Annotated in this window: 197 protein-coding genes and 11 pseudogenes (1 of these 208 cut by a window edge); 73 read left to right on the plus strand and 135 right to left on the minus strand. The window is 61.4% G+C overall.

Annotated elements, in window-relative coordinates; translation table 11 throughout:
* Nucleotides 1-424, plus strand: the 3' portion of a protein-coding gene (locus L0U84_RS08820; protein ID WP_233849296.1) for an SGNH/GDSL hydrolase family protein. Its footprint begins 326 nt before the window's first position; the window shows 424 of its 750 coding nt (coding positions 327-750); the start codon falls outside the window, past its left edge; its stop codon occupies nucleotides 422-424.
* A 51-nt stretch (nucleotides 425-475) separates the two neighbouring features.
* Nucleotides 476-1519, plus strand: a complete 1044-nt coding sequence (gene gmd / locus L0U84_RS08825) for a GDP-mannose 4,6-dehydratase (protein ID WP_233849297.1) — start codon at nucleotides 476-478, stop codon at nucleotides 1517-1519.
* Nucleotides 1520-1560: 41 nt separating this feature from the next.
* Here the strand turns inward: gmd and L0U84_RS08830 are convergent, their stop codons facing one another.
* From L0U84_RS08830 to L0U84_RS08900, 15 genes are all read right to left on the minus strand, one after another.
* Entirely contained in the window at nucleotides 1561-1926 is a 366-nt protein-coding gene (locus L0U84_RS08830) for a response regulator (RefSeq protein ID WP_233849298.1), read from the minus strand.
* 31 nt (nucleotides 1927-1957) lie between these two features.
* The gene (locus L0U84_RS08835) at nucleotides 1958-2938 is read right to left on the minus strand and encodes a chemotaxis protein CheX (RefSeq protein ID WP_233849299.1); all 981 of its coding nucleotides are present in this window, start codon (nucleotides 2936-2938) and stop codon (nucleotides 1958-1960) included.
* A 28-nt stretch (nucleotides 2939-2966) separates the two neighbouring features.
* A complete protein-coding gene (locus tag L0U84_RS08840) occupies nucleotides 2967-3506 on the minus strand; it encodes a hypothetical protein (RefSeq protein ID WP_233849301.1) in 540 nt (179 codons plus the stop codon).
* A complete protein-coding gene (locus tag L0U84_RS08845) occupies nucleotides 3503-4234 on the minus strand; it encodes a methyl-accepting chemotaxis protein (protein ID WP_233849302.1) in 732 nt (243 codons plus the stop codon). The genes L0U84_RS08840 and L0U84_RS08845 overlap by 4 nt, the downstream gene beginning before the upstream one ends.
* Nucleotides 4235-4271: 37 nt before the next feature.
* Nucleotides 4272-6662: an ATP-binding protein gene (locus tag L0U84_RS08850; protein WP_233849303.1), complete on the minus strand. Its 2391-nt coding sequence runs from the start codon at nucleotides 6660-6662 to the stop codon at nucleotides 4272-4274.
* Nucleotides 6663-6989: 327 nt separating this feature from the next.
* On the minus strand, nucleotides 6990-8156 hold the full coding sequence (locus tag L0U84_RS08855) for a glycosyltransferase family 4 protein (RefSeq protein WP_233849304.1): 1167 nt from the start codon (nucleotides 8154-8156) through the stop codon (nucleotides 6990-6992).
* 100 nt (nucleotides 8157-8256) lie between these two features.
* Nucleotides 8257-9486, minus strand: coding sequence for a glycosyltransferase family 4 protein (locus tag L0U84_RS08860; RefSeq protein WP_233849305.1), 1230 nt, complete (start codon nucleotides 9484-9486; stop codon nucleotides 8257-8259).
* Nucleotides 9483-10982, minus strand: a complete 1500-nt coding sequence (locus L0U84_RS08865; RefSeq protein WP_233849306.1) for a glucose-6-phosphate isomerase — start codon at nucleotides 10980-10982, stop codon at nucleotides 9483-9485. Before L0U84_RS08865 ends, L0U84_RS08860 begins: the two co-directional genes overlap by 4 nt.
* 3 nt (nucleotides 10983-10985) lie before the next feature.
* Nucleotides 10986-12194, minus strand: coding sequence for a glycosyltransferase family 4 protein (locus L0U84_RS08870; RefSeq protein WP_233849307.1), 1209 nt, complete (start codon nucleotides 12192-12194; stop codon nucleotides 10986-10988).
* 49 nt (nucleotides 12195-12243) lie between these two features.
* Nucleotides 12244-13167 carry a glycosyltransferase family 2 protein gene (locus tag L0U84_RS08875; RefSeq protein ID WP_233849308.1) on the minus strand — a complete coding sequence of 308 codons (924 nt, stop codon included), beginning with the start codon at nucleotides 13165-13167 and terminating at the stop codon, nucleotides 12244-12246.
* Nucleotides 13168-13223: 56 nt separating this feature from the next.
* Nucleotides 13224-15422, minus strand: coding sequence for a polysaccharide biosynthesis tyrosine autokinase (locus L0U84_RS08880; RefSeq protein WP_233851982.1), 2199 nt, complete (start codon nucleotides 15420-15422; stop codon nucleotides 13224-13226).
* A gap of 136 nt (nucleotides 15423-15558) precedes the next feature.
* A complete protein-coding gene (locus L0U84_RS08885; RefSeq protein WP_233849309.1) occupies nucleotides 15559-16764 on the minus strand; it encodes a polysaccharide biosynthesis/export family protein in 1206 nt (401 codons plus the stop codon).
* A complete protein-coding gene (locus tag L0U84_RS08890; protein WP_233849311.1) occupies nucleotides 16758-17213 on the minus strand; it encodes an arsenate reductase/protein-tyrosine-phosphatase family protein in 456 nt (151 codons plus the stop codon). Before L0U84_RS08890 ends, L0U84_RS08885 begins: the two co-directional genes overlap by 7 nt.
* 33 nt (nucleotides 17214-17246) lie before the next feature.
* Nucleotides 17247-18719, minus strand: a complete 1473-nt coding sequence (locus tag L0U84_RS08895) for a UDP-glucose dehydrogenase family protein (RefSeq protein ID WP_233849313.1) — start codon at nucleotides 18717-18719, stop codon at nucleotides 17247-17249.
* 80 nt (nucleotides 18720-18799) lie between these two features.
* Nucleotides 18800-20197 (minus strand): undecaprenyl-phosphate glucose phosphotransferase, encoded by a 1398-nt coding sequence (locus L0U84_RS08900; protein WP_233849315.1) that lies wholly within the window; start codon nucleotides 20195-20197, stop codon nucleotides 18800-18802.
* Between the two features lie 605 nt (nucleotides 20198-20802).
* On the opposite strand from L0U84_RS08900, the gene L0U84_RS08905 reads away from it, so the two are divergent.
* Nucleotides 20803-22374 (plus strand): mannose-1-phosphate guanylyltransferase/mannose-6-phosphate isomerase, encoded by a 1572-nt coding sequence (locus L0U84_RS08905; RefSeq protein ID WP_326491161.1) that lies wholly within the window; start codon nucleotides 20803-20805, stop codon nucleotides 22372-22374.
* A 71-nt stretch (nucleotides 22375-22445) separates the two neighbouring features.
* Here the strand turns inward: L0U84_RS08905 and L0U84_RS08910 are convergent, their stop codons facing one another.
* Together L0U84_RS08910 and L0U84_RS08915 are read right to left on the minus strand one after the other, a co-directional pair.
* Complete coding sequence (locus L0U84_RS08910) at nucleotides 22446-23657, minus strand: transposase (protein WP_233849317.1); 1212 nt, start codon at nucleotides 23655-23657, stop codon at nucleotides 22446-22448.
* A gap of 580 nt (nucleotides 23658-24237) precedes the next feature.
* Nucleotides 24238-24537, minus strand: a complete 300-nt coding sequence (locus tag L0U84_RS08915) for a YciI-like protein (RefSeq protein ID WP_233849319.1) — start codon at nucleotides 24535-24537, stop codon at nucleotides 24238-24240.
* Between the two features lie 450 nt (nucleotides 24538-24987).
* On the opposite strand from L0U84_RS08915, the gene L0U84_RS08920 reads away from it, so the two are divergent.
* The 3 genes from L0U84_RS08920 (at nucleotide 24988) to L0U84_RS08930 (ending at nucleotide 26949) form a co-directional block, all read left to right on the plus strand.
* Nucleotides 24988-25287 (plus strand): PsiF family protein, encoded by a 300-nt coding sequence (locus L0U84_RS08920; RefSeq protein WP_129962586.1) that lies wholly within the window; start codon nucleotides 24988-24990, stop codon nucleotides 25285-25287.
* 237 nt (nucleotides 25288-25524) lie between these two features.
* Entirely contained in the window at nucleotides 25525-25974 is a 450-nt protein-coding gene (locus L0U84_RS08925) for a hypothetical protein (RefSeq protein ID WP_233849321.1), read from the plus strand.
* Nucleotides 25975-26361: 387 nt separating this feature from the next.
* A complete protein-coding gene (locus L0U84_RS08930) occupies nucleotides 26362-26949 on the plus strand; it encodes a BPSL1445 family SYLF domain-containing lipoprotein (protein WP_233849323.1) in 588 nt (195 codons plus the stop codon).
* 240 nt (nucleotides 26950-27189) lie between these two features.
* Here the strand turns inward: L0U84_RS08930 and L0U84_RS08935 are convergent, their stop codons facing one another.
* From L0U84_RS08935 to mltG, 10 genes are all read right to left on the minus strand, one after another.
* Nucleotides 27190-28257, minus strand: coding sequence for a glycosyltransferase family 4 protein (locus tag L0U84_RS08935; RefSeq protein ID WP_233849324.1), 1068 nt, complete (start codon nucleotides 28255-28257; stop codon nucleotides 27190-27192).
* Nucleotides 28258-28514: 257 nt separating this feature from the next.
* Entirely contained in the window at nucleotides 28515-29927 is a 1413-nt protein-coding gene (gene otsA, locus L0U84_RS08940) for an alpha,alpha-trehalose-phosphate synthase (UDP-forming) (RefSeq protein ID WP_233849325.1), read from the minus strand.
* A 219-nt stretch (nucleotides 29928-30146) separates the two neighbouring features.
* Nucleotides 30147-31370, minus strand: a complete 1224-nt coding sequence (locus L0U84_RS08945) for a mechanosensitive ion channel family protein (RefSeq protein WP_233849326.1) — start codon at nucleotides 31368-31370, stop codon at nucleotides 30147-30149.
* A 159-nt stretch (nucleotides 31371-31529) separates the two neighbouring features.
* Entirely contained in the window at nucleotides 31530-31886 is a 357-nt protein-coding gene (locus tag L0U84_RS08950) for a Rap1a/Tai family immunity protein (protein WP_090804794.1), read from the minus strand.
* A 210-nt stretch (nucleotides 31887-32096) separates the two neighbouring features.
* Nucleotides 32097-32819 (minus strand): ankyrin repeat domain-containing protein, encoded by a 723-nt coding sequence (locus L0U84_RS08955; protein WP_233849327.1) that lies wholly within the window; start codon nucleotides 32817-32819, stop codon nucleotides 32097-32099.
* A gap of 52 nt (nucleotides 32820-32871) precedes the next feature.
* Nucleotides 32872-33663, minus strand: a complete 792-nt coding sequence (locus tag L0U84_RS08960; RefSeq protein WP_233849328.1) for a TatD family hydrolase — start codon at nucleotides 33661-33663, stop codon at nucleotides 32872-32874.
* A 118-nt stretch (nucleotides 33664-33781) separates the two neighbouring features.
* Nucleotides 33782-34087, minus strand: coding sequence for a GNAT family N-acetyltransferase (locus L0U84_RS43980; protein WP_326491162.1), 306 nt, complete (start codon nucleotides 34085-34087; stop codon nucleotides 33782-33784).
* Between the two features lie 255 nt (nucleotides 34088-34342).
* Nucleotides 34343-35386, minus strand: a complete 1044-nt coding sequence (locus L0U84_RS08970) for a DNA polymerase III subunit delta' (RefSeq protein ID WP_233849329.1) — start codon at nucleotides 35384-35386, stop codon at nucleotides 34343-34345.
* Between the two features lie 95 nt (nucleotides 35387-35481).
* The gene (gene tmk / locus L0U84_RS08975) at nucleotides 35482-36102 is read right to left on the minus strand and encodes a dTMP kinase (RefSeq protein ID WP_233849330.1); all 621 of its coding nucleotides are present in this window, start codon (nucleotides 36100-36102) and stop codon (nucleotides 35482-35484) included.
* Nucleotides 36102-37112, minus strand: a complete 1011-nt coding sequence (gene mltG, locus L0U84_RS08980) for an endolytic transglycosylase MltG (protein WP_233851984.1) — start codon at nucleotides 37110-37112, stop codon at nucleotides 36102-36104. The genes tmk and mltG overlap by 1 nt, the downstream gene beginning before the upstream one ends.
* Nucleotides 37113-37876: 764 nt before the next feature.
* Here mltG and L0U84_RS08985 point away from each other — a divergent pair.
* Nucleotides 37877-38578 (plus strand): hypothetical protein, encoded by a 702-nt coding sequence (locus L0U84_RS08985; protein ID WP_233849332.1) that lies wholly within the window; start codon nucleotides 37877-37879, stop codon nucleotides 38576-38578.
* 377 nt (nucleotides 38579-38955) lie between these two features.
* Here the strand turns inward: L0U84_RS08985 and L0U84_RS08990 are convergent, their stop codons facing one another.
* From L0U84_RS08990 to L0U84_RS09000, 3 genes are all read right to left on the minus strand, one after another.
* Nucleotides 38956-42909 carry a DUF4062 domain-containing protein gene (locus tag L0U84_RS08990; RefSeq protein ID WP_233849333.1) on the minus strand — a complete coding sequence of 1318 codons (3954 nt, stop codon included), beginning with the start codon at nucleotides 42907-42909 and terminating at the stop codon, nucleotides 38956-38958.
* 206 nt (nucleotides 42910-43115) lie between these two features.
* A complete protein-coding gene (locus tag L0U84_RS08995; RefSeq protein ID WP_233849334.1) occupies nucleotides 43116-47087 on the minus strand; it encodes a DUF4062 domain-containing protein in 3972 nt (1323 codons plus the stop codon).
* 150 nt (nucleotides 47088-47237) lie between these two features.
* Nucleotides 47238-47681: a hypothetical protein gene (locus L0U84_RS09000; RefSeq protein WP_233849335.1), complete on the minus strand. Its 444-nt coding sequence runs from the start codon at nucleotides 47679-47681 to the stop codon at nucleotides 47238-47240.
* Between the two features lie 52 nt (nucleotides 47682-47733).
* Between L0U84_RS09000 and L0U84_RS09005 the strand changes: the two genes are divergently transcribed.
* Together L0U84_RS09005 and L0U84_RS09010 are read left to right on the plus strand one after the other, a co-directional pair.
* Nucleotides 47734-48054, plus strand: a complete 321-nt coding sequence (locus tag L0U84_RS09005) for a hypothetical protein (protein ID WP_233849336.1) — start codon at nucleotides 47734-47736, stop codon at nucleotides 48052-48054.
* A gap of 320 nt (nucleotides 48055-48374) precedes the next feature.
* Nucleotides 48375-48530 (plus strand): hypothetical protein, encoded by a 156-nt coding sequence (locus L0U84_RS09010; protein WP_161950067.1) that lies wholly within the window; start codon nucleotides 48375-48377, stop codon nucleotides 48528-48530.
* Nucleotides 48531-49305: 775 nt separating this feature from the next.
* Here the strand turns inward: L0U84_RS09010 and L0U84_RS43985 are convergent.
* Both L0U84_RS43985 and L0U84_RS09020 read right to left on the minus strand, forming a co-directional pair.
* Nucleotides 49306-49641, minus strand: a pseudogene (locus L0U84_RS43985) (addiction module antidote protein); the annotation flags it as partial.
* 1 nt (nucleotide 49642) lies between these two features.
* Complete coding sequence (locus L0U84_RS09020; RefSeq protein ID WP_233849338.1) at nucleotides 49643-49939, minus strand: type II toxin-antitoxin system RelE/ParE family toxin; 297 nt, start codon at nucleotides 49937-49939, stop codon at nucleotides 49643-49645.
* Nucleotides 49940-50698: 759 nt separating this feature from the next.
* Here L0U84_RS09020 and L0U84_RS09025 point away from each other — a divergent pair.
* Nucleotides 50699-51184 (plus strand): hypothetical protein, encoded by a 486-nt coding sequence (locus L0U84_RS09025; protein WP_233849339.1) that lies wholly within the window; start codon nucleotides 50699-50701, stop codon nucleotides 51182-51184.
* Here L0U84_RS09025 and L0U84_RS09030 read toward each other — a convergent pair.
* The 10 genes from L0U84_RS09030 to L0U84_RS09075 all read right to left on the minus strand — a co-directional run bounded on the left by L0U84_RS09030 (nucleotide 51150) and on the right by L0U84_RS09075 (nucleotide 61764).
* Nucleotides 51150-52352 carry a porin gene (locus tag L0U84_RS09030; protein WP_442794029.1) on the minus strand — a complete coding sequence of 401 codons (1203 nt, stop codon included), beginning with the start codon at nucleotides 52350-52352 and terminating at the stop codon, nucleotides 51150-51152. The genes L0U84_RS09025 and L0U84_RS09030 overlap by 35 nt on opposite strands.
* A 131-nt stretch (nucleotides 52353-52483) precedes the next feature.
* Nucleotides 52484-53086, minus strand: coding sequence for a MarR family winged helix-turn-helix transcriptional regulator (locus tag L0U84_RS09035; RefSeq protein ID WP_233849341.1), 603 nt, complete (start codon nucleotides 53084-53086; stop codon nucleotides 52484-52486).
* Nucleotides 53087-53177: 91 nt separating this feature from the next.
* The gene (locus L0U84_RS09040; RefSeq protein ID WP_233849342.1) at nucleotides 53178-53996 is read right to left on the minus strand and encodes an ABC transporter permease; all 819 of its coding nucleotides are present in this window, start codon (nucleotides 53994-53996) and stop codon (nucleotides 53178-53180) included.
* A 1-nt stretch (nucleotide 53997) separates the two neighbouring features.
* Nucleotides 53998-54915: an ABC transporter permease gene (locus L0U84_RS09045; RefSeq protein WP_233849343.1), complete on the minus strand. Its 918-nt coding sequence runs from the start codon at nucleotides 54913-54915 to the stop codon at nucleotides 53998-54000.
* A 2-nt stretch (nucleotides 54916-54917) separates the two neighbouring features.
* Nucleotides 54918-55982: an ABC transporter ATP-binding protein gene (locus L0U84_RS09050; RefSeq protein ID WP_233849344.1), complete on the minus strand. Its 1065-nt coding sequence runs from the start codon at nucleotides 55980-55982 to the stop codon at nucleotides 54918-54920.
* Between the two features lie 41 nt (nucleotides 55983-56023).
* Nucleotides 56024-57079, minus strand: a complete 1056-nt coding sequence (locus L0U84_RS09055) for an ABC transporter substrate-binding protein (RefSeq protein ID WP_233849345.1) — start codon at nucleotides 57077-57079, stop codon at nucleotides 56024-56026.
* A 68-nt stretch (nucleotides 57080-57147) separates the two neighbouring features.
* Nucleotides 57148-58506 carry an aminotransferase gene (locus L0U84_RS09060; protein WP_233849346.1) on the minus strand — a complete coding sequence of 453 codons (1359 nt, stop codon included), beginning with the start codon at nucleotides 58504-58506 and terminating at the stop codon, nucleotides 57148-57150.
* A gap of 474 nt (nucleotides 58507-58980) precedes the next feature.
* A complete protein-coding gene (locus tag L0U84_RS09065) occupies nucleotides 58981-60414 on the minus strand; it encodes an NAD-dependent succinate-semialdehyde dehydrogenase (RefSeq protein ID WP_233849347.1) in 1434 nt (477 codons plus the stop codon).
* A 16-nt stretch (nucleotides 60415-60430) separates the two neighbouring features.
* Entirely contained in the window at nucleotides 60431-60817 is a 387-nt protein-coding gene (locus L0U84_RS09070; protein ID WP_233849349.1) for a PaaI family thioesterase, read from the minus strand.
* Nucleotides 60814-61764, minus strand: a complete 951-nt coding sequence (locus tag L0U84_RS09075) for a hydroxymethylglutaryl-CoA lyase (RefSeq protein ID WP_233849351.1) — start codon at nucleotides 61762-61764, stop codon at nucleotides 60814-60816. The genes L0U84_RS09070 and L0U84_RS09075 overlap by 4 nt, the downstream gene beginning before the upstream one ends.
* 328 nt (nucleotides 61765-62092) lie before the next feature.
* Between L0U84_RS09075 and L0U84_RS09080 the strand changes: the two genes are divergently transcribed.
* Genes L0U84_RS09080 through L0U84_RS09100 form a run of 5 tightly spaced genes read left to right on the plus strand, consistent with a single transcriptional unit; the run spans nucleotide 62093 to nucleotide 67591 of the window.
* On the plus strand, nucleotides 62093-62857 hold the full coding sequence (locus tag L0U84_RS09080) for an enoyl-CoA hydratase/isomerase family protein (protein ID WP_233849353.1): 765 nt from the start codon (nucleotides 62093-62095) through the stop codon (nucleotides 62855-62857).
* A 20-nt stretch (nucleotides 62858-62877) separates the two neighbouring features.
* Nucleotides 62878-64062, plus strand: coding sequence for a CaiB/BaiF CoA transferase family protein (locus tag L0U84_RS09085; RefSeq protein ID WP_233849355.1), 1185 nt, complete (start codon nucleotides 62878-62880; stop codon nucleotides 64060-64062).
* Between the two features lie 41 nt (nucleotides 64063-64103).
* Nucleotides 64104-64892: an enoyl-CoA hydratase/isomerase family protein gene (locus tag L0U84_RS09090; protein WP_233849357.1), complete on the plus strand. Its 789-nt coding sequence runs from the start codon at nucleotides 64104-64106 to the stop codon at nucleotides 64890-64892.
* Nucleotides 64885-66549, plus strand: a complete 1665-nt coding sequence (locus L0U84_RS09095) for an AMP-binding protein (RefSeq protein ID WP_233849358.1) — start codon at nucleotides 64885-64887, stop codon at nucleotides 66547-66549. Before L0U84_RS09090 ends, L0U84_RS09095 begins: the two co-directional genes overlap by 8 nt.
* 49 nt (nucleotides 66550-66598) lie before the next feature.
* Complete coding sequence (locus L0U84_RS09100) at nucleotides 66599-67591, plus strand: NAD(P)H-dependent flavin oxidoreductase (protein ID WP_326491163.1); 993 nt, start codon at nucleotides 66599-66601, stop codon at nucleotides 67589-67591.
* A gap of 455 nt (nucleotides 67592-68046) precedes the next feature.
* Here the strand turns inward: L0U84_RS09100 and L0U84_RS09105 are convergent.
* The 9 genes and pseudogenes from L0U84_RS09105 to mdlC form a co-directional block, all read right to left on the minus strand.
* A pseudogene (locus L0U84_RS09105) lies at nucleotides 68047-68200 on the minus strand (IS6 family transposase); the annotation flags it as partial.
* Between the two features lie 162 nt (nucleotides 68201-68362).
* A complete protein-coding gene (locus tag L0U84_RS09110; RefSeq protein WP_233849360.1) occupies nucleotides 68363-69433 on the minus strand; it encodes a porin in 1071 nt (356 codons plus the stop codon).
* A 239-nt stretch (nucleotides 69434-69672) separates the two neighbouring features.
* Nucleotides 69673-70908, minus strand: coding sequence for an MFS transporter (locus L0U84_RS09115; protein ID WP_233849361.1), 1236 nt, complete (start codon nucleotides 70906-70908; stop codon nucleotides 69673-69675).
* Nucleotides 70909-70980: 72 nt separating this feature from the next.
* Entirely contained in the window at nucleotides 70981-72057 is a 1077-nt protein-coding gene (locus L0U84_RS09120; protein WP_233849362.1) for a carbon-nitrogen hydrolase family protein, read from the minus strand.
* Between the two features lie 398 nt (nucleotides 72058-72455).
* Nucleotides 72456-73484: a helix-turn-helix domain-containing protein gene (locus L0U84_RS09125; RefSeq protein ID WP_233849363.1), complete on the minus strand. Its 1029-nt coding sequence runs from the start codon at nucleotides 73482-73484 to the stop codon at nucleotides 72456-72458.
* A gap of 37 nt (nucleotides 73485-73521) precedes the next feature.
* Complete coding sequence (locus tag L0U84_RS09130) at nucleotides 73522-74682, minus strand: alpha-hydroxy-acid oxidizing protein (RefSeq protein WP_233849364.1); 1161 nt, start codon at nucleotides 74680-74682, stop codon at nucleotides 73522-73524.
* A gap of 16 nt (nucleotides 74683-74698) precedes the next feature.
* Nucleotides 74699-76048 (minus strand): MFS transporter, encoded by a 1350-nt coding sequence (locus L0U84_RS09135; protein WP_233849365.1) that lies wholly within the window; start codon nucleotides 76046-76048, stop codon nucleotides 74699-74701.
* 235 nt (nucleotides 76049-76283) lie between these two features.
* On the minus strand, nucleotides 76284-77735 hold the full coding sequence (locus L0U84_RS09140; RefSeq protein WP_233849366.1) for an aldehyde dehydrogenase: 1452 nt from the start codon (nucleotides 77733-77735) through the stop codon (nucleotides 76284-76286).
* Nucleotides 77736-77789: 54 nt separating this feature from the next.
* The gene (gene mdlC, locus L0U84_RS09145) at nucleotides 77790-79400 is read right to left on the minus strand and encodes a benzoylformate decarboxylase (RefSeq protein WP_233849367.1); all 1611 of its coding nucleotides are present in this window, start codon (nucleotides 79398-79400) and stop codon (nucleotides 77790-77792) included.
* A gap of 299 nt (nucleotides 79401-79699) precedes the next feature.
* Here mdlC and L0U84_RS09150 point away from each other — a divergent pair, with 299 nt between their 5' ends.
* Nucleotides 79700-80617 carry a LysR family transcriptional regulator gene (locus tag L0U84_RS09150; RefSeq protein WP_233849369.1) on the plus strand — a complete coding sequence of 306 codons (918 nt, stop codon included), beginning with the start codon at nucleotides 79700-79702 and terminating at the stop codon, nucleotides 80615-80617.
* Nucleotides 80618-80621: 4 nt separating this feature from the next.
* Here the strand turns inward: L0U84_RS09150 and L0U84_RS09155 are convergent.
* Nucleotides 80622-80789 (minus strand): annotated as a pseudogene (locus L0U84_RS09155) (DDE-type integrase/transposase/recombinase); the annotation flags it as partial.
* On the opposite strand from L0U84_RS09155, the pseudogene L0U84_RS09160 reads away from it, so the two are divergent.
* Nucleotides 80789-81593, plus strand: a pseudogene (locus L0U84_RS09160) (IS110 family transposase); the annotation flags it as partial. The pseudogenes L0U84_RS09155 and L0U84_RS09160 sit on opposite strands and share 1 nt — an antisense overlap.
* A gap of 237 nt (nucleotides 81594-81830) precedes the next feature.
* Here the strand turns inward: L0U84_RS09160 and L0U84_RS09165 are convergent.
* The 6 genes from L0U84_RS09165 to L0U84_RS09190 all read right to left on the minus strand — a co-directional run bounded on the left by L0U84_RS09165 (nucleotide 81831) and on the right by L0U84_RS09190 (nucleotide 88099).
* Nucleotides 81831-82208 carry a hypothetical protein gene (locus tag L0U84_RS09165; RefSeq protein WP_233849370.1) on the minus strand — a complete coding sequence of 126 codons (378 nt, stop codon included), beginning with the start codon at nucleotides 82206-82208 and terminating at the stop codon, nucleotides 81831-81833.
* Nucleotides 82209-82234: 26 nt separating this feature from the next.
* Nucleotides 82235-83878 carry a GMC family oxidoreductase gene (locus L0U84_RS09170; protein WP_233849371.1) on the minus strand — a complete coding sequence of 548 codons (1644 nt, stop codon included), beginning with the start codon at nucleotides 83876-83878 and terminating at the stop codon, nucleotides 82235-82237.
* A 24-nt stretch (nucleotides 83879-83902) separates the two neighbouring features.
* Nucleotides 83903-85162 (minus strand): MFS transporter, encoded by a 1260-nt coding sequence (locus L0U84_RS09175; protein ID WP_233849372.1) that lies wholly within the window; start codon nucleotides 85160-85162, stop codon nucleotides 83903-83905.
* 113 nt (nucleotides 85163-85275) lie between these two features.
* Complete coding sequence (locus L0U84_RS09180) at nucleotides 85276-86709, minus strand: NAD-dependent succinate-semialdehyde dehydrogenase (protein ID WP_233849374.1); 1434 nt, start codon at nucleotides 86707-86709, stop codon at nucleotides 85276-85278.
* Nucleotides 86710-86732: 23 nt separating this feature from the next.
* Complete coding sequence (locus L0U84_RS09185) at nucleotides 86733-87137, minus strand: PaaI family thioesterase (protein WP_233849375.1); 405 nt, start codon at nucleotides 87135-87137, stop codon at nucleotides 86733-86735.
* Nucleotides 87134-88099 carry a hydroxymethylglutaryl-CoA lyase gene (locus L0U84_RS09190; RefSeq protein ID WP_233849376.1) on the minus strand — a complete coding sequence of 322 codons (966 nt, stop codon included), beginning with the start codon at nucleotides 88097-88099 and terminating at the stop codon, nucleotides 87134-87136. The genes L0U84_RS09185 and L0U84_RS09190 overlap by 4 nt, the downstream gene beginning before the upstream one ends.
* A 327-nt stretch (nucleotides 88100-88426) precedes the next feature.
* Between L0U84_RS09190 and L0U84_RS09195 the strand changes: the two genes are divergently transcribed.
* From L0U84_RS09195 to L0U84_RS09235, 9 genes and pseudogenes are all read left to right on the plus strand, one after another.
* Nucleotides 88427-89197, plus strand: coding sequence for an enoyl-CoA hydratase/isomerase family protein (locus L0U84_RS09195; protein WP_233849377.1), 771 nt, complete (start codon nucleotides 88427-88429; stop codon nucleotides 89195-89197).
* The gene (locus tag L0U84_RS09200; RefSeq protein WP_233849379.1) at nucleotides 89194-90393 is read left to right on the plus strand and encodes a CaiB/BaiF CoA transferase family protein; all 1200 of its coding nucleotides are present in this window, start codon (nucleotides 89194-89196) and stop codon (nucleotides 90391-90393) included. Before L0U84_RS09195 ends, L0U84_RS09200 begins: the two co-directional genes overlap by 4 nt.
* Nucleotides 90394-90426: 33 nt before the next feature.
* Nucleotides 90427-91221 carry an enoyl-CoA hydratase/isomerase family protein gene (locus L0U84_RS09205; protein WP_233849381.1) on the plus strand — a complete coding sequence of 265 codons (795 nt, stop codon included), beginning with the start codon at nucleotides 90427-90429 and terminating at the stop codon, nucleotides 91219-91221.
* Entirely contained in the window at nucleotides 91214-92869 is a 1656-nt protein-coding gene (locus L0U84_RS09210) for an AMP-binding protein (protein ID WP_233849383.1), read from the plus strand. The genes L0U84_RS09205 and L0U84_RS09210 overlap by 8 nt, the downstream gene beginning before the upstream one ends.
* Nucleotides 92870-92931: 62 nt before the next feature.
* Nucleotides 92932-94263 (plus strand): MFS transporter, encoded by a 1332-nt coding sequence (locus L0U84_RS09215; protein WP_233849385.1) that lies wholly within the window; start codon nucleotides 92932-92934, stop codon nucleotides 94261-94263.
* 21 nt (nucleotides 94264-94284) lie between these two features.
* The gene (locus L0U84_RS09220; RefSeq protein WP_267939535.1) at nucleotides 94285-95232 is read left to right on the plus strand and encodes an NAD(P)H-dependent flavin oxidoreductase; all 948 of its coding nucleotides are present in this window, start codon (nucleotides 94285-94287) and stop codon (nucleotides 95230-95232) included.
* Nucleotides 95233-95317: 85 nt separating this feature from the next.
* Nucleotides 95318-96442 carry a porin gene (locus tag L0U84_RS09225; protein WP_233849387.1) on the plus strand — a complete coding sequence of 375 codons (1125 nt, stop codon included), beginning with the start codon at nucleotides 95318-95320 and terminating at the stop codon, nucleotides 96440-96442.
* 542 nt (nucleotides 96443-96984) lie between these two features.
* Nucleotides 96985-97827: an alpha/beta fold hydrolase gene (locus L0U84_RS09230; protein WP_233849389.1), complete on the plus strand. Its 843-nt coding sequence runs from the start codon at nucleotides 96985-96987 to the stop codon at nucleotides 97825-97827.
* Nucleotides 97828-98013: 186 nt separating this feature from the next.
* Nucleotides 98014-98791: pseudogene (locus L0U84_RS09235) on the plus strand (Tn3 family transposase); the annotation flags it as partial.
* 260 nt (nucleotides 98792-99051) lie between these two features.
* Here L0U84_RS09235 and L0U84_RS09240 read toward each other — a convergent pair.
* Nucleotides 99052-99781, minus strand: a pseudogene (locus tag L0U84_RS09240) (IS110 family transposase); the annotation flags it as partial.
* Here L0U84_RS09240 and L0U84_RS09245 point away from each other — a divergent pair.
* From L0U84_RS09245 to L0U84_RS09250, 3 genes and pseudogenes are all read left to right on the plus strand, one after another.
* Nucleotides 99778-100032 (plus strand): annotated as a pseudogene (locus L0U84_RS09245) (IS110 family transposase); the annotation flags it as partial. The pseudogenes L0U84_RS09240 and L0U84_RS09245 sit on opposite strands and share 4 nt — an antisense overlap.
* Nucleotides 100033-100337: 305 nt before the next feature.
* Nucleotides 100338-100557: pseudogene (locus tag L0U84_RS43785) on the plus strand (hypothetical protein); the annotation flags it as partial.
* 899 nt (nucleotides 100558-101456) lie between these two features.
* Nucleotides 101457-102056, plus strand: a complete 600-nt coding sequence (locus L0U84_RS09250) for an NADPH-dependent FMN reductase (protein ID WP_442794030.1) — start codon at nucleotides 101457-101459, stop codon at nucleotides 102054-102056.
* A 91-nt stretch (nucleotides 102057-102147) separates the two neighbouring features.
* Here L0U84_RS09250 and L0U84_RS09255 read toward each other — a convergent pair whose 3' ends face one another.
* Nucleotides 102148-102333, minus strand: a complete 186-nt coding sequence (locus L0U84_RS09255) for a hypothetical protein (RefSeq protein ID WP_233849391.1) — start codon at nucleotides 102331-102333, stop codon at nucleotides 102148-102150.
* Complete coding sequence (locus L0U84_RS09260) at nucleotides 102321-102779, minus strand: hypothetical protein (RefSeq protein ID WP_233849392.1); 459 nt, start codon at nucleotides 102777-102779, stop codon at nucleotides 102321-102323. The genes L0U84_RS09255 and L0U84_RS09260 overlap by 13 nt, the downstream gene beginning before the upstream one ends.
* Nucleotides 102780-102973: 194 nt before the next feature.
* Here L0U84_RS09260 and L0U84_RS09265 point away from each other — a divergent pair, with 194 nt between their 5' ends.
* Nucleotides 102974-103957: a GlxA family transcriptional regulator gene (locus tag L0U84_RS09265; protein WP_233849393.1), complete on the plus strand. Its 984-nt coding sequence runs from the start codon at nucleotides 102974-102976 to the stop codon at nucleotides 103955-103957.
* 125 nt (nucleotides 103958-104082) lie between these two features.
* Here L0U84_RS09265 and fdhA read toward each other — a convergent pair whose 3' ends face one another.
* From fdhA to L0U84_RS09365, 20 genes are all read right to left on the minus strand, one after another.
* Nucleotides 104083-105282 carry a formaldehyde dehydrogenase, glutathione-independent gene (fdhA, locus tag L0U84_RS09270; RefSeq protein WP_233849394.1) on the minus strand — a complete coding sequence of 400 codons (1200 nt, stop codon included), beginning with the start codon at nucleotides 105280-105282 and terminating at the stop codon, nucleotides 104083-104085.
* Nucleotides 105283-105576: 294 nt separating this feature from the next.
* Nucleotides 105577-106431, minus strand: coding sequence for a glycine betaine ABC transporter substrate-binding protein (locus L0U84_RS09275; protein ID WP_233849396.1), 855 nt, complete (start codon nucleotides 106429-106431; stop codon nucleotides 105577-105579).
* A gap of 99 nt (nucleotides 106432-106530) precedes the next feature.
* Nucleotides 106531-107772, minus strand: coding sequence for a hybrid-cluster NAD(P)-dependent oxidoreductase (locus L0U84_RS09280; protein ID WP_233849398.1), 1242 nt, complete (start codon nucleotides 107770-107772; stop codon nucleotides 106531-106533).
* A gap of 31 nt (nucleotides 107773-107803) precedes the next feature.
* Complete coding sequence (locus L0U84_RS09285; RefSeq protein ID WP_233849399.1) at nucleotides 107804-109099, minus strand: aromatic ring-hydroxylating oxygenase subunit alpha; 1296 nt, start codon at nucleotides 109097-109099, stop codon at nucleotides 107804-107806.
* A gap of 107 nt (nucleotides 109100-109206) precedes the next feature.
* Nucleotides 109207-109965 carry an electron transfer flavoprotein subunit beta/FixA family protein gene (locus tag L0U84_RS09290; protein ID WP_233849400.1) on the minus strand — a complete coding sequence of 253 codons (759 nt, stop codon included), beginning with the start codon at nucleotides 109963-109965 and terminating at the stop codon, nucleotides 109207-109209.
* Complete coding sequence (locus tag L0U84_RS09295; RefSeq protein WP_233849401.1) at nucleotides 109962-111122, minus strand: electron transfer flavoprotein subunit alpha/FixB family protein; 1161 nt, start codon at nucleotides 111120-111122, stop codon at nucleotides 109962-109964. The genes L0U84_RS09290 and L0U84_RS09295 overlap by 4 nt, the downstream gene beginning before the upstream one ends.
* A 4-nt stretch (nucleotides 111123-111126) precedes the next feature.
* Nucleotides 111127-113037, minus strand: a complete 1911-nt coding sequence (locus L0U84_RS09300; RefSeq protein ID WP_233849402.1) for a (Fe-S)-binding protein — start codon at nucleotides 113035-113037, stop codon at nucleotides 111127-111129.
* A gap of 15 nt (nucleotides 113038-113052) precedes the next feature.
* On the minus strand, nucleotides 113053-115116 hold the full coding sequence (locus L0U84_RS09305; protein ID WP_233849403.1) for an NADH:flavin oxidoreductase: 2064 nt from the start codon (nucleotides 115114-115116) through the stop codon (nucleotides 113053-113055).
* 60 nt (nucleotides 115117-115176) lie between these two features.
* Nucleotides 115177-115710: a DUF5943 domain-containing protein gene (locus L0U84_RS09310; protein WP_233849404.1), complete on the minus strand. Its 534-nt coding sequence runs from the start codon at nucleotides 115708-115710 to the stop codon at nucleotides 115177-115179.
* A gap of 80 nt (nucleotides 115711-115790) precedes the next feature.
* Nucleotides 115791-116762, minus strand: coding sequence for a dipeptidase (locus tag L0U84_RS09315; protein WP_233849405.1), 972 nt, complete (start codon nucleotides 116760-116762; stop codon nucleotides 115791-115793).
* A 31-nt stretch (nucleotides 116763-116793) separates the two neighbouring features.
* Entirely contained in the window at nucleotides 116794-118068 is a 1275-nt protein-coding gene (locus L0U84_RS09320; protein ID WP_233849406.1) for a serine hydroxymethyltransferase, read from the minus strand.
* Nucleotides 118069-118676: 608 nt separating this feature from the next.
* Nucleotides 118677-119669: a GlxA family transcriptional regulator gene (locus tag L0U84_RS09325; RefSeq protein WP_233849408.1), complete on the minus strand. Its 993-nt coding sequence runs from the start codon at nucleotides 119667-119669 to the stop codon at nucleotides 118677-118679.
* A 12-nt stretch (nucleotides 119670-119681) separates the two neighbouring features.
* Entirely contained in the window at nucleotides 119682-120584 is a 903-nt protein-coding gene (choW, locus tag L0U84_RS09330; protein ID WP_233849410.1) for a choline ABC transporter permease subunit, read from the minus strand.
* The gene (locus L0U84_RS09335) at nucleotides 120577-121755 is read right to left on the minus strand and encodes a quaternary amine ABC transporter ATP-binding protein (protein WP_233849412.1); all 1179 of its coding nucleotides are present in this window, start codon (nucleotides 121753-121755) and stop codon (nucleotides 120577-120579) included. Before L0U84_RS09335 ends, choW begins: the two co-directional genes overlap by 8 nt.
* Nucleotides 121756-122389: 634 nt before the next feature.
* The gene (locus tag L0U84_RS09340) at nucleotides 122390-122839 is read right to left on the minus strand and encodes a dihydroneopterin aldolase (protein ID WP_233849414.1); all 450 of its coding nucleotides are present in this window, start codon (nucleotides 122837-122839) and stop codon (nucleotides 122390-122392) included.
* A complete protein-coding gene (locus tag L0U84_RS09345; RefSeq protein WP_233849416.1) occupies nucleotides 122836-123471 on the minus strand; it encodes a sarcosine oxidase subunit gamma in 636 nt (211 codons plus the stop codon). The genes L0U84_RS09340 and L0U84_RS09345 overlap by 4 nt, the downstream gene beginning before the upstream one ends.
* Nucleotides 123461-126460, minus strand: a complete 3000-nt coding sequence (locus L0U84_RS09350) for a sarcosine oxidase subunit alpha family protein (protein WP_233849417.1) — start codon at nucleotides 126458-126460, stop codon at nucleotides 123461-123463. Before L0U84_RS09350 ends, L0U84_RS09345 begins: the two co-directional genes overlap by 11 nt.
* Entirely contained in the window at nucleotides 126457-126753 is a 297-nt protein-coding gene (locus L0U84_RS09355; RefSeq protein WP_233849418.1) for a sarcosine oxidase subunit delta, read from the minus strand. The genes L0U84_RS09350 and L0U84_RS09355 overlap by 4 nt, the downstream gene beginning before the upstream one ends.
* 29 nt (nucleotides 126754-126782) lie before the next feature.
* Nucleotides 126783-128027 (minus strand): sarcosine oxidase subunit beta family protein, encoded by a 1245-nt coding sequence (locus L0U84_RS09360; RefSeq protein ID WP_233849419.1) that lies wholly within the window; start codon nucleotides 128025-128027, stop codon nucleotides 126783-126785.
* Nucleotides 128028-128043: 16 nt separating this feature from the next.
* The gene (locus tag L0U84_RS09365) at nucleotides 128044-129432 is read right to left on the minus strand and encodes an L-serine ammonia-lyase (RefSeq protein WP_233849420.1); all 1389 of its coding nucleotides are present in this window, start codon (nucleotides 129430-129432) and stop codon (nucleotides 128044-128046) included.
* Nucleotides 129433-129970: 538 nt separating this feature from the next.
* On the opposite strand from L0U84_RS09365, the gene proP reads away from it, so the two are divergent.
* Nucleotides 129971-131443 carry a glycine betaine/L-proline transporter ProP gene (proP, locus tag L0U84_RS09370; protein WP_233849421.1) on the plus strand — a complete coding sequence of 491 codons (1473 nt, stop codon included), beginning with the start codon at nucleotides 129971-129973 and terminating at the stop codon, nucleotides 131441-131443.
* A 129-nt stretch (nucleotides 131444-131572) separates the two neighbouring features.
* On the opposite strand, the gene L0U84_RS09375 is transcribed toward proP, so the two are convergent.
* From L0U84_RS09375 to L0U84_RS09455, 17 genes are all read right to left on the minus strand, one after another.
* The gene (locus L0U84_RS09375; protein WP_233849422.1) at nucleotides 131573-132292 is read right to left on the minus strand and encodes an IS6 family transposase; all 720 of its coding nucleotides are present in this window, start codon (nucleotides 132290-132292) and stop codon (nucleotides 131573-131575) included.
* A 312-nt stretch (nucleotides 132293-132604) separates the two neighbouring features.
* Complete coding sequence (locus L0U84_RS09380) at nucleotides 132605-133279, minus strand: HAD family hydrolase (protein WP_233849423.1); 675 nt, start codon at nucleotides 133277-133279, stop codon at nucleotides 132605-132607.
* A 370-nt stretch (nucleotides 133280-133649) separates the two neighbouring features.
* Complete coding sequence (locus L0U84_RS09385; protein ID WP_233851987.1) at nucleotides 133650-133763, minus strand: maltose acetyltransferase domain-containing protein; 114 nt, start codon at nucleotides 133761-133763, stop codon at nucleotides 133650-133652.
* Between the two features lie 39 nt (nucleotides 133764-133802).
* Entirely contained in the window at nucleotides 133803-134147 is a 345-nt protein-coding gene (locus L0U84_RS09390; RefSeq protein WP_233849424.1) for a cupin domain-containing protein, read from the minus strand.
* Between the two features lie 800 nt (nucleotides 134148-134947).
* Complete coding sequence (locus L0U84_RS09395) at nucleotides 134948-135265, minus strand: glutamine synthetase (RefSeq protein ID WP_233849426.1); 318 nt, start codon at nucleotides 135263-135265, stop codon at nucleotides 134948-134950.
* Between the two features lie 900 nt (nucleotides 135266-136165).
* Nucleotides 136166-137608, minus strand: a complete 1443-nt coding sequence (locus L0U84_RS09400) for a conjugal transfer protein TraB (protein WP_233849428.1) — start codon at nucleotides 137606-137608, stop codon at nucleotides 136166-136168.
* A 46-nt stretch (nucleotides 137609-137654) separates the two neighbouring features.
* The gene (locus tag L0U84_RS09405) at nucleotides 137655-137915 is read right to left on the minus strand and encodes a hypothetical protein (protein WP_233849430.1); all 261 of its coding nucleotides are present in this window, start codon (nucleotides 137913-137915) and stop codon (nucleotides 137655-137657) included.
* A gap of 278 nt (nucleotides 137916-138193) precedes the next feature.
* Nucleotides 138194-138700 (minus strand): single-stranded DNA-binding protein, encoded by a 507-nt coding sequence (locus L0U84_RS09410; RefSeq protein ID WP_233849432.1) that lies wholly within the window; start codon nucleotides 138698-138700, stop codon nucleotides 138194-138196.
* Between the two features lie 166 nt (nucleotides 138701-138866).
* The gene (locus tag L0U84_RS09415) at nucleotides 138867-139343 is read right to left on the minus strand and encodes a hypothetical protein (protein ID WP_233849434.1); all 477 of its coding nucleotides are present in this window, start codon (nucleotides 139341-139343) and stop codon (nucleotides 138867-138869) included.
* A gap of 39 nt (nucleotides 139344-139382) precedes the next feature.
* Nucleotides 139383-140192 (minus strand): Rha family transcriptional regulator, encoded by an 810-nt coding sequence (locus L0U84_RS09420; RefSeq protein WP_233849436.1) that lies wholly within the window; start codon nucleotides 140190-140192, stop codon nucleotides 139383-139385.
* A 190-nt stretch (nucleotides 140193-140382) separates the two neighbouring features.
* Entirely contained in the window at nucleotides 140383-141447 is a 1065-nt protein-coding gene (locus tag L0U84_RS09425; RefSeq protein WP_233849438.1) for a PFL_4669 family integrating conjugative element protein, read from the minus strand.
* Between the two features lie 156 nt (nucleotides 141448-141603).
* Entirely contained in the window at nucleotides 141604-143736 is a 2133-nt protein-coding gene (locus L0U84_RS09430; protein WP_233849440.1) for a hypothetical protein, read from the minus strand.
* A 25-nt stretch (nucleotides 143737-143761) separates the two neighbouring features.
* Complete coding sequence (locus L0U84_RS09435) at nucleotides 143762-144202, minus strand: hypothetical protein (RefSeq protein ID WP_233849442.1); 441 nt, start codon at nucleotides 144200-144202, stop codon at nucleotides 143762-143764.
* Nucleotides 144199-144462 carry a hypothetical protein gene (locus L0U84_RS09440; protein WP_233849444.1) on the minus strand — a complete coding sequence of 88 codons (264 nt, stop codon included), beginning with the start codon at nucleotides 144460-144462 and terminating at the stop codon, nucleotides 144199-144201. Before L0U84_RS09440 ends, L0U84_RS09435 begins: the two co-directional genes overlap by 4 nt.
* 31 nt (nucleotides 144463-144493) lie before the next feature.
* Entirely contained in the window at nucleotides 144494-145144 is a 651-nt protein-coding gene (locus L0U84_RS09445; RefSeq protein WP_233849446.1) for a hypothetical protein, read from the minus strand.
* Between the two features lie 3 nt (nucleotides 145145-145147).
* Complete coding sequence (locus tag L0U84_RS09450; RefSeq protein WP_233849447.1) at nucleotides 145148-146920, minus strand: chromosome partitioning protein ParB; 1773 nt, start codon at nucleotides 146918-146920, stop codon at nucleotides 145148-145150.
* Nucleotides 146917-147444, minus strand: a complete 528-nt coding sequence (locus L0U84_RS09455) for a ParA family protein (RefSeq protein WP_326491164.1) — start codon at nucleotides 147442-147444, stop codon at nucleotides 146917-146919. The genes L0U84_RS09450 and L0U84_RS09455 overlap by 4 nt, the downstream gene beginning before the upstream one ends.
* A gap of 143 nt (nucleotides 147445-147587) precedes the next feature.
* Between L0U84_RS09455 and L0U84_RS09460 the strand changes: the two genes are divergently transcribed.
* Nucleotides 147588-148853, plus strand: coding sequence for an IS256 family transposase (locus L0U84_RS09460; protein WP_233849448.1), 1266 nt, complete (start codon nucleotides 147588-147590; stop codon nucleotides 148851-148853).
* On the opposite strand, the gene L0U84_RS09465 is transcribed toward L0U84_RS09460, so the two are convergent.
* The 10 genes from L0U84_RS09465 to L0U84_RS09510 all read right to left on the minus strand — a co-directional run bounded on the left by L0U84_RS09465 (nucleotide 148832) and on the right by L0U84_RS09510 (nucleotide 161374).
* A complete protein-coding gene (locus L0U84_RS09465) occupies nucleotides 148832-149269 on the minus strand; it encodes a ParA family protein (protein ID WP_326491185.1) in 438 nt (145 codons plus the stop codon). The two genes, L0U84_RS09460 and L0U84_RS09465, sit on opposite strands and share 22 nt — an antisense overlap.
* Nucleotides 149270-149405: 136 nt before the next feature.
* Nucleotides 149406-149765 carry a hypothetical protein gene (locus L0U84_RS09470; RefSeq protein WP_233849449.1) on the minus strand — a complete coding sequence of 120 codons (360 nt, stop codon included), beginning with the start codon at nucleotides 149763-149765 and terminating at the stop codon, nucleotides 149406-149408.
* Nucleotides 149766-150317: 552 nt separating this feature from the next.
* Nucleotides 150318-151361, minus strand: a complete 1044-nt coding sequence (dctP, locus tag L0U84_RS09475) for a TRAP transporter substrate-binding protein DctP (protein ID WP_233849450.1) — start codon at nucleotides 151359-151361, stop codon at nucleotides 150318-150320.
* A gap of 399 nt (nucleotides 151362-151760) precedes the next feature.
* The gene (locus L0U84_RS09480) at nucleotides 151761-152834 is read right to left on the minus strand and encodes an autoinducer binding domain-containing protein (protein ID WP_233849451.1); all 1074 of its coding nucleotides are present in this window, start codon (nucleotides 152832-152834) and stop codon (nucleotides 151761-151763) included.
* Between the two features lie 16 nt (nucleotides 152835-152850).
* Nucleotides 152851-155151 carry a putative bifunctional diguanylate cyclase/phosphodiesterase gene (locus L0U84_RS09485; RefSeq protein ID WP_233849452.1) on the minus strand — a complete coding sequence of 767 codons (2301 nt, stop codon included), beginning with the start codon at nucleotides 155149-155151 and terminating at the stop codon, nucleotides 152851-152853.
* Nucleotides 155152-155226: 75 nt separating this feature from the next.
* The gene (locus L0U84_RS09490) at nucleotides 155227-155925 is read right to left on the minus strand and encodes a DUF4400 domain-containing protein (protein WP_233849454.1); all 699 of its coding nucleotides are present in this window, start codon (nucleotides 155923-155925) and stop codon (nucleotides 155227-155229) included.
* 35 nt (nucleotides 155926-155960) lie between these two features.
* Nucleotides 155961-158150, minus strand: a complete 2190-nt coding sequence (gene traD / locus L0U84_RS09495) for a type IV conjugative transfer system coupling protein TraD (protein ID WP_233849456.1) — start codon at nucleotides 158148-158150, stop codon at nucleotides 155961-155963.
* A complete protein-coding gene (gene mobH / locus L0U84_RS09500; RefSeq protein WP_326491165.1) occupies nucleotides 158147-160063 on the minus strand; it encodes a MobH family relaxase in 1917 nt (638 codons plus the stop codon). The genes traD and mobH overlap by 4 nt, the downstream gene beginning before the upstream one ends.
* A gap of 185 nt (nucleotides 160064-160248) precedes the next feature.
* Nucleotides 160249-160713, minus strand: coding sequence for a hypothetical protein (locus L0U84_RS09505; protein ID WP_233849458.1), 465 nt, complete (start codon nucleotides 160711-160713; stop codon nucleotides 160249-160251).
* A 451-nt stretch (nucleotides 160714-161164) separates the two neighbouring features.
* Nucleotides 161165-161374 (minus strand): hypothetical protein, encoded by a 210-nt coding sequence (locus tag L0U84_RS09510; RefSeq protein WP_233849460.1) that lies wholly within the window; start codon nucleotides 161372-161374, stop codon nucleotides 161165-161167.
* Here L0U84_RS09510 and L0U84_RS09515 point away from each other — a divergent pair.
* The 8 genes from L0U84_RS09515 (at nucleotide 161373) to L0U84_RS09550 (ending at nucleotide 168240) form a co-directional block, all read left to right on the plus strand.
* Nucleotides 161373-161909, plus strand: a complete 537-nt coding sequence (locus L0U84_RS09515; RefSeq protein WP_233849462.1) for a lytic transglycosylase domain-containing protein — start codon at nucleotides 161373-161375, stop codon at nucleotides 161907-161909. The two genes, L0U84_RS09510 and L0U84_RS09515, sit on opposite strands and share 2 nt — an antisense overlap.
* Nucleotides 161906-162961: a CpaF family protein gene (locus tag L0U84_RS09520; RefSeq protein WP_233849464.1), complete on the plus strand. Its 1056-nt coding sequence runs from the start codon at nucleotides 161906-161908 to the stop codon at nucleotides 162959-162961. The genes L0U84_RS09515 and L0U84_RS09520 overlap by 4 nt, the downstream gene beginning before the upstream one ends.
* Before the next feature lie 133 nt (nucleotides 162962-163094).
* The gene (locus L0U84_RS09525) at nucleotides 163095-163382 is read left to right on the plus strand and encodes a hypothetical protein (RefSeq protein ID WP_233851990.1); all 288 of its coding nucleotides are present in this window, start codon (nucleotides 163095-163097) and stop codon (nucleotides 163380-163382) included.
* Between the two features lie 13 nt (nucleotides 163383-163395).
* Entirely contained in the window at nucleotides 163396-163752 is a 357-nt protein-coding gene (locus L0U84_RS09530; protein ID WP_233849466.1) for a VirB3 family type IV secretion system protein, read from the plus strand.
* A gap of 212 nt (nucleotides 163753-163964) precedes the next feature.
* Nucleotides 163965-166442: a VirB4 family type IV secretion system protein gene (locus tag L0U84_RS09535; protein ID WP_233849468.1), complete on the plus strand. Its 2478-nt coding sequence runs from the start codon at nucleotides 163965-163967 to the stop codon at nucleotides 166440-166442.
* Nucleotides 166435-167232 (plus strand): conjugal transfer protein TrbJ, encoded by a 798-nt coding sequence (locus tag L0U84_RS09540; RefSeq protein WP_233849469.1) that lies wholly within the window; start codon nucleotides 166435-166437, stop codon nucleotides 167230-167232. Before L0U84_RS09535 ends, L0U84_RS09540 begins: the two co-directional genes overlap by 8 nt.
* Before the next feature lie 25 nt (nucleotides 167233-167257).
* Nucleotides 167258-167494, plus strand: a complete 237-nt coding sequence (locus tag L0U84_RS09545; RefSeq protein WP_233849470.1) for a hypothetical protein — start codon at nucleotides 167258-167260, stop codon at nucleotides 167492-167494.
* Nucleotides 167495-167796: 302 nt separating this feature from the next.
* On the plus strand, nucleotides 167797-168240 hold the full coding sequence (locus L0U84_RS09550) for a hypothetical protein (protein ID WP_233849472.1): 444 nt from the start codon (nucleotides 167797-167799) through the stop codon (nucleotides 168238-168240).
* Between the two features lie 105 nt (nucleotides 168241-168345).
* On the opposite strand, the gene L0U84_RS09555 is transcribed toward L0U84_RS09550, so the two are convergent.
* Nucleotides 168346-169797, minus strand: coding sequence for an IS1182 family transposase (locus L0U84_RS09555; protein WP_233849473.1), 1452 nt, complete (start codon nucleotides 169795-169797; stop codon nucleotides 168346-168348).
* Nucleotides 169798-169965: 168 nt separating this feature from the next.
* Between L0U84_RS09555 and L0U84_RS09560 the strand changes: the two genes are divergently transcribed.
* Nucleotides 169966-170481: a hypothetical protein gene (locus L0U84_RS09560; RefSeq protein WP_233849474.1), complete on the plus strand. Its 516-nt coding sequence runs from the start codon at nucleotides 169966-169968 to the stop codon at nucleotides 170479-170481.
* A gap of 4 nt (nucleotides 170482-170485) precedes the next feature.
* Here the strand turns inward: L0U84_RS09560 and L0U84_RS09565 are convergent, their stop codons facing one another.
* On the minus strand, nucleotides 170486-170707 hold the full coding sequence (locus tag L0U84_RS09565) for a hypothetical protein (protein WP_233849475.1): 222 nt from the start codon (nucleotides 170705-170707) through the stop codon (nucleotides 170486-170488).
* A 156-nt stretch (nucleotides 170708-170863) separates the two neighbouring features.
* Here L0U84_RS09565 and L0U84_RS09570 point away from each other — a divergent pair, with 156 nt between their 5' ends.
* From L0U84_RS09570 to L0U84_RS09580, 3 genes are read left to right on the plus strand one after another with little or no spacing between them, the layout of a single operon-like run.
* Nucleotides 170864-171529 (plus strand): VirB8/TrbF family protein, encoded by a 666-nt coding sequence (locus L0U84_RS09570; RefSeq protein WP_233849476.1) that lies wholly within the window; start codon nucleotides 170864-170866, stop codon nucleotides 171527-171529.
* A complete protein-coding gene (locus L0U84_RS09575) occupies nucleotides 171526-172521 on the plus strand; it encodes a TrbG/VirB9 family P-type conjugative transfer protein (RefSeq protein ID WP_233849478.1) in 996 nt (331 codons plus the stop codon). Before L0U84_RS09570 ends, L0U84_RS09575 begins: the two co-directional genes overlap by 4 nt.
* Before the next feature lie 2 nt (nucleotides 172522-172523).
* On the plus strand, nucleotides 172524-173924 hold the full coding sequence (locus L0U84_RS09580; protein ID WP_233849479.1) for a TrbI/VirB10 family protein: 1401 nt from the start codon (nucleotides 172524-172526) through the stop codon (nucleotides 173922-173924).
* Nucleotides 173925-174396: 472 nt separating this feature from the next.
* Here L0U84_RS09580 and L0U84_RS09585 read toward each other — a convergent pair whose 3' ends face one another.
* From L0U84_RS09585 to L0U84_RS09600, 4 genes are all read right to left on the minus strand, one after another.
* Nucleotides 174397-175176, minus strand: a complete 780-nt coding sequence (locus L0U84_RS09585; RefSeq protein WP_233849480.1) for a DUF4286 family protein — start codon at nucleotides 175174-175176, stop codon at nucleotides 174397-174399.
* Nucleotides 175139-176503: an MFS transporter gene (locus tag L0U84_RS09590; RefSeq protein ID WP_233849481.1), complete on the minus strand. Its 1365-nt coding sequence runs from the start codon at nucleotides 176501-176503 to the stop codon at nucleotides 175139-175141. The genes L0U84_RS09585 and L0U84_RS09590 overlap by 38 nt, the downstream gene beginning before the upstream one ends.
* Before the next feature lie 165 nt (nucleotides 176504-176668).
* Complete coding sequence (locus L0U84_RS09595) at nucleotides 176669-177484, minus strand: IclR family transcriptional regulator (protein WP_233849483.1); 816 nt, start codon at nucleotides 177482-177484, stop codon at nucleotides 176669-176671.
* Between the two features lie 570 nt (nucleotides 177485-178054).
* On the minus strand, nucleotides 178055-178960 hold the full coding sequence (locus tag L0U84_RS09600) for a LysR family transcriptional regulator (RefSeq protein WP_233849484.1): 906 nt from the start codon (nucleotides 178958-178960) through the stop codon (nucleotides 178055-178057).
* 208 nt (nucleotides 178961-179168) lie between these two features.
* On the opposite strand from L0U84_RS09600, the gene L0U84_RS09605 reads away from it, so the two are divergent.
* The 8 genes from L0U84_RS09605 (at nucleotide 179169) to L0U84_RS09640 (ending at nucleotide 188772) form a co-directional block, all read left to right on the plus strand.
* Nucleotides 179169-180059, plus strand: coding sequence for an NAD(P)-dependent oxidoreductase (locus L0U84_RS09605; protein ID WP_233849485.1), 891 nt, complete (start codon nucleotides 179169-179171; stop codon nucleotides 180057-180059).
* A gap of 25 nt (nucleotides 180060-180084) precedes the next feature.
* On the plus strand, nucleotides 180085-181584 hold the full coding sequence (locus L0U84_RS09610; protein ID WP_233849486.1) for an aldehyde dehydrogenase family protein: 1500 nt from the start codon (nucleotides 180085-180087) through the stop codon (nucleotides 181582-181584).
* 76 nt (nucleotides 181585-181660) lie between these two features.
* Nucleotides 181661-182977 (plus strand): MFS transporter, encoded by a 1317-nt coding sequence (locus L0U84_RS09615; protein WP_233849488.1) that lies wholly within the window; start codon nucleotides 181661-181663, stop codon nucleotides 182975-182977.
* A gap of 14 nt (nucleotides 182978-182991) precedes the next feature.
* On the plus strand, nucleotides 182992-183996 hold the full coding sequence (locus L0U84_RS09620) for a glutamate cyclase domain-containing protein (RefSeq protein ID WP_233849489.1): 1005 nt from the start codon (nucleotides 182992-182994) through the stop codon (nucleotides 183994-183996).
* Nucleotides 183997-184052: 56 nt separating this feature from the next.
* Nucleotides 184053-185369, plus strand: a complete 1317-nt coding sequence (locus L0U84_RS09625; protein WP_233849490.1) for an aminotransferase class I/II-fold pyridoxal phosphate-dependent enzyme — start codon at nucleotides 184053-184055, stop codon at nucleotides 185367-185369.
* Between the two features lie 2 nt (nucleotides 185370-185371).
* On the plus strand, nucleotides 185372-186382 hold the full coding sequence (locus tag L0U84_RS09630) for a glutamate cyclase domain-containing protein (protein ID WP_233849491.1): 1011 nt from the start codon (nucleotides 185372-185374) through the stop codon (nucleotides 186380-186382).
* 579 nt (nucleotides 186383-186961) lie between these two features.
* Nucleotides 186962-188269, plus strand: a complete 1308-nt coding sequence (locus L0U84_RS09635) for an NAD(P)/FAD-dependent oxidoreductase (RefSeq protein ID WP_233849493.1) — start codon at nucleotides 186962-186964, stop codon at nucleotides 188267-188269.
* Nucleotides 188270-188319: 50 nt separating this feature from the next.
* A complete protein-coding gene (locus tag L0U84_RS09640) occupies nucleotides 188320-188772 on the plus strand; it encodes an MFS transporter (RefSeq protein ID WP_442793986.1) in 453 nt (150 codons plus the stop codon).
* A gap of 448 nt (nucleotides 188773-189220) precedes the next feature.
* Here the strand turns inward: L0U84_RS09640 and L0U84_RS09645 are convergent, their stop codons facing one another.
* The 9 genes and pseudogenes from L0U84_RS09645 to L0U84_RS09685 form a co-directional block, all read right to left on the minus strand.
* Complete coding sequence (locus L0U84_RS09645) at nucleotides 189221-189589, minus strand: cupin domain-containing protein (RefSeq protein ID WP_233849495.1); 369 nt, start codon at nucleotides 189587-189589, stop codon at nucleotides 189221-189223.
* Nucleotides 189590-189623: 34 nt separating this feature from the next.
* On the minus strand, nucleotides 189624-190925 hold the full coding sequence (locus tag L0U84_RS09650) for an NAD(P)/FAD-dependent oxidoreductase (protein ID WP_233849498.1): 1302 nt from the start codon (nucleotides 190923-190925) through the stop codon (nucleotides 189624-189626).
* Between the two features lie 196 nt (nucleotides 190926-191121).
* Complete coding sequence (locus L0U84_RS09655; protein ID WP_233851991.1) at nucleotides 191122-192330, minus strand: porin; 1209 nt, start codon at nucleotides 192328-192330, stop codon at nucleotides 191122-191124.
* Nucleotides 192331-192466: 136 nt separating this feature from the next.
* Nucleotides 192467-192826 (minus strand): cupin domain-containing protein, encoded by a 360-nt coding sequence (locus tag L0U84_RS09660; RefSeq protein WP_233849500.1) that lies wholly within the window; start codon nucleotides 192824-192826, stop codon nucleotides 192467-192469.
* Nucleotides 192827-192883: 57 nt separating this feature from the next.
* Nucleotides 192884-194332, minus strand: coding sequence for an APC family permease (locus L0U84_RS09665; protein ID WP_233849502.1), 1449 nt, complete (start codon nucleotides 194330-194332; stop codon nucleotides 192884-192886).
* Nucleotides 194333-194583: 251 nt separating this feature from the next.
* Nucleotides 194584-195525: a helix-turn-helix domain-containing protein gene (locus L0U84_RS09670; protein ID WP_233849504.1), complete on the minus strand. Its 942-nt coding sequence runs from the start codon at nucleotides 195523-195525 to the stop codon at nucleotides 194584-194586.
* Nucleotides 195526-195648: 123 nt separating this feature from the next.
* Nucleotides 195649-197148: an aldehyde dehydrogenase family protein gene (locus L0U84_RS09675; protein WP_233849505.1), complete on the minus strand. Its 1500-nt coding sequence runs from the start codon at nucleotides 197146-197148 to the stop codon at nucleotides 195649-195651.
* Nucleotides 197149-197300: 152 nt separating this feature from the next.
* Nucleotides 197301-197771 carry a hypothetical protein gene (locus tag L0U84_RS09680; RefSeq protein WP_233849507.1) on the minus strand — a complete coding sequence of 157 codons (471 nt, stop codon included), beginning with the start codon at nucleotides 197769-197771 and terminating at the stop codon, nucleotides 197301-197303.
* 111 nt (nucleotides 197772-197882) lie between these two features.
* A pseudogene (locus L0U84_RS09685) lies at nucleotides 197883-198974 on the minus strand (MFS transporter); the annotation flags it as partial.
* Between the two features lie 70 nt (nucleotides 198975-199044).
* Here L0U84_RS09685 and L0U84_RS09690 point away from each other — a divergent pair.
* The 12 genes from L0U84_RS09690 to L0U84_RS09745 all read left to right on the plus strand — a co-directional run bounded on the left by L0U84_RS09690 (nucleotide 199045) and on the right by L0U84_RS09745 (nucleotide 206995).
* Nucleotides 199045-200769: a recombinase family protein gene (locus tag L0U84_RS09690; protein WP_233849508.1), complete on the plus strand. Its 1725-nt coding sequence runs from the start codon at nucleotides 199045-199047 to the stop codon at nucleotides 200767-200769.
* On the plus strand, nucleotides 200766-201185 hold the full coding sequence (locus L0U84_RS09695) for a hypothetical protein (protein WP_233849509.1): 420 nt from the start codon (nucleotides 200766-200768) through the stop codon (nucleotides 201183-201185). Before L0U84_RS09690 ends, L0U84_RS09695 begins: the two co-directional genes overlap by 4 nt.
* 124 nt (nucleotides 201186-201309) lie before the next feature.
* Nucleotides 201310-201591: a hypothetical protein gene (locus L0U84_RS09700; RefSeq protein WP_233849510.1), complete on the plus strand. Its 282-nt coding sequence runs from the start codon at nucleotides 201310-201312 to the stop codon at nucleotides 201589-201591.
* Nucleotides 201592-201606: 15 nt separating this feature from the next.
* Nucleotides 201607-201870, plus strand: a complete 264-nt coding sequence (locus L0U84_RS09705; protein ID WP_233849511.1) for a hypothetical protein — start codon at nucleotides 201607-201609, stop codon at nucleotides 201868-201870.
* Complete coding sequence (locus tag L0U84_RS09710; RefSeq protein ID WP_233849512.1) at nucleotides 201867-202769, plus strand: ParB N-terminal domain-containing protein; 903 nt, start codon at nucleotides 201867-201869, stop codon at nucleotides 202767-202769. Before L0U84_RS09705 ends, L0U84_RS09710 begins: the two co-directional genes overlap by 4 nt.
* Nucleotides 202766-204049 (plus strand): hypothetical protein, encoded by a 1284-nt coding sequence (locus L0U84_RS09715; protein ID WP_233849513.1) that lies wholly within the window; start codon nucleotides 202766-202768, stop codon nucleotides 204047-204049. The genes L0U84_RS09710 and L0U84_RS09715 overlap by 4 nt, the downstream gene beginning before the upstream one ends.
* A 15-nt stretch (nucleotides 204050-204064) precedes the next feature.
* On the plus strand, nucleotides 204065-204313 hold the full coding sequence (locus L0U84_RS09720) for a hypothetical protein (RefSeq protein WP_233849514.1): 249 nt from the start codon (nucleotides 204065-204067) through the stop codon (nucleotides 204311-204313).
* A gap of 118 nt (nucleotides 204314-204431) precedes the next feature.
* Nucleotides 204432-205463, plus strand: coding sequence for a hypothetical protein (locus tag L0U84_RS09725; RefSeq protein WP_233849516.1), 1032 nt, complete (start codon nucleotides 204432-204434; stop codon nucleotides 205461-205463).
* 10 nt (nucleotides 205464-205473) lie between these two features.
* Nucleotides 205474-205776: a hypothetical protein gene (locus L0U84_RS09730; protein ID WP_233849518.1), complete on the plus strand. Its 303-nt coding sequence runs from the start codon at nucleotides 205474-205476 to the stop codon at nucleotides 205774-205776.
* Nucleotides 205777-205801: 25 nt separating this feature from the next.
* Nucleotides 205802-206386: an HK97 family phage prohead protease gene (locus tag L0U84_RS09735; protein WP_233849520.1), complete on the plus strand. Its 585-nt coding sequence runs from the start codon at nucleotides 205802-205804 to the stop codon at nucleotides 206384-206386.
* A 151-nt stretch (nucleotides 206387-206537) separates the two neighbouring features.
* Nucleotides 206538-206735, plus strand: coding sequence for a hypothetical protein (locus L0U84_RS09740; RefSeq protein ID WP_233849522.1), 198 nt, complete (start codon nucleotides 206538-206540; stop codon nucleotides 206733-206735).
* Nucleotides 206732-206995 carry a hypothetical protein gene (locus L0U84_RS09745; protein ID WP_233849524.1) on the plus strand — a complete coding sequence of 88 codons (264 nt, stop codon included), beginning with the start codon at nucleotides 206732-206734 and terminating at the stop codon, nucleotides 206993-206995. Before L0U84_RS09740 ends, L0U84_RS09745 begins: the two co-directional genes overlap by 4 nt.
* Nucleotides 206996-207177: 182 nt before the next feature.
* Here the strand turns inward: L0U84_RS09745 and L0U84_RS09750 are convergent, their stop codons facing one another.
* The 3 genes and pseudogenes from L0U84_RS09750 to L0U84_RS09760 all read right to left on the minus strand — a co-directional run bounded on the left by L0U84_RS09750 (nucleotide 207178) and on the right by L0U84_RS09760 (nucleotide 209471).
* On the minus strand, nucleotides 207178-207399 hold the full coding sequence (locus tag L0U84_RS09750; RefSeq protein WP_233849526.1) for a hypothetical protein: 222 nt from the start codon (nucleotides 207397-207399) through the stop codon (nucleotides 207178-207180).
* Between the two features lie 729 nt (nucleotides 207400-208128).
* Nucleotides 208129-208383 (minus strand): annotated as a pseudogene (locus L0U84_RS09755) (MFS transporter); the annotation flags it as partial.
* A gap of 128 nt (nucleotides 208384-208511) precedes the next feature.
* On the minus strand, nucleotides 208512-209471 hold the full coding sequence (locus tag L0U84_RS09760) for an MBL fold metallo-hydrolase (protein WP_233849528.1): 960 nt from the start codon (nucleotides 209469-209471) through the stop codon (nucleotides 208512-208514).
* 166 nt (nucleotides 209472-209637) lie between these two features.
* On the opposite strand from L0U84_RS09760, the gene L0U84_RS09765 reads away from it, so the two are divergent.
* The gene (locus L0U84_RS09765) at nucleotides 209638-210453 is read left to right on the plus strand and encodes an IclR family transcriptional regulator (RefSeq protein WP_233849530.1); all 816 of its coding nucleotides are present in this window, start codon (nucleotides 209638-209640) and stop codon (nucleotides 210451-210453) included.
* Nucleotides 210443-211279, plus strand: a complete 837-nt coding sequence (locus tag L0U84_RS09770) for an IclR family transcriptional regulator (RefSeq protein ID WP_233849531.1) — start codon at nucleotides 210443-210445, stop codon at nucleotides 211277-211279. The genes L0U84_RS09765 and L0U84_RS09770 overlap by 11 nt, the downstream gene beginning before the upstream one ends.
* A gap of 1 nt (nucleotide 211280) precedes the next feature.
* On the opposite strand, the gene maiA is transcribed toward L0U84_RS09770, so the two are convergent.
* The 6 genes from maiA to L0U84_RS09800 form a co-directional block, all read right to left on the minus strand.
* A complete protein-coding gene (gene maiA / locus L0U84_RS09775) occupies nucleotides 211281-211949 on the minus strand; it encodes a maleylacetoacetate isomerase (RefSeq protein ID WP_233849532.1) in 669 nt (222 codons plus the stop codon).
* Nucleotides 211946-213253 (minus strand): fumarylacetoacetase, encoded by a 1308-nt coding sequence (fahA, locus tag L0U84_RS09780; protein ID WP_233849533.1) that lies wholly within the window; start codon nucleotides 213251-213253, stop codon nucleotides 211946-211948. Before fahA ends, maiA begins: the two co-directional genes overlap by 4 nt.
* Entirely contained in the window at nucleotides 213250-214584 is a 1335-nt protein-coding gene (gene hmgA / locus L0U84_RS09785; protein WP_233849534.1) for a homogentisate 1,2-dioxygenase, read from the minus strand. The genes fahA and hmgA overlap by 4 nt, the downstream gene beginning before the upstream one ends.
* Before the next feature lie 29 nt (nucleotides 214585-214613).
* Complete coding sequence (locus tag L0U84_RS09790; RefSeq protein ID WP_233851992.1) at nucleotides 214614-214841, minus strand: DUF2783 domain-containing protein; 228 nt, start codon at nucleotides 214839-214841, stop codon at nucleotides 214614-214616.
* A gap of 5 nt (nucleotides 214842-214846) precedes the next feature.
* The gene (locus L0U84_RS09795; RefSeq protein ID WP_233849535.1) at nucleotides 214847-216529 is read right to left on the minus strand and encodes an FAD-dependent oxidoreductase; all 1683 of its coding nucleotides are present in this window, start codon (nucleotides 216527-216529) and stop codon (nucleotides 214847-214849) included.
* A gap of 486 nt (nucleotides 216530-217015) precedes the next feature.
* Entirely contained in the window at nucleotides 217016-217942 is a 927-nt protein-coding gene (locus L0U84_RS09800; RefSeq protein ID WP_233849536.1) for a LysR substrate-binding domain-containing protein, read from the minus strand.
* A 263-nt stretch (nucleotides 217943-218205) separates the two neighbouring features.
* On the opposite strand from L0U84_RS09800, the gene L0U84_RS09805 reads away from it, so the two are divergent.
* From L0U84_RS09805 to L0U84_RS09815, 3 genes are all read left to right on the plus strand, one after another.
* On the plus strand, nucleotides 218206-219519 hold the full coding sequence (locus L0U84_RS09805; RefSeq protein WP_233849537.1) for an MFS transporter: 1314 nt from the start codon (nucleotides 218206-218208) through the stop codon (nucleotides 219517-219519).
* A 46-nt stretch (nucleotides 219520-219565) separates the two neighbouring features.
* On the plus strand, nucleotides 219566-221029 hold the full coding sequence (locus tag L0U84_RS09810) for an amidase family protein (protein ID WP_233849539.1): 1464 nt from the start codon (nucleotides 219566-219568) through the stop codon (nucleotides 221027-221029).
* 147 nt (nucleotides 221030-221176) lie between these two features.
* The gene (locus L0U84_RS09815; protein ID WP_233849541.1) at nucleotides 221177-222379 is read left to right on the plus strand and encodes a porin; all 1203 of its coding nucleotides are present in this window, start codon (nucleotides 221177-221179) and stop codon (nucleotides 222377-222379) included.
* Between the two features lie 408 nt (nucleotides 222380-222787).
* Here the strand turns inward: L0U84_RS09815 and L0U84_RS09820 are convergent, their stop codons facing one another.
* On the minus strand, nucleotides 222788-223030 hold the full coding sequence (locus tag L0U84_RS09820) for a hypothetical protein (RefSeq protein ID WP_233849543.1): 243 nt from the start codon (nucleotides 223028-223030) through the stop codon (nucleotides 222788-222790).
* A gap of 170 nt (nucleotides 223031-223200) precedes the next feature.
* Here L0U84_RS09820 and L0U84_RS09825 point away from each other — a divergent pair, with 170 nt between their 5' ends.
* The 3 genes from L0U84_RS09825 (at nucleotide 223201) to L0U84_RS09835 (ending at nucleotide 224618) form a co-directional block, all read left to right on the plus strand.
* The gene (locus L0U84_RS09825) at nucleotides 223201-223560 is read left to right on the plus strand and encodes a response regulator (protein ID WP_233849544.1); all 360 of its coding nucleotides are present in this window, start codon (nucleotides 223201-223203) and stop codon (nucleotides 223558-223560) included.
* Nucleotides 223561-224094: 534 nt separating this feature from the next.
* Entirely contained in the window at nucleotides 224095-224454 is a 360-nt protein-coding gene (locus tag L0U84_RS09830) for a hypothetical protein (RefSeq protein WP_233849545.1), read from the plus strand.
* Nucleotides 224455-224456: 2 nt separating this feature from the next.
* Nucleotides 224457-224618, plus strand: coding sequence for a hypothetical protein (locus tag L0U84_RS09835; protein WP_233849546.1), 162 nt, complete (start codon nucleotides 224457-224459; stop codon nucleotides 224616-224618).
* 415 nt (nucleotides 224619-225033) lie between these two features.
* Here the strand turns inward: L0U84_RS09835 and L0U84_RS09840 are convergent, their stop codons facing one another.
* Nucleotides 225034-227532 (minus strand): glucose/quinate/shikimate family membrane-bound PQQ-dependent dehydrogenase, encoded by a 2499-nt coding sequence (locus tag L0U84_RS09840; protein WP_233849547.1) that lies wholly within the window; start codon nucleotides 227530-227532, stop codon nucleotides 225034-225036.
* 432 nt (nucleotides 227533-227964) lie between these two features.
* On the opposite strand from L0U84_RS09840, the pseudogene L0U84_RS09845 reads away from it, so the two are divergent.
* Nucleotides 227965-228048 (plus strand): annotated as a pseudogene (locus L0U84_RS09845) (IS5/IS1182 family transposase); the annotation flags it as partial.
* Between the two features lie 179 nt (nucleotides 228049-228227).
* Here L0U84_RS09845 and ltrA read toward each other — a convergent pair.
* Nucleotides 228228-229532 (minus strand): group II intron reverse transcriptase/maturase, encoded by a 1305-nt coding sequence (gene ltrA, locus L0U84_RS09850; RefSeq protein ID WP_233849548.1) that lies wholly within the window; start codon nucleotides 229530-229532, stop codon nucleotides 228228-228230.
* Nucleotides 229533-230686: the final 1154 nt, after the last annotated feature.

A 230686-nucleotide genomic window follows, 5' to 3' on the forward strand; every position in this document is an offset into this window, starting at 1 on the left:
GACAGCGGGCTTGCCGTGGCGCGAACGTCTCGCCGCATCGCCCGCGCGGATCGTGCTGATCAACTACGGCATCAACGAGGTCATGCAGAACCAGACGCCCGCGCAGTTCTACGCGGCCGAAACGTCGCTCGTGGAAACCGCGCGAGCGCTCGGCAGGCAGCCCGTTTTGCAGACCTCGAATCCGATGCCCGACAACCGCCTCAATGCGCGGCTCGCCGAAATGGTCGCGATGACGCGACGCGTGGCGGCCGAACAGCAGGTGCCGCTCGTCGATCAATACGCGTACGTGAGCAGTCTGCACGACTGGAAGTCGCTGATGTCGGACGGCGCGCATCCGTTGCCGGAGCTGTACCGGCTGAAGGCCGAACAGGATTATCGGGTCGTCGAACCGTTGGTGCGACGGCTGCTGGACAACCCACATTGACTTTTTTTACGCGCGTTCTGCCCTTTCCATTCACAAACTAGAAGGCATGCTATGAGCCAACCACGCAAAGCGATCATCACCGGCGTCTCCGGACAGGACGGCGCCTATCTGACCAAGCTGCTGCTCGACAAGGGCTATCAGGTGACCGGCACCTACCGGCGCACGAGTTCGGTCAACTTCTGGCGCATGCGTGAGCTTGGCGTGCTCGATCATCCGAGTCTGCGTCTGGTCGAACACGACCTCACCGACCTCGGCTCGACGCTGCGCCTGCTCGACGGCGTCGAGGCCGACGAGTTGTACAACCTGGCCGCGCAGAGCTTCGTCGGCGTGTCGTTCGACCAGCCCGTGACCACGGCCGATGTGACCGGCATGGGCGCGCTGAATCTGCTCGAAGGACTGCGCATCCTGAGCCCGAAGACGCGTTTCTACCAGGCATCGACCTCCGAGATGTTCGGCCTCGTGCAGGCCGTGCCGCAACGCGAGAGCACGCCGTTCTATCCGCGCAGCCCGTATGGCGTCGCGAAGCTGTTCGCGCACTGGTCGACGATCAACTATCGCGAGTCGTACGACCTGTTCGCGAGCAGCGGCATTCTGTTCAATCACGAATCGCCGCTACGCGGCCGCGAATTCGTCACGCGCAAAATTACCGACACGGTCGCGAAGATCAAGCTCGGCAAACAGGACGTGCTCGAACTGGGCAACCTGAGCGCGCGGCGCGACTGGGGCTTCGCGCTCGAATACGTCGAGGGCATGTGGCGCATGTTGCAGGCCGACACGCCCGACACCTTCGTGCTCGCGACCGGCCGCACCGAGACGGTCCGCGATTTCGTACGCATGGCGTTCAAAGCGGCCGGCTATCAGCTCGAATGGTCGGGCAAGGATCAGCGCGAGACCGGTATCGACGTCGCGACCGGCAAGACGCTCGTGCGCGTGAATCCGAAGTTCTATCGACCGGCCGAAGTGGACCTGCTGATCGGCTGCGCGGACAAGGCGCGCGACACCCTCGGCTGGCAGCCGCAAACCACGCTCGAACAGCTGTGCCAGATGATGGTGCAGGCGGACATCGTGCGCAACGAGCATCACGACACGTTCTGACGCGGCATTCGTGTGCGGCGGCGTGCGCCGCACACGGCCCGTCAACCCGCCAGCTTTCTGAACGTCTCCAGCACCGCATCGCCCTTGAACGGCTTGACGATCCAGCCCTTCACGCCGGCGGCCTTGCCGCGCTCCTTCATCGCGGGGCTGCTTTCGGTCGTCAGCATGATCACGTTGACGGTCTTGTTCGCGAGTTCGCCGCGGATTTTTTCGACCATCGTCAGGCCGTCCATGTTCGGCATGTTCACGTCGCTGACGATCAGGCGGATACCCGAATCCATCTTCAGCCTGGCAAGGCCGTCCTTGCCGTCGATGGCCGTCGCGACGTCCAGACCGTTCTTCGCCAGAAAGCCCGCGACTTCATCGCGTACCGTGCTCGAATCATCCACCACCAGAATCTTTGCCATACCCATTCCCTTGCGTCGCCGACGCGTCGTATCAAAACAGATCCAGTTCGCCGGATTCGACGAGATCGTCGACATCCACCGTGTTTTCAGAAAAATCTTCGGGTGACCAGCTCAGGTTGAACACGAAGCGCTGGTCGATCGATACCGACTGTCCGCTCGCCGCATCGCTCAATCGATACTGGAACCGCAACTGCGGATTGTCCGAGCCGAACGAGATGTAGCGATGCTTGTGATTGACGAGCAGCGGCACCTGCACCTGACTCGCCTCGCGAGCGTTCTGCTGACCGAGGAAGCGGTCCTTGAACGCCCCCCAGATCAGATTGGTCAATTCGCCGAGCACGTTGTTCAGATCGCGAAAGCCCGCTTGCGCGATGCCCGTGCCGCTCTGGCGTGCCGCGCGATCGCGCTCGATCATGCCGAGCAGCGGCTCCTCTTCGGCCTGCATCAGCATATAGCCGCGGCACCAGCTGCCTTCGAGCGGGATCAGGCTGAACACCTCGCCGAAGATGATGCGATCGCGCACGACACTAGGCGTGTCCCGTTGCACCGTGACGCCGTCGAACAAAGTGGCGAGCCGCGCTTCGGTGATCTCCGCGATACCGCGCACCAGCGCATTCGGGAAGTCGAGGCTGAAGATGTATTGATCGACTGCTGTGCTCAAGGCCGTCAGGTCGGCGGCATCGAAGCTCGCGCACGCTGCGTTCGTCAACGCGAGCGGACGCCGTTCGAGCGGCGCGTGACCGCTCGAACACAGGATCACCGGCAGTTCGGGGCGCAAGGTATGGATCCGCGCCGCGGTGATTGCGGCCTGCTCGAGCGAGCCGCCGTAGTCGTCCGCCAGCAGAACGCCGCCGAGATCGATATTGGTGGCCAGTACCGAGCCGAGGCGGCGGCTGTCGCGCACCTTCAGTGCAATCAGGTTGTGCTCGTCGAAAAAGAGCTTCAGCGCTTGCGCGTGTGCCGGACAGTCGTCGAGCACGAGCAGCTTGCTGACGGGCTTGCTGGTATTCATCGTGGTTCAGCCTGCAAATGCGGTGTTGCTAGAAAAGTTCGAGTTCGCCTTCGGCCTCGTCGGCGCTGGCGAGTTCAGCCTTGAAATCGAGCGGCGCCTGCGCGCATACGCACAACGTGACGCCCAGCCGGGCCGCACCGCCGATCGTCAGCTCGTACGCCCACACGTGATCGGGCCGCAGTTCGTCCAGATACTCGACACAGGTGCTGTTCAATTCATACGGCGTCGACATGCCGAGGTCGGGGAAATGTTCGACCAGTTGCTGGTTCATGTAGCCGCAGCACAGATTGCCGAGCTCCATCAGCGTTTCCGACACCGAGCGCGCGGTGTCGCCGCCGGCGTAGTACGCGCGCGTCGCGTCGTCCTTGCTGAAATGCAGCACGAACAGAAGACGAAAACCGATCGACGAGATCGTCAGCGCCATCGCGCAAGGTCCGGCCGGATGATCGCGATCCCACCTCGGCACCGCGGTGATCTCGCACGAGTCGCCCGGCGTCGCGGGCAATCTCGCGCGAGCCGCGTGACAGAAGATGTCCGCGATGCTTTGCAACGCCAGATCGGTAATCACGCTGCGGCCTGCTCGAGCCGGGATTGAAACTGGGTCGCCAGCACTTCGACGCCGCCGAGCGACGCGGTGATCATCTTGCCGCCGGCCTGAATGTCCTGGAACGTCGCCGCCGTCGTCAGGTCGTTGCGATGCAGGCTCTCGCGATAGCTCTTCGACAACTCCTGCGAGCGCGAGGCCAGCGAGCGCACTTCGCCCGCGACGATCGAGAAACCACGTCCCGCGGTGCCGGCGCGCGCCGCTTCGATCGACGCATTCAGCGAAACGATCAGCACGTGCTGCACGATCGACGACAGCTCCTGGTTCTTCTTGTGCATGTCGCGGTTCTGCGACATCAGCGAAATCATCTGCTCGTGCCAACGCTCGAACGTGATGGTCAGCGTCTTCAGACGGGCCGCCTCCTGCGCGATCCGCGTCGCCTGCTGCAGCCATGCGTCGCTGCGGGCGCTCGCGGCGTCGAGCGACGCCTGCAACGTGTCGCGATCGTGCGCGCACTGCTCGGCCTGCGCGCGCAGATCGGCGAGCATCGCCTCCAGCGCGGTGCGCTCGCTGCTGGCCTGCTCCGCGTGTCGGACCGCCGCGTCGAGTTGCTGCTCGACCCTCTGCCGCGCGAGCGCGTCGACACGCAGCGCTTCTATGCCCGCCCGAAGCTTGCGACGATAAAAAATGCCCGTGGCGAATGCGCAGACGATCCCGCCAACGCCTGCCGCCAGAAGATAACTTTCAAGCACGACCTGCTCCCATCGCTTCGTTCAATCCATCGGGCCGTCAGCCCGCTACCGCATCCGCATCCGCATCCGCGTCACGCTCGCGCGCTGCCTCGGCGGACGCGTCGAGACTGTCCACCGCCCAGTCCTCGGGGAACGACACGACGGTCTGGAAGCGGCGATAATCCGCGCCACGGCGATCGTCGGTGAAACGCAATTCGATGCGGCCATGCTCGCGCCGCACGAAATCGCGCACGGCGTCCATGCCGACGCCGCGGCCCGAAATCTCGCTGACGCTCTGCGCGGTCGAGAAGCCGGACCGGAAGATCAACTCCGCAATCGCTTCGTCGCTGAGCGCGGCGTCGGCGTCGATCCAGCCGCGTTCGATCGCGGCGGCACGGATTTTCGCGAGCGCGAGACCTCGGCCGTCGTCGCTGATGGTGATCTGCAGCGCGTGATGGTCGACGCCCACTTCCAGCTCGATCACGCCGGCCGCGTCCTTGCCGTTCGCGACACGCTCGGCGGCAGGCTCGATGCCGTGGTCGACCGAATTGCGCAGCAGGTGCGTGAACACATTGCGCAGCGTATTGCTGACCTCGCTGCGCACGCGGTAGCCGTTGTTGTCGATGCTGACGACCGGCGCCTGCTTGCCGAGTTCGGCCGCCAGAGACGGCAGCGATTCGAGCACACCCGCGAGCGCTTCGTAGATCGACTCGGTACCCAACAGACGCAGCTCCCGCTGCAGCGATTCGCGCATCGACACGAGTGCGTCCCGGTCGGCCGGATCGGCGCTTTCGAGCAGGTCCAGCTGCTTCTGGATCAACTCGCGATCGACCATCAGGTAGCGATCCACCGCGCCGCTCTGACCCGGGCCCTTGCGGCCGAGGCTCACCTCGTTGATCGTCGCGTAGGTTTCGAGCGCTGCCTTCACGCGCTGCAGATCCTCGATCAGAAGCTGCTGGTCCCACGTCTCGCTGTTGTCGGCGCGGCGCAATGCATCGTAGCGCTGCTCGGTTTCGTGGACGATGCCGGTCAGATGCTGAAGGCTGTAGGTGCGCGCATTGCCCTTGACGGTGTGCATGTTGCGGAACAGCTCGGCGACAGCTTCGTGGCTCGGCTCGTGATGCTGACGGATGATCCGTTCGTTCTCGCTGATGAAGCCCGTTGCGCTTTCGACGAAGTGATGGAACTTCTCCTGGCTCACCGCGAGAATCTCGCCGATCATTTCGAGCCGGCGCTTCTGTTCGCCGGCCTCGGCGGCGAGCGCGCGCAGTTCGGTCACGTCGCGCACGCACAGCATCAGACGCAGCACGACGTCGTGTTCGTCGGTGATGGCCGACCAGCTGAGGTCGAGCGTCTTCACGCGGCCATCGGCCATCGGCTTGGCGATCTCGTTGACGAGCAGGTGCTGATTGAACTCGAAGTTCATGCCGTCTTCACCGATACATGCGTGCAGCGCCGCTTCGATCTGCGAGAGCTCGTCGCTATTGATATCAGTGCCGCCGAACACGAGATCGAGCAACGGACGGCCCGCGATCTCCCGGGTCTCGAAGATCGCCTCCAGATAGGCGGAGTACTCCGGATGCACGCCCCCCCCTTCGACCACCGTCAGAATCCCCTGCTGCATGTTTTGCAGCATCGCCTGGATATCGGCGGTCTTCTGCTTCAACTGCAGCGAGCTTTGCTGGATCTTCTCGATCATGCCGTTGAACGCGACGATCGAATGACCGATCTCGTCCATGCGGCCGACCGGCACGCGGCGCGTGAAGTCCTGGCTCGCCGCGATCTCGCTCATCTCCACCTGCATGCGGCTCAGCGGACGGGTGATCTGGCGATACAGCAGCGCGCTGATCAACAGCAGCACGACGATGGCCGCGCCGGTCGCGGCGCCGATCGCCGTCGTCGTGGTGGCGAGCGCGCTGTTCAGGTCGTCGATCGCGGCGTCCTTCTGGCGGTTCTTTTCGATCCGCAGCGTCTCGACGATGCCTTCGAGTTCATCGCGGTATTGCGCGACGTTCGCGAACAGATACGCCTGCGCCAGATCGTTCTTGCCGTCGGCCTTCATCTTGGCGGTGTCGTTGACCGCGTTGAAATAATTCGCGAGGCTCTCGCGCGCCTGGCTCACGAGCCCGGTCTGGGCCTGACCTTGCGCGGCCTTCGCCTGCACGTCGAGCGCCGCCTGCAACGACGCTTCCTTGCTCTTCAGCAGGTCTTGCGCCTGCGAGACCATGTTCGCGTCGGGCGCGTAGACGAGCGTCATCATCGCGAGCTGAACGTCCTTGAGCTGCGACACGAGGTCGGCCGAAGCGAGCGCGCTCGGCACCACGCCTTGGGTCACCTGCCTGACGTTGGCGGCGCTGTTGCGGGTCTGAAGCACAGCGTATCCACCAATGGCGGATAGCGCGACGAGCATCAGAATGACGAGTAGCGTGATGCGGTGACGGATGGTCATCTGAGAATCCCCGAGGTCTGAAAAAACAAGGTCCCCGCTTTTAGCGGGACGCCCGTGTGTTTTTGTACTTTCGGGCGCGGGGATTATCGTCGCGAATGTGTGACGTCAACGTGACGGAAAGGACACCAGCCGCCACGTTTTGAGGATTTGGAAAATATCGCCGAAAAATCCCGGCTAAGGGCTGATCCGGGCTCAAGTTCAACAGAAACGTGCCGTTATTTACAGCCGGATTTTTTTGAAGCTCTGCGGCGACATGAACGCGAGGCCCGAACGCAAGGGTCCGTGCCTCGCCTCTTTTTTATTCGATCAAGTTGCCGCCGCTGCGCTTCAATGCAGCGAATCCCCCGCAATCGCCTCGGCATAGACCGCCGCGACCCGCTTCGCGATCACCGCATTATCGAAGTGCTCACGCGCATAGCGGCGGCATGCATCCGCATCGGGCACCTTCAGCGTGCCGTTCAGCGCGCCGGCGAGACCCGCGGCGATCGCCTGAGCGCCGGTCTGCGGCAACACCAGATCGGGCGACAAGCCCGCCACCGCCTCCGGCAAGCCGCCGACCGGCGTCACCAGCACCGGCGTGCCGGACGCCAGCGATTCGACCGTGATGAGCCCGAAGCCCTCCAGCGCGACGGTCGGCACGACGCTGATATTGGCCGCGCGATACAGCGCCGCCAGATGCTGATCGGGCACGAAGCCGAGCAGCTTCACGTTGTGCTCGAGCCCCGCGTCGGCGATGCGCGCCTGAAGCTCGCTTTCGAGGCGACCCTTGCCCGCGATCAGCAGCAGCACGTCGGGCGACGTGCGTTTCACCAGCTTCACCGCGTCGATCAGATCTTCGAGCCCCATGCGCCGCACCAGCCTTCGCACCGCCAGCACGATCGGCCGATCCTGCGGCAATTGCAGACGCAAACGGGCCTCGGCCTGCGTGATCGGCAGATTGAACTGCTCGACGTCGACGCAGCCCGGCACCACGCGCACACGCTCCGGCGAGATGCCGTAGCGTGCCGTCAGAATCTTGCCGAACGCGTCGGACAGCACGATCAGCCGCGATGAACGCGCGTACACCGACTGCTCCAGATAACGCTTCGCGCGCTGGCCGAGCGAATCGGCGCCTTCGACGTGGCTCTCATCGGCCCACGGCCCCTGAAAATGCGACACCTGCGGAATGCCGCGCGTCACGTCGAGGCCCGGAAACGTATAGAGCGCGAAGTGCGACGAAATCACGTCGGGCCGCGACGCGCGGATTTCCTGCCGCAGCGCGCGGCGTGCCGCCATCAGCCGCAGCGGCAGCGATTGCGCGGCGGAGCCGAAGCCGTTGATCGCGCCGTTGGTATCGGCCGCGACTTTCGGCGAGCCGGCGACCACGCCGCGTACCGCGACGCCCGCGCCGGGCAGCGCGCCGACCAGCGAGTAATACATGCGGTCGAGGCCGCCCGCGCGTTCGGGAAACCAGTGCATCCCGATCTGCAGTGATTTGATTGAGCCAGTCGTCATGATGGTGTGCCCCTGTGTGTTGCTGCGTGTTGCTGTGTAGTGCTGCGTGTTGCTTGCGGTGAGTTGCCATGTCGATGCGTGGATCGCGCGCCGAGCGCGTTCATTCCACGCTCTTTTGTCCGGCCAGATGGTTCAGCGTCAGCGCATCGTTCTGCGCGACGACCCCGGCTTCCGTCTTGCTGCGCCGGCGGTTTTCCTGCTGCCCGGCCAGTTGCCGGTACAGCGCGATGTATTGCGCGGCCATGCGCGCCCAGCCGAAGCCGGTCGCGAGCTCGCTCGCGGCCTCACCCATCGCGCGGCGCGCGGTGTCGTCGCCGGCGAGTTGCGCGACCGCGCGAGCGAGCGCTTGCGGGTCGTCGGGATCGTCGAGCACGATGCCGCACTCGGGCGTGATGATCTCGGCGCCGCCGGCGGTGCGCGCGGTGACGACGGGCAGCCCCGCGGCCATCGCTTCGAGCAGCGACAGACTCATCGCTTCGTAGCGCGACGGGAACACGAACGCGTCGACCGAATGCATCAGCACCGGCATTTCCTTCACGAGCCCGAGAAAATGCACGCGATGCGCGATGCCGAGCGCCTTCGCCTCGTCCGGATAGGGGCTGCCCGGCAGAAAGCCGGCCACCGCGATCTGCACGTGCTCGGGCAGATGCTTCAACGCGGCGAGCACGGTGCCGAGATTCTTGCGCGGCGTGCGCAGATCGCCGACGAACAGCAGCAGGAACGCATCGCCCGGCAAGCCGAACTTCGCGCGATCGCCGCTCGCGGCCGCGAAGCCCTGCGTGTCGACGCCGTTGTAGATCACGTCCACGCGATTGCGCGGCGTGAGGCCGATCGCGCGGATTTCGTCGGCGACCTTCTGCGACACCGCGGTGATCACCTTCGAGCGCCGGTACGCCCAGCGCTCGAGCAACGCGTTGCAGCGCGTATAGACCGACTGGTAAGCGGACCACACGCCCTTCGTGAGGCCGAACGGATAGTACTTGCTCGCGAACCAGCCGCTATGGACGAAATGCGACGTATTGACGTCGGCGCGCATCCACGTGATGAAGCCGTTCACGTGCAGCACGTCGTAGTCGCGCCGATGCGCGCGCAGCCACAACGCGCTCTTGAGCGCGAAGACCTGCTGGCGCAGCAGATTGGTCGGCCACCAGCGGCCGATCTTCACCGGCGCCCAGCGTACGTTCGGATGCGCGAGCAGCTCGGGCGCCACGTGCGACGCGACCAGCGTCACGCGGATGTTCTCGTCGAGCGCCGCGCGCGCAATCTCGTGATTGACGCGCCCCTGGCCGTCGTTATGGCGCACTACGTGCGTGACAATGGCGACTCTCAATCCGTGCCTCCGTGGGTAAATTGCGTGCGTCTGCGGTTCATTTTTTCGTAGTGGACCGCGGAAAGAATCGAAAATGCGCTCATGAAGAGCAGCAGGCCGCCGGTGCCGACCAGCGAGTTCGTGAAGACGAGCATTGCGAAGGTCGCGAGACACAGGCTCAGGCACGCGGAGACGAATTTGTCGTCGCGCAGCCTGAACGAGGCGAGCACCGCGCGTATCAGCAGCCACACGATGCCGGACATGTACAGCAAGGTGCCGGGCCAGCCGAGCACGAACGGAATGTTCATCACGCCGCTGTCGAAGTTGCCGTACTGGCCGAGCTGGCCGCCGTCGTTCGAGAGTTTGGTCGAGGTGCCGGTCGCGCCCATGCCCTCGCCCGACACGTCGGTAAACGCGGTCTTCGCGAAGGTCGCGTAGAACTCGTTACGGGCCGCGTAGCTCTGGTCGTCGTGCAGATTGACGATCGTGTTTAGCCGCGCCTGCATCCGCTCGGCCACCGGGCCGACCGCGAGCAGCGGCACGCAGAAGCCGGCCAGCAGCACCGCGCTCGCGACGATGCGCACGCGCACCTTGTTGTTCGACTTCACCAGCTGGATCAGCAGCGCGATGACCCAGCCGCCCCAGGTCGAACGCACGAGGCTCAGCGCGAACGAGAAGAAGCCGAGGCCGGCGGCGATCCAGCGCACGCGGTGCTGCGCGGCCATCACGAAGACCATCGCGCCCATCATCGCGAACGCGAACGGTCCCGACGAATTCATCGTGCTGAACACGCGCACGCCCATCGGCACCGGGTCGCCCTGCGAGTTCATCTGCGAGCCGAGCATCCACAGCGCGTCCCACGGCGGCATGATGAAAAACTGGATCAGGCCGTAGCCGCCCATCACCAGCATGCCCCAGATGAACGTGTTGATGATCGTGTCGCGATACTGCGGATACTGGCGCGTGTGCGCCATGATGTGAAAGCCGATCAGGATCGGATAGAGCCAGTTCGCAAGGTCGTAGGTGGCCGCGAGCGGGCCGCTCGACATCACGCCGATCAGGAACGCGTAGACGAGGCCGAGCAGGATCAGCAGCACGGGCAAGCCGCGCCGCTGCGCGAGCAGCCGGTAGTAGCGCAGCAGCGACAGCCCGCTGATCATCGTGACCGCGAGCGGCGCGACCTGGATCAGGCTCGTCGGCGTGAACGCACCCTTCGACCAGTCGGCGAGACGCCGCACTTCAGGGCTCAGGAACCACAGCCACCACATGAAGCCGATGTAACGCGCCGGGCTCCTGAAGTACAGCCACAGGCCCGTCAGGATCGCGAGCACCGGAAACGCGAGCGTGAGCACCGTGCCCTGATGCGCGACGATCAACACCGCGGTGATCAGCCACAGCAACAGCGGCGGCAGCCATTCCCGCGGGCCCCCGGACAGCAGCCCGTTGGCGCTTTTTGCGCGGCCGGCGTTGGCCGCGCCGTTCGGCGGCAGTGGGTTCGCGTGCGGAATCGTCGACATCGCTTACAGGCCTCCGCGCGATTCGCGCGCGGGTGCGGCGCGTTGAGCTTCAAGCTGCTGCGCGGCGCGAGCCGGAGCGTGCGTGGCGGCTTGCGTGGGCGTAGCCGCGTACGCGGTCGCACTCGCCTGTCCCCGCGCACTGAGCATCTCGCGCGTGATCCGCACGTGCTGCATGGCGTAGTGCTGCGTGGTCAGATCGCGCGCGAGCAGACCCGCTGCCGCTGCCTGCGCCTGGCGCAGCGCCTCGTGCGGATCGGCGGCGAGCCGATCGACCGCGTCGCGCAGCGCCTGCGGATTGAACGGTGGCACGTAGGCGGCTTCGTCGGCGGGAAAATAATCGCGCAGCGCGCCGACGTCGGTCGCAATCATCGGCTTGCCGAGCGCCGCCGCTTCGAGCATCACGGTGATGCCCGACGCGTGCGAGTTCGGCCGCAGCGGCACGACGATCACGTCGGCCCAGTCGTACAGCTCGTGCTGCTTCCTGATGCCCGAGAACAGCGCGATCTCGACGTTCGACGCGCGCAGCGACGCGGGAATGCGCCGCCGCGTCGCGAGCTTAACCGTGTAGCGCGGATCGTTGCCGAACGCCTTGATCAGCGTCTCCCAGTCGCGGTCGCGATCGTTGCCGATCGCCGCGATGCGCAGCGGCGTGCGCGGCGTCCACTGCGTCGGCGGGTTGACCGGGAAGTCGCGGGTGTTCAGGCCATACAGCAGCGGCGTCGCGTCGCGCTGAAAATAGTCCTGACATAGCTCGGCGTTTTCGCTCGCGAGCGTGGTCAGCCGATCCGCGCGCGTCATCAGCTTGCGATACAGCCAGCTGCGCACGATGCCGTACGACGGCCACTTGTCGAGCAGCCACACGCTTTGCGCGAGCAGCAGCGGCGAAGCGCCCGGCCCGGCCTTGCTCCCGCACAGCAGCAGCATCAGCGCGGCGGACAGCCACTCCTGCTCGGTATGCGTCCAGATCACGTCCGAGCGCAGCATCTCCGCGCGATTGCGCCACGTATGGATGAAATCGAAGCCGAGCGCCGCCTTCAGCGCGCGCCGCACGAGCCGCACGGGCCGGCTTTCGCGCGCGTCCTGCGAATAGCTCAGCGCGAACGCTTCGGACTGCGCATGGTGATAACCGTACAGGCAGCCGATATCGTCGCCCTTGCGATAAAAGCGCGGATCTGCGCCGTAAAACAGATGAACGTGAACCTTCGTACTCATGCGGGCACTCCGCTCTGCCGGTGGAAAGAGGCCTCGTGGCGCATACGCGTCACGACAACGCGCGACGCGCTTCGTGCGCGCCGTCGCGCACCGCGCGCCAACGCGACAGCTGCAGCGGCGCCTGCTTCGACAACAGTGCGAGCGCCGCATGCGTGAGGCCCGGATAAAGCCGCGTGCCGACCAGCGTCCACCACCACCACGCGGTTTCACGGCGCAGCGGCGGCAACTGGTCGCGCAGGATCAGATGGAAGTTGAACGCGGCGTTGCGCAGCGCGGCCATCGTCTGCGCGTCGCGTTTGTCGTCGTCGAAACGTTCGGCGGGGAAATGATCGACCGCGACCTGCGGGTCGTAGACGAGCTTCCAGCCGGCGTTCTTTACCGCGAGGCTGAACGCCATGTCGTTGTGCACCTGCGCGCCCGCGCCGCGCAGACGCGCGTCGAAGCGGATCGTGCGCACCGCGTCGCGCCGGTAGCTCATGTTGGCGCCCTTCAGGATGTCGACCTCGCGTGCGGCACCGACGCCCAGATGATGATTGCCGATGATCTTGCCGTGCGCGGTCACCTTGCCGACCAGCGGCCGCTCGCCGTCGAGCACGCGGCCTTTTTCGTGCACCCAGTCGCGCCCGCCCAGCGCACCGAGGCGCGCATCGGCTTCGAACGCGGCCGCGATGCGCTCGACCCAGTCGCGGCGCGGCGCGGCGTCGTCGTCGGTGATTGCGATCACGTCGCCGCTCGCGGCATCGAGCCCGCGATTCAGGGCCGCGACCTGGCCGGGTATGTCCACCGGCGCGATCACGAGCGGCAGCCGGCCGCGCGTGGACGGATCGCGCAGGCACGCATGGGTCGCGTCGTCATCGACGCGTGCGACCACGATCACTTCGTCGGGCGCGCGCGCTTGCCGCTCGAGCGCGGCGAGGCAGCGCGCGAGATCGGCCGGACGGCGATAAGTCGGTACCAGTACGGTCACTTTCATCGTGATGTCCTCTGTTCCTGTCGTGCACAAACCGGTGCTGGAGTGGGTTGCCCGGCTCACGTGCTCAGGTATTCCTGGGTCGCCGAGTAGCCGCGGTCGTAGCCGACCCGCGCGCGCGCCGGCATGCCGTTGAAGATGCCGCCCTGCACGTGCACGCCGGCCGCGCGCAGGCGCTTCAGCGCATCGGCAAGCTCGAGCTCGCTGTGCATGCCCGAGCGCATCACGAAGAACGTCGAGCCCGCATACGCGCCGATGATCGACGCATCGGTCACCGCCAGCACCGGCGGCGTGTCGATCAGGATCACGTCGTAGCGCTTCGCGAGGCCGTCGAGGTACTGCGGCAGACGCGGCGACATCAGCAGCTCGGACGGATTCGGCGGACGGCGGCCGCACGAGATGAAGCTGAGGCCCTCGATGTTCGAACCGCGAATCGCGTCTTCCAGCGAGATCTGGCCGCTCAGCAACTCGGACAGGCCGTTTTCCTGCATGCCGCCCACCTGCCGTTCGAGCGCGCCGCGCCGCATGTCGCCGTCGATCAGCAGCACGCGCTTGCCCGAATGCGCGAGCAGCATCGCGAGGTTCACGCTGAGGAAGCTCTTGCCGACACCGGCCATCGGGCCCGTCAGCATCACGATGCGGTTGCGCGCGTCCATCAGCGTGAACTGCATCGCGGTGCGCAGGCTGCGCAGACTTTCGATCGTCACGTCCTTCGGCCGCGCATTCGCGAGCACCGGACGCAGCCGTTCGCCGCCGCGCACGTAGCTGTTTTCGAGCTGCACCTGCTCGGCGCTTTGCGGCACGAGGCCGAACACCGGCAGATGGAACGCGCGCTCGACGTGATCGGGGTCGTCGATGCCCTTGAACAGATTGCGGCGCAGGAACACGAAACCGGCGCCCGCGATCAGCCCCAGAATCACGGCCGCCGAGATGATCAGCATCTTCTTCGGCTTGACCGGCGCGCCGGGGCGCAGCGCGGCGTCGACGATATGCACGTTGCCGCCCGTGCCCGCCTTCTGCACCGACAGCTCCTGCACGCGATTGAGCAGCAGCACGTAAATGTCTTCGGCGACCTTGGCGTCGCGCTGCAACTGCACGGCCTTCACTTCGGTCGCCGGCAGATCGCGGAAACGGTCCGCGTATTTGGTGCGCTGCGCCTGCAGCTCGGCCATCTGCTGACGCGCGGCGACGAGCGTCGGATGGTCGTCGCCGTAGCGCTCTTCGAGCTGGGTCATCTGCAGCCGCAACGCGGCGATCTGCTGCTCGTATTGCACGCTGCCTTCGAGGTAGACCTTCGCCTCGTCGCTCGCGTTGATCGAGCCGGACTGACGCTGATAGGCGGTCAGCGCGGCCTCCGCGCGTTCGAGGTCGGACTTCAGGCGCGGCTCTTCACTCTTCAGGAAGTCGAGCATCTTGCTCGCGTCGGCCTGCTTGTTCGACACGTGCTGGCGCAGATACGACTGCGCGAGCGCATTGGCGACGAGCGCCGCATGCGCGGGGCTCTTGTCCTCCAGCGAGATCTGGATCACGCCGGTCTGCTTGCCCTGCTCCTGCACGGTGATCGCCGACTGGAACGCGGTGATCGCGTCGAGATCGTTCGAGCGCACGACGGTGAACTCCTGGCCGGGGCGCGCTACCAGCGCGTTGACGAGCATCGTCACGCCCCCGCCCTGCGCCTGCTGGCCGACCTGGCCGCGCAGCAGCAACGAGCCGTTCGGCGAGAACAGCTCATAGTGCTGCGCGTCGATCACGCGCAGCAGCAGCTTCTCGCCTTCGAGCGATGGGCTCACGTCGATCGAGTCGACGTCGACGTTTTCGCCGCCCCATGCGTACGACGTGAGTCCAAGCCACGGGCGTGCGGGCTCGCCGGGCGTCGCGAGCCGCGCGGCGATGTTGCCGAGCAGCGGGATCGTTTTCGGCGTGACGCTGAAGTTCAGCTTCAGCTGCTGCACGACCGGGCCGACCACGCCGCGGCTCTTGATGATTTCAATCTCGGCGTCGGTCGCCAGCGAGGTCGAGCCGCTGGTGATCGCGGCGCCGGTCTGCGTTTGCGTGAGCGCCTGCGACATGCTGTCGGACTGCTCGACGCGCACGTGCGCATCGGCCGAATAAGTCGGCTTGGCGAGATAGCAGTACGCGACCGCCATCGCGACGATGATCGCGGTGATCGCGAGCAGCCACCAGATGTCGTCGAGGATCACCTGCACCAGTTGTCCGAGGACGACGTCTTCTTCTTCGGTCTTGATCGGACCAGCCATGTGTGGAGAGAGTTGATTGCTCACTGTTCCATCCCGTGTCGTTGGCTTCGGCTTTCGCGTCAGCGGTACTTCTGCTTTCGTTGCTCGTCCCGCGTCGCCCGGACAACAGCGGCGCGGGACGCTACAGCTCAAACGCTCAGCGCGTCAGCTGCTTCAGATAGAACAGCGTCTGCACGGTCGGCAGCACCTGCTCCAGCACGCGATTGAACGTGGTCGACGCGGCGGTGCCCACGTACACGACGTCGAGCGGCTGCAACTGGAACTGCGAGGACAGCATGATCGAGTCCGGCTGCGTCATGTCGAGGCGGAACACCTCGGGCGTGGTCGGATGCTCGCGCATACCGCGCATCACGTAGATCTGGCGCGGATTGGCGTCGGTGTTGAGGATGCCGCCCCCTTGCGTGAGCGCGTCGGCGATCGTCATGCGGCCGCGCACGATCGGCACCTGGATCGGCGTCTTCACTTCGCCCATCACGAAGATGCGGCTGTCGGTGCGGTCAGGCACGTTGACCACGTCGCCGTTCTGCAGCATCACGTCCTGCGTGGTGTCGCCCTGATCGAGCATGCGATCGGCGTCGAGCACGTAGAGCTTGTGGTTGCGCGTGAGGCGCACGCGCTGGATGTCGGCGTCCGGGTTGGTGCCGCCCGAGCGCGTGATCGCGTCGACCAGCGTCAGCGGCACGTCGCTGACCGCGAGCGGTCCCGGCTGCTTCACTTCGCCGGTGACCTGCACCTTCTGACTGCGATACGACAGCACGCGCACGTCGACCTGCGGATTGCGGATATACGGCACGAGGCGGGAGGCGAGTTGATCGCGCACCTCGGTCGTGGTCTTGCCCGCGGCCTGGATGCGGCCGACGAAGGGGAAAAAGATCGTGCCGTCGGCGGCGATGGTCTGGCCGTACGGATCGGCCTGACCCGGCAGCGCGGCCGTATACGGCTGCTGCAACGCGCCCGCGATCGTCTGCGTGGTGTTGCCGCCCGAGGACAAGGTACTGCCCTGCGGCGTGGTCAGCTCGGGGTGATCCCACACGGTGATGCCGAGGATGTCCTGCGGCGCGAGGTGGTACACGTAATGCGACGCATCGGGCAGCGCCGACGGCGGCAGCGCCTGGGGCCTGGCGGCGGCGGCTTGTGCCTGCGCCATGATCAGGTTGCCGTCGATCAGATGGACCGGATAGGTTTCGCTCGGCGCCTGATCGTTGTCTTTGAGCCTCGACGTATCGAGATAATTGCCCGGTGCGGTCGCGCAAGCCGACAGAAAGGACGTCAGCGCAAGCGTGGCGACGAGCTTTGCGCGCAAGCTCGCGAATGAGTTTTCGATGCGGGGTTTCTTCAGCATATTTTGTTCAGCCATCCCATGACCAGATGTTCGATGAGCACGAGACTCTCCCTGTATTCGTCTTCCGCGCCGCCGTGCGGATCGGCGACGTCGGAATCGGCTTCCCACTTGCCGAGCGGATAGACCTTGCCGCGCGCGGACGGCTCGAGCGCCTCGACCTTGCTCACCTGCGCGCGCTCGCTCACCAGTACGAGATCGGCCGCGCGTACCAGCGAGCGGTCGAGGCGCCGCGCGTGGTGGATGCCGGCGGCGACACCGCGCTCTTGGAGCAGGCGCCGCATCACCGGGTCCATGCCGTGGCCGTTCACCGCGCGAATGCCCGCCGAATGAAACGCGATCGGTGCGGCGCCCGGGCGCGGCGCGCGCGGCTGGCGCGCCTTGAACAGCATCTCGGCGGCCGGCGAGCGGCACACGTTGGCGTGGCACACGATCAGAACGTTGTCGAACATGGCGGATCTCCTCGCGCGGCGGTGGCAATGGCCTCAGCGGCCGGCGGTTTGCGCCGCGGTAACGGCCGCGGCACGGGCCGCCCCGGCAGCATCGGCCGCCTGCATCGCGGCGTTCGCGCCGACTCGCGCGGGCGCATTGCGCAACGCGTGCCGCCGGCCGATCGCGTGATACTCGATGCCGAGTTCGAGCAGCACGTCCGGCTCGTACAGATTGCGGCCATCGAAGATCAGCGGCGTCTTCAGCATGCGCTTGAGCGCATCGAAATCAGGGCTCTTGAAGACCTTCCATTCGGTCAGGATCACGAGCGCGTCGACGCCGCTCGCCGCTTCCATCTCTTCGTTGACGAACGACAGGCGCGCCTGCTGCTGCGGCACGTCCTTCAGATCGAGCGCGAACACGCGCTTCGCTTCGTCGATCGAGACCGGGTCGTAGGCCTTCACGCGCGCGCCGCGGCGCAGCAGCGCGGCGATCAGCTCGCGGCTCGGCGCCGCGCGCATGTCGTCGGTGTTCGGCTTGAACGCGAGGCCCCACACGCCGAACGTGCGGTCCGACAGATCCTCGCCGAGACGCGCGACGATCTTCTGCGCGAGGATCTGCTTCTGCGCGTCGTTGACCGCTTCCACCGCTTCGAGAACGCGCAGGTTCGCGTTGTGATCAGCGGCGGTGCGGATCAGCGCCTGCACGTCCTTCGGGAAACACGAGCCGCCATAGCCGCAGCCCGCATACAGGAAGTCGTAGCCGATGCGCGGATCGGAACCGATTCCGCGGCGCACCGCCTCGATATCCGCGCCGACGCGATCGGCCAGATTCGCGAGCTCGTTCATGTACGAGATGCGCGTCGCGAGCATCGCGTTGGCCGCGTACTTGGTGAATTCCGCGGAGCGCACGTCCATATACAGCGTGCGCTCGCGATTGCGGTTGAACGGCGCATACAGGCGCTTCATCAGTTCGCGCGCCTTTTCGCCGGGCACGTCCTCGTCGCAGCCGAGCACGATCCGATCGGGCCGCGTGAAGTCTTCGACGGCCGCGCCCTCCTTCAGGAACTCCGGATTCGACACGACCGAGAACATCTGCTCGACGCCGCGCGCGGCGAGCTCGGCGGCCACCACGTCGCGCACGCGCGACGCGGTGCCGACCGGCACCGTCGATTTGTCGACGATCACCTTGAAGCCGTTCATATGGCGGCCGATGTTGCGCGCGGCCGCGAGCACGTACTGCAGATCGGCGGAACCGTCCTCGTCGGCCGGCGTGCCGACCGCGATGAACTGGATGTCGCCGTGCGCGACCGCGGCCTCGACGTCGGTGGAAAACGTCAGACGCTTCGCGCGGCGATTGCGCGCGATGATCTCCTGCAGACCCGGTTCGTGGATCGGCACGCCGCCGTTGTTGAGCACGTCGATCTTGCGTTGATCGACGTCGAGACAGAACACGTCGTGGCCGATGTCGGCCAGACAGGCGCCCGTCACGAGGCCGACATAGCCGCTACCGATGATCGTCAGGTTCATGGATTGCACCTCGGTAAGAGAGTTGATTCAGGAATGCGCTCGCGCGATGCGTGGCATCGGCGCGGCCCGGCGCTTTGCGTTCAATAGGCGTTGCTGCCCGCGAAGCCCTTCCACAGCGTCAGCACGACGATCTTGAGGTCGAGCCAGAAGGTCCAGTGCTGCATGTAGTACAGATCGAGCTTCACGCGGCCCATCATCTTTTCGATGCGATCGGTTTCGCCGCGATAACCGTTGATCTGCGCCCAGCCGGTGATGCCGGGCTTGATCCGGTAGCGGTGCATGTAGCCCTTCACCAGATCCTTGTAGATGTCGTCGTGCTCGAGCGCGTGCGGACGGGGACCGACCACCGACATCTCGCCGCGCAGCACGTTGATGAACTGCGGCAGCTCGTCGAGGCTGGTGCGGCGCAGGAACGCGCCGACCGCGGTGATGCGCGGATCGCGCCGGGTCGCCTGGGTGATCTTGCCGGCCTCTTCCTTGTGGACCTTCATCGAGCGGAACTTGAAGATCTCGAACTCGCGGCCGTCGATGCCCTTGCGGCGCTGGCGGAACAACACCGGTCCCGGCGAGGTGAGCTTCACCATCAGCGCGATTGCGAGCATCAGCGGCGACAGCGCGAGCAACGCGCCGAGCGCGAACAGGCTGTCGAAGACGCGCTTGGGCAGCACGCGCAGATCGGTGATCGGCGAGGCGGCCAGATTGATCGCCGGCACGCCGAGCAATTCGACCATCGGCTGATTGAACAGCGTCAGGCTGCCGACATCGGGGATGAAGCGGATGTTCACGAAGTCGTTGCGCAGATCCATCACGAAGCGATGGATCGCCTTCTCCTTCGAGATCGGCAGCGCGAGCCACAGCTCGCGGATCGCGCGCTGGCGCACCAGTTCGATCATGCGCTGGTAGTCGCGCTCGACCGGCACGCCGGCGACCTCATGCGCCGCGTCCGGGTCTTCGTAGGGATTGACCGTACCGTCCTCGTCGAACACGACGACGGGCGTGAAGCCGGCCTCGGGACGGCCCTGCATCTGCTCGATCAGGAAGCGGCCGTACGGCGCGCCGCCGACGATCGCGACCGCGCGCTGATTGAAGCCCTCGCGGCGCAGCCCGCGCAGGATCGAATAGACGATCACCTTCGTGACGACCAGCAGCACGATCGACGCGAGCGCCCAGTACACGAGCCACAACCGCGACAGGCTGTCGGCGCGGTGCACGCTGAAACTGATCAGCACGCCGGTGACTTCGACCATCAGCCAGCCGCCGGTGACGCGCGACAGCAGATCGTAGAGCGGCTTGCCGCGCCATGACTGATAGATGCCGAGCGCCGGGAAGAACACCACCACGAGCAGGCATCCGAACGCGAGCGACATGCTTTGCATGTCGTCGAGCCAGACCAGTCCGCCGCTGTGCACCGCCGCCGCCAGCACCGCGGCGAGCGCGACCATGGCGATGTCGATGATTCTCGCTAGAACGCTCAGCATGTGCCGCCCCTCTGTTGGTCAGTCAAGTGCGATCCGTCGGTTGGTTGAAATGGGTGTTGCGCGCGGGTTTTCATCATTTGCGCTTCATGTTTCCCGTCTGCCCAGCGGTTGAATGGAACTGAATGAGCCTGAATGCCCCAATCTGAAAATCTGGTTCGAATGAGTGAATACCCTTGTACATACCTCAATAAAGCGGTATTAAAATTCGCACGACAAGACCGCAAAAAATCTCAAATTGTATCGGTCAAAATTTCGATATTTTTTATGCATTTTGGGCGGTAATTGTTGCCGCAAAGCGGGTCGACAACGGCTACCGGACAGCCGATTCGAGCGCCTTTCCAAAGGAGCTTTCGCTTTCCCAACAGTTTCATCCGCGAAGCACGGGCGTCATCCGTGCTGTCATTCTTACTCATCATTAAGCGAAAAAAATCCTTGCCGATTTTTTCAGGTAATTTTTATTTTTTAATAAATCGGCAAGACTTTTTTCCTGCGTTTCGAATAAATTCAATGTGCCTTTTATCCGGATTGTATTTAACGCGCTTTTATTGATTCGCGACTTCGTGATAAAACTCGACGCATTCATCCAGCCTCGAGGAGAGTTCACCATGACAGCTCCGGCCCCGGTCACGCCTACCGGCACCCGGCCCACCCCCGCCCAATCGCCCGTCGCGTCAACCACAACCAGCGTCAAGCTCAAGGTTCATCCCGTGATTCTCGCGGGCGGCTCGGGCACCCGGCTGTGGCCGATGTCGCGCGAGCAGCATCCGAAGCAGCTGATCGGCCTGCTCGGCGAAGAGTCGCTGCTGCAATCGACGACCCGCCGTCTCGACGGGCTCGAAGCCGGTTATCCGCTGGCCGGCCAACTGGTGGTCGTCGCCAACGAAGAACAGCGCTTCACCACGGCCGAACAATTGCGCACGAGCGGCAAGCCGAGCCGGCTGATACTCGAACCCGTGGGCCGTGACACCGCGCCCGCGTTGACGGTGGCCGCATTGTCCGTCGCCGCGCAGGACCAGGACGGCATCATGGTCGTGATGCCCGCCGATCACGCGGTTACCGACAGCGAAGGTTTTCACGCGGCGGTCGCCACCGGCGTTCAGCATGCGGCGGCCGGCCATATCGTCACGATGGGGATCGTGCCGACGCGTGCTGAAACCGGCTACGGCTATATCCGCATCGGCGCACCGCTCGGTACTGACGATGCGCGCGATGCTGCGGACACCGAAGCATCGGCTCGCCTCGTCGCGCATCGCCTCGAGCGTTTCGTCGAGAAGCCGCATCTCGAGCTCGCGCAGCGCTATGTCGAATCACGCGAATACTGGTGGAACAGCGGTATTTTCATCGTGCGCGCATCGACCTGGCTCAAGGCGATCCGCCATTTTCAGCCAGCCATTTTCGACGCCTGCGAAGCGGCCTTCGCGGGCAGCACGGCGGACGGCGACTTCTTCCGGCTGCAACGCGATGGCTTCAGCGCCTCGCCGTCGAATTCGATCGACTACGCGGTGATGGAAAAGCTCGGCGCCGATCAGAGCGTCGCGTCCGGCGTGGTCGTGCCGCTGATGGCCGGCTGGTCCGACGTCGGTTCGTGGGACGCGATCTGGGACATCTCCGAGAAAGACGCCGATCGCAACGTGAGCCGCGGCCGCGTGATGTTCGAAGGCGCGAACTCGACCTTCGCGCATTCCGAAGGACGACTGATTGCCTGCGTCGGCACGCAGGATCTCGTCGTCGTCGAGACCGCCGATGCGATTCTCGTCGCCGACAAATCACGCGTGCAGGACGTCAAGAAGATCGTCAACCGGATTCGCGAGGATGGCGGGATCGAAGCGGCCAATCATCGCAAGGTGCACCGGCCGTGGGGCAACTACGATTCCGTCGACACTGGCGAGCGCTTCCAGGTCAAGCGTATCGTCGTGAAGCCGGGCGCGCGGCTGTCGCTGCAGATGCATCATCATCGCGCCGAGCACTGGATCGTCGTGCGCGGCACCGCGCTCGTCACGCGCGGCGACGAGCGCTTTATCGTGTCCGAAAACGAGTCGGCTTATATTCCGCTCGGCACCACGCATCGCCTCGAAAACCCGGGCAAGATGCCGCTCGAAATGATCGAGGTGCAGTCGGGGTCGTACCTGGGCGAAGACGATATCGTGCGATTCGACGATACGTACGGCCGGCAATGACCCGCGCGCGGTCGCAATGACGAAGCGCAATCCCCTGCGGCGGCGCAAAGCGGCCGCGGGGACCGCCGGACTCACCCCACGTACGAGATGAGTTCCTTGTAGGTCGCGGAAAAGCGCTCCGCGGTGCCGCTGTCGGTCGTCACCGTGGGCGTGCCTGCCACGCCTGCTGTCGCGGTGTCCGACGGATAGCGGCGCAGCGTCCCGCGCAATGCATTCAGTGATGGCTTCAGCGGGCCGTGCAACGGCGCGCCGTGATTTGCCGGGTGATTTTCGGTGTGATTCGCGATGCCATTGATCGGCGTCGGTTCCGGCACATGACGCAGGCCCGGCAATGGACGGCCCGCAGCGCGCTGCGCAGGGTTCGCCGCCGCGGGCTCTGTGGTTCCGTGCGCCAGCGTCGTCGCCGCCGCATCGGTCGCGCATTCGCGATCGATCCACTGACGCGCCCAGTCGAGCGCAAACTGCTGCGCGTGCTGCGCATCCGTGAAGCGCGGACCAACGAGACCGGAGCGTTCGACGCGCTTGCCGTCCCTGATGATCTCCGCCCACCCGCGATACATCGCATTCGGCACTTCCTCGACCACCACGTAGACCAGATACCCGCGCGAATCGGCGACCTGCATGCCGCGCGGCGCGAGGCCGATCGCGAGCGACGGGCGCGGGTCGTCGGCCGTGACGGGCTCTTCTGTGCCGGACGCCGGTTCGGCGTGGATTTGCGCCGCCGTCACCGGCCTCGCCGATGCTGACGTCGCGAACGCCGATGTCGCCGCCGGGCCTGCCGGCGCCGCCGCTGGCACAAGCCCCGACAATTGCCGCGTGATGTCGCCGATCGGATCGGCCGTGCGCCATTGGCTCAACGCGCTCGCGACGCCCGGCGCCTGCCACGACTCGGAACTCTTCCACGACACGCCGCGCAGACCATTGTCTTCGCGCGGGATCGGGGTTGGCGCAACCGGTGCCGCGGGTCTGGCAGTCACGGGCGGGGCCGGTTGGGGAATGTAGGCGAACGTGCGCCCGCTTAGCGACAGCAGGCGGACCATCTCGAGCAGTGTGCCGTTCAGCTGCCACTCTTCGAAGCGGCGGCGGCACGTGGGACCGGACGGATAGCGGCCCGGCAGCTTCGACCATGGCTCGCCCGTGGTCAGAATCCACAGCACCGCATTCGTCACGATGCGCGGTTCGGCGCGCGGCCGGCCGCGCCGGTTCAGACGGACGGCCGGCTCGTCGGAGACGAGCGGCGCGAGCAACGCCCATTCGTCGTTGTTTAGTTCATCAAAAAACATTGGATTTTCTCCACGCGGCCTGGCCTGGCCGCGGCGTTGGGCCTGCCACGGATTCTCAGCGTTCCCGACCCGTGTGCGGCCCTCGGTTGCACAAATTTGTTTTGTCCATTCGGCTCGTTGGAGCAGTCCGCCCACACGTGGTGCGGATCTTCCCTATTGCGAAGCACAAAACGCGGTCTCACTCGTGCGTGGGAAAATTTGTGCACGAAGCATACCATCCCGCTGTTTGCATGAGTACAGTTGAGACAAGTGTTACGGATAGAAACAATCTTGTCTGTTTCGCTGCGTCGATTCTCGTATTGCCGTAACAGAAGCCGCCGCTTATCCGACATCGGATCGGGCTATTGCAAAGCACAATGCCGCCTGATCGAGCAGAATGGGATTTAGAAATCTGATTGCCGATTGAGCATGCATTTCCAGCCCCTTCGATAGTGAGTCGGATCAGCGGTTTCGAGCGTCGCCGAGAAGAGCGCGACGAGCATGCGGGGTGGCATGGAGGCAATGTGAGCCGCGCATGCGGCCACTGCGCATGCGCGGCGTTCGACGCGTTATGGAAACGTCGATGTTGCTTCGAGCGACGTTACGGGCGCACCGGCTTCGCTGCCTGCTCGCCGACGACCGTGGTCCATTCGCGCACGCGCCAACGCGTGACGAGTCCGGAGAGCACATACGGATCGGCCTTGGCAAAGGCTTCCGCGACCGCCGCCGACGCACCGCTGAAGAGCAGCACCGCGCCGTCCGTCGGCTCGGCGAGCGCGCCGGCCAGCAGCAGTTCGCCTCGCTCGACGGCAGCCCATGCGAGTTTCAGATGCGCGTCGCGGTACTCGCCGCGCCGCTCCAGATAGTCGGGTACCAGGTCGTACATCAACAGGTAATGCATCGTAAGTCTCCTCGCAAGGATCAAGGTTGACATGGAGAGCGGCATGCGTCGGAGCGCGCTCGAGCATAGCAGTGGCTGCCGAATTTCATGCTTATTTTTTATTCAATTGCATTCGCAGCAATGTAGAAATGCTCATTGCGCATTCTTCATAAACCCAAATAGCGGACACCGTAATTTCATTTCAATATGGTAGAAATAGTCGACTCGATTAATCCGGATTGCATAACAAAATTCGCACTCCCGTTGATTCGATTGTTTCAAACGCGATAGTGTCGGTTGCTGCGCGCCAGTCAGGGAAAACGAGCGCAGTCCGCTGTCAACCGGAATGCATTTTGAGCCGTTCTGGCAGACGGCATTTGCCATAATGGATGCGCCGATGGGCCCATGGATGCCGTCGTCGCCCGCGCGCATGAACGACCAAAAACGTTTTCACCACCGATGGAGTGTCCCATGAAAATCCAATCCGCTATCGCTACGCTGGTGTTGGGCGCGGTACTCGTCTCGCCGGCGTTCGCGCAGAACAGCCAGCAGACCAAGATGGCCGACTGCAACAAGCAGGCGGGCGACAAGAAAGGCGACGAGCGCAAGGCGTTCATGCAAACCTGTCTTTCGTCGAAGCCGGCCGCCGCCGCGCCGATGAGCCAGCAGGACAAGATGAAGGCGTGCAACAAGCAGGCGGGCGACAAAAAGGGCGACGACCGCAAGGCGTTCATGAAGACCTGTCTGTCCTCCTCGGCGCCGGCGAACTAAGCGACGGCCGTAGCCATATCCCTCACGCCGGCGCCCCGAGACCGACTCGGCGCCGGCGCATCGTCCCGCCCACGCGGCGTTCCGATCGAATCCCCCCGCTTCGCAGTCCGCCCGCCGCAACGCGCCGATTTCTTCTATGATGGCTGCGGAGACGGCCCACCCTCACATATAGAACCAATCAACTACGCGGGCCGCCATCTTGTCGTTGGTGCTACTGAGCATCGATCGGAGGCAAGGATGGTATCGAAGCACAAAAACCGCTGGCTAAGGCGGTGGCTGCTGGTCATCATATTCTGGGCCGTGCCCGTGGCGATCGTCGCGGTCAACGAGATCCGCGAGGAAATGTCGTATAACGCGGTCGATCTCGACCGCGCGCTGACCACCTGGAATTTCACCGGCGCGCAGCGCGCCGCCGGCGCGCCTGCGCGTTGCCATGGCAAGCCCGACGAGGCAAAAGCCGCCGGCTGCCCGGCCGACGTGCTGGCCGCCAACGCGCCGCGCCAGCAGGAGGCCATCGACGAATACAGCGTGCGCCGCTCGACGTTGTACGGCTATCTGTGGCACGCGTTCATCGGCTATTGGGTCGTGCCGGCGGCGATCCTGTTCGCGATCGGCGTGATCATCGGCATGGTGCGCCGCGCGCTGCGGCGCCCTCCCGCGGTCAAGAGTCCGGCGAATCACGGGTGAGCGGCGGCCGCGCCGCCTGGACTCCGCTGCAATTTGCAGCGTCGAAGCAACACTTTCAATTCCATGTGGGTGGGCCGCCGCGCAACGCGGAAATCGGTAAAAACCGGCGCATCGCGTGAGTGCGCCGAAGCGTCCCCAAAATCCCCGCGCCTCGGGCGCTTGTCGGCTTCGCCCCCTCCGATGGTTGCTCGGCGCGCGCTTCGAGGTCGTGCGAAAGGCCGGTCAAAGTTACTGGAAAACGCCCTGGCGATCGGCCTCAAACCCTTGTCCCATAAGGCTTTTCGCGTTGTCGCGCGACGCGCCTTTTACAGCAGCCTGTGTTATAACTCGGAGGCAACCAGGCGACACCACGACGGTTGCGCCCCGGGTCCATGACGGAGAAAAACGATGCAAAGACGACACTTCATGTTGAAGACGACCGCTGCGCTTGCTTTCGGAGGCCTCGCACTCGCCGGGTGCACGACCACGGGCAGCACGCCGGACAATGCTCATGTCGACGCCTCGAAACGACAGTCGATCGACGCGAGCGTCGACGGCACGATGTCCAGGCTGTTCACGACCGTGCCCGGCTCGCGCGAACTGGTGTCGAAGGCGCGCGGCGTGCTGGTGTTCCCGTCGGTGTTGCAGGCGGGCTTTATCGTCGGCGGCCAGTATGGCGAAGGCGCATTGCGGGTGGGCGGCGCGACGGTCGGCTACTACAGCACCGTGTCCGGCTCGTTCGGCCTGACGGCGGGCGCGCAATCGAAGGCGCTCATCTTCCTGTTCATGACGCAGGATTCGCTCGACAAATTCCGCAACGCCGACGGCTGGTCGGCTGGCGTCGATGCATCGGTCGCGCTCGTGAAGGTCGGCGCGAACGGCGCCGTCGACACGACCACGGCCACCGCGCCGGTGCAGGTTTTCGTGCTGACCAACGCGGGCCTGATGGGCGACGTGTCGCTGCAAGGCACGAAGGTGTCGCGTCTGAAGATCTGAGTGCGCTGATCGGGATCTTGTGCTGAACGCCTCGCGCGCGCATCGCGACGCGCAGGTGTGGCATCCGGATCGCAACGCGGCCAAAGCCGCGCGAAGGGCCCTGAGTGGGTCGTCGCGCGGCTTTTTTTGTGGTCGGCTACCGATGCTGCCGCTCAAGCGCGAAAGAACTCACGCGAAAAAAAACGGCGCTGCGCATCGCGCACCGCCGTCCTTCGCTTCGACACTGGCAACGATCCCCCGTCAACCGCCCGACGAGTCCACCACCTTGAACCTCGAACGCTTCTGCGCGCGAATCACCGACTGATACGCCTCCACATACTGACGCGCCATCCGGTGCGACGTGAAGCGCTCCTCGAAGCGCTGCCGCACGCCCGCGCGCGGCACCTTGTGCAGCCGGTTCACGGCCGCCACCGCGCCGATCTCGTCCTCGACGATAAACCCGGTCACGCCCTCTTCGAGCACTTCCGGCACCGAGCCGCGGTTGAACGCGATCACCGGCGTGCCGCACGCCATCGCCTCGATCATCACGAGACCGAACGGCTCCGGCCAGTCGATCGGAAACAGCAGCGCATGCGCGCCAGACAGAAACTCGGCCTTCTGATGGTCGGCAATCTCGCCGATGTACTCGACGTACGGCAGGTCGAGCAACGGCCGGATTTCGCGCTCGAAGTATTCGCGGTCGGCCGAATCGACCTTGGCGGCGATGCGGATCTGCATGCCGCAACGGCCCGCGATGCGAATCGCCGTATCGACGCGCTTTTCCGGCGAAATCCGGCCGAGAAACGCGAGGTACTTCTGCTCGACCGGTTGCGGCGTATACAGCTGCTCCGGCAGGCCGTGATAGACCGTGGTGAGCCAGCGCGCCTGCGGCAGCGGATGACGCTGCGCGTTCGAAATCGAGATCACGGGCGCGGTGTTGAACGTGTCGAACACCGGCTGCTGCTCGGGCAGATCGAGCCGGCCGTGCATCGTCGTGACGAACGGCGTGTCCTGCCGCTTGAATACCGAGAACGAGTAGTAGTCGAGGTGAAAATGCAGCACGTCGAAGTCTTCGGCCTGGCGGCGCACGAGTTCCATCAGCAGCATGTGCGGCGCGATGCGGTCGCGAATGCCCGGATCGAGCCGCAGCGCGCGCGGCCACACCGGTTCGAGCTTCGCGCTCGTGACGGAGTCGCCGCTCGCAAACAGCGTCACGTCGTGGCCCTGCTCGACCAGCGCTTCGGTGATGTAGGACACGACGCGCTCTGTACCGCCGTAAAGCTTCGGCGGCACCGATTCGGTCAGCGGGGCGATCTGCGCAATCTTCATATTTGTGTCTCCATGAGCCGACGGCTGGCGCACCAAACGCGATGCCCTCGGCGACGCCGAGTATGACAGCGCCATGACGTCGGATCAATGCACGCGACGCATATGCGTCGGATGCATCGTCGCTACGGGGCATTATTCCCTGGGAGCGGCGCAAAAGCCGCAGGTCTTGCAATTGCTCGGTGCTGTTACATGCGGCTTACATCCGGTGATGCGAGCCCGCCCACCGGGCGCGCGGGCCTGAGGCTCTCGCCGCGCCATCATTTGTGGCCGCCGCCTTCGCCCGACCCGCGCACGGGCATGCTGCGCAGATCCCTGAGGAAGCTGTCGCGCCACACGCCGAGATCGTTCTCGCGCAGCGCGGCCATGTTGATCTCGTGACGGCGCTGACGCGCATCGAGCGGCATCTGCAGTGCGCGCTGCAAGGCTTCGCACATGCCGATCGCATCGTGCGGATTGACGAGCAGCGCGCCGGTGAGCTCGGCCGCGGCGCCCGCGAAAATCGACAGCACGAGCACGCCGGGATCGTCGGGATTCTGCGCGGCGACGTACTCCTTCGCGACGAGGTTCATGCCGTCGTGCAGCGGCGTGACGAAGCCGATCTGCGACTCGCGAAACAGCGACATCAGCTTCCAGCGGTCGTACTGCTGATTCAAATAGCGGATCGGCGTGTAATCGAGCCCCGAGTAGCGGCCGTTGATGCGTCCCGCCTCGTATTCGAGATCCTGGCGGATCTTCTGATAGGTCGCGACGTCCGAGCGCGTCGGCGGCGCGATCTGTACGAGCGTGACGTTGCCGCGCCACTCGGGCGAGCGCTCGAGCAGCAACTCGAACGCGCGAAAACGCTCGACCAGTCCCTTCGAATAATCGAGCCGGTCGACGCTCATGATCAGCTTGCGCCCCTCGAGACTCTGCTTCAGTTCGAGCACGTGCTGGCGGCTTTCGTAGCGCTTGGCCTGCTCGGCGATTTCGTCGGGGAACACGCCGATCCGGTACACGCCGGTGCGCAGCTTGCGCCCGAACGCCTCGACGATGCCGTCCGCGCTCACCGTGCCGCGCGCGTGACGCGTCACGTAGTCGTGGAACGCCTGCTGGTCGGTGGCGGTCTGGAAGCCGAGCAGGTCGTAGCACGACAGCGACTTCGCGAGTTCCTCGTGCGGCGGAATGTTGAGCAGGATCTGCGGCGCGGGAAACGGAATATGCAGGAAGAAACCGATGCGGTTCGTCACGCCTTCGCTGCGCAGCGCCTCGGCGAACGGGATCAGATGGTAGTCGTGAATCCAGATGACGTCGTCGGGTTCGAGCAGCTTGACCAGCTTGTGCGCGAGCCACGCATTGACGCGCCGGTAGCCCGCGTACTCCTCGCGCTCGTAGCGCGCGAGGTCGTTGCGATAGTGGAAGACCGGCCACAGCGTCGCGTTCGAAAAGCCGCGGTAGTACTGGTCGTAATCCTTGCGCGTCAAGCCGACGGTCGCGAAGGTCACCGCGCCGTCCTGCTCGAGCGTCGGCCCCGCGTTGGCGACCGTTTCGCTGACCACGTCGCCGCTCCAGCCGAACCAGACGCCGCCCGCATCCTTCAGCGCGCCGAATACGCCGACCGCGAGCCCGCCCGCCGATCCCTTGGTCTCCGTCGGCGTCGCGACGCGATTCGACACGACGATCAATCGACCCATAGTGCATCTCCTCCGTAGTTCTTGCGGTGCGCCGCGCCGCCTGAGCCGGCGTGGCGCGCCCCGGTGGCAGCAATCGGCGTGCCCGCGGATCGCCGGGCGTGAACGCGCTGGCCGCTGGTGACTTGCAATGCGCGATGTCCAGCTGGCAAACCGGCGCTGACCGCGCACCTCTCACCGCTCAACTCTCACCACACCAGAGTCGCGCTCCGCAACCCCCGGCTAAGCCTGCTCTTTCGCCTTCTGCGCGACCTCGGCCGCCCCGGTGCGGCCGAGGCGGCTCGCCACCGGATCGGCTTCGGTATGCGCGGCGGTGCTGCCGGCCGGCGCCTGCCGGCTGCGCGGCAGCCAGTCTGCCGGAGCGGCGCCGCTGGTCTCCAGTTCCGCCGACACCTCGGCACGCGCCCGCGGCAGGTATTCCGGGTAATGCCGGTGAACGAAATCGAGCAGCCCTTCGCGCACGCGGCAGCGCAAGTCCCACGCGAGGCCGGAATCCGGCGCGCTGACGAGCGCGCGCAGCTGCATCGCGCGCTCGGTGCAGTCCGTCACCTGCAGCACCTGCACGCGACGGTCCCACTCGGGCGCGTTCTCGACGATGCGCGCGAGCTCCTCGCGCAGCGGCGCGAGCGGCATCCGGTAATCGACGAACAGAAACACGGTGCCGATGATCTGCGAGCTGCTGCGCGTCCAGTTCAGGAACGGATTTTCGATAAACCATTGCAGCGGCACGATCAGCCGACGCTGGTCCCACAACCGCACCGACACGTAAGTGCCGGTGATTTCCTCGATGCGCCCCCACTCGTTCTGGATCACGACGACGTCGTCGAGGCGGATCGGTTGCGACAGCGCGATCTGCAAGCCCGCGATCAGGTTGCCGAGCACAGGCCGCGCCGCGATACCGGCAATGAGCCCGGCGACACCAGCCGACGCCAGCAGGCTCGCGCCGATCTGCCGCACGTTGGGCAAGGTCATCAGCGCGCCGCCGACACCAATGATCACGATCACGATCATCACCGAGCGCGCGAGCACACGCGCCTGCGTATGGATGCGGCGCGCCTGCAGGTTATCGGCGGTGTCGAGCGGATGGGCGCGGATGATCGCTTCGCCGATCGCCGCGGCCGAGCGCACCGACAGCCACGTCAGCGCGGCGATCAGTGCGATGCCGGTGACGTCGCGCACCGGTTCGATGAAGTTGAGGGTATCGGGCGCTTCGGACCAGACCCACGCGAACACGAGGATCACGAGGGCGAACAGCGACGGTTTGTCGATGTAGCGCAGCACGACGCTCGCAAGCGCGTGCGGCCGCGCGAGACGTATGACGATCCGCGCGCCGAAGCGGTGAATGCCGATCGCCACGATCGTCACGATAAGCGTCACGATCAACGCGCCGAGCCACGTATGCAGCGGCGCCGCGGCCACGCGGTAGAAGTCGTCGATAGTAGGCATAACGGGCATCTTCCTCCGGGCTCGATGAGCGGCGGCGCGCCTGCGGGACTACTGACATCCGGGAGCCTCGCTCCCAACGGGAGCGATGAGCTCGACACCCGACGCGCGCGATGGCGCCTGGGCGTTACAACGGGTTCTTCGATGCCCGGCGGTTATCGCTCAGCCGCCGCTCTTGCAGGGAAACGCCTTGCCGAGTCCCAGCGAAATCGCGGTGCTCGCGTTGTAGCCCGCGGCGTTCGGGTTCTCGGCGATGTACTTGCGCACCGCATCGGTCAACTGCGCCGAGCGCGCATCCGGCGGCAGGCAGAAGTACTGGCCGACGCGCGGACCGGTGGTGCCGCCGATCGCGTCGATCGTGTTGAAAATGCCGTCGGCCGCGCCTTCGATATAGGCCGCGCAGGCACTACGCGAAGCCACATCCGTCTTGGTGCACAGCTTGTTGAGGTCGCCTCCCGTAAACGCGGCTGCCGAAAGCGGCAAGGCAAGCGCGCCGGCGAAAATCAAAGCCCGCAGCATGGTGTTCCTTTCCAGGGTTGTTTATCACGCGGTCTTTCTGCCGCGTCCGGACGGCGCGCCACGCGGCGCGCCGAAGTCGTCATTCTGCACTGTTTTACGCGGTGACAGCAGGCTCGCTGCCGCACCGGGCGGACAAAACGGCTGCCAGGCGGCACGGCCTCGCGAGGCGCCGGACGCCTCGCGGGCGCAGCGCGCCGCCTGCGCACAGCGTTACTGCTTCTGCTGCTGCATGCGCGCCGTGAGCCCTTCGACGACGTCCGGCTCCTTGTAGGTCTTGGCGAAATCGAGCGCGGTCATGCCGATCTGGTTCTTCACCGACAGGTCCGCGCCGTTGTCGAGCAGCAGCTTGACGGTCGACACGTGGCCGCCGCGTGCGGCCATCATCAGCGGCGTGGTGCCGTTCGGCGAGCCCGCATCGACGTAGGCCGAGTGGTCGAGCAGCACCTTGACGACGTCGTCGTGGCCGTTCGCGGCCGCGTAGTGCAGCGGCGCCCAGCCCTTCTTGTTGACCTCGGCGTCCTTCGCGATCAGCAGATTCACGAAGTTCAGGTCGCCGACCAGCGCCGCCATCATCATCGCGTTCTCGCCGGCCTTGTCCTGAATCTCGATGTCGGTCTTCGGATTGGCGAGCAATGCGGCCGCGACCTTGTCGGATTTCTCGCGCGCGGCGATCACGAGCAGCGGCATGCCCTGATTGTCGACGCTGTTCGGGTCCATGCCCTTCGCGAGCAGCTTGTTGACGCCGTCGACATCGTCGAACTTGACCCCCTTGATCAGCGTATCGATCGGTGCCGCATGCGCGGGCACCGCGGCCAGCGCCGCGCACACGAGCGCCGCGGCGCACGCGAGACGGCGCGCCGGTGCGAGAGCCCGGGCGGCCGGCCCGGCGGACAGCGGTTGAAAATCAGCGGACGACGTCGAAATATTTTTCATATGGTACTTTAGGAAATCTTCCTATCTCTTTGATGTTACAAGGATTTCTAGTTCAGACTCCGGCCGGCGCGGCGATTCCGAACAGCCTGAAGAAGTTTTGCGTGGTTGCGGCGGCCAGCGCCTCGTCCGGCATCTCGCGTTGCTGCGCGATGAAGCGTCCGACATAACTGACGTACGCAGGTTCATTCGGTTTGCCACGATACGGCACCGGCGCGAGATATGGCGAGTCGGTTTCGATCAGCAAACGCTCGAGCGGCACGCGGCGCGCGACGTCCTGCACGTCGGTCGCGCTCTTGAACGTGACGATACCCGACAGCGAAATGTAAAAATTCTGCGCGAGCGCCTGCTCGGCGATGGCCCACGGCTCGGTGAAGCAATGCATGACGCCGCCAGGCACGCCCGCGCGCTCCTCGGCCATGATGCGCAACGTATCTTCCGCCGACGAGCGCGTGTGGATGATCAGCGGCTTGTTCGTCGCGTGCGCGGCGCGGATGTGCGTGCGAAAGCGTTCGCGCTGCCACTCCATGTCGGCGATCGAGCGGCCTTCGAGCCGGTAGTAGTCGAGCCCGGTCTCGCCGATCGCGACGACCTTCGGGTGTTCCGCCAGTTCGACCAACTCGGCCACGCTCGGCTCGCGCATGTGCTCGTGATCGGGATGCACGCCAACCGACGCGTACACGTTGTCATGGCGGCTGGCGATGTCCAGCACCGACGGCAGCGTTTCGAGATCCACCGACACGCACAGCGCGTGCGAGACCGAATGGCTGCGCATGTTTTCGAGCACTTGCGGCAGACGGTCCGCGAGTCCTTCGAAGTTGATATGGCAGTGCGAATCGACAAACATGGTCAGGTCCTGCGAAAAATGGGCGGGCGGCCGGGCGATTGCGCGGCCGGGGGCCGCCTGGAACAGCTTTGGATGGCTCGGGCGGCCCGGGCTCCGGCAGCGTGCTTACACAGCTTACTCAACCGGCATGCGCAACGCGCTTGCCAAGAATCACCAGATCGCGCTCGACGCCGTCCAGCACCGCGACGCACGGCAACGTACCCCACGCGTCGAAGCCGAAGCCGCGGAACAGCCGCACACTCGCATCATTGTGACCGAACACGAAGCCGAGCACCGTGTCGATGCCAAGACGGGGTGCCGCGTCGAGCGACGCAGCCAGCAGTTGCTTGCCGAGGCCCTGGCCGCGCGCGCTTTCGTCGAGATAGATGCTGACTTCGGCGGTGCGCTGATAGGCCGGCCGTAGAAATCGGAAAAGCTGAGCCACGCAACGACACGGCCCGGCTGCTTCGGATCCTCGACCACCCACAGCGGCCGCTTCTGCGGGCCGTGCGCATCGAACCACGCCTGCCGGCTCTCGACGCTGACCGGCTCGAGGTCCGCGGTGACCTGGCGCGACGGGACGGTCGAATTGTAGATGGCGACGATCGCGGGCAGATCGTCCAGCGTCGCGTCGCGGTAGGAAAGGCTCATGGTGGGTCGGCTTGAATGAGAAAAGACCAAAGGCTTCCCGAGTGCAGGCTCACGCGAACAGCGCGCGATAGCCGATAAACAGTTCTTCGAACACGAGCCGCGCGTTTAGCGGATGGTTCTCGACGGCGCGCTGGCGCGTGACGGTGCGCAGAAAACGCGCAAACGCATTGGCGTCGGCCTGCGCCGCGCAGCGCGTGAGCGCAGCCGACGCCTGCGGAAAATAGCGCGGCGCGCCGGCGGTGCGCTGCGCGAGCAGATCGTACATCCAGCGCTGCAGCCAGCCGAGCACGAGCGGCACCGGCAGCTTCTGCAACGCTTCGCCGCACGCGAATGCGTCGCACTCGGCGCCGGCCGCGAGCTGCTTGAGCGTCCAGTCGCGCAGCGGACGGTTTTCGTCGCTGGCGAGCGCGAGCGCGGCGAGCGGCGCGCCGCCCGCTTCGGCGAGCAGCGCGGGGGCGTCGTCGACGCCTTGCGCGGCGAGCCAATGCGCAGCGGTGTCAGGCGCGGGCACGCTGATCGGCCACTGACGGCAGCGGCTGATGATGGTCGGCAGCAAACGGTCGATGCGCGCCGACACCATCAGGAACACGACGCCCGCGGGCGGCTCTTCGAGCGTCTTCAGCAACGCGTTGGCGGCCGCGACGTTGAGCGCCTCGGCCGGATACAGCACGACCACGCGCGCGCCGCCGCGATGCGAGCCGACGCCCACGAAATCGAGCAGACCGCGGATCTGTTCGATCTTGATCTCTTTGCTCGGCGTGCGGGTCTTCTTGCCTTCGTCACCATCGGCTTTTTCGGCCTTGTCGTCGGCACCGTTCGCGGCGTTCGCGAGACCGGCTTCGGCGGCGAGCGCCTCCGGTACGACAATGCGGTAGTCGGGATGATTGCCCTGCACGAACCAGTTGCAGGCCACGCACGCGCCGCACGGCTCGCCGTTCGACTGCGGCGCCTCGCACAGCAATCCCTGCGCGAGATGCTGCGCGAAGCGCAGCTTGCCGATGCCCGCCTGGCCGTGCAGCAACAACGCGTGCGGCCAGTGGCCGCGCAGCTGCTGCAGGCGGTTCCAGTCATCGGCTTGCCACGGATAGATCATCGTTTGTCTTTTTGAATCAATTGGTTGTGCGCGCTACTTCAGATACTGTACGAACTTGACGCGCCACTATAAAAATCAGTTATATTGCTTTTTAATCAGAGGTTTGCAATCAACTCTTCGAGTTGTTTCTGAATTCGCACGATGCTTTGCGAAGAGTCGATGATAGCGAATCGATACGGCGCTTCTTCCGCGCGGCGCATGTATTCGGCGCGCGTGCGCTCGAAAAAAGCCGCCGACTCGCTCTCGAAACGATCCGGATCGCGCGCCGCGCTGCGCCGCTCGCTGGCGATGGCCGGCGGCAGGTCGAACAGCACGGTCAAATCGGGCTGGAAACCGCCCTGCACCCAGCGCTCGAGCGCTTCCAGCTTGTCGCGCGGCAAGCCGCGGCCGCCGCCCTGATAGGCGAAAGTGGCGTCGGTGAACCGGTCGGACAACACCCAGTCGCCGCGCGCGAGCGCCGGCTCGATCACCTCGGCCAGATGCTGACGGCGTAGCGCGAACATCAGCAGCGCCTCGGTTTCGAGGTCCATCTTCTGATGCAGCACGATCTCGCGGATCTGCTCGCCGAGCGGCGTGCCGCCCGGCTCGCGCGTCATCACGACCGAGCGGCCGCTCGCCGCGAGCTTCGCCTCGAGCCGTTCGCGGAACCAGCCCAGATGGGTGGTCTTGCCCGCGCCGTCGATGCCTTCAAACGTAATGAATTTGCCGCGCGCCATCATTGCCCTCGAATGTATTTGTCCACGGCCTTGTTGTGTTCGCCGAGGGTGTCAGAAAAGATGCTGCTGCCGTCGCCGCGCGACACGAAGTACAGCGCGCTGCTTTGCGCCGGGTTCATCGCCGCCTGCAACGACGCGACGCTCGGCAGCGAGATCGGCGTTGGCGGCAGGCCCATGCGGGTGTAGGTATTGTAAGGAGTGTCGGTCTGCAGGTCTTTCTTCCTGATGTGGCCGGCGTAGCTGTCGCCCATCCCGTAGATGACCGTCGGGTCGGTCTGCAGCGGCATGCCCGCGCGCAGACGGTTGGCGAACACGGCGGCGACGAGTGCGCGGTCGGACGCCTTGCCGGTTTCCTTTTCGATGATCGACGCCATCGTCAGTGCATCGTACGGGGACTTATACGGCAGGTTCGGCGCGCGCGCGAGCCACGCTTCGTCGAGACGCACACGCATCAGACGGTACGAGCGGCGATAGATGTCGAGATCGCTCGTGCCTTTGTCGAACAGATAGGTATCGGGGAAAAACAGCCCTTCGCCGTTGCCGATCGACGCCTCGGGCGCGCCGATTGCGCTCATCAGATCGGCGTCGCTCATGCCGAGCGTGTCGTGCTTCAGCGCGGGATTCGCGTCGAGCTCGGCGCGCATATGCTTGAAGGTCCAGCCTTCGATCACCGTCGCGACATATTCGTTGACGTCGCCGCGCGCGATTTTCTGCAGTACCTCGTAGGGTGTGATGCCGGTCTTGAACTCGTAATTGCCGGACTTCAGATCGCTTTGCAGCCCGAAGAGCCGCGTCATCGCGATGAACAGCTCGGGCTCGACCGGCACGCCGCCGCGATTGAGCTGCAGCGCGACGCTGCGCAGGCTGCTGTGCGGTTTGACGGTGACGTCGAGTTGCGCCGGGGTCAATTCGAGCGGGCGGGTGGCCCAGTAGTATCCAGCGGCGATGGCCGCCGCGGCCAGCACAACGACGAGCGCGCCGGCGGCGAAACATTTCTTGAAAAGGGTCACGACAAGAAAGAAGTAGCGGTTAGATTGCAACAAACTGATTTTTAACGGAAAAGTCTCGCGCCGGTCAGCATTGAGACTTTGCCACTTTGCAGGCTTTTAGACCCTTTCCGCCCCGTATTGTATAGATGTGGGCACGATACGGGCACAACAGCCAGGTCACCTTCCACGTGGACATTAGTGATGTTTGCCCGGAAAGACTGTGCCTCTCGCTATTGCAACGGGCATTCGTTCATGAGCTCGGCAGCCCAACATCCTGTCTCAATATTTCGCGAGCCGGCGGGATACTGTTTATTCATACAGTATCATGAGCGTGCATCGATCACATCCGATACCCCGACGCTGCAACCGACCGTCCCTGCTACGGCTGCGAGCACTAGGGCGGCTTTGACCTTCAGGCGAGCACGCCGTGTGGGGTAGGAATGGCGGACGCCAGATTCAGGCAATGCCCGAGCGCTGATGCGCGTTCTGGGTGCGAGCGACCGGGGCAGATGACGAACCGGACCGACAATGCGCAGAATCACGGACGCCCAACCCTGCTGACGGGAGGCCGACATCTTGGCGAAGCCAGCAGCTCGATCGTAAGGCCGAACTTCCGCGAACGACCCGTTGCAGACCTTGATCTTCCCTATTAGCGGCCATTCAGGGCTCGATTGGACGAACGCTTGGCCGCTTCCGCCAACGGAAGCGCCGAGAATCGGGGGTGCGGGCGCAAGGTGAAATATACTGTGTCGACGGCCGCCAATACTGGCTTTTGCGGAGCAGGAATGGGTCACGTTTTCAAGATTATCTCGGGAGCTAATGCAGGCAAGGGCATGTATTGCTTCTCGTCGGACCTCTTGGACGGGTGTAGGGTGTTTGCCCACATGGCAGCGTCGGCAGAAGATCCGACTCTGGTCTTGTACGCGAACACGGGGGCAATTTTTTTTGCCGGCTCCTATGTCGAGGCGCGATTGAATGAACTGATCGAGCAAATTTCCTCGCACACAGACAGCAAGTCGCACGTACCGATCGCATTCTGGCGAACACTGAATGACGGGAAAAAGTCTTACAGCACTCGCGATAAATGGAATCTCATTGCATCTGCGAGTGGCGGGCAAGTATGGGATTCGGGTACCGAACCGTTCCAGTCGCTGGACATTTTGACAGCGTTACGCAATGAATTGATCCATTACAAGGGCGAAATCGGAGAGGGAACGAAGCCGCGCCTAAAGAAACTTCAGTATTTGAGCGATCGGTTCAAGGGTCCGGGCAATGATGTTCTCCAGGCGTTGAAAGTCGGGAGCTGGGCGCACGACTTGCTGACGAGCGAAGGCCTTGGGCAGTGGGTGTGCGAAGTCATTGCGCCGGTCGCAAAGGATTTCGACGAACTGCTCTCCGGTAAAAAACCCGAAATAATGAAGGCTTCACCCTCGTTCTCTGGTCTTTCCGGTCTAGAGGGTTTAGGCGATTCTCCCAAAGACCCATAACGCGATGAGTGCTCGTCCCAGTGCTGCGTAGGCCCAAGCGAAATCACGGTCGGTCGGTGGACTGGACAGAAGAGGCATGGGGCACCTTTGCAAGCGCACGCACAGTCTGATCTTCAACGATCTTTGCGACGCCGTCGACTGACCGCTTGTGGCCGACTACTGTCCGACGCGGTCGGCAGAAGCCGACCCGTTGCCGTCACCCGGATCACAGCGCCAGCAGTGGCCGCACTTGAAGTCTATGAGCCGCTCGTCAAAGAAAGTCTTCCCAATAGCGGGGTTTTGGGCCAATTCCGTGACTAGACAAGTGAGGCGAGCATAGACGAGAAGAACTGATAAGCGGCGCGTTAGTCCGGTTATTTTTCGCCGGAACGTACGATTCACACCGTAAGAGCCCCGGTCTCCACTTTCAGGAAGTGGAGGCGTCCGCTTTCGTCGCCCGCGGCGAGGCTCCCTGCGTGGGAGGCAAAAGCCAGAGCACAAATTCCCGCATCTGCGACGAATCCGACGGTCGCCGTCCAGCGCCCGTCACGGATCTGCCAGATCCGGATCGACCTGTCCTCCGATCCCGACGCGAATCGCCCGTCCGCCAGCACCGCAAGCGCGGTTACCCGATCCATGTGTCCTTCGAGCGTCGCCTCGCACGCGCCGCTCGTGAGGTTCCACAGTTTGATCGTCTTGTCCCATGATCCCGATGCGAGCCGCCCGTCGGCCAGCACCGCGAACGAGGATATCCCACTCGTGTGTCCTTCAAGCGTCAACTCACATACCCCGCTCGCCGTGTTCCACAGTCTGATTATCTTGTCCATTGCCCCTGACGCGAGCTTCCCGTCGGCCAGAGTCGCAAGCGCGGTTGTGTGATCCGTGTGCGCAGCAAGTATCGTCTCACGCATGCCGCTCGCCGGGTTCCAAAGATTGATCCAGTCCATCGACCCCGACGCCAGCCGCCCGTCAGTCAGCGCCGCGAGCGGTGTTGGCAAGAAGTCGGGTGCTTCGAGCGTCGCCTCGCACACGCCGCTCGCCGGGTTCCACAGCCGGATCGTTTGGTCAGAGGATCTCGACGCGAGCCGCGTGTCGGGCAGGACCGCTAGTGAATGCACCGACATTGTGTGTCCTTCGAGCGTCGCCTCGCACGCGCCGCTCGCCGGGTTCCATAGCCGGATCGTGTGGTCCCTCGATCCCGAGGCGAGCCGCCCATCAGCCAGCACCGCCAGCGCGGATATTTCCTGGGTGTGTCCCTCGGGCGTCGTTTTGCCTACGCCGTTCGCCAGGTTCCACAACCTGATCGTCTTGTCGTACGAAGCGGACGCAAACCGCCCGTCGGCCAGCACCGCGAGCGCGGATACCGCGTATCCTTCGAGCGTCGTCTCGCACGTCCCGCTCACCAGGTTCCACAGCCTGATCGTGTGGTCATCTCCACCCGACGCGAGCCACCCATCGGGCAGCACTGTGAGCGCGCGTATCGAACTCGTATGTCCTTCGAGCGTCGCCTCGCATGCGCCGCTGGCCAGGTTCCATAGCCTGATCGTGGTATCCCTCGATCCCGACGCGAGCCGACCGTCGGCCAGCAGCGCGAGGGCAAATACCTGATCCGTGTGCCCTTCAAGCGTTGCTTGGCACACGCCAATCGCCGGATTCCACAGCCGGATCGTGCCGTCCGCCGCCCCGGACGCGAGCCGCCCGTCGACCAGCAGCGCGAGGGCGAATACCTGATCCGTGTGCCCTTCGAGCGTCGCCTCGCATGCGCCGCTGGCCAGATTCCATAGCCTGATCGTGGTGTCCCTCGATCCCGACGCGAGCCGACCGTCGGCCAGCACAGCGAGCGCATTCACCGAACTCGTGTGTCCTTCGAGCGTCGCCTGACACACACCGCTCGCCGGGTTCCATAGCTTGATCGTCCAGTCATCCGCCCCCGACGCGAGCCACCCATCGGGCAGCACCGCGAGCGCGCTTATCGAATTCGAATGTCCTTCGAGTCTCGCCTCACACGTGCCTTTTGCGGGCTGCCACAGCCTAATCGTTTCGTCAAATGATCCCGACGCAAGTCGCCCGTCGTCCAGCAGCGCGAGTGCGGACACTGCCGCCCTATGTCCCGCGAGCGTGCGGTCCAGCGCTTCGTCCGAATGAAGGCTGTCGGTGAGAGGCCGCAAGCCCCCCGTATGCGCGAGTTGACCAGCGGCCTGCGCACATAATCTCTGGAACTCCGGCTCGGCCCGAGGCTGCAGGCGGCCAAGAACCTGCGACGCCAGCAGGTCGGCCCCCTCCCAATCGTTAGCGTCGTGTCCGATAACGTGGGCGCCTCGTCGAAGCGCGCGCTCCAGTGATCTGATCGCGGGTGTCCCGTCCACGTTCGCAAAATCCATCAGCAGCTCGTCCATCCCCGCCGCGCGCAGGCAGGCGTCAAGCCAGCGGAAATCGAACAGCAGCCTGGCGAAATGGACCTCGCGCTCCGGCGCGCTTAGGTACGTCGCAAGATGACGCGCCAGATACGCCGATTCATGTGCGCGGTCCGAGGCAAGCTCGCGCCGCGCCCAGTCCGCGATGAGCCTGTCCACGGCGTGAAGATCCACCGAAAACCGGTCTGCACGCGGAAAGCCGTCCTCGTTCTCCTCACTGAGCCACTGCGCCACTGAGAGATGATCGAAGGCGTAGCGCTTCGCGCGTATGCGCAGGAAGTCCTCCAGCCGCTTGAGCACCTTGGTGACCTGCGTCTCGGGCGTGCAGAGAATGGCCGCGAGTTCGACCCGCGACAACGGCTCGCGCTGAACACAGAGCACCCCCAGCAGCGCGCCGACAGGCCCATAGTCTTCGCTTTCCGGAAAGCGCCGCTCGAAGGCGTCCAGATAGAAAGCGTCCATGCCGGGCGGCAGGTCATTGAGCCGATCCAACATGAGATCGCCAGACTCGACGTCGTTGAGCACCCTCACGGCGTATAGGAACTTCCCACCGCTCTGCCTAGCGTCCGACAGGAACGCCGCGGTCTCGCTTGCACTTTTGTTCCCTTCTTCAAAAATCGGCGCGAGCTTCGTGCCGGCGCAGCGTCCGGCGACGTAGTCACGGATGTCGTCGAGGTTGCGGTCATCCTCACCGTCCAGTGTCGCGCACCGGAACGCGTTCTGGAGCGGCTGCAGGACGTCCCGTCGCCTGCGGCTCGTGGCGAGAATTCTCAGCCAGGCGGGCAGATGGTTTGCATGGTTCGCCAGCAGGCGCACGATCGTGGTCCGACTGCTGCTCGATGCCATCCAGAAGTCAAGCGCCTCGTCCAGCGCGTCCACGAGCAACGCCTGGGGCGCATTTGGCGGATTGATGGCGTGTAGCGGGCCAACGACTGCGCGCTCGAAAGCACTCCCCGGATCCACTTGCACCTCTTCAAGCAAGCGACGCGCGTCAGGATCGGCGTCAACTGCCGACCGGTAATCTGGCAGGGACGCCGCGAGTTGAGCGGCAACGTTCTTGACAAACGTCGCCGGATCGAGCGTCGCTCTCACGTAATGATTGCAAAAGTGAAAGGCCGGGATCTGCAGGCCGAGAGGGTTGGCCGTGAGCTCGGCCATGAAGGCCGACTTGCCAACGCCGTAGTCGGCACAGACCAGCAGCGCCTGGGCGCCGTCACTGTCGGCGTACCATCGGCGAACCTCGTCGAACAGCCAGGTGCGCCCGGTGAAGCCGCGGCGCTTTTCGGCAATGTAGCCCGAAAAATCCAAGGGCCTCGGCCAGTTCCACGACGCCGGCGGCGCCTCCGGATAGTGATGGTGGTGGATTTCGACAGACGCCGTGGCGCCAGGACCAAACGCCTGCGCGTTGCCATCGCCGTGTATGTACTGTCGCCCGACGTCCTGCGCTTCGCCCTCCGAATGATGCGCGGCCACGTTCAATGCAGTTAGCGCCTGCAGCACGAGACTCGCGAGGTGATGGGGATCGCTGAACCGGCTGACGCCATGCCGGTCCTCGACCTCCGCGCGAAACGCCAGCAGATCGCGTGCGTCCTCTCCCGTGTCGACCAGCTTCGGGCTCCAGAGGTGCTCATCATCCACTGTGAAGACCAGGCGCAGCTTCTCGCAAGCTGCCTCGTACTCGAGCTGCGTGATCGACTTTCGCGCCGGATTGCCGTGCCTTGGCCGGAAACCGTACCGGTGAGCCAAGACGAGCACAAAGACGTCCGCCCGCTGGACATCGGCCAAACATCTATCGAGCGGCCGTTCGTCGAACGCGGGGTATTTCTCCATGCACTCGACGTCGTACTGGGCTTTCTCCAGTGCCGACTTCAAGGCGGCGCGATGTTCCTTCAGATCGGTGAAGGTCGAGGAGACGTAGATGAGTGGTTTGCGCGCCATTTTTTTCCCATCACCGGCTACCGGTCAATACACCCGGCCATCAAAAGGCGTGCACGGACGATGAGTGCACGGCCGGACTCGCGACAACGCGTCACGGTAGCGGCGACGTCTGGCTATCACTATAGGACGCGAAGGACGGTGAAGCTTTCGCGAGGATGGCCTGGATCACACGCAGTACGCCGTGGACATCTGCCCACGGCACGTTCTCACGTTTGGGTTCCAGCGGCTGATTCCACCTTCAGGAAGTGGACGCGGCCGCTTTCGTCGCCTGCCGCGAGCACCCTCGCGCGCGCCGCGAAGGCCAGCGTCCGGATACCGGCGTCAGCGACGAACCGGACCGCGCTCGTCCAGCGTCCGTTGTTTTGGTGCTGCCAGACTCGGATTGTCCTGTCCCACGACCCCGACGCGAGCCGTCCGTCGGCCAGCACCGCGAGCGCGGATACCGTGCCCCTGTGTCCGTCGAGCGTCGCCTCGCACACGCCACTCGCCGGGTGCCACAGCCTGATGGTATGGTCTGCCGATCCCGACGCGAGCCGCCCGTCAGCCAGCGCTGCGAGCGCGAACACTGCGTCCGAATGTCCTTCGAGGGTCGCCTCGCACGCGCCGCTCCTCGGGTTCCACAACCTGATCGTATTGTCTAATGACGCCGACGCGAGCTGCCCGTCGGCCAGCACCGCGAGTGTGGACACCTGATTCGTATGTCCTTCGAGCGTCGCCTCGCACACGTCGCTCGCCGGGTTCCACAGCCTGACCGTATTGTCCCCCGACCCAAACGCGAGCCGCCCGTCGGCCAGCACTGCGAGCGCGAATACCGGACCCGGATGTCCTTCAAGCGTCGCCTCGCACGCGCCGCTCGCCGGGTTCCACAGTCTGATTGTAGAGTCCCACGCCCCCGACGCGAGCTGCCCGTCGGCCAGCACCGCGAGCGCGGACACCTGGTTCGTATGTCCTTCGAGCGTCGCCTCGCACACGCCGCTCGCCGGGTTCCACAGCCTGACCTTGTGGTCGTGTGACCCCGACGCGAGCCGCCCGTCGGCCAGCACCGTGAGCGCGAATATCGCGTCGGTGTGTCCCTCGGGCATCCCGTCACCCACGCCGCGCGCCGGGTTCCACAGCTTGATAGTGTGGTCCCCTGATCCCGACGCGAGCCTCCCGTCGGCCAGCACCGCTAGCGCGTCTACCGTGCTCGTGTGTCCTTCGAGCGTCGCCTCGCACATGCCGCCCGCCAGATTCCATACCTTGATCGTCTTGTCAGCACCGGCCGAGGCGAGCCGCTCATCGGCCAGCAACGCAAGCGCGGATACCGCGTGTCCCACGAGCGGTGCCTCGCACACGCCGCTCGTGAGATTCCACAGCCTGATCCTGAAGTCCCACGCCCCCGACGCGAGCCGCCCGTCGGCCAGCACCGCGAGCGTCGATACCCAAAAGGTATGGTCGAGCATCGCCTCGCACGTGCCGCCCGCCGGGTTCCAGAGCCTGATAGTGCAGTCCCACGCCCCCGACGCGAGCCGCCCGTCGGCCAGCACCGCGAGCGCCGATACCGATTTCGCGTGTCCTTCAAGCGTCGCCTCGCACACGCCGCTCGCCGGATGCCATAGCCTGATCGTATTGTCCCCCGACCCCGACGCGAGCCGCCCGTCGGCCAGCACCGCGAGCGCGGATACCGGACCTGCATGGCCTTCAAGCGTCGCCTCGCACGCGCCGCCCGCCGGGTTCCACAGCCTGATCGTGTGGTCCGACGACCCCGACGCGAGCCGCCCGTCGGCCAGCACCGCGAGCGCGGATACCCCGCTCGTGTGTCCTTCGAGCGTTGCCTCGCACGCGCCGCTCGCCGGGTTCCATAGCCTGATCGTGTGGTCCCACGCCCCCGAGGCGAGCCGCCCGTCGGCCAGTACCGCAAGCGCTGATACGGGACCCGTGTGTCCTTCGAGCGTACGGTGCAACGATTCGGCCGACCGAAGGCTGTCGGTCAGCGGCCGCAATCCCGCGTTGCGCGCGAGGTACTCTGCCGCCTGTGCGCACAGAGCATGGATCTCTGGCCCCGTCTGCGACTGCAGTCGACCGAGAATCTGCGATGCCAGCAAATCGGCTCCAAACCAGTCAATACCGTCGTGTCCGAGAACGTGGGCGCTACGTCCGAGCGAGCGCTGCAGTGCCTTAAGCGCGGGTGTCCCGTCCACGTCCGCGAAATCCGTGAGCAACGCGTTGACTCCAGCTGCACGCAGCCGCGCATCGAGCCAGCGGAAGTCGACGAGCAAGCTGGCGAAATGGTCTTTGCGCTCCGGCAGGCTCAGGTACGCGCCAAGATGCCGCACGAGATACGCCGACTCATGCGCGCGGTCTGCGGCGACTTCGCGCTGCACCCAGTCGGCGATCAGCGCTTCGGCGGCATCCAGATCAACCGAAAACCGGCCTGCTCGAGCAAAACCGTCTTCATTCTCTTCGCTGAGCCATTGCGCGAGGGACAGATGGTCGAAGGCGTAGCGCTTGTCGCGCACACGCAGGAAGTCTTCGAGCCGTCTGAGGAGGGTCCCGACCTGCGCCGCGGGCGTACCCAGGATGGCCGCGAGTTCCGCCCGCGACAGCGGCTCGCGCTGAACACACAGCACGCCCAGCAGCGCGCCGAAAGGCGCATAGTCTTCGCATGCAGGAAAGCGCCGCTCGAAGGTGTCCAGATAGAACCCGTCCATCCCGGGCGGCAGGTCATTCAACCGATCCAGCGATAGCTTGCCAGACTCGACGTCGTTGAGAACCCTCACGGCATACAGGAACTTGCCGCCACTCTGTTTCGCGTCTGACAGGAACGTCGCGATCTCGCTGGCGCGCCGATTGCCTTTTTCGAGCACCCGCGCGAGCGGCGCACGTGCGCAGCGACTGGCGACGTAGTCGCGGATATCGTCAAGGTTGCGGGTATCCTCGCCGTCCAGCGTCGCACACCGGAACGCGCTCAGGATCGGCTGCAGGACTTCCTGTATCCGTCGACTCGTGGAAAACACTCTCAGCCAGGCCGGCAGATGCTTGGCCTGTGCCGCGAGCAGGCGCACGATCGAGGCCGTCGGATGGCTGGTGGCAACAGTGGTCTTGAAGTCCAGCGCCTCGTCCAGCGCGTCCACGAGCAGCACCTGCGTCGCCGCCGGTGCGTTGATCCTGTTGAGGGGGCCGACAACCGCACGCGCGAACGCACTCGCCGGATCCAGTTGTACGTCGTCGAGCCAGCGGCGCGCGTCCGGATCGGCATCGACGGCCGACCGGTAGTCCGGCAATGAGTTGGCAAGCTGGGCAGCGACGCTGAGGACAAACGTCGCCGGATTGAGCGTCGCATGCACATAGTGATCACAAAAGTGATGGGCTGCGATCTGAAGACCGTGAGCATTGTGCGTGAGTTCGGCCATGAAGGCTGACTTGCCGACGCCGAAGTCGGCGCAGATCAGCATCGCCTGTGCGCCGTCATTGTCTCTGTACCATGCGTGCACTTCGTCGAAGAGCCAGTTGCGGCCGGTAAAGCCTGAGCGCTTTTCGGCAAGGTAACCGGCGAAGTCCCACGGTCGCGGCCAGTTCCAGGCCGCCGGCGGCGGCGCCGGATAGTGATGGTGGTGGATCTCGACAGAAGCGCTGGCGCCAGGACCGGACGCCTGCGCGATGCCCTCGCCCTGGGCGGACTGCGAAGCGATGTCCTGCGCGTCGCCTTCCGATCGATGTGCTACGTTCAATGCATTCACCGCCTGCAGCACGAGACTTGAGAGGTGGTGGGGATCGGAGAACCGATTGACGCCATGCCGGTCCTCGACCTCCGCGCGAAACTCCAGCAGATCACGAGCGTCCTCCCCCGTGTCGACCAGTTTCGGGCTCCAGAGATAGTCATCTTCCACAATGAATACCAGGCGCGGCTTACCGGTCTGTCGGCCGGCTTCCTCATACTCGAGCTGCGTGATCGACTTTCGCGCCGGATTGTCGTGCTTTGGCCGAAAGCCGTAGCGGTGCGCCAGCACCAGCACATAGACATCCGCCCGGCGGACATCGGCGAGACATTTATCGAGCGGCCGCTCGTCGAACGCAGGGTATTTTTCCATGCACTCGACGTCGTACTGGGCTTTCTCCAGTGCCGCCTTCAGTGCGGCGCGATGTTCCTTCAGGTCGACGAAGGTCGAGGAGACATAGATGAGCGGTTTGCGCGCCATGTTTTTTCCCGTCACCGACTACCGGTCTATACACCGGCCCATAAACGGCGTGCACGGACGAAGAGTGCACGGCCAGTTTCGCGACAACGCGTCACGGCAGCGGCGGCGTCTGGATATCACTATAGGACCGCGACCCATACTCGCCCCGATTCACTCCGGAAAAGCTCCCGCGGCGGCTTCTACCTTCAGGAAGTGGATGCGGCCGCTTTCGTCGACTGCCGAGAGAACCCCTGCGCACGCCGAATAAGCCAGCGCCTTGATACCAGCGTCAGCGACAAACCCGACCGCTCCCGTCCAGTGTCCATTGCGGAACTGCCAGACCCGGATCGTCCTGTCCAGTGATCCCGATGCGAGTCGCCCGTCGGCCAGCACCTCTAGTGCGGTCACCCCGCCCGAGTGTCCTTCGAGCGTCGCCTCGCACACGCCGCTCGCCGGGTTCCACAGCCGGATCGTGGTGTCCCATGATCCCGACGCCAGCCGCCCGTCGGCCAGCACCACGAGCGCGTCTACCGAAACCGAGTGACCTTCGAGCGTCGCCTCGCACATGCCGCTCGCCGGGTTCCACAGCCTGATCGTGCTGTCTACTGTGAGCAAGACACGTCGAAGCGAAACCGACCAGCCTGCCCGGCCAGACGTCGCCAGCACAATGATCTCCGTCGCGCACCCTTGTGTCATTGCCGTCGCACGACCGGCGCCCGCCGCGCGCACGCTCGCATCCATGATGAAAACACTTGTTGGCGTCGATCCGCGCGCTGCCTTCTGGCTCCCGCCAATTGAGGGCCTGCACCGGCTTGTGCGCATCGAAATTCATCTTATGCGCAAAGTCGCACAATCAATCAGTCGGAAACTTCTGTTTTCGTTGTGGGCATCGGCGATTGCCGCCTTGCAGCAAATTCATCTGAACATTGGTGCGTCAAAACCGTCGGTGCAGACCACGGGCATCGGTCAGGCTGCAAGGAAAGGCTGAGCGAAGCATGACGGCACGTTACGGCCTACAGAAATCTTTCATACACGAAACGCTCAAGCAATTAGGCATCCGCTGGCGACAGGATGTCGCACTGGGCACGCGGATAAACCATTTATAGTGCACTGCACAAGCCCGTGTGATCGGTAGGTGCGATCTGACGGTCGTGTTATAGTGCACTGCACAAATTCCGTCCGATCGGCAAGTGCGATCTGACGACCGCGTCCGGCGTTGCCGGGTTGCGGACAGACATGCCGCTGAAGGTGATTCGACACGCCTGTCAGCTTCGCCCAGTTTCTGTCTACCATCAAAATGAGGTCCCTGTGAAATACCTTCCCCGCATCGCCGCGTCTGGAGCACTCCTGGTCGTCGCTCTCGGTATCGTCACCTTCGCCCAGATCAAGTTCGCGCCGCAATCCGCCGACAACAACCCGGTCGCACGGATCGTCCTGAACGTCGAGTCGCAACTGAACGACTGAGCGACTCCACCGCTGTATGTAGCCCGCGCCCCGCAGGCAAAGAAGAACCCGCCAGGCTCGAAGAGAACCGGCGGGTTTGAGCTGCTGATCTCGGATTCACATACCAGGCGATGGTAACGGAGTTGACGCCTGCTCAGGCTCCTCCAGCGACCAGTCGCCTCCATGTCCACGGCATCCAACACCTTGGGCAGGTCACCAATCGTCAATTCGAGACGCTTCATCGTGGCCTCGTGAGACAGGCAATCTTCCCCTTCGACGTTTCGATCATCAGAAACTTGAAGAGCGTGTCGCCACACTGATCCAGCGCAAGCCCGCCCTCCACGCCTTGCGCAAACTGTCACCGCGCAAACTGAAGGCATGGCCGAATCCAGAATTTGTGCAGCAGCCTCCTGCACAAATTGAAATCTCTTCGGCTTGGTAAACATAGGATTGCGAATTAAACGTCGATCATATCTTTTATGTCAAACGAAACGCTGGCAAGAAAACGGCAGCGTGGGAGAAAGCCACCAGTCTCACGTGGAGCGATAGGCATCCCAGTTCGATTTTGGTATTCGCGTTCCAATGCATTGCTGGACGTTCGCATAAAAGGGCCCGCGATGCGGAGGTCGGCTGATCGCGGGCTGCGTGGACCGTGGCCGATTGCGCTTCAGACGTGGGCGTGCGCGCGGCTGGCTCGGCTTCGGCCTTTGATGGTCTTTCCGGCCGCAACATCGGAATGAGCCTTCGTCGCCGTGAGGACGCCATGCTTCGCGACTGCCGCGGCCTTCTTCGCCGCGACGGGTTTCGCTGCTCTCTTTGTCTTGACCTTCGGCTTCAGATCTTCATCGGGCTTCGTCAGCGTCAGGTGCAGGCCCATCGCAGCAATCACCTTCATGATCGTCGCGAATTCGGCATTGCCCTTGTTGGAAAGCGCCCGGTACAGCGCCTCACGCGCAATCCCCGACTCGCGCGCAAGTGCCGTCATGCCCCGCGCCTTTGCTACGTCGCCAAGTGCCGCCTGAATCTCGACCGGATCGCCGCCCTCAAATGCTTGCGCAAGGTACAGGCGGAAATCAGTCTCGTCCTTCAGGTACTTCGACGCGTCGAACTCCATCAACTCACTTACTTTCATCTCAATCCTCCAACTCTTTCGCGATGGCCTTCGCGCGTTTGATGTCTTCGGACTGCGAGGACTTGTCGCCACCGCACAAGATGATCACAACCACATCGCCGCGCTGCGTGAAATAAATTCGATAGCCCTTGCCTACGTCGATCTTCATCTCCGAAACGCCGCCGCCGACCGCTCGCCAATATCCAAGGTTGCCTAACGCCGCCCGCTTGAGCCGGCCAGTGATCGCCGTTGCAGCTTGGCGATCACGCACGCGGGAAAGCCAAGCGTCGAATTCGGGCGTGATGATCAGCTTTGTCATGTCAATTATTGTAACTCATGGGTTACAATATATCAACAGATCATCCCCACTCTATTATCTTTTGCCTTTAAAGATCACTGAATTTAAAGGATTTTCTTGATGGTGGTAGACCGGATACCGTCAAGTATACCGTCACCAGAGGCGCACTGAAAAAATCGCCCTCACCCGCCCTCTGTTGGAGTATTTTCTACTAATCAAGTACATTCTAGTAGCAAGCGAACGCACAATACCGCATACACTGTTTTGCCGCAATGTAGCCACCACGCCCGCATGCCACCCACGTCCGTGCGAATCCCATCGCTCACGTTCAACTGCCCCGGCGTTGACCAGCCTTCCTTTCCCCGACTCTTGACGCCCCCGATGCCGGCGTTCGGCTCGCCGCGAAAACTACGGCCGGTTCCAAAGTCCAACGGCCATAGCACATCCGGGGTTGCCCGCCGCTTATCGGCCAAACCCTCCGTTTGCATGAGTCCTCGGTCGGACGTTCAGGCGTCAGCTTTGCTAGGTAACCGACCATCGGATTATCAAAGACGAATACTCCTTCATCGGCCAGAGCCGACGGTCGGCGATCAACGGCTGTGCGGCGGCTGAAGGTCGCTTCACTGACATTCGCAAACCCGTGCCGACGACTCTCCCCCCCCTCTATCGACGAATGGGTCTTCCCGACCCCTTTGCTGACATCCGTACTTCGTTCGCCCCACCGTCTCCTCTTGGCTTGCTGCGGTCACTCGAACCCCTCTCCTTTCGCAGAGACTGCTGGTGCTTCAAAACGCGCGGATCACCATCCGCGCGTGGAAGGCGTTGCCTTCGTCGTGGTGTTGGAACAACTATGATCCGCATGTGGCTTACGACAGTGGTGTCACGGTTTGCAGAGGCGCCGCAGGCAGAAGAAAACGGGAGCGGCAATTGTCTTTCAAGTCGTCGCAAACTCTGGAGGCGATTGATCCCTTGGCGGTGACCGGATTGATGAACGGTTTTAACCTGAAGGACATTGATGCCAAGGAAATGCCGGCGCGTGCGCGGCGCACGTGCCATGAAAAAACAGAGCGAGCTGGAGATCAGTGGGGCCCAATCTGGGGCAAAAGAGGCAACCGGCTCGATCGCAACACTCAACAGAGGATCAATGCATTAAAAGCGACAAGTCAACTCGCGGGACAATATGGACCTTGCTGCAATTCAATCCGCCGAAGCCCGCGAGCTAGATCGTCACTCAGAACTTATGCCGGATCGCAATACGTGCCATGAACTGCCGATTCGTCGACGACGGCCCAGCCGTATCAGGATTCGAAGCCACCTCGAGTCCCGAACCCGCCACCGCGCCTGCATCCGCGACCTGCACATACGCGGCCTGCGCATACAGATCGGTACGCTTCGAGAGGTTGTAGTCGGCCATCAGCCCGAACTGATGATATTTCGGCTTGGCGGTGCCGCCCGTCGAGCCGCTGTATGTCATTTCCGTGTAGGTGTACATACCGCCGACGAAAAAAGCTGGCGTGAACTGATACTTGAGGTTCAACTCGTAGTTGTTGAACTTGAGCATCGACGCTGTACCGAGCGCGGTAGCGGGCGCGAGCGCTGCGTACTGCGTGTCGGTCGGATGAGACAGATTGGTGCGCGTATAGACGAAACCGAATGTTGCGGACCCGACCACATAGTTGATCCCGCCTCCCCAGATTTGCTGGCGGTCTGCTGTCCAACTGCCGTCGCCGCTGCCGTTTGGCCCGATCGATACAGCGCCCGAGCCGTTCGCATTGGGATTTAGGATGTCGAGGTAGGCGGCAGCAATCGTCAGCGACCCGTTGCTGTACTGCGCACCCGCACTCACAGCACGATTAAGTGCGAAGTTCGTGTCGTTGCTGAACGCGTACATACCGCCGAACGAGAAGCCGTTGTAGTTGACGCTCGCGTACTTCACCGCGTTGTTCAAGCGGAAGGTGTCGTCGGTGTTGTCGTTGTCGTAGGGGTGCGAGAACATGCCGCCGCCCCAGCTTCCGTTGGCGGTGAGCGAGGCCAGATAGTCTGTCACCGAATCATACTGACGTCCGAGTGTCAGCGTCCCGTAGTCGTTGCTCGATACGCCCACGTATGCCTGACGGCCGAACGCCCGACCCTGCTGACCCAGACGTCCGTTGTTGACGTTGAATCCGGACTCCAGCTTGAAAATCGCCGCCAGGCCGCCGCCCAGATCTTCCGAGCCACGCATTCCCCAGCGGCTGCCTTGCACATCGCCGCTCGACAATGCGTACAGCGGGTGCCCGCCAACGTTGTTTGTATAGTTAAATCCTTCATCGATCAGACCAAAGAGCGTAACGCTGCTCTGGGCGTGTGCGGCGCCAATCGCCATGACAGACAAGCCTGTCGCGAACATCCACTTTTTCACTGAGATCTCCAAAGTTGATACTTCTTTATTAATTAGTAATACTGATCTTATTAAAGGACGTGTCAAACCACGCACCTAGTTGCAAGGCGCACGGGTTACCGCGTTACGGATTTTGCGCGGGGCGCGCAAGGTACGAAAAGCGCCCCGCCTACCGCCAGGAGACGTTAAACCGGCAAGCGATCGCTTTCTTCGGCATCCAGCGAATCGCGCGAATCGGACCTGATACCGCTTTGTGCTTCGGCTTCCTCCCGCTCCTGATCGAGCATTGCGCGGGCCTGGTGTGTAAGCTTTTCGAGAATGCCGGGCAACAATTCACGCTCGGCCCGCGTCAGACAAGACAAGAGCCGCGTATTGCGCTCCTCCGCAATCGGGAACACCTGCAACACGAGTTCCTTGCCTTTCGCAGTCAGCGTGATGACAACGCCGCGGCCGTCTTTGGCGTCCGCTTCCCGTGCGAGCAGACCGCGCTCCTCGAGTCCCCGAACGGTCCGACTGGCAAGACCGCGATCGAACTGTGCGTGCTCAGCCAGGCGGTTCATTGACATACCGCGCTTGCCGTGCAAAAGCGCGATGCAGCGCCACTCGTTCATCGTCAGGTCGAAGCTGCGCTCATACGCGCTCGACGAACCCTTGGTGTAAATGTTGGTGAGCTGCCGCAACTGAAACGAGACAAGGTCGCGCAAATCGCCAAAAGATCGGCTATCTTGCCCGCTGCTTACTGTCCGGCTATCCGCTGCGTCTCTCACTTTTCGTGCCGTCGTACCCACGTTTTACCTCCAGTCCGTCCGTTTGCTTTGACTTTACAATTTTACATGACACCGTCACGTATTTTAGCAGAAGGACAGGTTGGTCATGCTGTCACGCGCGGCTCGCGCGTCGCCGCGAACCCAGCCATTGCAAGGCGAGCAGCGAGATTACCGATATTGAGATCAGCAACGTCGAAATCGCAGTGATAGTGGGATCGAGCTGATCACGGATATCTTCGAACATGAGGCGCGTGAGCGTCGCATTGTCGCCACCAGAGACGAACAGCGCGACCACGACTTCGTCGAACGATGTCATGAACGCGAAGAAAGCGCCCGCGTAAATCGACAGCTTGATCTGCGGCAATGTCACTGTGCAGAATGCCTTGAGCCGTGAAGCGCCGAGACTACGTGCTACTAGTTCCTGATTCGCGTCGTAAGTTTCCAGCCCGCTGTTCACGGAAATGATGACGAACGGCAGCGCAAGCATGCAATGCGCGATCACGAGCCCCGTTATCGTGTTGTTCAGACCGGCGCGCGCGTACACGAAAAATGTGCCAATCGCGACAAGGATGAGTGGAACCATCATCGGCAGCATCAGAAAGGTCCGCAGCACGCGCGTCCATCTGCTTTCAATAGCGCGCAACGCATACGCCGCTGCCGTCCCCAGAATGAGCGCGAACACGGTGCTGGAAAACGCCACGCGCAGAGAAACGACGGTTGCGGTGCGCCACTCGGCCGACTCAAAATAGGCGTGATACCAGCGTAGGCCCCACACTCGCGGTGGAAATTCCAGATAGCTCGCATTTGAGAACGACATCGGAACGACGATCGCGCACGGCACGATCAGGAACAGCATCACCAGCGCACAGAATACGTACAGCCAAAGGCGTTGTCCGTGGGTAATTTGAGTATCCGTTGCATAACCGAACATGTCACTTTCCTCCGTACATGCGCTCGAGTCCGAAGATCCGACCGAGTGCTGCCAGAACAATCATCGTCAGAATCACGAGAACAACGCCTAGCGCGCTCGCTGCCCCGGGGTTACCCGACATCGCGACATCGGTCTGAATCTGCATGGACAGCATGTTGATGCGTCCGCCGCCTAGCAGCGCCGGCGTCACATAGAAGCCCAGAGCCAGCACGAATACGAGCACGACCCCAGCTGAAAGGCCCGGCAAGGTCATCGGGAAATACGCCTGCCAGAACGCCTGAACCGGATTTGCGCCGCAATTGGCCGCAGCGCGCATATATACCGGATCGATCGCCTTCATCGCGCTGTAGAGCGGAAGCACGAGACAAGGCAGCATCACATGCGTCATGCCGATGGCAGTGCCGGTAAAGTTGTTCACGAGTTGCAAGGGCTGATCGATCAGATGTGCGTTGACAAGCCAGGTGTTCACAAGCCCGTTGCGTTGCAAAAGAACCATCCACGCATAAGTGCGTACGAGCGTCGAAGTCCAGAAGGGCAAAACCACGAACACCATGCACGCGGACGCCACACGCGATGGAAGTTGCGACAGCATGTACGCGAGCGGGTAGCCAAGCAGCAATGCCAGCACGGTGACGAGCGCGGACATCTGAAAGGTCGAGATGAACGCGTTCCGATATACCGGCGTTGCGAGCCGCGCATAATTCTCGAATGAAAGCGCCCCGCTCAGATTGAACATCGACTGCCAGGCTAGCCACGCGATGGGCGCGATCAGGACAACAAGGACCAGCACGAGCGCGGGCGCCATCAGCGCACCAAGCCGTAGTTGCTCGAACACGAGACCGCGTGCGAGTGCGGACTGATTCTGCGGCAGCACCGACTGCATCGCGGCGTCGGGCATTTGGACGGATACGTGTCTCATCATTAGTCTCGCACCACCACGCTGTCTTCGGCGCGCACACCGACCGTAATGTGGTCGCCCTCCGCAAGCACAGGACCGTGTGCATCATCCCCGCCGGTGCCTCGCCGAATCATGATTTCGTGACCTTGCGGAAGGTCCACATAGAAGAGATTGGAATCGCCCTGATACACGCGCTGGCGGACGACGCCGGGCAGGCAGTTGAGCGTGTCGATGGGTTCTTTGAGCAGGATCGCGCGATCCGGGCGCAGAGCGAGCCACGGCTTGCCGGCGCCGTCGGGCACTGTGCCCGTTGTGCGAAAACGGTTACCGAACGCGGTGAATTCGCCGCGCGCTTCTTCGAGTGGAACGAAGGCCGTCTCACCAATGAAGTCCGCCACGAACTTGCTCGATGGCCGCTCATAAATGGTTTCGGGGGTGTCGAACTGCGCAAGCCGTCCCTTATTGATGATTGCAATGCGATCAGACATGGTGAGCGCCTCGGTCTGATCGTGCGTCACGTAAATGGTGGTCATACCAAGCCGATCATGCAGGCGACGGATCTCAATCTGCATGTGCTCGCGTAATTGCTTGTCGAGCGCCGAGAGCGGCTCATCCATCAGCATGATAGATGGCTCGAACACGATAGCCCGCGCAAGCGCCACACGCTGCCGCTGACCGCCGGACAGATGCGCGATGTTGCGTTCGCCGAGCTCGTCAAGGCGAACAACAGAAAGCGCTTGACGCACTTTGTCCGCAATCTCCTCGCGCGGCACCTTGCGCAGGCGCAGCGGATACGCAACGTTCTGCGCAACCGTCATATGCGGAAAGAGGGCGTAGTTCTGGAACACCATGCCAATACCACGCTTATGCGGCGGCGCAAGCAGCAGCTCGCTGCCGTTCACCTTGACGCTTCCCGAAGTTGCTCGCACAAAGCCGGCGAGCACCATGAGCAGCGTGGTCTTGCCTGAGCCCGACGGACCGAGCAACGTCACGAATTCACCCGGATTGATATCGAGTGACACGTCCTGCAGAGCAGTAAAACTCTCGTAGTTCTTGCAGACGTTTCTGATCGAAACCTGTGATGCCATTTCTGTTCTCCTCCTTGATCCCTCGGGCCCGCGCTCCGCGCTCACTGATTGATGAGCGCGCGCAGGCTCTCGTTGCCCTTCTGGAGATTCTGATCCATGCCCCACCATGCGCCATTCATCAGCACCTGCTGACTGCGGTTCTGCGGCGACGAATTTGCCTTCGCGAGCACGTCGGGCGAAAACTTGCGCACATCAAAGGCCTTGCTGTTCACCGGCCCGTAAAACGGCATCACCTCGGGAATATTGGCCTGGATTTGGGGCGTTACCACATCCGCGATCAGCTTGCGCGCTGCCTGCGCGTGTTTCGCGCCCTTCGGGATCGCGAGACACGCATAGGCGAGCAGACCCTGATTGAACGTAAAATTGACCGGCGCACCCGACTGGAGCACCGGCGCGATGCGGCTTCCCCAGATGGCTTCCATGTCCACTTCACCGTCGCGCAGCAGTTGCGCCGATTGCGCGCCTGTCGTCCACCATGCGCTCACGCTCGGCTTGATACGTTCGAGCGCTTTGAGCGCACGCTTCTGATCGAGCGGATAGAGCTTATCCGGGCTCACGCCGTCGGCGAGCAGAGCGACTTCCATCGTCTCCTGCGGCTGAAGTGCTAGCGAACGCTTGCCGGGAAACTTCTTTACGTCCCAGAAATCGGCCCAGGTCTTTGGCGGATTGTCCTTGTACTTATCCGTGCGATACGCGAGGACTACCGAGTAGTAGTTGCTTGCGATCCAGTCCTCGGCATGCGCTTCGGCGGGAATGCCGTTAGTGTTGATCAGCTTGTAGTCAAGCTTCTCGAAGAGATTCTGTGCGCTGCCGGTCGCGCACTCCTCCGCGCCCAGTTGCACGATGTCCCACGCGGGGCTGCCCGACGCGACCTGCACGCGTACCGTCGCAAGCCCGTCGTGACTTTCGGTGCGAAGATCAAGGTTCTCCTTGTCGGCGGCTGGCTTGATCAGTGCCTTGACGATGTTCTTCTGATAGTCGCCACCGTACCCGGCGAAGGTGACGGTTTCCGCGCCAGCCTGTGCCGCATGGAATCCACAGAGTGCGAGCGCTGCTGCAGTGAGACTTGCGCGCGGCGCGATGCTGAACTTGCTCATGACTTCTCCTGTAACCCGCTTGACGATTGATTCTCTTCTCGCGCCGCACACGGCGCATCCGCTTGTACTCAGGCTGTCTTCAGCGCCTTCGCGAGCGCGACGTCGAGCCGCTCGAACAGCAAGTCGATCTCAGCCTCGGTAATGATGACCGGCGGAGCGATGCATACAGAATCGCCGAGCGGACGCACGTTGAGTTGCGCCTCCACAGCAAACTGCGCGACGCTTGCAGCCATCTTGCGATCAGCGGGGAATGGCTGGCGCGTCTTCTTGTCCGCGACGACTTCGAGGGCGCCCATCAGGCCGAGGCCGCGTGCTTCGCCGACCAGTGGATGCTCTGCGCGCTCATGGAGCTTGCTCTGGAAGTACTCGCCCACCCGCCTGGCGTGACCAATGACATCACGCTCGCGATAGATGTTGAACACCTCGTTGGCAACCGCGGCACACACCGGGTGCCCGCCGTACGTATAGCCGTGCCCGAAAAGCCCGATCTTCGCTGTCTGCTCCTTGAGCACGCCATAAACCTTTTCGTTGATCATCAGCGCGGAGATCGGCAGATACGCGGACGACAATCCCTTGGCGCTCACCAGCATGTCGGGCTGCAGCCCGTATTCCTCCGATCCCCACCAGTGTCCGGTACGGCCCATGCCGCAGATGACTTCGTCGACGATGAAGAGAATTTCGTATTTGCGCAGCAGCGCCTGCACGCCTTCGAAATATCCCTGCGGTGCCACTACTACGCCACCAGTGCCCATCACCGGTTCGGCGAAGAAAGCGCCGACCGTCTCAGGCCCTTCGCGCAGAATCGTCTCTTCGAGTTCGGCGATTAGCCGCGCGGTGAATTGCGCTTCGGTTTCGCCCGGCACTGACGTGCGATAGAAGTGCGGGCAGCTTACGTGCACGACGCCCTGGATCGGCAGATTGAAGTCGCGATGAATGTGCGGCAGGCCGGTCAAGCTGCCCGTTGCCACAGACGTACCGTGATATGAACGCTGCCGGCTAATGATCTTGCGCTTCTCGGGCTTGTCGACGCCGTGATGGTAGTACCACACGAGCTTCATCGCGGTGTCGTTCGCTTCCGAACCGGAGCTCTGGAACAGCACTTTCGACATCGGCGCTGGCGCATGACGGATAAGATTTTCGGCGAGCTCGATGGCAGGCTCGGTCGCTTTGTTAGCGAAGTTCTGGTAGTACGGCAAACGTGCGAACTGACGCGCGGCGGCCTCGGCCAGACGTGGCTCGCTGAAGCCCAGATTCGTACACCACAGACCTGACATACCTTCGAGATATTCCTTGCCAGTGCTGTCGGTGACGAACACACCCCGTCCCTGCGAGATCACCATCGGACCCGCGCTTTCGTGCGCTCCAAAATTGGTGTGCGGGTGGATTTGATAGGCGATATCCCGCTCGCGCAATGATGTTTGATCCATGATTTTCTGCCTTATTTCAAGAGGGTTTTCCGTTGCCACCGCGTTTCTCAGGACTCCGCTCAGGCACCGTCGTTAGAATCAAGAGTAAGTGACAATGTCACGTATGTCAAACAGCCAGAGATAGTTTTTTACTAGGGCTTTACCCGTACTGACCGCCACAGATGGCTGGCTGACAAGGCCGGCCGCATCGGGTCCCAATTTAATTTGCTTGATTTTCACAACAAATATTTGAAAGGCCTTCGTCGAGAAGGACTGGGCCGCAATCGGGGGCCGTGCGAGGCAGCGAAAGCAGGCTCATGCAGGCGCACGGGCATCGAATGTTCGGATGAACAAGATGCCAGCCGCGAAGACACCGTCGGGCGGTATAACAGGCTGAGATCGCAAGGCTTCCCGATGGCCCCGACCGGGTGCGTCTCTGGCTTTTTAGTCTTGTGTGCTGCGCTCCGGTAATGAGCCAGAGCGCGCAGGGCGCAATCAGATGTCGAGTTGCGACACGTACTTCAGATTGAGGTAGGCATCGATGGCCTCCGCTCCGCCTTCGCTGCCGTAGCCACTGTCCTTGACGCCGCCGAACGGCACCTCGGGGAACGCAATGGCGATCTGATTGATCGTAAGCATGCCCGTTTCGACTTCCGCGGCGATGCGATGGGCCTGTTTCGCTGAGCGCGTGTATGCGAATGCGCACAGGCCGTACGGAAGGCGGTTGGCTTCGTCGATCATCTCGTCGAGCGAATCGAAGGCGTTAACGACGGCGACTGGCCCAAACGGCTCTTCGGTCATGATGCGCGCGTGATGCGGCACTTCGCAGATGACGGTCGGCTCGAAGAAATAGCCGCGCTCGCCAATTCGCTTCCCGCCCATGTGCACCGTGCCACCGCATGTTTGCGCATCGTCCACCAGGGTTTGCATTGCACGTAGCCGGCGTGCGTTCGCAAGCGGCCCCATCGTGACGCCGTCTGCAAGGCCGTCGCCGACGCGCACTTTTGACATCGCCGCAACGAGTTTCTCGACGAATGGCTTGAAGACACCGCGCGCAACCAGAAATCGCGTGGGTGATGTGCAAACCTGCCCTGCGTTGCGCAGTTTGAAAGCACCTAGTTGCGCGGCGGCCGTGTCGATGTCGGCGTCTTCGCAGACGAGCACTGGGCCGTGGCCGCCAAGTTCCATCGTCGCCTTCTTCATGTGACGGCCCGCCAGCTCCGCGAGATGCTTGCCCACCGGGGTTGAGCCCGTGAACGAAATCTTGCGGATTGCCGGGTGCGGCACGAGGTATTCAGAGATTTCGGCCGGTACGCCATAGACAAGGTTGATAACGCCGCGCGGTACGCCCGCATCGGCGAATGCGCGTATCAGTGCGGCAGGCGCGGCGGGCGTTTCCTCCGGGGCCTTCACGATGATCGAACAGCCCGCTGCCAGCGCCGCCGACAGTTTGCGTACGGCCTGATTGATCGGAAAGTTCCAGGGCGAGAATGCGGCAACCGGGCCGACCGGTTCCTTTATCACCAGTTGATATGAACCCGGAATGCGCGACGGCACCATGCGACCATATGCACGTCGCCCTTCGTCAGCGAACCAGTCGATCAGGTCGGCGGCGGACATTACCTCGCCCTTCGCTTCCGCGAGCGGCTTTCCCTGTTCGATCGTCATCAGGCGTGCGATGTTTTCTGATCGTTCGCGCAGCAGACTCGCCGCCCGGCGCAAGATGTTCGCGCGGTCATACGCGTTCACGCGCTTCCACGTGTCGAAGCCTGCTTGCGCAGCCGAGACGGCCGCCTCGAGATCGGCGACTTCAGCGTGCGCCACCGTGCCGATCACTTCTTCCGTTGCGGGATTAACGACATCGATCGTGCGCGCCTGTGCGCCCGCTTTCCATTCGCCATCGATAAAGAGCTGGACATCTGCGTACATGGACTACTTCTCCTGTTTATTGCGCGGTCAGGGAGACCGCGAAGACTGCGCTTGCTGTAGCAACAACGTCGTCATCGGAATTGCGCGCTTCCGCTTCGCAGAATGCGAGCGTGCGACCACATCGGCGCACTTGCGCGTGCACTGCGATGCGTCCACGCGCCGGCTTCAGATAGTTGACAGTCAGGCTTGCCGTGCCGAGGTTGTCAACACGGCCGTCGCTGCGCGTGGCGAGACCCATCGATGTATCGAGCAGCGTCGCAAGCAGGCCTCCGTGCGCGTTGCCGTGCCGGTTCGAGTGCCTCGTCTGGACGTCACACGCGAGCGTCGCCCATCCATCACCGTGATCGATCAGCTCGAAACCTTGCTCGATGCAAAACTCTGATTCGATGACGAGCGTGCTCATGTGGCGCTCGCCGCGACAGCCTGATTCGTGAGCATCGGATTGAGTCCAGTCCGCGCTACGCGGCTCGCAAGCGTTCGTCCGAGTGTTTCCTCGCACGCAATCGATGCGTCCATCATCGCGGCGAGGTCGATTCCTGTATCGACGCCCATCGTTTCCAGCACATTGACGAAGTCTTCGGTGCACACGTTGCCGGTCACTCCACCCCCGTATTTCACCTTTGCCGGATGTCCGCCGACGCCGCCGAACGCGACATCGAAATGACGCACGCCCGCGTCGAGCGCGGCCAGATAGTTGACGATCCCCGTGCCGCGCGTGTCGTGAAAATGCGCGATGGCCTCGACCTCAGGAAAGGCACGCAGCATCGCGCGAAAGAGACGCTGGGTGGACGCTTGCGTCGCCACACCGATGGTGTCGCCAAGCGTGACGTGGCGCACGCCGAGCGCGCTAAAGCGTTCGACATCTGCGAGCACACTGGCCTCGTCGATCGCGCCCTCAAACGGACAACCAAACGCGACCGAAATCGTGCCGATCAGGCGAAACCGGCCTTCTGCGGCTTTGACCATTGCTTCGATGCGTGCCCATTGTTCCGCGCGTGATGATTTGAGATTGCGCGTGGAATGCGCTTCGCTTGCAGATACGAGGAGGCTGATCTCATTCGCGCCGATACCGGCCTCGAGATCGGCAAGCGCGCGCTCGACCGCGCGCACATTCGCACAGGTGGCCTTGTAAAACACGTCGTCGACGCGCGGAAGCGTTCTCAGTACATCCGTTGCATCAGCAAATTGCGGTACGACCGACGGATTCGAGTACGACGTGGCTTCAACCCGCGCGAAGCCGGCGCGCGCGAAACGGTCTATGAGCGAGACCTTTTTTTCGGTCGGAATGAAATCGGTCTCGTGCTGCAATCCGTCGCGCGCGAAGCATTCGCAGAGGGTCAGGTTGGACATGGCTGGCGTAATTCCAAAATGGTTGACTGTCGAACACATCAAATCACCTATGTGATTCACTGTCAACTAACTTCCATCTTTTACTGAACCTCATCTCGCCACCCGCGCTTTCCGCCAATCTCAAGATTCGCGGGGTTTTATGCGATGCATCGATGTCAACGGAGCGTTTCAAGGAGATCAAATCACAGGGTTAACACTGAGGCAATCGACGAGAATTACGTGCTTTTATCAAATAAATTTAGTTGACTTCATCACGCATCAGTTCTAATCTTTCGCTCATGCGCCGCTCAAACGCGGCATCCTTCATCGCGCTCTGGATCGACTACCCATGACTTCAACTGACACCCTCATCATCGAAGACCGTGCTTCAGTGCGCGTGCTCACGATGAATCGCCCCGATAAGCGTAATGCGCTCAACAACGCTCTTACCCAAGGACTGGTCGACGCGTTGCACGCCGCCGATCGCAACCCCGGCGTTAAAGCCATCGTGCTCACGGGGGCGGGAAAAGCGTTCTGCGCTGGCGCTGACATCAACGAGTTTGGCGGCTTCGTCAATAACGGCGATGCCGCGAACGCGGCGCAAGCGGCGCTCGAACGCGCACATCTCACGACCAATCTGCACCGCCTGTTCTCGCAGATCGAAACACCAGTGATAGCCGCGGCGCATGGCTATGCGATGGGTGGCGGCGCAGGGCTGGCGCTGGCCTGCGACATGCTGGTGGCGGGCGAGAGCCTTCAACTGGGCTATCCGGAACTCAAGCACGGCATCGTCGCCGCCATCGTCATGGCAAATCTGGTGCGACAAGTGGGGCGCAAAACGGCGTTCGAGCTCGTGTCGCTCGGCGAAGCGGTGGAGGCATCACGCGCTCTGTCCCTTGGACTGGCGAATCGCGTCGTATCGGACGAAAGGGTGGTGGATACCGCCGTTGCCATCGCGGAACGGCTTGCGACCTTCGATGGACCGGCAATGGCCGCGACCAAGCGGTTGTTCCATCGCGTCGCAGACCTTCCTTTGCAACAGGCGCTTGATGTATCGCTCGATACCAACATGATGATGCGCAGCTTCCGTCAGGAGCGGACGAACGACAAATGAACGACTCCCCGGTATCAACCATGAAGCCACTTGCCAACGTCACGGTCATAGAACTGGCACGGGTTCTTGCATGCCCCTTCGCCGACATGATCCTTGCCGAACTGGGCGCGAACGTCATCAAGATCGAGCAGCCCGGCACGGGCGACGAGACGCGCACCTTCGAACCACCAGTCGGAGACGAATCCGCATACTTTTTCGCGTGCAATCGCGGCAAGCAATCGGTGACGGCCAATCTGAAAACTGACGCGGGACGGCGGATCGTCCGCGAACTCGCAGCGGGTGCGGATATCGTCATCGAAAACTTTCCGGTGGGCACGCTCAAGCGCTACGGGCTCGACCACGAAGCCTTACGCGCGGAAAATGAACGGCTCATCTACGTCTCATGCACGGGCTTCGGCCAGACTGGTCCGTATGCGGCACGAAAAGGCTACGACACCGTGTTTCAGGCTATGGGTGGCCTGATGAGTCTGACGGGTGAACGCGGCGGCGGCCCCGTCAAGCCGGGCTTGCCAATTGCAGATCTGACTTCGGGCCTGTGGATCGCCATCGGTTTGCTGTCAGTACTCAATGGCCGTTCGTTGACCGGCAAGGGCTGCCACATAGACTTTTCGATGCTCGACGGCCAGGTGAGTTTGCTCACGCTTGCCGCGGGGCGGTATTTCGCACTGGGTGAAGTGTCGCCGCGCCTGGGTACCGAACATCCCGGCCGCGTGCCTTCCGCAACCTTCGCATGCAGCGACGGCGCATTCGTGCACATCACATGCAGCGATCAACACTGGCTGCCGCTGTGCAAGCTGCTCAAGCTCGAGTCGCTCGCAGCCGATCCCATCCTCGTGACGAATGCAGGACGCGTCGAGCATCGCGGACGCGTGATGAGCGCGCTTGCAAGCGCGATTTCCGGCTGGTCGCGCGCGGCGCTATGCGCGGCGTGCGACGCTGTGGGTGTACCAGCTGGCCCAATCAACGATGTCGCCGAGGTATTTGCAGATCCGCACGTGCAGGCGCGCGGCATGGTTGGCTCATTCGAGCATCCAACGGTCGGCACCTTCGGCGCGCTGCCGCTACCGTTCAAATTCGACGGGTTCGCCGATCCACAGATCTTGCGCCCTCCGTTGCTCGGTGAACATACAGACCAGGTGCTGAGCGAGCGGCTCGGCTACGACAGTCAACATATCGCTGCGCTGCGTCGCGACGGCGCGATCTGATACCCATCAAGACGTCGGAACACATATTGGAAGAGACAACGATGACAGATATTGAAACGCTAATCGTCGAGCGGCGCGAGCACGTCGCCGAAATCGTCCTGAACCGGCCCGAGCAGCGCAATGCGCTCAACGCAGCAATGTGCGATGCCTTGCGCGCCGCAGCTGTCGTTTTGCGCGATGACGATTCAGTTCATTGCATCATCGTGCGAGCGAACGGTCCGGTATTCTGCGCAGGCGCGGATTTGAAGGAGCGCAAAGGCATGTCAGTCGACGATGTCCGCGCGCGGCGGCTGAAGGCATTTGCCGCCTATGACGCACTCGAAAAGATCGGCAAGCCGTGTATCGCGCTCGTTGAAGGTGCGGCGGTTGGTTCGGGCGGCGAGATTGCAATGGCGTGCGACTTCATTGTCGCGACCGACAATGCAAACTTCCGGACGCCGGAAGCACTGTGGGGCACCGTTGGGGCGACGCAGCGCTTGCCGCGCATCGTCGGCAAGCGGCTCGCCAAGGACATGGCCTACACAGGACGCACGCTGTCTGCAAAGGAAGCGCAACAGGTTGGGCTCGTGTCGCGCATCGTCGATGCCAACGACGCGTTGAGCGCCGTGCGCCAGATGGCGAGCGAGATTGCTTCCGCTCCGACGCTCGCGATGCGCCTGACACGCGATTGCATCGATCGCGGTGTAGAGACTGATCCGGCAGGCGCGCTCGCAATCGAGATGCTCGCGATCGACACGCTCCTGCAAACGTCGGACTGGAAGCAATCCATTTCGACGTTCGGCCAGGGTAGCAACACCAGCGCTCAATCCAGGGAAAATGACCATGCATGACGCCAATGTGGACTACCTCGAATACGCGCGGCAGTTCGGCCTTCCTGGTCTGGTCACGCTACCCGCGATTCTTGCGCAACGCGCGAATGACACCCCAAACGCGGAAGCGCTCGTCATCGACGATGTGCGCATCGACTACAGTACGCTCCACGAACGCGTGCAAAGCACCGCCGCGCGTATGATCGCGGCGGGTGTGCAGCACGGCGAGCATGTCGGCATATTGATGGGCAACTCGGTCGACTGGGTCGTACTGTTTTATGCGGCAGCGTCCATCGGCGCGGTGACGGTACCGGTCAATACACGCTTCAAGCTCGACGAGTTGAACTATTGCCTCAAGCAAGGCGACGTACGCGTCCTCTTCTACGTTGACAGGTTCTTGAATATCGACTACACGCAATTGCTGCGCAAGGTCGAACCCGCGTTCGATGCGAAGCTCCCCGGCGGCATACTGCCGATCCTGCGTCGCGCTATTCTGGTTGGCGATACAGATCGCCCAATTCCCGCAGGTGTCGAGCGCTTCGAGACCTTGCATGACACGGACGAGTTGCGCGCCCAAGCCGCGGATCGTGCGCAACGCGTGAGCCCAGACGACATTTTGCTGATCCAGTACACGTCAGGCACGACATCGTTTCCCAAAGGGGTGCTACTGCGCCATCGAAACATGCTGATGAACGCAGCAGCGTCCGCGATGCGCATCGGCGTACGCAGCGACGACCGCTATTTCAGCGTGCGGCCGTTCTTCCATGTCGCGGGTACGACCATGTCGCTGCTCGTCGCGCTGGTCACAGGCGCGTGCCTGCTGTCCGTGCCGTCATTCGATGTATCGAATGTGCTCACGATTCTCGACGTTGAGCGCTGCACGCTGACAAGCGGCAACGACACCATCTTTTTGATGATCATGGGGCACCCTGAATTCAAGCGTGAACGCATTCATTTGCGCGGCGGCTGGGCGGCGGCTGGTCCGGAGATCATGCAAAAGATCCACGATGTGATGGGCGTGAAATACATGGTTGGCGCATACGGCCAATCAGAGGCCTCGCCGAATGTGGTGCTTAATGATTGGCGTGATCCGCTCGAGATTCGCGTCGCTGGCTGGGCATCGCCTCATCCGGGAATCGATATACGAACCGTATCGACGGAAACGGGCGAAGTACAACCCGTCAATGCGCCTGGAGAAATTCAGGTGCGCGGCTGGAGCGTGATGAAGGGTTACTACAGCAAACCCGAGGAAACTGCGAAAGCATTCAGCGAAGACGGCTGGCTGCGCACGGGCGACCTCGGTGTCATTGATGCCGACGGCCGCATGCGCATGCTCGGGCGCCTGAAGGATGTGTTCCGCGTCGGCGGTGAGAATGTCGCTCCGGCCGAAGTCGAGGAGACGTTGTTTTCGCATCCCGCTGTGCAACTTGCGCAAGTCGTCGGCGTACCCGACGCACGTCTGGGTGAAGTAGCGGCGGCCTTCGTCGTGCTGCGCCCAGGCACCCATGCGACAAGCGAAGATCTCATCGCATGGTGCAAGAGCCGGTGCGCGAACTTCAAGGTGCCGCGCTATTTGCAACTGGTGACATCGTTTGACGACATTGGCATGACTGGGAGCTCGAAGGTCCAGAAGAACAAATTGCGCGACTACGCTATTCGCGAATTTGGACTCGCCTGACTACACGCGGCGCCGGTGTTGACGAACGGCGCTGTGCAACGATTTTGTCGTGCCCTCGTCCAGGTTTGAACGCGTCCAATCAAAGGAAATCACAATGATCGCCACCCGACTCACCCGGATGCTGAACATCCGCTATCCGATAATCCAGGCGGGCATGAGTTGGGCGTCATCGAACGCGGCACTGCCCGCCGCCGTCAGCAACGCGGGCGGCCTTGGCGTGATAGCGGCAGGCCCGATGTATCTCGACGCCTTCCGCGATGCTGTGCGCGAACTCAAGGCGGCGACCAACGGTCGCGCGTTCGGCGTAAATATTCCACTCTACCGACCACAAGCGGAACTGTTTCTCGATGTGATCGAGGAAGAACGCGTACCAGTGGTGTTCGCTTCGCAAGGCGGCCCGAAGGCGCATCTCGAGCGCTTTCAAAGCATCGGTACACGCTGGATTCACGTCACTTCCACGCTCGAGCATGCGCGCAAGGCGGCAGCAGCGGGTGTCGATGCGCTCGTCGTCGTGGGCGCCGAAGCAGGCGGCCACCCACCCGCAAACGGCGTCAGCACACTGATCGCAGTGCGACGGGCCGTGCAGGAGTTTTCCCTGCCGATCGTCGCGGGCGGCGGTGTCGCGGACGGCTTCGGCGTGGCGGCCTTGCTCGCGCTGGGTGCGGACGCCGTGCAACTAGGAACGCGATTTATCGCGACGCGCGAATCGGGCGTGCACGAGAACTACAAGCAAGCCGTGCTCGACACTGACATAGACGGTACAGTGCTCGTCGGTGTCCGCAAACTGCCGGTGCGGATGACGAAGAACGCCTTCGCGCAGGATGTATTGCATGCGGATAAGCACGAGCCCGATGATTCGGCATATGACGCACTTTTCGCGAGCAGCACACTGCGTCAGGCTGCCCTTGACGGCGATATTGAACGCGGCAAGGTCGAAATTGGCCAATCGGCGGGATTGATTCGCGATCTTCCGGGTGCGGCCGAGGTCGTCGAGCGGATCGTCGAAGAGTATCGGGAGGCCGTCAGCCGACTGGTCGGCTGATCGATCAGAAGCACGCTCGGATGGTCCATCCGAGCCCGATATTTTTCGCCGTTAGTGGTGTATTCTCATTGATCGACCTGGATCATGCGCAACGCGCCGTGACGCTTTTCAGTTTGATCTACACGCCTGTATCAAACGAGGATGTCGGTATTAAATGTATGCGGAGCTCGTGGTGCAAAATACGCTACGACCGGCACCAAACGCCATCGCATGCAACAGTAGCCCTAATGCAGCTTCCGCCCGTAGCACGGGCTAACCTTCTCTTAACCTTCACCGGCCAGACTGAAATCACGGGACGCGGGTCGGATCCAGCGTGCCTCGCCACCGGACGAATCCTCTCCGATTAGCCGCGACTCGGCGGGAGTTTGGTGAGCCCATCGCATGACTCCCGCATCCCGATGTTCATCCAAGGTAGTCATGAACCACCTTACCGAGTCCCGCCGTCATATCAGAAAGTGATCGACCGAGATTCCTCGCTCCGCCATCATCTCCTCCAGGTGCCGAAGGCTCAGCGGACACGCTACATACCATCGAACGCACGTCAGGATCACGTCGAGCGGAGTGCAAGCGCTTGAGCATCCGCGCCAAGGCTGGATTCAGCGTCGTCATCAAGTATCCAATCGTTCGTATCCTCAGGGCGCATGATACCCGTTTACTGCGACAAAGCCGACATATGGCCTCTCGGAGGATTGACTTTCTCCAAGTCCGCCGACGCGCAACTCGGCATACGACTTCTTCCTCACTCGCGCGCCGCCTCGTCAAAAAGTCAGGCTAGAACGTGTGGGAGATTCCGACTGAGGCACCCGTAGTTGTCCCTGTGGCGGCGTGCAAGGTAGTTGGTCCCTGGCTAATCGAAAGACCCAGATCCTGCGCACCGTGGTTGTTGACCATGCCGAATTGGGCGTAAACGGACGTGCGCTTCGAGACGAAGTAGTACGCGCCGATCGCCCCTAACAACGAATGGCTGCCGGACACTGCGCGGTTGTCGACATACCAGACGCCGGCATTCAAGTCGATATTCGGGCGGAGCATGTAGTCGGCACCGCCGCCGTACACGTCGTTGTTAGCCCCGCCGCCAACCTTGATCTTTTCATACGAACCCTTCACGATCAACGAGCCGATCGTGTACGTTGCGCCAATCAACTTGCCTTCGAATCCCACGGTCGTGGGCGGCGTAGTCGACACGTTGCCACCAGGGTTGCCATTGTAATAGGCTGCATTGATGGCGAGCCCGCTCAAGGTGTAGCTCAGACTGGCGGAGTATTGACGGCCGGACTGAAAATTGCCTGCCACGCCGCCCAATGCGTACATTGCGCTACCTTGAAACCCGGCGAGTTTCGGGCTTGTATACGATATGGCATTGGGGTTGAAAATACTGGTTGCACCAGCGGCATTGGCGAGAATTAGGATGGAACTGCCAAAGTTTGACAGGTGTCGCGGGTCCTGTGCAATCAACGACATGAAATACGGAGATTGCTGCAAGCCGGCGCGGACTTCGCCAAAGCCGCCTTTCATTCCGACCCATGCGTTGCGGCCGAAAAGGTTGCCGTTCGAGTTGTTATAGCCGCCATTGGCAGTGTCGATACCGCTTTCAAGCTTGAACTCGGCCGAGAGCCCACCGCCAAGGTCGTCAGATCCAGTCATTCCGAATAGTGACGGAAGATTGCCACTATCATTAAAACTGACCAACTTTCCACTGTTTCCGCTGGTTTTGTTCAAATAAATTAAACCAGAGTCGACAATGCCATACAGCGAAACGCTACTCTGCGCGTGCGCTCCGGCAGAAAAAATAAACCCAGCGGAGACGGCGATTGCTGGCCTGACAACATACAACCTTTTCATAAAGATCTCCTGCCCTTATAAATATATTTATAAAAATAGTAGTACTAATTTTCTCGATTCAATTTTCGCTTGGCGAGAATCACCACAGAAACATCTCGATGCTCGACGCGTTGTGACGCGCGCTGACTGGCTTGGCTACCTCAAGCGGATCAACCGCCTTTCCGTGGCACCCCGCGATGAACACTACCGTGAAATGATTCCAGGCTTGAGCGAGAACTCAGCCCCGGTCTACATTAGGCTTAGACGACCTCTACTCGCCGAGCCTCAATCTCTCCGCGGCGACCAGGACACGTTTCTTTGAGGAATAGGCCCACAAGCGCGCTTAATATGGAGACAACGCCGACGATGAGCATCGGATAGGTCAAACCAAACTTGTCAGCAAGACCGCCTGCCACAACTGGCATCAACACCCCACCGACGAGTTCACTTACTGCCGTCGGAACGCCAACTGCCGAGCCGGTCAACCGCGGCGGAACAGACTCACACGGGATCACAGCGAGAAACAGGGGTGCAATGCCAAATCCGACAAAGCCGGCTGCGAAGAGATTTGCGAACTTTGCAATCGGTGCCGCCTCAGCCACGACGAAGGCAAGCATCAAGACACCATACAGTGCTGCCGACAGAACGAGCACAATCCGGCGGCCGACGCGATCTGAAATTGCGGGCACGATGATCATGCCGAGGAAGCCACCGAAACCCCAGCCGGAGATGATCAAGCCGACGACGCTAAGTGGAAGGCCGGCAACCTTCGTCAGGTAGAGAGCGACAAACGTGGAGAAAACGAACAGTCCGGTCTGGAACAGCGAGCCGATCAGCGTCGTTAGCCATACGTTCCGGAACTTCAGCACTGCAATTGCGCTGCCTTTATCGTTCAGCTGGTTAGCTTGTACCGATCGAGGCGGGGTGTTGCGCATTATCTTCGCGAGAATCATCGTTAGAATAATTCCCGGAATTCCCAACACGAAAAAGACCGCCTCCCACCTCATGTGAAGAATCAGCTGAGTAGCGATGATTGGACCCAAGCCAATTCCAAGTAGCGGGAAGAATGATTGGTGAATACCCAGATTCAGTCCCCGCTTTCGTGGCGTGGAAATTTCATCGATCTTTGCAACACTGGTACTAAAGACACCACCTTCTCCGATCCCAAGAAGTCCGCGCACAGCCAACATGCTGTAGAAAGATTTTGCGACGCCAGTAAAGGAAGTCATCAGTGAGAAGAAGGCGGCAGATCCAATGAGAATCTTCTTCCGACCGAATCGATCGGAAAGACTGCCCAGCACCCACGTCGATATCGCCCACGTCAACGCAAGGACTGATGCAATGGCGCCCGCCTGAGTATTATTCAGTCCAAGCTCAGGCATCAGCACCGGGAAGAGATAGACGATAACGAGCCTATCCAACCCGACGATGCCGAATAAAACAGCCAGAAGAACCACAATTGACCACTCGTATCCAGCGTCTTTTTCTGGTTTCATTTCGTATTCCTATATATTAATCGATCCAGCATCTACGGTCTCTTTCCAGAGACCAGCTACCTTTACATGAGATTAGAGATCGTTCGCGGGTGGATCGACCGAGTGAATTACCTCACCGTCAATCGATTCGATGTTACTTGACCATCTTGCTGCCGATAGGTCACCAATCTCCGCCTCATGGCTTCTGTCGCGTAACTCGTGCATTGGTGCGCGGCGACGTCTGTCAAGCACAAGTCGGACGACGTCGGGTCGTGCGTAGTGTCCTGCCGGATCAAACACTGCTTTCGAGAGCGACTGGAGCGACAAATCGATTTCGGCGAAGAGGATGCCCTCACCGTCGGGCGGCAACTTCTCGAAGAGTTCTGCACCGTCGGGGCCATAACCTACGGTATGCCCCCCGCCCGCTTTCAGCAAATTTCGCCGCTCGGGGGTATCGCAAAGAAGGTCAACCATTTGTTGACTTACAACTGCCGAGGGTGCGAGGACAAAGCAGCCGCCTTCTACAGCGTAGGTCCGTGTCACTGCGTTGTTGACCTGGTAACTCAAGGCGCTCGCAAAATCGTAAAGTGAAAAGCTGGGCCATGCCGCGACATGTATCTGTTCATCTTGAGCAAACATCGCGGCTTTTGTTAGTGGCTGTACATGCTCAGCGCAGCACAAGGCACCGATCCGACCCAAGGGTGAATCAACAACGGTTAGCCCTTCCCCAGATCCGTCTCCAAAAACGGTTCTTTCCAGATGAGTAGGCTTTAGCTTGCGGCGCTGAAGAAGCGTCTCGCCATCCGGCCCGATTAACCATTGAGAGATATACAGGGATCGCCCAGCGCGCTCTGACAAACCCATGACGACAGTGATCGAGTGCGCGCGAGCGGCCTCCCGGAGCTGTTCAGCCTCTGGACTGTCAAAGCTGAGTGAATTGTCAAAATATCGCTGAACGTACCCCTCTTGCATGTACCACGCGGGAGTACCAAGCCATACGTAGAAGGGGTAACCGGGCAACCAAACCTCAGGGAATGCGATGAGGCTTGCACCTTTGTTCGCCGCTTCCTCGATGAGTCGGATCGACTTTTCGATACCAGCCTGAAGATCCAGGAAGGCGGGCGCCGCCTGAACAACGGCGGCCTTAAAGCGTGGGTGTTTAAGTGTCATGTCTCTGCTCCAATCGGCTCTCGCCTACTTCAAACGCGTTTCACGGAAAGTGTCGGGCCGCAATATTCGCGTTGCTTGATTGAAGCTGAACCCGAACTTGACTGCGACTGCCCCTGGAGTTGAGCCTATAACCACATACCAGTGTCACAGCCGACGCAGCACCGGCGTCGGCAGCACACGTTCGCCGGGCGTGCGCGCACGTATTCCCAGTGGGATTCGAAGGATAGGGTCGATGCCTGGTCGGACGACCGCATCTGAGCCGAACTGCATGCACGCGTCGGTACCGCCGACGGCTGGCAGATTACGGATGGCAAGATCTCCCAGGAGATCGTCGTCGGAACGTTTTCGGGTGAGAAAGCGCGCCGAGACTTACGTCAGACAAGAACAGCGATCCGACGTCAGATGGCCACGCATCCAAGGCTATGAACGCGCGCACCTACGCCACTTAGTCGCCGGTATTCTCTAGCGGAAACCCCAGTATGGCGCCGGAACGCGCGACTGAAGTGCGAGGGGTCATTGAATCCCCATGTCATCGCGATTTCGGTGATGGACAAATGTGCGTAGGCCGGTTGACGCAACCACGCGGCACAACCGTCCAGCCGACCGGTAATGATCCGCTCGCTCATCGACTCGTGCTCGTGAGAGAACAAACGATACAGATAGCGACTCGACAACCCGAGTGCGGCGGCCACTCGATCAGGATTCAGCTCCGGGTCGCGCAAATGCTCATCGATGAAACGACGCGCCCGAAGCATGTGCATCGTCTTCAGGTTGGTGTCCGCGGTCGGCATCCGGTTGAAAAAGTCGGCCAAGGCCACGGCCACAAGGTGTGCCGTCACCCCCGCCAAACCGGCGCGGGCCTCCCCGCACGTCGGCTCGAGTAACAGCTCACGATGAACCGTTGCCACGTGCTCTGTGGCGATGCGCCGAATGCCGCCCCCACCGGGGATACGGACCGCAGTATGTTGACGGCTCAACGGCGCTAGCCCCGTCAGCAACTGACGAGGAAATCGAACGGTATAGTGTTCCCCGGAGAAATGCCATTCGAAGTCGCGCGAAGCATCGAACAACACCATATCGCCGGGATAAACGACTGCGATACGGCCATCCTGTTCGATGGCAGATCGGTTACGTGACTGGATCGAGACGAGCAGATAGTCGTCCTCGATCGACGACATCGCCCTGCGGCGATACTTCGCGACATGATCGACAGCCGCAATCCTCGAGACGTGCAACCCGCCGTTTTCGACAGCGAGCATCTCTCCCTCGAATGCCCCGTCGGACGTCATCGAATACACCATCGGCACGCAGCTTTCCTCAACCTGATGCGCCCAAGCCTGCAGGCGATCGGCGAGAGTGGCAGCGGATTCGGGGGCTGGTTGTTTAATGAGAGACTCCGCTGAGGTGGCGAATCGCAAGCGATGCATCACAGAATCCTCCGCCGGATTGTCTCCGTCAAGTCCATCATCTGCCGGCCGCCATGAAGGGCCGTTCAGCCACGAAGTCACGCGTCAACGCCGAAATTGCCGGACACCCGATCAGCGCCAGCGTGCGATCGATGTCGCGCCGGATCATCGCCAGCACATCCGCAACCCCGGCCTCGCCGTTGGCGGCCAGACCGTAGAGCGTCGCCCGTCCCAACATCACCGCATTCGCGCCCAGGGCGATCGCCTTCACCACGTCGGCGCCGGTGCGCACACCGCTGTCGACAATGAGGTCCGATGCAGGAACGGCGTCTCGCACAGCGGCAATGACGTTTGCGGGCACGGGGAGCCCCGCGTGCTGACGTGCACCGTGATTGGACAGGATGACGCCATCGGCTCCTGCATCAATGCAGCGTGTAGCATCCGCGATGGTGAGAATGCCCTTGACCAGCAACTTGCCCGGCCATGCATCGCGCAAACGCTTCAGATCGTCCCAATCGAATCCTGCGTCCATCTCCCGGCGCAATACCGCCGCTTGTGCCGCCGTATCCGAGGTTGTGTCGGTCGCGAAATTGCGCAGTTGCGGCATGCCGTTCGTGAGGTACGACCAGAGCCACTTCGGATGCGTGAGGCCGTCGTAGGCGGCACGAACACTCGTCCTGAACGGCATGGCAAACCCGTTGCGCAAATCCCGTTTGCGAAATCCGTTGACGGCGACATCCGTCGTCAAGATCAACGTCGAATATTCGGCCGCCCATGCGCGCTCGACGAAGCTTTTCGCAAGGTTCTTGTGAACAACGTAGAGCTGAAACCACAGGTCGCCCTGTACTTCCCGCGCCACTTCCTCGATCGACATGTTCGACGCGGTCGACAACGCAAAGGGTATTCCGGCCGTGGCAGCCGCCTTGGCCAAGGCCAGATCGCCCTTCGGCCAAAACGCGCCATTGAGACCGGTCGGCGCAATTACTAGGGGGGTCGGCAGCGATTTGCCGAGCAGCCGCGTCCGTTGTTCCCGCGCGCTGACGTCCACCAGTCTGCGCGGGCAAAACTCCCAGCGGTGAAACGCCGCCCGATTGTGGTCCAGTCCAGACTCGTCGTCGGCGGCCCCCTCCAGATAGTCGAACACCATGGCCGGAAGGCGCTTTTTTGCCTTGGCCCGATAGTCATCGATGTCGAACACGCCCTTCATTTTCGTCGTCATTCGGTGTTTGTGTCTTTCAAGCTCTCTTGACCGGAGGAATGTGCCGTCGAACCACCATCAAGCAAACGAATACAAGCAACATCGCGGTAGTCAACATCGTCAGATAGAGCGATGCGCCGCCCGCGGTAATCACAAATGCACCCGCAAACGCACTCAGGATCGCGCCAAGCCGGCCGAAAGCCAGCGCCGTCGCCGTGCCCGTTGCACGCACCTGCGTTGGGTAGACGTAGGCACATAGCGCGTACATCGTCGACTGCACCGCGTTGACGAACAGTCCGTGCAGGCCGATGCCGAAAATCAGCACCGACGTATGCCCCGTGAAGCCAAGGGCTCGCACGGCCAGCGCGCTGCCGGCAGCCGCCAGACAGCAGATCAGCAATGGCCAGCGCGATCCGAAACGGGCAATGGCGATGGCACACCCGAGTGCGCCGAAAACACCGCCCAAGTTATAGGCGGTCAGCCCCGAACTTGCGACGCCCGGGGCAAGCCCCTCGCCTGCGAGCATCGTGGGCAGCCAACTGAATGCACTATAGACGGCCAGCAGGTTCATGAAGAATGCCAACCAGATCGCCAGCGTGTCCCGCGCCTGACCTGGGACGAAAAGCGCGCCAATACCGGCACGGCTCTCAGCTTTTTGCTCAATCGCATCGGTGAACGTCGAGTCTGTGCTCACGGCACGCGACATGCGGTGGAGCAACCCGCCAAGCTCGGGCCACCGCGCTGGATGGCGCGCCAGATAGCGCGGCGACTCTGGCAATGCGAAGTAGAACAGCGCAGACATCACCACCGGCAATGCGCCACCGAAAAGAAACAGGCCGCGCCATCCGTACATCGGCATCACAATGTTCGCGAATAATCCGGCGAGCATGCCGCCCAAGGGCACGCACAGGATTGTTGCAGTGACCGCTACGGTTCGGCGACGCGCCGGCGTGAATTCTGCCGTCATCGTGGTAGAACTCGGGAGCGCACCACCAATGCCCAGACCCGCGATGAAGCGCAGCGCGGCAAGGGAGATGACGCCCTGCGACAGCGCCACAGAGCTGGTGGCGACGCCGAACACCATGACACTGCCGATCACCGCCCAGCGTCGTCCGAACCGATCGGCAAAAAGCCCGGCACACGCACTGCCGATGCCCATACCAACGAGCCCCGCCGCCACCGCCGGCGCAAAAGCGTTTCGTGTGATGCCCCACTCCTTGATCAGACTGGGAATGGCAAAACCGATCAGTTGACCGTCGAACCCGTCCATCACGATGGACAATGCTGCCAGGAATACGACGATCTTCTGAAACGTCGAGAACGGCCCTTCGTCCAGCACGTTGCCGATGTCCACCGCCGTGGGAAGTTGGTGCGCTCGATCGTTCATTGCGCACCCCACGAAGCGAAAGAGAGGGTAGACCTACGCACGGGGAACGCTCCCCGTTCTCGAAAGCACATCGACATGCGGTGGGTGATATTCAAGCTTGTCTCCTTGATGGCAACCGTTTGGCGCGATGGCCGGCCGACGCGAGGTTCCATATCGTTATGTTTGCTACCACTGCCTCAGTCGGCGCTCGCTCGCCTCCCGCTGTTCCGTTGGAGTGATCGAGCGCCGTGCGGACTCAGAACGGGTAATGCCGCGGCGTTGTCTGCACGGTCACCCAGCGCAGATCCGTGAACTCGGAAATCCCCGCCTTACCACCGAAATGACCGAACCCACTCGCCTTGACGCCACCGAACGGCATCTGCGCCTCGTCGTGCACCGTCGGACCGTTGACGTGGCAGATGCCGGACTCGATGCGTCCAGCGACGTTCATCGCGCGCGCCACATCGCGACTGAAGACGGCGGCGGACAGCCCATACTGGTTATCGTTCGCGCACGCGACGGCCTCATCGTCGCCATCGACCCGGACAATCGCTTTAACAGGGCCGAACGATTCTTCGTGATAAATGGTCATTTCCGGAGTCACGTGGTCGAGCAAGGTGGCAGGCACCAGCGTGCTGTCGGCCTTGCCGCCGCAGACGAGCGTGGCGCCCTTGGCGAGCGCGTCGTCGATCAGTTGATTGCAGCGCGTGACCGTCGTCATGTCGACGACTGAGCCCAGGACGGTCGGCCCCTCGCGGGGGTCTCCGAGGGGCAGGCTCGTCGCCTTGGCCTTGAGCGCCGCTACGAATTGGTCCGCAATCGCGTTGTCCACGATAATGCGCTCCGTCGACATGCAGATCTGTCCGGAGTTGGCGAACGCGCCGAACGCCGCGCCCTGGACGGCGGCATTGATGTCAGCGTCGTGCAGCACGAGCAGCGGCGCCTTGCCGCCCAATTCGAGCACCGACGGCTTGAGATACTTTGCGCACTGCATCGCGATGATCTTGCCCACCCGGGTCGATCCGGTGAAGTTCACGCGTCGCACGGCGGGCTCGGCGATGATGGCCTCCACGATAGCGCTCGCATCTTCAGGCGCGTTCGTCACAAAGTTCACGACACCGGCGGGCAGGCCCGCATCCTGCAGAGCTTCGATGATCAGGCCGTGGGTCATCGGGCAAATTTCCGACCCCTTGAGTACAACCGTGTTGCCGCATGCCAGCGGCAGAGCGATCGCCCGCACGCCCAGAATCACGGGTGCGTTCCACGGGGCCATGCCGAGCACAACACCTGCCGCCTGGCGCACTCCAAGTGCGACGCTGCCGGGAACATCGGAAGGAATCACTTCGCCGCCGATTTGCGTAGTCAGCGCTGCCGCCTCGCGAAGGCCGTCGCTTGCCAGCTTGACGTTAAAGGCGGCCCAGAGATGCGATGCGCCGGTTTCCGAGGCCATAGCCTTGACGAACGCGGCTTCGCGCGCCTGCAGCGCATCTGCCGCCTTGTATAACAGCCCGCGACGCTCGGTCGGCCCCGTCGACGACCATTTTGGAAACGCCTTGGCGGCGGCTGCGACGGCTGCCTTCGCGTCGGCGATCGACGCGGCGGCCGCCGTGCTCGCAACGGTGTTGTCGAGCGGGTTTCGGCGTTGGAACGTTGCCCCGTCACGCGCGTCGACACGCTCGCCGTTGATCAACATCGATACCTGGTTCATGCCTCTTTACCTTTCAATTAAGGTGCCCTGACGGACAGAAAAATTCACAAGCGGTTAGCTGATGACGATCTCGACCAGCCGTGTCTCGCTCGACGCCAACGCTTGCTCCAGCGCGGCTTTCAGATGACCCGCATGTGAAACCCGAACGCCCTCGCACCCCATCCCCTTAGCCAACGCGACGAAGTCCAGTCCGGACAGATCGGTGCCCTGTACGGGATCGGTCGGGCCGAAGCCGAAGACGGGCGCGAACTCCTGCAAGGCGGCGTAGCGAGCGTTGTTCAGGATGACGAAGGTAATCGGCAAATTAAGCTGCACGGCGCTCCAGATGGCTTGAGGCGAGTACATGCTTGACCCGTCGCCGATCAGGGCGATGACCCGATTTTCCGGCTTCGCCAGCGCCACGCCGACGGCAGCCGGCATGCCATAACCCAGTCCCCCACTGGCCATCGTGAAGAACGTGTGCGCACGGGTGAATGGCAGATAGCGCTGCATGACCGGCCGCGCGCTCGGGGCCTCCTCGACCACCACATCATTTGCCTTACGCACTTCGGCCAGCGTTTGCAGCGCGAAAGCCGTCGAGATGACCTCGGTTGCCTGTGCCCGCTCCGCGGCGCGACGGGGTGCCGGGTACTCACGCGAGGTCGGTGCCGACGCGGCGATCAAGTCGCGCAGCCCAAGTTTCAGGTTGGCCACGATCGATGTCCCGACGGGCGTCCACGCTGCCGTCGCGGGATCGTCGATGATCTGGAACAGTGTGGCCCCTGCGGGGACATGGGGACCTCTGCCTTCCACGTGATACGAGAAGGCCGGCGCGCCAAGCACAAGGATCAGGTCGTGCCCTTCGAGTAGGCCAACGATCTTTTCACGCATGGCCGGCAGAAAACCGGCGAACAGAGGATGATCTTCTGGAAAGCTGCACCGCGAGGACATCGGCGCGACGTACACGCTGGCGCTTTGCTGCTCGGCGAGCTGGACCACCTCGTCCCAGGCACCAGCACGATCGACCTCCGCACCGACGACGAACGCGGGATCGCGGCAACCGGAGAGCGCCGCGCCGACAAGCGAAACCAGCGCGGGTTCCGGGCGTGCGCGCGTGCTCACCTGCGTCGACTCGACCATTTCCGCCGGCTGATCCCAATCATCAACTGGAATCGACACGAAAACGGGACCCTTCGGCTCCTGCATGGCGATGTGATAGGCGCGGGCGACTGCGAGCGGCACGTCGGCGGCGCGTGCCGGCTCGATACTCCATTTGACGTACGGCCTGGGCAGCTCGGTGGCCTGCGAGGCGGCGAGGAACGGATCGAACGGCAGAATCGAACGAGCTTGCTGCCCTGCCGTCACGATCAGTGGGGTACGGTTCTTGTAAGCGGTAAAGATGTTCCCCATGGCATTTCCGACACCCGCTGCCGAGTGCAGATTGACCAGCGCTGCATTGCCGGTCGCTTGCGCGTAGCCGTCCGCCATGCCCACGACGGCAGACTCCTGGAGGCCGAGGACATAGCGGAAGTCTTCCGGAAAGTCCCGAAACATCGGCAGCTCTGTCGACCCGGGATTGGCGAAAACGGACGTGATGCCGAGTCGCCTCAACAAATCGATCACGGCGTGTCGAACCGTGATCGTCGCTGCGCCATGATGGCCAACGGCCTGTGTGCTGTGCTCCATGTACATATCCAAATGCGTCGACCTTCGTTAGCCGACCGTGATTGCGATGGAGCGGAGTATGGGAGCTGGACTGTTGTTTGAAAATTGCCAAATCAGTCAAAGCCCATTACATTTGGGCATGACTTGCTGGAGATCGAGCAGTGCCTCGACTCCGGCTTGCCCTTGTCTGGCGCGCATTCACGGTCGCTCGCATCCTGTCGGCCGCCGGAGCGACTCAGGGAAAATACCAACGCCATACATGGATGTAATCTGTGCAACGCTTGCACCAAGAGCCCCTTTTTTGTGTCCCCATCGCCGTTATGAGCTTCAGCCTTCAACAGTTGCACATGTTCACAACCATCGTCGATTGCGGCAGTCTGGGACGTGCAGCAAACACACTCGGATTAACGCAACCGGCACTGAGCCGCGCCATCAAACGACTTGAATCGACTGTCGGCTCACCGTTGTTCGAACGTCATGCCAAGGGTATGCAACTGACGGCGATAGGCGAGGCGTTGCTGCCGCATGCAATGTCGCTTCAGCGAGACGCCGAAAATGCACAAGAAGAACTCGATGCAATGCGCGGACTCAAAAAAGGAGTGATCAAAGTGGGGGCGGTAGCCAGCATTGCGACTCTCGTGCTGCCGGTCGCGTTGGGTAATGTTTTGAAGAAATGGCCAAACCTTCGCGTCGAGGCGCACGAAGGCGTTTGGGATAGGCTTGCGGAAGGCCTTTTAACACACGAGATCGACATCGCACTCGCAACATCAGACGTTCAAACCGACGAAATTTCAGCCATCGCCGACTGCCGCTGGACCGATTACAGCCACGTCGTCGCGTCCGCGAACCATCTCCTGCGACACAAGCGCCAGCTTCGTCTCGAAGACACGCTGTCGCAGCAATGGACCCTGACACCAGAGGGGACCAGTCCATACGCACACATGAAATCGACGTTCGCGACAGCAGGAGTCCCCTTCCCCGAAATTGCGGTGCAAACGCGCTCTGTGACGCTCATCAAGAGCCTCGTGGCACGTTCAGGGTTCATCACCTGGATGTCAGAACCAATGTACGATATGGAGAAGGCGGCGGGCATTCTTGATCGGCTGAAAATCGACGGACTAGAGGCCCCGCGGACACTCACTGCATTCAGGCGTCGCGACGGAATCCTGCCCGCCCCCGCAGCAAAACTGCTGGACGAATTGCGGCGCCTTACGGGCGGCACATCGGACCAGGCATAGCGCCGCGACGGCTTACGTTGTGGCGAGCGAACACATCGATCACGAAGGCCACATACAGCCAGCCCTGCCACGTCGAAACGTAGGTGAAATCCGAAACCCAGAGCTGGTTCGGCCGTGCCGCCTTGAACTGCCGATTGACCAGATCCAGCGGGCGCGGGGCTATGGCGTCAGCTGTTGCACGCAAAGTTTATCCGACCGTTTGTCCAGACGAACAAGACCGACGCCGCGGACGCGCGTGCAATCTGGACGGCGGTGCAGCAGCCGGGGATGCGAACGGTAGCGGCAAAGACGGAAGACCAGCAAACGATGCTTGCTCTTCACCGGATGCGCTCGCTGCTGATCAAGTTCCGCACCATGCAGGTAAACCAGTTACGAGGCCTGCTCTACGAGTTCGGTGTGTCATTCCGGGCAGGACGTGTGGCAGGCCTCAATGAGATGCGGGCCCACATGGCGGAACTCGAGAAGGTGCTGCCGCGAGCCATGTTCGACGGGCTACACGACCAATTGAGACGCATTGACGGGATCGAGCAGGATCAACCAGCTTGAGAAGCAGATAAGCGCCTGGCACAAGCAGGAAGCCGCATGCCAGGCAATTGCGGAAGTGCCATGTATCGGAAGACTCACCGCGACCGCGCTAGTCGCTACGATCGGGAATGCAAAAACGTTCAGGTCCGGACGCGAGTTTGCCTCGTTCCTCGGGCTGGTGCCCCGGCAGAGCGGCACCGGCGGCAAAATCCGACTGACATCGATCTCGCGGCGAGGTGATGTGTATCTGCGCACGCTATTGATCCGCGGCGCCCGCTCGGTGCTGTATCACGCAAAAGTGCCGACCCCATGGCAGAAGGCGATCCAGCAGCGACGACCGGCCAATGTTGCGGCGGTGGCTCTTGCCAACAAGATGGCGCGTACCGAATGGGCCATTCTTGCCCACGGCAGCACGTACGAGAAGAATCACATCAGCGTGAAACCCGCTTAACAGGTAAACAACGAAAGACGAGGTGAAGTGCCGAGAGGTTGCTGAGGTTGACTAACATGTGATGGCGAAACAGGTCGGACCGCAGGAACATAAACCTGAGTCAAGACTTGCGCTTGAAAGTGCGTGAATGAGAGGAGGATGTTCCCGGCGTATTCCATCAGGGCCCGCGGGCTTCGGCTTGCACTACAGGCTGATATAAGACCGCAGCCGATACCTCGTTTGAAAATCACGTGAAGATCAATCTGGCAAACCGGGCGGTGTCCATATAAGTCTTGACGACCAGTTGCTGCCGGTCGAGCCGATGCTATTCCAAGGGCAGGTATCGGATCGGAAGGGGCATTCGGTACCTCCGGTCGAGGGGAACGGAGCCGACGTTGGGACGATCTCGCGGACCCACAACTGGCCGCGCTTCCCATGAAGCAGCGCGATGCATCGCCATTCGTTCATCGTCAGACCGAAGTTGCGCTCGTATTCGCTTGACGAGCCCTTCGTGTAGATGTTGGTCAACTGACGCAACTGAAACGAGACGAGGTCGCGCAAATCACTCAAAGCGCTCGCGTCGCTCTCCTCCGGCAGGATCTTCCCCGCTGTCGCCCCCTTGACCTTCCGCGCCATCGATCCCACACGCACCTTCAAAGATTTTACATGACATCATCACCTATTTTCGCAGAAGGAAAAAGCGCGTCGGCGCTTTCCAGACGCGTCCTGTTCAGGACGAAGTCGGCGCAGCGCTCTCCGATCATGATTGCAGTGGCGTTGGTGTTGCCGCTGACAAGCGCCGGCATCACCGATGCGTCCGCCACTCGCAACCCGCTCATGCCATGCACGCGCAGTTGCGGATCGACGACGGCCATCTCATCGGTGCCCATACGGCAGCTGCCAGCCGGATGAAACACGGTCTTGCAAACCGCGCGAATATGTTCTTCGATGCGCGCATCGCTGATCTCATCGCTCGCGCCGGGCAGCAGTTCTTCCGCGATCACTTCGCGCAGCGCCGGAGCGCGCAGAATTTTGCGGCTTATGCGCACACCACGGATCATCGTCGCCATGTCGTCGGGGTCGCTGAAAAAGCGTGGATCGAGCCGCGCCGGTGCGAGCGGATCCTTCGACGCCAGCCGCACCGTGCCACGCGACTTCGGGCGCACCACGCACGGTCCGATGGTGATGCCGTGCCCTTCCAGCGGCTTGCGGTCGACATCGCCGACGAGCGTGGGTGTGGTGTGAATCTGGATATCGGGACGTCCGCTGCCGCTGGTATCAATAAATGCGCCGCTTTCGATCACGTTCGAACTCAGCAGACCGGAACGCGTAAGCACATATTGCAATCCATGCCGCAGCGCCCGATATCCCCTGTCATGCCCCAACACGCTATGCGGATGCCGCGCCCGGCCATAAACCGGCGCGGTCAGATGGTCCTGAAAATTTTCGCCGACGCCCCGCAGATCATGCAAGACGGGAATATCGAACTCACGCAAATGCGCCGCCGGCCCGATGCCCGAATGCATCAACAATTTCGGCGAGGCCGCGCCACCCGCGCACACGATCACTTCCGCGCGGCACATCAACCGCTCGCATTCGCCGTTCTCGTGACGCAGAAGGACGCCCGTTGCACGCCGTCCTTCGCACAGCACCTTGAGCACGTCCGCGCCGGTAATCAGGCGCAAGCGCGCATCGCGCTTAACCATGCGAAGGTACGTTGCCGCGCTGCTGCCGCGACGGCCATCGAACGTCGTCGTCTGAAACAGCCCCGCGCCTTCCTGACGTTCGCCGTTGAAGTCATCGGTGAGCGGCACGCCCGCCTGTCCGGCTGCTTCCACGAAAGCGCGTGAGAACGGATGGACGTGACGCGCATCGTTGACCTTGAGCGGGCCGGACGTGCCGTGCAGCGGGCCTTTAAGCCGCGCATTGCCTTCGCTCTTCACGAAGAACGGCAGCACGTCGCGCCAGCCCCAGCCTTGCGCGCCGAGCGCTTCCCAGTCGTCGAAGTCTTCGTGCTGACCGCGAATGTAGATCATCGCGTTGACCGAACTGCCGCCGCCGAGCGTGCGGCCTTGCGGAATGTACATTTCGCGATTGTTCACATTCCCTTGCCGCGCGGTCTTGTACATCCACATGCGATTTGTTCCATGCACCTTAAAGAAGGTTGCCGGAATATGGATGAAAGGATGATTGTCGGGCGGCCCCGATTCGATCAGCGCAACACGCTTGCCGGCCTGCACGAGCCGTGCGGTGATCGTGCAGCCGGCGGACCCGCCGCCCACGATGACATAGTCGAATGCGTCCATAATAGTGTGCTCGATGTGTGATGTTTAGCGCTCGATCGGTGCGGCGCGGCGCATCGTCAAGTCGTCGGTACGGATGCGCAGCGCGAGCACGGAGGCAATCAGCGCGCTCGCGCCGATGATCATCAGCCCAAGTCCATAGCTGCCCGTATGCTGCTTGACGTAGCCCATGAGATAAGGGGCACCGAAGCCCGCCAGACTGCCGATGGTATTGATCATCGCGATGCCCGCCGCCGCGCCCGTGCCTTTGAGGAACATCGGTGGCAAGGACCAGAACGGCGGCAGCGACGCGAACGTGCCGCATGCAGCGAGCCCCAGCCCGATCATCTTCAGCGTGACCGTATTCGACTGCGCAGCGATGGCGAAGCCCACGACGGCTACCAGCAGCGGCAGAATCAGATGCAGCTTGCGTTCGCCTGCGCGGTCGGACTTGCGGCCCCAGACGATCATCGAAATGGCGCCTGCGAGAAACGGCAGCGCGGTGATCAGGCCTGTCTGCAGCTTGCTGAAACCGAACTCCGATACGATCAGCGGCATGAAGAACACACAGCCGTAACTGCACGCAATCAGCGCCACGTTAATGAGGCTGAGCAGCCACACACGCGGATGCGCGAACGCCGCCATGATCTCGCCGCGCCCATGCGATTCGACATGCTCCACGTCGCGGGCGAGCCGCGCGATCAACCACTTGCGTTCGGGCTCTTCGAGCCATTTCGCTTGCGCGGGGGTATCGGTGAGAAAGAAGAAGCAAAAGAACGCAAAGATCACCGCAGGCATCGCTTCGATGATGAAGACCCACTGCCAGCCCGACAAGCCGCCGATGCCGTCCATATACAGGATCGATGCCGACACCGGCGCGCCGATCACGATGGACAACGGAATCGCCACGAGGAAGTAGCCGAACGCCCGCGCACGATACGTCGAGGGAAACCAGAACGAGATGTAGTAGATGAGCCCTGGAAACAGCCCCGCTTCAGCGATACCGAGCAGCACGCGCAGCGTAAACAGCGACTTCGCGCCGACCGCGAAGGCCATTGCACCGGACAACAAGCCCCACGTCAGCATGATGCGCGAAATCCACAAGCGCGCGCCGAGCTTCGACAGAAAGATGTTCGACGGAATCTCGCAGGCCACGTAGCCGAGAAAGAAGATGCCCGCAGCAAAGCCGTAATCCGTCGGTGACAAACCGAGTTCGCGATTCATCGCGAGCGCGGCGACCGCGAGGTTGCTGCGGTCGATATACGCAATCAGATAGCAAAAGATCAGGACCGGCATTAAGCGAGCCATGACGCGTTTCATCACCTGCTGTTCAAGATCCATTGCTTCGTCTCCGTCTATATGCTTTGTGTTCGATGGCGCGCTCGCCTTGGGGCCAGTCGCGCCGGTTGAATATCAGAAGGTCAGATATCCAGTTGCGAGATGTACTTCAGGTTGAGATAAGCATCGATGGCTTCCGCGCCGCCTTCGGTGCCGTAGCCGCTGTCCTTCACGCCACCGAACGGCACTTCCGGGAACGCGATGGCAATCTGGTTGATGGTCAACATGCCGGTCTCAACTTCCGCCGCAATGCGATGCGCCTGTTTCGCCGAGCGCGTGTAAGCGAACGCACACAAGCCATACGGAAGGCGGTTCGCTTCGGCGATCATGTCGTCGAGCGAATCGAACGCATTGACGACCGCGATTGGGCCGAACGGCTCTTCGCCCATAATGCGGGCGCTTTGCGGCACGTTCGCGAGCACCGTCGGCTCGAAGAAATAACCACGTTCACCAATGCGCTTGCCGCCCATGCGCAACTCGCCGCCGCTGGAAATCGCGTCGTCGACGAGACCCTGCAGCGCGCGCACACGGCGTTCATTTGCAAGCGGTCCCATGGTCACGCCGTCCTCAAGGCCGTCGCCTACGCGGACCTTGTTCATTGCCGTGATCAGCTTGTCGAGGAACGGTTCGAACACGGCGCGCGCCACCACGAAGCGCGTTGGCGATGTGCAGACCTGGCCCGCGTTGCGCAGCTTGAACGCGCCGAGCTGTGCTGCGGCGGTGTCGATATCAGCGTCGTCGCAGACGAGCACGGGGCCGTGGCCGCCGAGTTCCATCGTCGCCTTCTTCATGTGCCTGCCCGCGAGTTCGGCGAGATGTTTGCCGACGGGCGTCGAGCCGGTGAACGAGATCTTGCGGATCGCGGGATGCGGCACGAGGTATTCAGAGATCTCGGCCGGCACGCCGTACACGAGATTGATCACGCCGCGCGGCACGCCGGCATCCGCGAAAGCCCGTATGAGCGCAGCGGGCGCGGCGGGCGTTTCCTCCGGCGCCTTAACGATGATCGAGCAGCCCGCCGCCAGCGCCGCTGACAGCTTGCGCACGACCTGATTGATCGGGAAATTCCACGGCGAGAACGCGGCGACGGGACCGACCGGCTCCTTCATCACGAGCTGATACGAACCCAGAATGCGCGACGGCACCATGCGTCCGTAGGCGCGCCGCCCCTCGTCCGCGAACCAGTCGATGAGATCGGCCGCCGACATCGCTTCGCCCTTCGCTTCGGCGAGAGGCTTGCCCTGTTCGAGCGTCATCAGGCGCGCGATGACGTCGGCGCGTTCGCGCAGCAGATTCGCCGCGCGCCGCATGATGTTCGCGCGCTCGTAGGCATTCATGCGCTTCCATACATCGAAGCCCTTTTGCGCGGCGTCGATCGCTTCGTCGAGATCGGCGCGCTCCGCGTGCGCCACACGCCCGATGACTTCCTCCGTCGCCGGATTCACGACGTCGATCGTGCGCGCCGACGCGCCCGCTTTCCAGACACCGTTGATAAAGAGCTGAACGTCTTGGTACATGGACTGCTTCTCCTGTTGAATATTCATTCGGTGCGTTGCGTCACCGCGAAGACCGCGCTCGCGGTCGCGACAACGTCGTCTTCGGCGTTACGTGCATCGGCCTCGCAAAAGGCGAGCGTGCGGCCCGTGCGTCGCAATTGCGCGTGCACCGCAATACGCCCGGATGCCGGTTTCAGATAGTTGATCGTGAGGCTCGCCGTGCCGAGGTTCTCGACGCGGCCGCTGGCGCGCGTGGCGAGGCCCATCGCGGTATCGAGCAGCGCGGCGAGCAGGCCGCCGTGCGCGTTGCCGTGGCGGTTCGTGTGGCGGGGTTGCACGTCGCAGGCGAGCGCGGCCCAGCCGTCGCCGTAATCAACCAGCTCAAAACCCTGCTCAATGCAAAACTCGGATTCGAGCGTGAGCGGCCGCGCCGTCGCGGGCGCGTTCATGCGGCAGCGCCCGCGGTGGAGACGGCCGCGTCTTTGGCGCGCGTGATCATCGGATTGAGTCCGGTGCGTGCGACACGGCTGGCGAGCTGACGGCCGAGCGCCGTTTCGCATGCCTGCGATGCTTCCATCATCGCGTCGAGATCGATGCCGGTCGCGACCCCCATCGTCTCGAGCAAATTGACGAAGTCTTCCGTGCAAACGTTGCCGGTCACGCCACCACCGTACTTCACCTTCGCAGGATGCCCGCCCGTGCCGCCGAAGGCGACATCGAAATGACGCACGCCAGCTTCAAGCGCCGCCAGATAGTTGACGAGGCCGGTGCCACGCGTGTCGTGGAAATGCGCGATGGCGTCGACGCCGGGAAACGCGCGCAACATCGCGCGAAAGAGGCGCTGGGTGCTTGCCTGCGTAGCCACGCCGATGGTGTCGCCAAGCGTCACGTGGTGCACGCCAAGCGCGGCGAAGCGCTCGACATCCCCGAGCACGCTGGATTCTTCGATATCGCCTTCGAATGGGCAGCCGAATGCGACCGAGATGGTGCCAATCAGGCGAAAGCGGCCTTGCGCGGCTGCGGCCATGGCTTCAATGCGTCGCCATTGATCAGCGCGCGACTGCTTGAGGTTGCGCTGTGAGTGCGATTCGCTCGCGGAGACGAGCAGGCTTATTTCGTTCGCACCGACACCCGCATCGAGATCTGCCAGCGCGCGTTCGACGGCGCGCAGGTTGGCGCAGGTTGCCTTGTAAAAGACGCCGTCCTTGCGTGGCAAGGTGCGCAGGAGATCGGTTGCATCGGCGAATTGGGGAACGACGGCGGGGTTCGAGTAGGACGTCGCTTCCACGCGCGCAAAACCGGCGCTGGCAAAGCGTTCGATCAGTGCGGCTTTTTCCTGCGTCGGGACGAATTCGGTCTCGTGCTGAAGCCCGTCGCGAGCGAAACATTCACATAGAGTCAGGTCGGACATGGTTTGCGGTTCCTGCAGAAATAGTTGACTTCGAAGCAATCAAAACATCGTTGTGATTCAAAGTCAACTAAATAGCGAATGCCGGCCGTTTGGTCTGAGTCGTTGTCTGAGGAAATCGATGAACCCGCCAAATCCTTTGTCTGTGCTGGATTTAGGCGAATTCGAGAGACTGTCTTGTGCGGATTGCGAGCACCATCGGCAACACTTAAACCGGGGTATACACCGATCCGATAGGTCACATATTCATTGTTTAAGTCACGTATTTTTATTTGACTTCGTCACGCATCTTGCCTTACTCTTTGTCCATCACCTCGACGCGACTACCCCATGACCTCCTGTGACAGCCTCCTCATCGAAGACCGCGCCGCCGTGCGCGTCCTGACGATGAATCGCCCCGACAAGCGCAACGCGCTTAACAATGAGCTCACGCACGGCCTGCTCGCCGCACTGCAAACCGCCGACCGCGACCCGGCGGTGAAATCCATCGTCCTGACGGGCGCAGGCAAGGCGTTCTGCGCCGGTGCGGACGTGAAGGAGTTCGGTGGCTTCGTCAGCTCGGGCAACGCCGATGCCGCCAGCGCAGCGCAGGCCGCGCTCGATCGCGCGCATCTGACAACAAACCTGCACCGCGTCTTCTCGCAGATTTCGAAGCCGGTCGTAGGCGCAGCCCAAGGCTACGCAATGGGCGGCGGGGCGGGTCTCGCGCTTGCGTGCGACATGCTGATCGCGGGCGACAGTCTCAAGCTCGGCTACCCGGAACTGAAGCACGGCATCGTCGCCGCGATCGTGATGGCCAATCTCGTGCGCCAGGTCGGGCGTAAGACGGCGTTCGAGCTTGTCTCGCTGGGTGAGGCCGCCGATGCGCAGCGCGCGCTCGCGCTCGGCCTCGCTAACCGCGTCGTCGCCGACGATGCGATGCTCGACACGGCTATCGGCGTCGCCGAACGTCTCGCCGCTTTCGATGCGCCCGCGATGGCCGCAACCAAACGCCTGTTCCACCGCGTGGCGGATCTGCCGCTGCAACAGGCGTTGGATGCATCGCTCGATACCAATCTGATGATGCGCAACTTCCGCAAGGAACGTGCGAACGACCAATGACCGACACGCTCGTCAAGCCGCTCGCCGGCGTCACCATCATCGAACTCGCGCGCGTGCTCGCGTGCCCGTTTGCGGACATGATCCTGGCCGAACTGGGCGCGACCGTCATCAAGATCGAGCAACCGGGAACGGGCGACGAAACGCGCAGCTTCGAGCCGCAGGTGGGCGACGAATCCGCGTATTACTTCGCGTGCAACCGCGGCAAGCAGTCGATCACGGCCAATCTCAAGACCGATGCGGGACGGCGCATCGTCCGCGAACTCGCAAAAAACGCCGACATCCTCATCGAGAATTTTCCGGTTGGCACCCTCGCGCGCTACGGTCTCGATCACTCGACACTGCGCGCGGATAACGAACGGCTCGTGTATGTGTCGTGTACCGGCTTCGGCCAGACCGGCCCCTATGCGAAGCGCAAGGGCTACGACACCGTGTTCCAGGCGATGGGCGGCATCATGAGCCTGACCGGCGAGCGCGGCGGCGGTCCGGTGAAGCCGGGCTTGCCTATCGCCGATCTGACTTCGGGCATGTGGATCGCCATCGGACTGTTGTCGGCACTGAACGGTCGCGCGATGACCGGCAAGGGATGTCACATCGACTTCTCCATGCTTGACGGACAAGTGAGTCTGCTCACGCTCGCGGCGGGCCGCTATTTCGCGCTCGGCGAAGTGCCGCCGCGTATGGGCACCGAGCATCCGGGACGCGTGCCGTCCGCGACGTTTGCGTGCAGCGACAACGCGTTCGTGCATATCACATGCAGCGATCAGCACTGGCTGCCGCTGTGCAAGCTGCTCAAGCTCGAACCGCTCGCCAGCGACCCGCTGCTTGCGACCAACGCGGGGCGCGTGGAGCATCGCGAACGCGTGATGGAGGCGCTGACGCAAGCCATTTCAGGCTGGACGCGCCAGGCTCTGTGCGATGCCTGCGACGCCGAAGGCGTGCCCGCCGGTCCGATCAAGGACGTCGCCGAAGTCCTCGCCGATCCGCACGTACAAGCGCGTGGCATGGTGAGCGAGTTTGAGCATCCTGGCGTCGGTACGTTCGGCGCGCTGCCGCTGCCGTTCAAGTTCGATGGCTTCGCGAATCCCGACGTCGTGCGCCCGCCGTTGCTCGGCGAGCACACGGAACAGGTGCTGCGCGAACGCCTGGGCTACGACGCGCAACACATCGCCGCGCTGCGCCGGGACGGCGCAATCTGAACGCTGCACGAATACGCAATACAAGGAGACACCATGACCGATGACCAAACACTGATTGTCGAACGCCTGGACGGCGTGGCCGAGATCATTCTCAACCGGCCCGAGCAGCGCAACGCGCTCAACGCGGTGATGTGCGATGAACTGCGCGCCACTGCCGTGCGCCTGCGCGCCGATGCATCGATCCGCTGCGTGATCGTGCGCGCGAATGGTCCCGTGTTCTGCGCGGGCGCCGATCTGAAGGAACGCCAGAGCATGAGCATTGACGACGTGCGCGCGCGCCGCCTGAAGGCCTTCGCCGCTTACGACGCGCTCGAAAAAATCGGCAAGCCGTGTATCGCGCTGGTCGAAGGGCCGGCGGTCGGCTCGGGCGGCGAGATCGCGATGGCGTGCGATTTCATCGTCGGGACGGAGAAGACGAGCTTTCGCACGCCGGAAGCGCTGTGGGGCACCGTCGGCGCGACGCAGCGTCTGCCGCGTGTGGTCGGCAAGCGGCTCGCGAAAGACATGGCCTACACCGGCCGCACGTTGTCCGCCGATGAAGCCTTGCACGCGGGACTTGTGTCGCGCATCGTGCCCGCCGACGAAGCGGTGAAGTTCGTCCGGCAAATGGCGCGCGATATCGCCGATGCGCCGGCGCTCGCGATGCAACTGACGCGCGACTGCATCGACCGTGGCGTGGAAAGCGATCCAGCCGGCGCGCTTGCCATCGAAATGCTGGCCATCGATACGCTCTTGCAAGAGTCGGACTGGAAGCAATCCATCGCTACCTTTGGCCAGCGCGGCAACGGCGCAAACAACGATGAACACGATGGAGCACGCCATGCATGACGACTATCTGGCCTATACCGAACGCTTCGGCCTGACGCAGCCCGTCACGCTGCCCGCGATTCTCGCCGCCCGTGCTGCCGCCACGCCCGATGCCGAGGCACTTGTCATCGACGGCGAGCGCATCAGTTACGGTGCGCTGGCAAAGCGTGTGCAAAGCGCCAGCGCGCGCATGATCGCAGCGGGCGTGCAGCATGGCGAGCACGTCGGGGTGCTGATGGGCAATTCGATCGACTGGGTCGTGCTGTTCTACGCTGCGGCATCGATCGGCGCGGTGACGGTGCCCGTCAACACGCGCTTCAAGCTCGACGAGCTGAACTATTGCCTGAAACAGGGCGACGTGCGCGTGCTGTTCTATGTCGATACCTTCCTTAACATCGACTATTCGCAACTGCTGCGCGACGTTGAACCAGCCTTCGACGCGAAGCTCCCCGGCGACGTACTGCCCTTGTTGCGCCGCGCCGTCTTGATGGGCGATACCCAGCGCGCATTGCCCGCGGGCGTCGAGCGCTTCGAGTCGCTGGCGGACACGGTGGAAACGCGCGCGCAAGCTGTGGCCCGCGCGGTCGAAGTCTCGCCCGACGACACGCTGCTGATCCAGTACACATCCGGCACCACTTCGTTTCCGAAGGGCGTGCTCCTTAGGCATCGCAACATGTTGATGAACGCGGCGGCGTCCGCGCAGCGCATCGGGGTGCGCGCGGATGATCGTTACTTCAGTGTGCGGCCGTTCTTCCATGTCGCGGGTACGACCATGTCGCTGCTCGTCTCGCTCGTATCCGGCGCGTGTCTACTGTCGGTGCCGTCGTTCGACGTGCCGACGGTGCTGACCATTCTCGACGAAGAGCGCTGCACGCTCACGTCCGGCAACGACACCATCTTTCTGATGATGATGAGCCACCCGGAGTTCAGACGCGAGCGGATTCATCTGCGCGGCGGCTGGGCAGCAGCAGGCCCCGAGATCATGCAGAAGATCCATGACGTGATGGGTGTGAAACATATGGTCGGCGCGTACGGGCAATCGGAGGCATCGCCGAATGTCGTGCTGAACGACTGGCGCGATCCGCTCGAGTTGCGCGTTGCGGGCTGGGCGTCGCCGCATCCAGGCATCGAGATTCGCACGGTATCGACGGAAACGGGTGAAGTGCAGCCCGCCGACGCGCCCGGCGAAATCCAGGTACGCGGCTGGAGCGTGATGAAGGGCTACTACAACAAGCCGGAAGAAACCGCGAAGACATTCAGCGTTGACGGCTGGTTGCGCACGGGCGATCTCGGCGTAATCGATGCCGAGGGCCGGCTGCGCATGCTCGGCCGCCTGAAGGACGTGTTCCGCGTCGGCGGCGAGAACGTCGCGCCCGCCGAAGTAGAAGAGACGCTGATCGGCCATCCCGCCGTGCAGCTCGCGCAAGTGGTCGGCGTGCCCGATGCGCGTCTCGGCGAAGTGGCAGCGGCGTTCGTCGTGCTGCGAGCAGGCGAAAAGGCGTCGAGCGAAGAGCTGATTGCGTGGTGCAAGGCGCGCTGCGCGAACTTCAAGGTGCCGCGCTACCTGCGGCTGGTGGAGTCGTTCGATGAAATCGGCATGACGGGCAGCTCAAAGGTACAGAAGAACAAACTTCGCGACTACGCAATCCGCGAGTTCAATCTCGCGTGAGCGCGACGCGGACGGCCTGGGCCGTCCGCTGCCGACGCAAGCCAACTATCAAGGAGGAGACAATGACGACGTACGCATCCGACGCCGTCGGGCTCACACGCCCGGACCAGGCCGTCAGTGAATCGACGTACCGAAAGATCAGCCGGCGAATTCTGCCGCTGCTCTTCGCGTGCTACATCATCAATTATATCGATCGTGTGAACATCGGCATCGCGCAGATTCAGTTCAAAGCCGATCTGCATTTCAGCGATCTTGTCTATGGCATCGGCGCCGGACTGTTCTTCGTCGGCTTTCTCCTGTTCGAAGTGCCGAGTAACCTGCTGCTCGCGAAGATGGGCGCACGCCTCACACTCTTACGCATCATGGTGCTGTGGGGCGCGGTGTCCGCTGCGACCATGTTCGTGCGCACGCCTTGGGAGTTCTACATCGCCCGCATGCTGCTGGGCGTGGCCGAAGCGGGCTTCTTCCCCGGCATCATCCTGTATCTGAGCTACTGGTTCCCGGCCGAACGGCGCGCGCGCGTCACGGCGCTCTCGTTCATCGCCATTCCCGTGGCGACGATGATCGGCGCGCCGCTGTCCGGCTGGATCATGCACAGCTTCCACCAGTTTCACGGCCTCGCGGGCTGGCAGTGGATGTTCCTCCTTGAAGGGCTGCCCGCGATTCTGCTCGGCATCATTGTGTATTTCCGGCTGGAAGACCGTCCCGAGAAGGCCACGTGGCTCACGGCGGAAGAAAAGGCGCGCCTCGTTGGCGCACTCTCCGCCGAACGCGGTGAGCGCGCGACGCACGGACACGGCGGCATGCTCGCCGCGTTGCGCGACTGGCGCGTGTATATCGCGGGTCTGGTGTCGTTCTGTGCGTACATTCTTGCCAGCACGATCGCATTTTTCGCGCCGATGGTCATTCAGGCCACTGGCGTCCACGACGCTCTGCATGTTGGCCTGCTGGCCGCTCTTCCCCCGGTCGCGGGCATCGTGTCGATGGTGATCGTCAGCCGCCATTCCGACCGCGTGCGTGAACGCCGTTGGCACGCCGCGGTTCCGCTGATGTGCGCGGCGGCAAGCCTGATCGCCCTGCCCTTTGCTCGCGGCGATCTGACGTTTTCCGTTTTGTTGCTGGCAATTGCGACGTCGGGACATCTGTCGAGCCTGTCGGTGTTCTGGACGATTCCATCAACCTATCTCGGCTCGACGAGCGCGGCGGCGGGCATCGCGCTGGTGAGCAGTATTGGATCGCTCGGCGGCCTGGTCGGGCCGAGCCTGATCGGCTATGTGAAGTCGGTATCGGGCAGTCTGACGCTCGGGATCCAGTTCGCGGGCTGCCTGGCTATTTTGGGCGGCGTGACTTTGCTAATCGGCATTCCGGCCCGTTTGCTGACGACCAAAAACTGATATTCACGAAAGGATTACACCATGTCACCGACTCGCCTTACCCGCATGCTGAACATTCGCTATCCGATCATCCAGGCCGGTATGAGCTGGGCGTCGTCGAATGCGGCGTTGCCTGCCGCCGTCAGCAACGCGGGCGGCCTGGGCGTGATTGCTGCGGGCCCGATGTACCTCGACGCCTTCCGCCAGGCCGTTCGCGACGTGAAGAAAGCGACCAACGGCGCGGCCTTCGGCGTGAACCTGCCGCTGTATCGGCCCGAGGCAGCGCTATTTCTCGATGTCATCGAGGAAGAACGCGTGCCTGTCGTGTTCGCGTCGCAAGGCGGCCCAAAGGCGCATCTGGATCGCTTTCAGCGGATCGGCACGCGCTGGATCCATGTCGTCTCGACGATGGAACATGCACGCAAGGCCGCCTCGGCGGGTGTAGATGCGCTGGTCGTCGTCGGAGCAGAAGCAGGCGGCCATCCGCCCGCGAATGGCGTCAGCACGCTGATCGCAGTACGGCGCGCGGCGCAGGAATTTTCCGTACCAATCGTGGCGGGTGGCGGTGTAGCGGATGGCTACGGCATCGCGGCGCTGCTCGCGCTTGGCGCGGATGCCGTGCAGCTCGGTACGCGCTTCATTGCGACGAAGGAATCCGGTGTGCATGAGAACTACAAGCGCGCCCTGCTGGAAACTGATATTGACCAAACGGTGCTCGTGGGTGTGCGTCAGCTTCCGGTGCGTATGACCAGAAACCAGTTCGCCGCTGACGTCCTGCATGCCGACACGCATGAACCCGATGATGCCGCCTATGATGCCCTCTTCAAAAGCAGCACGCTTAGACAAGCGGCACTCGATGGCGATATTGAACGCGGCAAGGTGGAACTTGGTCAGTCCGCGGGACTGATTCACGACCTGCCGGGCGCAGCGGAAGTGATGGCGCGACTCGTCGAGGAGTACCGCGACGCCGTGGGACGGCTCATCGGCTAGATCGAACAGTGGCATCTTTCTGGATGCCACTCTGTAAAACATACATTTCGTATAACTAATCAGAACAATTCTGGAGATTTGGAAGATGAAGAATGCATGCGCCGCAGCCGCTTTGCTGGCCTTCACCTGCGCAGCTCACGCGCAAAGCAGTGTCACGCTGTATGGCCTGATCGATACTGCGATCTCCTGGCAAACCAATCAGGTCGGCACGACGGCCGCGAACGGGCGCGCACTGTCCAGCGGCAGCTCCGTGGCGCTTGGGCCGGGCTTCTTCAACGGTTCGCGCTGGGGCCTGCTCGGCAGCGAAGATCTGGGCGGGGGGGTGTCGGCGATCTTTCGTATCGAGGCGGGCTTTAATCCGACGACGGGTGTCTCGCTGCAGGGCAATCGCGAATTCGGACGGCAGGCGTATGTAGGCATCAAAGGCAACTACGGTCAGCTGACGCTTGGCCGCCAGTACAGCGTGCCGTTCGACACCCTGCTGCCCTACGATGTCATTGGCTGGGGCAATTCTCCCGCAAGCGATGTCTGGGTCCAATTGCTCGCCGGCTCGCGCATGGACAATACCGCGAAGTACACATTCACCATCGATCAGTGGAAGTTCAACGCAGCATATTCGTTCGGTGGTCAGGCGGGCAGCGTGTCGCACGGTTCCACGTATGCGGCCGGTCTCAACTACACGGGCAGTGTGTTTTCCGCGGGCTTGACCGCGCAGCAGGCGAAAGATCTCGCAGGCAACAAGCAGTCGAATCTTGGCGCGGGCGCGTCTTATGTGACCGGGCCGGTGACGTGGCAGGCTTACTACCTGTACACGCGCCGCGACGGTGCGTTCACGCCGACGAGCGGTCAAGATTTCTCGCCGACGTATGGCACGTATACGCAGTTTTATACGAATCCGGGCAACACGAATATCGGCGCGAGCGGCCAAGCGCGCACGGACAATGTGTTCCAGTTCGGCGCGACGTGGCAGGCGACGCCATCGGTGCAAGTAAAAGCCGCCGCCATCTACGATCTCGGGCGGCACGTCAACGCGAGCGGCGAGAGCGGCAACAAGCTGTCGACGTTCCTGACCGGCGATTACTCCCTCTCAAAGCGTACCGATGTCTATGTGGCGGGGGCGTATAGCAAAGTAAGTGGTACGTTCAATGGGCCGTTTGCGGGAAATGATGACAGCGTGTCGGTCACGGCGGGGTTGCGGCATCGGTTCTGATCGAGACTAGATCACCCGTGACTTAGGTGCCCGATGACGGAAAACCGAGGCTAATTGTGGCGAGGTAACAGGGTTTCGAATTGCTCGAGAAGAGCCGATAAGGCAAGCAAAAGACATGACTCGCGGGTCATTTTGAATGGGCTGCGAAGATATCGGGACGAACAGACGATAGCAAGCGGCGCTAACCTCAGGACAGCGCTGAATCTCGCATTGGACGTCGTGGGCAAACCGACAATCTCTTTCGCCGGCCAAACGGCCAGGCGTGCCACCGCTCTTCGACCTTTCTTGACGCGATAGGTAGACAGCAAGTGAATGATTTAACAAGTTATCAACTGAGGGGAAAACCGAAAACCCTTGTCCCACTTGCCCAGTCCTAACCGAAAACCTACACGGAAGCAAAGCCACCCCTTTGCGACATAACTTCTGATTTTCCATACAAGGCCAGTGAGGTTATCCCGTCTTTGATTTGAATATTTTAGTGAGACAAAGGAGGGTCGAGTATGCGGTGTCCCAGGATTCTCTTTCGAATTCGTCTGCGATGTATGCTACTAGTAATCGCGGCGATGATAATTGGGTTTGCAACAAGCCAGGCCACGAACGCCGCGTCATATGAAAAGAAGACCGCGGATCTGCCTGGCGTTTCGCTCACGTATATGGACACCGGTGGCGATGGCATTCCGGTAATATTCGTCCATGCGCTGACGGGAACGAGCGACAGTTGGGAACCTCAGTTGCATGCTTTCGCGGCGGCGGGATATCGTGCAGTTGCCTTTGATCGCCGTGGATGGGGTGGAAGCGTCGCGAATGGAGACTCGGGCGCCCAGCCTGGTACCGGGGCCGCGGACATCGACGCCTTAGCGAATCACCTTAATCTACGTAAGTTCCACCTAGTGGGTGTGGCTGGCGGAGGCTTCGTCGCACTCGACTACGCGGCGTGGAAGTCAGATCGCCTGCTAAGTGTGGTTGTCGCCGCGAGTACCGGTGCGCTTGAGGAAAAGGAGATTAGGGAGTTTATTAAGCGTATCGAAATACCAAATGTTCCTTGGCCATCCATTTACCTGGAAGTAGGTCCATCCTATATCGGTGGCAATGTCGATGGTCTAGCGAGATGGAAGCAGATCGAGGAGCACGCAAGGCAACCTCATGCTCCCAATCAGCCGCTGCGAACTCCGAACACTTTTAGAAAAATCGCAGCAATTGAAGCGCCTATGTTGGTATTGGCGGCAAGCGCCGATTGGCTTGCGCCGCCGGCCTTGATGAAGCTATGGGCCTCAAAGGTCAAAGATATGGAGTTCGACGAGATCTGTGATGCCGGGCATTCGGTCGCGTGGGAAAAGCCCGACGAGTTCAATTCCCGGGTCTTGCAATTCTTGCGAAAACACTGAAAGTCCAACATCTTCGAGCCGAAGTCTATGCGAGGGGGCGAGGGTTCTCGTCCCTGTTGGTGAGCTATCTGTCGGATTCATGTGTCTTGCTGAGGGCGGCCAGCTTGTGAGTGTCGATCATTGTCGCGTGGCGACGGCCGAAGCCTTTGATTACGCGATAAAGATTGCAAAACATAGCAGTCGAGCGAAGGTGTGATCGGGCAGGCAGCAACGCAGGATATTGCCCAGCTCGCGGTCGACACGCATGGCTATACGGACTTCGCCATGGGTTTAGCCCGTCTACTCGGATTCGATCTCTGCCCTCGCCTCTCGCATCTTCGCGATCGCCGGCTTCACGTTCCTCGCAGTCAGGACGTGCCGGGGGAACTTGCCGCAATCACAGACCGCGATATTCGGTTCGACCTGATCGCGGAGGTCTGGGACAAATTCGTTAGGATCGTCGCCTCTATTCGCTCGGGAAAATGCACTGCCGTGGACGCTCTTACCCGGTTCGGGTCAGCAGCGCGCGGGCAACCTGTCTACGAAGGTGGCGTCCATATTGCGCGCTTGTTTCGCCCCCTCTTCCTCATCGACTAATTCACCAACACGGCTTTCCGAGCAGAGCTTCAGCATGTCCTGAATCGCGGCGAGGCGGTGCATACCCGTCCAACGAGCGATCTATGTTGGGCGCATTCCGATCGAACTTGCTCGGCGCGAGGATTCTCTGTTGGCCGTCGTCTGCGCTGACCTTGCTCGCGAATATCTTGATGGCGTGGAACACGACCCATATGCAACACTCGCTCGAAGCGCTTCAAGCTTCTGGAGGATCACCGCGACCGGACCAACTGAGGCGAATCGCGCCAACGTACCGCAAAGGGATCAACCTTCGGGGGACGTTTATCTTGCAGTAGGACGTTTCGCAAGCAGACTGCTTCCAAGTTTAGCGAAGGGTGTCGCGTCCTCTGCCACCGGCCAGCGCGCGTGAGAAAAGAAGGCGTCTGACGGGTAGACAGCAAGTTATTGATTTTGCAAAACATTAATTTTGTGCCGGAAGGCAAGGCCTTGTCGTATATAGGCGGCCCTAACCCGGTTTCTGCACGGGAATCAAGGCGACCCCCAGTCGGGCTTTGTCGGTCACGGTCTGACCTGTCATGCCATCAATCTGCGTATTGCCTGAGCAATCTATGGGGTGTGTAATTCGTCTCCGGACTATAGGTTGTCGGACGCAAACTCACTCAATTGCGGCTATGCAACGACACTAGCCTTGCCATGCGAGAAACCGGACGTGTACTCTCGGTCACACGCGAGCAGCGCCCAAACGATGCGAGCATTTTTGTTGGCGAGAGCGACGGCGGCGACATTGTGATTACGACGCGCCAGCAGTTTCTGAAACCTGGGGTTGCGGCTTTGATCCGCCTTGCCCTGAAATGCTCGCACCGCAGATCGTGCGCCGTGGATCAGCAGAGTTCGCAGGTAGATGTCGCCGCGCTTGCTGATACCGAGGAGGTTCGTCTTTCCTCCGCTGGACGATTGCGTTGGTACCAGGCCCATCCAGGCCGCAAGCTGTCGACCGTTCCGGAAGCTCCTCTCGTCGCCAATAGTGGCCACCAACGCGCTCGCGGTGATCGGGCCGATGCCGGGGATCTTCTCGAGCTTACGGCTGGCTTCGCTCTTACGATGCGAGCCCTTGATCTGCGCCTCAAGTTCGTTAACCTGACGATCGAGCTCCTTGAGGTGATCGAGCAGGCGCTCGACAAGCCGCCGGAAGCTGCCCGGCAGCTCGTTGCTCGCGTCCTCGATGAGGTCGCGAACATCCCCCATCACGTGGGCCAATCCTTGCGGCACTACGAGGCCAAACTCAGCCAGCAGCCCGCGGATCTGATTGGCCTGTGCGGTGCGCGCGCCGACGAATCCTTGGCGCACCCGGCCGGTGCAGCGCCAGCGTCGCTTGCTGCTCGATATTCTTGAGCGAAATACAATCTTCTCGGGATCAGCCGACGCGGCGACAAAAATGTCAGGCGCCTGCTCGTCCTGTGCGCCCGCGCCTACATGCGAAGCCTGGAGAAGCGAACCGGTCGCCTGGCAGACTGGGTTCGCGCAATGCTCGCGCAGCGGCATTCAAACGTGGTGGCGTGTGCGCTGGCCAACAAGCTGGCTCGAATCGCCTGGGCCATTGTTGCTCGCCAAACCACATTTGACGCAGGCTTCTCAAACCATCCACTCTGAACGGGTACAGCTTTACCATTGCTTTCAAATCATCCAACTGGTTTTGCGACGACTGAAAATCGATGACGTGAACGGCATACCGGCCTGACGAAGAACCTGTGTGCCAAAGAGGCTTTTCGAAGTCGATCCACTGTTAAGGATCGTCAGGCGCGAATCTCATCGTGGCGCGGGGAGCAATCCCCACAACGACGCCGAATAGATTTAAGCAAGCCAAACTCGCCATTGAAAATCAGGGTTGCAAAAATGGGGTGGACCATAGATTTGGCGCAGCGATGCCGTGTTGGGGTGGGGGCGTCCATTCCATTAACCATGAGCACAAACACAGCGGCCTGAAATTCGTCACACCAGCGCAGCGTCATAACGGCGTGGCAACCGCAGTGCTTGCGCAACGTGAGGCCGTGTATGCAGAGGCCAGGCAGCGCAATCCACGGCGTTGGTCCCGATCGACGCGACTGGAAATTGAAGGATGAAGTCTGGCTCAATCCGGAGCGCTCGCAACCGGTAGAACTAAAGCAGTCCGCATGAAGTGACACGACAAGTACGTTGACAACCGCCGTCTCCCTGCCACGTCTGGGTCCAGCCGACCGTATCTTCGGGTCCTGGCTGTCGCGTCGCTGGTCAAGGCTGCGGGAGGTCCTCGTCTTCGTAAAGCCAGCCACCGTGATCTCCGGGCTCGTGCCGACGCTTTCTGGTGCAGTTCTTTTCGCGCGAAACCTGGCCAGTTGTTCTTCAGACCCAATTCGAGCCAGGAGAAGATTTCCCACCGAGCCTCTTCATGCGTAGCGAAGTCTGTGCGGTCATTGCCAAAACACGACACTGCAGGGAATGCCGGAACATTACATCGGAGTTTAGATTGTAGCGCGACAAGCCTTTCGACTTATCGGTAAGGATCCGATAGCGCCCTCAAAAGACCCGGTCGATCGGCAAAGCGTTCGCGACTAGACGGGTGACTGAGAGTCGCGCTGAGCCAGCTCGCGGCGTTTTCCATAAAGCAGTGCGGTTATCGAACGGGCCGATGTTGCAAACTCCTCGATCGGGCGCGCGCGCGAACGGATCAGGGTCTTCCGCTCTCTCGAAGACGTCTTGGCGCCACGACTGCGTCTTGAACGCGGAGGACGTCCCGCCTGACGCTTTCGTGGAGCGCGACGACATGTTCGTGGTCAGAGGACCTCTCTGAAAAGGCATGCGAACTCCAGTGTGCGGCAATCAGCGGATGAATAGAGATGTCAGCTTGAGCTGCTCCATCGGTCAAACATGGCGCATTTTCTAAAGAAGACGACCCGAAAAGCTTAAGCAGTGAATCCCGCTCGCTTAAACAATATCCACAGTGAAGCAAAGCGTTTAAGCGAGAATGAAACGTTCATTCCGCGCGTTCATCTGGAGCATTCATCTTGACTCGAATTCACTCATCGCACCGTCCGCTCGTGGTTGGAATTGGTGGCACGACACGGCAGGCATCGTCGACGGAACGCGCGCTTACTTTGTCATTGAAGAGCGCTCAGGAAGCTGGCGCGCGCGTGAAGTTTTTCGGTGGCGCATTCCTGCACAGTCTTCCCCATTACGCGCCCGAAACCCACCAACTGACCGACGAACAGGATGAACTCATCGAAACGGTGAGGGCCGCCGATGCGCTCATCATCGCTACGCCAGGCTATCACGGCGGCATTTCCGGTCTGGTGAAGAACGCCCTCGATACGCTAGACGAACTCCGTGACGACGACCGTCCCTATCTCGACGGACGCGCGGTCGGCAGCATTGTCACTGTATATGGATGGCAAGCTGCGGGCACGGTGCTGACGTCGCTGCGTTCGGTCATTCATGCATTGCGCGGCTGGCCGACGCCGTTCGGCGCTACGGTAAACACGCTCGAGACACACCTCCAGTCAGCCCATCCGTGCTCGGACCCCAAGGTCGTCGAGCAGCTTCGGACGGTAGGACGTCAGGTGTCGAGCTTTGCGCTCGCGTTCGGCGCGCGAGATACCAGTGCTTGTCTTGCAATGAAGGAGCCTGAATCTGTTGCATAGATCTCAATGAGCGTCTGGTCGAGGAGTTTCACCTCGGCGCTCCTCTCGCTCATTGTTGGACAACGCGCGCAACAGCATCTGCCCTTTCAGTCTATAAGAACGCATGGCCGTGCGAGCGAGCGGATGCTGCGGCACCCACTTCGGTATCGAGCATGATACGTATCTGCTCGATGAGCACGATGCAATACCCAAGCGACACCGCTTCCTGCACATCGTGCGCGACGAGAAATGCCGTAAAGCGATGCTCGCGCCGCACCCTGTCGATCAGGCTTTGCATTTCGATGCGCTTAAACGCATCGAGCGCGCCGAGTATTGATTTAGCGCCAGCAGATCTCGCCTACGCACCAGCACCAGGGGCACAGGCTGTAGTTGACCGCCCGACAAGCGCGGCACCAACTTGTGCTCACGCTTACTCAGTTCCATTTCAGGGGAGCGTCGGCGAGCCTCGTAACGTGTGCTGTACGGAAAGTCGAGCATCACGTCGTCGAGCACGCTCATCCAAGGCAGCAACCTCGCATCGCGGACATGAGGCGACACGTTGTTGGGCGATGTCGCGCGACGCCGGACAATACCGACCTTCGTAGCTTGGAGTGCCGAAATTAGCCCAAGGCAAGCGGCATCGATTCCACAGTCGCTGCGCTCGACGATCGGCAAGAAGCCGCGGCGCTCGGTCTGCGTGAAGGCATGAGTGTGGCATTCGATCGGCGAATTTAACGAAGTCATGCTTGCAGCTTGTTCTGATTGACCGGATGCCAGCACCGACCGATAGGTGTCGCGACTCGCCTTCGTTAAATTACGGGTATACGCTATCTACCATAGGGTTTTGCCGCATAGTGTTCTTTCACTTCCCGATCCCAAAATTTGGTAGTTCAGCACTAATATCGCTGCTGGACCGATAAAAATGAAGGAACGGCTCCATGTTGCCCCAACAAACAGCGTCATTAGCGCATTTCGCGTTCATGCCGCTGCCGAACTTCACAATGATAGCGTTCACAAGCGCGATCGAAGTTCTACGTATGGCCAACTACTTGAGTGGCCAATCGTTATATAGGTGGTCCATCGTCAGTCCCGAGGGTGGTCCAGTGGTGGCTAGTAACGGCCTCTCTCTTCAAACTGAGCCTGCGGAACTGCTTGCGACCGCCGACATCATGTTCGTGTGCGGGGGCGTTGATGTTCAGCGTGTGACGACAAAAGCGCATGTGGCGGTACTGCGACGCTTCGCGCGGTCGGGTGTCGCCCTTGGTAGCCTCTGCACGGGTGCCTATGCACTCGCAAAGTCTGGTCTTCTGGCCGGATATGCTTGTGCTCTTCATTGGGAAAATCTATCGGCGCTTAAAGAAGAGTTTCCGAACACCCAATTTCTGAGGGAGCTCTTCGTCTTTGATCGCGACCGCGTCACATGCACAGGAGGCGTTGCGCCTCTTGACATGATGCTGCACTTAATCGCCCCTCGCATCGGCATGGCACGGGTTACGCAGATAGCTGAACAATTTATTTTAGAGCACGTACGAGATACCAGTGCTCAACAGCGTATTCCACTTGTTGCAAGATTGGGTTCGGCCAAAAAGGCGCTGTTTGAAGTCATCGCATTGATGGAAAACAACATTGAGGAGCCGCTTTCACGCGACGAACTCGCGCGTCTGGGAAACCTGTCGCAACGACAGTTGCAACGATTATTTCAAGAGCATCTCGGGACGACACCGACACACTATTACGTGACTTTGCGTTTGCGCCGCGCGCGTCAGTTTCTGCTTCAAACCGACATGTCAATTATGGACATTGCCATTGCGTGCGGTTTTCATTCGGCATGTCACTTCAGCAAAAGCTACCGCGATGCGTTTGGCGTCGCGCCAACGCAGGAGCGCCGCAAGCAGATCGCACCGCTCGCGGCACACGCCTAATTCGGCCCGATGCTTTGCGGGTGCTGAATGGAGAATCACCGTGCGGTGAAGCACCCGCGATGCAAATCACGAGCTGGAGGATTTAACTGGGCAACCCGAGAATCGGGTCGCCCTCTTTTCATGTGCTACGCGGCCTTGAGTAGGCCGTGTGGATCGAGAACGAACTTGCGCGGCGCCCCACCGTCGAACTGCTTGTACCCATCGGGCGCCTCGTCAAGCGAAATGACTGTGACATTGACAATTTCAGCGATCGGAAGTCGGTCGAACAAGATTGCTTGCATCAAGTTGCGGTTGTACTTCAGCACAGGTGTCTGGCCCGTGTGGAACGAGTGAGACTTTGCCCAGCCCAGCCCGAACCGAATGCTTAGGCTCCCATGTTGAGCGGCGACGTCCTTCGAGCCTGGATCGTCGGTCACGTAGAGTCCTGGAATCCCAATCGACCCAGCGGGGCGTGTGATTTCCATCAACGAATTGAGCACTACCGCAGGTGCTTCTTGAGAGTGGCCCGCGACCCCATGACCGTGGGCTTCGAAGCCGACACAGTCGACCGCACAGTCGATCTCCGGTCTACCAAGGATCTGCGCAATTTGGTCACCGAGCGTTGCATCCTTGGATAGGTCGACAACCTCGAAACCCATCGCCTTGGCGTGCGCTAGACGGTCGTCGTTCATGTCGCCGACGATCGTGCAAGCCGCCCCAAGCAACCGCGCCGATGCAGCAGCAGCCATTCCGACCGGCCCTGCACCAGCTATGTAGACTGTGGCGCCGGGTTTCACGCCGGCAGTGACAGCGCCATGATATCCGGTGGGCAAGATGTCCGACAAGCACGTAAGGTCACGAATCTTCGCCATCGCCTGGTCGCGGTCAGGGAACTTCAGAAGGTTAAAGTCCGCATACGGGACCATTACATATTCTGCCTGCCCGCCAATCCACCCTCCCATGTCCACGTATCCGTACGCACCACCTGCGCGTGAAGGATTCACATTCAAGCACACCCCCGTATGCTGCTCCTTGCACATCGCACAACGTCCGCAGGCTACGTTGAACGGAACGGACACCAGGTCCCCAATCTTGATTGTCTCGACATCATGGCCGATCTCAATCACTTCACCTGTAATCTCGTGACCCAGCACAAGGCCGACCGGTGCCGTCGTGCGACCGCGCACCATGTGCTGGTCAGACCCACAAATGTTGGTACTGACGATCTTCAAAATGACGCCGTGGCCAATACTTCGCCCGCTGGGATCGACCATTTTCGGGTAGTCGATTTTCTGCACCTCGACCTTTCCCGGTCCCAGATATACGACACCTCGATTATTGCTCATTGCGTTCTCCCTCCTTGGATAGTGTTCCACCACACCAACGAACCGGCCCACGGCAACAAGTATTCAAGGATAGTCCGCAATTCAGCTTGGACGGTAGGCAAAACCCGACAGCTCTTGCACCACGCCGACATGATCAGACGATTTAAGCATCTAACACTACACACGCCCTCTGTGATGTTTAGCTAGGCTCCGACGCTGTTCCAGCCCCTCATGTCGCGCGATTTCCACGCACATATTGAAGATCTGTTAGATAGAAAAAGCGCCGCATGCGCGCGGCGTCCAAACGCGTACACTTCATTTAACCCAGCTATCGACGCGGTCGCTATGCGCATTGATCCATTCGTCCGCCGCGGCAGGGGGTTTGGTGCCGTTCTGCGTGGCGAGCATCACACTATCAATCTCCCCCGGCTTCCACTGGAACTTTTTCAGAAACGACACGACTGGCGGCGCTTTCTGTTCGAGCCCCGGATTAATCACATTATCCACGTGCTCGGCTTCACCGAAAGCCTTCTTTGGATCGTCGAGAAACTTGAGTTTGTATTTCGCGAACATCCAGTGCGGCTTCCAGCCCGTAACGATGATCGGCTTGTTCGCGGCCTCGGCCCGAGCCAACTCAGCGGTCATCGCACTACCCGAACTTGGCATAAGCTTATAGTCGAGGTTGTACGCCTTGATCGCTTCGCTCGTCTTTTGCATCACACCCGCACCCGCGTCGATGCCGACGATGCGCGAGTCGAATTCCGCCTTCTTCGCTTCAAGATCACTCAGACTCGACACGTCCGCGTTCGCCGGCACGATCAGGCCAATCTTCGCATCCAGGAAGTTTGGCCCCAAGTCCACGACTTTCGACTTGAAATTGTTCCAGTAGGCGCCATGGGTGACAGGCAACCACGCAGAGAGCGTCGCATCGAGATCGCCACGCGCCACGCCTTGCCACATGATGCCAGCAGCTACAGGCACGAGTTCAACCTTGTAACCAAGGCGCGTTTCGATTATTCGTGCAGCCACGTTAGAAGTCGCGACGCTATCGTCCCAGCCTTCGACGTAACCAATCTTGATGGTCGGTTTTTCGTCAGCTCTCAGGTTCACACTGGTAGCCAGCATCGCACTGATTGCACCCAAAACAAGAAGTCTTCTGATCCGTCTCATGTCTCTCCACCCTATCGCTCTCGTATTGCGGCCCCATGCCGTCTCACGCTCTACATGTTGAAATGTAAATATCGTTGCTCCGCCGGCTCTGCTGATGATTCATTTGTCGACGACTAAATCGCTCAACGGTTTGCTGCAGCAGAGCAGTACCATGCCCTGATCGATCTCGCGCTGACGAATGCCACCCGCATGCTTCATGGCGACTTCGCCGGAGACGAGCTTCACCTTACACGTCCCGCACATGCCCTGCGTGCACGACGACGCCAAACGCACGCCCGCCTTCTTCGCCGCATCGAGTACATGCTCGTTGCTGCCGCACTCGATATCGCGCCGGCTCTTGGCGAAGTTCACCTTGAACTTCGTGGCGACCGCCGCGACCTCGACAGGCTCCGTGGGCGCGGCTTCGACAGACTCCGTGGGCGCCGGCGCGAAGCCGACAGCCTCTTTACGCGCCTCGACGAAATCGGTCTGCGTCGCGAGCGCGTCGCCGACATGCGCCGTCGTGAGATCCGCCGCGACGTCTTCGACGACACCGAACGAGAAGCTTTCCTCGTGATAATGCTTGCGATCGAAACCACCCACGTCGAGCAGAGTGCGCACTGCGTTCATGTACGGTCCAGGGCCGCACGTGAAGATCTCGCGTTCGAGAAAGTCCGGCGCGATCAGCTTCAATAGCGGCAGAGTCAGGAAGCCCGTCACGCCCGGCCAGTTCGTGCGCGTGCCGATTCGCTCGCACACGAACGCGGTGCGGAAGTTCTTCTGGTTCGACGCGATCAGATCGAGCTCACGCGCGAAGATGATGTCGTCCGGCGTCCGCGCGCTATGCACGAACACGATGTCCGCATCGTCGACGAGCTCGTGATGCGTGCGACTCATCGACATGAGCGGCGTGATGCCCGAACCCGCAGACAGAAACAAATACTTGCGCGCCGGATGACGTGCGCAGGTGAACTCGCCCGACGGCCCGAGCACCCGCACGGTCGCTCCCGCGACCATGTTGTCGTGCAGCCAGTTCGACACCGGGCCACCCGGCACGCGCTTCACCGTGATGGAGATCGTGTGCGGGCGCGCCGGCGAGGACGAGATGGTGTAGCAGCGGTTGATTTGCTCGCCGTCGATCTCGAGCTCGAGTGTGATGAACTGCCCCGGCTCGAAGACGAAGGTACGCTCGCCGGGAACCTTGAAGAAAAAGCTCTTGACGTCGTGCGTTTCCTGCCGGACGTAACAGCAAACGAGTGTCTCGTCCGTGTCGCAATTCCAGCGCATGGGTAGCGTCCCCCAGAACTTCGGCTGGGTGACACGGCTGTCTGTCGGCTCGAACGCAGCATGCTCTCGCATCATTTCTGCTCCTACTGCATGCCTTAGAGGGCACTTACCGCTCAAAGGAAACAACTTTCTCGACACCCGCCGCAGACTCATTTTCTTGAGAATCGGCAAAGTCAGTAAGCCGGCAGATGTACCAATCGGCGAACTTCTCCACCAACCCTTCCGTGAACGGCGAGTATGGCCCCGGCTCGTATGCGCTGCTCGCCACGCCGAGCTGCGAGTACTCGACGAGCGTGCGGTCCTGATCGTTCGTCGCGCGCCACACGGCAGTGAGGTTGTCGACGTCGTAATCGATGCCCTCGCTCGCGTCCTTGTGCACGAGCCATTTTGTGCGCACGAGCGTTTCGCCCGACGAAAGCGGAATCACGCAGAACGTCACGATATGATCGCTCATGAAGTGATGCCACGAGTTCGGCTGGGTCCAGAACGACAGGCCGCCCAGGTCCGCGCGCTCGAAGCCGCCGAGCAGCTTCTTCGAAGCGACCTTCGCATCGAGCGTCTGCGATTCGCCGTCGCGGTCGAGCGGCAGGCGTTGCGTGCGGAAGCCCGTGACGAGATCGGAGAGACGCTCGATTTCGGCGGACGGCAGGCACATCTCTTCCCATTGCTTCGTGCGCTCTTCGACAGTCCTTTCGAACGCTGCCATGCCTTCCGAGTTGGCGGGCGAGCGTTGATAACCGAAGCCGTACTCATAGAGCGAGATGGTCAGCTCCGGATGGTTCGCGACGCAGTGATAGCACTCGCGGTTGTTCTCCATCGTGAGCTTCCAGTTGCCTTTCTCGACGATGTCAATGCTCGCCGCGATCTTGCAATCCTTGAGGCCGTGCGGCGCGAGATACGGCTCCATCGCTTCGCGCATCACGGCGAAGTCGGCGGGCGGTTCATCGGCGAGACAGATGAAGATGAGGCCCGCGAGATTCTGCACATGCACCTTCTTGAGGCTGTGCTTGCAACGGTCGAACTGGTCGCCCATGTGTTCGGCGAACATCAGATCGCCGGAGAGGTTATACGTCCAGCTGTGATACGGACACACGATGTTGCCGAGCGAGCCCTTTTCCTCGTTGCACAGACGCGCGCCGCGATGGCGGCACACGTTGTAGAACGCGCGGATTTCCATGTCGTCGTCGCGCACGATCAGGATCGAATCATTGCCGATTTCGACCGTCGTGTAATCGCCCGGCTCGGGAATATCGGGTTCGACGGCGACCTGAATCCAGGTCTTACGGAAAATCGACTCGAGGTCGAGTGTGTGAATCTCTTCGCTCGTATAGAACGGCGCCTCGAGCGTGTGGCCCTTTTTGCGGCGTTCGATCATCGCCCGAACGTCTGCCGAAACTTTCATCGTGTGCTCCGTTGTGCGTCACGTCTGGTGCCCCGCCAAACACCTTTGAACGCGGGCTGCTGCTTCTTGTATGTGGGTATTCCGTTGCGCCGAAGACCGCGTCGAAATCAGTAATCGACGAGTTGATGCTCGCGCAAATAGGCCATGATCATTTGTGCTTTTTCGACAGAACTTCCTTCAGATACGACGTTGCCGCCGCGGCTTTCCGTCGTCGTCGCCGAAAGCATCCGCGCGTGGCCCGAGCGCTTTTCCGGCGCGGCCAGTTTCTTCGGTTTCGCGGTGATCGCCATGAGGCTCCATGCGGCGCGTTCCTTGTCGGCGGGCGCGGGCGCGGCGACCGGCGCGACGTGTCCCTCACGCATGCGTGCGTAGGCATAACGCGGTGCAGCGTTGGCGAGCGGATGCACGGCGACGAGCGCGGGCAACGGCGCGCGCACGCGGCGGCGCAGGCCCTTCGGCATGAACTGGCGCACTTCCACGCCTTCATTCGTCACGCTGACGTCCACGGCCGCGCCGACCAGCGGCATGTTCAACGCATCGGCGAGCTTGTAAGGCAGCGTGCCGCTGTCATACGCGCCTTCGGCGCGCGTGCCCGTCAACACGAGGTCGTATCCCGTGAGCCTTTGCGCAAGGGCAGCGCAGGCGTCGGCCTGTGTGTTCAGCACTTCGACACGCGGGGCGCCGAGCGCAAGATATTCGGTAAGTGCTGGGTTGGCGGGATCGCCCGCATGCAGCACTTCCAGCTGCGCGCCGTGCGCCTTCGCGATATCGATGCCGATCGTCAGCGCGGCGGCGTCGTTGCGGCTGTAGCGCGCCGTGCCGCTGACCGGATGGCGTCCGGTCGAAACCAATACCGCGATCTTCATGCTGGAACTCCTTGGGCGACGGGCGCGGTCTCGACGATCGATTCGCCGCTGGCGCGCGCGGCGCGTGCGGCGGCGGCTGCGTCGGTCAATGCCTTGATGGTCTCTTCCGTATCTGCGACGATCGTCAGATTCGCGCGCTTCGCAATGGGCGCGCTGGCGTCGAGATTGACGGCGATCACATGCCGCACGTCCTTGATGCCCTGCAAGTGCTGTACGGCACCCGAAATGCCGAATGCGATATACACGCTCGCCTCGACGGTCTTGCCGGTCGCGCCGATCTGCTTGTCGCGTGTGAACTTGCCATCGTCGACGGCGACGCGGCTCGCGCCAATCGCCGCGCCCAGCGTGCCCGCGAGCGTCTCGAACGCGGCGACGTCGGACACGCCGTTGCCCGCCGACACGATGAAGTCCGCCTCTTCCAATGCGACCTGCGCGGCGTCCATTTCCTCGATGCCGAGATCGACGTACGCACTCACACGCGCTTCGGGCACAATGCCTTCTGGCTTCACCGCTTCGCCCGCGCCGACAAACGGCAGCTTGGCATCGACGGCGTTCTGCGCGAGCAGAATCACATCGGGCAAGGTGCGCGATGCGTAGGCACGGCCGGCATGCGCATACGACGCGACATGCGCTGCGTCGAGCTCGACCACTTGCGTCGCAATCGAAGCAGCGGCGCGCGCAGCATAGCGGCGGCCGAGGTCACCATCGCCGGTCGCGCTGTCGGGCATGAATACATGGACCGGCGAGAACGATGCTACGCACGCCGTCAGCGCGCGGACTTCCTCATCCGGCGCGAAGCTGCGGCGGTCGAACGCGGGCAGTTCGATATAACGGTCCGCGCCCAACGCGCCGGCATCGTCCTTGAACTCGCCGAACGCGATCAGCACGACTTGCGTGTGGTCATCGGCGAGCAGCGCGGCCGCGGCCAATGCCTGGCGTGCGTGATCGTCGAGCGCGCCGCGATCCGTATGTGCCGCGACGAGCAGCGAGCGTGTCGCGGGCTTCGTCGTGCGGCATGGCTTCACCGCTTCCTTATGGCCGCCGTGTGTGAAGTCCAGCACGGTGCCATTGCCGACTTCACCAAGTGTGATGCGCTTCAGCCCTTCCGCAGTGATGATGAACGGACGGCGCGGGTCGATTCGTTTGATCTCGTTCATTGCTTTACTCCAGCGCGGCGGCGACGAGCTCCGCCACGTCGAGCACTTCGGGACGTTCGCCTACCACGCCTTCCAGCATCGCGGTGCACTGCGGACAGCCGACCGCGACCACTTCCGCGCCGATCAACTTCGCATCGGCAATGCGGATATCGGGGATGCGCTGCTTGCCGGGGATATCGGTCAGCGGCGCGCCGCCGCCACCGCCGCAGCATCGGGCCCGCATGCCATGACGCTCCATCTCGACCACCTTGATGCCGATGGTCTTCAACAGCTTGCGCGGCGCTTCCGTCTCGCCGTTGTAGCGGCCGAGATAACACGGATCGTGATACGTGATCTTCTTGTCCGCGAGCACGGCGGCGGCCTTGGGCGTGAGCTTGCCGCTCGATACCAGCTCGGCCATGAACGCAGTGTGATGCTGCACTTCGTAGTAGCCGCCGAGCGCGCGATACTCGTTGCGCAGGCTGTGCAGCACGTGCGGATCGGCCGTGACGATGCGGCGGAACTGGTATTGCGACAGCGTGTTCATCAGCTTCGATGCGCATTGCTGGAACGTGGCTTCATCGCCGAGACGACGTGCCGTGTCGCCCGTGTCCGTTTCGACGCTACCGAGCACGGCATAATCGACGCTCGCCTTGTTCATGACCTTTGCCAAGGCACGCAGCGTGCGCTGATAACGCATGTCGAACGCACCTTCGCCTGCAATCAGCAGCACATCCACGGGGCGCCCCGGCTGCGCGACCTGTACCTGCAGATCGACGGACCAGTCGTACCGCGCGCCGATGTCGTAACCGTTCTGGCTGCCGGTTTCACGCAGGTTCGCCAGCGTGATCGGACCTTTGCCCGGCACGTTGCCTTCGACGAGCGTCTGGTTGCGGCGCATGTCGACGATGGCATCGACGTGCTCGATCAGCATCGGGCACTCCTGCACGCAGGCGCGGCAAGTCGTACAGGACCAGATCGTCTCCGCTTCGATCAACTGCGAGATCAGCGGCTTGGCCGGACCACCCGTGTGCTTGCCGACCGGAATGCCGGGCGTCGGGCTGCCCGCATACTGTGAGTCCGACCCACCGACCATGCCGACGACCAGATCCTGAATCAGCTTCTTCGGATTGAGCGGCTGACCCGAAGCGAACGCGGGGCACGCGGCTTCGCACTTGCCGCATTGCACGCAGGCGTCGAAGCTTAGCAGCTGGTTCCAGCGAAACTCGACCGGCTTGCTGACGCCGTATTCCTTCGCATCGAGCGCAGGCTTTTTCAAAGCCGTCGGCGGCACCACTTCCTGCCCGGTCGTGGCTCTGAATCGTTCCTGGCGCGGATGGAACGCGAGGTGCAGCAAACCGGCCATCGCGTGCTTCATCGGGCCGCCTTGCGCCGCGCCGAAGGTCATCGTGTAAGCACCGATTGCGATCAGCACGGCGACGATGATGGCCAGTCCACCGGACATCCAAGATGCAGGCAGCAGCATAAACAATGCGAGGCCAAGCGCGAACGAACCGAGCAAGAGCGGCAGGTTGTCCCACGGTCCATGCGACAGACGCGCGGGCACGTCCTTCGCACGACGGCGCTTCCATACGAACACCGCGCCGACGAGCATGATGATCGCCGCGATGAAGATGGCCTTGTCGAGCCACGGCGAATAGATCGCGAGACCGTAGTTGACGAACACCAGCGCCATCGCGAGGATCGCGCCGCCCGCGGTCGCGACGTGCGTCTTCGCGATATACGGATCACGCGCCACGACATGATGCAGGTCGACGAAATAGCGCTTGGGGATGGTCAGCAGGTTCGACCAGCCATACGCGCCGGCCGTGGTGGCCCGCCCTTCGCGCCAGTAGGCTGCGCGCTTCAGCAGGGCGAACGCGAGGCCCGCCATCGAAAGCCACAGCAGCGCGGTGATGACAAACACGGGGTTCATCGTCCAATCCCCTCGTCAAAAGTCTTTGCAGAGACGCAGCGAATCGTAGATCGCGCTGTGGATGTTGTGCATGGAGATGCAGTCGCCGACGCGGAACAGCACGAAGCGTCCATTGCCGAGTTCTTCGCTGAGGCACGGCTGCGGCTCTGCGGCGAAGAGCTTGTGCATGTCGAGTTGCCCGCGATTGAGCGACTCGGACTTCAGCTTCCAGTAGAGCGCGTCGTTGGGTGTGATGCCGTTCTCGATCACTACCTGGTCCACCGCGCGTTCCTCCTGCTCTTCCGTGTACTCGTTGCGGATCACGGCGATCTTCTTGCCGTTTTCCTCGTACACCTTGTCGAGCCAGTAGTTCGGCGTATGGATCACGCCCTGCGCATAGAGACGGCGATAGAAGATCGGGAACGTGGTGCCGCCGGTGTCGTCGGCGACCTTCACGTCTGGCGTGACGATTTCGACGTTATTGCCCTTCGATGCGATGAAGTCCGCGACGCCCGCGCCGGCATGCGTGGACACGCCGTCATAGACGAGCACGTTCTTGCCCGGCTCGACCTTGCCCGAGAGGATGTCCCACGAACTCACTGCGAGGCCTTGCTCGACGCCCCATGCGGGCACCTGATCCGTGAACGACGAACCACCCGTCGCGAGCACGACGATGTCCGGCTTCTCGGCCATGATCACCTTCTCGTCAGCGGCAACACCGAGACGGCGATCGACGCCCAGGCGCTTCGTCTCCATGTCGAACCAGCGCACAATGCCGGCCATCTGCTCACGTTGCGGCGCCTTCGCGGCGAGCATGATCTGACCGCCGACGTAATCGTTCTTCTCGAACATCACGACATCATGACCACGCGAACGCGCGACGCGTGCCGCTTCGAGACCTGCGGGACCCGCACCGACAACCACGACCTTGCGCTTCGGCCCGCGCGTCTTTTCGATGACATGCGGCATCGTCTGTTCACGCGAGGTCGCCGCGTTCTGGACGCACAGCACATCGAGGCCGTTGTACTGGCGGTCGATGCAATAGTTTGCGCCGACGCACTGCTTGATTTCATCTTCACGGCCATCGCGGATCTTGATGACCATGTGCGGATCGGCGATCTGCGCGCGCGTCATGCCGACGAGATCGACCATGCCGTTCGCGAGCAGACGCTCGGCCTGCCCCGCATCGCGAATGCTTTGCGCATGCATGACCGGCAGCTTCGTGACCGTCTTGATGCCCGCCGCGAGATGCACGAACGGCTCGGGCGGCAACGCCATCGGCGGCATGCAGTTGGCAAGCGTGTTATGCGTATCCGCACCGGAGCCGATCACGCCGATGTAGTCGATGAGACCCGTCTCGGACATCGCCTGCGCGATTTCCTTCAGGTTCTCGTGCGAGAGACCGTCCTCATGGAACTCGTCGCCGCACATGCGCAGGCCGACACAGAAATCGGGACCCACTGCGTCACGCACGGCTTGCAGCACTTCCACGCCGAAGCGCAGACGGTTCTCGAGCGAACCGCCCCACTCGTCCGTACGGAAGTTCGTTCGAGGACTCCAGAATTGGTCGATCAGATGCTGGTGCGCCGCCGAGATCTCGATGCCGTCCATGCCGGCATCCTTCACGCGCTTCGCGGCCGCTGCGAAGTCCTGGATGATGCGCTTGATCTCTTCTACTTCGATGATCTTCGCGTTGCCGCGGTGCACCGGCTCGCGCACGCCCGACGGCGACATCAGATGCGGCCAGTGCTCGCCGTGCCACGCGGAGCGGCGGCCCATGTGCGTCGCCTGGATCATGATGAACGCGCCGTGGCGATGCATCGCTTCCGAGAGCCGCGAGAGCGGGTCGATGACCTTGTCGGTCGCGAGATTCACTGACTTCCACCAGCCTTGCGGGCTGTCAATTGACACGGGACTCGAACCGCCGCACACGGCGAGGCCGACGCCGCCCTTCGCCTTTTCCTCGTAGTAACGGATATAGCGGTCGCCGGGCAGGCCGCCCGGCTCGGCATAGACCTCAGCGTGCGCGGTGCTGACGATGCGGTTGCGCAGGGTCAGCTTGTTCAGCTGAAGAGGCTTGAAAAGGTTCGGGTAACGCATTGCGATCGACCTCGGAATGGTTTTACATGCAACTACTGTGCCGCGTTGTCTCCGGCGCGGTTAAGCCTGTGGCGACACTTCGAACACACAGTGATCGTGTCCCTCGGCCGCGCACTGCGTCTCGATGGATTTAGAGCGCGGGCCTTTCTTCGCGCTGTCGGGCGCGGTGTCGTTGACCCAGTCCATCGCGCCGGCGAACCAGCCCGCGAACATGTAGCAGAGCTTGCCGTGCTTGCCCGGCTGCGCCAGCACAAAGGACGAGTTGTGCAGGTGAATGCGCGCGTGCGAGGTCGCCGGGTCGGCTTCCACGATGCTGAAGAGGCCCCAGCCGCGCTGCGACAGGCGCTTCAGGTAATGCTCGAACACGGCGATGCCGCTGATACCGTGCTTCTCGGCTTCTTTGTCGCACCAGTGATACGCGGACTTGTAGCCGGCCTGGTAAAGAATCTCGGCGTAGGTCTCACGGCCGAGCGCTTCCTCGACGGCGACATGGTTGTTCGTGAAGAAGTGGCGCGGCACGTAGAGCATCGGCAGCGCGTCGGTGGTCCAGACGCCGGTTTGCGGATCGACGTCGATAGGCAGTTGCGGTTGCATTGTGGTATCTCCGTGAGGAAAGGGCGCGCAAATCGCTGCGCCGCTCTCTTTTTCATCCAGGTAATGGATCGATCGCTGCGTTACGCGCCCCAAACGTCTCTGAACACGCGCACCCAGTTCTCGCCCATGATCTTGCGAATTCGCGACTCCTTCCAACCGGCGCGCTCCATCGCCGCTGTCAGATTCGGAAACTCGCCGATCGTACGAATACCGTCCGGGTTTACGACCTTGCCGAAATTCGTCAGACGTCGATAGCGACCCTTGTCGTGCGTGAGCCAGTCAAAGAAATCGACGCTATAACCTTGTGTGAAGTCCGTGCCAATTCCAACCGAGTCCTCGCCGATCAGATTAACCACATAGCCGATTGCTTCGATGTAGTCGTCGACGGTTGCATCGATCCCGCGCTTAAGAAACGGCGCAAACATCGTCACGCCGACAAAACCACCCGCATCGGCGATTTCCTTTAGTTGCTGGTCGGTTTTGTTGCGGGGATGCTCCTTAAGACCAGAAGGCAGACAGTGGGAATAGCAGACTGGCTTCTTCGAATACGCAATCGCTTCCGACGACGTATTGCTGCCCACGTGCGACAAATCGACCATGATGCCAACGCGGTTCATCTCCGTGATGACTTCGCGTCCAAAGTCGGATAGGCCGCCATCGCGCTCATAACAGCCGGTCCCGACGAGGTTGTGCGTGTTGTAACAGAGTTGCACCACGCGGACTCCGAGCTCGGCGAATGCCTCGATGTAGCCGAGATTATCCTCGAATGCATGCGCGTTCTGAAATCCAAGAATGATGCCGGTCTTTCCGTCCTTCTTTGCGCGGGCAATGTCTTCCGTCGAGCGAACCAGCATTACCAATTCGCTGTTCTCGCGAATCTGCTGCTTCATCACTGCAATGTTATCGACGGTCTTCGTGAAGTTCTCCCATACCGATACCGTGCAATTTGCGGCGGTGACACCACCTTTACGCATGTCTTCGAACACGGAGCGTTCGAACTTCGAAATGTTCAAACCATCGATAATGATGCTGTCTTGGTGTAGCGTGCTCATAATGAGTTTCAGCGTTGTCCGTTCGTCAGGCTCAGTAAATGGGGAAGCGCTCGCAGAGCGCGAAAATCTCGCGGCGCACGCGCCGTTCGGTTTGGGGATCGCCTTCCGGGTGCTCGCGCAATGAATCGAAGACTTCGAGAATCAGGCGGCCGACATCGCGGAACTCGTTCACGCCGAAGCCACGCGTCGTGCCTGCGGGCGTGCCGAGACGAATGCCGGAAGTGATGGTTGGCTTTTCGGTATCGAACGGAATGCCGTTCTTATTGCAGGTGATGCCGGCGCGCTCCAGCGCCTGCTCCACCTGGTTGCCCTTGAGGCCCTTCGGACGCAGATCGACGAGCAACAGATGGTTGTCGGTGCCGCCTGTGACGAGATCGACGCCGCCCTCCTTCAGCACAACGCCCAGCGCCTGTGCATTGGCGAGCACCTTGTCGATATAGGTCTTGAAGCCCGGCTGCAGCGCTTCGCCGAACGCGACGGCCTTGCCCGCGATCACGTGCATCAGCGGGCCGCCTTGCAGCCCGGGGAACACGGCGGAGTTGATCTTTTTGGCGATCTCTTCGTCATTGGTCAGCACGAATCCGCCGCGCGGGCCGCGCAGAGTCTTGTGCGTCGTCGACGTGACGACGTGCGCATGTTCGACCGGATTCTGATGACGTCCCGCGGCAATGATGCCGGCGATGTGCGCCATGTCAACCATGAGCTTCGCACCGGCGTTATCGGCGATCTTGCGCAACCGCGCGAAGTCGAGTTCCCGGGGATACGCCGAGAAGCCCGCGATGATCAGCGTCGGCTTATGCTGTTGCGCGAGCTCTTCGATCTGCTCATAGTCGATCAGCATGGTGTCGCGGTTCACACCATATTGAACGGCGTTGAACCACTTGCCCGACAGCGCCGGCTTCGCGCCGTGCGTGAGGTGGCCACCCGCGTCGAGCGACATGCCGAGCACGGTGTCGCCCGGCTTCGCGAGCGCGAGCATCACGGCGCCGTTGGCCTGCGCGCCGGAGTGAGGCTGCACGTTAGCGAACTTCGCGTTGAACAGTTCCTTGATGCGGTCGATGGCGAGCTGCTCGATCTCATCGGCGAATTCGCAGCCGCCGTAATAGCGCTTGCCCGGATAACCTTCCGCGTACTTGTTCGTGAGCACCGAGCCTTGCGCTTCGAGGACGGCGCGCGAGACGATGTTTTCCGACGCGATCAGTTCGATCTGTGATTGCTGACGCTCCAGCTCTTTCAGGATCGCGCCGCGCACCAATGTGTCGCGCGTCGTGAGCGACTCTTGGAAGAAGGGATTCGTGTTCGACATGGGAGAGGTCCGTGGGGAAAGAAGAACGGTCGTGTGACGCAGGCCTACGGGTTTCGCAGGCAGTTGTCGTGGCCTTCGTCGTTGGGTCTATTCTTGTCTTTCGGCCCGCGGATCAACGTAAGAATTCAGACGCGTTCTTTACCATTTCCGACATGTGCGTCCATTTTCGACGAGCAGCGCAAATGAATTCGCTGTAGGGGCTTTTTATTTAGTATCGTGCCGCACCGGGCGAAACGACCGTGCACTTCAAAGTGATAGATGAGCAAACCGGTGAAGGTGCCTCGCATCCGCCGAGAAATGAGTTGGTAACACGGTCCTGACCTGCCAAAACCTGTCACCGACGACAGAATGGGCCGAGATATCGATGCTGTTTTTTGGGATCGCCGGATAGAACTTGTTTCGTCTTCTACCGGGCTTTGCGGCACGTTGGTACCTGAACGAGATCTCGGTACTGCGCGCTCGAAATCAAAACGCTGATGTCTGCGCAGCGGGAAGGCGAGACTGCCGCGAACGGTTAGAAGCCGATTGTCTAACTGGACGTCCTGCACTTGATCGAACCCGAGCGACGCACGCCCACGCCGCATGTATGACCAAAGGGGATAGCGCTATCACTCAGGTAAGGTTCGTTCCACGCTAGGTGGATACCCGTACTGCGCGCGATACGCCTTGCTAAAGTGACAAGGCGAATGGAATCCACAGATGCTCGTCACGTGCGAAATCGATGCATCCGTGTTGCGCAGAAGCTCCCGCGCGCGCCGCAAACGCAACGTCAGATAATAGTTCGTGGGTGATACGCTAAGGAACTTCTTGAACATACGCTGTAACTGCCGCTGCGAAAGACGCACGAGCCGTGCGAACTCCTCGAGCGACAGGGGCTCCTCGATGTTCGCTTCCATGAGGCGCACGACCTCGACAAGCTCCGCACGTGAAAAGCCCACACGCGCGTCGACTGGAATATGCTGAAAGTCTCTCGAACCGCGAATACGATCGACAATAAACTGCTCCGACACCTGCGCCGCATGCGCGTGGCCGAATCGCATGCCAACGAGATTGAGCATCAGGTCGAGCGGCGCGGTGCCGCCCGTGCACGTCATGCGGTCGCGATCGATCACGAAGATCTCATCCGCGAAGCGCACGTGTGGAAAGCGCTTGTTGACCGGCGACATGTCCTCCCAATGCAATGTGCAGCGATAGCCGTCGAGCAGCTTCGCGGCCAGCAGCGCGTACGGCCCGGTGCAGATGCCGCCGAGTGGTATGCCCGCCTTGTGTGCACGTTGCAGAACCTCGATCACCCTGTCGTCGACATAATCGGCGACCCGCCAGCCCGCGCAGACTATCAGCACGTCAGGCATGCCCGCTTCGTCGAGCGTCACCGTCGGCTTCACGGTGATTCCGTTGCTCGCGTGCGCCGGCTCGCCGTCCGGCGTGATGATCGACCATCGATAGTGCTGCGTGCGGCCGATGTAATTGGCCATACGCAGCACCTCGACCGCGCTCGTGAATGCGATCATCGAGAAGTTCGGCAGTGTGAGGAAGCCAAAGTGCGCGAGATTGGACAACGGTGAATCGGTAACCGCTGGGACGATCGCGTCGCGCTTCATGGATGAACCTCGTTAGCCTTGTTGCGTCGTCGGTGCGCGGCGGACTTTCATCACGCTCTTGAGACCGGAGAAGAGCGGGGCGCGCGCAATGCCGGGCGAACGTCCGAAGCTCTCGGTGATGCGGTCCAGAATGATCGCGAGCAACACCACCGATAAGCCGCTCTCGAAGCCCAGACCGATATCCAGACGCTGGATCGATGCCAACACGTCGTTGCCGAGACCGCCCGCACCAACCATCGACGCGATGATCACCATCGACAACGCCATCATGATCGTCTGGTTCACACCGGTCATGATCGAGGGCAGCGCGTTCGGAATCTGCACCTTGTAGAGCAACTGGAACGGCGTGCAGCCGAATGCCTGTCCCGCTTCCACGATCTCGCGATTCACCTGCTTGATGCCGAGTGTGGTGAGACGGACAGCAGGCGGCATCGCGAAGATGACGGTGGCCAGAATGCCCGGCACCCGCCCAAGGCCGAACAGCATCGCGGCCGGAATCAGGTAGACGAAGGCGGGCATCGTCTGCATCAGGTCGAGAACAGGGCGCACCGCCATTTCGACGTACTTGCTCTTCGAGGTCCAGATGCCGAGCGGAATGCCAAGCAACAGGCTGATGATCGTCGACGACAGCGTGAGGCCGAGCGTGATGACCATCTGATCCCAGAAGTTCGTTGCGTAGATCAGCAATAGCGACGCCAGCACGAACGCCGCGAATCGCCAGCCAACGCGCCACAACCCGATGCCGACAAAGAGGGCGATGAGGACCCACATCGGAATGGCCTGCAGGCCGTGCTCGACCGCCGCGGCGAAGGTCTCGATGACCTTGCCGATCGAATCGAACGTTTTCGCGTCGTGATCGAGGAGATAATGGACGCCGTGATCTACCCAACTGCCAAGCGGAATGATTTCAGACATGGGAACCTCGATGGTGCGTAAGGACTTTCAGCACATTGGCCTTGTTGATCGAGCCACAATACGAACCGTCCGCTTCGACAACCGGCAGCGGCGCCGGACTCGCGACCACGCGGTTCACGACGTCGCTGAGCGCCATGCTGCGTTGGACACATTCGATGGGATTGATCCGCGGGACGGCGCTGTCGTTCGTATCGCGTCCGACGAAGCCGCGGACCCGCCGTTGAGCGTCGAGCACGAACGCATAGTCGGCACTGCCGTTGAGCGTGGCCGCGACGCTCGATGCATCGATCCGGGGCGAGTGCTTGATGAGCGGCACGTCGTCCGGCTGCATCAGGTCGCCCGCAGTGAGATAACGGCTCGTGTCGATACCTTCGAAGAATGCCTCGACATAGTCGTCGGCGGGGTTCGTGATGATTTCCTGCGGCGTGCCGATCTGCACCACTCGGCCGCCTTCCATGATCGCGATGCGCGTGCCGATCCGCATTGCCTCTTCCAGATCGTGCGACACGAAAAGAATCGTGCGGCGATGCTCGCGTTGCAGATCGAGCAGCACGTTCTGCATCTCCTTTCGCTTCAGCGGATCGAGCGCGGAGAAAGCTTCGTCCATAATCATCAGCGAAGGATTCACTGCTAGCGCGCGCGCAAGACCCACGCGCTGCTGCATGCCGCCCGAAAGTTGCGCCGGCAACTTCTGCGCGAATGGCGCGAGGCCGACCTGTTCGAGCACGGTCATCGCGCGCGCCTCACGCTCCCTCCTACCTACGCCCGCGACCTCGAGGCCGAATGCAGCGTTGGAGAGAACGGTGCGCTGCGGCATGAGCGCGAAGGACTGGAACACCATGCTCATGTCCGTGCGGCGCAGCGCCGTGAGTTCCGAGCGCTTCACGGCGGCCACGTCACGGCCGTCGATCAGCACTTTGCCGGCGGTCGGCTCGATGAGCCGGTTGATGAGCCGGATCAGCGTGGATTTGCCCGAGCCTGAAAGTCCCATGAGTACGAAGATCTCGCCTTCCTTGACGTCGAAGGAGGCCTTGTGGACACCGACAATCTGTCCGGTTCGCTTAAATACTTCTTCTTTTGTTGCGCCACCGGCTAGCATGTCGATCGCCTGTTTCGGGCTGTTGCCGAACACCTTGCACAGCCCTTCAACTAACACCTTTGGGGAATTCATCGAATGTCTCCTAGCGTGGGCGGACAAGTGTCCGCGCTGCGCATACATAGTCCCCAGAAATAAGTCGGGTCAGCCTACTAATTACGACAGGCACGTGCAGAATTGCGACACCGCGGAAAGCACTCCGGAGGGGCGTGATTTCCGCAGGCTCCTGCGTTAGCAGATCGCGACTGCAACAGGACGAGTCGCCGGGTTTTCGGGCTTGACGTGGTTAAGAGCTATGAGCGCTTCCCTTGATCCTTTTAGTGACCAGTGGCCCTCGGATGCGACGAGCCGAAGTTCATCACCAAATCCATCCCCAACCTGCACCGAGCATTTCCAATATTTTCCGATTAGGAATGCAGAATTACGACCGAGATTCTTAGTTCCAAACCAGCATAGAAGCAGGTGAACGTCGCAGGACCGTTCTGTCGAACAAGTCACCATTCATTGCATGATATTCGTAACAATTGTGCAGAAATTTCGAGCTATCCTCCTGCCTTAATGGATTGATTGCAGAGTAGCGAGCGAGGAGTGTTGATTTATTGCGATCTGCGCCAATGCGATATCTGTCTGGATGCACCGATATGAGGAAGATGCATCATGCCACCGCCCGGACCGGGCTGATCCACGCGCTGGTTCTACTGGCGCAAACTCAGCGTTCCGCGACGCTGCGCCACAGCAAATAGTCCGCGCGCGTCCAATCAAGCGTGACGCCTACGCGACGCGTACCTGGCCGGATTTTCGGCTTATGTACGCTGAGCGTCAGCGATTCGAGGGCGGGCCATTCCCGGAACGAAAGCTCGGCAATGTCCGCCACCAGTGTTTCGAGCAGGCGCGTATGCGGTTTGTGCGCGAGGAAGTTTGCGATGCACGTGCAATACCCGTCGTAGTCGATCCATCCGTCCGCTTCGCTCGGCGCACTACCATAGCCGAGTCGCGCGTCGATCACGATTGCCTGTGGTGCACCGTGTTCGTGTGCATGAATGCCGACCCTGGCCGGCACGCCCAGGGCTTCGATAAAAACACTCCAGCCACGCCCCCGTTGCTGCGGAAGACAAGCTGTCGTGAGCGGCATGCCAAACGGTTCTTCGACAGGTTTCATGATGTCAGCGGCTCAGCCGCGTCAACCATGATGCGGCAGAAATAGTCAGCGAAACTGCGACGGACCACGATCTCAAACGCGTCATCGCCCGTTGGGATCAGCACGATCGACGCCTTGAAATAATGACTCTGTGCGCATTGGCCCACCTTGAATACACGCGGATGCAGATCCAGTGGGCAGCCACGCGCAAGTACCTCACGCACGCGTTCACCGCTGATATTGACGACGGTATAGCCACTACCCACATCTACCGCTGCCGCGTATGTTCCATTCAGGGCATCGACAAGCTTCGCCTCGAGCACACCGTCCTGTACGGGCTCATTTGAAAGAACGAGCCATTCGTCGGGGCCCAGCCATAGCACCTCGTATTCAGCGCTACTTGAGACGGTATTCGGCGCGGATGGGGGACGGCAGCCGACCACGCGCTCGAACGCGCCGACGAATGCAGGGTCACCTGGTTCGCCGCGCACGTTGACGAGATCGCGAAAGGCCGACTCACGCATCACGAATTTTTCCGGCGCTCGCCTCTGCTGCTTCTTTAGCAAACTGGCCACGCCGATGAACGGTGACTCAAGTCGCACTCCGCCGGCACGCTCTGCCTCAAGCGTCAAATTTCTCGTTTCATTCCACATGCTGACGCACCCCTTCGGTGTCGTAGAAAACCGGGCTCGCGATCTTCGCGCCGATCTGCTTTCCGCTCGCAAGCGGGATCGTCACGCTCTGGCCCATCCTGTTCAGACCGCCCTTGACCACGGCGAGCGCGATCGAGCGCTTCAGGATCGGGCTGTAGTAGCTCGACGTCACGTGGCCGAGCATCGGCGCGGTAGCGCCCTGGAACGGACCCGCCACGATCTGGCTGCCTTCCGGAATCACGAACTGCGGATCGTCCGACAGCAGGCCGACGAACTGCTTGCGCCCTTCCTTCGCGGTATCGAGTCGTGACAGCGAACGGCGGCCCAGAAAGTCCTTCGACTTCGCGACCAGCCCGCCCATGCCGAGATCGTGCGGCGTGATCGACCCGTCCGTGTCCTGTCCAACGATGATGTAGCCCTTCTCCGCGCGCAGCACGTGCATCGTTTCCGTGCCGTACGGCGTGATGTCGAACTCGGCGCCTGCGGCCATCAACGCCTCCCACACGGCGCGGCCCATGTTCGCAGGCACGTTCACTTCGTACGCAAGCTCGCCCGAGAAGCTGATCCGCATGACGCGCGCCTTCACCCCCGCCACCGTGCCGTTGCGATATGACATGAACGGGAACGCCTCGTTGGCGAAGTCGATATCGCTGCACACCTTCTGCGCGACCTTGCGGCTCTTCGGACCGACGACGGCGAACGTCGCCCAGTGATCGGTGACGGACGCAAGGCGCACCTTCATGTCCGGCCATTCCGTCTGCAGCCAGCGCTCCATCCACGTGAGCACGCGCGCTGCGCCGCCCGTCGTGGTCGTCATCATGAAGTGCTGTTCACCGAGACGCACCGTCACGCCGTCGTCGAACACCATGCCGTTCTCGTCGAGCATCAAACCATAGCGGCATTTGCCGACTTCGAGCTTGCTCCACGGATTCGTGTACATCCAGTTCAGCAGCTTCGCGGCGTCAGGCCCCTGGATGTCGATCTTGCCGAGCGTCGACGCGTCCAGCATGCCGACGCTGTTGCGCACCGCGAGGCATTCGCGCCTGACGGCCGCATGCAGGTCCTCGCCATTCTTTGGGAAGTACCACGGACGCTTCCAGTTGCCGACGTCCTCGAACATCGCGCCGTTCTCGACGTGCCACTCATGCACAGCCGTCTTGCGGATGGGGTCGAGCAGATCGCCGAGCTCACGGCCCGCGATCGTGCCGAAGGTGACCGGTGTGTAGTTCGGGCGGAACGTGGTCGTGCCCGTTTCGGGAATCGTCTTGCCGAGCGCATCGGCGAGGATCGCCATGCCGTTGATGTTGCCGAGCTTACCCTGATCGGTGCCGAAGCCCATCGCCGTGTAACGCTTCACGTGCTCGACGGATTCGAAGCCTTCGCGTGCGGCAAGCAGAATGTCTGCAGCCGACACGTCGTTCTGGAAATCGACGAACTGCTTCGGACCGCGCGCCGCTTGCGCGCGGCTGCCGACGAGCCACAGCGGCTGGATCGGCGACGCGGCCACTTCCGCAACGCGCGGGATTGGCGAGCCCTTCACCGCATAGCCGACCGACTTGACGGCTGCAACGCTTGCCTCGACCGCCTGACGCATGCCGCGCGCAAGGCTGAACTCACCCGCCGCCGCGCCGACGCTCGTTTCCGACTGCATGCCTTTACCCGGCACGAAGCACGCGTTCGAATCGTTCCACTGGGCCTTGCCGCCCGACTGCGCGAACAGGTGCAGCACGGGGCTGAAGCCGCCCGACATCGCGACGAGATCGCACGGAATATCGGCTTGCTTCGCGCCCGTCTTCCCGTTCGCATAGGCGACCACCTCGACCGACGTTACGCGAAACTTGCCTTGCGCCCTCATCACCGCCGCATTGTTCATGATCTTCACACCACCACGACGCGCGGCCGCCTGCAATGCGCCGCTGCCCTGTGCGCGCGGGTCGACGACCGTGACGCTTGCGCCGCACCCCTTCATGTCGAGCGCGCATTGATATCCCGCGTCGTTGTTGGTGAACACGACGACGTTGCGCCCTGGCATCACGCCGAAGCGATGCACATACGTCGATACGGCAGAGGCCAGCATCACGCCCGGCAGATCGTTGTTGCCGAACACGATGGGACGCTCGTGCGCGCCCGTTGCGAGGATCACGCGCTTTGCGCGGATCTTCCACAGCAACTCGCGCGTGCCCTTGCGCATCGACACGGGCAGGTGTTCGGTCAAACGCTGCGTCACCGTGACGAGGTTGTGGTCCTGGTAACCGAACGCGGTGCTGCGCGAGAGGATCTTCACGTCGGGCATGCGCGACAGTTCCGCTTCGATCTTCTCGACCCATTGCATGCCCGGGCGACCGTCGATCTCCGTCAGGCACGACAGCAGGCTGCCGCCGAGTTCGCGCTGATCGTCAACGAGAATCACGCGCGCGCCGCTCGAGCCGGCCGCATACGCCGCGGCCAGCCCTGCCGGGCCACCGCCGACGACCAGCACGTCGCAATGCGCGAAGCACTTGTCGTAGCGATCGGCGTCGTCCACGTCAGGCGACTTGCCGAGACCCGCCGCTTCACGAATCTTCTCTTCGTACTTCGGCCACCACTTGCGCGGCCACATGAACGTCTTGTAGTAGAAGCCCGCAGGCAAAAAGCGCGAGAACTTCTGGTTGATTGCCATGCGGTCGTGCTCGATATCGGGCTCGGCATTCACGCTCGTCGCGCTGAGCCCCTGATACAGCTCGATTTCCGTTGCGCGTGCATTCGGCACCGTGTATGCGCCACGCTCCAGTTGCACGACCGCGTTCGGTTCCGCAACGTCGGCCGTGACGATGCCACGCGGACGGTGATACTTGAAGCTGCGAGCGACGAAGTGCACGCCGTTCGCGAGCAAGGCCGACGCCAGCGTGTCGCCCTGAAAGCCCTGATAAGTGCGCCCGTTGAACGTGAAGGTCAGAGGAATCGCGCGGTTGATGCGCCCACCGGCACCGAGGCGGTCTTTCTGGCTCATTTTCTCGTGCCCTTCGTCTGCGTGTTAGCGGGAGACGTCCCAAAGGTGTCGTAACCCTTGATGTCGTAGGTGACGGTATCGCGCGTCGCCATGAACCAGCGGCGGCAGCCTTGCGTATGGAGCCATTGCTCGCGGTGCACCCCGCGCGGGTTCTTGCGCATGAACAGGTAGTCGCCCCATTCCTTGTCCGTGAGCTTGTCGGTGTCGAGCGGACGGGCAATGTCGGCTTCGCCGCCACAGTTGAATTCGGATTCGGCACGCGGTCCACACCACGGGCATTCGATCAGCAGCATGTTTCAATCTCCTATGGTTGCGGTACGCGTTAGTGGGCGACGCCAGCAGCGCCGTGTTCGTCGATCAGATGGCCGCTGGAGAAGCGATCCAGCGAGAACGGCGCATTCAGCGGATGAGGTTCGTCCTTCGCGATCGTATGCGCGAACACCCAGCCCGAGCCCGGCGTCGCCTTGAAGCCACCGGTGCCCCAGCCGCAGTTGAAATAAAGGCCCTTGACGTCGGTCTTGCTGATGATCGGACACGCATCCGGCGACACATCGACGATGCCGCCCCACTGACGGTTCATCCGCACCCGCGAGAACACCGGGAACATCTCGACGATCGCCTGCAACGTGCCTTCGATGACGTGGAAGCTGCCACGCTGGCCAAAGCCCGTGTATTGATCGATGCCGGCGCCGATCACGAGATCGCCCTTGTCGGACTGGCTGATGTACGCGTGCACTGCGTTCGACATGATCACCGAGTTGACCACCGGCTTGATCGGCTCGGACACGAGCGCCTGCAACGGATGGCTCTCCAGCGGCAGCCGGATGCCCGCCATGTCGGCGAGTGTCGACGTGTTGCCGGCCGCCACCACGGCCACCTTCTTCGCCTTGATGAAGCCCTTCACGGTATCGACGCCCGTCACGCGTCCACCGTCACGACGAATGCCTGTCACCTGACAGTTCTGGATGATGTCGACGCCATGCTGGTCCGCGCCGCGAGCAAAACCCCACGCGACGGCGTCATGCCGCGCGACGCCCGCGCGACGCTGGATCGATGCGCCGAGCACCGGATAGCGGCTGTTAAGGTTGATGGTCGGTTCGATTTCCTTGATCTGTTCGGGTGTGATGAACTCGGCGTCGATACCGTTCAGCCGGTTCGCGTTCACGCGGCGCTCGGTGTCGCGCACGTCCTGCAGCGAGTGCGCGAGATTCATCACGCCGCGCTGGCTGAACATCACGTTGTAGTTGAGGTCCCGCGACAGGCCTTCCCACAGCTTCAACGCCTTTTCGTACAGCGCGGCGGATTCGTCCCACAGGTAGTTGGAACGCACGATCGTCGTGTTGCGCGCAGTATTGCCGCCGCCGATCCAGCCCTTCTCCAGAATCGCGACATTCTTCACGCCGTGTTCCTTCGCGAGGTAGTACGCGGTCGCAAGACCATGCCCGCCGCCACCGACGATCACGACGTCGTACTCCTTCTTCGGTTCCGGGCTCCTCCACTGTCGCTCCCAGTTCTCGTGATACGACAACCCGTTGCGCAACAGACTGAATATCGAATAGCGGCTCATGTGACTGGTCCTCCCTTTAGCATTCGATGACGTTCACGGCGAGACCACCGCGCGACGTCTCCTTGTATTTCGTCTTCATGTCGGCGCCCGTTTCACGCATCGTCTTGATGACGTTGTCCAGCGTCACATAGTGCTGGCCGTCGCCCTTCAGCGCCATCCGCGATGCGTTCAGCGCCTTGATCGCGCCCATCGCGTTGCGCTCGATGCACGGGATCTGCACGAGCCCGCCGACGGGGTCGCAGGTCATGCCCAGGTTGTGCTCCATGCCTATCTCGGCGGCATTCTCGACCTGCGTCGGCGTGCCGCCCATCACGGCCGCGAGCGCCGCCGCAGCCATCGAACACGCAACTCCGACCTCGCCCTGGCAGCCCACTTCAGCACCGGAGATCGACGCCGTCTCCTTGTAGATGATGCCGATCGCGGCCGCGGTCAGCAGGAAGTCGACGATGCCGTTTTCGTTCGAGCCCGGCACGAACTTCACGTAGTAATGCAGCACGGCGGGAATCACGCCGGCCGCGCCATTGGTCGGTGCGGTCACGACGCGGCCGCCCGCGGCGTTCTCTTCGTTGACGGCCATCGCGTACAGGTTGACCCAGTCGAGCATCGACAGCGGATCGCGCAGCGACTCTTCGGAACGCGCACGCAGTTGCATGGAAAGATCCGCAGCGCGGCGCTTCACGCGCATCGGGCCGGGGAGCTCGCCGTGCATCTTGCAGCCACGGTCGACACACGCAGCCATCGTGCGCCAGATCGACAGCAAACCTTCGCGCACATCTTCCGGCGAGCGTGACGCGCATTCGTTCGCGAACGTCACCTGCGCGACGGAGAGACCGCTTTCGCGGCACACGCGCAGCAGATCGTCGCCGGTACGGAACGGATACGGCACCTCGCCGCCTGCGCGCAAGCCGTTCACGCGATCACCTTCGCGATTCACGACGAATCCGCCGCCGATCGAGTAATAGTCTTTCTCGATAAGGCACTGGCCGTTCTCATCGAAAGCCTGAAAGCGCATCCCGTTCGGGTGCACGACGCTGCCCGAGCCGCTCATCAGGCGCCGGAAGAACGCGATGTGCTCCTTCTCTTCGAAGCCAATCTCGTGCTTGCCGAGCAGCGAGAGACGCTTCTCTTTGCGGATCTGCGCGAGGCGCGGTTCGATCAGGTCGGGGTCGATGGTGTCGGGCAGATGGCCTTCCAGGCCGAGCAGCACGGCCTTGTCGGTGCCGTGGCCCTTGCCCGTCGCGCCGAGCGAGCCATAAAGCTCGACTTTGACGCGGCACACGAACGCGAGCAGATTCGCGTCCTCGATATGCGAAGCGAAGCGGCACGCGGCGATCATCGGGCCGACCGTGTGCGAACTCGATGGACCGATGCCGACCTTGAACAGGTCGAAGACGCTGACGTTCATTTGGCTGCCTCTGCGTGGAAAGTGACGTTGGGCGTCAGTACATCAAAGCGTAGAATCGGCTGATAGAACAAATGCGGCAACGGCGTGGGATGGCGGCGCCAAGCGGCGCACCGCTTGGCCCGAATGGGCGTTTTGGTAAAAGTCAGTGACGGAAAAGCGCAACCCCATACGCAGACGATCAGGCGCGCACTGACCGGATCATTAGCTCTATCGCGTCGAACCACAGCGGCAATCCAGTCTTGCCATCGTGCTACGGTCCAACTTCAAACTGGAATGATTTGTTCAGGAGCCAGGGCCCGGCACGACACACGTCCGTGTCGTTTGCCATCGATTTCCGGACGCATGAGTGATGGTCTGCTACAGGTATACCTCTAAACTCACTGAGACCAATTACTTTGCCTAGCGTCGCGCGGCATGCTCGCCAGCCTCGACACTAAGGTGATCCAGAGACTACTGCCCCAAGGCCGATCAGACATACGACTGATCCAGTGCTTCTTCCGTCCGGCCAACTGGCAGTGCCATACCAGGAGTGTGTCCATTGAGCTCTTTGCGAGAACGCATCGCACGACCCCATTCTTCGCGCACCTCCATTGCCCTGAGCGACATTACAATCGTCGACAACGCCGTTCTCAAGCGTGCGGTTGGCGCGATGGCGTTCGGCAACGCAATGGAGTGGTTCGATTTCGGCGTCTACAGCTACATTGCCGTCACGCTCGGCAAGGTGTTCTTCCCATCCAGCAGTCCGTCCGCACAGTTGCTCGCGACCTTCGGGACGTTTGCCGCGGCGTTCCTCGTTCGCCCGATCGGCGGAATGGTGTTTGGCCCACTCGGCGACCGCATTGGTCGCAAGCGCGTGCTCGCGATGACGATGATCCTGATGGCGATCGGCACATTCTCGATCGGCCTGATCCCAAGCTACGAATCGATCGGAATCTTCGCCCCCGCGCTACTGCTCGTCGCCCGTCTCGTACAGGGGTTTTCGACCGGGGGCGAATACGGTGGCGCCGCGACCTTCATCGCCGAATTCTCGACGGACCGCCGCCGCGGCTTCGCCGGCAGTTTCCTCGAATTTGGTACGCTGGTCGGCTACATCCTCGGCGCGGGCACGGTTGCGACGCTGACCGCGACGCTTTCGCAGGAAGCGCTGCTGTCGTGGGGGTGGCGCGTACCGTTCTTCATCGCGGGTCCTCTCGGATTAGTCGGTCTCTACATTCGGTTGAAACTGGAAGAGACGCCTGCCTTCAAGAGAGAGGCGGAGGCGCATGAGGCGAAAGAAAGGTCCCAACCGAAGCGAGGATGCGCGGCGCTGGTGGCCGAGCATTGGAAGCCGCTACTGCAATGCGTCGGCCTTGTGCTGATCTTCAACGTGACCGATTACATGGCGCTTTCGTACCTGCCGAGTTACTTGTCGGCGACGATGCACTTCGACGAATCCCACGGCATCTTCCTCGTGCTACTCGTGATGGTGTTGATGATGCCGATGACGCTCTACGCCGGACATCTGTCAGATAAGGTGGGACGCAAGCCGGTGATGATGCTCGGATGCGTCGGACTCCTCGCGCTGTCGATCCCGGCACTGCTTCTGATCCGCACCGGCGAGACGCTGCACGTGTTCGGCGGGATGCTGATTTTCGGCACGTTGCTGTCGACTTTCACGGGCGTGATGCCATCGGCCCTGCCTGCGCTCTTTCCGACGCGGATTCGCTACGGCGCGCTGGCGATCGGCTTCAACGTGTCGGTCTCGTTGTTCGGCGGCACGACGCCGCTCGTCACCGCGTGGCTCGTCGACGTAAGCGGCGATCTGATGATGCCCGCGTATTATCTGATGGCCGCATCGCTGATCGGCATCGTGTCGGTGCTCACACTGCGAGAGACGGCTCGGCAGCCACTGCTTGGTTCAGGGCCATGCGTTTCGAGTCGCACCGAAGCGCTCAGACTTGTCGATAAGGTACCGGATCGAAGCAACTCTCGGAAACAAGCACCCCTAGCAGTGGTCAAGGAGCGAGTCTGATTTGCGCTTCGTTCTATTCCTTGTCAGGTACTAGACTCTCCATTTCACATCGCGCCTGACTGCGCTTGGCCCGGTTGTGTCGCGATATGGTCAGCAAGGCGAGAAAGTTGCTCCTATGATAAGGATTACTTACATGACCAACGAATAGAACTGCTCGGTGGCGGTTTGCGCGACGCCATCAGCTTTCATCTGTCCCTTCCTGATCATATGCATCGTTTCGATGCCCGACAGGATGATGCGGGCACAGCGAAAATCCTTGAATCCCATCATTGACCGGGTTCGGCGTTTGATGGCCCGATGGTCCTGTTCTACGATGTTGTTCGGATACTTGACCTGCCGGACCTTGATAGGCGTTGCCCGCTCAGCGTTGACGGCGTGGAGGGCCGCCAGATTCGCCCCGCTTTTGTCCATCGTAACCGTCTCGGGCGCGCCGTTCTGATCGATGGCTTTCTCGAAGTAGCGACGCGCTGCAGCCTTGTCACGATGGGCCCGAAGCAGGAAATCGACGGTGTTGCCGACCTTGTCCACTGCACGGTAGAGGTATTTCCACTGGCCGCGTACCTTGACGTAGGTTTCATCCATGCGCCAGCTCCTGCCAATCGGGCGTTTGTGCCTGCGAAAGGCTTTCTCGAACAACGGTACGAGTTTGATCACCCAGCGATGCACGCTCGAATGGTCAACCTCAAAGCCGCGTTCAGCCATCATTTCTTCGAGATTGCGAAGGCTTAACGAGTAGGCCACGTACCACCGCACACACAGCAGAATCACGTCTAGCGGGTAATGCAGCCGCTTCAGTACCTTGCCAATACCAGCGGGCAGCGTCTCGCGCGGCGACTTCGTCTTTGCCATCGTGCTTGTCATGCGTTGCGGTCGATGAATTTTACTTGACCGCGTTAATGCGACAAAACCCTTTGACGTCCCGCCAATTGCAGGGCGAGAGAGCAACGGTCAATCCCCTCTCCGCGCCGACGGAAGGGGCCAGCCTGAGTGTTTGGATTAAGCTGCGACCCAATTCAGACCAGCATCGGACGAGCACTGTATCGCTCGTCGCAAGCGGTCACGTGTGCGTGCGCCAGCTCGGTTCAAGGCGCGCACTTGATGGGCGCGCCGCAGCGGCCGTCGTACCTCACACCCTCGAATGACGGCTTGAGGCCGGTTCCCTCACGCGGGCAGATCTTCTATGTCGAACCATCTTGACGCGCACTCGATCGCCTGATCAAGGCTCTGAAGCATCGTCAAGCTAACCCCGATTACTTCAGCCGACGGTCGCTTCAGGTCTGGCACCGTCACGACTCGTATCCCTGCACGATGTGCGGCAAGCACACCGTTCTCACTGTCTTCAAACGCCAGGCAATCGCTCGGCGATTTCCGGAGACGAGAAGCCGCAAGCTCATACACGGCCGGATCGGGCTTACCACGGGCGACTTCATCCCCTCCGGCAATCGCATCAAAGAAATCGAGCACGTCGACCCGTGCAAGCCGGGATCGAATCTCTTGTCCGCTTGATGACGACGCGACGGCGCATGGGACCCCAGCTTTGACCAATGCAGTCAGTAGGGCATGTACTCCCGACTTCAGTGGAAACAATGGTGGAGTCGTCGGAGAGTGCAGCCGCTGCCGAACTCGGGTAAGCGCTTCCTGAAAGAGCTGCTCCTCTCCGAACATCTTCGCTAGCATTGCGTGGCACTCGGGCAGCGATCTTCCGATGATCTCGGCGTAGTCGACGGGGCGAATATGAACGCCAAGTCCGTGCCCGACTGCGATCCATGTGTTCATGATCGTTCGCTCCGAATCGATCAGTAACCCGTCCATGTCGAAGATTGCGGCGGAGAACATATACAAAGTATCCTCGGTGCTTGAGTTGGTGCATGCCACTAAAACCGCACGGCGGAACGCTTCGTGGTCGATTCCGCGGGAAATTTGCCCAGCTCTGCCAATCGATCGACAATTGGGCGGTACGACGCTCAGGAGCAGGTCCTACCCTATCGGCCTCGGGTACCGCCCATCAAGCGGTCACGGATCAAGTAAGCAATTGCATTTGCCGCTATGCCAGCTCGATATCCAATTGAACCTACGTCCTGGCATTCGCGAGGCGAACTGACCGTGCAATCGCGTGGACCGATTGCTGCCGTCCAATTCGCCAGCGGCAGAAAGCCGGCCATCGAGTCCGACGCGATTGCGACGAGGCGCTTTGAAGGAGTCGATATCACAGTTCGAGCGGTATGTGCGCCGCTTTGAAGCGCGCCGTCTGCGCCCGGGCTGGAGCCCGATCCGCCTGAATCTCGGGTGCGCTGACCGGGTACAGCTCTCCGGCCAGCATCTTCTCTTTTTGGTTCAATTCATCCCGAAAGCCAAAGACTTAGGCAAAGACGAAGTACTTGCGCACCGTCTCCACCACTTCCCAAGTACCCTTCATGCCGGGTTCAATCACGAACACATCGCCGGCCTTCAGGTGCACGGCCGGCTCGCCTTCCGGAGTGATGATGCAGTAGCCGTCGAGAAAGTGGCAGAACTCCCATTTCTCGTAGTTCACCTCGAACTTGCCCGGGGTACAGATCCAGGTGCCCATGATCTTGCTGCCGTCCTTGGAAAGGTAAGCGTTGAGGTTCACGGTGTGCGGGTCGCCGCCGATGCGCTTCCACTTTGTGGCATCAACGACCGGCGTCGGGCAGGTTTCGCGCAAAACGGTGATGAAGTCGGACATTTCAGCTCCAAACGATCTAATAGAAACCGGGGCTTGCCCAGCTAACGAAATTCTTCGACAGTAAATCAGACCCGGAACTTCGCTGATAGAACAAAAACGGCATCGCCATAGACACCTTGGCCGAAAGACCGGCGTTGCGAACGTGTCTCAGACGGTGTAACGGCGCGGCCTTTGCCGCCGTTTGCATAAAATCCTCGCCATCCGAAAATCGGGGTAATCGTTTGAATCGTACGAAATATGGCGATTTCGACGGAAAACAGACGATACATCAATGACTTGCGCGACTTGCCGCCCTGCGATGTTAGCTGACCGGCAAACGCCTGCTGCGAGCGGCTCCGGACACTCGAACGCAACAATCAACACGACCGCCAGACCCTTCTGGCCCCGCTTGAGTGTCGCACCGTCCCCATGGAAATAAGCGGCGACCGACGACATCGTGACGTGCTCCACCGCGACCAAAAAGGGCGACTCCACAACCTATGCGTGAACCATATCGCGGCGCGCAGGTTACGGCGCGGGCCGATGCGATCTGTTAATTTCTGTGCTGGCCGGTATCACGGCACATCTGCGCAGGAGCCCTCGCAATGGTTGAGCACCCGGTGTCGCAAAATTCCAGATCCGCGGGAGCCGGCAGGCGACCCCAGATTGCGCTGGCGCTGCAGGGCGGCCGCTCGCACAGTGCCTTCACATGGGGCGTGCTTGACCGTCTGCTGGCCCCCAACGCCCGGGGTCGGACTCAATGGCATGTGATTTTCGCGGACTCCCTGGACTAAAAGGTTGGCAGCGTCGCTGCCGCCGATTTATTCCTTGGGGTGCTTCATGTTTTCCGAATCGATGGCCGCATGCCATTCCTCGCTCGCCTCAAACGCTTCCATCGCCTCGTCAATGGACGCGCTCGCGCGCTCGGCGGTCGCCCTTGCTTCATCTGCCTCGACTTCAGGTTCCTCGTCGATGGCCTCGGGGGGCTGGATCATCTCCTTGAGCATCGCGTCCAGTTCGGGCGTGTCCCATGGAAGGTGACGCTGCATTTGCACCTTGATGTAGTGCCTCACTTCCGCATCCTGCTCAGCAGTCAGAGGCAATCCCCGGAATGTGCTTTCCGGGCCGATGTCAGTCATGGCGCCCTCCTGTTGCTAAGGTCTGCTATCTAGCAGTGTAACCCCGGCATCATGACGCTGCCCGCTTCCTCCGAGGCTTCGCAGTTGGCCTCGCACGCGCTGTTACCGCCGCGGCCACCTTCGATGACGTCCGTCCCCATCGGCGCTGTGCCGCCGATGCCGCTGCCCACCCGCAAAGGCTGCACAGCGCCTGTGGTTAGCCACTGCTGGTCAGCGTGGCTGGAGGCGACCGGCAAAAAAACCTCATTCACGGTTTCCTGCTTGCGTATCGGATTCCACCACGGTTTTCACAACGCCAGGACGCATCGCTGACCGAAGCCAAAGTCGAAAGGAACCGCTCGTTGAAAGTCGGAGGCCCGGGCGTCGGGGTTCCATCGGAGCAGATGAGCGATTATGACCTACACTACAAACGCGTTATTCGCTTGCCGGGGTGCCGCTTCAACGCAACGCGACATCGCTGGCAACCGATCAAGGCGGGCGAATGGCCACGGCACGGGCAACACACCGTCATCTGCTGCCTGAAACTTGAAAACTATTAACAAATTTAGTTGCGTGAGCGAACGACGAGTTTTCCTGGAAAAAGTGAAACCTGACGGTGCCATTGAGATAAGTATTCCTATCGCAAGCACACTCTCCGCGACCAACTGTCTGCACCGCATCTGCCCGACTTCCCGTGCCGGGGAACGACCCTGGGGGTGGAACGGTCGTTGCCCTGCCTGACCTCGCGTCGCTCACCGCGCGCGATGCCGTGAGGTGCTATCTGGCCGCACCCCGCGCCGACAGCTTGTCGTAGCACGGGCTGATCGCCGGCGGCAACCAACGCGAATGTTGTGGCCTTACCTGAGAACGCAGGACAACCATTCCCATACGGCGTGTTGACGTCCCGCGACACGCTTAGGGTCATCGATTCATGGCCCTGAGCAAGGGCACACCGGCAAGCTTCGCAATCGACTCCGCACTTTGCTGTTGAATATTTGCGAGTGCGAGATCAGCACTGAACCACTCGTTAGACATCCCGACGAAGACATCGGGTCTGTCAACAAGCAGCCGCCAATGCGGCCACCATAGGAAGTCTTCGTAGCAAATCGAAAATGCGGCCCGCCGGCCTGCGAGATGCAGATATCCTTGCATTACATGGCCGGGAGTTGCGCTTACATTGGCCCAGGGGCGCCACAATCCTGCCGGCACAGGCTGACGGCTGTCAAAGCGCCCGTGTCCGGCTCCGAGAACTACAGCGCTGTCGGTATAGGTCAGGGAGTAATCTTCATTGTCCGAATGTCCACGAAGGGATTCGCGATCCCCAAGATCCACACCGAGAACCAAAGTCCTGTCCGTTCTGGCCAGTGGCTCCAGATAGCGGCTCCACCAGTAGCGCGTTGATGGCCGCCATAAGCCGATCACTTCCTCCGGCAATACCACCACCCTCGCGCCGAGCTCGAATTGCCGGTCGGCCGTAGCCCTTACTGCCTCTGTCCGCTTGTAAAGAGCATCGTAGTCCCTCTGGTCAAGTCGACCAAAGGAAGTGTTCACCGCCACCCATCCGGTTGGACCTTCTGGACGTTGGGAGAAGCTATGCGCAACCATTGCAGCGGCCGTCAGTAGGACACCAATGATGGGCGCGACTTTTGAACGCCAGACACCGGCGGCAGTTCCAAGCGCGCACACCCCCAGCGTGAGGCCGGCAAGCTGCCAACCGGGGAATAGGGCACTGGCAACATGGAGCGGTGAAAGCCAGCCGATCATGCCCAATGGCGGGACGGACACAAGCAAAGTGGCCACGACGACCCGCCATGTGCGTCGACCTGCATTGGTCCGCGGTGTCAGCAAAGCCCATGGTGCGGATAGCAAAATCGCCTGTCCCAGCCAGAACGCGACACCAGACGCGATTGCGGCATTGGCAAACAACTCGCCGTGACCCACGAAGAAGCGTTCGCACACGAGCGGTATATCGCGCGCACCGGTCAGATAGTAGCCACCCCATAACGACAGCGAACAACACCTGCTGGCCGCGGTAGACCACACCGCCGGCAGGACAATCAGAACTATCAGCCAGTGACCGGGGTACCATGCGACCAATGCAATTGCGGCGCCCGCCGCACCGTAAAGCCCGCACTTCGTTCCCTTGTGTACCAGGGATAAACGTTGGCCTGAATCCCAAAGCCTGCCGGATTTTCTCCCGGCTCGCGCGAGACCGGCACTGCAAACAATGTGCGTATGGCAGAAACCGCGCGCCGGCAGGTTGTCCCCGCCCGTACCGGCCTCGTGGTCACATCGGTCGCCCGATCGGCATGATGGCGCTAGCCGAGCCGCAATCTGCGGGAGTCGGCGGTAGGATGAAGTCATGCGTCGTAGCCACGATGCGGATCTCGAACCTTCCATTGAAATCTCCTCAATGGAAGGTTCGGCCCGGAGCGGGCCAGTCGAGGATCCAGTCCGCTTGCTGCCACAGCGCGCTGCGATAGAGGATACGCAGGTGCGCACGCCGCACAAGCCGACTTTCGCTGGTCCAGGCCTGCACTTCCCAGCCATGAAACTGCTCGCTCGACCGCCCGGAAGCGATTGCGGCCGAGACCGTATCAGCCACCAGCGCTTCGAGCATCTTGAGTTCGCCGGCGTCCGGGTATCTGAAACATGGGGTGATCTGCTGCATGGAGAACTCCAGATCGCAGGGGACACAAATAACCACGCCTGGGTGAAATAGGGAGTGAGCCACCGAATGACTTTCGAGAAGACATCGCGATGTGCATGGTGTCGCAGTTGGACCTTTCACTGCTCCTCCGACACCCTTCCTGGATCGCGATCGCTCAAGTTGATGTGCACGTTCTCGTCCGCTCTGGCGCCGTATAAACGGCTGCCGTCGAACATCGACGCTCCTCGTGAACATCGATGTCCTGGCACAGACGGCAGGCAGCGCCTCCTTTCGGTGACTCAGCCCGCGGGAGTGGATTGCGAGTCCACCCAGTCTTCGGGCCGATCGAATTCGGTGGGCCCGACCGCGTCGCCCGGTGGCGGGTCGAGTTCCGCACTATCGCCCGCGTCACCCGCGTTACCATTGCGCCGTTGCCGCGCCTGAAAGATCACCTGATCAACGCGCACCAGGTTCAACGCTATCGACTCGGCGTCGATATGCACGCCTGCCAGGGCTTCGTTCTCGCGTGTGATCCACGGATTGACGTAGAGGTCCCCCTTGACAACAACACTGGCGCCGGTCCTGATGTGCTGCATCACGCGTTCGGTGTGGCGCTCGTTCCAGATCGTAACGTCAACCGGAAACGTCCGATCGTCTTTCTGCTCCAGTGATCCGTCGTCCAGACGACGGTATGAGGCGGACATGATGCGCAGTTCAACGATGCGCTTCGCTCCGTTTGGCGTGGTGACTTGCTTCATCGTCGGCGACGACAGGACGTTTCCAACCAGCTCTGCATAGATACTCATTGCGGACTCCGTTCATACTCAAGGTCAAGTCAGCCGCCGTGTCCCGTCAATGCGACGCATCAACTCTTCCCGGCGACGGGATACCCTTGTGCTACAAACGCGCTGTCCTGCTGCCTTGTGGTTTCAGGGACTTTCTTCGAAGCGCCCCTTCGGTAATTTGCCTTCACTACTTCGCGGCAACGGCCTGCCGCCCGCCTCGATGTCGAGCCGGTGCGCCACCGCCAAGCTTTACGGTGCCATGTTTCAGATACGTCTCGATCTGGCAAGCCGCATACCGGAAGATGGCTTCAATCGCATTCAGTTCCTGTGCTCGGATATGGCACTGTTCAATATAGGGGTGCAGCGGTGCAGGAACCTTCGGGAAGTACGAGCGCACCCGTTCGAACGGCGCAATGCGCGCGTCGCCGTGGATATGCCAGAACAGCCGCTGACGTGTCGCACCGCTCCTGAGCCGTTCGGAAAAGAATTTCAGGGTCACAGGCAGGTCGGCCGCAGCCGTCTCCCGGGCCAGCAGATGCATTTCCAAAGCCGTGAGCTCAACGATGTGCCGGTGGTGATGCATCAGGTGGCGGAATGCTGCCCGGCCGCTGAGCTGTTTCAGCTCCGACGCTCGCAGCCCGGCAACGTGCTCTGCTACGCTCATGTCTGGACTATCCATTCATTCGACTCGCATCCGGGCCCGTCAATGCAACAACGAAGGCTCGCCGAAGTCGCCGTTGCTCAGGCCGACATGGTGCTGCGTTCGCGAATTGGCCAGCCGCCGACTCAACGCATCGAGCAACAGAAGGAACTGACCCGGCTCGCCCATAGGTTGACCTGGCTCGTGCCATAGCAATTGCTGGCCGGCGAGACGAATCGCCGAATCCCTCACGCCCGCGCGACTCAATGCCTTGTCCAGCGCCTTACTGATCTCGCGATAGCTGGCGCACAAGACACGCTGATGTGCTTCCACCGAAAGGAGATAGGTCACGAAACGAGTCGATCCATAGTCTCTTCCCAGCGCGTAATATAGTTCCAGAAACGGTCGCGGGGACAGCGGCGGTTGCCCGCGTTCGATTGGGTTACTGATGGTCCCGCGTTCGCCGTGCACCCTATTTTCCGGAACATTTTCGGTACGGATGGACGACTTTCGCAGCCGTACCTCCATTGCATTGAACGTGTCGATGTAGGCGACCTTCCACGCAATCGCATCTTTGCCGGTGAAGCCCATGGCGATCAATGCAAAGCCATCGCGGGTCATGCGGTACATCCGTCGAAGCTCGCCCTTCGCATCGCAGTGGGCAACGAGCGCAAAATTGCGCTCGTTGAAATCGGTGTGTATTTGCCCAACAACATGATCGATCGTACGCAACACGTCCTTGTGTTGCTTGCAAAAATGTTCAGCAACGACGAGCGACGTCGTCATGACCCGCCCGTCAATCAGTGTGAGGTGTGGTTTGAGAACCCGAGCTTCGTCCATATTGCGCTCCCTCCCGAGAAGTGTTTCATTCATCGCGTGCCCCTTACCCTTAAAGGCTTTATGCAACGGCCAAGGGTTCGGTCGGGGTTGCGCACGCAGCAAGTCACGATTGCCGCAGCGACCGGATTAATGCACCAGCAATTTGCCGCAGGAACCTCGTTATTGCCTCAGTGAATTGCCGCAATGACCCTGATGTTGAAGTGTCGTTGCCGCACGCACCGCCTCATTGCACCAACGGCTTTGCCGCAGATTTCGCCTCTTCCGTGTCGTCGGACAGTGGCACGCTGTCGAGCAGTCGCAGTTCCGCATCCGAGAGCTGTTTCACCCGCCGTCTGCTGTGTCTCGGCTGGACTTGCCCCATGAACACGTCCTTCGGCACTGCTCCAAAGAGCCCCCTCGCCGCGTCAACACGTTGCTTGGCCGCGGCGTCAGCAATCGGCAGGAAGTCGGTGCGTGACAGCTTGATCAGTTCGGGGCGCGTCAGGAACTGCTGACATGCGACGGCGAAGTGGAACACCGACAGACACTTGTGTTTGGCCAGTGACACCCGATGAAAACCGCTGTTCGATGTAATCAGGTCACGCAATACGGCGGACTTGACGACCCGCACCAGGTAATCGAGTTCGACCAGCAGTGTCGCGATCATGTAACCGTACGGTGACGCAAAGCCGAGCACAAGGCTGGCCGGCTCGCGAGATTGCAGGATCGTGTAGTCAAGTCCCTTCAGTTTCATCGCGTCAAGTCTCGCAAGGATATTGCGTTGCTCGAGAGAGATAGCATGGCGCAGGCCGGTGATGCGATCGCTGATTTCGATGAGTTTCCAGTCGGCGTACGGATTGTCGTTCGCGGACAGCGACCACAGTGCGCGTAAGGCCGCAGCGACGCGTTTGCCTCCCGCCATGGGATAGCCCCGTTCACCCGGCTTAACCGAGCGACCCAGGAACATACGCATCGCATCGCGCGTATGCAGGTTCATCCGGTCGCCGCCGTCGCTCGACAGGCCGCCGATCTGCCTGATCTTGAGGGCGTTAGAGACGGTAACAAGCGCATCGGCCTCCTGGCGCATCGTGTGCAGATCCTGCATGTTGTGCAGCGACTGCTCGCGCTCCATGTACAACTGGTAGCGGGCGAACAGGGGATCGGCAGGATCGGGATCACCGTCGGAGATGAGGTCCACCAGGATCGTACGTTCGCCGTCAAGGTCATAGCCGTCAGCGAACGGCGAAGTAGATGACCTGGCAAACGCATCGATCGCGGCATCGACATGGGTTCGTCGTAGGGTGACCATCAGCGACTCCTCAGGGTAAAAAGTTTGATCGGTTGCGGCATTGACCCGCGGTTGTCGAAAGTGACAACCATGTGATCGCGCTGGGATCGAAGATTCTGTAGCGACAGCGGCAGACTCCGCATAGGCAGATTCGCCCGACGTTGTGTTTGAAGCAATCTAGTCACGCTTCCCTCCAGATTTCCCCCATTGGTGGCGCAGTGCATCACGAAGCACGGCCAGGTTGTGTCGGGCAGTTTCGGGTGAGGACGCGGGCGGCAGTTGGCTAGCGAACTGCTCTTCGTGCTCCCGAAGCGCCAATTGTCGGACGGCCGCGAGTCGGCGATGTTCGCGTTCGATATGCGCCTTGGCCGGAATAAAATCACCCGCCTGATACCGCTTGACCAGACGACCGACGTAGGCGACCGGCCACTTCACGGGGTGCTGCCGGTGACTGGCGGCCATCTCGTCGAGCATGATCTGGCGATCTTCGTGGGGAACACGGGCCAGATGCTGCGCGATGGGCTGCCGTTCGGCGGCATGAACGCAACTGGGCCATACCAGACTCGCAGACTCGAAAGCGTTATCCGGGTTAGCGCTTCGGGATCGATCGTCCGGTTGTCGCGAGCGCCGCCGTTCGGAAAGCGCGTTTTTTTCCTGTCCTACCACCACAGCGGGTTTCGCTTCACCGGCGAGGTCATCGCTGACCAGAGGCACAGCGGTCGTTGTCCCACCGGGGCCGCCCGTAGTTGTAGGTGTATTCGTACTTGTAGTCGTATACGCCCGCGCGTTGGCAATGTACGTTTCCCGCCGACTACCATGTACGAAACCCGCCGACTGCAATGTACGTTTCTCTCCGTCCAATTTCTCCGCTTGGGAGAAATTGGTAAGAGACTTTGGCGCAGTGATGCGGTCGTGAACTGGGATCGACCGTCCACGACTTTGCGTGTCCAGCGTCTTGACAGAATCGCGGTCGGCTTCGCGGGCTGGGGATGGCCGCACGCCACACCGTCTGTCCAGCGTCTGGACAGGATCGTCGCGGCTTTCCGCGTGAGCCGGCGACGGCAGCGTGCAGTGGCGAGTGTCAAGCATCTTGACAGCATCGCGGCCGTCGTCGTAACCCGGGGGCCGCCACGTATTGTTCAGTCTGCCCAGCGCCCCGGCAGTGGAGTGACTGGCTCCCCTAGCGGGTGACGGCGGCCTCCAATACTGCGTGTCAAGCGTCTTGACAGCACCATAGTGCTCGGCGCGGCCCGAAGACAGCCGCGAACTACACCAAGTATCCATGGTCCGGACAGGATCGTGGACGTTATCCTCACTCGTAAATGTTCGCACTCCATATCGTCTGTCAAGCGTCTTGACAGCAACGTCGCTACTTGTGCGACGCCCAGGCGGCAGTGCATCATTCCGCGTGTCAAGCGTCTTGACAGAAGTTTGGCTACGGGTGCAACGCCGAGGCGATGGAGCGTCAATTCCCGTGTCAAGCGTCTTGACAAAGGCTGCCCCATTCGAAGGTGAAGCCGTCCGCCCACGGCCAGATACAGAAGGGGTCCCGTCGACTTCAACCGATATACGCTGAACGATTGGCCACAACAGTTCGAGGAGGCGCACTGGGTGGACGCGACTGAATACCCGCCTGTGTCGCTCATGTGAGACAAACTCCTCAATCAGCCCGAGTTGGCGCAGTTTCTGCTTCGCATTCTCGAACTGCCGCCGCTTCAACCCACAATCCCGCTCCCATTCACTCGCTGTAAGACTGAACCACTGACCATCTGTGTCGAGGGTGTGGCGTTGCAACTGGATCATGCGCGAAAGCATCAGCGCCGCATTGACGCTGCCTGTCACCTCAGCCAGCACCCGATGAAACGCGACACTTGGGCCGAACAGCGCGCGCATTGCGTGTTCGTTGCTCCGCATGAAGTCGAGCGACAGATGCACGGGCTGCTCGAGCCGATGTGCATGAGACAGCGCAGCCGACAGCGTGCCCGCGTGAATCCGGAAATACAGACGTGCAGGACGACCACCCCGCCATTCCTGCGCGAGGTTGAGCCGACGCAAGCGCCGGCGCACGTTCTCCTGCTCCTCGCGCGATAGCCCCGTTTCCTCGAACCACTGTTCACGCGTCTTGTGAATCCACCCCTGTCGGCCCACCACGTCGCGCCCATGCCGCGTCCAGTAGACGAGTTGCGACAGCAGCACCGCATCCTTCGGGTGCCCCGTGATCTGCGCGAGACGCATCGAGAACGCAATCGGACCTCGCTCCTTCAGGAGCGCACAGAGGCGATCGAAATCCCGATGGTAGGCGGTGGTCATGGCGATCGATGGGCGACGTCAAACGCTACCCTTGCTGGTTCACTTGCTGTGCCGCACGTCGTACCGCCTGCTCCCTGAGGGCTGCCTCAAGCGCTGGCCATACGACGCGAAAATGCAGGCGCGGTGGTACGCCAGTGAGCTGCTGGTCCAGCAGCCCCCTGGCGACCAGATGCCTGCGTGCGGTCGCCTGCTGTTTGCGGGACAAACCCAGGCGCTGAATCCAGTCCTGCTGCGGCACTTCGATCCATTCGTGACTGCATTCATGCCCGAGCATCGACAGATCGGTAAGGAGCGCGGCTGCGCCGAGGTCCCCGCACACGTCAACAAAAGAACGATGGATCGTGATCGGTGTGTCGAACATCGATAGCAGGAATTCCTGCTCGGCCGGATCCATTCCCGGCGGGTCGTCGTAGGATGCCCCTGGCAGGAGATTGCCAAATGGATCGAGGCGCATATCCCAGGTCATGACTGTCTCCCTGCGGTATCGTCCGGCTGTTCCTCGATCAGGCTGCGGATCGCGGTTGCGACGTCATGACCATGCCCCCGCTCGCAGAGCTCCGCCCATCGTTGAAGCGTTTCGCGATCGGGTGATGCGTTCCGGCACACTTTGGCAAAACGCTCCAGTGCCGCGCAGGAGCCCGTCACACTGTGAAACTGCTGTCGTCCGATGCATGCATCAAGAAGCACGGCCATGCCGGCCTCTCGCGCCTTGTCGAGAACGTTCATTTCACCGCCCTCCTCACGATTCAAAAAAAGCTCAGTCAGACACCTGATCGGCACCATCGTGACGAGGCCCGGTCCGGTTGCACGCCCTGTCTGGTTCGGCTGGTACCTCACCGAGGTTCAGCGCAGCAAAAAGCGTCGCCAGGGTGTAGCGTCCCGCACAGCGCTGGTGGAGTTCCACGTATCGTTCGCGCAGATCCAGTGGCGCGCCCTGAAGATCGCTCCAGATATCAAATACCCGCGTGGCCTGATCGTCGCTCAGCGCACATGGCTTGGTCGGCGGTGCAGCACCGAGATCACGCCGCATGCGTTCGATCCGCGAGCGCGTAACGCCACTGAACAACGCCTGGATCATCGTCGTGCTGGCCTGAGAACCGACGAAATACTGCAGTAGCGCTTCTTCCCACCACTGGCGCTCGATCTGTTCACATGCGTGCGCGAGGGTATTCATCTCGAACTTCAGGCGCAACGCGTTGGATGCGATCAGCCGCGGGATCAACTGTTCGGCGCGCTGGTCACTCAACACGCTTCGTACCGACGGAGGAAGCGCTCTGAAGTCATCCCAAAGTTGAATGCGCATCGGATCGCGATCACTGAGTTTGTCCGCGCGGGTCCGCGCAATCAGCTCGAGCAGCGCCACGCGCTGCACATTCGAAGCGGAAATAGGAGTCAAATGTTCATCCATCAATCACCCCACTTGCACGACGCGTTCATCGACGCCTTGCGCCAGCCAGAACTGGGGAACAAAGCGCTCGGGGTGCGATTCGCGAAAGGTCCGTGCCGCCGCCATCAGGTCGAGGTACAGGCCGCCTGCGGCATTACCGGGGTCGAGAATCGCGAAGAACATCAGGTAGAAGCGATCGGTAAGCAGCTGCTCACCGATCCAGGTATCACAGGCCTCCTGCCACGTATCATCGGTTTCGATCATCCTGCTGAACGCACCGTCAGGGACGACGGTCACGCCGGCAGGAGAATTCTGATGTGAAAGACTCACCAGCCACCACCAGCCGTGGTAGCGGCAACGGCCAGCCACACTCTCGACGGCCTGGCGATCAAGCGCAGGTTCATGAGGCTCCAGCGAAGGCGGTTCGACCATGAAGCCATAGGGCAGCGCGGACGTCTCGCGCAGGCATCCGGACAGGCCGCAGTTATCGGCAAAACGCGCGAGTGCCTGCCGGAAACGATCGGATGGGATCCCTGAGTCGATGCGTGGCGGAATGTTCGATACCGATGCCGGATTTTCCGTTGACTGCTGAGTCGTGTCGGCGCGGTGCTCGCCGGCCTCGTTTGGACTCTCGAAAGCCCGCACCAATGTCGACCTGAAGCGGTTAACCTGAGGAAAAGGCGGAAATCCCGCAGGCGGCCCGGATTTGCTGTCATCGCCGCCGTCGGCTGTTTCATTGCCGTCGTGACCGCTGACTCCGACTTCGCTCAAGTCGCCTGGGGCGTCGCCCGCGCTAGTCGAAGACCGGAATGCGTCGCCGGCTCGCGGCAGTCTCCCTTGACGCTGCTGAATCGCTGACGCACGCAACACCTCGGTGCTGGCGTCGGGAACCTTGTCAAGCAGAACCAGCATCGAGTCGAGGGCCGTGCGCGGCACGTCAAGTCGCTCTGCGCATCGCACATGGAAAGCCTCGACCAGGCGGTCGACATCAAGGCCCGCGGTCTGCTCGAACTGCGTGCGAGCCAGTTCCAGCTCGGGGTCAAGCACCTGATGCTGAACCCAGCTTTCATCGTGACCGAGCTTCTGGATCAGCCGTGTAATGGCACCGACCTTTGGTTGAATACGGCTCGAAATGTCCCGACCGCTGAGAGATCCAGTTGCCTGTCCCAGCCCGTGTAGTCGCTCAATCGCGAATTTGAACAGCCCGAGCAAAGCGTGACTGATCTGCGTTCCATCGTCCGCCAGCATCTTCGAAAATTCGCGCAGTGACAGCGTTCTGCCAAGCTCCTTTTCCAGGTCAAGCTTCAGGGCAAGATAGCCATTGGCCTTGTCCCAGAAACACAGATCCGCTCGCTGGTCGTTCTCGCGCAGATGGGCGGCAAGAAGCCTGACCTCGCCGGGATACTCCACGTACAGGAAATCCCGATACAGGAATTCTGGCAAACGCGCTTCTTCATAAAGCGCCTGAGCAGCAAGAAGACGGGTGTTGCCACCTTTCGCGACGACATACTTTTCCTGCTTCGGACGTCGGGTAACGGTGACGATCTGTTCGATGCCATTGACGCGGATCGATTCCTTCAGTTCGGTGATCCGTTCATGGGTTGCCTGACGTGGATTGCGCTCGTAGACCACGACATCGGTCACCTTGAGCCGGATGGTTGAAACCAGCGTGGGACCCGACGTGCCCGGAGTCGGCGCCCTCGCATCGAGCCGCTGCGCGGCAGCCCGCTCCCGGTTCATTTGCGCCAGCTGCTGGATTTCCGCCGCCGTCATGGTCGGGCGCACCAGGGTAGTCATGCGAGACCCTCCTCGGCGGGACTGGTAGCAGGTTGGCGATCTGCACTGGGGTCGTCTTCGGCCATCACGTCATCGACGTAGATATCCTTCAGGCTCGGAAATAACTCCCACACGAGTTGATGCATCACACACCAGGCCGAGTTTGAAAATGACGGCCGGCGATCGTACCGGTGGACCGGCCGCTGCGCAGTAGCCGCGGCCGCATAAGCAGCGGCGGACGGCACCACCGTATCAAGCACCCTCACCTTCCTGTGGCCGGCAAATTTCTGGCGGATCACCGTGGTCAATACACGGGCGTTGTTGTTACGTTCCTGTGCGTTGATCAACGCATACAGGTCACCAGAGCGGAATTTTTCGCCAAAGTCGGCGAGACGGTTCAGGTCGTCCAGCATCCCCAACGTGCCGCTCGAGAACTCTCCAGCGCTGAGCGTATCGGGTTTGATCGGAGAGATCATGTAATCGGCGGCCATCGCCGCCGTCTTCTGCAGTTCACCGACCGCGCCCTGTGTATCGATGACCACCACGTTGTATGGCTGGACCAGGGGCCCGCCGAGTTATCGTTGGATCTGGTGTACGGGGTTGAGGCGGGGAATTGAGAAGGCGGTGGCGGTTAGCCGAGAATGTTGCTTGTCGAGAGTAACAACCAGCTAACCGGAATCCACCACCAATGAATGAGTTTACGGAAGAAACGAACGGCGGTAAAGCAACAACGTTGGGCAGCCTGGACGATCTGATCCAGCGCGGTGCCCGTCAGATCATCCAGCAGGCGATCGAGGCGGAATTGGCGACATTGCTCGAGCAGTACGGGAACGTGAAGACACTCGACGGCCGGCGGGCCGTGGTGCGTAACGGCTATCTGCCTACACGTGAGGTCGTCACGGCGATCGGTCCGGTTCCCGTCAAGGTGCCGAAGGTACGTGACCGCTCAGGCTCGGGCGTGAAGTTCAATTCGTACATTGTGCCGCCCTACATCCGCAAGTCATCACGCGTGTCGGCGGCGCTGCCGTGGCTTTATCTGCGCGGCGTGTCGACCGGGGACATGAGCGAGGCGCTCAGCGTACTGCTGGGCGAACAGGCTAAAGGGCTTTCGCCGAACGTGGTCAGCCGACTGAAGGCTCAATGGGCAGAAGAGCATCTGCTCTGGAACCGGCGGGACCTGTCGGAAGCACGTTGGGTCTACTGGTGGGCTGACGGCATTCACACGGGGCTGCGCAGCGACGATTCCGACGGCCAGTGCCTGCTCGTCATCATCGGCGTGAAGCCGGACGGAACGAAGGAGCGCGTGGCAATCGCCGACGGCTATCGCGAATCAAAGGACGCGTGGCGCGACGTGTTGCTGGATCTGAAGGCACGTGGCCTGCAAAGCGGCCCGCTGCTTGCAAGCGGGGACGGCGCCATGGGGTTGTGGGCGGCGCTGGCCGAAGTGTTCCCACAGACGCGGCACCAGCGCTGCTGGTTTCACAAAACCGGCAACGTGCTCAACGCATTGCCGAAGTCACAGCATGGTCGAGCCAAAGCCGGCCTACAGGAAATCTGGCAAGCCGCCACGCGTGAAGACGCATTCGTGGCCTTTGATCGTTTCGTCGAGCTCTATTCGGCCAAATATCCCAAGGCGGCCGGGAAGCTGACAGGCGATCGCGATGAACTGCTGGCCTTCTACGACTTTCCCGCAGAGCACTGGCAGCATCTGCGAACCACAAACCCCATCGAGTCGACGTTCGCGACCGTGCGGCATCGAACCACCCGCACGCGCAATTGCGTTTCGCGCGCAACCTTCCTCGGTCTGGCATTCAAGCTCATCGAGTCAGCCGAACAATCGTGGCGGCGCATTCGTGCGCCAGAGAAAATCGCCTCGCTCCTTGAAGGCAAACCTTTCAAAGACGGGCTACCGGTGACCGACAGCACACCGGCTCAGCAACCGCTGGCCGCCTGATCATGCCGAATCCCAAACACCAGATTTGACAGTAACTCGGGCCCGCCCATCGCACGCCGCAGAATCATCAGCCGGTCTTCCCGGTCCCTGAGCCAGTTCTGCAGCGATCCGTCGGGCGTATCCGAGTAAATCAGATCGAGGTTGGATATTGCCGTCCGGCTGATGCTGTCAGCGTGAACGCTGCCGCCGCGCGTGATGACCGCGTGCAGGCCGCAGGACGCCTGCTCGAGCACCGGATAAAACTTCGAGAGGCTCGGCTGGATGTCACCATCGATCGCCAGCACACGCATTCCGTAGTCCGCAAGGATGCCCGCAAGATTGGCAGCGAGAGTAGTCTTACCTACTCCGCCTTTGGTCGAAACGAACGATATGACAGTCGGCATCGCGCTTTTCTCTCTGAGCACAGGTGATGGCATAGCACAAATTGCAAGCCCGCCAGCACCGTTCAATCCGCCATTTCAAAAATTCACTCATGCACCTCGCATTAAACTTCGCAGTACGAAGTTAATACAACACCCACCCGCTCTCGCGGGATTCAATCTGCCCTAAAAGTTACGAAGACGCTTTGGCAAGTACAACATGGAACATTTCTGCTGTCGGGCAAGTCTCCTTGATGAACGAGACCGCACTATTCAGGTGCTTCCATGTTTTGATCTGACCGCGGAACGTCTGAACTCGATAGACCTTGTCCTGCTCCGGCAACTTCACCTCCATCTCCCACTGCGACTCCGCCCCGGTAACCACCTCGACCAGATAAATTTCGCATTCACGCTGGGCATCAAACAGGACCGCCAACTCCCGCGTCGACAACGTGAGCATTTCTTCTTCCTCTTCTTGCTGTTCAAAGAGCGAAGTAATGCCACGGCAACAGACGGTTTCCAAGACCCAAACGCCTTTTGTTTGCAATTTCACGCAAATGCAACTCTATACCAATAATTCGCATTGCACAATCAACGTTTTGTAATATGAAAGCATCAATTTGCTGTGCAATATCCCAGCCTCACCGATGAGCATGTACGGGCATCCCGCGCTCCACCCATGCCTATGCGCCGGCCGACGCACCCGTTTCCGGCCCAAACAAGCCGCGAGCGGACGAGGGCAATTTGATGCGCGTGGATTACAGCCCCGGACGACACAGTCCCCTAACAATGGGTCCGCCGAGACGCTCAAGCGATAGGCGTTCTTTGTCATGGCTTCCCTCCATCCCTGACAAACTTGGTGCAGTCAGCCGCAACCCGGATTGCTCCGTCGCCCACGAAAACGTTCGTGAACTTGCACACCCCGTCGCTAAACCTCACGTACAGTTGGGTCGCCTCGACAAATCCGTTTCGCAGAAACTGCCAATCGCCGTCGGGTGATGCAGTTGCACGCTCACCAATAGCGATCGCCAGCACGTATGCGGCGATTAACACCAGTCGCTCGAACATCCGGGAGTGAGGGCGATTGCCAAACACGACACGCTCCCTACGAACCTGGTCGCGCGGCGTAACTGGCCACGGTAGTCGTCTCGCGGAACTGCCTGACGATGCCGGCGTATTCGGGCGACACCCGTGACTGCCATTCAGCAACCCACGCCTCACCGCGCCTGCGGAGCCCCTCGCTCAGTTCACCAGTTCCCGATATTGCGACCATCACGCCGCTGCGTTGCATGTCATCACGGTTGCGCGCGATCCGCGCTGGCATCGAAAGCCACTGTTGCTGCTCGGTCGCCATCGCAGCCGCATCGATCCTCTCGCGCGCGCCGCGTGGAAGCGCGTCATAACGTGCCTCGCTCATCAGCGCGAAGGACAGCGGAAACGCATAGTCGATGGCCGCGAAGTGTGGCAGCGTCGTGCGCAACAATCTCCCGACTTCACCGTCGCCCGACGACAGGACACCATCGAGTGACCCGTTGCGAAGGCGGGGAATGATTTCGCTGACAGAGAGCGATACAGCCTGGGAACCGACCGACGACAGGAAAGCCGCCGATGCGTCGTCGTAGGTACGGATACGCAAACCAGCCAGGTCAGCGAAAGTGCTCACGGGCGCGCGTGACCACAGTCCCGACGGCGGCCACGGCGAGACGTACAGCAGATGCAAACCGTGGTGCATCAATGCCCGTTCATAGGCAGGCCTTGCGAGCAGCGCGAGCCGCTTCGCCTCGTCAATCGAGCGCACCTCGAACGGCAGCATGGACAGTTCAAAGACGGGGTCGAGTGCGACAAGCGAACTGGCCAGTGTGTCACCCACGGCAAGCTGACCGGACTGGATCGCGTGCACCACGTCGGACGGCCGGCTTGCGAGAAACTCTGAGCGCATCTGCGTCCGCCCACTGTCGAGTCGCTCCACGAATTGTGCGAAGCGTTCAATCCCGCAGCCGGAAACCGTATCGCGCGGGTAAGGCGTCGCAATGCGCCACACCTGGACCGCCTGCTCGCCTGTCGGGTCACCCGGAAGCAGGAAGACGACATAGCCAGCCAGTACACAACACCAGGCTGCCCGAAAAACAGGATACCGAACGTAAGACATGTCCTGCTCACCGATTCATCCAGCAACGGAAAAGCCGTACAACCTCATGTAACCAGCCCTTGATCTGATGCGTTCCGCATAGGAGGCTAGAGAAGGTTCGAAGGGTCGACGAAGCACGTGAACATAGTCTAGGTCGAAGGGGGGGAGACAAATCAAGGGGGCCGTTTGTCGTTACCGCCAAAAAAAAATTCTGCTATGCTATGCGGTTGCTTCGAACAGAGCGAAAACCGTTCGCTCCTGGATAATTGCCCGCAACTCTACGACATGACCTCCTTCGTCTTCACGACCAAAAGGCTGTCGACCAGCGGGTACAGTGTGCGTCCACGAACCGATCGTGACCAGGACGAGGTATGTCTCGTGCATGGTCGCCAGAACAGGCAATTGTCCGTGAGAACGACGCTACCTTGAGGTGAAGTCGTCGCCTTGCCTGAGTTCGATCAGGCCATACGTGACGGCAAGTTTCCTGGCCTCATCGATCCGCGAGACCCTCATCTTGTCGCAGATACGTGGATAGATGACGCGATGTACCTGCCGCACCGACGTGCGCAGCATGTCGGCCACATTGTGTGCGTAGCCGCCCGCACACAGCACACGTAGCGCAGCCAGTTCGGAAGGATCGAGTTCGAATGTGTCGACCGCCATCCGGCGGACAGCCGTCATCTGCCAGCTCAGTAGTTGACCGGCCAATGCACTCAAAAGAACCCGATTGCTCCACAGCAGAGCCTCCCCAGCCTCTTGTGGCTCACGCCGGTTACTCACATGCAACAAGCCAATGACCTCGCTTGACGGAGCGTGAACCGGCACGACCATCTGGCTATTCACTCCATAGCGCCTCGCATCGGCCGCCAGTCTCGGTGCTCCATCGGCAAGCCCGATCATGGATCCCGTGACCGGTGTGACGTTGCGTCGTGCATATTCAACAAACGGGTCCGTCATGAAGCGCTTGTCGCGCAGATAGCGCTGCATCCACCCTGGCGCGCCGCCGATCAGATAACGGTGTTCGATTCTCCCTGTCCGGTTATCGCACGAAATCGACTGGTAGCTCCACTGGTCTGCACCCATCGCCTTTATGGTCCTTCGCACCTGCTCCGTGAGCTCGCCTTCATCGCGGCATCGGGCGATGTCCCCAACGGCATCAATAAGTCCGCCAGGTTCTCCGTCGAACCCTGCCCGTTTGCCACCCTCGCTGGCTACCACCCGATGGCGCGCCTGAATGGTTTCGTAGGCCACTTCCAGCGTATCGTAGTAAGGGTCTGCGGTTGCGAAATCGCGAAGATCGCTCGCACTGTCGAGCGCATAGACCTGAACCAGCCGGATGCCGTCATCCTGCTCAAGGGCGCGCTCCAGCACACTGATCGCGCTCGGATACTGCAAAAGCCGCAGGACGACGCGCTCATGCAGGATCGTCGCGCCGTCCTCGAACAGGACCACGCCCTTTCCCTGATTCGTGGCCGGACTGGCGGGCGTCATCATGGCGGATCACGGCGGATCACGGCGTCATGCCCGCGGCCAGACTGGCCGCGGCCAACGGTTTCGAAAAATAGAAACCCTGTACCTGGACACGCTCAAAGCGTGCAAGCCAGTCGGCCTGACGCGGCGACTCGACGCCTTTCACGCCCAGCGTCAGATCCAGTGCGTCCGTGAGCTCGGCAAGGCTCCTGAGGGTCGCCATCGCCACCTTGTCGTCGGGGATGCCTCGCGTCAGACTCTGGTGCACTTTCACGCCATCGACCGTAAATCTCCACAGATGGGCCAGTGACGAGCGCCCTTCCCCGAAATCATCAAGCACGATCTTGACGCCCAGCTCGCGCAGGGATTCCAGTCGACGGCCCATGAGCACCGGATCGTCGAACAGGGCGGCTTCGATCACTTCGAGCTGCAACGACCCGGGCTCGATCATGTAGTCCGTCAGCAAATGCCGCACGGAGCCCACGAGGTATTCGCTCGCCAGTTGTACCGACGAGATGTTCACCGACACCGTCACGGTCCGCGCCTGCGCCTCCTGCCACTCGCACAGCTGCCGGCACACCTGTTCCAGCACGAGATCGCCGATGGGCACAATCAATCCCGTAGCTTCCGCAAATGGCAGAAAGTCAGTCGCTGGTATGACGCCTCGCTGCGGGTGATGCCAGCGCACCAGTGCCTCCACGCTGGCAATCTCGCCCGTGGCGAGACGCACCACCGGCTGGTAGACAACCTGCAGTTCTCCGCGATTCAGCGCGTACTGCAGCTCCTGATAACGCTCGGTTTCGCGCTTCGCCCTCTCCGACAGATCGGGCGTATAAAGGTGCTGGCAACTGATTCCCGCTGCCTTGCCGTCGGCCTTCGCCGCGTACATTGCGAGATCCGCATGGGTAAGCAGGTCGAACTCCGTATCGCCGCGACCGGTATGCACGGCAACGCCAATGCTGACGCGAACGATCCATGAATTGCCCCGCAGAGCGAAAGCCAGCCCGAATGCGTCGATCACCTCGCACGCGACAGCGTGAGCGCGTGCGGCGGCATCACTGCCTTCGACCAGGATCACAAACTCATCCCCGCCGATCCGCGCAACCACATGTTGCTTGCCGGCCGCAGTGGCGAGGCGGCTTGCGACCTTCTGCAACAGCTGGTCACCCGCCTTGTGACCGAGAGAGTCATTGATCTTCTTGAAATTGTCGAGATCGATGTACACGACCGCGAGGTGATCGATGCTGGCGTCCTCCAGCACGCGCCGGCCGAGCGTAAGCGTCAGCCAGTGGCGGTTCGGCAGGCCGGTGAGCGAATCGGTTTCCGACAGGCGCTGCATCTGCGCGCGACTGCGCATCAACTGGCGCATGAAGAACATCGCGGCGGCGGTCCCGATCAACAGCAGGACCGTCACCACACTACCCATGGCAAGATAAATCTCTTTCGTGCGTCGCCAGGCTGCAAACACGTCCTCTTCGGCCAGACCCGCGATTACGGCAACCGGGTACTGCCGCAGATGCCGGTAAGCGACGATCCGTTGCACGTGATCAACTGGGTCTGCAAACGCGCCCTGTCCCGCGCGCGCCTCGTCCACGTATGCTGAGACCGGCGGCCCCGTGGGAGACGCCGGCTCATCGCCGGCCCGACGTGACAGCAGATAGCCGTTGTCCGAAAGGACCGCGACCATACCCCGCCCTCCAAGCGCAGTATCCAGACTGAAACCATCTGTCAGATATCCCGGATCCTCGGACACGACCACGACGCCGGCGAACGAACCATCAGGATGGTTCAGGCGCCGGGTGAACTGCAGGGTCCAGTGCTGCGAAATGCGGCCGATCACCGGCTGGCTGATGTACAGCCCTGCACCAGGATCACGTTGATGGATCTGGAAATGAAGGCGGTCGCTCAGATTGGCCGGCCTTGCGTGGGGCGTCGTCGTTTGCGCGATGTCACCATTCGCATCGACGATGGTGATCTGAAGCGCGGTGTCGGCCGTGAGCAGCCCATTACGCTGATATGCGACCAGATCAAAGGTTGAGGGTGAACGCTCGTACTCGTATTTGACCACCCGCACGACGAGATCCGCATCGTGGATGGTCTTTGCGATGTGCTGGGCGAGCGACGTTGCGAGTACACCCGAGGTTGATACGGCTGCCTCCCAGGTTGCCTTGCGCTCGTTGCGGATCAGACCCAGTACGGTGCTCCAGAGCACCAGCAGGATCAGTCCCGATACGACAGGGATCAGAATGAGGGAGCGGCGACGCATCGATGCAACTGCTTCGTTATGTTGCCCGCGCGATGCGATCCATGTCCCGATACGCTTCTTCCATGGCCCGTTCATTGCGACTCCGCTGCAAGCTGACGCTGATAACCTGGCCAGACGCGCTCGTTGCACGCATCAATCCAGTCGAATTACTCAGAGATACTTTTTATAGAATCGCGCCATCGTCCACAGGGCCAGCACCACAGCAAGGGAGACTGGCCAGAACAGCGCATCGATCGGCAACTCAACCGGCGCGACCAGCCACACGATCGCCAGCACGGGAATCAGCCCGAACATCAGTAGCCTTTTTGCATGGTGATAGCGCGTCGCCGATTCGTGACCGCCCTGCGCCCGCCGGAGGTATCGCGCAACCAGCCCGTCGACGACCGCGACCACCACAGCCAGCGCAAACTGCGGCAGCGTCATCGCCAGCATCGCGGCGCGGATCCCGAAAAGTCTCACCCCATCCATCGCGACAATCAGGCCTATGTGTGCATCGCCAAAGAGCATCGGCCGCCACACACTCGCAAGGCCCTGCGTGGGTTGCAGGCCTGCCTGCCACGCGCGAGCTGATGCATCGATGCCGGTCCAGCCGAACCAGCTCCAGTAGGCCGCGTCGGCTGCCTGCCGGGCGAGTTCGGGATCGCTGGTTTGTTGAAGGTAGTAACGCACCAGCGCCTCCATCCCTGCGACCGGATCGTCGCGCCACCAGAAGTACGCCGCGGCGAGATCGGCCAGCACTGCGAAGAATGTGATCAGCAGAAGCCATAACCCCAGATGGACGAGGGTGTCAAAGAGCCAGAAAAACGACTTGACGCCGTCGGCGTTACTGTCGCGCGGCGGCCCGGCCACGATGATCTCCCTGCGTCCTGAAAAATCCTGCCGTATCAGAATCCACTGCCCTTGCCCTCCGTGGTCAGCCCGGGATCGAGCGCCGTCATGCGCTCAGCCTTGGCGTCAATTGCACCCTCAATTTCGTTCCCAGCTGCATCGGTCGATGCTTCGCATACCGGAATAAAGCTCCCTTTCTTCCTGTTCAGGCCCGGATCACTACCGGCCGCATTAAACCGGTCAACCGCTAATATGTATTGCGCATAGTTCGCGCGCATGTCCGCGACGATATGGTCAAGCCCTGGCAGCCGCATCGGGTCCTGCTCCTCCAGCAGCGGCAATCGCAGCTTGACCAGCTGCCCGCCCTCGATCAACGCGAACGCCTGCCCCTTTGGCAGTTGAGTCAGGTCGGCGGGTTGCAGCAGTGGCACCTCACGAACCGAGACCCTGTCCTGCGTTTGCGCGGTAAAGGCCGTGTGTTCCCCGCGCTTCACCGCATCGGTAGCGCTCGAAGACAGAGTCAGCGAACGGATCTCCGCCATGGGCAACTGTTTCGTCAGGATCTCGGCGGTCGCCTGGTACTTCACGCGCATCATGATCAACGTGTTGAAGTTTCCAAAGATCTGCTCGGCCTTCGCCTTCGAACCCACACTGGCCTCAAGATCGGCGCTCGTCTGCGTATAGGCGGTCACCTGATAGCCCGCTCCGCCCGCCTTGTTCACCAGTGGGATGAATTCGTCGCCGACCAGCTCATTGAACTCGTCCGCATGAATCGACACGCGGCGGCCCGAACCTGGTGCACGCTGACCATGGCCGTGTCCATATTTGTAGATGCGCCCGGCGGTCGAAGTGAGATCGGCAAACATCGCATTGCCCACGACGCCCGCCACCTCGAAATCCGATAAGGCATCAAGGCCAATATAGACGATGCCGCAGCGATCGATCACACGGTTCCAGTCAAAAACCGGTCGCGGGTCGCGCGGATCGTCGTAATCGGGTGACAGCAACCCGGCCATCTTTCCAGTGGTGAGCTTTTCCAGGAGAGGATAAAGTGAGGACACCAGCTTTTCGAAATAGGTACGGTCGTTGTTGAGAACGGATGCAAGTCCATCTGCAACCGGCTCGTGCCAGTATTGCTCCTGCATCAGCGCGAGGATCTGCATCGCATAGGTCGTGCGCCCGGTTTTCCTGGCGCGCTCGATGATGTCTTTGCCGGCTTCGGGCAGACCGTCACGCCATTGCGGATGATCACGATCGAGCCAGAACTCAAGATACCTTAGCGCCAGGCCGTCGATATTCACGGCGTTCTGATAGATCAGTTCGTAAGTGGGCCGCATCCCGAGCGCGGTCATCGCACGCGCCATGACATTGACGAAACGCCACACAAAGTCACGGAATGCCGCTGATTGCCCCTGATCCGGCAGATTGCCCGCAATGCGCGTCGCAACCTCCGTAATACGTGAGAACGTTCCGATCGGGCTGTAACGCGCGGACTGATCCGGGTATCCCAGATGAAAAAGATAGAACTCCTGAGCGCGGCCGCAGCGACAGGCTTCGGCGTACAGGCGTAACAGCAGATCGACATCGCCCTTGGGGTCGAACACGATCACCACGTCGCCACGACGGATGTCCTGTGACACCAGCAGTTCACACAGTCGGGTCTTGCCCACGCGGGTCGTACCCAGCACCACCGTATGGCCCACCCGCTCGCCGAGATCAAAGTAGATGTCACGCTCGTCGGGCTCGACGCCGTGCAGTGCCGGATCGCCGCCCACGGGCGGCAAGGGTGCGACCGGATTCCACCATGCCGTCTGCATCGTGAGCTTCGCCAGCCACCAGCCGGGGTGCCGACGTTCGATATCGCGAACCTGGTCATAGCGTTCGTTACGCGCACGTAGATGCCGGTTTTCGGGCAGGCGTGCCTGATACAGACGCTGGGTGTGCAGCGCGGTCCAGCGAAATCCACGGCCGAGAAACACTTCTGCTTCGGGGCACGGAATCGCTGATGCTGCGATCGTGTATTGTGGCAATCGCCTCAGGTTGCGCTGGAAGCGCAGCAGCTGGTACCCCTGCCTGCCCCGCCACAGGGCGAGCGAAATCAGCAGGAGCGTGGTGACACTCCCCGTGACCGGCGTGACGAGGAACAGACGCGGATGCGACCACAGGATGACTGCTGCCATCAGCGCAACAGAGGATGAGACCAGTTCAACCGGCTTGCGGAACCTGTTTTCGATCGGGTAGCTCATGGATCACCTGTCCGGGTCGTCAATTCCGCCGTCTTCAGGCGCGATTGAATCAATGCATTGGGCGGTGGTACCGGATTGAAGAACCTTTCCGGCTCGGGGACCCGCATGACCGACAGTTGCCTTCCACCCGGGCCCTTGATGTTGTAGTGAAGCAGGAACGACTTCCCCGCCGAGCCGGGCTCGCCAGCGACCGGATAGCCCGACTTCTGGAAGTCCCGCTGCACGATCTTCCAGGGTTCCAGGGTCTTGCCATCGGCTACCGGTTCGACCTCGATCACACCGGCATGCGCCTCGGCAAAGTCACGAAAGATCGCTGGCGTGACGAGCAGCATGCCCTCGGGCACAAAATGCACCCGAGCCATCGACTCGTTGTACGGTAATGCCCCGCTGGCCACGCCTTCCTGTAACCACGCCATGAAGCGCTCAGCGTTCGGCCGCGATCGTCGTGCACCTTCGCGTTGCGCAATCGACTCGTTCGGCCGCAAACCCTTCTGCTTCGGTCTCATGGGCTCACGCAATTGCGCTGGTGGGTCAGCACCAGTCGCTGGCCTGACGGCTGACTCAACGACGTCATCGAGCAGCGCCGCCGCACTCTCCCTGTCCTGCAGAAAAGCCGTCTCGCTCACGGCGATAGACAGCTCATCTGCTGCATCGGGCTCCGCCCCTCTTACCGGATCCGACTTCATGATGCGAGCTGCGTCAATGACCGCTTTGTTGACAACCTCCAAGGGCGCGCATGGCGTAGTCGATACATTGTTCCCACAGTCGCCGCTCATCGACTGAGTCATTTCCACGTCGGCATCGTCACGCACGTGCACCGCACCCGCGGGCAACGCAGGCGGATAGCGCGCAGGATCTGCATAGAGCGTTGCAAGTGCGAAGCGCAGCACGGTGAAATGCTGATGCCACGCGCCGATCGTCACGTCGATGGTCCATATCACGCCGCCGTCCCTGGCGGGAATCAGCGCGCCGTATTCCTGCCAGCTATCGAAGAGGCGATTGTTGTCGGCCGGTATGCCCGCTGCATCGCTCTCCTGCTGTTCATGCTGCTCAAGATAGGTGCGCACGGCTCCTGCCAGCGTCCCCGCCACACACCATAGCGACTCGCCGTCACAGTAGCCCGTCGCACCCGCTCGATTCAGCGGCAGGCCGCCTTCCGCAAGCAGCCTGCGCAGACCTTCCATCAGGCGTTCGATCAAAGGCACGGCGCGCGCGGTCGCGAAACGCGTGCGCGGCCCGTTGAGCAGATTGTCGGCGACCGATTTGCGGTCCGCCTGCCCGACGATCCGGCCAATCGCACCCTCCTTCGTGTTAACGCCTCCTGACAGATAGTCAGTCAGCTCCGTGAGCACCGGCGGATACTGCCCCAGCCAGACCAGGGTCGCAGCCGGTACGAGGCGCTGCAGCAGGACGATCGCCAGGCGCGCATGCGCGCCGTAATCTCGCTCACCCGCACCCGGGAAATCGACCCGGTACCAGACGCCGCCCTGTTCGTTCATGCTGCCCGCGAGCGCCACCCACGGCCGGGTTTGATGCCCGACTACGAGTTCGACGCGAAGATCCGTCACCGGCTTGCCAATGTCGTGCAGAAGCGCCGCAACGAGCACTGCGTAGCTGTATCGTGCGGTGTGCTGCAACTGGTCTTCGGAACTCGCGCCCACCGGTAACCGCCATGCATCGCGGAAATGCAGCGAGTACTGCGCAACCTCGAGCAGATGAACCAGCAGGCCACCCGGCTGGGCGTGGTGATGCGATTCGGACGCGGGAAGGAGTTGCACGAATTCGATAAACCGTTGCATCAGCGGCTCGACATCTCCGCTAAAGCTCATGGGCGTGAATCCGAGACTGTCCCGGATGCGTGTGAGCGCCCCTTTCATCCCGGTCATCTCGATCAGTGTCGTGTGGTCGAGCACGGGGAGGTGATGGACTGACGGCGCTGCGTAAGCTGCGGCAGATGCCGCAGATCTGCGGCTCGTCGAGGGCGCATACGTCATCGCCACTCGCGGTCTGAACTTGCGCCGTAGTCGTGGCGCAAGTTGCACGACGCAGAACGCCACGCCGCAGGCGGCCGCACCCATCATGAGCCATCCATCCGGGATCACCATTGAGAGCCACGTTGGGAACCATGTTGGGAATCACGGGGCATGCGTTTCGCATACTCGCTGACCCACCTCGCCCACAGCCAGTTCACCGTATCGATCGAGCGCAGCGTCTCGAAATCTGGCGCCACAAAGGTCACTACTCCTTCGGGCATGACCCGGGCGGCAAATAGTGCAAACGACTCCTGGAGCGGATTCCATCGTCGCCCGGTGGGCGTCGCTGCATGCCAGCGATTGAACGGCAGCATGGCCAGGAAATGGGCAGTGCGATGGGCGTCAGTCGGCAGGGGGTCCCGGCGCAACGCCTGACAGGCGATGGCCCAGGCGGGGTCCCGCGACTCGTCGTGCTCATACGCCCACCAGCCCCCAAAACGGGAAATCCACTGTTCCAGGACGGGCCACCACAGCGGCTGCTGTTCCAGCACCAGCGCCTTGAGCGCAACCTGATAGTTCTGTTCGGTCATATCGCATTGGTTCGAGTCATTGCGGGGCTCGCTGCCGGTCGTCGTGGGTCGTAACTTGGCGACCCCACAGGAACGCCATTGCGTTATCCGTACTGTAGGCAGCTCAACATCCGGTCACCCCAAAATGGTTGCACGATCAACGCGCACGCCGTGCAGTCATTTTGCGGACAAGTCCGGATAGCTTTGGTATGCTGATTAGCTTTGCCGCACTTTCCGCCTTTCAGGCAGCTATCGGCCTTTTTCCAGGCCCTTGTTCCAGCAGGCCTTTTTCCCATTCATAGCATTTGCAGCAGTGAGCGCGTGAAGCGATAGCTGCACGCTTCACGCGCGGCCTTTGGATCGGCCCCTTCCCCTTCGCACGTCGTTGATTCGATTGCCGTTCCGGCATTTTCGGGCGCATTTCTGCCGAGCTTCGGCATTACCCCGCGTAATAACGATTCATCTTTACCCACTAGAAATAGCGCTTAAATCTGCACTCACGCCGAGCAACCATTTCCGCGACTTTCTGGCGCTGCACCTGTTTAATCAGTTCCGTCGGCTCACCCTTGACCGACACGCGCTGTTGCCTGCCGGCTGTCTTCCCTGACATCTCCGGCAGGCTTTTTTGAATGCTTCGCGCAGGCGACGACGGCAGGAAACAAGTGGAACCGAAGAAAGTCATGACATTGCTCACTGGCGCGCTACTTTGTACCGCGACGCGCGCTGACTGCCTCGACGACGCGGCCGCCTTCCATCACGTCAATGTCCGTCTTGTGCGAGCCATCGCCAGGGTTGAATCGGGCCTGCGACCGGCAGTCACCCACGTCAATGCAGATGGCAGCACCGACATCGGGCTCATGCAGATCAATACCGCGTGGCTGATGACGCTCTCGCGCTACGGCGTGACACGTGCCGCACTCTATGACGGGTGCACCAGCGCCTACGTCGGCGCCTGGATCCTGGCCCGGAACATCGCCCGTCTCGGGCTCACCTGGAACGCCATCGGCGCCTATAACGCGACAACACCTGCACTGCGTCTCACCTATGCACGCAAGGTCTATCGCCAACTGATGACCGATGCGTCGGCAGCATCAGCGGTGCGACCGCTTCACACGCTGGTGTCAGCCCCAAAGCGCGTCGACGACACCCGCAGCGCCGGATCCATCCCTCGCGCGCATTCCGGTGCAACGCTCGCCGACTGGGAGGCCAGCGAATGAACAAGCTGACCTACGACTACGCGATCGAAGTCCTCAACGACTATCTCGGCGAACTGCAGCCGATGATGGCCGACCCGCATGTGCAGGAAATCATGGTCAATCGCGCGGACGACATCTGGTACGAGCGCCTTGGCGTCATCACCCATGTCGACGACTGTTCGATCGATCCGGACGCACTGGACCGTGCAATCACCATTCTTGCGAACGTGAATGCCAAGGCCCAGACACCGCTGCTCGATGCACGGCTGCCGGGGCTACGGATTGCCGCTGCACGTGCGCCGGTCGCACTGCATGGGGACATGATGTCGATTCGCAAGCATGCGCGTCACCGCATCGACCTGACCGACTATGAACTTTCTGGCGCGTTCGATGCTCTACCCGCGTCCGCGAGCCGCTTTGCCGCCCGCCATAACGACCGGCTGCTCCAGCATCTGAGCGCCGGTGGCGCGGCCGTGCGCGCGTTTTTCGAGTGGGTGATGCGCGAGCGGATCAACGTCGCCTTTTCCGGCGGCACCTCGTCGGGCAAGACGACCCTGCTGAACGCGCTGATCGACGTCGTTCCTGCAGGTGACCGGATCGTCACGATCGAGGACACCGCCGAGCTGCACGTGCGTTCGCCGAACATGGTTGCGTTCGAGACCAATCTGGGCGTGACGGTCCGTGATCTGGTGCGCTTCTCGCTGCGTATCCGACCCGACCGCATCATCGTTGGCGAGGTGCGCGGCGCCGAAGCGTTCGACCTGATGGAAGCACTCAACACCGGACATCCCGGCTCCATCGTCTCGTTTCACGCCGACTCGTCCGACACCGCGCCAGCCCGACTCGAATCGCTGATCCGCATGAGTGAAGAAGGACGGCTGCTCACGATCGAGGACCTGCGCCTGAAGATCGCGTCGACCTTCCGTTTCTTCGTACACGCCGAGCGTCAGGGCGCGCTGCGTGGTCCCGTCGAGATCCGCGAAGTACTCGGCGTCAATAACGGCCGGTATCAGACCCGCCTGCTGTTTTCCCGGTACGCCGCCGCGCCGATCGAGGAACTTCTCCATGCCTGAGCCTGTATCCAGGCGCCCGATCAGGTGCGCGTTCGAATTTCAGTGGGCCCGTGCTGTTCTGCACGCCATCGGCGCCCTGGCCGGGCAACCCGGCGACGCCCATTTCAATCCCTACCGCGAGCCACTGCGCTTCATGCTGCTGGCACTCTGGCTGTCGCTGGTTCCCTCCTTCGCCCACGCGGGCATGTGGAACGGCGGCCTGTGCACGGTCTATCAGCAGGTGCTGGACAACGAACTGCTCGAAGTCGTGTCGCTATCGGCACTGGTCGGCTCAATCGTGCTGTGGCTGCTGGATGACGGCCGCAGCAACATCAAGACGCACGTGCTGCGCGGCGTGATGGGTACCCTGGCGATCCTCAACATGCCGTTGCTGTGGGCACAGGTCTTCAATCACGGCGCCGCCTGCAGCGGGTCGCTCTGAGGGGATATCGATCATGACCGGGTCTGTGGTCGCGACATCACGCGAGAGTGACGAACCCGACGACCCGCTCGTCGCCCGCATCCGCAAGACCATGCTTGAGCAGTTTCTGCTGTTCGGCATCGATCGCCGCTGGTGTGCCGCTGAAGTGCTGATCGTCGTCACGGTCGCAGCAGGGCTGCGCAACGCGTGGGTGCTGCTGGCAGTGATCGTCACGCATCCCGTACTGTGGATGGCAGTCCGGCGCGATCCCGACCAGATCAAGTGTTACACGAAGTACAGCCAGCAGGGCGACTTCTACGAACCCCGCCAGATGTTGCATCAGAAACTCAACGCCCGCCCGAAAGGCTTTGGCAGGAGGGCCCTGTGTTGAGCCCCGATCACTTGCTCCGTTCGCTCTCACCGTACGACACCGAGTCGCTCGCTCGAATCGGCGAGCGGCTGGACGGCCGCCGCCGCTCGACCGCTGAAATGGTGCCGTGGCTCTTCAAATACCACGACTCGCTGATCGTCAACAAGGACTCGGCGCTGATGGCCACGTATGAGTTCACCGGTCCCGATACCGACAGCATGTCAGCGAGCCAGATGCTCGAACTGATGGATAACCTGACGGACGCCATGCGCGACCTGGCGCGCCGGCCCGTCACGCTCTGGTGGACAGTCCACCGGCGCCACACCGACCGGTATGTGACGGTGCCGTTGCCCGACGCCATCGCCCAGACCATCGACGATGAACGCCGCCGTACCTTCGAGCAGGCCGCCAACTACGTCAACCGTCACTATGTCACGCTCACACTGCTGCCCGATGTGGGCATCGACCGGTTCGCCGGGCGCGTGATGCACGGCATGACCCACGACAATCTGTCAGTGATCGGCTCGCTTGCACAGGCCGTACGCGGCACATTTTCCGATCAGTACCTGTTCGCCTATACCGGGTCCGAACTCGCCGCGGTCGTCGACGCGTTCGAGAACACGCTGTTCGGCTTCACGGCAGCCAATCCCCATCTCACGTGCCGGCGTCTCGCGGGCGAAATGCTCGGCGCCTTCATGCACGCGTGCTGCTCGCCGCCCAGTGATCACGTCAAGGCGCTCGCGATCCCCGATACCCCGGCACTCGACCTGGCGATGTGCGATACGGAGGTCACACCCGGCCACGACTACCTGCACTTCTATTCGAACGGCCGGTGCCGTTTCGGCATTGCATCGGGCATTCCAACCCGGCGCGATTTCTGGCCGGACAACGTCTCGCCGACCACCCTCGACGGGCTGCTCAAGATCCCGGGTGAGCTGACGATCAGTCACGTGTTCCGGTTGTCGACACCCAGTGCGGCGAAACGCTTCATCGACAGCATCCGCAAGTATCACGAGGGCCGCAGACTGGACGGCCGTGCGGTGCTCGCCGCCGCGCTCAAGGGTGGTGACACCTCTGGTGCCCGTCAGAACGAGGCGCGCTCAAGTGCCGCCCAGGAGGCTAACCGGCGGGCTGGCAAGGTCGAAATGGCCGAGGAGCTGTACGGGTTCTACAACCTCTCCATCATGGCATGGTCGCCCGTCTATGAGGAGACGCCCGCCAATTCTCAGGTGGCACCTGAAACCGCCTACGCGCAGGCGGTCGCCACCCACAAGGCCGTCGAGGAAGTGCTGCGCGGCGCCCACTTCGTGCCGGTGCGCGAGACCCTGCACGCGTTCTCGTCGTTCGCCACGACGATCCCTGGTATGTGGCGCGAATGCGCACGCTGGGCATTTCTGGACACCCGGGCTCTCGCCCGCATGCTGCCGCTGCGCGGCGTCTCGCGAGGACACCCCGTCAATCAGCACCTGACCCGCGAAACCGGTCAGATGTGTCCCGCGCTCGCGGCGTTTCCGACCGATTACGGCACGCCCTTCTGGTTCACCGGGTTTCTCGCCGACGTGGGCCACATGCTGATCTGCGGACGCACAGGCTTTGGCAAGACAATCTTCATGCTGCTCTGCGCGACGCTGTTCAGGAAATATCCACATGCGTGGCTCTACGGCTTCGATAAGGACCTGTCGATGCGTATCCCGACCATCCTGCAGGGTGGCCGCTATATGCAGTTCGACCCGGACGCGCCGGGGGTCTCAGAGGATGAACGCGCGCAGGCCAATCCGCTGGTGCTACTCGCCGATCCACGTCACATGGAGTTCCTCGTCGACTGGATCAGGATGCTCATCGAGCAACGCGGCACCTATCGGGTGCAGGCTACGGATTTGCACGAGATCCAGAAGGCGCTGGCCGCCACGCGCAGCCGCAGGGATCCGCGCTTCTGGCGCCTGCACACCGTGCAGGCATCACTGCCGCAGGGCGCGCTCGCAGACGAACTGGCACTCTGGGTCGGCGATGCGGTGCACGCGCACTACTTTGACAACGTCGAAGACAGTTTCGACGAGGCGCGCTGGGTATCGATGGAGACGAAACGGATTCTCAGGAATCCGGTGATCGCGCGCCCGTTTCTCTCGTACGTCACCTACCGGATCCAGGATGCGTTACGCGAGCGGCGTACACGTGGTGTCATCGGCCCGACCCTCGTGATGCTGCCTGAAATCTGGAATCTGCTCGATGACGACGCGTTCGCGAAACAGATTGGAGACTGGATCGTCACGATGCGCAAGGAGCTCGGCTGCGTGTGGATGGATGCCCAGTCGCCCGAACAGGTGGCCACCTCGAAGATCTGGCCACAGATCCGCGACAACGTATTGATCCGCGTGTTCGTGCCGGTCGAGAACTTCACCCCGTCCGCGAAGGCAGCTTTCCAGCGGGATTTTGGGCTCTCCGACGGGCAGATCCAGACGATCCAGAAACTCGTGGCGAAACGCGATTACTTCGTCACCGAACAGGGCGGTGCGTCACGCCGCATCTCAGTGCCGCTTGATCCGCGCTCGATCGCCATCCTGCGCTCCGAGATGAGCGCCCAGATCCTGTTCGATCGCCACCTGCGCTCGGGGCGGCCGGACTGGAAAGGAGCGTACCTGCACGAAGCGGTCGGACGCATTGAAGGAAGCCAGTTTGCACAATCCAGTGATGATGAGGTGCTATATGCATGAACATCGGATAGCTGCAACGGCGGCGGTCGTCACCATCCTTCTCGTCCCGACCGCCCACGCGGGCGGCGGAGGTGTGACGGGAGGTTCAACCGAGATCACGCAGTTGATGAATCACGCCGAACTCGCAGCGTCGGTCGGCAAGCAGGCTGAGATGGTCGAACAGAATGTTCAGGCACAGATCACACGGCTGCAGCAGTATGTGACGATGGTGCAGAACCTGAAACAGGTTCCTGAATCGATGATCAGTCAGACGATCGGGCCGTACCGCACGCAGATCACGAACTATCAATCCCTCTACAGCGCCGTGTCGCAGCTCGGACAGGCGGCCAACGCGACCAGTGCGCTTTTCGGGCGAAGTGTCTCGGAAATGAACGCGACCGGCATGTCGCCAACGCAGTGGCTCACGGCCTATACCAATCTCGCGGCAACGCGCGGTGGGCTCTATCAGCAGCAGCTAAACCAGGATATGGGCAATCTCGGCACGCTGGCTGAAAGAGCGCGGAATCTGCAGGAAATCCAGTCACAGATCCCGAACGTGACCGGCAACGTCCAGGGTCTGCAGCTGCTCAACCAGCAATCGAATGTGCTCGCCGGTGAGATGGTCGACCTGCACGCGCTCGTGCAACGCCAGGTCGCGCAGCAGATACAGGATCGCGTCGCGCAAGCGCAATCACAAGCTTCCACTTCCGCCTTGATGCAAGCGCGGCAAGCTCGCGCACAACAACTCGACTCGGCGGAAAAAAGCCAGATCCAGAACGGGCAGTTCGACCTTCTGAATGACGCCCAATGACCTCAACAGAGCAAAGGACGATGAAATGAAAGATTTTCTCGGACTCTCCGCCACGACATGGATTGTGATCGGTGTATTGACGCTGACCGCGTCCGGTGTGCTCGGCATTCTCTGGCTGCAACTTGATAAGGCCGCACAGGACGCGGCGGCACGCCGGGCTTATGCAGAACAGATGCAGGCCCGTCAGGAAGCTGCCAAACGGCTCGATCAGCAGGAAAAAGACGCGATCAAACACAGTCACTTTGACTTGTTGCGCAACTGATAAGCGTGGGTAATCGGCAATGTTCAAGCACTGGCTTATCCAACGAATGTGCCGCTCACGCGCAGAAATGCGGGTAGTGGCACGTCACTGGAACCAAGCTTGGGCGAAGTTCACGTCGGAAAACGATGACTGCCTTGACCCGACCGACAGGCGCATCACCCGTAGTTGGCGACTCAACATGCTCTGGGGGGCGCTCGTCATCCTGAATACCCGGGCCCAGCTTGTTGCCGGAGCACTTGCGGCACTTGCGGGCCTGTTAATTGTTCTCACGCTCCGCCTCACGGGAATCTGGCCCTGACGTCATGGATCCGATCACCGTAACGAACCAGCTCTTCCAGCAAATGCAAAGTGCTGGCGCGAACATGTACAGCCTTTTCGTAGGCGATGGTATCGACCTTCTCATGGCGCTTGGATTGATCGTTGCGTCGTGGCGAACATTGCTGTGGGTGCTCGAGGGTCATACAGCACGTTACGTGGCATCGCTTCTGAACCTCTTGATGCGCACCGCAATTATTCTGTTTATGTTGACCACATGGACAGGCGTAACACGCGACTTCTTTGTTGGCAACATGCAGAAGATGGCCGATCACGCGATGGGTGGCAGCGCCAACGCAACAATGGTGTTGCAAACGTTATGGGGCGGCGTACAGGAGATATTTTCGTCGGCGCGTCAGCAGGCCTCGCAGAACTGCCAGCAGGTGCCGAATATGACATCCGATGGCCGAGGGTGTGTAAAAACGTCCTGACCGAGCGGTGAGTGCAGCACCGGTGGGAGCGTAGCTGCGTAGTATCAAGACGTGGACGGCCGGCCCGATGGTGCTGTACGAGTAAGGCCGCGTCGGCACTCAAGTTCACGCGCCTGCCAACTTCATTGCCCGCATCGCCTTTTTGAATCCCAGAATCCCGATGACACGCTTGAGGTTGTATGCCAGCACGTGCAAGCTCATTTCTGCAGCAACACGCCCAAGCCCACGCGTCTGGAAGTGGGTCGAACCCATCCAGTGCTTGAGGGTGCCGAACACGTGTTCGACCGTTCGGCGTCGTATCGTCATTGCGTCAATCTGGCGATCCAGCCTGTGCTGCATCGCCTCCAGCACCGCTTCGTGCTCCCATCGGCGAATGCGCCGGTAGGGAGCGGGCGTGCACTGGTCCCTGATAGGGCAATGCGGGCAGGCACTGCACCAGTAGGTGCGCAGTTTCAGCAGGTTGGCACTTTCAACCGAGGTGTATCTGTATATTGCCCGTTCACCCGCCGGACACAGGTACTGGTCATCTTTGGCGATATAGATGAAGTCGGCACGGTCGAACCGCCCGTCAGCCTTGGCGCCGGACGTCAGCGATTTGGGTACCAACGCTGCAATGCCAGCATCGTCGCAGGCCTTGATTTCCGGTGCACTGAAATACCCACGGTCTGCCAGCGCCTTGATCTTCTTCTTTCCCATGGCATCGCGCGCGGCCTTCGCCATCGGGCTCAACTGCGCGCGGTCGCTGCCGACGTTCGTGACTTCGTGAGTCACGATGAGATGGTGTCGGGTATCGACGGCGACCTGAACGTTGTAGCCGACCATCCCGGTGCCTTTGGCCTGCGAGACCATCGAGCGCGAGTCGGGATCGGTTAGCGAGACCTGCTTTTCGGGCAGATCATTCAGCAGCTGTGCTGCACGATCCAGATCGCGCATCTGTTCGCGCAGCGTCTCGATCTTTTCCCGTAGCCGCTCGGTCTTCGCTTCTATCTCGGCCGGTTGAGTGCGATCCGCGGTCTCCAGCGCATCAAGGTAGCGCTGGATACTTTGCTCGATCTGCTCCTGACGTTTTGCGATCTTGTTGGGCGTGAAGTTGTTGTCGCGACTGTTGACCGCCTTGAACTTGCTGCTGTCGATGGCCACGATCGCCTGCGTGAACAGTTTGAGGTCACGGCATAGCATCACGAAGCGTCGGCATACATTGCGAATGCCTTCCCCATTGCCGCGCCTGAATTCGGCAATCGTCTTGAAGTCCGGCGCGAGGCGGCCGGTCAGCCACATCAGTTCGACATTGCGCTGGCACTCGCGCTCCAGACGACGGCTCGATTGCACGCGATTGAGATACCCATAGATATAGATCTTGAGCAGCACTGCGGGGTGATACGACGGGCGGCCCGTGGTTGCAGGCGTGGCCCCTTCAAATCCCAGAAAACCCAGATCGAGTTCGTCTACAAATGCGTCGACAATCCTGATTGGATTGTTCTCGGCGATGAAGTCATCGAGGCATTCCGGCAACAACGTCGCCTGATTGCGGTCCGCACCTTCGACAAATCGCCCCATCTTCGCCTCTCGCGCCAACAGGTTGATCCAGTCTAGGCGACCAAGACGTAGGTAACCAGGGCGTTTTTACACACCCTCGGCCAGATTGTGTCTGGTACGCACGAGGAGTGCAGCGATCCTTCGAGCACGGCGTCCACGTCGGGTGGACTCTCGCTCGATCTACAGAACATGATGGCGACCCTGGCTTACACGCTGCTCGCCTTCGCAGCAAAGTTGATCGCGGCTGCCGCGCTTCTCTTCATGGGACTGGCGTTTGTTTTGGTGATCCAGTTGGGCTCGTTTCTGATGGCCTTCGCATTCTGTCTCGGGCCTGTATTGATACCGTGGTTCGTCTTGCCACCCACAGAATTTTTGTTCAACGGCTGGCTGCGCTTCACGATCGTCGCCGGGTTATACAAGGTCGTGGCGTGGCTGATGATGACGTTAGTCGTCAACGGTGCTCTGCCATCTCTCAAAGGCCTGGTTGACCAGATCGCGCAGGCCAATGGTTTAGCGGGCGCCGACTATTTCGCCAGCAACATCCTGCCAATACTGGCACTTGCTTTCGTCTCGTGCGTGGGAGCTTATTTGATGTGGCTGGCGCCGGGTATTGCATCAGGCCTCGTCTCCGGAACCGGAACAAGCGCGACTGGTTTCGGAAGTGGAGCAATCGGCGGCAATCTTAGAAGAATGTCTGGACTTTGAGCAACTAGCGATTGTGGTCCATCAACTCGCGAGCACGTATGAACTTCGACATCTCCACCCCTTCATCGACCCGCGGAGCATTGACGCGCCGGGTTCGTCCAATAAGGCACCAAACCATAAAAGTCGCAGCGCAGAACAGTCCCGCCACTGCGGGACCTGCAACGACATGCAATGCAACAGCGACAGCTGCAACGACAAGCAAGAGAGCCAGTTTCAACTTGTTCACGGATTACCTCCACGGGGCGAGGTAGTTATGGAATGCAGTTTACCACCCTGAACGTGGATGAGGACCGTGTACATGTTCGCACCAAAACGTAACAGTCCACTCGCGACGAACGCTGTAGCGCCCGCTGTCGAACAGCCGTCGCCGCCGAACACGGGCTTGGGCATCGCCGGCTGGTTCGCCGCATTCCAGAGACCTGTCTGGGAAAAGCGGGTCGCGATCAAGGTCGCCGCGCTCTTTGCATTGATCGCGCTCGGCCAGACCGTTGCGCTCGTCGTCCAGAGCCACAACAGCGGCCCGAAGCCGTACTTCGTCGAGCACGATGAGAAATCGGGTGCCGTGTGGGTCTCAGACCGCTATGCCGAGCAATACAACGCGACTGCCGCGAACAAACGCTACTTTCTCGTGAAGTGGGCCACGCGCGTGTTCACCGTCGAGGCCGACAGTCAGGACACGCTAACCCGGCAAATCCCGGCCGCTTCTGGCTGGACCTCCGGCGCGGCCACGAAAGAACTTGAAACCTACATCACGCAGACGGACCCGGTCGCCCAGCGCGTAGTGAACACACCCGGCCTCACCCGTGAGTTCATCGAAAATTCCACGTCGTTTTCACCGGACGGCCAGCTCGCCTATGTGATCTTTACGTTGATCGAAAGCGTCAATGGCAAGCCCTCGGCGCCGCAACAGAAACTGCTCACGCTCACCTTCCTGCTCGCTCCCGAAGCCCTGCGTCCCGGTGAAGAGAAGGACAATCCGCTCGGCCTGCGGATCACTCACATGACCCTGACACCCTACGTCGGAGTGAATCCCGGAGCTGCACAATGAAGTCGCCCACCCTGCTCTCCTTCGTGCTGCCCTTCGTCGCGGCGGCAACGCTCGCAGCGGTCCCAGGTCACTCAGATGCCCAGACGCCCGAACCGTTATCCACGCCCTCCGCGCCCCTACCCGCAAATATGCCGACATCCGTACTGCCATCGTCGATGTCTGGCGTTCGAACCGTTCGCGGGCACCCGACATCCCGGCCACGTGCCGGAATCAACGGCCCTTACCGCACCCCCGACGACGCCTCGCTCGTTATCTACGACTACGACAAGGACTATACGTACCCGATTCACACGCTGGCCAACGAGGAAACGCACATCCAGTTAGCGGACGACGAAAAGGTAATCGGTGTCTACATGTCCGACACGAAGCGCTGGATCCTGCATACCGCGGTCACGCGGCAGGATGTGATGATTGAACCCCGGCAGGCAGGCCTGCGCAATCCGACTACCATCATCACCACGCAACGCCGCTATGAACTCGAAATCCGCTCTTCCGACGCAGGGGAGTTTTATCACCGTGTGTCGTGGCATTACGCCGATGAGGATGCCCTCGCCCCCGGAGGCCAGCCGTCTGCGTTCGGGATCGAATATGCGCGCTCCGCCTCAGGGGGACCGCTCGGTTCGGGATCATCAGGGGCCACCGGAAACGGACTGCGGGTCGATCTGACACGCGCAAATTTCAACTACCGCGTGAGCGGCAGCGCGCCGTTCACGCCGACGATGGTGTTCGACGATGGACGCTTCACCTATTTCCAGCTGGCACATAACGTCGAATTGCCCGCGGTGTTCGTGATGGACAGGGATGGCAAGGCCGAAATTGCGAACTTCATCCCGATCGGCAACGACTTCTATGAAGTGCAACAGATGGCCACATACGGCGTCCTGCTTAAGCGCGACAAGGATGAGGTGCGGATTATCAATAGCAATAGCAACGACTGCCGGCTGACGAACTGCGAGCCGGCCCGCATGCGCAGCATCTACGGGAAGCCCTGATCATGGCGATGCCCGACGACCCTCCGGAGGTCCCGAACCCGGCAGATCGCCCCTATCCGGGTTTACGGGAGACCGGGACCCCGCCCATCACACCGGAGCCGCAGCGGCAAACGCGCATCCGCCGTAACCTCGCGAAGACGCTGCTCGCCGCGATGTGCTCGGTCCTGCTGGCAATTGTTCTGATTCGCCACTTCTCCCATCCGCACGAGACGGCCGCACAGCGCCAGCAACGCGAAGAACTTGAGGCCTCGGCGCGTGATCCCGAGGCCCAGCCGGATGCGCTGCGCAAGCGTCTCGAGCAGCAACACGCACTCGCCGAGACACGCAGGAACGCGCAGCAGCCACGGGCAAGCGACCCTGTCGCCAGCGTCACTCCGCTCGACGGAACCGGTATTCCCAAAGGCCGGCCGGGCGATGATCCGGGTCCCGTACCACCCGGCTACCACGTGCCCGGAGGCGGGTCCGGCGGGACGCCGGACGCCGACCGTCTTGCCCGGCAGCGGCAGGCCGAACTGATGGAAAACCAGTCGCTGGTTGCCTATGAGGATCCCGGCGGCGCGACGCGCGACAACGGCGAGGGTCGCGATAACCAGCTCGACGCAATCCCGAACGACTTACAATCCGCTCTCTCCCGGGAAGGCAACACGGCACCTGGAGGCTTGCAATCCCAGCTTTCGGCTATCGCCTCCGGGATGACGCACATCAGTGAGCGTAGCGCGACGGCGCAACGTAACGCAAACTGGCTGGCAAGCCGGGGTAACGATCAGCAGGATGCACCGCTGATGCCGGTGCCAGCCGATTCGCCGTATATGGTGATGGGAGGCACGGCAATACAGACCGTCGCCCTGCAGGGGGCAAACAGTGACATGCCTGGCACTTTTCGCGCGATGGTCGACCGCGACATCTACGACAGCATCAACGGTACCTGCAGGTTGATTCCCAGAGGTACCCGGATTATCGGGGTGACGAGCAACGACGTCGCCGTGGGTCAGGAACGCATGCTGATCGCAGCGACCCGCATGATTTTCCCGAACGGCGCGAGCTTGCGACTCGATGGATTGAGCGGCGCCGATCCCAACGGCGAAGCCGGCGTCACCGCAGATGTCAACAACCACTTCTTCCGGATCTTTGGTTCGACCTTCCTGATCGCCGGCGTCGCCGCCTGGATCGGACACAATCAGGCTCAGCCAGGCGGGACGACAATCAATATCAACGGTGGGACAAGCGATACCTTAACTTCGGCGGCGGCGCAGTCGCTGTCGCAAACCACGCAGACCATTCTCCAGCGCAACATGAATATCCAGCCAACGCTACGACTGGAACCCGGCCAGCGCATCACCATGATCACGAGGCGCGATATGAAATTGCCCCCCAACCTCGTCGACGGAAGTTGCCTGCAGTGAATCTGGCTCTTCGCAATTCGCAGTTGCATTCGCGCTCGTCGCGTCATATGCGACGCTGCGCTCCCTCGCGTGCGTCACGGTCTCGATCGACATATTCGGAACTCACGCCGAACGTCATTCAAACGACCAGGCAGCCGAACGGAACAACCGCTTCGCGATTGAAACGTACCGACCTATCAACTGCCGACGCAACTGAAAATCGGTTGCCTCCTTGTCGGCCATTCCGGTCGTTCGGGCGATCCCGAGTCTACGTCAGCAATGCGGCGGATTGCTGATCGCGGCGCCGTTTGACAGTTGAGCGGCGGTTTTCCACATTAGCGAACTCACACCACCACCCAAAGCGGACCGCCGCATAAATTGACCGAATGACCGTTACCGACATTTTCACGGACATCCGATTCGGCGTCTCGCCTCGGCCGGACCGCTTCCCTCTCTGAGTTATTCCAGACATCAGATGCCCTGATGCAGTCGCCTACCTGGAATGACAGACGAAGACGAGGTCGTATAAATCGAACAAATCAGGATTCATCCCGGCCGCCTTGCTCGCCTGCATGATCGCCCGGTCAAGCGAGCCACTATCGAGCGATTCCACGAGAAACAGTCCCGCGAATTCACCTTCTGAACTTCGCCGCATCGACTTTTCCTGCGTGGCAATGGCGGTCGCCTCGTTTTTCACAGCCATGATCTGCGCGTTCACAAGCCAGTCTTCTTTCGCGAGCGCATCGACGATTGCCTGCCCTCGCAGGGCCGTCAGGCATTCCGGTAATGCGTCTTCAAATCTTGCGATGGCGAGGTGACCGCCGTGTCCGTCCGAGTTCGCACCTTGGGCGAGGATGGTTCCACCGCCTCGGCGAAACTGCTCGAGCGACGGCATGATCCGGCGTGTCCATGCGGTCGGGTTATTCAACCGTTCCAGATAACCAGAACTCGCCATCACGTCCGCGCTGTCCAGTTCGTACAGCATCATGTACTCCGAGGGTCGGCTGTTGCGTCGCTTGAAGACCCGCCCTGACCGAAAACCCGGTACGCCTACGCGTTCAAAAATGTGCTCCCGGGTAAGCCAGTGCATATAGTCTGTTTCTGATTCGGAAGCGATCGTGCTCCAGATCGCGAGTAGGCCAGTGTTTTCGTTGTCCATTTGTGTTTGCTCCATCTGTTGTCGAGTGCTTAAAGGCTGTGCTTCTTCCAGTGCAAAGCGAAGGCACAGCGCGAGATCAGTAAGTCGCCTGCCCGGAGACACGGTGATGTTCACCGGTGATCTCGGCCGCTGTGTCGAGGCGGTTCATGTCAATGCCTGCGGTCTCTGGCCCGATAGCAATCATGCAGAACGACAGGATATTGAGCGCGCCGACCAATGCGACGAGCGGCCACGGGGAGCCGTTGGCAAGGTGTAACAACCACGCGGCGACCACCGGAATCGGCCCACCAGCGAACAGGCTTGCACCAGTGAATGCGAGGGCCGAACCGGAATAGCGAACATTGGTTGGAAACGCCTCAGCGAACGCGACCGGTTGAATCCCCGTTTGGACCTGCGTGAATGCCATGAAAAGTCCCATCGCTATCGCCATCGGTACGAAGCTTCGAGTCGCCAAGACCTGGAAATAAAACAGCATGATCACAAAGGTCGCTGCGGACGCGAACAGCAATGCGCGCTTACGGCCAATCCGGTCACTTAGAACGCCACCAAAGATCGAACCTGCGATGGCACAGGCATTGGCGATCATCAGCAACATGAAGCCAGTCTGCTTGGGCACGCCGAGCGTATTCGTCAGATAGCTCAAGGTGAACACGACGGCAAGATAGAAAAGTGCAGTCGGTCCGCAGAAGAACAGCATCATGCGAATGATCGTCTTGTAGTGAAGACGGAACGCATCCCTTAAAGGGCTTCCGACCTTGGCAACAGCGGACTGCTGCATCTTGACGAAGGCCGGAGTCTCCGCCACGCGCAGTCGGATGTAAATGCCGACGAACACCAGCACGAAGCTCAGCACAAACGGAATTCGCCAGCCATAGCTGATGAAAGCACCCGCGGTCATCGTTGAAGAAAGTAGCAGAAGCACCGCGTTAGCAACTATCTGGCTCAGCGGAGCGCACATGCCGATCAGACCGGAGTATTTACCTCGGCGGTCTGCTGGAGCATGCTCTAGCGCCATCAGTTGGCCACCAGTAGATTCGCCGCCAAGTGCGAAACCCTGAATAATGCGGAGAATGACAAGCAGCAGTGGCGCATAAACACCAATCTGCGCATACGTCGGCAGCAAACCCATCAGCACCGACGTCAGACCCATCACAGACACCGTACCGAGCATGAGATTGCGACGTCCAATCTTGTCGCCAAAGTATCCGCAGATGATCGCGCCAAGTGGACGCGCGGCCAGTCCGACGCTGAAAGTTGCCAACGAGGCAAGCATAGCGGAACTCGAATCCATCGCAGGGAAGAACAACTTTGGTAACACGGTGGCTGCGACTGATCCGTAAAGCGTAAAGTCAAACCATTCAAGCGCGGTGCCAAGCGTGGCGGCGCTTACCGCCCTGTTCGCCATGGAATGTGAGGTCGGTTTCTCTGAAACATGGTTCATGCGTGTCTCCTGCTGTCTTAAAAAGAGTCTGTACCGCTCTTGCGTCAATCGCTTATTTTGATTTCTACTACTAACTATCAGATCTGAAGCATGGGCGAAATTTCAATTCACCATGCAACGACATCAAGTCACGAACGGATAACGTCCAGCGTTGGACGCTTTGGCCTAGCGCCCAGCGCTTGCTGTGCGGCTGGCGCCTTGCAGCGCTTGCTTAAGCATGGGCGACACACCGCTTGCATCGGACAATTCAGTCGCCGTCTCCATGAGCGCCGGGGCGAGCTCTTTCATTCTCTCTTCTGTCAACCGTGACATCGGTCCCGCGATGATCAGGATTGCGCGTACGTCGCCATTGCTCATATGCACAGGCGTAGCCATAGAACTCATGGCCGGTAGAAACATGTCTTGCGTCGTCGCATACCCGTTCTTGCGCGCAAGCTCGATCATTGGCAAAAGCGCTTTGAACGTGGTCGGAGCAAGCGGACCAAAGTCTGCTGGCATGCCAAAGCCCTGTTTTGACACAAGCCGAATCGCGTCTTCTTCACTCTTGCCAGCGAGCCAAATCATTCCTGCCGCGCTGCATGAAAGAGTCACCGCCCGGCCCATCTCAGGGTCGTAGCGGATACCTTGTCGCGCGCCTTGCGCCTTGGCAACGTAAATCAGCTGCTCGCCGTCGACGATTGCGAGCCGGACCAATTCGCCCGAGGTAGCCGCAAGTCGTTCCAGAATGGGTTGGGCGACGTCAACGACCCCACCTGCGCTGAGAAATCGCAGACCCAGCGAAGGAAGTTTCATAGTCAGCGAAAATTCGCCACGCCGTTCGTCCTTGCGCACATAACCCTGCTCGACCAGATCGGCAAGAAGACGATGAGTAGCGCTGACCGGCAAATCGAGCTTGGCGGAAAGTTCTGAAAGCGTTTTGCCTTCTGGCGCACTGGCGAGTTCTTCCAGTACACGGAGGATGCGGTCAGCTACGGCGCTCATGATGATTACCCAACTTAGTCATTCGACGTGGAACCATGATAGTGGAAAGTCTTTCCAAAAAGCAAATGCTTTTCGAAATTGCTCAATCGGGCCTTGATTCTTCCGAGGAATAATGGAGGGATAGTTAGGAAAAGTAGCCAGCGTCCGGTGTCAGCGCATCTCCCTATGGAGGCCAGCCGGCCTCCATAGGCGGCTCATGGCCAGAAGTACGCGTTCAGTCATCTCGCCGGAACGCTGCCGTTGAAGACTCCAACGTCAGCTCTGTGGAGCGTCCACGGAACTGGTGCTCTCGGGCCATTAGGAGCCGCTCGGCATTCTCTCTTTGCGGTCGTTGGAGTGGCTGCTGCGCCTCAGTAACAGACCATCGCTCCCTGCGCAAAAGCTCACGGGTTTGGGATAAGCTGGAACCGGTCGCCCCCCTTCGTAAGCCATGACCGGTGCGGCTCGATAACGTGCCGTTGCAACCTCAAAAACCAGCCATCTGTAAGTTGCGTGTGGAATTCGTCCAACCGATGCGGAGCAGCTATATCCCCACTGTAAGTTGAAGCCACCGACCGACAGCCACCTTTCTCAATGCTGCTCGTTAGCCGCCACGGTAAGCGCGTCGAGAACTGCTGCTACAGCCGGTCGCTTTGCCGTACCTCTGGGCAGCGCTATAAAGACCCGACGATTGAGAACCGGGTCAATGGGCAGTATCGAAAAGTCTGGATCTTTCTCAGCGTGGCGAAGCCCAAGGCGAGGCAGCACCGCAACAGCTCCGCCGGTTCTGACCATTTCCAGCGTCACCGCCATGTTCCGGCTGCTCGTCGTGACCCTGGGCGTAAAGCCACCCGCATAGCAGGCGTTGAGCAAAAACGTGTGATACGTAGCAGCAGACTGGTTCAGCGCCCATCGCTCATGAGCCAGATCCGAGAGCTGAACCGACTTGCGCCCGGCAAGCTTGTGGTTTGCAGACACGACCGCATCGAAGTGATCAACGCACAATGGAAGAAATTCGAGCACGCCTGCGAGCGCTTCCGCGCTAACGAGATCGTCAACGATAGCAATATCCGTCTGCTTCGCGGCCGCGGCGCGCAATCCCTCCGACGGTTCCAGTTCAGTGAAAATCACGCTCAGCTGAGGATGCAAGTCCAGCAGACGCTTGACGGCTAGCGGCACCACACTGCTGGCGAGCGATCCAAACGCCGACAGCCGCACTTCACCACTGACCTCCACATTGGCCGCGGCTACCTCGGCTTCGATTTCTTCGACCATCTGGAAAAGATCCGTCGCTCGAGCAACAAGGCGCCGCCCTGCAGGGGTCAGCTGGACCCCACGACCCGAGCGTTCGATCAGAACGGTCTCAAGTTCATCTTCGAGTTGGGCGAGCTGCTGCGACACGGCAGGCCTCGTCAGATGCACCGCATCCGCAACAGCGGAGATCGTGCCAAGGACGGACAGTTCGTGAAGCAGGCGAAGACGGCTGAGATTGAGCATGAGCGACTCCGTGGTCTGCACTTAATCGTAACCAAAACTTACCTATAGCGTCAAAAAGTGTCGTCTTTTTTTTCTCAATGGGACTTTCTATAGTCACATCACCGGGACGCAAAAGGCCGCAGCGTTAAGGGAAACCCCTTGGCAGACAGCGACTTAGCAAGGCCTGAACGTCGCAGGTTCAATCTATAGAGACCGCTTGGAGGAAAGAATGAAGGTTGCTTTTATCGGTGTGGGACGCATGGGAGGTCGGATGGCCGCGCGCCTGGTTGCCGCAGGCCACCAGGTCCGTGTATACGATCCGAGCCAGGCCGCGATGGACGCGCTCGCAACGAAAGGCGCGACGGCAACGAAGAGTCCCGCCGAGGCGGCCGCCGACGCAGAGCGGATCCTCCTGAGCCTGCCAAGCCCCAAGACCCTGCGTGATGCGGTGACGGGCAGTGAGGGCGTGCTCAAAACAGCAGCCGAAGGCGCAATCATCGTCGACTTCAGCACCGTTGATCCCGCGACGACCAAGGAAATTGCCGCGGCGGCTGGTCAAAAGAACGTGTCGTTCGTCGACTCGCCGGTCAGCGGAGGTGTTGCGGGTGCCGAAAATGGCAAGCTGGTCTTGATGGTTGGCGGCGCCTCGGGAGTGCTCGAAAAGCTCAAGCCCATCTTTGACGTTCTCGCCGGCCGCGTGGTCCATTGCGGCGACATCGGCGCGGGCCAACTGACCAAGCTCAGCCACAACCTCCTCACTGCAATCAACACGGTCGCACTCGGCGAAGTGCTGACGGCGAGCGTGAAGGCTGGCGCCAGGCTCGATGTGCTGTGCGACGTGCTAACCGCAGGGCTCGCGGGCAGCAAGATGCTCGACTACCTGCCGAAGACGTTGTTCACCGCAGAGCGCCCGGCAAACTTCGCCATCGACCTCATGCACAAGGACATCAAGCTGTGTCTGGATGAGTTCTCGAATCTGCCAATGCCTCTCGGCCAGCTGGTTCTCCAGACGTACAACGCGGCCCGCGCGAAGGGCCTGGGTGGCAAGGATTCCACGAGCGTCAACGAAATCTATGAAGAACTGCTGGGCGTGCGTCTGAGCCTGCCGGCGGCCCAGTAATCATCCAAAGATTGAAGGAATCACTGTGAACCCACGTACCGATACCCCTAACGCCGAAGTCATCCTGCCGAAGGCTGGCATCACCGGCCTGTTGATCAACAACGAATGGTGTACGCCAGCAAAGGGTAAAACCCTCGACGTTGAAAACCCGTCCCGCCGCGAAAAGCTCGCGACCATCGGCGCGAGCGATGCCGAGGACGTGAATGCAGCTGTCGCAGCCGCTGCTGCGGCCTTTCCGAAGTGGCGTCGCCTTGCGTCCCGCGCGCGCGGTGCGCTGCTGACCGAGCTCGGCAATCGCGTGACGGCTAACGCTGAAGAGATCGCGCGTGTACTCGCCGCGGAAAGCGGCAATGCACTGCGCACGCAAAGCCGGCCGGAAGTGCTTGGCGCTGCCGAGGTCCTGCGCTACTACGGCGGTGTCATTGCTGAGCAGAAGGGCGAAACGCTGCCGCTGGGCCCCGGCCTTTTCAGCTACTCCACGCGCGAGCCGCTCGGCGTGGTCGGCGCCATCATTCCGTGGAACTCACCCGTTGTGCTGGCCGCCGTGAAAATCGGCATGGCGCTCGGCACGGGCAACACCCTCGTGTTGAAACCTGCCGAGGACGCTCCGCTCGCTGTCATCAAGATCGCCGAACTTGCGACCGGCCTCTTCCCCGCAGGCGTTTTCAACGTCGTCACGGGAACGGGTATTGATGCCGGTGCACCGCTTGCTGCGCATACCAGCGTCGCGAAAGTATCGTTTACCGGTTCGCTCGAAGTTGGAAAACTTGTGGGGCACGCTGTCGCGGATCGCATCGGCCATGCCACGCTGGAGCTCGGTGGCAAGAGCCCGTGCATCGTCTATCCCGACGCTGCAACGCCCGAACACATCGACGCCACCGTCACCGGGATCATCAACGCCATGCGCTTCGCGCGTCAGGGTCAGTCGTGTACGGCCGGCTCACGCCTCTACGTCCACAAGGACGTGTGGGATGCCTTAATGACCAGGCTCGTCGCGAAGGTCAAGGAACTGAAGATCGGCGACTCACTCGATGAATCGAACGATATCGGCGCGATCATCAACGCGGAGCGTTATTCGGAAGTCCGGGCGTTCATCAAGGAAGCGATCGATGCGGGCGCGCACGTTCTGACCGGTTCGTTGCCGCCGCCTGTGGAAGAGGCAAAAGGTTTCTTTCCCGAACCGGTGATCTTTGCCGGCGTCGACAACGCGTGGCGCGTCGCGCGCGAGGAAGTGTTCGGTCCTGTTCTCGTGGCAATTCCATGGTCGGATGAGGAAGAAGTGATCCAGTGGGCGAACGACACCGTCTACGGGCTCGCCGCCTATGTCTTCACCAACGACATCACGAAAGCACTGAAGGCCACCGGGCAGATCGACGCCGGCTGGCTACAGGTCAACCGCGCGGGCGGGCAGATTCCTGGCATGTCTTACGGTGGCGCCAAGCAGAGTGGCATTGGAGCTGAGTATTCGATCGAAGGCGCACTCGAGGCTTATACCTCCCGCAAGAGCGTGACGATCAACGTCTAACGACGGCATCAAGGACGGCCCGGCTATCGACCGGGTCGCCACCAGACTCGACCCTATACAGGTTTGGAGTGAGACGATGAATGCAAATCTGGCAGTAACCACAGAAGGCGCGCACGCCGAGTCGCGCGCCACCTCGACGCGAGCGGCGCTGAGTTCGTTTATCGGAACGACCGTCGAGTGGTACGACTATTTTCTTTACGGAACGGCTGCAGCGCTGGTTTTCCCGAAGGTGTTCTTCAACGAACTGTCGCCCGAACTGGCAACGCTGGCTTCCATGGCTTCGTTCGCAGTCGCGTTCATACTTCGTCCGCTCGGCGGCATGGTCATCGGCCACTTTGGCGACCGTATCGGGCGCAAGAAGATGCTGATCTTCACGCTCCTGGTAATGGGGCTGTGCACCGCGGCGATTGGCTTTCTGCCCTCCTACAATTCGATTGGCAACTGGAGCCCCGGCCTGCTTATTGCGTTGCGTGTGGTGCAAGGATTTGCGCTCGGTGGCGAGTGGGGAGGCGCCGCGTTGATGACGGTCGAACATGCGCCAGAAGGTCGGCGCGGGCTCTTCGGCGCCACCATGCAGATGGGAGTCCCCGCCGGTCTGCTCGTTTCGACCGCCGCGTTTGCACTCGTATCGTCGTTGCCCGACAGCCAGTTCTTTGACTGGGGATGGCGTTTGCCGTTCATCTTCAGTCTCGCGCTGCTGTTCGTGGGCATGTACATCCGCCTTCAGGTCACTGAGCCGGCCAACTTCGAAAAGGTAAAAGCAGCAGGCAAGGTGGCGCGCATTCCATTGCTCGAAGTTTGGCAAAACGAAAAGAAGAAGACACTCATCATGGTCTTCTTCCAGACCGCGGCGAACGTCGGGTATTTTCTGATCACCGTATATGCGCTGACCTATATCACGGGCACGCTGCACCTTCCGCGTAGCGTCGCATCGACGGGACTGCTCATTGCGGCGGTTGTCGACCTGATCATGCAACCGTTCTTCGGCTGGCTCTCCGACAAGATCGGGCGAAAGGTGGTCTACGGGTTTGGAGCGGTCTTCTTCGCCGTATATGCGTTTCCCATGTTCTGGCTGCTCGACACCGGGAATCCGGTGCTGATCACCATTGCACTTTCGCTTGGCCTCGGGATTGGCCACGCCTCCACCGGTTCCCTGCATGGCGTGATCTACGCGGAACAGTATCCCACCCGGTATCGCTTTAGCGGCTCGTCCACGGCTTATCAACTCTCCGGAATCGTCTCGAGCGCGCCGACGCCTCTGATCGCCGCCTGGCTTGTCGCCCGCACCGGCAATTCGATGGCTGTTTCGTGGTACGTCATTGTCGCCGCGATCATCACACTCGGTTGCGTCCTGCTAGTGAAAGAGACGTTCCGCGATCCTATCGATCAATAAGGGCCCGCCTGAAAATGAACAAGACTCACGAACAACTTACCGGCGAGCGAATCGACCGCCTGATGACGGTCGAGATTCGCCCCTTGAACGGAGGACTTCCCGCCGGCTTCGTCGTGCCCATGTACGAGGTTTGCCGTGCTCATCACGGCGAACCGCTCAGTTCGCTTGCTGCTCGCAGACTGGCCGACACCCTCTCACGCGGCGACATTGTTTTCATCGCGACAGGGGCGGGTGTCGCGCCCAAGTTGCCGCAGGGCGAAACAGATGGTCCGGTCGGTGCAGCCGTTCTGGCTCGTGCCCTGATTCTCGCGTTCGACGTCCGGGTCGTGCTGGTTACCGAAGAGGCCCATGCAGCTCCCGTCGCTGCCGTAGCGGATGTTGTGAACGCGGAACTGGCTCAAGAAGATCGCTCGCAGACGATCTCAGTGGTCTCGTTTCCGTTGGGGCTCGAAGCCGGTCATGCGATGGCCGAAGCACTGATGGAAGAGTATCGGCCTCGCGCCGTCATCTTCGTCGAGCGCGACGGCCCGAACCTCGAGGGCTTTTTCCACGGCGTACGTGGTGATTGTCGCAACCCGGAGGACGTAGGACACGTCTATCTGCTCGCAGATCTCGCTCGCAGGCGCGGCGTGCTAACTGTTGGTATTGGAGATGGCGGCAATGAAGTGGGCTTTGGTGCGGTACGCGATGCGATTACAGCGGTACACCCACTCGGCGGCAAATCCCTCGCGGGCCACGCGTCCGGCGTCGTCACGGTAACGGCGACAGATGTTGTTGTTAGCGCTTCTGTTTCGAACTGGGGCGCTTACGCCATCGCCGCCGCGCTCGCGGCGCGAGCAGGAGACCTGAGCATTTTTCACACTCCCAGGCTGGAACACGCTCTCATCGAAGCGACGGTAAAAGCCGGAGCCAGAGACGGGGCCACGTCGAAGGCGGAAGTCGCTGTTGACGGCATCAACTGGGAAGGACATACGTCGTTTGTCGAGCTGCTCAGAAGCATAGTTAGCGTGTCCATCTGAAGGCGCGAACCATCCAGAAATCTCGCAGCACCCTTTTGACTTGACAGGTGTAAGACATGAGTGACGTGAAAGAAATGAAGGCAGTGCTGTCTTCTGACACGGCTTCGATAAAGACGGACAGCTTTGGCAATCCGGTTGATCCAACTGTAGGCTTCGCCCGCGGCTCCATTATTCGCTCGAGCATTGACGAGGCGCTGCGGCTGCGCCACGGCCAGGCCGTGGCCGCGCGTCGCGTAAAAATGTTGGGTGCGGAATCGATTGGCGTATTCACGGGCAATCAGCGTGACTTTCCGATCCACGCCGACGATATCGCGACGCTGTGCGAGGAATGGGTCGGCCCAGGACTGGCTGCCGAAGAGCTACGCCAGGTCGCGATTGGCCATATGGGCGGTCGAAGCGATGACGCCGTCGCCATCTTCAACAGGACCAGTGCGGGTATCATCGCGACAATCGCCGCGCTGGCCGATGGCAAGCCAGTTGTCTCTGTTGTCCCGCCTGGTGGACGCTCACACGCGTCGGTGGTGCGCGGCTCGAAAATTGCGGACGTTCCCGTCCATGAGGTTCAGGGTGACGCGCAGTGGTCGAAAATCATCGAATCGATCCGGCCCGCGCTCGTCGTCATCACGACGGTGACGAGCAGTCTCGAACGCCTCGAGGATCACGTCACCAAAGAAGTCATCCAGTTCGCGCATGCACTGGGCGCCAGAGTCTTCCTGGATGAAGCCTATGGCGCGCGCCTGCGCACCGTGCTCCATGGTGGCCAACTGAGCCTGCAACTCGGTGCCGACATTTCCATCACGAACTGCGACAAGGCGGGCCTGTCAGGGCCACGCGCGGGTGTACTCGTGGGGCGGAAGGAACTCGTGACGGCAGCAGCGGCAAAGGGCGCTGAATTCGGCATGGAAGCTCGCGCGCCGATCGCCGCTGCCGTGTTGCGTTCGCTTCAGAAATACCAGCCAGAAGATTTGCGCCAGGAATCGGCGGCGGGCCAGAAGCTTGCCGAAGCATTGGAACAGAAAATGGGCAAAGACCTGGTCCAGCGTAGCGACCTCGGTCCGATGGTCGACGAGGACGCAGTGCTGCGCGTGATGTTGAAGTTGTCCAGTCGCGCAGATGCAAAGCCGGTCGTTGTCCCCTGCGAGGCAACCTCCGCCCTCGGCATGGTCCTGCTGGAGGACCATGGCATCCTGACCGTGAACACGCACGGTCAGCCTGGCGCCCGTGTCTCGCTGAGGCTGAAGCCGACTCTGGATGCATTGGGACGCACCGGCGGTGTTGACGCGGTTGTGTCCGCCGTCATGTCGTCGCTCGACAAGGTTGCTGCGATCATCCACGACCGCAACGCGATTGCGCGACTGGTTCTCGGGATCTGAACATGACAACAGTCAGCTTTGCTCCCATCGACGAGCGTCTTGATTCGCTCGTCTCTCTTGACCTCGGTGGGCGCGGTGTCGAGCAACTCTATGTTGCGGCCCGGAAGCGCCAGGGTGGTCCGCTCGTGGGTGCTGCGGCAGATGCGCTCGCAGCGATTCCTGACAAGGCGAACGTCTTCGTGACGACAGGCTCGGTATCGCGTGCATGGGTTTCGCCATCCATCGGCGAGAACGATGGACCAGCCGGGCTTGCAGTGGTGGTAAGGGCACTTTCGCTTGCGAAGAAGGCGCTTTGTATCACCTTCGTTGAGGAGACGCTGATTCCGACGACCTCCGCCATTCTCACCAGTGCTGGACTGACTGTGCTGCCCTATGAGCAGGCAAAAATCGCACGCGATGATGGAAGTCTTGCGGTCGTGTGTGTCGAACCATTCCCACTCGACGAAGCAAGGGCCACGGATATTTCGAAGTCCCTCATCGACAAGTATCAACCGGCGCTTTTTTTCTCGACCGAGCGTGTGGGACGGAACGTCGACGGCATCTACTGCAGCATGCGTGGCGTCGACTACGGAATGGGCCGTGCCCGAATAGACTTTCTGTTCGATGAAGCAATTGCGCAGAAGATTCCGACTGTCGCGGTCGGAGACGGCGGCAACGAGATCGGAATGGGTGTCGTGTCGGAAGCCGTCCAGAAATACGTCAAATTCGGCGACAAGCGTCCGGACGGGAGTGCGGGTATCGGTGCGGTGACCGGCACGGACGTGCTAGTGACAGCTGCCTGCTCCAACTGGGGTTGCTATGCAATTGCCGGAGCATTTGCAGCACGGATGAGCAAGGCAACACTTGCGCATAGTCCTGTACTGGAGGCGGCACTTCTGAGGCGAGGGGTAGACGTCGGGCTGATCAACTCGGTCGCCAATGTCATCGACGGCAACGTGGACGGCATTCCTGAGGCGACTCATCTGGCTGTCGTACAGCTTATTTCGACCATCATCTCCCCAGCGTTCAAGTAGTCACTTCCCATTCCCTTCCTACGTATCGACTCGCGATGCGTGGGAAGACATCGCCACGGACGGCTTGCGTCCATTTGCCGTTCATCCCACCTGAATCGTTTGCCTGTCGGCCTTCCCACCCGTCTGTCCTTCGGAACGCCATGGTCGTGCGGGTGGGAGCCACCGCGCGTCATCAGCAAGCGCCTTGCGGTTTTTCGAGCCGGCCATTCCGTAAGAAAAATCAACGAGTACCGTCAAAACATGTCGTCTTTTTTTTCTTTTTGATGCTTCCTATAGTAGAGCCAACTGCTCTCGTCACACGTTGCAGGCCTTTCCGACAGAGCAATTTCGTAGCTCAAATGGCTAAGTTTTCGACAAAAGGTGGATGAAATGAATTCGCATCGTTTAGCGCCGATCGCCCCAGAAGCAGCGGAAATGATTCCCACAAGTGTCACTCGGACTGAGCGAGCCAAAGCACAGCAGAGCTCGCTGTACGCATCGTTGCTGCATGGCCCGACCTCGATGCTCGCGAGCAACGTCAGTGACCGCGCTGATGTCTCTTTCGCAGCAATACTCGGTTATAACTAAACGGGGGGTGTGATGCATCGCATCGTGATTGTTGGAGGCGGAGCTGGTGGTCTCGAACTGGCGACACGACTTGGCGATCGGCTTGGAAAAGCGGGTCGTGCGCAAATAATCCTCGTAGATCGCTGTCCGACCCATGTGTGGAAGCCGTTGCTGCATGAAGTCGCCGCAGGCAGTCTGGACACGCATGCCCATCAAATAACCTACGCTGCGCATGCCCACTGGCACCACTTCGAGTTTGTGCACGGGGAGTTGGCCGGCCTCGACAGGGAGGGACGCACAATCCGCCTAAATGCCATGATGGATAGTGAAGAGCGAGGAGAAGAAGTTTTTCCTGTGCGAGTTCTTAATTACGACACGCTTGTACTTGCGCTAGGCAGCCGCACAAACTTCTTCGGTATCGCAGGCGCGGAGCGTAACGCAATCACGCTGGACACCTTGGAACAGGCAGAGCGTCTTCGCAAACATCTGCTGCAGACATGCGTCAGAAGCCGTGCTCTCGCGTCTGGTGGAAAAGAGGACAGTGTGGGCATCGCGATCATTGGCGGCGGTGCCACGGGCGTTGAACTTGCCGCTGAACTTCGTCGTATGGAAAGCACGTTCCGGCAGTTCGGATTGCTTGCGCCTGAAGGGCAAGGCGTGATGAAAGTCACCCTCCTGGAGGCCGGAGAGCGCATCCTTCCTGTTCTCTCACCGAAGATATCGGAATCGACGCGCACGTCGCTCGAATCGATGGGTATCGAAGTTTCGGTCTCGGACGCCGTGACCGACGTAAGCACCAGAACTGTCCGGACAAAAAGCGGGCGCCTGATTCCTGCAGACGTCACTATCTGGGCTGCGGGGATCAAGGCCCCGGATGTGCTTGCCACACTGGATGGTCTTGCAGTAAATCGCATCAATCAGATCAAGGTAACCGGATCGCTGCAAAGCGAGACCGACGAAAACATCTTCGCCTTCGGAGACTGTGCGAGTTGTTCGTGGACGGGAAACCGAATGGTCCCCCCAAGAGCTCAGGCCGCGCATCAGCAGGCTCTGTTTCTCTTCAAGGCGCTACGCGCGCGTATGGAGGGCTCGGCCGTGGGAGTGTTTCAGTACAAGGACCACGGCTCACTCGTCTCGCTAGGATCTTCGTCCGCTGTCGGAAGCGTGGCCGCAGTTGCAAACATCGGCAACGTATTCGTAAAAGGCCTCGTCGCAAATCTCATGTACGCCGGGCTCTATCAGAAACACCTCATGGCTGTCTCCGGCATGTGGCGCATGGTCGTAGGCCTGATCGCACACGGTCTCCGCCGTGCAGGCGCGCCTCGCGTGAAACTTCACTAGTGAGACCTCCTTGGGCGCTTACCAACCCCGTCTATTGAAGACCGAAATCCATGAATTGCACAGACCCCTGTGAATCTGCGACCGGTGCTCGCATTACAAACAGCAAAGTGACGCAGGGCAAGACCTCCATGGTGAAGGTGGCTGCTGCCAGCATGGCTGGTGCCACTCTCGAGTGGTACGACTTTACTCTTTACAACGCGATGGCGGCACTCGTCTTCAACCGCCTGTTCTTTCCTTCCTTCGACCCCATGGTGGGGACGATTCTTGCGTTCTCGACGTACGCCATTGGCTATATATCCCGACCGATCGGTGGAGTGATATTCGGCCGGGCGGGCGACGAGTTTGGACGAAAGACTGTCCTGCTGGTCACGCTGTTACTGATGGGGATTTCGAGCCTCGCCATCGGTGTACTGCCGACATACGACTCCATTGGCGTGGCAACGCCCTTGTTTCTCGTGAGCCTGGTTTCCTTCGCAAACCCGTGGATGGGCAAGTTTTACTGACCACGATGCGGCGACTGCTGGCAGAACACGCAACTCATCGAGCGCAACGGCGCAGATGAAAGAGGTAGTCAACGGGCCATCTGGTTCCGCGCATGACGCGAGTGCCGAAATCGTTTCGAAGCGCCGGCCTCGTCATACTGCCGAAGTAGCAAAAATTTCTGCTCGCCGTAGTTCCAGCGGCTGCCAGTGGCTGTCGGCAAGTCGACCTGCCGTGATGCGCCAATCAGGTTGCTCAGGTTTGACCGGGGGAGCTCTCGGCCGGTGCTTGCAAGGAGCGGCAAAGCAACCAGGCCTCACTCCTCCTTTCGACATCATTCTTGGAACAGTCGCTGGCACGCACGTTGCATTGGTAAGCGCAACGAGAGGCAGTAAATCTGAATGCGCCTTTTCACTGGACCGAGAGGACAAAATGGCCAGTACCGGAGAGCACTCCTTACGTGTCCTAGTGTCAAGCAAAGGCAAGGTAGTGCTTCACTATCTCGTCACTCAGGACTTCCCAAATCGTGGATGTTCCCTTTGTAACGAACCATGAATCGCCCGTCTTGAAGGTTCGGGCCTCGCCGGTCGACTCGTCGGTGATCTTCACCTCGCCCTTAACGATGGTTGCCTGCTCACTAAACGGATACACGAGTCTGAATTTGCCTTTCGACGTGCCAAAGTACGCCGCCGAGACCGGATCCGTCGGTGCACCGTGGGTGAACTTGCCGTAAGCCTTGACATCGCCATCGCCAAGAATCTGACTGCCCAAAGCGCTAACGCTGCCCCACGAGTCGAGTTCCGAAATGGACGTGCCAAGCTTGATTGAGGTAAGACTCATCGAGATGTTCTCCTTGATTGATCGTGAATAAAGTTCAACGCCGTCCGTGCCAGTAGCCGGACGTCTGATGCATCACTTTCCCTAGTGTGACAAGCACGTTGCGGTACTTGTCCTTACCCTGGATGGTGGCCCGAGGGATCGAGCTCACCAGCCGATACCGCTCTGAGCCGCCCAGGATGCCTTCTGCCAGGATCTTGCAAATAATCTGACTCGGCGTCACGCCGAAGCCCGAGTATCCCTGCACGTAAAATGCATTGGGACGGTCAGGCAGCGTGCCGATCTGCGGAAACAGGTTGAGAGTCGAAGCCATGGGTCCGCCCCACGCAAGGTCGATTTTCACGTCGTTCAGATACGGAAAGACCTCGACCATCAGGCGCCGGTTCCATTCTTTGAGATCATGTGGAATATGCTCGACAAGCGACGTCGATGAGCCGAACAGCAGGCGATTCTCATTGGTGACCCGGTAGTAGTTGATCACCGGTCTGATATCGCTATACGCACCATGAATCGGGCTGATGCGTTTGATCAGCTCATCGCTCAATGGCTCGGTCATCGAGTTGTACGCATAAACGTTGATCGTGCTGCGATGCAACTCGGGCTCGATATTGTTATTGAAACCGTCGCACGCCCATACCAGTTTTCTGGCGGTTACACTGCCCTTGGCAGTGCGCACGCGAATGCGATCGCCATAAGCGATCTCCAGCGCGGGACTGTATTCGAAAATTCGTACGCCATAGATCTCCGAGACGGCTTTCGCTTCTCCGAGCAACAGGTTGAGTGAGTGAACGTGTCCTCCGCCCATATGCAGCAGACCAGCGTGATAGACTTCGGAGCCAATGATCTGCTGGACGTCATTGCCTTCGACGTAGCGGATCTCATGCGGGGAACCGAGAGATTTGAAGTCTTTCTCCCAGCTTCGCAGCGTCTTCGCCTGGCGCGCGTTGTACGCCATGTAGCCGTAGCCGCTGCAGAAGTCCGCATCGATGTTGTACTTCGCGATGCGCTCGCGCATGATCTGCGGACCGAGGTCACTGAGCGCAAAGATCGCCCGCAATCCCTCGTCACCTACATCTTTCTTGATCGCGTCGAGATCGTGCCCGATGCCGGCCATCACCTGCCCACCGTTGCGCCCCGTGCCACCAAAGCCAAGATAGCGCGCCTCCAGCACCACCACGTCCGTGACGCCGTTTTCAGCAAGCTCCAGCGCGGTGTGGATACCCGAGAACCCGCCGCCGATCACGACCACTTCGGCCTGCACGTCGTTCTCGAGGGAAGGAAAGCTCAAGTCGTACTTCTTTGTGGCCGTATAGTACGTAGCCGTTTCATCAGCATGCATCGTCGTTCCTTTGCTTCCTGTTGCGACCGGGGCTTCCGGCGCTGCCCCAGAGATCGTTCGTGATCGGGTACAGACCGGTTACCACATCTTCATTCTGGATGGGCCAATTTGTTTGAGTGAGCACAAATCGGCAAAAGCACTCGTTGATCGCCCGTCGATGGCTCACTCGCTCGACATGGCGGGTCGTTACCCCGAATCAGAAGTTCACTCTGATTCCCGCGAGCACAGCGAGTTGACGATTCGAATTGCTATTAACCAGGTTAGGAATCTGCGCGTAGTTGGCGGTGCCGCCGCCAGATGCACTGGCGCCCAAACCCGTGCCGCCCGCTTGCTGCGCGATGGCTACGGCATACAGTGCGGTGCGCTTCGACAGCAGATAGTTGGTCCCGAGATTGACTTGATGGAAGTGCGTGGAACTCCCGCCGCTGAGCTTTGCGTTGTTGAAGATGTACGCGACGCCGAGTCGCCACACAGGTGTGAGCGCGTAATTCAGGTTGACTTCAGCGATATCGAACGCTACATCCTGTCCACCGGGCGACGCCGTGCTCGCGAAGTACTTACTTTCTTCCAGCCGGGTATGAGTATAGACAGCCGCTACCGTCGCATCGCCCAATACAATCGACCCGCCCGCACCGTATGCCTTGATGGAGCTTGCATTCTGCAGCTGACAGTAGCTAGCGACGGCATTGGCGCAGGAGAAATCGCCGATGTAGCCATTAGCGCCACCAAGCGCGGCGTTAAACGGATCGTTGAGTGTCATGTAACCCGCGCTGATCGACACGGGTCCGTGCGCATAAGCGGCCGCCACTGCATAGCCACGCCGCGTCGCAAAGTTGCCCGCCTGCCCGCCGAGGCTGAACGTGCCGCCGAACGTAAAGCCGCTGAAGTCCGCGCTAGTGAACTTCACCGCATTGTTCATGTTGAAGGCTTCGTTCAGATTGTCGACGTCGCCAAAGTGCGCGCCGTATAGGGTCGCCCAATCATTGCTCGACGCATAAACACCGAGGAAGTCCGAGTACGAATCGTACTGGCGACCCAATCCTACCGTACCGATTCGCTCGTCGCGCAAGCCGACCCATGCCTGCCGGTTGAAGAGCGCGCCGTTCTGCAACATCGCGCCGGTTCCGGTGAGAAACTGGTTCTCGAGGGTAAACGTCGCTTTCAATGTCCCGCCGAGATCCTCGGTCCCGGTGAGACCCCAGCGCGATGGCACAAGGTTTCCGCCGCTCATCTGCACTGCATGGCCGCTCGTGATGGAGCCGTCCGACCGGGTGACTTGCTGATTCGTTGAATATACGACACCCGCATCGACGGTCCCATACAGCGTTACGCTGCTTTGCGCGTCGGCGTGGTTTGTCCAGACGCAGCATAGTGCCAACGAGGCGGCCATCCAGGTCAACTTCATGGGTCGAGTGTTTTTCATGAATGTGGCTTCCGATCGACGTGCGGAGCCCCGCGCGGTCATGCAGAAGCATCCGCGCAAGGGTTTCGAGATGAAGAAAAGGTGCGTTACAGGGAAAAACGCGGGACTGGAGGCGGGATCAGGCTACAGCCAGATAGTGCTTGACGAAGCGCTCGCTCAAGATTTGCCAGCTGATGGGCGCGCCCTTCTCGACGAACCACGCATCGCCTGCCTTGTAATGCACGGAGTGTCCGGTCTCGCGGTTGAGCAGCACGCATTCGCCTTCGAGCACCACCGCCTGCTCGGTAAAGGGATAGTCCATATCGAACTTGCCCTTCGTGCAGGCGAAGTAGCCCGCGCTGACCGATGATGTCGGCGTGCCGAAACTGACCTTCCCGAACGCGAGCACTTCGCCTTCAGTAATCGTCGAACCGAGGTCTGCAACGGTTCCCCACGATTCGAGTTCGGGTATGGGCGCCCCCGCCTTGATAGCCATCATCTGGATGCTCCTTGCGAAATGAGTCGGGCGACGTGTGCGTTGCCCGCTGTGTCGTGATTAAAGGCGTGAACTGCCGAGACGCTCGTAGCCGGCACGATTGCGTCGCTTGAGATTTCGCGCCGCAATCACGCCGGCAATGGCGAAGACCGGCAACAGCGCGGTCAGCGAGTACGACAGCGTGGTTCCCGCTCCCGTCAACAAGGGAAAGTTCACGACGGCGAGTGCCAGCACGGCTGCCAGCGCGAGTCCCGACAGGACCGGAAACACTGCCACGCGCAGAGTGCTTTCTTCACTGGAGCGCAGGCGCCTGAAGAACACGAAAACGGCCGCGGAAGAAAGGACCATCAGCGCCATGATGCAAAGCGTCGCGACGTTGGTGAGCCACGAAAAGAGCGTCAGCACGGGATCGGCATGCATGACGACGAACGCGATGACGACAATCAATGCGATCACCGACTGCACGAGCGAGCCGACATGCGGGCTGCTATGGATAGGATGGGTTCGCCCCAACGCATTCGGCAGCAGACCTTCACGGCCGCTCGCGAAGAAATAGCGCGACGCCGAGTTATGAAACGCGAGCAGACCGGCATAGACGCTCGTGATGAAGAGCACGCTCATGGCCGTAGTCAGTGCGTGATTCGCGTAATGGTCTGACAGCGAGTAGAGGAACGTGGTCGGATCGGCGAGCGCGGACAGCGTCTTCACGATGTCGTCGACGCCGGCGCCGATGATCATGCACCACACTGAGAAGCAATAGAACGCACCGATGAGAAGAACCGAGATATACGTGGCGAGCGGCACTGTGCGCTGCGGATCTTTGGCTTCCTCGCTGTAGATCGTCGTGGCCTCGAATCCGATAAAGGTCGCGAAGCAGAACAGGAAGCCGATCGCGGGCGTCCCGCTCAGGAAGACGCGCGGGGTAAAAGATGCGAAGTTGATACCGTGTGCGCCACCGCTGCGCAGGATCGCGATATCGAGCAGCAGCACAACGACGTACTCGCCCAGGACAAGCAGCGATAGCACCTTAGCGGACAGGTCGATCTGCCGGTATCCCAGCACAGCGATGCTCGCGAGCGCAATGAACGAGTAGACCCACCACGGCGCCTGGATCCCGAAGTGCGCCGAGCCGAAGCCCGCCGCCACGGCGCCAAACATACCGTACAGGCCGATCTGCATCGTGTTGTAGCCGAGCAGTGCGAGCAGAGCGGCCGCACCTCCCGCCATGCCACCCAGGCCGCGTGCGGTGAATGCATAAAAGCCGCCTGCGTTGGTCACGTGACGCGCCATAGCGGTGTACCCGGCCGCGAAGAGCAGCAGTATGACGACGGTGGCGACCAGCAATGCAGGCGTGCCGGCGCCATTGCCGAGCATGATGCCAAGGGGAAAGCCGCCCGCGATCGCCACCAGCGGACCCGCCGCCGAAATGACGAAGAAGACGATGAATCCCAGCCCTAGCGCGCCTTTGCGCAGCTCGGTCGAGGGCGTAGATTCCATAGCGAGGCTCATTGGTTCTCTCCAGATGATTCAGTATTGATCGATCCGCGTCGAGGAATCGCTGAAGCGACTCTCGAGCAGCGACGTGTCAGTAGAGAATTTAGAGAACCCAAATATCTACCGGCAGCACAAATTGGCAATGTCCAATCGGTCCAGGGTATATGCCTACCCAAGGATGGGTTAGCTGAGGCATTGCGCGAGCCAAGCCACGCGAGACAGCCCGCGAGGAGCACGCATATCGAAAGGAGAACGAAGGGGGCGCCTCAGAATCGGCGCTGTGTTTGCGACGGAAGTTCGCCGAAGAGGTCGCGGTATTCGCGGGCGAAGTAGCTCAGATGCGAGAAGCCATAACGAGCGGCCGCGTCGCCGATCAATAGCTCTTCCGCACAGGTTGAGCGCAACAGACGACGTACCGCGTTCAACCGCATCGCGCGCAGATATTCGACGGGCGTCACGTTCGCGACTCGCTGGAAGCTGGTCTGCAAGGTACGGCGGCTGCACCGCAGCGCACTGCAGAGGTCGAGCACGGTGACGGGCTCGTGGGAGTTCTCGCTTGCGATGCGCTCGCAACGTCTGACGATATCGCTGTAGGTGGCGTGGGTCAGATCATGCTCCGACGCGCCGCTCGAGACTTCAAGCAAGCCGAGTAGCACGCTCAGCACTTCGTCCCGAAAGCACTTGACCGATGCAGGATACGCGAGAGAAGACGGCGTGGCTTCGGCTGCATCGAGGAAAGGAACGAGGCGTTGTTGCAACACCTGCGCAGCTCCTTCGGAGACCGGAATAACCTTACGCTTCCACTGCACCGCGACGTCTTCTCCGACCGTAACGGCAACCAGCTCGTTCATTTGCTCGAGGGGCAGGCTGACGCCGACGTAGTGCATCGCTTCTGGCGTGTAAAAGCGAAACTCTTCGCCCGGGCTGAGCAGCATCAGCGCGAAGCCGTCGACCCTTTGCCCTTGGAAGGTGCCGATGAAAGAAGGCGAAAGCGGTACCGCAATCGAGGCAAAGCCGGACGGAGACACTCCCGCCTGCACAACGCGCCGATTCGTCGACTCGCGAAAAAAATGGAACTCCGACGACGTGGCCTCGACTACCTTGCTTTCGAAGTGTCCAGGTGTCATCTGCCGGTAGACCTGCTCCCAGCCGCTAACAGCAAGCGAATGGTCGTGCACATCGACGAGTGAGCTGATCTTGAAGTCCATGACTGCGCCTCCTTGACTCCGCTATTCTAAGACAGGATCAGGCTGTCGGCTCGCTCGTCAAAAGCACTTGTCAACGTTGCCCGGATGATGACGTCACCGGATGCCCAAGTCGTTTGCGCACTTTCAGTGTGCGATGCAAACGGACTTCGTTTCGGTGAACGCTTCGACCGCATATTTACCGAACTCACGACCGATACCCGACTGCTTGTAACCGCCAAATGGCATCGACGGGTCGAGCGGGACATGACTGTTCACCCAGACGGTGCCGGCCTCGATCTGCGAAGTAAGATTCATCGCCGCGCGCAGATCGTTCGTCCAGAGGCTCGCGGCGAGTCCATACGGAGAATCGTTGGCAAGTCGCAATGCTTCCTGCGGATCGTCGAACGGCACGAGCGCCAGCACGGGTCCGAAAACCTCGTCGCGGATGATCGCGGCATCGACGGGTACGTCCACGATTACCGTGGGACGGACGTAGTACCCGGGCTGGTCCACGGGCGTACCGCCCGCAAGAAAGCGCAATCCATCCGCTCTCGCCCGTGCAATATGCTCTTCCACGCGAGCCCGGTGATGCGACGAGACCAGTGGATTGATCTGAGCGGCGGGATCCATGCCCGGTCCAAGCGTCATGGAGCGCGCCACATCGGCGAGTCCGTCGGCAATCTGCCGGTACTTGCTGCGATGCACGTAGATGCGCGAGACAGCTGCGCAAACCTGGCCCTGATTCAGAAAGCCCCCCGCGAGCGCACCTTGCACGGCCTGGTCGACGTCAACGTCGGCAAGCATGATGGCAGGGTTCTTGCCCCCCAGCTCGAGCGAAAACCGGGTCATATTCTGCAGGGCGGCCGCGCCAATCAGCTTGCCCGTCGGCGTCGAGCCCGTGAACGAAATCTTCGCGATGCCCGGATGCGATGACAACGCCGCGCCGCAATCCCTGCCCCCTGTCACGACGTTGAAGACGCCCGCGGGCACGCCTGCTTCGATTGCGAGTTCTGCAAGTCGAAGCGCCGTGAGCGGCGTCTCGGGTGATGGCTTGATGACGATGGTGCAGCCCGCAGCGAGCGCCGGAATCAGCTTCCATACGGCGATCATGAGCGGGAAGTTCCAGGGCACGATACCGGCGACCACGCCCACCGCCTCCTTGCGCGTAAAGGCGGTGTATCGTGCGCCCGGTGGAAACGGGATAGATACGTCGAGCGTTTCACCTGTGATCTTCGTGGCCCAGCCAGCCATATAGCGCACGTACTCCACCGTCGCACCGACTTCGATCGCGCGTGCGATATTGATCGACTTGCCCTGGTTGAGCGTTTCCAGTTGCGCCAGCTCTTCAGCATGCGCCTCGATCACGTCCGCGAGACGCAGAAGAATGCGCTCTCGCTCAGCGGGGCGCAGCCCGCTCCATACCCGCTTGCTGAACGCTTCACGCGCATTCGATACCGCGCGATCGACGTCGGCGGCATCCGCGTCGGGTACTGTCGTCAACACTTCACCTGTCGAAGGATCGAAGACGTTGAGCCGCCGCGCGGAATGCGCCGCACACGACACGCCATTGATGAACTGGCCGAGCTCCCGTCCGAGGAATGCCCGGACGCGTTCGTCGATATCGATTCTGGTCTGATCGGTCATAGTGGTGTCTCCTGTCTCGCTGGTTTGTGACCGGACTGATGAATGCGCGTATCGACGCGTAGCCCGGCTCCTTCGGCGACTTTAGCCGCGGCAATCCGCGAGCGTTAGCGCAAATCGGCATCGACTAGCGATCCGCAGGTAAGCGTTCATCATCAGCCGGATCTGTACCGATCTTTGTCGCCGCCAAAAAGGCAACGCTCGAACGGCTCGCCTTTGCGGAAAGGCCGCTCCTGCATCAGTGCGGCTTCGGCGGCGTTGACCAGCATAAGCATCGCGAAACGCTCGCCATCGACATGCGCGACGATCGCGAAGCTGCGCGGGTCGAAACCATGATTGAAACGGGGATCGCAGGCAACGATATCCTCGTCGTCATGCAAGCCCTTGCAGCGCGCCCCGTCCACGATATTCCAGCTCTGCGGCAAGCGCAGCAGTACATCGGACACGTCTTCCTCGCGGGATATAACGCTCGCGCAACCGTGCGTGCGACGCTGGAACCATCGCGGCGTGCCGTCCGGCTCGACGGGCAAAGCAGCCAGTGCAAACAGCAACATGCCGGAGTCGGCGCAGTCCGATCCGGGACTTTCGGGGGTGAACAAGTCGATCATGTCGAATAGCTCCTCCAAGGGCGCGTAACAAAGCGACTTACGATGGAGCAAGCTTAGGCGCGGCTCAACCCGCGCCGATAGCATGAATCGGCAAAACAAGCCCTTTCAGGCCGTCGGCATGATTGGCCCTCATAGTCCCGTACTTGCCCGCAACGGCGCTTTGACGCCCGCCATCAATGCGACGCCGCTAACGACGAGCAGGGCTGCCAGCAGGTAGAAGGCCAGATCCATGCTCCCTGTGCTGGTGCGGATTTGGCCGATCACCCAGGGGCTCACAATTCCGCTTGTGATGCCGATACTGCTGATAAGCGCGATGCCGGACGCTGCAGCGTTACCCGACAGATAGCTGGGGGGCACGGCCCAGAAGATCGGCAACGCCGCGAAGATCAGCACCGCTGCCGCCGAGAGAATCGCGAGCGTTACCGGAAAACTGTTCAGATGAAGTGTCAGTGCAGCCAGTGCGATACCGCCGCCGACGGTGCAGAACGCGAAATGTTTGCGTCGCTCGCGCAGACGGTCGGAACGCCGCGCGATGAGTATCAGCCCGATCGCGCCGATTGCATTCGGAATCACTGTGTAAAGACTCACCTGCACGACGTCCTTGATGCCGAAGTCGCGGATCATCAGCGGCATCCAGAAGTTGAGCGTCAACGAAGCACACGTCAGCGAGAAATAGACGAACGCGAAGAGGTAGACGCGCGGGTTCAGCAGCGCCGCCGCGAAGCTGCGGGTGTCGTGCGTCGCTGCTTTGTCGTGGTCTTGTGTGCACAACGCGATGAGGCGCGTCTTTTCGTCTTCGCTCAGCCAGCGCGCGTCGCGCGGCTTGTCGACCAGATAGAACAACGCAACGAAGCCGAGCACGATAGCGGGCGCACCTTCCAGTGCCAACATCCATTGCCAGCCGAACAGCCCCATCACACCCGTCATATCGCGCATGATCCAGCCAGACACCAGTCCGCCGAGCACGCCCGCCACGGCCACGCCGGCGAAGAACACCGACATCACCGCAGCGCGGCGATTTGCCGGGAACCAGTACGTCAGATAAAGCACGATGCCCGGAAAGAAGCCAGCCTCGAACACGCCGAGCGCAAAGCGCAACAGATAGAAGTGCATGGGCTTCGACACAAACATCATGCACACCGATGCAATGCCCCACAGCAGCATGATCCGCGTGAAGGTCCTGCGCGCGCCGAATTTCGCGAGGAGCATGTTGCTCGGCACGACAAACGATACTGGATAGATACTCAGAATATAATCGAGTTTTGGACCCGGTTTTTCGAGGCTCAAACTCATGGCAAAAACACTCAGAAAGCTTGCCCAGCAAGCCCCGCAGCGCCAGCCGCACCTGTTCCTGTACGGCCGGTTCAGCAGCCAGAAGCAGGCTGTCGGCGACAGCGAACGCCGCCAGATGCAGTACGCGCGCACATGGGCCGCGCAGAACGGCTATGTGATCGATGACAGGTTATCGATGTTCGATCACGGCCTGAGCGCGTACAAGGGCGATCACGTGAAGAAAGGCGCGCTCGGCGTCTTCCTCGACGCCATCACCAAAAAGGGGTTCGTGCAGCCCGGCGACGTGCTGCTGGTTGAATCGCTCGACCGCCTGAGCCGCGCCGAGCCCATCGACGCGCAGCGCCAGTTCTCCGACATCGTGGACGCGGGCGTGACGATCGTCACGGCCAACGACGGCCAGCGCTACAGCCGCGACCTGCTCAGGGAGAACCCGTCGCCGCTGTTCCTCGCGCTCGCCGTGATGATCCGGTCGCACGAGGAAAGCTCGACCAAGGGCAAGCGCGTGCTGGCCGCCGCGCGGCGGCAGTGCGAGCGCTGGATCGCGGGCGATCACAGCGGGTATGTGTCAGTCGGGCGCGATCCGTTCTGGGTCCGGCGCATCGACGGCGCGAGGCGCTTCGAAACCATTGCCGAACACGTGCGCGCGGTCCGCGCACTGATCCGTCATTTCAAGGCCGGTCTCAGTCCGATGCGTGCGCTCGAAAAGCTCGCGGAGTCGGGCATGACCCTGCCGCCCGGCCTGAGCAACGCGAGTCGTGCCCATGCGACGCTCGGCTCGCGGATGCTGCTCGGCGAGCGCGAAATGGTTGTGGACGGCGTGACCTACACGCTTGAGGGCTACTACCCGCAGGTCGTCACCGAGGTCCAGTTCGCCGAACTTCAGCACCTGCGCGCCCAGCGCGGGCGGCGCGTCGGCAAGGCATCGATCGTGCCGCTGTTCACCGGCGCACGGGTGGCGTTCTGCGGCCACTGCGGCGCGGCGGTCGCGAGCCAGAACGTCATGGGCCGCAACCGTCAGGCGAGCGGGGCACCGCAGGACGGCCATCGACGGGCCGTCTGTACCGGCGCGACGGCGGTGCCCCGGTGCCCGGCGGGTAGCTGCTCGATCGTGCCGATCGAGCGCGCGATGATGATGTTCTGCGCAGACCAGTACAACCTCGACTCGCTCGTGGCAGGCGACGAGGACGTGAGCGGGCCGGTTGCGGACAGGCTCGCGCGCGCCCGCGAAACCGTCGCGAAGCTCGAACGCGAGATCGGCAACCTCAATCACGGGCTCGCCGAAGCCGCGGGGCAGGGGCTGACGCTGCAGTCAGTGATTGCGTCCATCGCGCAGCGTGAGGACCAGCTTGCCCTCGAACGCAAAGCCGTCGCGGCGCTCGACAGCGAACTGGCGGTCGTGCGCAGGCTGCCGGTCCCGGCATCGGCCGAGGCATGGGCGAAACTCACGGCGGGCGTACACGCGCTCGATCCCGACGCGCGCCGCGAGGCGCGCCGGCTGGTGCTCGACACGTTCGCGAAAGTCGAAATCCACATGCACGGCTTCCGTCCCGTCGCCGAAGGCGAGACGCCGCCCATCGGCATGGTGCTGGTGAGCAGGGTCGGCGTGTCGCGTCGGCTTGAGATCGACCGCAGGACCGGTGCGCTGCTCGGCGGCGTCGATGCGGACCGGAAGAAGGTCAGGGTCGCCCGCGCGAAGGCCGACCGCGCGAGGCGGGCCGCATGAGCGCCGACCGCATTACCGAGACGCTCGTGCTCGAAGCCGTGCGCATCATCGAGCAGCGCGAGGCCGACGCACATCTTGACCGGGTCATCCAGATGCTGTTCGAGGGCGGCGAGCGCGAGCCGCTTGACGCACTCGTCGTCATGCTCGGCCTGACGCGTGCGCTGCGTAGCCCCGAAGGCCGGAAGATGCTGGGTGCATCCCGCAAGGGACGTCGCAAGGAAGCACGCTTTGAGTCAGTCCAGTATTTCAGGGGCGGCGCTGTTTTTGAGGTCGTGCGCTGCTTCAGCGAGGGCGAACTGACGCGCGCTGCTGCGCGCGAGGCGTTGGCTGAACACGTGGGCGACGCCAATATCAAGACCCTTAACGCACTGCTCGACAGTCTTTGTCGGCACTTCAATCTTCCCCCTCCAGCCTGATCCCTTCGGACCAGACCATCCAAAATAATCGACCGGTTATTTTGGTACGCATTCTGTTTTCCGCTCGCCTAGATTGCCTTCTGACACCCGCTTGAAACAGGTGAAACATCAGGAGCAAATCGCTATGACGAACACATCACGGACGTGGCGCCCCGCTCTGGACGTGCATCGGGAATTCTGCACGACGGACCCGAACGGCAAGCTACTCGGCCTGAAGGGCAACCAGAACTCGCTGGACAATCTGCTACGCAAGCACGGCCAGTTGCTGGAAAGACTCGACGTGATACGCCACAGCCCCGCAAGCAACCGGACCATCGCGGACCCGGATCGCTTCGGGCTGGTCGTGTTCGAACTGCTGACGACCGGTTCGCCGCCCGAGGGAACCACGACAGCGGCTGCTGCCTGAGCCAGCGGGCCGATCATGACAGCAGATCGTCCCATCATCAGCGCGACCGCCATGCAGGGGCTGCGCATCGAGACCGCGAAGGGCCAGCCCGCCACGCTCGCCGTGATCGACAGCGAGGGCCATGTCCTCGACAGCGGGCCGCAACTGGCCGAACAGGTCTGGACGCTCGCGCTCGACGCGTATGAGGCCTTTCTCTTTGCCGAAGGTGCACTGCGCGTCTACGTCCCCCCGTCCGACGCTTCGCAGAACGAACCACAACACGCGGAGGGCGACAGGTGACACCCGAAAAAATGCCGACCACAGACAACCTCGTCGATGTGTTCACCCTGCCCGTGCATCCGTTCTCCGCGATGTTTCCCATGCTCGACGACGAGCGCCTTGACGAGATGGCTGAGCGTATCAAGCAGAATGGGCTGATCTACCCCGTCGCGCTCGGCAAGGTCGCACTGGTGGAAGGCGAGCCGCCTGTGTTGTGCGTGATCGATGGTCGCAACCGTATCGAAGCGTGCAAGCGTGCTGGCGTGACACCGGATTACATCGTGCTTGCCGATGACGAAGATTTGGACGCCTATATCGCGGACATGAATTTCGAGCGGCGCTCGTTGAGCAAAGGCCAGCGGGCCATGCTGATTGCGGTGGGCTACCCCGAGCAGCGCACTTATCCGGGCCAGAAGTCCGAGTCCAGAAAAGCTATCGTTTCTAAAAGCATTTCCAGCGCCCGCGTCTCACAGGCTCGCGCCGTCCTGCGTTACTGCTCACACTATGTCGATCTCGTCATCGCTGGCTCGATGGGCCTCGATGCCGCCTACGAGGAAGCCACGCGCCTGAAAGCCGAGGCGCAGGACCGCGACCTTCGTATCGAGAAGCTGCGCGCCGAGGCACCGGACCTCGCCGCTCTCGTGGGCGAGACGCTCACACTCGCGGCAGCAGAAGAAGCCGTGCGAGAGCGGCACAGGCAGGCCGAGTGCACGCTGCGCGAGACCGTGCAACTCGTCGATGACATGGACGCGTTGATCGCGCGCATGAGCGGAGAGCAGGCGCTCGTGATCGCGAAGCGCTACGTCACAAAGCGCGACCACTTCAACACGCCTGTACCCGAAGCCGCCGCGCTCTGGATCGCCGCACTTGATCGTCTGAAAGATGCGCTGCGCGAGGGAACCCAAGGGGATGCGTCATGAGCGCCGGTCGCAAGGTGCACGCAGAGAACCTGAGCGCCCGCGAAGAAGCCGAGCGCGAACTCGAACGGTATCCCTTTCCCGACAAGCGGCAGGCCGTGGCGTTTGCCCTCGTGCGCTTCATCACCGACGACAGCCGGACCGTGTGGCCGTCCGCACTTCGCGTCGCGCATCGCGCGGGTGTCGGCCACGATACCGCGCAGCGCGCACTGGCCGACTTCGACCGCACGGGCCTGACCGTGCGCGTCGAGGCAACCGGCGACAGGGGCGGGTCGATCGTGCGCCGCATCGACATTCACCTGCTGCACGAACTCTATCCCGGCAACGTCGGCTGGGATGAATTCAGTGCCCGCGAACCGGGCAGGAAACCGAAGCAGCCCGGCAGGGAAGTTGCCGCACCCAGCGGCAACTTCAACGGCACCGAAGTTACCGCACCCAGCGGCAACTTCGATCACAGTGAAAGAGGGAAGTTGCCGCAAATGGATACCGAAGTTGCCGCTTCTGAAGATGGAAGTTGCCGCTTTTGGGATTCGAAGTTGCCGCTTTTGGGTGCCGAAGTTGCCGCTGGGTGCGGTATGAGGGTTTTAGGGTTTGAGGGTTTGAATCAGGGATCAGAGGGGCCCTCAGTCGCCGGGCGGGCTGTCGGCTTTGCTTCGCAAAGCTCGACCTCTCACTCACCCGCCGCACCCGGACGCGATGCAGGAACGGCGGCCGATATCGCAGCACTCGCGCAGGCGCTGGTCGATGCGTTCTTTGCGCAGTGCGGGTCGAATCAGCGTCGCAAGGTCGAGGACGGATGCCTGAACTTCGCGAAGGACGGCGCGAGCGTGGAGGACATGCGCGCAGCGATCAGGACGTTGGGCGGGCGCGGGGCCAGATGGGGGGCTGTAGCCTGCGAACTCAATGGCACGATGCGCAATCGCAAATCCGTCGTCGAATACTGGCACGCCAGCACCACGGAGACGTGCGAGGCCGCCCGCGCGCTGGAAGCGATCTTCGTGAAGTACCTCGAAAGGCCCGCGTACACCGCGAACCGCCACCGATCCGAAATGGGCCAGTGGCTCTGCCGCTGCGCCTCGTGGCAAAAGATCGACGAAGCAACGTTCGAGGCCGCCTGCCGCGATGTGAAGAAGGCAGCCCACGGCAGGACGCTCACGTGGAAAAGCGTGCGGGCAGCGCTCGATGCATTGAGCAAGGCGCGCGATAGCGGCAAAGGTTTTTTTGACCGGCCCGCCCGTGCGGCGGGCACTTACCGGATGCCGGGTAATGACACGCGGCACTAGCAGACGGCGGCGCACGTGAACGGTGAAGCCGAACTCGAAGCGCGCCTCTATGCCTTCCTGCGTGAACGGGGCTATCCCATCGCGGGCGACGGCAGCACCAACGAGGCGGGCACAGCGGCGTGTCTCGGTTATGCGTCGCGCTCGACGCTTGCGAAGCAGCACGCAGGCGGCAAGCTGAACTTGCCCTATCGCATGTCCGGCCGCTCGCGATGGTATGCGGTAGCCGATATTGCGCGATACCTGTCGGACTGGCGAAACGGGTGAAACGGGTGAAACGGGTGAAACGGGTGAATCGGGTGAAAGCGGCGGTTTGTCTGCGCGCTGCCGTCAACCATGCTTCATGCACGACCCGCACGTTGCGGGCCGCTCGCGGGGGCAGACAATGGACCGGTACATTTTCGCGAAGGTGATCCGCGCGCTCGCCGTGGGCGGCGAGGTCAGCAACGCACGCGCGTATGCCACGAACGCCTACGGCGCGGCATCGCCCGCAACGCAATGGCTGGCAACGAAGGCTGCCGCGCTGGCAACCGGCAACATCGATGACCCGGATGGCCTTGGCCTGTCCGCGATTGGCGACTTCGTGACGCTGGTGCAGCGCGAGAACCTGATCACGAAGATCCGCGACGCGCTCGGCGGCAGCGGTTTCCGCGACATGGTGCCGTTCCGCGCCGTCACGCTTGAAACCGATATCGCGGGCGCAAGCTGGACCGGCGAAGGTGCATTGAAGGTCATCGACACGAACACCGCCTTCGGGCTGCAACGCTTCGGCGTGCACAAGTGCACGGGCATCCTGATTGCGACCGCCGAACTGGTCCGGTTCGTGAACGAGCGCAGCGACGCCGTGCTGGAATACGCACTGGCGCGCGCCGTGGCCAGCGAGGTCAGCCGGACCTTCGCGGGCAACAGCGCGCCGTCCGATGCGTCGCCGGGCGGCATCTTTCACGGCGTCGATGCGGTTGCATCCAGCGGCGATATCGAAGCCGATGTTCTCGGACTGCTCGACGGCTTCGCGGGCGATCTGTCCAGTGCCTGCTTCATCATGCCGCCCGCGCTCGCGGCACGGCTGAACCTGCTGGGTCACGACGCGATCGGTGCGACGGGTGGCTATGTCGCGGGCGTTGCGTGCGCAACGAGTAACGCGATTGCGCCCGGCGTCGTCGGACTGCTCGATGCGCGCGCGGTGCTGCTGTACGAAGGTCCGGTGCTGCCGGACGTCACCGGGCAGGCGATCGTGAGTGTCGACGACGGGAGCGGGCCGCGGATGCTGCCGGTATGGCAGAACGATCTGTACGCGCTGCGGGCTGAACAGTTCATCAACTGGCAACTGTCCGATACGGATTACGCGCGATGGGCAAGCGGCGTGGCAGGCATCAGCAGGACCGACGCACCCGCAACGAAACGCACGAAGCAGTGAGGCCACCATCATGTGCATCTGTGCCACGGGCGAACATTGCGCCTGCTACGGCAGCGAAGCGCAGTATCACGCCGAGCGCGCATTGCAGGCGCATTTTTCTGCCATCGAGCATGAAGTGCTCGACGTGCTGCTCGACGCAACGCCCGACGTGTCACCGCTCGCGCGTTGCCTCGTGGCATTGATCGACGCCGACCCGGTGAGCGTGGTGGACGTGCTGGCGACAAATGGCGGTATCTACTGGTGGCTGTCTGGCAGCGGCGCGCAGTATCACGCGCAACTCCGCGCGTGGCCCGCTGTCAGGCTGGTGGCATGACCTTCTGACAGGGGAGTATCACACCATGAGACAGACCGACATCCAGCGCGCCAGCACGCTGCTCACGATCCGCAGCGCAAACGAGGACCTGCGCGAAATCAGCGGGACCGCATCGACGCCGACCCCGGACCGTTATGGCGACGTGATCGTCCCGACGGGCGTGAAGTTCTCGACGCCGCTGCCGCTGCTGGTCGCACACGATCACACCAAAAGCGTCGGCAGTGTCGTGCTCGGCGCGGTGTCGGAGTTCGGCGTTCACTTCAAGGCCGTGATTGCGAAGATCGAGCAGGACGGACCGCTGAAGACCCTGTGCGATGACGCATGGCAGGCGGTGAAGACAGGCCTTCTGCGAACGGTCTCGGTCGGCTTCCGGCCGCTCGCGGCGGAGCCGATGGAGGGCGGCTGCGTGCGCTACACGTCATGGGAGTGGCTGGAACTGAGTCTCGTCACGGTGCCCGCGAACAGCGAGGCCACGATCACCGACATGCGCAGCCTGACGCCTGCCGAGGCGCTGGTCGAACGCACGCTGGCCGAAGATCGTCTGCGCTATCCGCGCCGCACCGCAGCCGATCCGGTCCATGTCGTGCGGCTGCACGACGACGACGGATAGTCCCGTCGCACGTGGCGGGACTCAAAAATATCCACGTGCATCTGCGAGTGTCGGATTGGCCGTGCGGCGTGGTGCACCGCACGGCCTTTTGTTGCGCCTGCCATGAAGACGGGTTCAGAATGTTTGCGCGAGCAACCTGTCGGAGGCTGTCATGGATACCGGCGCGGCGACATTCTCACGAGTGGTTTCCGAGGTGCTTTCAGGCACCGCGCACTGGGTTGCACGATCATCGGCTGACCGCGACATCCACCCGGCACCGCTGGTCCTGACGCCCGACGCCCGCCGTCGGCACGACGCCGAACGCAAGCGCCGCCAGCGTGCCGGACTCGCCGCCCGGAGGCAATCATGAGCGCCGACCGGGTATCCCTGCGCATCCTCATCTCCCGCGACGACCTGCGTGAAGTCGATCGCCGTGCCAGCGCCGCAGGTACGCCACGCGAGGTCATCGCGGCACAGCTGGTCGTGCAGGCGCTGCGCGATCCCGGTCAGGCGATGGTCAGTCCCGCCACCGCCTCGACCGCGCCGACGCGCTTCGAGGCCGCAGTATGGGCCGACTCGCTCGGCGATCCCGCCATTCTCGATGCGCTGGCGAAACTGGCTGGTGCATAGCATCCGTCGCGACCTGCGACACTTCCGCTGATTTCAGCGGAAGTTCGTCACCTTCTTCACGACCGCCAACTTCCGGCAAATTTGCCGGAAGTTCGCCAGCGAACTCGGCATGTTTCGCGGCAACGTTGCGCGACTTCTCGCCGGGTTCGACTTGTGCCGATTTCGGCACAGGTTGCGCGTTGCTACATCACTTCCACGACACTGCTGATCACCGCACGCGCTGCCCTGATGTGTTCGCCTGCCCCGGCGACAAGGTTCCCTGCATCGTGATCCGTGATCATCGGGTACGCCGCGTCCAGCGTCGAGACGGCGATGTCGAGCAGCACGGCGGCACGCTCCAGCGCTTCATGGGTGGATTCGATAACCGGGACCTGCGCGCGGGTGCGCCTGCTTGGGGGCTTCATCGTGAGGTTCCTGTGTGCGTTCTTTTTGGGCCGCCAATCATAACGCGACGGTACCGCGCCGACTTCGGCACGTTCGAGGAATACTGTACGGCGCGGTGGGAGTGGGAACGTGCGCACGTCTATCGCCTGATCGACGCCGCGACACCCGCTGAGCGTTTGTCTCCCGTGGGAGACATTCCATCCTGCGAGCGCCATGCACGCCCGCTGCTGCGGCTCGACAAGAACGACGAGCGCGTGAGGATCAATGCTCGCGCGCCGCGAGCGTTGATCGGCGCGGGGCACACGACCGGGGGGGCGGGCAGAAAAAAAACCGGTGGCCCTGAAAATCCCCGCAACCTATTCCTTGGCTAGAGCGCAAAAACACGACCGGGGGGTCGAGCCGCCCCTGCCCCGCACCGCACCGCACCGAGGGTGACAGGCGGGTTGCCGGGCGGTCAGCCCGGCGTGCGCCGCGGGTGCGGGCGGGTTGACCCCCGGATGTGGTTATGCGCTCTAGCGAGAAGATAAGGGGCTACTGAGATGTTCAGGAGCCCGGAATTTCTTTCGGTCCATCCCCCCACGCTGCCCTCCCCGGTTCGGCGAATCACTTCGACCCACGTTGACCCGTCAGGGCCACGAGAACGCGCGCTGACGGGCTCGCGCCGGGTCGCCAGTACGTTCGTATCCGTGGGGGTCTCGAAGCCGTGACAGGGCAGGATTTTCGGGTGGATTGCCGAGTACATTTCGAGTGTTGTTTGTCACCTCACACAGGACGTAACCGATGTAGAACACCGCCGCCCCGAGCCCGTACATCGCATCGCTAAACCCCAGGTCGTGCTTCATTTGCAGTTGCGCGAAGCCGATGTTAATGCGGTCCAGAAAGGACACGACGTAACAAAGAAACAGGAACGGGATGATGCGCCAGGCGACCTTGGCGAGAATCTGATGGTCGTCCGCAGTCGCGCCGAGCGCTCGCGACGATTCGATATCTAGCGATTTGTGCATTGTGTGTCTCCACGACGCCGCTGGTTCGATAGGGGCCTCGTTTGTTGCCACGAGCGTCTGACGCGCCCTTGCCGAATGGCATGAAAAAAGGCCCCATGTGCGGGACCCCCTGGAGTGCGGCTGAGCCCTCAGTCCTGCAGCGCGGCCCACATTTCCTTGTCGCGCTGTGCCGTCCAGATCCGCGGATGCTTGATCCCAGCCGCCTCGTCATAGGCGCGCGAAACGTCAAACGGCAGGCAATGCTCGTAGATGAAGACGTGGCCGAACTTCGGGTCCATCGACTTGCGCGTGTGCGCCATCGAACCCTTCAGATCGAGCTTTTCGGCGACAGCCTCGCGGCCCGCCTGTAGCAGCGTCGTGACGAAATCCTTTGTGTAGTCGAGGCCCTTGTCGACTTCCGCCGGCGATAGCAACGCCGGGCCGCGGCCCGGCACGAGCTTCTCGGCCTTCAGCGCGCGCAGCGCTTCGAGCGTCGCGGGCCATTCTTCGAGTTGAGCGTCGCCGCAATAGCAGGCTGCGTCGTACTCGACGAGATCGCCCGAGAACAGCACCTTCTGCGACGGCAGCCAGACAACCGTATCGCCCTTCGTGTGACCTGCGCCGAGATGCGCGATCTTCACTTCGAGCTTGCCGAGGAACAGCGTGATCTCCTTCTCGAACACGAGCGTCGGCCACGTGAGGCCGGGCACCGTCTCCACGCCAGCGAAGAGACGCGGAAAGCGCTCGATCTCCGATTTCATGTCCTGCTCGCCGCGCTCGACGATCATTTCGTACGTGCCGCGGCTCGCGATGACCTGCTGCGCGCCTTCCTCGAAGTATGCCGACGCGCCGAGCACGCGCACCGCGTGGTAATGCGACAGGACCACGTACCTGATCGGCTTGTCGGTGACGCTGCGAATTTTCGCGATGAGATCCTGCGCCATTGCAGGGGTGGCCGTCGTGTCGACGATCAGCACGCCGTCGTCTCCAATGATGACGCCCGAATTCGGATCGCCTTCCGCCGTGTACGCGTAGGCGTTTTCCGAGAGCTGCGTGAAGGTGACTTTCTTCTCTTCCAGGTCGGCCTGGGATGCGAACGCTTTTGCCATGTCTGTCTCCGTAAATCGGCGGGGGATGGCTCATAGTCGCGTCGCACGATAAATTTGTCAATAGCAAATATGCTTGCTATAGTTAAACTTCGGGAAAACCCCGGTGCTGTCCGGCGCTGACCGAATGCGCTAGCATGGCCGCTCGACGGTGACGCGGAAAGGTGGGTTGGATAAATTGAAAGAGGCAACAGAGAAAACACAGCGAGGCATTCAAAGCGTCGAGGTCGCCGGTCGTATCCTGGAAGCGCTGGCGCAGCGGCGCGAGCCGGTGGCTCTGAGCGAACTGGCTGGCGCTGCGAACCTTTCCACCGCCCAGGCTCATACCTACCTCGTCAGCCTGACAAGGCTCGGGCTCGTTAAACGCGATGCGATGACGGGCTACTACGAACCCGGCCCGCTTTCGCTGCGCCTCGGACTCATGTTCGTCGAGCAGCAGGAGGCATATCGCGCCGCGGCGCCCCATGCGGCGGAGCTCGCGAGAAAGCTCGGATTCAGCGTGGCAGTATGCGTCGCAGGTGCACAAGGACCGATGATCGTGCGCTATGAGCGCGGCGCCTACCCGCTGCACGTTAACCTCCACATTGGAACTGTCATGTCGCTGCGCTCGACCTCCACCGGGCGGATCTTCAGCGCGTTCCTGAAGCCCGATGAGTTGGCCGCAATGATGCAAAGTCAGGGGTTTGCGCGGCCGAACGTCGGCATTGATCACGACGAATCGCCTGAGGGGACGAAGACCGAGAGTCTCGAAGACGTGAGAAAACGCGGTATGGCTCGAAGCATCGATGTACCAAGCCCTGGGATCAGTAGCCTGAGCGCGCCCGTCTTCGACGCTGACGGAAACATGCAGCTCGCGCTGACCGTGATCGGCCCGTCAGGTGCAATGGATACTGCCTGGAAGGGCCCGGTCGCGACCGACCTTCGGGATGTCTCTCGACGTATTACGGAAGCCATGGCTGACAGGGTGTCGAGCCATGCAATCTGACTTCACCGGCAATTCCAACGATGCCGCAGGCAGCCAGGACATCAAGGCGCAACGCGGGATCAATGCGCTCGACAGCACGGGCGAGCTTCTGGTGGCGCTGACAGCGGCCGGCCAACCGATGACCCTGCGCGATCTTGCGGCCGCTGCTGGGATGCCTCCGGCCAAAGCCTTCCCGCATCTCGTGAGCCTGCAAAAGATCGGCCTGCTTTCCCGCGCTGACGACGGCTGTTTCTCGGCAGGCTCATTAGGCTTGGAACTGGGTTTGATCGCACTACAACGCATGTCTCCCACCCGCGATGCCGAACCGGAGATCGCGTCGCTTGCCGCGACGACGCAACTGACGGTGGCCGCCGCCACGCTCGGGCCACTTGGTCCGACGATTATCAGCCTCGAGGAATCTGCGCGGCCGCAGCATATCAGCCTGCGGATAGGTACAGTGATGTCGCTGGTCAATACGGCGATTGGACGGGTCTTTGCCGCGCACCTGCCGAAAGACGCGCTGGAACGTCTACTGACCGACGAGCCCATCAGGCTCGCGGGCGCGCAAGCGGAGCATGTGCTTTCGCGCGCGTACCTTGAGCGGCTGAACCGTATCCGCGCTAGTGGAATCGACGAGGCATTCGATGCGCCCGTGCCCGGCGTCGGCACCTTCGCCGCGCCGGTTCTCGATCACACGGGCACCATCCCGCTGGTCATTGCGGTCATCGGCCCGTCCGCCACCTTCGATCCGGACCCGCAAGGGCCGGTCGGTCGCGCGCTGCTGACCGCGGCCCAGCGTCTGTCACGGCGTTTCGGCTCGCTCGGCGCGGCAACGCCCGCCGCCTGACTCAAGCATCGGCGTCCGGCTGCTTGCCGGGCTCGGCTGCGGCAAACGCCGGGTGCGTCATGGCAAAATCGGCGATGCGAACGATCGTTGGGTAGCGGGTCAACGGAATCTCGAAACGGCGCGCGTTCCATACCTGTGGAACCAGACATATGTCCGCAAGCGTCGGCGCGTCTCCAAAAACGAAGCGGCCGACGCGCGAATCCGCCGACAGGCGCTCCTCCAGCGAAGCGAAACCCAGATCGATCCAGTGTCGATACCAGGCCTGCTTCTGCGTCTGCGATGCACCTATTTCGCCGAGCAGGTAGTTGAGGACACGCAGATTAGCGACCGGATGGATCTCGCAGGCGATCTGCAGCGCGACGGATCGCACGAAAGCCCGGTCGAGCGGCGACGCGGGCAGCAATGCAGGCGTCGGATGAAGTTCGTCGAGGTACTCGACGATCGCCAGCGACTGCGTAAGCACGGCGCGAGCATCGCCGTCACTGACAGTGAGTGCAGGCACGAGCCCATCTGGATTGACCGCACGGTACGATGGCTTCAACTGTTCACCGCCGTTGCGTACCAGATGCACGGGCGCCTGATCGTATGCGAGGCCTTTCAGATTGAGTGCGATGCGCACGCGATACGACGCCGAGCTGCGAAAATAACCATGCAGTATGAGTTCGCTCATACCGTCGCCCTTGCCGGCAGCACCTTTCCGGCACAGGAACCGAAACCGACGCGATAGCCGTCGCCCTGACACCACCCCCGCAGGATCAGCTCATCACCGTCTTCGATGAACGAACGAGTCTGCCCTGACTGCAGTTGCAGCGGACGCTGACCATTCCATGTCGATTCGAGTAAAGAGCCGCATGAATCCGGCGTCGGTCCGCTGATCGTTCCCGAACCCATGAGGTCGCCGACGCGCACGTTACATCCGCCGCAGGTGTGATGAGCGAGTTGCTGCGCCATCGTCCAATACATGTGGCGGAAATTGGTGCGCGAGATGGTTTGAGCCTCGGACTCGCCGTCGCCGCGCAGACCGACTTCCAGATGAATGTCGAACGCATGCCGACCCGCATGACGCAGGTACGAAAGCGGCTGCGGGTTCTGTTCCGGCTGCTCGCAACGGAACGGCTCGAGCGCGTCGAGCGTGACGATCCACGGCGAGATCGTCGTCGCAAAGCCCTTCGAATTAAAGGGCCCAAGCGGAACATATTCCCATTGCTGGATGTCGCGGGCGCTCCAGTCGTTGAGCAACACCATGCCAAAGATGTGTTGTTCCGCTCGCTCGCAGGCAAGCGCATCCCCTAGCGAACTGGGGGCGCCGATGATGAAACCCATCTCCAGCTCGATATCGAGCTTGCGGCTGGCGCCGAAAATGGGTCGCTCGTTGTCCGGCAGCTTGATCTGTCCGTTGGGCCGCGTCACGGGTGTGCCGCTCACGACGATCGACGACGCACGCCCGTTGTAGCCGATGGGAATTTCAAGCCAGTTCGGCAAAAGCGCGTTCTTGGGATCGCGGAACATCGAACCGACGTTGATCGCATGCTCTTTCGACGAGTAGAAATCAGTGTAGCCCGGAATCTCCACCGGAAGATGCAGACGCGCGTCCGTCTTTGCGATCAACGCACGCTTGCGGATAGCCGCGTTGTCGCGCAGCTCCGCATTGTTCGCTTCGAGCAAAGCCGACAGCCTCGCACGCAGCCCCCTCCACTGCGCCCTGCCCGTCGCGATGAACGCATTCAGCGAGATGCTTTCGAACAGCGCCGCGTTTTGTGCGAGCAAGCCTTCTTTCGCGAGAACGGCGAGGTCGAGAATTGAATCGCCGATGGCTACGCCCACTCGCGGTGCCGCATTCGAGCGGTCACTAAAGATGCCGAACGGCAGGTTCTGGATTGGGAAATCGCATTCGGGCACGTTGGCCGATTCGACCCAGCTCTTCAGGTTCGGATCGTTGGCCGCCTGCCAATTATCAGCGTTGGATCCGTTCATGCCTGTTTCTCCCCTGCGAAGTTGTTCTTCAGTCCCTGCCAGCATTCGAAGTACTCTGCCTGCAACTGCGATGTCTTGAGCGCGAACTCGGTTGGCCGGATTACACGCGGCGTCTCGAACATGAAGGCCATCGTGTCGTCCACCTTGTGCGGCTTTGTGGTATCACTAGCCGAGGCCTTTTCGAACGTTTGTGCATCGGGTCCGTGGCCCGACATGCAGTTGTGCAGACTCGCTCCTCCCGGCATGAAACCCTCCTCCTTCGCGTCGTACGCGCCGTGGATGAGACCCATGAACTCGCTTGCGACATTGCGGTGAAACCACGGCGGACGGAAGGTGTCCTCGCCCACCAGCCAACGCGGCGGGAAGATCACGAAGTCGAGCGAATGCACGCCTTCCGTGTCGCTCGGCGACTGCAGCACCAGAAAGATGGACGGATCGGGATGGTCGAAGCTGATCGAGCCAATCGTGTTGAAACGCCGCAAGTCGTACTTATACGGCGCATAGTTGCCGTGCCAGGCGACGACGTCGAGCGGCGAGTGGTCGATGTCGGCACACCACAGGCTGCCGCCGAACTTGGCCACAAGTTCGAACTTGCCCGTGCGGTCCTCGAACGCGGCCACCGGAGTAAGGAAGTCACGCGGATTAGCAAGTCCGTTGGAGCCGATCGGTCCCAGATCCGGCAACGCAAGCAGAGCGCCAAAATTCTCGCAGACGTAGCCACGCGCACGGCCATCGGGAAGAGCCACCGAGAAACGCACGCCGCGCGGAACCACAGCGATCTCGAACGGTTCGAGGTCGATCACGCCGAGTTCAGTCGCGAGCGTCAGACGGCCCTGTTGCGGAACGATGAGTAGTTCGCCATCGGCCGAGTAGAAGTAGCGATCCTTCATCGACCGGGTTGCAGCGTACAGGTGAATCGCGCAACCGGACATGGATGCGGCCGAGCCGTTCCCCGCCATTGTCACCAAGGAGTCCACGAAATCGACGGGCTCGTCTCCGAAGGGCAGCGGGTCCCAGCGTAGCTGGTCGGGCGGCGTCTTCGGGACCGTCGAAAAGTCTCCGACGATACGGTCGTTCTCAATCGGCCGGAACGGCCGGTGCACGGCGGCGGGGCGGATCCGGTAAAGCCACGAGCGTCGATTGTGCGCGCGCGGAGCCGTGAATGCAGTTCCTGACAGTTGTTCCCCGTACAGTCCTCTCGCCACGCGCTGAGGGGAATTCCGGCCGACGGGAAGAACGTCCGCGATCGCTTCGGTGGCGAACTCGTTGCCGAACCCGGATTGGTACGGTGAGCCTGCAGCCAACGTCAGGCCGTGACTGTTTTCCGACATGGTCGCTCCATTCAAAGTCAGATCCTGATTCAATGGGTCTGCGCAACAACCTGCTCGACCGGAGAAACACCGGCACGCGCCTTCGCGAATGCCTCCTTGAGTACGTCGATGTCGCCGATGTGGTTTGCAAGCAGAAGCACCAGCTTCGCATTGACAAGCTGACTGTCTGCTTCGGTCAGGCCGTTGTGCGTCTCGATCAGTTGCTCGTAAAACGCGTCCATGTCCGCGATGTTGGGTTCAATGTTCAAATGGCTCATGGTGTTCATCCGTTGCAGGTAGCGCGGCTGAGCGCCGCTGAGATCGATTCAGTGTTCAACTCGCGCCAGCGCGCGCAAACATGCTGATCCGGACGCAACAAGTAGAACGTGCCCGGGCGTGCATCGAATCGATGCGTGACGATGCCTTCGACGTCCTCGACGACGAGCGCATCAGATACGGCGCACGCGCTGGCGCCGCGGGGAATAACGATCAGCGGGCGTACCGGGATGGGCAAACGGGACAGTGCGCCAAGCTGCGCGGCGGTCGTGGCGACGTCGTCGTCCGCGCCGCAGAAATAGATGCCGGTAAACTCGCCGCCCGCGATCTGATTGAGAAACCACGCTTGCCTGCCTTCGACTTTGACGGGCGCGTCAGCGCTTACAGCACCCGGAACCATCGTGCACGAGAATGCGTCGGCGGTTCGGTCGGGCGTGTTCAACGGCGAGCCGGAAAGTACCGCCGGCACCGACAACCGGCCGCTGTTGACGATGCGACGCGCAAATGGATAGTCTTTCGCGAGCTTCAGCGTCGCGTCGCGAAAAAGACGCGAGACAGCGCTTTTGGGCGTGATGAAGTCCGTCGCACGCGTCGAGTTGAGGATGTTTTCGTCAGCGGCGTATTCACGCTCCGATGAGTAGGTGTCGAGCAGAGCCGACGGCGCATCGCCGTTGAGAACGAGCTTTAGCTTCCAGACGAGGTTGTCGGCGTCCTGCACGCCGCTATTCGCACCGCGCGCACCGAACGGCGACACGCCATGCGCGGAATCCCCAGCAAACAGCACTCGTCCATGGCGGAACGAGTCCATACGAAGGCACGAGAACGTGTACACGCTGACCCATTCGAGATCGAACTCGACATCTTCACCAAGGAGCGCCTTCACGCGCGGAATCACACGCTCAGGCGCCTTTTCCGCGACGGGGTCGGCATCCCAGCCGAGCTGAAAGTCGATACGCCATACGTCATCGGGCTGGCGGTGCAGAAGAACGGACTGATTGCGGTGGAACGGCGGATCGAACCAGAACCAGCGCTCCGTTGGAAACGACGCCTTCATCTTCACATCTGCGATGAGGAAGCGATCCTTGAACGTGCGGCCTTTGCTGTCTAAGCCGAGCATGTTGCGCATCGCACTGCGTGCACCATCAGCGGCGATCACGTACCGGGCGCGAAGCGAGTAAGCACCGTCAGGCGTCTCGACCTGCAATTCGACGTGGTCGTCGCGCTGCGTGAGGCCGACAACGTTGCTTTTCCAGCGCATCTGCAGGTTGTCGAGCTGCATCGCCCGCTCCGCGAGGTAACCCTCGACGTAATACTGCTGAAGATTAATGAACGCCGGGCGCGCGTGGCCGGTCTCGGGCAGCAGGTTGAATGTGTAGATCAGTTCGTCCTGAAGAAACACCTTGCCGACGTTCCAGCTCACGCCCTTCTCGACCATGCTGTCGCCACAGCCCAGGCGATCGAAGATTTCGAGCGTTCGCTTGGCAAAACAGATTGCGCGCGATCCGCTGGAAAGCGTGTCGTCGTTATCGACGAGCACAGTCTTGATACCTTGCTGCGCCAGATCGATCGCCGCGGCCAATCCAACCGGGCCGGCCCCTACAACGACAACGGGATGAATGACAGCGCTTTTGGCATCGTGGTCTGCTGCTCGAACGTAGTCGAACCGCAGTGTCTGGTAGTCGATCGGCATGGGCGTCTCTCAGGTTCTCATTAATCTATAGCAAGTCTACTTGCTATATGCGAATAAACACATTGTAGAGAGGTGGGAAGCGCGTGAAATCTGTGTTTACCCTAATACTGACAATTGGGTTGGGACGCGGCGATGCGGCAACGCGCGTGAGGTCGGTGCCGCGGGCTCGCCACGGAAAGACGGTATATGCAGGGACACGAGGGGAATCGGCGCAGGGATGGACACGCGCCGCAGCCTCGTCAAGCGGCAGCCCAATCATCCACTCTACAAACGTGGCGCGGCGACCATGTTTCAAGTCGAAGCGCGCGCGCTCCGAACACAGCCGGCTAAATCCGCGCGAACTGGCTGGGATACACGACTACGGCGACGGGCTGGCGCACAAGGAAGTCGCGCAGCGCACGACAAGAGTGAAATTCCGCAGCTGCTCGCGTCGATGCCGCCTGCCGCACGTGCGGCCGACGACCTCTGACGACGTGGCCACGGCGCTCAGTCCGCTGCGACCGCGGCGTAGTCGAAATCGGGCGCCGACGCCACCGCGTCCGAGAAACACTCGATCAGATAGTCGCAGGCGGCCGTATTGAGCGCATCGCGCCGCGAAATGATGCCCACGGACACACGCGGCAGCGGCTCGCGTATGGGCAATGCAACCACATGCTGGCGAAACCAGTCGGACTCGACAAAACTCTTGGGACAACAGGACAGATAGTTGCTGTTCGACGACAGCGCAAAACTCCCGCTGAACGAACTGCATTCGACCACCACGCGCGGCGCCGCCGCGCCCACGTCGACGAAGTAGTCCTGCAACACGCGGCCGATGCTTTCGGGCGTCGTGTTCAGCATCCATTCCGCGCCTTCGAGCTCGGCGATGGACTGCGCATTGGCAAGCGGATGCCCTTTGCGCGCGGATATGATCAGTTCCGCCTCCAGTAGCGGACGGAACTGGAATTCGGCCGCGATCTTCGAGTCGTCGACGATTGCGATGGCGAAGTCCAGCGTGCCGTCGCGCAGGCCCGCAAGCGCCGAACTGAGGAAGCCTTCCTGCACGGACAGACGCGTCTTCGGCATGCGCAGCCGGAACGTGTGAAGCGCGCGCGCCAGGTACTTCAGCGAGACGAGCGGCGTGACCGCACACGACACCCTACCGCCTTCGAAACCCGACAGCTGGATCACGTCTTCACGCGCGTGCTGCATTTCGGCGAGGATCAGCTTCGCGCGTGCGTAAATCGCCTGGCCGAACTGCGTGAGTTGTGCGCCACGGGCATTGCGGGCGACGAGCGGCACACCGAGATCCTGTTCCAGTTCGCGGATCGCCTTGGTAAGCGCGGGTTGCGACAGGCAGACCGTGCGCGCGGCAGCACGCAGGCTGCCGTGTTCGGCAATCGCAACGAGCGCGCGTAGCTGGTTGTGTTTCAAGCGCGTGAGCCAATTGAGGTGATGGGACTTCCCATCCTATCTCGACAAAGCAGATGTCGACATGAGGCTTACCCCGCATAAGCGCCGCATGCGATAACCCGCCGTTATCACGATAAGAAAAAGCAAATCCGTCTGGCCATTTTGGCTCTCTAGACTTTCCCTGTCGTCAAACAGTTTCCATCGGTGTCCTGAAGTTGCTGCCTTTGCGCAACGACGCCGACGTGCCGTTTCGAAAACACTCACTTCCGACAGGGATGCCGTTCATGAAGTCACCGTCTCTCAGTTCCGCGGGCGCAGCGCAGTCCGTCGCGCGAACGCAGTCGATTTCCACACGCGGTCTGATCGTCGCGACGACGATCGGCAATGCATTCGAGTTTTTCGACCTGACCGTCTACAGCTTCTTCGCCGTGCTGCTCGGCAAGCTGTTTTTTCCGGCCGCTTCCTCGGAACAGCAATTGTTGTTGTCCGTCGGCACGTTCGGGGTCGGGTTTATCGCGCGGCCGATTGGTGGCGTGATGTTCGGGGTGCTTGCGGACCGGTTTGGGCGCATCGTCGCGATGAATCTCACGCTGCTGATGATGGCGCTCGGTACGGGTCTGATGGGGCTCGCGCCGACGTATGCGCAGATCGGCATGACGGCGCCCATCATCGTGCTGGTCGCACGGCTGTTGCAGGGCTTTTCCGCGGGCGGAGAAGTGGGCGTCGCGACCACGCTGCTGGCCGAGCGCGCCTCGGCGCAGCGGCGCGGCTTCGTCACGAGCTGGCAGTTCGCAAGCCAGGGCGCGGCGGCGCTCGCGGGATCGCTCGTGGGTTTTCTGCTTTCGCATTTTCTCGATGCCGCATCCCTTGAAAGCTGGGGCTGGCGCGTACCGTTTCTCTCCGGCGTGCTGATCGCGCCGCTCGGGCTGTATCTGCGCGCGCGCGTCGGCGAAGACGGACACGGCACGCGCAGCGCTGCGAAGCCTGAGCGCGGTGTGCTCAAGACTGTGTTCGCGCGTGACGGCAAGCTATTGCTGCTCGCGTTTTTGCTGGTGATCGGTGGCACGTCGGCGCATTTCATCGTGCTGTATTACATGTCCACTTACGCGATCAAGGTGCTGCATCTGCCGATGGATACGGCGATGTGGTGCGGCATTCTCTCAGGCGCGGTGATGCTGGTGATGTCACCCATTGGCGGCCTGTGGTCCGATCGCTACGGACGCAAGCGCGTGACCTTCATCTCGCGCCTGCTACTGACACTGCTGATCCTGCCGGGTTTCCATGCTATCGCCCATAGCCCGACCGTGGGCACTCTGTATCTCGTCGTCTGCACACTCGCCGCGTTGCACTCGATCAATGCAGGCGCGACGGGGCCGCTGCTTCCCGAGATGTTTCCAGGCGGCACGCGCGCCACGGGTCTATCGATTTCGTATGCCGCGGGCGTATCGATATTCGGTGGCTTCGCGCAGTTCGTCGTGACGTGGCTCATCGGCGCGACAGGCAATGCCGCCGCGCCCGCGTGGTACGTGATCGTGTGCGGCGTCGCCTCGCTGGTCGCGCTCGCGTTTGTGACCGACCGCACCCGCGATGAAATCTGATTGTTCGATAAGTATCGAATCGCCGAATCAACCCAAGAGTACCGACATGGCCGACTACTTGCATCTCGACCCGAATCCCGTTTCTGCCGATTCGCTGTGCGACGCACCCGCGCTCACGCTGCTGGATCTGCAACGCAGGCGCGAAGTGAGCGCCCTCGAAATCCTCGACGCGCATCTGGCGCGAATCGACGCTGTGAACCCCAGCGTGAACGCGCTCGTGACGCTCGGCGACACGCATGCGCTGCGGCAACGCGCCCGCCTGATCGACAGCCGTTGGACACGCGGCGAATGGCAAGGACCGCTACATGGCCTGCCGGTATCGCATAAGGACCTCACGCCGACGCGTGGCGTGCGCACCACGTTCGGCTCCAAAGCGTTCGAGCATCACGTGCCCGCCCAAGACGCGCTGATTGTGCGCCGTTGCGACACCGCGGGCGCACTGATGCTCGGCAAGTCGAACACGCCAGAATTCGGCGCAGGTTCCCATACATTCAATGAGGTGTTCGGCGTGACGCGCAATCCGTGGGACCTGAGCCGCTCCGCGGGCGGCAGTAGCGGTGGCGCGGCGGTCTCGGTGGCGTGCGGGATGAATCCACTTGCATGCGGCAGCGACATGGGCGGCTCGTTGCGCAATCCGGCTGCATGGAACGGGGTGGTCGGCTTGCGTCCGTCACCCGGGCGCGTGCCTCGCGCGCCAGACACGAACGGCTGGGGAACGCTCGGAGTCGACGGCCCGATGGCACGCAACGTTGCGGATACGGCGCTGCTGCTCAGCGCGATCTCCGGTCCGGGAGGCGAGACAGCGACGGAACTGGCTGAGCCAGGCGCCCTCTTCGCACGGCCTCTTGACCGTGATTTTTCCGGCGTGCGTGTGGCCATGTCGAGAGGGCTCGCGGGCTTGCCCGTCGATCCCGAGATCGAGCGCATGGTGCAAACACAGACCCATGTGTTCGAGGCGCTCGGCTGTGAAGTCGTGTTTGCCGATCCCGATCTGGCCGACGCTGAAGACCTGTTCCGCATCGAGCGCGCATGGATGATCGGCACGCTCGTGCAGCAGCTCAGCGACGAAGCGCGAGCGCAGCTCAAGCCTGAGATCGAAGACGAGTGCCTGTTGCATCGTTCGCTAAGCGCCGCGGACATCGGTCAGATGTTCGTGCGCAAGACCGCGCTGTTTCAACGCATGCGCAGCTTCATGAACGATCATGCCTTCTACGTGTTGCCCGCCACGCAAATGCTGCCGTTCGACGCCGGATCGCGCTGGCCCACGTCGTTCATGGGACAAACGTACACCTCATACATCGACTGGATGCGCATCTGCTGGTATCTGTCGTCGACGGAATCGCCGGTGCTCGCCGTGCCCTGTGGATTCAGCGCATCGGGGCTTCCCATTGGCATGCAGATCGCCGGTCGCTATCGCGACGACTGGGGCGTGCTGCAACTCGGCCACGCCTACGAACAAGCGGCGGCGCGGAGCGCGCCGCGTCCGCCTGTGATCGACGCGCACAGCTAACGCTGTATCACCCGGTCACATCGACGCGGCTCCCGCATGGAGCTGTGGGACAGCGCTCGCGCCTGCGGCTTGCCACACGCGTCGCCCACTACGTTTTGCCCGGTCAACGGACATTCAACCTGCAACTCAACCTGAGCGTCAGACAATATGAAAAAAACGCTGTTCGCCGCGTGCGTCGCGGCCGCCGCACCCGTGTGCGTCCATGCACAAAGCTCGGTCACGCTGTATGGGATCATCGACGAAGGCATTAGCTATTTCAGCAACGCCGCGACGACCAATGCAAATGGTAGCGTGTCGGGGCATAGCGCGGTGCGACTACTTAGCGGCGTGATGCAGCAGAGTCGTTGGGGGCTGCGAGGTTCCGAAGACCTCGGCAGCGGACTGAATGCGATCTTTGTTCTCGAAAACGGCTTCGATGCAAGCACAGGCAAGGCTGGCCAGGGCGGACTGCTGTTCGGCAAGAAGGCATATGTTGGCATGTCCGGCCCGTTCGGCACGGTCATGCTGGGACGACAGTACGACACGAACGTGGACATCATCGGGCCGATGATAGCGGCCGGCCAATGGGGCGGCTACACGGCGGCGCATCCCGGTGATCTCGACAACATCAACAACACCAACTCAACCAACAACGCGATCAAGTTCATTAGCAACAACTACGGCGGCCTGACGCTCGAAGGTATGTTCGGCCTTGGCGGCGTGGCCGGCAACTTCGCCCGCAACCGCATCTGGTCCGTCACCGCAGGCTATGCGAGCGGCCCCTGGATACTTGGCGCGGGCTACCTGGATGTCGCAAATCCGAACACGTCGTTCTTCGGCAACGGTGGCAGCCCTGCAGCGACTGTCAACGGCGTGCCCGGCAACAATATGCTGTCGCCTGTGTACTCGGGGTATGCCTCAGCCAGGTCGATGAGCGTGATCGATGCGGCGGCAGCCTATGTGATCGGCTCCGCCACCGTAGGCGCAGTCTGGTCGAACACCCGTTATCAGAACCTCGGTGATCTGTCGTCGGGTCCAAATCCGCTCGGTCTGAGCGGCACCGCGACGCTAAACAATGCGGAAGTCAACTTCCGCTATCAGTTTACGCCTACGCTACTCGCGGGCCTCGCATACGACTACACCAAGGGTAGTTCGGTGGCTGGCAAGACGGGCGCCAGTTATCACCAGTTCGGAGCGGGTGTCGATTATTTCGTTTCGAAGCGCACCGATGTGTATCTGATCGCTGTCTATCAGAAAGCGTCCGGCATCGATTCGACGGGCGAGCAGGCTGTCGCGGCAATCAATGGACCGTCGGCGTCGGCCAACGATAAGCAAGCCATTGGGCGAGTCGGACTCCGTCACAAGTTCTGATGACAGTCGCCACTTGCGAGTTCCCCGCATAAACACACGGCATGACGCGTACACCTTTAACGGCGATCGTCTCGTGTTCGCTTGGAAATCGACTACCGAACTCTATCCTGGACAGCAGAAGCAGGTTGGCCACTGCCACACACCATGCGGCAGTCGGCCATACCCCACCCTTCAGTGAGGGTACCGTCATCGATACCGTGCGGACTGCTGGCGCGCAAATGACAGCTTCCGGGCTGCAACTGACTCTCGCCCCGCCAAGTTGGTCGGCTAGTCATCGGCCAAAGTTGACATTCAAGTCCCAGCTTTCGTCGGGCAGCTACATGCCGGTTTCCAGCCGTTCGGACCTCTGCACTTGCGAATAGTGTGAGCACAACGGGGGCACGGTGTATCACGCTCGGATCCCGACGTTCAGAACGAGTGCCGCATGCCGAGCATCACGCCAACCTGTTTCGCGCCTCGCTCGACGGTACCGCCAGCGGCCACCGACGTGCTGCCGTTTCGACCGTTAATCATGTAACCCACGGAAGAATAGACAGAGGTGTTCTTACTCAGAAGATAGCTGGCGCGCGCGACGAGCCCGGTCGAACTCGTCATCCGTGGCTGGATGTATTTGGCGACCTGCGCATCAATCACCAGCGATGCGATCGGCACCACACGTAGCAAATGGGCAAGAGATATGAGTACTCCCGCTTACGAATCTCTGAATCCCCCTCGTAATCCACTTCGAGGGCGCTAGGCACAGCGGCACGTATCGGGTGATGACAAGGTCGGTCAACGTCAACTACGGAGCGGGATCAAATTCTCGTAACAGGAGATACTGAATGAACGTGCTCGTTGTTGACGACAATGAGTCTGTCGCGGACAGTCTCGCTTTCCTGCTGGACTGCTATGGCCACCATGCTGCTGTGGCCCACGATGGCAAAACTGCGCTCACGCTCCTTCGTACCAGCGCTTTTGAAATCACTTTCCTTGACGAGAACCTGCCTGACATCAAAGGCAGTGCTGTCGCACGGTCGCTAAGGGAAACGCCGATTAGCTCCGGGGCTTTTCTCGTCTCAATGACGGGAGACGTTGACAGTCAGGGAGACGCTACCCGGCTCTTCAATGTCTGTCTGAAGAAGCCGTTCTCCTTCGAGGTACTCATGCAGGTCATCGACGACGCTCCCTCGATTCAAAACTGAAACGTCGGTGGCCACCGGCGATATCGACCTTCAGCCCCGCGCTGGACCTTGTCCGGTGAGCCGTGCAAACCCACGGCGGCCCGCCACGGAAACCTGGATAGCGCCACGCACTAGCCGGTGTTTCGGAAGTGAATCAAGGACTCGCCAGGCCTCCCTCCATGTGGACGACGCCCCGCTACGCTGCGGCTGGCGATCGGTGCGTGCGTGATTTCAAACGGTCGCGGCATATGCAACGCGATTTAACGTTTCGCAAATGAAACGCTTTGCCAAAAATCGCACTCTCAACTAATAAATTGCGGGCCACCGCACACAGAAAATCGCGTGTGGCACAGTCCGTGCTGGTACCCTTCGCTCGTTTTACCGGACAGACACGGGCAGATTTCTTATCGGTTTCCTTGGGCATTGCAGCCATGGTCATGGTGACATCAGGCTGTTTTGACGATGCTCGAAGGCTGAACAAAAAACGGGATTGTGCGGCTTTACTCACTGCAATCCACAACGGGGCGTGCCACGCCGCGCGTCGGGGGAGGTGCGATGTACGGTATCAACGATGTGTCAGTGCAGTCCTTCTATTCTCAAACACCCGAAACGTTCAAGGCACTGCAGCGCCTGGTCACGGTACTGGACGATTTCTACGGACCCAGGCAGTTGCTGGTGAAGTTGGCGGACCAAATTGGACGCACGATCGCGGCAATGCGGTCAGATGGCGTCATCACGCCGCAGTCTTCCGCTGTCGATATTCATGGCAAGCTTCAGGAACGGTTCACCCGATTCTTCGAGGCATTCGTCACCCGAGCAGGCGCACATGCCGCTGCCGCAGTCATCTTCAATGACAAGGTGTCCAGAAAGGTGTCCAGAGATATCGTCGAGACATACGTCATCTACGGGGTATAAAAATGACCCGGCTAAAGAAGCTGTTCAATGTGGCGGCGCTGCTGTTCATGGTCTGCTGGTGCCTCGCCTTACTCGTGCCGGAACAGCCGGCCTGTGAGCACGGCACGCATGCGGGCGCGAGCGGGGAGCACCCGACGGATGCGCAAATCATGTGCTCCCGGTGATCATCTCTGTTCTCCGAACATTAACGGCTCTGGCTGGTGGGCCTGAGTTCCCTTCCTTCGCCGAACAGCGGGGCGCCCAGCCCTTCTACGGCGCACCAAGCGCCTCCCTCAGTCCGGTCATGCTGGGACCGGTCCGCCTCCCGGTGGCTGCCCATGCGTCGTGCCCACGCCGCCTCTGCCGGATAGCGGCTGATTGCAAGGTCCATTGCGCGTCGCCGGTGAGCGAGTCCAGTTCGTCCCAGAACACTGGCCAGGTTCGGTCACTCGAAGCGGATTGGCTGAGAGCAGCAAGAAAGCCAACTTCGGTCATTCACCGACTCCCGTCGCTGCTATTTCCCAAGTGCAACTTTTCATAAAGTCGGAAAGCGCAGCCACGGTCGAAAAACCCGCCATTAGCGGACGGCTCGCGCCCCGCTCACGGCTGGGGCAACGCATAGGCAACCACGTAGTCGCCGAGCTTCGTGCCGAATGAACCGTGCCCACCGGCCGCGATCACAACGAACTGGCGGCCGTTGACCGAGTACGTCATCGGCGTGGCCTGGCCGCCTGCGGGCAGGCGTGCCTGCCAGAGCAGATTACCGTCATTGACGTCGAACGCGCGCAGGTAGTTGTCCGCCGTCGCGCCGATGAAGACGACACCGCCCGCCGTCACCATCGGGCCGCCGAGCATTGGCATGCCCATTCTGAACGACAGCGGAAACGGAGAGCTGTCACGCACGGTCCCGATGCGGCGCTTCCACACGATCTGGTTGGTCTTGAGATCGATCGCCGCGATGTAGCCCCAGGCCGGCTGCTTGCATGGCAGGCCGAATGGCGAAAAGAACGGGTTCAGCGTCACGCCGAAGGGCACGCCGTATTGCGGCTGGATGCCTGCCTCCGTGCCGCTTCCCTTCGCGCCCGGCTCCGGCTCCATCGGGTTGCCCGGCCCGCGCGGAACGAGACGCGAGACGAAAGGCAGCGCGATCGGGTTTGCAACGGCAACCTGCCGGTCGGTGTCGATGGCAAGGCCGCCCCACTCGAACATGCCGAGATTGCCCGGGAACACGAGCGAGCCCTGAAGTGAAGGCGGCGTGAAAGTGCCCTCATAGCGAAGCCTGTGGAACATCACGCGGCATACGAGCTGGTCGTACATCGTGGCGCCCCACATGTCGGCATCCGTGAGGTTCTTCGAGGGGCGAAACGTGAGCTCGGAGAACGGCTGCGTGGGCGAAACGTGATCGCCGGGCGCAGCGCCTTGGGGCACCGGCATTTCGGGCGCAGGTACTACGAGCGCGCCCGTGCGACGGTCCAGCACGAACAGGTTGCCGGTCTTCGCTGGCGCGTACACGACCGGTACGGTCTTGCCGTCCTTGTCGGTGATGTCGGCAAGCGTGGGCTGCGAAGGTTGGTCCATGTCCCAGAGATCGTGGTGCACCGTCTGGTAGAACCAGGCGAGCTTGCCCGTCGATGCGTGCAGGGCGAGCAGACCCGTCGCGTAACGCTCCATGTCGGGCGTGCGGTCGCCGCCCCAGATGTCTGGCGTCTTCACACCCATCGGCAGATAGACGATGTCGAGCTTCGGATCATAGGCGGCAGGCGCCCATGAGTTCGGCGAGTTCCATGAGTAGTGTCCGCCCGGGCCCGGAATCCTGTTCGGATCCGCCGCGCCCGGATCGAATGCCCAGAGCAGTTCGCCCGTCCGCACGTCGTAGCCGCGGATCACACCCGAGGGCTCGCGGGTCGAGAAGTTGTCCTCGACCGCGCCCGCCACGACGATCACCTTGTTCGTGACGATGGGCGGCGACGTGGGCTCGTACATGCCGGGCGTCGTCACAGGCATAGCGTGCTGCAGGTCAAGGTCGCCGTCGTTGCCGAAGCCCGGGCAGCGTTCGCCTGTCAGCGCGTCGAGCGCATAGAGGTGGCCGTCGTTGACGGGCAGCAGGATGCGGCGCATACACGCGCCGTTAGCGGCAGTCGTGGTTTCGCTCGCAGGGGCGGTGGCTTCCGTACCCGACGCGGCGTCGCTTGCCGGCGCGGCAGCCTCGGCACCCGATGCGGCCGTGGCATCGGACGCCGCCATGGCGTCGCTCGCGCTCGTCGCGCTTGCGGCGCTCGCCGAAAAGTCGACAAACGACACGCCCCGGCAGGTCACGTGCTGGAACGAAGGATCGGCCTTGAGCTTCGGATCGAACTTCCATTTGAGCTGGCCCGTTTGCGCGTCCAGCGCGAACAGGATCTGGTGGGGCGAGCACAGGTACAGCAGATCGCCGATCTTGATCGGCGTGACTTCGTTGGTAATTTCGACCGGATCGTTGGGCCCCTTCGTGTCGCCCGTGCGGAAGGTCCATGCCAGTTGGAGCTTATGTGCATTTTCTGGCGTGATCTGGTGCAGCGGCGAATAGCGCGTGCCTTGCTGGTCGCGGCCATAAGCCGGCCACTCGGAAGGCTGGATGCCCTCCGGGTGCGCCGCGGGCGTAGCTCTCGCCGAGGTCAGCGTGCCATTCAGTTGTTGCGGATCGTTGAAGTGCGCATAGACGAGCACGCCGCCCCAAACGACCAGCCCGACTACGAGCGAGACCACGCCGAACCTGCGCGGGGGCTCGAGCCGCCAGCTCATGAGTAGCAGCAGCCACACGCCGAACACAACCAGCACGCCAGAGCGCGGCACGAGCGCCCAGAAGTCGGACCCCGCCTCCCAGAGTCCCCAGATCGCGGTGCCGATCAGCACGAGCGCATACACGACGAAAGCCGCAGCGCTGGCCCGCCAGAGCAGCCACGCGAAGATGAGCAGCACGATGCCCGTCACGACGTAGTACGGCGAGCCGCCGAGCGAGAGCAGCCACCCGCCGCCGATCAGCAAATAGATGGCGGTGAGCAACGTGAACAGCACGGAGATGACGCCGATGACGCTCAGCGGTTTCGATAGTCTGGCCATGATCTCAACCTTCCTTGAAGAACGTCTGCGATGATGGATAGAGCGTTGACTCAGAACACGTGCATCATCTCCACGTACGCAGCACAGGAACGTGCGCGCACTCAGGTTATACGTCGTGCCTGGCGCGAAGAGCATGGCGTGTCACGCGCGATCATGCGAGACATCGTCGTCGTTTTTACGTCAGCTCCCTCCTGGCGTATTCTTTCGTAGGCCGGTCCATGCCGGAGCGATTCAGGTGCAGACAAGGCGGTGCACCTGGCCAAAGCGCATCGACCACGGGGCCACCAATATCGGATCTATCGTCGGGGCAATCCAGTCGCATCGCGCACTAAAAAGCATAGCGAGTCATCGAAAAATCCGCTTTTCTGGGTGAGGGCGTGCGATAGAGCGCGTTCGCAACCAGCATTTTTCGTGCCGCCCTGCACCATCCGCTTGGGAAAGTCGTGGGTCGTCGAACGTACGCATGCCTGGTTGCATCATTTCCGTCGTCTACGTATCCGCTTCGAACGTCGCGCCGGTAGGGTCGAGAACTGGCGCGCGCACGTTAGGCTCCGGTGGCAATTCCGCTGCTTTCGCAATGGGCCTCAGTCCGGCTGCCATAGCCACGTTTCCAGCTCCCGCCACGTCGAACGCAGCGAGCCGTTTTCCGGCACTACGCTCTCCTGTTTGCTTCATGTCAACGTTTATGGGACTTATCATGCCGGGGACGCTTTCGGCGCTGTCTGGTAGCGAACCTTGTAGCCATTGAACAGCTTCAGTTCGTCATACAGCCACCGCGTACTCCACTTCGCCCAGCCGAAGCCCTGTTGCTGCCGGGATCGCTGCATGTGGCGCCTGATCTTCTTTTCCACCCAGTCTTTCACGAAGCCGAAGCACTCACTGGAATGTCCAACAGCGAAGTAATTCACCCAGCCTCGCAGCACCGGGTTGATCAATTCGACAACCCGGCCCACGGGCTGTGACCTATATCGCCTGAACACATCCTTGAGCTTTCGCAGTAACGCCGTTCGTTTCTTCAGCTTGGGCGTGTACTGCGGTCGCCACACCTTGTTCCGGATGCTTCGGACGCGACGGAAGTCGAACCCCAGAAATCCGAAGCTCTCTCCACATGCCAGATTTACAGTGCGACTCTTCTCTTCATTGATTTCGACCTGCAGTTTGGCAAATTCTTCCCGAAGGCGTCTGGTGACGGCCCCGAGCAACCACGCATGGCGCGGATGGGCATAGATAAGCACGACGAGGTCGTCAGCAAAACGGGCATACTCGACGTAGGTGTACTTCCCGTTGCGCGTGGTTTCTTTCGCTCGCTCCAGCATTTGATCCACCTCAGTGAGATAGATATTGCTGAGAAGTGGCGAAATCACCCCGCCCTGCGGAACGCCTTGTTTGCCCGATGCTGTCAGCATCAGCTTTAGCAGATGCATGACATCCCGATCATTGATCCGCCTCGCCACCTTGTCGAGCAGCAGGTGATGCCGCACGGTGTCAAAATAGGCGCGTAGATCCAGATCTATGACCAGTGTCTTCTCCTGTACGATCGCCGTCGCCACTCGCTGCACCGCTTCATGCGCGGTCCTCTTGGGCCGATAGCCATACGACCCGGACTGGAAATCTGCCTCGAAGATCGGTTCCAGTATCAGCTTGAGCGCACCCTGGACCACTCGATCACGGATAGCGGGTATTGAAAGGACGCGGAATTTCCCACCATCCTTTGGTATCTCCCGCCGCCGTGCCGGCAGTGGCCGGTAGATGCGTTCAACCAGTTCGCTCCGTATCTGCTCAAGGAACTCCTCCACGCCTTGCGCCTCGACGACCTCGAACGTCACGCCGTCAATGCCCGGCGCTCCGTTGTTTATTCTGGCCAACTCGTACGCTTCGCGTAATGTTTCCATCTTGCAGACGTGGACGTACAAACCCCAGAAACGCCAGGATGGTTCAGCCTTCGCCTTGACGTATAGTCCCTTCCTCAGGTCCTGCAAGCTAACGGACGTCTTTGTCATCTCGTCCTTGCCTCCCATGTTGTCGAGGACGTTACAAACAGCAGGGCCCCTTTGCTCCGTCAGCGTTACCCGACTTCACAGCTACTACGGACCCATCCGCCACCCTCTCGCCTTCGATCCCTTTCCCGGGTTCTCCGGTTATAGGATCTACCTTGCTCCGACGAGTTTCTCACCGGGGCGAGGAGGGCTTCTCCAGTTGCTTAGCATGTCCTTGTCATCGTGCCATCGCTTCCACCCCGCCGAAGTGAGGTAGCCGTATCGGTCAGATTTCGGCTACCCATGCTGCCTTCGCCCTGAATGTGCGGGCTCGGCCTTCGGGCCTTGCTTTTTTCGAGGCCACGTCTACGTTCACTTTCGTTACGGCCCGATGACTCGCGTGGCCCCAAGGGGCCACTTGTCGATAGGCTTCAGAGTCTTGGTTTCCCGCCACCCTGCTATCCAAGCTACGGGGTGCCTGACTTTTACCCCGGCAGGACTAACTCCTGCTGAACACACCAGCCTTAGCTGGACGCACACATTCACGAAGCATTTCTCAAGCTTGGCTGCTGCCTGATCTGCTGGAACACTTTTCAGCGAGTTCAACAGTCTTTTTTGAAACCGTTTCTAAATGATCTCCGGAAAGGCGAGACAAACATCTCGTCGCTATCCGCCATTTAATTTGTCAGTAGTGGTCGGACCGGCAACAACGCAATGCTTCAAGTACACGGGCGGAAGCCGCGCGGAGCTGGTTGGCCAAGAGCTGATGTTCCCTAGTAACTGCTCGTCGATTCGGTCTATCGGAAGATCGGCAACGCGCTTGATGACGTACTGCAGAGACGCTCGGCATCGTTGCCATTCAGACGTACCGAACCAATCGGGCCGCTTGCGGCGCCTTACATCGCCCGCTCCGCGATGAGGTTCTCGCTTTCCGCCTGACGATCATTGCAGTCGCCTGTTCTGGGACCGGGATATGGCGTCGCACCTTCTTTCCGTGCGATCTTTGGTGAAGCGGAAGCACTTACCGGAATCTCCTACAGCGAAGTAGATTTGCCTACCTGTGCTTGAGCGGTGGACAGTTGCATCAAACTTTCATTCGCGGCATGACGTTATGCTGGTCATTGCAATGCGAAGCAACGCTAATGGCAACGGGTAGGCGCGCATTGGCGTGTGCTGTC

Origin of the sequence: Paraburkholderia sp. HD33-4, from assembly GCF_021390635.1 — a bacterium.
In the GTDB taxonomy this organism is placed as follows: Bacteria; Pseudomonadota; Gammaproteobacteria; order Burkholderiales; family Burkholderiaceae; genus Paraburkholderia.

Bases quoted from the DNA above. Each gene is read 5' to 3' on its own strand.
- gmd (WP_233849297.1), top strand. From the start codon at position 476: ATGAGCCAACCACGCAAAGCGATCATCACCGGCGTCTCCGGACAGGAC.
- L0U84_RS08830 (WP_233849298.1), bottom strand. From the start codon at position 1,926: ATGGCAAAGATTCTGGTGGTGGATGATTCGAGCACGGTACGCGATGAA.
- L0U84_RS08835 (WP_233849299.1), bottom strand. From the start codon at position 2,938: ATGAATACCAGCAAGCCCGTCAGCAAGCTGCTCGTGCTCGACGACTGT.
- L0U84_RS08850 (WP_233849303.1), bottom strand. From the start codon at position 6,662: ATGACCATCCGTCACCGCATCACGCTACTCGTCATTCTGATGCTCGTC.
- L0U84_RS08855 (WP_233849304.1), bottom strand. From the start codon at position 8,156: ATGACGACTGGCTCAATCAAATCACTGCAGATCGGGATGCACTGGTTT.
- L0U84_RS08865 (WP_233849306.1), bottom strand. From the start codon at position 10,982: ATGTCGACGATTCCGCACGCGAACCCACTGCCGCCGAACGGCGCGGCC.
- L0U84_RS08870 (WP_233849307.1), bottom strand. From the start codon at position 12,194: ATGAGTACGAAGGTTCACGTTCATCTGTTTTACGGCGCAGATCCGCGC.
- L0U84_RS08875 (WP_233849308.1), bottom strand. From the start codon at position 13,167: ATGAAAGTGACCGTACTGGTACCGACTTATCGCCGTCCGGCCGATCTC.
- L0U84_RS08880 (WP_233851982.1), bottom strand. From the start codon at position 15,422: ATGGCTGGTCCGATCAAGACCGAAGAAGAAGACGTCGTCCTCGGACAA.
- L0U84_RS08885 (WP_233849309.1), bottom strand. From the start codon at position 16,764: ATGCTGAAGAAACCCCGCATCGAAAACTCATTCGCGAGCTTGCGCGCA.
- L0U84_RS08890 (WP_233849311.1), bottom strand. From the start codon at position 17,213: ATGTTCGACAACGTTCTGATCGTGTGCCACGCCAACGTGTGCCGCTCG.
- L0U84_RS08895 (WP_233849313.1), bottom strand. From the start codon at position 18,719: ATGAACCTGACGATCATCGGTAGCGGCTATGTCGGCCTCGTGACGGGC.
- L0U84_RS08900 (WP_233849315.1), bottom strand. From the start codon at position 20,197: ATGCTGAGCGTTCTAGCGAGAATCATCGACATCGCCATGGTCGCGCTC.
- L0U84_RS08905 (WP_326491161.1), top strand. From the start codon at position 20,803: ATGACAGCTCCGGCCCCGGTCACGCCTACCGGCACCCGGCCCACCCCC.
- L0U84_RS08910 (WP_233849317.1), bottom strand. From the start codon at position 23,657: ATGTTTTTTGATGAACTAAACAACGACGAATGGGCGTTGCTCGCGCCG.
- L0U84_RS08915 (WP_233849319.1), bottom strand. From the start codon at position 24,537: ATGCATTACCTGTTGATGTACGACCTGGTACCCGACTATCTGGAGCGG.
- L0U84_RS08920 (WP_129962586.1), top strand. From the start codon at position 24,988: ATGAAAATCCAATCCGCTATCGCTACGCTGGTGTTGGGCGCGGTACTC.
- L0U84_RS08925 (WP_233849321.1), top strand. From the start codon at position 25,525: ATGGTATCGAAGCACAAAAACCGCTGGCTAAGGCGGTGGCTGCTGGTC.
- L0U84_RS08930 (WP_233849323.1), top strand. From the start codon at position 26,362: ATGCAAAGACGACACTTCATGTTGAAGACGACCGCTGCGCTTGCTTTC.
- L0U84_RS08935 (WP_233849324.1), bottom strand. From the start codon at position 28,257: ATGAAGATTGCGCAGATCGCCCCGCTGACCGAATCGGTGCCGCCGAAG.
- otsA (WP_233849325.1), bottom strand. From the start codon at position 29,927: ATGGGTCGATTGATCGTCGTGTCGAATCGCGTCGCGACGCCGACGGAG.
- L0U84_RS08945 (WP_233849326.1), bottom strand. From the start codon at position 31,370: ATGCCTACTATCGACGACTTCTACCGCGTGGCCGCGGCGCCGCTGCAT.
- L0U84_RS08950 (WP_090804794.1), bottom strand. From the start codon at position 31,886: ATGCTGCGGGCTTTGATTTTCGCCGGCGCGCTTGCCTTGCCGCTTTCG.
- L0U84_RS08955 (WP_233849327.1), bottom strand. From the start codon at position 32,819: ATGAAAAATATTTCGACGTCGTCCGCTGATTTTCAACCGCTGTCCGCC.
- L0U84_RS08960 (WP_233849328.1), bottom strand. From the start codon at position 33,663: ATGTTTGTCGATTCGCACTGCCATATCAACTTCGAAGGACTCGCGGAC.
- L0U84_RS08970 (WP_233849329.1), bottom strand. From the start codon at position 35,386: ATGATCTATCCGTGGCAAGCCGATGACTGGAACCGCCTGCAGCAGCTG.
- tmk (WP_233849330.1), bottom strand. From the start codon at position 36,102: ATGGCGCGCGGCAAATTCATTACGTTTGAAGGCATCGACGGCGCGGGC.
- L0U84_RS08985 (WP_233849332.1), top strand. From the start codon at position 37,877: ATGGGTCACGTTTTCAAGATTATCTCGGGAGCTAATGCAGGCAAGGGC.
- L0U84_RS08990 (WP_233849333.1), bottom strand. From the start codon at position 42,909: ATGGCGCGCAAACCACTCATCTACGTCTCCTCGACCTTCACCGATCTG.
- L0U84_RS08995 (WP_233849334.1), bottom strand. From the start codon at position 47,087: ATGGCGCGCAAACCGCTCATCTATGTCTCCTCGACCTTCGTCGACCTG.
- L0U84_RS09005 (WP_233849336.1), top strand. From the start codon at position 47,734: ATGATCTCCGTCGCGCACCCTTGTGTCATTGCCGTCGCACGACCGGCG.
- L0U84_RS09020 (WP_233849338.1), bottom strand. From the start codon at position 49,939: ATGACAAAGCTGATCATCACGCCCGAATTCGACGCTTGGCTTTCCCGC.
- L0U84_RS09040 (WP_233849342.1), bottom strand. From the start codon at position 53,996: ATGTTCGGTTATGCAACGGATACTCAAATTACCCACGGACAACGCCTT.
- L0U84_RS09045 (WP_233849343.1), bottom strand. From the start codon at position 54,915: ATGAGACACGTATCCGTCCAAATGCCCGACGCCGCGATGCAGTCGGTG.
- L0U84_RS09050 (WP_233849344.1), bottom strand. From the start codon at position 55,982: ATGGCATCACAGGTTTCGATCAGAAACGTCTGCAAGAACTACGAGAGT.
- L0U84_RS09055 (WP_233849345.1), bottom strand. From the start codon at position 57,079: ATGAGCAAGTTCAGCATCGCGCCGCGCGCAAGTCTCACTGCAGCAGCG.
- L0U84_RS09060 (WP_233849346.1), bottom strand. From the start codon at position 58,506: ATGGATCAAACATCATTGCGCGAGCGGGATATCGCCTATCAAATCCAC.
- L0U84_RS09065 (WP_233849347.1), bottom strand. From the start codon at position 60,414: ATGTACGCAGATGTCCAGCTCTTTATCGATGGCGAATGGAAAGCGGGC.
- L0U84_RS09070 (WP_233849349.1), bottom strand. From the start codon at position 60,817: ATGAGCACGCTCGTCATCGAATCAGAGTTTTGCATCGAGCAAGGTTTC.
- L0U84_RS09075 (WP_233849351.1), bottom strand. From the start codon at position 61,764: ATGTCCAACCTGACCCTCTGCGAATGCTTCGCGCGCGACGGATTGCAG.
- L0U84_RS09080 (WP_233849353.1), top strand. From the start codon at position 62,093: ATGACTTCAACTGACACCCTCATCATCGAAGACCGTGCTTCAGTGCGC.
- L0U84_RS09085 (WP_233849355.1), top strand. From the start codon at position 62,878: ATGAAGCCACTTGCCAACGTCACGGTCATAGAACTGGCACGGGTTCTT.
- L0U84_RS09090 (WP_233849357.1), top strand. From the start codon at position 64,104: ATGACAGATATTGAAACGCTAATCGTCGAGCGGCGCGAGCACGTCGCC.
- L0U84_RS09095 (WP_233849358.1), top strand. From the start codon at position 64,885: ATGCATGACGCCAATGTGGACTACCTCGAATACGCGCGGCAGTTCGGC.
- L0U84_RS09110 (WP_233849360.1), bottom strand. From the start codon at position 69,433: ATGAAAAGGTTGTATGTTGTCAGGCCAGCAATCGCCGTCTCCGCTGGG.
- L0U84_RS09115 (WP_233849361.1), bottom strand. From the start codon at position 70,908: ATGAAACCAGAAAAAGACGCTGGATACGAGTGGTCAATTGTGGTTCTT.
- L0U84_RS09120 (WP_233849362.1), bottom strand. From the start codon at position 72,057: ATGACACTTAAACACCCACGCTTTAAGGCCGCCGTTGTTCAGGCGGCG.
- L0U84_RS09125 (WP_233849363.1), bottom strand. From the start codon at position 73,484: ATGCATCGCTTGCGATTCGCCACCTCAGCGGAGTCTCTCATTAAACAA.
- L0U84_RS09130 (WP_233849364.1), bottom strand. From the start codon at position 74,682: ATGACGACGAAAATGAAGGGCGTGTTCGACATCGATGACTATCGGGCC.
- L0U84_RS09135 (WP_233849365.1), bottom strand. From the start codon at position 76,048: ATGAACGATCGAGCGCACCAACTTCCCACGGCGGTGGACATCGGCAAC.
- L0U84_RS09140 (WP_233849366.1), bottom strand. From the start codon at position 77,735: ATGAACCAGGTATCGATGTTGATCAACGGCGAGCGTGTCGACGCGCGT.
- mdlC (WP_233849367.1), bottom strand. From the start codon at position 79,400: ATGGAGCACAGCACACAGGCCGTTGGCCATCATGGCGCAGCGACGATC.
- L0U84_RS09150 (WP_233849369.1), top strand. From the start codon at position 79,700: ATGAGCTTCAGCCTTCAACAGTTGCACATGTTCACAACCATCGTCGAT.
- L0U84_RS09165 (WP_233849370.1), bottom strand. From the start codon at position 82,208: ATGGCGCGGAAGGTCAAGGGGGCGACAGCGGGGAAGATCCTGCCGGAG.
- L0U84_RS09170 (WP_233849371.1), bottom strand. From the start codon at position 83,878: ATGGACGCATTCGACTATGTCATCGTGGGCGGCGGGTCCGCCGGCTGC.
- L0U84_RS09175 (WP_233849372.1), bottom strand. From the start codon at position 85,162: ATGGCTCGCTTAATGCCGGTCCTGATCTTTTGCTATCTGATTGCGTAT.
- L0U84_RS09180 (WP_233849374.1), bottom strand. From the start codon at position 86,709: ATGTACCAAGACGTTCAGCTCTTTATCAACGGTGTCTGGAAAGCGGGC.
- L0U84_RS09185 (WP_233849375.1), bottom strand. From the start codon at position 87,137: ATGAACGCGCCCGCGACGGCGCGGCCGCTCACGCTCGAATCCGAGTTT.
- L0U84_RS09190 (WP_233849376.1), bottom strand. From the start codon at position 88,099: ATGTCCGACCTGACTCTATGTGAATGTTTCGCTCGCGACGGGCTTCAG.
- L0U84_RS09195 (WP_233849377.1), top strand. From the start codon at position 88,427: ATGACCTCCTGTGACAGCCTCCTCATCGAAGACCGCGCCGCCGTGCGC.
- L0U84_RS09200 (WP_233849379.1), top strand. From the start codon at position 89,194: ATGACCGACACGCTCGTCAAGCCGCTCGCCGGCGTCACCATCATCGAA.
- L0U84_RS09205 (WP_233849381.1), top strand. From the start codon at position 90,427: ATGACCGATGACCAAACACTGATTGTCGAACGCCTGGACGGCGTGGCC.
- L0U84_RS09210 (WP_233849383.1), top strand. From the start codon at position 91,214: ATGCATGACGACTATCTGGCCTATACCGAACGCTTCGGCCTGACGCAG.
- L0U84_RS09215 (WP_233849385.1), top strand. From the start codon at position 92,932: ATGACGACGTACGCATCCGACGCCGTCGGGCTCACACGCCCGGACCAG.
- L0U84_RS09220 (WP_267939535.1), top strand. From the start codon at position 94,285: ATGTCACCGACTCGCCTTACCCGCATGCTGAACATTCGCTATCCGATC.
- L0U84_RS09225 (WP_233849387.1), top strand. From the start codon at position 95,318: ATGAAGAATGCATGCGCCGCAGCCGCTTTGCTGGCCTTCACCTGCGCA.
- L0U84_RS09230 (WP_233849389.1), top strand. From the start codon at position 96,985: ATGCTACTAGTAATCGCGGCGATGATAATTGGGTTTGCAACAAGCCAG.
- L0U84_RS09255 (WP_233849391.1), bottom strand. From the start codon at position 102,333: ATGCAAAGCCTGATCGACAGGGTGCGGCGCGAGCATCGCTTTACGGCA.
- L0U84_RS09260 (WP_233849392.1), bottom strand. From the start codon at position 102,779: ATGACTTCGTTAAATTCGCCGATCGAATGCCACACTCATGCCTTCACG.
- L0U84_RS09265 (WP_233849393.1), top strand. From the start codon at position 102,974: ATGTTGCCCCAACAAACAGCGTCATTAGCGCATTTCGCGTTCATGCCG.
- fdhA (WP_233849394.1), bottom strand. From the start codon at position 105,282: ATGAGCAATAATCGAGGTGTCGTATATCTGGGACCGGGAAAGGTCGAG.
- L0U84_RS09275 (WP_233849396.1), bottom strand. From the start codon at position 106,431: ATGAGACGGATCAGAAGACTTCTTGTTTTGGGTGCAATCAGTGCGATG.
- L0U84_RS09280 (WP_233849398.1), bottom strand. From the start codon at position 107,772: ATGATGCGAGAGCATGCTGCGTTCGAGCCGACAGACAGCCGTGTCACC.
- L0U84_RS09285 (WP_233849399.1), bottom strand. From the start codon at position 109,099: ATGAAAGTTTCGGCAGACGTTCGGGCGATGATCGAACGCCGCAAAAAG.
- L0U84_RS09290 (WP_233849400.1), bottom strand. From the start codon at position 109,965: ATGAAGATCGCGGTATTGGTTTCGACCGGACGCCATCCGGTCAGCGGC.
- L0U84_RS09295 (WP_233849401.1), bottom strand. From the start codon at position 111,122: ATGAACGAGATCAAACGAATCGACCCGCGCCGTCCGTTCATCATCACT.
- L0U84_RS09300 (WP_233849402.1), bottom strand. From the start codon at position 113,037: ATGAACCCCGTGTTTGTCATCACCGCGCTGCTGTGGCTTTCGATGGCG.
- L0U84_RS09305 (WP_233849403.1), bottom strand. From the start codon at position 115,116: ATGCGTTACCCGAACCTTTTCAAGCCTCTTCAGCTGAACAAGCTGACC.
- L0U84_RS09310 (WP_233849404.1), bottom strand. From the start codon at position 115,710: ATGCAACCGCAACTGCCTATCGACGTCGATCCGCAAACCGGCGTCTGG.
- L0U84_RS09315 (WP_233849405.1), bottom strand. From the start codon at position 116,762: ATGAGCACGCTACACCAAGACAGCATCATTATCGATGGTTTGAACATT.
- L0U84_RS09320 (WP_233849406.1), bottom strand. From the start codon at position 118,068: ATGTCGAACACGAATCCCTTCTTCCAAGAGTCGCTCACGACGCGCGAC.
- L0U84_RS09325 (WP_233849408.1), bottom strand. From the start codon at position 119,669: ATGAAGCGCGACGCGATCGTCCCAGCGGTTACCGATTCACCGTTGTCC.
- choW (WP_233849410.1), bottom strand. From the start codon at position 120,584: ATGTCTGAAATCATTCCGCTTGGCAGTTGGGTAGATCACGGCGTCCAT.
- L0U84_RS09335 (WP_233849412.1), bottom strand. From the start codon at position 121,755: ATGAATTCCCCAAAGGTGTTAGTTGAAGGGCTGTGCAAGGTGTTCGGC.
- L0U84_RS09340 (WP_233849414.1), bottom strand. From the start codon at position 122,839: ATGAAACCTGTCGAAGAACCGTTTGGCATGCCGCTCACGACAGCTTGT.
- L0U84_RS09345 (WP_233849416.1), bottom strand. From the start codon at position 123,471: ATGTGGAATGAAACGAGAAATTTGACGCTTGAGGCAGAGCGTGCCGGC.
- L0U84_RS09350 (WP_233849417.1), bottom strand. From the start codon at position 126,460: ATGAGCCAGAAAGACCGCCTCGGTGCCGGTGGGCGCATCAACCGCGCG.
- L0U84_RS09355 (WP_233849418.1), bottom strand. From the start codon at position 126,753: ATGCTGCTGATCGAATGCCCGTGGTGTGGACCGCGTGCCGAATCCGAA.
- L0U84_RS09360 (WP_233849419.1), bottom strand. From the start codon at position 128,027: ATGAGCCGCTATTCGATATTCAGTCTGTTGCGCAACGGGTTGTCGTAT.
- L0U84_RS09365 (WP_233849420.1), bottom strand. From the start codon at position 129,432: ATGAACGTCAGCGTCTTCGACCTGTTCAAGGTCGGCATCGGTCCATCG.
- L0U84_RS09375 (WP_233849422.1), bottom strand. From the start codon at position 132,292: ATGGCAAAGACGAAGTCGCCGCGCGAGACGCTGCCCGCTGGTATTGGC.
- L0U84_RS09380 (WP_233849423.1), bottom strand. From the start codon at position 133,279: ATGTTCTCCGCCGCAATCTTCGACATGGACGGGTTACTGATCGATTCG.
- L0U84_RS09385 (WP_233851987.1), bottom strand. From the start codon at position 133,763: ATGCTGGCCGGAGAGCTGTACCCGGTCAGCGCACCCGAGATTCAGGCG.
- L0U84_RS09390 (WP_233849424.1), bottom strand. From the start codon at position 134,147: ATGTCCGACTTCATCACCGTTTTGCGCGAAACCTGCCCGACGCCGGTC.
- L0U84_RS09395 (WP_233849426.1), bottom strand. From the start codon at position 135,265: ATGACTGACATCGGCCCGGAAAGCACATTCCGGGGATTGCCTCTGACT.
- L0U84_RS09400 (WP_233849428.1), bottom strand. From the start codon at position 137,608: ATGACTTCATCCTACCGCCGACTCCCGCAGATTGCGGCTCGGCTAGCG.
- L0U84_RS09405 (WP_233849430.1), bottom strand. From the start codon at position 137,915: ATGCAGCAGATCACCCCATGTTTCAGATACCCGGACGCCGGCGAACTC.
- L0U84_RS09410 (WP_233849432.1), bottom strand. From the start codon at position 138,700: ATGAGTATCTATGCAGAGCTGGTTGGAAACGTCCTGTCGTCGCCGACG.
- L0U84_RS09415 (WP_233849434.1), bottom strand. From the start codon at position 139,343: ATGAGCGTAGCAGAGCACGTTGCCGGGCTGCGAGCGTCGGAGCTGAAA.
- L0U84_RS09420 (WP_233849436.1), bottom strand. From the start codon at position 140,192: ATGAATGAAACACTTCTCGGGAGGGAGCGCAATATGGACGAAGCTCGG.
- L0U84_RS09425 (WP_233849438.1), bottom strand. From the start codon at position 141,447: ATGGTCACCCTACGACGAACCCATGTCGATGCCGCGATCGATGCGTTT.
- L0U84_RS09430 (WP_233849440.1), bottom strand. From the start codon at position 143,736: ATGACCACCGCCTACCATCGGGATTTCGATCGCCTCTGTGCGCTCCTG.
- L0U84_RS09435 (WP_233849442.1), bottom strand. From the start codon at position 144,202: ATGACCTGGGATATGCGCCTCGATCCATTTGGCAATCTCCTGCCAGGG.
- L0U84_RS09440 (WP_233849444.1), bottom strand. From the start codon at position 144,462: ATGAACGTTCTCGACAAGGCGCGAGAGGCCGGCATGGCCGTGCTTCTT.
- L0U84_RS09445 (WP_233849446.1), bottom strand. From the start codon at position 145,144: ATGGATGAACATTTGACTCCTATTTCCGCTTCGAATGTGCAGCGCGTG.
- L0U84_RS09450 (WP_233849447.1), bottom strand. From the start codon at position 146,920: ATGACTACCCTGGTGCGCCCGACCATGACGGCGGCGGAAATCCAGCAG.
- L0U84_RS09460 (WP_233849448.1), top strand. From the start codon at position 147,588: ATGAATGAGTTTACGGAAGAAACGAACGGCGGTAAAGCAACAACGTTG.
- L0U84_RS09465 (WP_326491185.1), bottom strand. From the start codon at position 149,269: ATGCCATCACCTGTGCTCAGAGAGAAAAGCGCGATGCCGACTGTCATA.
- dctP (WP_233849450.1), bottom strand. From the start codon at position 151,361: ATGTCTTACGTTCGGTATCCTGTTTTTCGGGCAGCCTGGTGTTGTGTA.
- L0U84_RS09480 (WP_233849451.1), bottom strand. From the start codon at position 152,834: ATGATGACGCCCGCCAGTCCGGCCACGAATCAGGGAAAGGGCGTGGTC.
- L0U84_RS09485 (WP_233849452.1), bottom strand. From the start codon at position 155,151: ATGAACGGGCCATGGAAGAAGCGTATCGGGACATGGATCGCATCGCGC.
- traD (WP_233849456.1), bottom strand. From the start codon at position 158,150: ATGAGCTACCCGATCGAAAACAGGTTCCGCAAGCCGGTTGAACTGGTC.
- L0U84_RS09505 (WP_233849458.1), bottom strand. From the start codon at position 160,713: ATGACCGAACAGAACTATCAGGTTGCGCTCAAGGCGCTGGTGCTGGAA.
- L0U84_RS09515 (WP_233849462.1), top strand. From the start codon at position 161,373: ATGACATTGCTCACTGGCGCGCTACTTTGTACCGCGACGCGCGCTGAC.
- L0U84_RS09510 (WP_233849460.1), bottom strand. From the start codon at position 161,374: ATGACTTTCTTCGGTTCCACTTGTTTCCTGCCGTCGTCGCCTGCGCGA.
- L0U84_RS09520 (WP_233849464.1), top strand. From the start codon at position 161,906: ATGAACAAGCTGACCTACGACTACGCGATCGAAGTCCTCAACGACTAT.
- L0U84_RS09525 (WP_233851990.1), top strand. From the start codon at position 163,095: ATGCTGCTGGCACTCTGGCTGTCGCTGGTTCCCTCCTTCGCCCACGCG.
- L0U84_RS09530 (WP_233849466.1), top strand. From the start codon at position 163,396: ATGACCGGGTCTGTGGTCGCGACATCACGCGAGAGTGACGAACCCGAC.
- L0U84_RS09535 (WP_233849468.1), top strand. From the start codon at position 163,965: ATGCTCGAACTGATGGATAACCTGACGGACGCCATGCGCGACCTGGCG.
- L0U84_RS09540 (WP_233849469.1), top strand. From the start codon at position 166,435: ATGCATGAACATCGGATAGCTGCAACGGCGGCGGTCGTCACCATCCTT.
- L0U84_RS09545 (WP_233849470.1), top strand. From the start codon at position 167,258: ATGAAAGATTTTCTCGGACTCTCCGCCACGACATGGATTGTGATCGGT.
- L0U84_RS09550 (WP_233849472.1), top strand. From the start codon at position 167,797: ATGGATCCGATCACCGTAACGAACCAGCTCTTCCAGCAAATGCAAAGT.
- L0U84_RS09555 (WP_233849473.1), bottom strand. From the start codon at position 169,797: ATGGGGCGATTTGTCGAAGGTGCGGACCGCAATCAGGCGACGTTGTTG.
- L0U84_RS09560 (WP_233849474.1), top strand. From the start codon at position 169,966: ATGATGGCGACCCTGGCTTACACGCTGCTCGCCTTCGCAGCAAAGTTG.
- L0U84_RS09575 (WP_233849478.1), top strand. From the start codon at position 171,526: ATGAAGTCGCCCACCCTGCTCTCCTTCGTGCTGCCCTTCGTCGCGGCG.
- L0U84_RS09580 (WP_233849479.1), top strand. From the start codon at position 172,524: ATGGCGATGCCCGACGACCCTCCGGAGGTCCCGAACCCGGCAGATCGC.
- L0U84_RS09590 (WP_233849481.1), bottom strand. From the start codon at position 176,503: ATGAACCATGTTTCAGAGAAACCGACCTCACATTCCATGGCGAACAGG.
- L0U84_RS09595 (WP_233849483.1), bottom strand. From the start codon at position 177,484: ATGAGCGCCGTAGCTGACCGCATCCTCCGTGTACTGGAAGAACTCGCC.
- L0U84_RS09600 (WP_233849484.1), bottom strand. From the start codon at position 178,960: ATGCTCAATCTCAGCCGTCTTCGCCTGCTTCACGAACTGTCCGTCCTT.
- L0U84_RS09605 (WP_233849485.1), top strand. From the start codon at position 179,169: ATGAAGGTTGCTTTTATCGGTGTGGGACGCATGGGAGGTCGGATGGCC.
- L0U84_RS09615 (WP_233849488.1), top strand. From the start codon at position 181,661: ATGAATGCAAATCTGGCAGTAACCACAGAAGGCGCGCACGCCGAGTCG.
- L0U84_RS09620 (WP_233849489.1), top strand. From the start codon at position 182,992: ATGAACAAGACTCACGAACAACTTACCGGCGAGCGAATCGACCGCCTG.
- L0U84_RS09625 (WP_233849490.1), top strand. From the start codon at position 184,053: ATGAGTGACGTGAAAGAAATGAAGGCAGTGCTGTCTTCTGACACGGCT.
- L0U84_RS09630 (WP_233849491.1), top strand. From the start codon at position 185,372: ATGACAACAGTCAGCTTTGCTCCCATCGACGAGCGTCTTGATTCGCTC.
- L0U84_RS09635 (WP_233849493.1), top strand. From the start codon at position 186,962: ATGCATCGCATCGTGATTGTTGGAGGCGGAGCTGGTGGTCTCGAACTG.
- L0U84_RS09640 (WP_442793986.1), top strand. From the start codon at position 188,320: ATGAATTGCACAGACCCCTGTGAATCTGCGACCGGTGCTCGCATTACA.
- L0U84_RS09645 (WP_233849495.1), bottom strand. From the start codon at position 189,589: ATGAGTCTTACCTCAATCAAGCTTGGCACGTCCATTTCGGAACTCGAC.
- L0U84_RS09650 (WP_233849498.1), bottom strand. From the start codon at position 190,925: ATGCATGCTGATGAAACGGCTACGTACTATACGGCCACAAAGAAGTAC.
- L0U84_RS09655 (WP_233851991.1), bottom strand. From the start codon at position 192,330: ATGAAGTTGACCTGGATGGCCGCCTCGTTGGCACTATGCTGCGTCTGG.
- L0U84_RS09660 (WP_233849500.1), bottom strand. From the start codon at position 192,826: ATGATGGCTATCAAGGCGGGGGCGCCCATACCCGAACTCGAATCGTGG.
- L0U84_RS09665 (WP_233849502.1), bottom strand. From the start codon at position 194,332: ATGAGCCTCGCTATGGAATCTACGCCCTCGACCGAGCTGCGCAAAGGC.
- L0U84_RS09670 (WP_233849504.1), bottom strand. From the start codon at position 195,525: ATGGACTTCAAGATCAGCTCACTCGTCGATGTGCACGACCATTCGCTT.
- L0U84_RS09675 (WP_233849505.1), bottom strand. From the start codon at position 197,148: ATGACCGATCAGACCAGAATCGATATCGACGAACGCGTCCGGGCATTC.
- L0U84_RS09690 (WP_233849508.1), top strand. From the start codon at position 199,045: ATGGCAAAAACACTCAGAAAGCTTGCCCAGCAAGCCCCGCAGCGCCAG.
- L0U84_RS09695 (WP_233849509.1), top strand. From the start codon at position 200,766: ATGAGCGCCGACCGCATTACCGAGACGCTCGTGCTCGAAGCCGTGCGC.
- L0U84_RS09700 (WP_233849510.1), top strand. From the start codon at position 201,310: ATGACGAACACATCACGGACGTGGCGCCCCGCTCTGGACGTGCATCGG.
- L0U84_RS09705 (WP_233849511.1), top strand. From the start codon at position 201,607: ATGACAGCAGATCGTCCCATCATCAGCGCGACCGCCATGCAGGGGCTG.
- L0U84_RS09715 (WP_233849513.1), top strand. From the start codon at position 202,766: ATGAGCGCCGGTCGCAAGGTGCACGCAGAGAACCTGAGCGCCCGCGAA.
- L0U84_RS09725 (WP_233849516.1), top strand. From the start codon at position 204,432: ATGGACCGGTACATTTTCGCGAAGGTGATCCGCGCGCTCGCCGTGGGC.
- L0U84_RS09730 (WP_233849518.1), top strand. From the start codon at position 205,474: ATGTGCATCTGTGCCACGGGCGAACATTGCGCCTGCTACGGCAGCGAA.
- L0U84_RS09735 (WP_233849520.1), top strand. From the start codon at position 205,802: ATGAGACAGACCGACATCCAGCGCGCCAGCACGCTGCTCACGATCCGC.
- L0U84_RS09740 (WP_233849522.1), top strand. From the start codon at position 206,538: ATGGATACCGGCGCGGCGACATTCTCACGAGTGGTTTCCGAGGTGCTT.
- L0U84_RS09745 (WP_233849524.1), top strand. From the start codon at position 206,732: ATGAGCGCCGACCGGGTATCCCTGCGCATCCTCATCTCCCGCGACGAC.
- L0U84_RS09750 (WP_233849526.1), bottom strand. From the start codon at position 207,399: ATGAAGCCCCCAAGCAGGCGCACCCGCGCGCAGGTCCCGGTTATCGAA.
- L0U84_RS09760 (WP_233849528.1), bottom strand. From the start codon at position 209,471: ATGGCAAAAGCGTTCGCATCCCAGGCCGACCTGGAAGAGAAGAAAGTC.
- L0U84_RS09770 (WP_233849531.1), top strand. From the start codon at position 210,443: ATGCAATCTGACTTCACCGGCAATTCCAACGATGCCGCAGGCAGCCAG.
- maiA (WP_233849532.1), bottom strand. From the start codon at position 211,949: ATGAGCGAACTCATACTGCATGGTTATTTTCGCAGCTCGGCGTCGTAT.
- fahA (WP_233849533.1), bottom strand. From the start codon at position 213,253: ATGAACGGATCCAACGCTGATAATTGGCAGGCGGCCAACGATCCGAAC.
- hmgA (WP_233849534.1), bottom strand. From the start codon at position 214,584: ATGTCGGAAAACAGTCACGGCCTGACGTTGGCTGCAGGCTCACCGTAC.
- L0U84_RS09790 (WP_233851992.1), bottom strand. From the start codon at position 214,841: ATGAGCCATTTGAACATTGAACCCAACATCGCGGACATGGACGCGTTT.
- L0U84_RS09795 (WP_233849535.1), bottom strand. From the start codon at position 216,529: ATGCCGATCGACTACCAGACACTGCGGTTCGACTACGTTCGAGCAGCA.
- L0U84_RS09805 (WP_233849537.1), top strand. From the start codon at position 218,206: ATGAAGTCACCGTCTCTCAGTTCCGCGGGCGCAGCGCAGTCCGTCGCG.
- L0U84_RS09810 (WP_233849539.1), top strand. From the start codon at position 219,566: ATGGCCGACTACTTGCATCTCGACCCGAATCCCGTTTCTGCCGATTCG.
- L0U84_RS09815 (WP_233849541.1), top strand. From the start codon at position 221,177: ATGAAAAAAACGCTGTTCGCCGCGTGCGTCGCGGCCGCCGCACCCGTG.
- L0U84_RS09825 (WP_233849544.1), top strand. From the start codon at position 223,201: ATGAACGTGCTCGTTGTTGACGACAATGAGTCTGTCGCGGACAGTCTC.
- L0U84_RS09830 (WP_233849545.1), top strand. From the start codon at position 224,095: ATGTACGGTATCAACGATGTGTCAGTGCAGTCCTTCTATTCTCAAACA.
- L0U84_RS09835 (WP_233849546.1), top strand. From the start codon at position 224,457: ATGACCCGGCTAAAGAAGCTGTTCAATGTGGCGGCGCTGCTGTTCATG.
- L0U84_RS09840 (WP_233849547.1), bottom strand. From the start codon at position 227,532: ATGGCCAGACTATCGAAACCGCTGAGCGTCATCGGCGTCATCTCCGTG.
- ltrA (WP_233849548.1), bottom strand. From the start codon at position 229,532: ATGACAAAGACGTCCGTTAGCTTGCAGGACCTGAGGAAGGGACTATAC.